203 protein-coding genes (2 of these 203 only partly in view) are annotated in these 225505 nt (G+C 63.2%); 91 read left to right on the forward strand and 112 right to left on the reverse strand.

The window, feature by feature from the left end:
- The 6 genes from phnE (ACIQUG_RS13360) to ACIQUG_RS13385 all read right to left on the reverse strand — a co-directional run.
- A protein-coding gene (phnE, locus tag ACIQUG_RS13360) for a phosphonate ABC transporter, permease protein PhnE (protein ID WP_402322151.1) crosses the window boundary here: on the reverse strand, nt 1–741 show its start. The gene continues 777 nt to the left of window position 1, outside the view; the window shows 741 of its 1518 coding nt (coding positions 1–741); it begins with the start codon at nt 739–741; its stop codon lies beyond the left edge, outside the window.
- A 9-nt stretch (nt 742–750) separates the two neighbouring features.
- A complete protein-coding gene (gene phnE, locus ACIQUG_RS13365) occupies nt 751–1713 on the reverse strand; it encodes a phosphonate ABC transporter, permease protein PhnE (protein ID WP_060518329.1) in 963 nt (320 codons plus the stop codon).
- A gap of 169 nt (nt 1714–1882) precedes the next feature.
- Entirely contained in the window at nt 1883–2788 is a 906-nt protein-coding gene (phnD, locus tag ACIQUG_RS13370; RefSeq protein ID WP_043613432.1) for a phosphonate ABC transporter substrate-binding protein, read from the reverse strand.
- 84 nt (nt 2789–2872) lie between these two features.
- Nucleotides 2873–3715 (reverse strand): phosphonate ABC transporter ATP-binding protein, encoded by an 843-nt coding sequence (gene phnC / locus ACIQUG_RS13375; RefSeq protein ID WP_113293619.1) that lies wholly within the window; start codon nt 3713–3715, stop codon nt 2873–2875.
- 239 nt (nt 3716–3954) lie between these two features.
- Entirely contained in the window at nt 3955–4338 is a 384-nt protein-coding gene (locus ACIQUG_RS13380) for a YciI family protein (protein WP_402322157.1), read from the reverse strand.
- Nucleotides 4339–4449: 111 nt separating this feature from the next.
- Nucleotides 4450–5610, reverse strand: coding sequence for a glycosyltransferase family 2 protein (locus tag ACIQUG_RS13385; protein ID WP_402322159.1), 1161 nt, complete (start codon nt 5608–5610; stop codon nt 4450–4452).
- 212 nt (nt 5611–5822) lie between these two features.
- Between ACIQUG_RS13385 and ACIQUG_RS13390 the strand changes: the two genes are divergently transcribed.
- Nucleotides 5823–7343, forward strand: coding sequence for a lipopolysaccharide biosynthesis protein (locus ACIQUG_RS13390; protein ID WP_402322162.1), 1521 nt, complete (start codon nt 5823–5825; stop codon nt 7341–7343).
- A gap of 12 nt (nt 7344–7355) precedes the next feature.
- Here the strand turns inward: ACIQUG_RS13390 and ACIQUG_RS13395 are convergent, their stop codons facing one another.
- The 5 genes from ACIQUG_RS13395 to ACIQUG_RS13415 all read right to left on the reverse strand — a co-directional run bounded on the left by ACIQUG_RS13395 (nt 7356) and on the right by ACIQUG_RS13415 (nt 12705).
- Nucleotides 7356–8390: a sugar-transfer associated ATP-grasp domain-containing protein gene (locus tag ACIQUG_RS13395; protein ID WP_402322165.1), complete on the reverse strand. Its 1035-nt coding sequence runs from the start codon at nt 8388–8390 to the stop codon at nt 7356–7358.
- On the reverse strand, nt 8390–9427 hold the full coding sequence (locus ACIQUG_RS13400; protein WP_402322168.1) for a sugar-transfer associated ATP-grasp domain-containing protein: 1038 nt from the start codon (nt 9425–9427) through the stop codon (nt 8390–8392). The genes ACIQUG_RS13395 and ACIQUG_RS13400 overlap by 1 nt, the downstream gene beginning before the upstream one ends.
- Nucleotides 9427–10386: an ATP-grasp fold amidoligase family protein gene (locus ACIQUG_RS13405; protein WP_402322171.1), complete on the reverse strand. Its 960-nt coding sequence runs from the start codon at nt 10384–10386 to the stop codon at nt 9427–9429. The genes ACIQUG_RS13400 and ACIQUG_RS13405 overlap by 1 nt, the downstream gene beginning before the upstream one ends.
- Before the next feature lie 145 nt (nt 10387–10531).
- Nucleotides 10532–11659, reverse strand: a complete 1128-nt coding sequence (locus ACIQUG_RS13410) for an NAD(P)/FAD-dependent oxidoreductase (protein WP_402322174.1) — start codon at nt 11657–11659, stop codon at nt 10532–10534.
- 95 nt (nt 11660–11754) lie between these two features.
- The gene (locus tag ACIQUG_RS13415) at nt 11755–12705 is read right to left on the reverse strand and encodes a LysR family transcriptional regulator (protein WP_402322177.1); all 951 of its coding nucleotides are present in this window, start codon (nt 12703–12705) and stop codon (nt 11755–11757) included.
- A 234-nt stretch (nt 12706–12939) separates the two neighbouring features.
- On the opposite strand from ACIQUG_RS13415, the gene ACIQUG_RS13420 reads away from it, so the two are divergent.
- Both ACIQUG_RS13420 and ACIQUG_RS13425 read left to right on the forward strand, forming a co-directional pair.
- A complete protein-coding gene (locus tag ACIQUG_RS13420; protein WP_402322180.1) occupies nt 12940–14127 on the forward strand; it encodes an acyl-CoA dehydrogenase in 1188 nt (395 codons plus the stop codon).
- Between the two features lie 11 nt (nt 14128–14138).
- Nucleotides 14139–15323, forward strand: coding sequence for a CaiB/BaiF CoA transferase family protein (locus tag ACIQUG_RS13425; protein ID WP_402322182.1), 1185 nt, complete (start codon nt 14139–14141; stop codon nt 15321–15323).
- 93 nt (nt 15324–15416) lie between these two features.
- Here the strand turns inward: ACIQUG_RS13425 and htpG are convergent, their stop codons facing one another.
- Entirely contained in the window at nt 15417–17306 is a 1890-nt protein-coding gene (htpG, locus tag ACIQUG_RS13430; RefSeq protein WP_402322185.1) for a molecular chaperone HtpG, read from the reverse strand.
- A 358-nt stretch (nt 17307–17664) separates the two neighbouring features.
- On the opposite strand from htpG, the gene ACIQUG_RS13435 reads away from it, so the two are divergent.
- From ACIQUG_RS13435 to fabI, 4 genes are read left to right on the forward strand one after another with little or no spacing between them, the layout of a single operon-like run.
- A complete protein-coding gene (locus tag ACIQUG_RS13435) occupies nt 17665–19881 on the forward strand; it encodes a DUF3141 domain-containing protein (protein ID WP_402322188.1) in 2217 nt (738 codons plus the stop codon).
- A 14-nt stretch (nt 19882–19895) separates the two neighbouring features.
- On the forward strand, nt 19896–20852 hold the full coding sequence (locus tag ACIQUG_RS13440; RefSeq protein ID WP_402322191.1) for a phosphate acetyltransferase: 957 nt from the start codon (nt 19896–19898) through the stop codon (nt 20850–20852).
- Between the two features lies 1 nt (nt 20853).
- Entirely contained in the window at nt 20854–22038 is a 1185-nt protein-coding gene (locus tag ACIQUG_RS13445) for an acetate/propionate family kinase (RefSeq protein ID WP_402322194.1), read from the forward strand.
- A gap of 16 nt (nt 22039–22054) precedes the next feature.
- Complete coding sequence (gene fabI, locus ACIQUG_RS13450; protein WP_402322197.1) at nt 22055–22840, forward strand: enoyl-ACP reductase FabI; 786 nt, start codon at nt 22055–22057, stop codon at nt 22838–22840.
- Between the two features lie 122 nt (nt 22841–22962).
- Here fabI and ACIQUG_RS13455 read toward each other — a convergent pair whose 3' ends face one another.
- Together ACIQUG_RS13455 and ACIQUG_RS13460 are read right to left on the reverse strand one after the other, a co-directional pair.
- Entirely contained in the window at nt 22963–24438 is a 1476-nt protein-coding gene (locus ACIQUG_RS13455; RefSeq protein ID WP_402322200.1) for an NAD-dependent succinate-semialdehyde dehydrogenase, read from the reverse strand.
- Between the two features lie 257 nt (nt 24439–24695).
- Complete coding sequence (locus tag ACIQUG_RS13460) at nt 24696–25964, reverse strand: 4-aminobutyrate--2-oxoglutarate transaminase (protein WP_043613401.1); 1269 nt, start codon at nt 25962–25964, stop codon at nt 24696–24698.
- 225 nt (nt 25965–26189) lie between these two features.
- Here ACIQUG_RS13460 and ACIQUG_RS13465 point away from each other — a divergent pair, with 225 nt between their 5' ends.
- Nucleotides 26190–27002, forward strand: coding sequence for a MerR family transcriptional regulator (locus ACIQUG_RS13465; protein WP_402322204.1), 813 nt, complete (start codon nt 26190–26192; stop codon nt 27000–27002).
- A 142-nt stretch (nt 27003–27144) separates the two neighbouring features.
- Here ACIQUG_RS13465 and fba read toward each other — a convergent pair whose 3' ends face one another.
- Nucleotides 27145–28188: a class II fructose-bisphosphate aldolase gene (gene fba / locus ACIQUG_RS13470; protein WP_104665287.1), complete on the reverse strand. Its 1044-nt coding sequence runs from the start codon at nt 28186–28188 to the stop codon at nt 27145–27147.
- A gap of 759 nt (nt 28189–28947) precedes the next feature.
- Here fba and ACIQUG_RS13475 point away from each other — a divergent pair.
- From ACIQUG_RS13475 to ACIQUG_RS13490, 4 genes are read left to right on the forward strand one after another with little or no spacing between them, the layout of a single operon-like run.
- Nucleotides 28948–30546 carry a peptide ABC transporter substrate-binding protein gene (locus ACIQUG_RS13475; protein WP_192449736.1) on the forward strand — a complete coding sequence of 533 codons (1599 nt, stop codon included), beginning with the start codon at nt 28948–28950 and terminating at the stop codon, nt 30544–30546.
- A gap of 54 nt (nt 30547–30600) precedes the next feature.
- Nucleotides 30601–31524 (forward strand): oligopeptide ABC transporter permease OppB, encoded by a 924-nt coding sequence (gene oppB, locus ACIQUG_RS13480; protein ID WP_034799616.1) that lies wholly within the window; start codon nt 30601–30603, stop codon nt 31522–31524.
- Entirely contained in the window at nt 31517–32647 is a 1131-nt protein-coding gene (locus ACIQUG_RS13485; RefSeq protein WP_402322209.1) for an ABC transporter permease, read from the forward strand. The genes oppB and ACIQUG_RS13485 overlap by 8 nt, the downstream gene beginning before the upstream one ends.
- A 1-nt stretch (nt 32648) precedes the next feature.
- Complete coding sequence (locus ACIQUG_RS13490) at nt 32649–34250, forward strand: ABC transporter ATP-binding protein (protein ID WP_402322212.1); 1602 nt, start codon at nt 32649–32651, stop codon at nt 34248–34250.
- A 289-nt stretch (nt 34251–34539) separates the two neighbouring features.
- On the opposite strand, the gene ACIQUG_RS13495 is transcribed toward ACIQUG_RS13490, so the two are convergent.
- Both ACIQUG_RS13495 and ACIQUG_RS13500 read right to left on the reverse strand, forming a co-directional pair.
- Entirely contained in the window at nt 34540–35901 is a 1362-nt protein-coding gene (locus ACIQUG_RS13495; protein WP_402322215.1) for a sigma-54-dependent transcriptional regulator, read from the reverse strand.
- A complete protein-coding gene (locus ACIQUG_RS13500; protein WP_402322218.1) occupies nt 35898–37724 on the reverse strand; it encodes an ATP-binding protein in 1827 nt (608 codons plus the stop codon). Before ACIQUG_RS13500 ends, ACIQUG_RS13495 begins: the two co-directional genes overlap by 4 nt.
- Before the next feature lie 234 nt (nt 37725–37958).
- Between ACIQUG_RS13500 and ACIQUG_RS13505 the strand changes: the two genes are divergently transcribed.
- Entirely contained in the window at nt 37959–38888 is a 930-nt protein-coding gene (locus tag ACIQUG_RS13505) for a VOC family protein (RefSeq protein WP_402322221.1), read from the forward strand.
- A 163-nt stretch (nt 38889–39051) separates the two neighbouring features.
- Nucleotides 39052–39654, forward strand: coding sequence for an alpha/beta hydrolase (locus ACIQUG_RS13510; protein ID WP_402322224.1), 603 nt, complete (start codon nt 39052–39054; stop codon nt 39652–39654).
- On the opposite strand, the gene ACIQUG_RS13515 is transcribed toward ACIQUG_RS13510, so the two are convergent.
- From ACIQUG_RS13515 to ACIQUG_RS13550, 8 genes are all read right to left on the reverse strand, one after another.
- A complete protein-coding gene (locus ACIQUG_RS13515) occupies nt 39655–40767 on the reverse strand; it encodes an ABC transporter permease (protein ID WP_402322227.1) in 1113 nt (370 codons plus the stop codon).
- 1 nt (nt 40768) lies between these two features.
- Nucleotides 40769–41917 carry an ABC transporter permease gene (locus tag ACIQUG_RS13520; RefSeq protein ID WP_402322229.1) on the reverse strand — a complete coding sequence of 383 codons (1149 nt, stop codon included), beginning with the start codon at nt 41915–41917 and terminating at the stop codon, nt 40769–40771.
- Entirely contained in the window at nt 41914–43644 is a 1731-nt protein-coding gene (locus ACIQUG_RS13525) for an ATP-binding cassette domain-containing protein (protein ID WP_402322232.1), read from the reverse strand. Before ACIQUG_RS13525 ends, ACIQUG_RS13520 begins: the two co-directional genes overlap by 4 nt.
- Nucleotides 43641–44648 (reverse strand): secretion protein HlyD, encoded by a 1008-nt coding sequence (hlyD, locus tag ACIQUG_RS13530; protein ID WP_402322235.1) that lies wholly within the window; start codon nt 44646–44648, stop codon nt 43641–43643. Before hlyD ends, ACIQUG_RS13525 begins: the two co-directional genes overlap by 4 nt.
- Nucleotides 44645–45346, reverse strand: coding sequence for a CerR family C-terminal domain-containing protein (locus ACIQUG_RS13535; RefSeq protein WP_402322238.1), 702 nt, complete (start codon nt 45344–45346; stop codon nt 44645–44647). Before ACIQUG_RS13535 ends, hlyD begins: the two co-directional genes overlap by 4 nt.
- Nucleotides 45347–45526: 180 nt before the next feature.
- Nucleotides 45527–46693: an HPP family protein gene (locus ACIQUG_RS13540; protein ID WP_402322241.1), complete on the reverse strand. Its 1167-nt coding sequence runs from the start codon at nt 46691–46693 to the stop codon at nt 45527–45529.
- A 146-nt stretch (nt 46694–46839) separates the two neighbouring features.
- Entirely contained in the window at nt 46840–48198 is a 1359-nt protein-coding gene (locus ACIQUG_RS13545; RefSeq protein WP_402322243.1) for a sensor histidine kinase, read from the reverse strand.
- A complete protein-coding gene (locus tag ACIQUG_RS13550; RefSeq protein WP_043613363.1) occupies nt 48195–48869 on the reverse strand; it encodes a response regulator transcription factor in 675 nt (224 codons plus the stop codon). Before ACIQUG_RS13550 ends, ACIQUG_RS13545 begins: the two co-directional genes overlap by 4 nt.
- A 271-nt stretch (nt 48870–49140) precedes the next feature.
- Between ACIQUG_RS13550 and ACIQUG_RS13555 the strand changes: the two genes are divergently transcribed.
- The 4 genes from ACIQUG_RS13555 (at nt 49141) to ACIQUG_RS13570 (ending at nt 53042) form a co-directional block, all read left to right on the forward strand.
- A complete protein-coding gene (locus ACIQUG_RS13555) occupies nt 49141–50853 on the forward strand; it encodes a phosphoethanolamine transferase (protein ID WP_402322248.1) in 1713 nt (570 codons plus the stop codon).
- Between the two features lie 142 nt (nt 50854–50995).
- Nucleotides 50996–51367 (forward strand): hypothetical protein, encoded by a 372-nt coding sequence (locus tag ACIQUG_RS13560; RefSeq protein ID WP_402322249.1) that lies wholly within the window; start codon nt 50996–50998, stop codon nt 51365–51367.
- Between the two features lie 215 nt (nt 51368–51582).
- Nucleotides 51583–52254: a metallophosphoesterase family protein gene (locus tag ACIQUG_RS13565; RefSeq protein WP_402322251.1), complete on the forward strand. Its 672-nt coding sequence runs from the start codon at nt 51583–51585 to the stop codon at nt 52252–52254.
- 113 nt (nt 52255–52367) lie between these two features.
- The gene (locus tag ACIQUG_RS13570) at nt 52368–53042 is read left to right on the forward strand and encodes an HAD family hydrolase (protein WP_402322254.1); all 675 of its coding nucleotides are present in this window, start codon (nt 52368–52370) and stop codon (nt 53040–53042) included.
- A 76-nt stretch (nt 53043–53118) separates the two neighbouring features.
- On the opposite strand, the gene ACIQUG_RS13575 is transcribed toward ACIQUG_RS13570, so the two are convergent.
- Both ACIQUG_RS13575 and ACIQUG_RS13580 read right to left on the reverse strand, forming a co-directional pair.
- Complete coding sequence (locus tag ACIQUG_RS13575; protein WP_402322256.1) at nt 53119–54708, reverse strand: ABC transporter substrate-binding protein; 1590 nt, start codon at nt 54706–54708, stop codon at nt 53119–53121.
- A gap of 165 nt (nt 54709–54873) precedes the next feature.
- A complete protein-coding gene (locus ACIQUG_RS13580) occupies nt 54874–55560 on the reverse strand; it encodes a GntR family transcriptional regulator (protein WP_043613592.1) in 687 nt (228 codons plus the stop codon).
- 239 nt (nt 55561–55799) lie between these two features.
- Between ACIQUG_RS13580 and ACIQUG_RS13585 the strand changes: the two genes are divergently transcribed.
- The 4 genes from ACIQUG_RS13585 to ACIQUG_RS13600 all read left to right on the forward strand — a co-directional run bounded on the left by ACIQUG_RS13585 (nt 55800) and on the right by ACIQUG_RS13600 (nt 60694).
- Nucleotides 55800–56828, forward strand: coding sequence for an amino acid ABC transporter substrate-binding protein (locus ACIQUG_RS13585; protein WP_402322259.1), 1029 nt, complete (start codon nt 55800–55802; stop codon nt 56826–56828).
- Between the two features lie 175 nt (nt 56829–57003).
- Nucleotides 57004–58152, forward strand: a complete 1149-nt coding sequence (locus ACIQUG_RS13590; RefSeq protein WP_402322261.1) for an amino acid ABC transporter permease — start codon at nt 57004–57006, stop codon at nt 58150–58152.
- Between the two features lie 3 nt (nt 58153–58155).
- A complete protein-coding gene (locus ACIQUG_RS13595; RefSeq protein WP_402322264.1) occupies nt 58156–59262 on the forward strand; it encodes an amino acid ABC transporter permease in 1107 nt (368 codons plus the stop codon).
- Complete coding sequence (locus tag ACIQUG_RS13600) at nt 59255–60694, forward strand: amidohydrolase family protein (protein ID WP_402322267.1); 1440 nt, start codon at nt 59255–59257, stop codon at nt 60692–60694. The genes ACIQUG_RS13595 and ACIQUG_RS13600 overlap by 8 nt, the downstream gene beginning before the upstream one ends.
- A gap of 16 nt (nt 60695–60710) precedes the next feature.
- On the opposite strand, the gene ACIQUG_RS13605 is transcribed toward ACIQUG_RS13600, so the two are convergent.
- Both ACIQUG_RS13605 and ACIQUG_RS13610 read right to left on the reverse strand, forming a co-directional pair.
- Nucleotides 60711–61298: a YqaA family protein gene (locus ACIQUG_RS13605; RefSeq protein WP_402322270.1), complete on the reverse strand. Its 588-nt coding sequence runs from the start codon at nt 61296–61298 to the stop codon at nt 60711–60713.
- 129 nt (nt 61299–61427) lie between these two features.
- Complete coding sequence (locus ACIQUG_RS13610; RefSeq protein WP_402322273.1) at nt 61428–62336, reverse strand: AraC family transcriptional regulator; 909 nt, start codon at nt 62334–62336, stop codon at nt 61428–61430.
- Between the two features lie 97 nt (nt 62337–62433).
- Here ACIQUG_RS13610 and ACIQUG_RS13615 point away from each other — a divergent pair, with 97 nt between their 5' ends.
- Nucleotides 62434–63177: an SDR family oxidoreductase gene (locus tag ACIQUG_RS13615; RefSeq protein ID WP_402322276.1), complete on the forward strand. Its 744-nt coding sequence runs from the start codon at nt 62434–62436 to the stop codon at nt 63175–63177.
- Nucleotides 63178–63206: 29 nt separating this feature from the next.
- Here the strand turns inward: ACIQUG_RS13615 and ACIQUG_RS13620 are convergent, their stop codons facing one another.
- The 3 genes from ACIQUG_RS13620 to ACIQUG_RS13630 all read right to left on the reverse strand — a co-directional run bounded on the left by ACIQUG_RS13620 (nt 63207) and on the right by ACIQUG_RS13630 (nt 67233).
- Nucleotides 63207–64016 (reverse strand): phosphate/phosphite/phosphonate ABC transporter substrate-binding protein, encoded by an 810-nt coding sequence (locus tag ACIQUG_RS13620; RefSeq protein WP_402323031.1) that lies wholly within the window; start codon nt 64014–64016, stop codon nt 63207–63209.
- A 129-nt stretch (nt 64017–64145) separates the two neighbouring features.
- Nucleotides 64146–66425, reverse strand: a complete 2280-nt coding sequence (locus ACIQUG_RS13625; protein WP_402322279.1) for a methyl-accepting chemotaxis protein — start codon at nt 66423–66425, stop codon at nt 64146–64148.
- Nucleotides 66426–66585: 160 nt separating this feature from the next.
- A complete protein-coding gene (locus tag ACIQUG_RS13630) occupies nt 66586–67233 on the reverse strand; it encodes a TetR/AcrR family transcriptional regulator (RefSeq protein ID WP_402322282.1) in 648 nt (215 codons plus the stop codon).
- Nucleotides 67234–67366: 133 nt separating this feature from the next.
- Here ACIQUG_RS13630 and ligD point away from each other — a divergent pair, with 133 nt between their 5' ends.
- The 6 genes from ligD (at nt 67367) to ACIQUG_RS13660 (ending at nt 73634) form a co-directional block, all read left to right on the forward strand.
- Nucleotides 67367–69838: a DNA ligase D gene (ligD, locus tag ACIQUG_RS13635; RefSeq protein WP_402322285.1), complete on the forward strand. Its 2472-nt coding sequence runs from the start codon at nt 67367–67369 to the stop codon at nt 69836–69838.
- 26 nt (nt 69839–69864) lie between these two features.
- Nucleotides 69865–70749, forward strand: coding sequence for a Ku protein (locus ACIQUG_RS13640; protein ID WP_402322288.1), 885 nt, complete (start codon nt 69865–69867; stop codon nt 70747–70749).
- Nucleotides 70749–71834 (forward strand): tetratricopeptide repeat protein, encoded by a 1086-nt coding sequence (locus tag ACIQUG_RS13645; protein ID WP_402322291.1) that lies wholly within the window; start codon nt 70749–70751, stop codon nt 71832–71834. Before ACIQUG_RS13640 ends, ACIQUG_RS13645 begins: the two co-directional genes overlap by 1 nt.
- A 1-nt stretch (nt 71835) precedes the next feature.
- Nucleotides 71836–72477: an alpha/beta family hydrolase gene (locus tag ACIQUG_RS13650; protein ID WP_402322294.1), complete on the forward strand. Its 642-nt coding sequence runs from the start codon at nt 71836–71838 to the stop codon at nt 72475–72477.
- Between the two features lie 13 nt (nt 72478–72490).
- Nucleotides 72491–73264: an exodeoxyribonuclease III gene (gene xth / locus ACIQUG_RS13655; RefSeq protein WP_402322297.1), complete on the forward strand. Its 774-nt coding sequence runs from the start codon at nt 72491–72493 to the stop codon at nt 73262–73264.
- Nucleotides 73265–73427: 163 nt separating this feature from the next.
- Nucleotides 73428–73634: a molybdopterin-binding protein gene (locus ACIQUG_RS13660; RefSeq protein ID WP_043613318.1), complete on the forward strand. Its 207-nt coding sequence runs from the start codon at nt 73428–73430 to the stop codon at nt 73632–73634.
- A 58-nt stretch (nt 73635–73692) separates the two neighbouring features.
- Here ACIQUG_RS13660 and tsaA read toward each other — a convergent pair whose 3' ends face one another.
- The 4 genes from tsaA to ACIQUG_RS13680 are packed head-to-tail and all read right to left on the reverse strand — an operon-like array spanning nt 73693 to nt 77078.
- Nucleotides 73693–74214 carry a tRNA (N6-threonylcarbamoyladenosine(37)-N6)-methyltransferase TrmO gene (gene tsaA, locus ACIQUG_RS13665; protein WP_402322301.1) on the reverse strand — a complete coding sequence of 174 codons (522 nt, stop codon included), beginning with the start codon at nt 74212–74214 and terminating at the stop codon, nt 73693–73695.
- On the reverse strand, nt 74189–75013 hold the full coding sequence (locus ACIQUG_RS13670; RefSeq protein WP_402322304.1) for an ABC transporter ATP-binding protein: 825 nt from the start codon (nt 75011–75013) through the stop codon (nt 74189–74191). The genes tsaA and ACIQUG_RS13670 overlap by 26 nt, the downstream gene beginning before the upstream one ends.
- Nucleotides 75010–76017, reverse strand: coding sequence for a FecCD family ABC transporter permease (locus tag ACIQUG_RS13675; protein ID WP_402322307.1), 1008 nt, complete (start codon nt 76015–76017; stop codon nt 75010–75012). The genes ACIQUG_RS13670 and ACIQUG_RS13675 overlap by 4 nt, the downstream gene beginning before the upstream one ends.
- Before the next feature lie 23 nt (nt 76018–76040).
- On the reverse strand, nt 76041–77078 hold the full coding sequence (locus ACIQUG_RS13680; RefSeq protein WP_402322310.1) for an iron ABC transporter substrate-binding protein: 1038 nt from the start codon (nt 77076–77078) through the stop codon (nt 76041–76043).
- Between the two features lie 226 nt (nt 77079–77304).
- Between ACIQUG_RS13680 and ACIQUG_RS13685 the strand changes: the two genes are divergently transcribed.
- From ACIQUG_RS13685 to ACIQUG_RS13725, 9 genes are all read left to right on the forward strand, one after another.
- On the forward strand, nt 77305–79074 hold the full coding sequence (locus tag ACIQUG_RS13685) for a cytochrome c biogenesis protein DipZ (RefSeq protein WP_402322313.1): 1770 nt from the start codon (nt 77305–77307) through the stop codon (nt 79072–79074).
- A gap of 141 nt (nt 79075–79215) precedes the next feature.
- Nucleotides 79216–79410, forward strand: coding sequence for a hypothetical protein (locus tag ACIQUG_RS13690; protein WP_402322316.1), 195 nt, complete (start codon nt 79216–79218; stop codon nt 79408–79410).
- A 63-nt stretch (nt 79411–79473) separates the two neighbouring features.
- Complete coding sequence (locus tag ACIQUG_RS13695; RefSeq protein WP_402322319.1) at nt 79474–80799, forward strand: acetamidase/formamidase family protein; 1326 nt, start codon at nt 79474–79476, stop codon at nt 80797–80799.
- Nucleotides 80800–81135: 336 nt separating this feature from the next.
- Nucleotides 81136–81933 (forward strand): SDR family NAD(P)-dependent oxidoreductase, encoded by a 798-nt coding sequence (locus ACIQUG_RS13700; RefSeq protein ID WP_402322322.1) that lies wholly within the window; start codon nt 81136–81138, stop codon nt 81931–81933.
- Nucleotides 81934–82014: 81 nt separating this feature from the next.
- Nucleotides 82015–83358, forward strand: coding sequence for an epoxide hydrolase family protein (locus tag ACIQUG_RS13705; RefSeq protein ID WP_402322325.1), 1344 nt, complete (start codon nt 82015–82017; stop codon nt 83356–83358).
- A gap of 68 nt (nt 83359–83426) precedes the next feature.
- Nucleotides 83427–84065, forward strand: a complete 639-nt coding sequence (locus ACIQUG_RS13710) for a VOC family protein (RefSeq protein ID WP_402322328.1) — start codon at nt 83427–83429, stop codon at nt 84063–84065.
- 87 nt (nt 84066–84152) lie between these two features.
- On the forward strand, nt 84153–85094 hold the full coding sequence (locus ACIQUG_RS13715; RefSeq protein ID WP_402322331.1) for a GlxA family transcriptional regulator: 942 nt from the start codon (nt 84153–84155) through the stop codon (nt 85092–85094).
- Nucleotides 85095–85248: 154 nt separating this feature from the next.
- Nucleotides 85249–86301: an alpha/beta fold hydrolase gene (locus ACIQUG_RS13720; protein WP_402322334.1), complete on the forward strand. Its 1053-nt coding sequence runs from the start codon at nt 85249–85251 to the stop codon at nt 86299–86301.
- A gap of 309 nt (nt 86302–86610) precedes the next feature.
- A complete protein-coding gene (locus ACIQUG_RS13725; RefSeq protein WP_402322336.1) occupies nt 86611–87027 on the forward strand; it encodes an organic hydroperoxide resistance protein in 417 nt (138 codons plus the stop codon).
- A gap of 175 nt (nt 87028–87202) precedes the next feature.
- Here ACIQUG_RS13725 and ACIQUG_RS13730 read toward each other — a convergent pair whose 3' ends face one another.
- From ACIQUG_RS13730 to ACIQUG_RS13755, 6 genes are all read right to left on the reverse strand, one after another.
- Nucleotides 87203–88531, reverse strand: a complete 1329-nt coding sequence (locus ACIQUG_RS13730) for an ATP-binding protein (RefSeq protein ID WP_402322339.1) — start codon at nt 88529–88531, stop codon at nt 87203–87205.
- On the reverse strand, nt 88528–89268 hold the full coding sequence (locus ACIQUG_RS13735) for a response regulator (protein ID WP_402322342.1): 741 nt from the start codon (nt 89266–89268) through the stop codon (nt 88528–88530). The genes ACIQUG_RS13730 and ACIQUG_RS13735 overlap by 4 nt, the downstream gene beginning before the upstream one ends.
- A gap of 210 nt (nt 89269–89478) precedes the next feature.
- Entirely contained in the window at nt 89479–89718 is a 240-nt protein-coding gene (locus ACIQUG_RS13740) for a 4-oxalocrotonate tautomerase family protein (protein WP_402322345.1), read from the reverse strand.
- A gap of 64 nt (nt 89719–89782) precedes the next feature.
- Nucleotides 89783–90496 (reverse strand): SDR family NAD(P)-dependent oxidoreductase, encoded by a 714-nt coding sequence (locus ACIQUG_RS13745; RefSeq protein ID WP_402322348.1) that lies wholly within the window; start codon nt 90494–90496, stop codon nt 89783–89785.
- A 143-nt stretch (nt 90497–90639) separates the two neighbouring features.
- Entirely contained in the window at nt 90640–91572 is a 933-nt protein-coding gene (locus ACIQUG_RS13750) for a LysR family transcriptional regulator (RefSeq protein WP_402322351.1), read from the reverse strand.
- 107 nt (nt 91573–91679) lie between these two features.
- Nucleotides 91680–92708, reverse strand: coding sequence for an NAD(P)H-dependent flavin oxidoreductase (locus tag ACIQUG_RS13755; RefSeq protein WP_402322354.1), 1029 nt, complete (start codon nt 92706–92708; stop codon nt 91680–91682).
- 234 nt (nt 92709–92942) lie between these two features.
- Here ACIQUG_RS13755 and ACIQUG_RS13760 point away from each other — a divergent pair, with 234 nt between their 5' ends.
- On the forward strand, nt 92943–93137 hold the full coding sequence (locus ACIQUG_RS13760; RefSeq protein ID WP_402322357.1) for a hypothetical protein: 195 nt from the start codon (nt 92943–92945) through the stop codon (nt 93135–93137).
- A gap of 15 nt (nt 93138–93152) precedes the next feature.
- Here ACIQUG_RS13760 and chrA read toward each other — a convergent pair whose 3' ends face one another.
- The 4 genes from chrA to ACIQUG_RS13780 form a co-directional block, all read right to left on the reverse strand.
- Complete coding sequence (gene chrA / locus ACIQUG_RS13765; RefSeq protein ID WP_402322360.1) at nt 93153–94559, reverse strand: chromate efflux transporter; 1407 nt, start codon at nt 94557–94559, stop codon at nt 93153–93155.
- 1 nt (nt 94560) lies between these two features.
- A complete protein-coding gene (locus tag ACIQUG_RS13770) occupies nt 94561–95382 on the reverse strand; it encodes a chromate resistance protein ChrB domain-containing protein (protein ID WP_402322363.1) in 822 nt (273 codons plus the stop codon).
- A 279-nt stretch (nt 95383–95661) separates the two neighbouring features.
- Complete coding sequence (locus ACIQUG_RS13775; protein ID WP_402322366.1) at nt 95662–96420, reverse strand: alpha/beta hydrolase; 759 nt, start codon at nt 96418–96420, stop codon at nt 95662–95664.
- A gap of 184 nt (nt 96421–96604) precedes the next feature.
- On the reverse strand, nt 96605–96871 hold the full coding sequence (locus tag ACIQUG_RS13780; RefSeq protein WP_043626699.1) for a hypothetical protein: 267 nt from the start codon (nt 96869–96871) through the stop codon (nt 96605–96607).
- 153 nt (nt 96872–97024) lie between these two features.
- Between ACIQUG_RS13780 and ACIQUG_RS13785 the strand changes: the two genes are divergently transcribed.
- Nucleotides 97025–97354, forward strand: coding sequence for a YciI family protein (locus tag ACIQUG_RS13785; RefSeq protein WP_402322370.1), 330 nt, complete (start codon nt 97025–97027; stop codon nt 97352–97354).
- Here ACIQUG_RS13785 and ACIQUG_RS13790 read toward each other — a convergent pair.
- From ACIQUG_RS13790 to cysT, 3 genes are read right to left on the reverse strand one after another with little or no spacing between them, the layout of a single operon-like run.
- On the reverse strand, nt 97351–98499 hold the full coding sequence (locus ACIQUG_RS13790) for a sulfate/molybdate ABC transporter ATP-binding protein (protein WP_402322373.1): 1149 nt from the start codon (nt 98497–98499) through the stop codon (nt 97351–97353). The two genes, ACIQUG_RS13785 and ACIQUG_RS13790, sit on opposite strands and share 4 nt — an antisense overlap.
- Before the next feature lie 22 nt (nt 98500–98521).
- Complete coding sequence (gene cysW, locus ACIQUG_RS13795) at nt 98522–99451, reverse strand: sulfate ABC transporter permease subunit CysW (RefSeq protein ID WP_402322376.1); 930 nt, start codon at nt 99449–99451, stop codon at nt 98522–98524.
- Complete coding sequence (cysT, locus tag ACIQUG_RS13800; RefSeq protein ID WP_402322379.1) at nt 99435–100295, reverse strand: sulfate ABC transporter permease subunit CysT; 861 nt, start codon at nt 100293–100295, stop codon at nt 99435–99437. The genes cysW and cysT overlap by 17 nt, the downstream gene beginning before the upstream one ends.
- A 417-nt stretch (nt 100296–100712) precedes the next feature.
- On the opposite strand from cysT, the gene ACIQUG_RS13805 reads away from it, so the two are divergent.
- Complete coding sequence (locus ACIQUG_RS13805; RefSeq protein ID WP_402322382.1) at nt 100713–101318, forward strand: RBBP9/YdeN family alpha/beta hydrolase; 606 nt, start codon at nt 100713–100715, stop codon at nt 101316–101318.
- 313 nt (nt 101319–101631) lie between these two features.
- A complete protein-coding gene (locus tag ACIQUG_RS13810) occupies nt 101632–103038 on the forward strand; it encodes an FAD/NAD(P)-binding protein (protein ID WP_402322385.1) in 1407 nt (468 codons plus the stop codon).
- 101 nt (nt 103039–103139) lie between these two features.
- Here ACIQUG_RS13810 and ACIQUG_RS13815 read toward each other — a convergent pair whose 3' ends face one another.
- The 4 genes from ACIQUG_RS13815 to ACIQUG_RS13830 form a co-directional block, all read right to left on the reverse strand.
- On the reverse strand, nt 103140–103958 hold the full coding sequence (locus ACIQUG_RS13815; RefSeq protein WP_402323032.1) for an ABC transporter permease subunit: 819 nt from the start codon (nt 103956–103958) through the stop codon (nt 103140–103142).
- Between the two features lie 29 nt (nt 103959–103987).
- Complete coding sequence (locus ACIQUG_RS13820; protein ID WP_402322388.1) at nt 103988–104779, reverse strand: taurine ABC transporter ATP-binding protein; 792 nt, start codon at nt 104777–104779, stop codon at nt 103988–103990.
- Nucleotides 104780–104850: 71 nt separating this feature from the next.
- A complete protein-coding gene (gene tauA / locus ACIQUG_RS13825; RefSeq protein WP_402322391.1) occupies nt 104851–105858 on the reverse strand; it encodes a taurine ABC transporter substrate-binding protein in 1008 nt (335 codons plus the stop codon).
- A gap of 167 nt (nt 105859–106025) precedes the next feature.
- Entirely contained in the window at nt 106026–106574 is a 549-nt protein-coding gene (locus tag ACIQUG_RS13830; protein ID WP_402322394.1) for a flavin reductase family protein, read from the reverse strand.
- 190 nt (nt 106575–106764) lie between these two features.
- On the opposite strand from ACIQUG_RS13830, the gene ssuD reads away from it, so the two are divergent.
- Together ssuD and ACIQUG_RS13840 are read left to right on the forward strand one after the other, a co-directional pair.
- Complete coding sequence (ssuD, locus tag ACIQUG_RS13835) at nt 106765–107958, forward strand: FMNH2-dependent alkanesulfonate monooxygenase (protein WP_402322397.1); 1194 nt, start codon at nt 106765–106767, stop codon at nt 107956–107958.
- Complete coding sequence (locus ACIQUG_RS13840; protein WP_402322400.1) at nt 107955–109436, forward strand: FAD/NAD(P)-binding protein; 1482 nt, start codon at nt 107955–107957, stop codon at nt 109434–109436. Before ssuD ends, ACIQUG_RS13840 begins: the two co-directional genes overlap by 4 nt.
- Here the strand turns inward: ACIQUG_RS13840 and ACIQUG_RS13845 are convergent.
- The 5 genes from ACIQUG_RS13845 to ACIQUG_RS13865 all read right to left on the reverse strand — a co-directional run bounded on the left by ACIQUG_RS13845 (nt 109383) and on the right by ACIQUG_RS13865 (nt 112890).
- Nucleotides 109383–110138, reverse strand: a complete 756-nt coding sequence (locus ACIQUG_RS13845) for an MOSC domain-containing protein (RefSeq protein WP_402322403.1) — start codon at nt 110136–110138, stop codon at nt 109383–109385. The genes ACIQUG_RS13840 and ACIQUG_RS13845 overlap by 54 nt on opposite strands.
- Nucleotides 110131–110838, reverse strand: a complete 708-nt coding sequence (locus ACIQUG_RS13850; protein WP_402322406.1) for a glutamine amidotransferase — start codon at nt 110836–110838, stop codon at nt 110131–110133. The genes ACIQUG_RS13845 and ACIQUG_RS13850 overlap by 8 nt, the downstream gene beginning before the upstream one ends.
- A 25-nt stretch (nt 110839–110863) precedes the next feature.
- Nucleotides 110864–111418 carry a peroxiredoxin family protein gene (locus tag ACIQUG_RS13855; RefSeq protein ID WP_402322408.1) on the reverse strand — a complete coding sequence of 185 codons (555 nt, stop codon included), beginning with the start codon at nt 111416–111418 and terminating at the stop codon, nt 110864–110866.
- A 64-nt stretch (nt 111419–111482) separates the two neighbouring features.
- Nucleotides 111483–112031, reverse strand: coding sequence for a carboxymuconolactone decarboxylase family protein (locus ACIQUG_RS13860; protein WP_402322411.1), 549 nt, complete (start codon nt 112029–112031; stop codon nt 111483–111485).
- Between the two features lie 202 nt (nt 112032–112233).
- Nucleotides 112234–112890, reverse strand: coding sequence for a MarR family winged helix-turn-helix transcriptional regulator (locus tag ACIQUG_RS13865; protein WP_402322414.1), 657 nt, complete (start codon nt 112888–112890; stop codon nt 112234–112236).
- 149 nt (nt 112891–113039) lie between these two features.
- On the opposite strand from ACIQUG_RS13865, the gene ACIQUG_RS13870 reads away from it, so the two are divergent.
- From ACIQUG_RS13870 to ACIQUG_RS13890, 5 genes are all read left to right on the forward strand, one after another.
- The gene (locus ACIQUG_RS13870) at nt 113040–113486 is read left to right on the forward strand and encodes a pseudoazurin (RefSeq protein ID WP_082005895.1); all 447 of its coding nucleotides are present in this window, start codon (nt 113040–113042) and stop codon (nt 113484–113486) included.
- Nucleotides 113487–113602: 116 nt separating this feature from the next.
- Entirely contained in the window at nt 113603–114145 is a 543-nt protein-coding gene (locus ACIQUG_RS13875; protein ID WP_402322419.1) for an MgtC/SapB family protein, read from the forward strand.
- Between the two features lie 139 nt (nt 114146–114284).
- Complete coding sequence (locus tag ACIQUG_RS13880) at nt 114285–115313, forward strand: alpha/beta hydrolase family protein (protein WP_402322422.1); 1029 nt, start codon at nt 114285–114287, stop codon at nt 115311–115313.
- 208 nt (nt 115314–115521) lie between these two features.
- Nucleotides 115522–117405, forward strand: coding sequence for a patatin-like phospholipase family protein (locus ACIQUG_RS13885; protein ID WP_402322425.1), 1884 nt, complete (start codon nt 115522–115524; stop codon nt 117403–117405).
- Nucleotides 117406–117758: 353 nt separating this feature from the next.
- On the forward strand, nt 117759–118220 hold the full coding sequence (locus ACIQUG_RS13890; protein WP_402322428.1) for a histidine kinase: 462 nt from the start codon (nt 117759–117761) through the stop codon (nt 118218–118220).
- A 98-nt stretch (nt 118221–118318) separates the two neighbouring features.
- Here the strand turns inward: ACIQUG_RS13890 and ppk2 are convergent, their stop codons facing one another.
- The 4 genes from ppk2 to ACIQUG_RS13910 form a co-directional block, all read right to left on the reverse strand.
- Entirely contained in the window at nt 118319–119173 is an 855-nt protein-coding gene (gene ppk2 / locus ACIQUG_RS13895; protein ID WP_402322431.1) for a polyphosphate kinase 2, read from the reverse strand.
- Complete coding sequence (locus ACIQUG_RS13900; protein ID WP_402322434.1) at nt 119160–120923, reverse strand: SulP family inorganic anion transporter; 1764 nt, start codon at nt 120921–120923, stop codon at nt 119160–119162. Before ACIQUG_RS13900 ends, ppk2 begins: the two co-directional genes overlap by 14 nt.
- Before the next feature lie 371 nt (nt 120924–121294).
- The gene (locus tag ACIQUG_RS13905; protein WP_402322437.1) at nt 121295–121768 is read right to left on the reverse strand and encodes a BA14K family protein; all 474 of its coding nucleotides are present in this window, start codon (nt 121766–121768) and stop codon (nt 121295–121297) included.
- 102 nt (nt 121769–121870) lie between these two features.
- The gene (locus ACIQUG_RS13910) at nt 121871–122281 is read right to left on the reverse strand and encodes a hypothetical protein (RefSeq protein WP_402322440.1); all 411 of its coding nucleotides are present in this window, start codon (nt 122279–122281) and stop codon (nt 121871–121873) included.
- Nucleotides 122282–122568: 287 nt separating this feature from the next.
- Between ACIQUG_RS13910 and ACIQUG_RS13915 the strand changes: the two genes are divergently transcribed.
- Nucleotides 122569–123594 carry an ankyrin repeat domain-containing protein gene (locus ACIQUG_RS13915; protein ID WP_402322443.1) on the forward strand — a complete coding sequence of 342 codons (1026 nt, stop codon included), beginning with the start codon at nt 122569–122571 and terminating at the stop codon, nt 123592–123594.
- A gap of 55 nt (nt 123595–123649) precedes the next feature.
- Here ACIQUG_RS13915 and ACIQUG_RS13920 read toward each other — a convergent pair whose 3' ends face one another.
- Nucleotides 123650–124615 (reverse strand): alpha/beta fold hydrolase, encoded by a 966-nt coding sequence (locus ACIQUG_RS13920; RefSeq protein WP_402322446.1) that lies wholly within the window; start codon nt 124613–124615, stop codon nt 123650–123652.
- 101 nt (nt 124616–124716) lie between these two features.
- On the opposite strand from ACIQUG_RS13920, the gene ACIQUG_RS13925 reads away from it, so the two are divergent.
- On the forward strand, nt 124717–125175 hold the full coding sequence (locus ACIQUG_RS13925; protein ID WP_402322449.1) for an Rrf2 family transcriptional regulator: 459 nt from the start codon (nt 124717–124719) through the stop codon (nt 125173–125175).
- Here the strand turns inward: ACIQUG_RS13925 and ACIQUG_RS13930 are convergent.
- On the reverse strand, nt 125093–126061 hold the full coding sequence (locus ACIQUG_RS13930) for a LysR family transcriptional regulator (protein ID WP_402322452.1): 969 nt from the start codon (nt 126059–126061) through the stop codon (nt 125093–125095). The two genes, ACIQUG_RS13925 and ACIQUG_RS13930, sit on opposite strands and share 83 nt — an antisense overlap.
- A 318-nt stretch (nt 126062–126379) precedes the next feature.
- On the opposite strand from ACIQUG_RS13930, the gene ACIQUG_RS13935 reads away from it, so the two are divergent.
- Both ACIQUG_RS13935 and ACIQUG_RS13940 read left to right on the forward strand, forming a co-directional pair.
- Nucleotides 126380–127033: a LysE family translocator gene (locus ACIQUG_RS13935; protein ID WP_402322455.1), complete on the forward strand. Its 654-nt coding sequence runs from the start codon at nt 126380–126382 to the stop codon at nt 127031–127033.
- Between the two features lie 15 nt (nt 127034–127048).
- Complete coding sequence (locus ACIQUG_RS13940) at nt 127049–127540, forward strand: nucleoside deaminase (RefSeq protein WP_402322458.1); 492 nt, start codon at nt 127049–127051, stop codon at nt 127538–127540.
- Nucleotides 127541–127570: 30 nt separating this feature from the next.
- Here ACIQUG_RS13940 and ACIQUG_RS13945 read toward each other — a convergent pair whose 3' ends face one another.
- From ACIQUG_RS13945 to ACIQUG_RS13975, 7 genes are all read right to left on the reverse strand, one after another.
- The gene (locus ACIQUG_RS13945; protein ID WP_402322461.1) at nt 127571–128179 is read right to left on the reverse strand and encodes a short chain dehydrogenase; all 609 of its coding nucleotides are present in this window, start codon (nt 128177–128179) and stop codon (nt 127571–127573) included.
- Between the two features lie 336 nt (nt 128180–128515).
- The gene (locus ACIQUG_RS13950) at nt 128516–129400 is read right to left on the reverse strand and encodes a DMT family transporter (RefSeq protein ID WP_192449817.1); all 885 of its coding nucleotides are present in this window, start codon (nt 129398–129400) and stop codon (nt 128516–128518) included.
- Between the two features lie 182 nt (nt 129401–129582).
- On the reverse strand, nt 129583–129933 hold the full coding sequence (locus ACIQUG_RS13955; protein WP_402322465.1) for a ribbon-helix-helix domain-containing protein: 351 nt from the start codon (nt 129931–129933) through the stop codon (nt 129583–129585).
- A 24-nt stretch (nt 129934–129957) separates the two neighbouring features.
- Entirely contained in the window at nt 129958–130554 is a 597-nt protein-coding gene (locus ACIQUG_RS13960) for a DJ-1/PfpI family protein (protein WP_192449818.1), read from the reverse strand.
- A gap of 98 nt (nt 130555–130652) precedes the next feature.
- Nucleotides 130653–131879 carry an alpha/beta fold hydrolase gene (locus ACIQUG_RS13965; RefSeq protein WP_402322469.1) on the reverse strand — a complete coding sequence of 409 codons (1227 nt, stop codon included), beginning with the start codon at nt 131877–131879 and terminating at the stop codon, nt 130653–130655.
- A gap of 141 nt (nt 131880–132020) precedes the next feature.
- A complete protein-coding gene (gene msrA / locus ACIQUG_RS13970; RefSeq protein ID WP_402322472.1) occupies nt 132021–132527 on the reverse strand; it encodes a peptide-methionine (S)-S-oxide reductase MsrA in 507 nt (168 codons plus the stop codon).
- Between the two features lie 171 nt (nt 132528–132698).
- Nucleotides 132699–133715 (reverse strand): NAD-dependent epimerase/dehydratase family protein, encoded by a 1017-nt coding sequence (locus tag ACIQUG_RS13975; protein ID WP_402322475.1) that lies wholly within the window; start codon nt 133713–133715, stop codon nt 132699–132701.
- A gap of 424 nt (nt 133716–134139) precedes the next feature.
- Between ACIQUG_RS13975 and ACIQUG_RS13980 the strand changes: the two genes are divergently transcribed.
- Nucleotides 134140–134877, forward strand: a complete 738-nt coding sequence (locus tag ACIQUG_RS13980) for a response regulator (protein ID WP_402322477.1) — start codon at nt 134140–134142, stop codon at nt 134875–134877.
- A gap of 195 nt (nt 134878–135072) precedes the next feature.
- On the opposite strand, the gene ACIQUG_RS13985 is transcribed toward ACIQUG_RS13980, so the two are convergent.
- Both ACIQUG_RS13985 and ACIQUG_RS13990 read right to left on the reverse strand, forming a co-directional pair.
- On the reverse strand, nt 135073–135738 hold the full coding sequence (locus ACIQUG_RS13985; protein WP_402322480.1) for a response regulator: 666 nt from the start codon (nt 135736–135738) through the stop codon (nt 135073–135075).
- The gene (locus ACIQUG_RS13990) at nt 135731–137206 is read right to left on the reverse strand and encodes a sensor histidine kinase (protein WP_402322483.1); all 1476 of its coding nucleotides are present in this window, start codon (nt 137204–137206) and stop codon (nt 135731–135733) included. Before ACIQUG_RS13990 ends, ACIQUG_RS13985 begins: the two co-directional genes overlap by 8 nt.
- A gap of 409 nt (nt 137207–137615) precedes the next feature.
- On the opposite strand from ACIQUG_RS13990, the gene ACIQUG_RS13995 reads away from it, so the two are divergent.
- From ACIQUG_RS13995 to gdhA, 5 genes are all read left to right on the forward strand, one after another.
- Nucleotides 137616–145409, forward strand: a complete 7794-nt coding sequence (locus tag ACIQUG_RS13995) for a peroxidase family protein (RefSeq protein WP_402322486.1) — start codon at nt 137616–137618, stop codon at nt 145407–145409.
- A 74-nt stretch (nt 145410–145483) separates the two neighbouring features.
- Nucleotides 145484–147235: a type I secretion system permease/ATPase gene (locus ACIQUG_RS14000; RefSeq protein WP_043612487.1), complete on the forward strand. Its 1752-nt coding sequence runs from the start codon at nt 145484–145486 to the stop codon at nt 147233–147235.
- A gap of 40 nt (nt 147236–147275) precedes the next feature.
- Nucleotides 147276–149978: a calcium-binding protein gene (locus ACIQUG_RS14005; RefSeq protein WP_402322490.1), complete on the forward strand. Its 2703-nt coding sequence runs from the start codon at nt 147276–147278 to the stop codon at nt 149976–149978.
- Between the two features lie 60 nt (nt 149979–150038).
- On the forward strand, nt 150039–151364 hold the full coding sequence (locus ACIQUG_RS14010) for an HlyD family type I secretion periplasmic adaptor subunit (protein ID WP_402322493.1): 1326 nt from the start codon (nt 150039–150041) through the stop codon (nt 151362–151364).
- Between the two features lie 260 nt (nt 151365–151624).
- Nucleotides 151625–152971, forward strand: coding sequence for an NADP-specific glutamate dehydrogenase (gene gdhA / locus ACIQUG_RS14015; RefSeq protein WP_402322496.1), 1347 nt, complete (start codon nt 151625–151627; stop codon nt 152969–152971).
- 163 nt (nt 152972–153134) lie between these two features.
- Here the strand turns inward: gdhA and ACIQUG_RS14020 are convergent, their stop codons facing one another.
- The gene (locus tag ACIQUG_RS14020; RefSeq protein WP_043612491.1) at nt 153135–153341 is read right to left on the reverse strand and encodes a hypothetical protein; all 207 of its coding nucleotides are present in this window, start codon (nt 153339–153341) and stop codon (nt 153135–153137) included.
- Between the two features lie 482 nt (nt 153342–153823).
- Here ACIQUG_RS14020 and ACIQUG_RS14025 point away from each other — a divergent pair, with 482 nt between their 5' ends.
- Entirely contained in the window at nt 153824–155560 is a 1737-nt protein-coding gene (locus ACIQUG_RS14025) for an ABC transporter permease (RefSeq protein ID WP_402322499.1), read from the forward strand.
- 10 nt (nt 155561–155570) lie between these two features.
- A complete protein-coding gene (locus ACIQUG_RS14030) occupies nt 155571–156914 on the forward strand; it encodes an AAA-associated domain-containing protein (RefSeq protein ID WP_402322502.1) in 1344 nt (447 codons plus the stop codon).
- Nucleotides 156915–157198: 284 nt separating this feature from the next.
- Here ACIQUG_RS14030 and ACIQUG_RS14035 read toward each other — a convergent pair whose 3' ends face one another.
- The 5 genes from ACIQUG_RS14035 to ACIQUG_RS14055 form a co-directional block, all read right to left on the reverse strand.
- Nucleotides 157199–158248: a sn-glycerol-3-phosphate import ATP-binding protein UgpC gene (locus ACIQUG_RS14035; protein ID WP_402322505.1), complete on the reverse strand. Its 1050-nt coding sequence runs from the start codon at nt 158246–158248 to the stop codon at nt 157199–157201.
- Nucleotides 158248–159096 (reverse strand): sn-glycerol-3-phosphate ABC transporter permease UgpE, encoded by an 849-nt coding sequence (gene ugpE / locus ACIQUG_RS14040; RefSeq protein WP_205236534.1) that lies wholly within the window; start codon nt 159094–159096, stop codon nt 158248–158250. Before ugpE ends, ACIQUG_RS14035 begins: the two co-directional genes overlap by 1 nt.
- Before the next feature lie 7 nt (nt 159097–159103).
- On the reverse strand, nt 159104–159985 hold the full coding sequence (gene ugpA, locus ACIQUG_RS14045; RefSeq protein WP_043612503.1) for a sn-glycerol-3-phosphate ABC transporter permease UgpA: 882 nt from the start codon (nt 159983–159985) through the stop codon (nt 159104–159106).
- A gap of 68 nt (nt 159986–160053) precedes the next feature.
- Nucleotides 160054–161358, reverse strand: a complete 1305-nt coding sequence (gene ugpB, locus ACIQUG_RS14050) for a sn-glycerol-3-phosphate ABC transporter substrate-binding protein UgpB (RefSeq protein WP_402322510.1) — start codon at nt 161356–161358, stop codon at nt 160054–160056.
- 362 nt (nt 161359–161720) lie between these two features.
- Nucleotides 161721–162185, reverse strand: a complete 465-nt coding sequence (locus ACIQUG_RS14055; RefSeq protein ID WP_043612509.1) for an Lrp/AsnC family transcriptional regulator — start codon at nt 162183–162185, stop codon at nt 161721–161723.
- 126 nt (nt 162186–162311) lie between these two features.
- Here ACIQUG_RS14055 and alr point away from each other — a divergent pair, with 126 nt between their 5' ends.
- From alr to ACIQUG_RS14070, 3 genes are read left to right on the forward strand one after another with little or no spacing between them, the layout of a single operon-like run.
- Nucleotides 162312–163442: an alanine racemase gene (gene alr / locus ACIQUG_RS14060; RefSeq protein ID WP_402322513.1), complete on the forward strand. Its 1131-nt coding sequence runs from the start codon at nt 162312–162314 to the stop codon at nt 163440–163442.
- A 24-nt stretch (nt 163443–163466) separates the two neighbouring features.
- Nucleotides 163467–164717, forward strand: coding sequence for a D-amino acid dehydrogenase (locus ACIQUG_RS14065; RefSeq protein ID WP_402322516.1), 1251 nt, complete (start codon nt 163467–163469; stop codon nt 164715–164717).
- A 37-nt stretch (nt 164718–164754) separates the two neighbouring features.
- Nucleotides 164755–165135, forward strand: a complete 381-nt coding sequence (locus tag ACIQUG_RS14070; protein WP_402322519.1) for a RidA family protein — start codon at nt 164755–164757, stop codon at nt 165133–165135.
- 144 nt (nt 165136–165279) lie between these two features.
- Here the strand turns inward: ACIQUG_RS14070 and ACIQUG_RS14075 are convergent, their stop codons facing one another.
- A complete protein-coding gene (locus ACIQUG_RS14075) occupies nt 165280–165459 on the reverse strand; it encodes a hypothetical protein (protein ID WP_402322521.1) in 180 nt (59 codons plus the stop codon).
- A gap of 97 nt (nt 165460–165556) precedes the next feature.
- Here ACIQUG_RS14075 and ACIQUG_RS14080 point away from each other — a divergent pair, with 97 nt between their 5' ends.
- The gene (locus ACIQUG_RS14080; protein WP_402322524.1) at nt 165557–166468 is read left to right on the forward strand and encodes a hydrogen peroxide-inducible genes activator; all 912 of its coding nucleotides are present in this window, start codon (nt 165557–165559) and stop codon (nt 166466–166468) included.
- Between the two features lie 52 nt (nt 166469–166520).
- Here ACIQUG_RS14080 and ACIQUG_RS14085 read toward each other — a convergent pair whose 3' ends face one another.
- Nucleotides 166521–167510, reverse strand: coding sequence for a sodium-dependent bicarbonate transport family permease (locus ACIQUG_RS14085; RefSeq protein WP_402322527.1), 990 nt, complete (start codon nt 167508–167510; stop codon nt 166521–166523).
- Nucleotides 167511–168019: 509 nt separating this feature from the next.
- Between ACIQUG_RS14085 and ACIQUG_RS14090 the strand changes: the two genes are divergently transcribed.
- From ACIQUG_RS14090 to ACIQUG_RS14100, 3 genes are all read left to right on the forward strand, one after another.
- Nucleotides 168020–169030: a serine hydrolase domain-containing protein gene (locus tag ACIQUG_RS14090; RefSeq protein WP_402322530.1), complete on the forward strand. Its 1011-nt coding sequence runs from the start codon at nt 168020–168022 to the stop codon at nt 169028–169030.
- A gap of 49 nt (nt 169031–169079) precedes the next feature.
- Nucleotides 169080–169319, forward strand: a complete 240-nt coding sequence (locus tag ACIQUG_RS14095; RefSeq protein ID WP_402322533.1) for a L,D-transpeptidase — start codon at nt 169080–169082, stop codon at nt 169317–169319.
- A gap of 121 nt (nt 169320–169440) precedes the next feature.
- A complete protein-coding gene (locus ACIQUG_RS14100) occupies nt 169441–169746 on the forward strand; it encodes a hypothetical protein (RefSeq protein ID WP_402322536.1) in 306 nt (101 codons plus the stop codon).
- 170 nt (nt 169747–169916) lie between these two features.
- On the opposite strand, the gene ACIQUG_RS14105 is transcribed toward ACIQUG_RS14100, so the two are convergent.
- Entirely contained in the window at nt 169917–171965 is a 2049-nt protein-coding gene (locus ACIQUG_RS14105; RefSeq protein ID WP_402322539.1) for a bifunctional aldolase/short-chain dehydrogenase, read from the reverse strand.
- Nucleotides 171966–172336: 371 nt separating this feature from the next.
- Between ACIQUG_RS14105 and ACIQUG_RS14110 the strand changes: the two genes are divergently transcribed.
- Nucleotides 172337–173320, forward strand: coding sequence for a sugar-binding transcriptional regulator (locus ACIQUG_RS14110; protein ID WP_402322541.1), 984 nt, complete (start codon nt 172337–172339; stop codon nt 173318–173320).
- Between the two features lie 37 nt (nt 173321–173357).
- Here ACIQUG_RS14110 and ACIQUG_RS14115 read toward each other — a convergent pair whose 3' ends face one another.
- From ACIQUG_RS14115 to ACIQUG_RS14145, 7 genes are all read right to left on the reverse strand, one after another.
- Nucleotides 173358–174305: a carbohydrate kinase family protein gene (locus ACIQUG_RS14115; protein ID WP_402322544.1), complete on the reverse strand. Its 948-nt coding sequence runs from the start codon at nt 174303–174305 to the stop codon at nt 173358–173360.
- Nucleotides 174306–174382: 77 nt separating this feature from the next.
- Entirely contained in the window at nt 174383–175342 is a 960-nt protein-coding gene (locus ACIQUG_RS14120; protein ID WP_402323033.1) for an ABC transporter permease, read from the reverse strand.
- Nucleotides 175343–175416: 74 nt separating this feature from the next.
- Nucleotides 175417–176985, reverse strand: coding sequence for a sugar ABC transporter ATP-binding protein (locus ACIQUG_RS14125; RefSeq protein WP_402322547.1), 1569 nt, complete (start codon nt 176983–176985; stop codon nt 175417–175419).
- Between the two features lie 84 nt (nt 176986–177069).
- Nucleotides 177070–178071 (reverse strand): substrate-binding domain-containing protein, encoded by a 1002-nt coding sequence (locus tag ACIQUG_RS14130; RefSeq protein WP_402322550.1) that lies wholly within the window; start codon nt 178069–178071, stop codon nt 177070–177072.
- A 77-nt stretch (nt 178072–178148) separates the two neighbouring features.
- Entirely contained in the window at nt 178149–179123 is a 975-nt protein-coding gene (locus tag ACIQUG_RS14135) for an ABC transporter permease (RefSeq protein WP_402323034.1), read from the reverse strand.
- A gap of 372 nt (nt 179124–179495) precedes the next feature.
- Nucleotides 179496–180227 (reverse strand): alpha/beta fold hydrolase, encoded by a 732-nt coding sequence (locus ACIQUG_RS14140; RefSeq protein ID WP_402322553.1) that lies wholly within the window; start codon nt 180225–180227, stop codon nt 179496–179498.
- A 113-nt stretch (nt 180228–180340) separates the two neighbouring features.
- Nucleotides 180341–181390 (reverse strand): alpha/beta hydrolase, encoded by a 1050-nt coding sequence (locus tag ACIQUG_RS14145; RefSeq protein ID WP_402322556.1) that lies wholly within the window; start codon nt 181388–181390, stop codon nt 180341–180343.
- 172 nt (nt 181391–181562) lie between these two features.
- Here ACIQUG_RS14145 and ACIQUG_RS14150 point away from each other — a divergent pair, with 172 nt between their 5' ends.
- The 5 genes from ACIQUG_RS14150 (at nt 181563) to ACIQUG_RS14170 (ending at nt 185516) form a co-directional block, all read left to right on the forward strand.
- The gene (locus tag ACIQUG_RS14150; protein ID WP_402322559.1) at nt 181563–182504 is read left to right on the forward strand and encodes a LysR substrate-binding domain-containing protein; all 942 of its coding nucleotides are present in this window, start codon (nt 181563–181565) and stop codon (nt 182502–182504) included.
- A 403-nt stretch (nt 182505–182907) separates the two neighbouring features.
- Nucleotides 182908–183399 (forward strand): carboxymuconolactone decarboxylase family protein, encoded by a 492-nt coding sequence (locus ACIQUG_RS14155; protein WP_402322561.1) that lies wholly within the window; start codon nt 182908–182910, stop codon nt 183397–183399.
- On the forward strand, nt 183396–183755 hold the full coding sequence (locus tag ACIQUG_RS14160) for an Atu4866 domain-containing protein (RefSeq protein ID WP_402322564.1): 360 nt from the start codon (nt 183396–183398) through the stop codon (nt 183753–183755). Before ACIQUG_RS14155 ends, ACIQUG_RS14160 begins: the two co-directional genes overlap by 4 nt.
- A 139-nt stretch (nt 183756–183894) precedes the next feature.
- Nucleotides 183895–184458, forward strand: coding sequence for a hypothetical protein (locus ACIQUG_RS14165; RefSeq protein WP_402322567.1), 564 nt, complete (start codon nt 183895–183897; stop codon nt 184456–184458).
- Between the two features lie 167 nt (nt 184459–184625).
- Nucleotides 184626–185516: a LysR family transcriptional regulator gene (locus ACIQUG_RS14170; protein WP_402322570.1), complete on the forward strand. Its 891-nt coding sequence runs from the start codon at nt 184626–184628 to the stop codon at nt 185514–185516.
- 54 nt (nt 185517–185570) lie between these two features.
- Here ACIQUG_RS14170 and ACIQUG_RS14175 read toward each other — a convergent pair whose 3' ends face one another.
- A complete protein-coding gene (locus ACIQUG_RS14175) occupies nt 185571–186473 on the reverse strand; it encodes a LysR family transcriptional regulator (RefSeq protein WP_402322573.1) in 903 nt (300 codons plus the stop codon).
- 110 nt (nt 186474–186583) lie between these two features.
- On the opposite strand from ACIQUG_RS14175, the gene ACIQUG_RS14180 reads away from it, so the two are divergent.
- From ACIQUG_RS14180 to ACIQUG_RS14195, 4 genes are all read left to right on the forward strand, one after another.
- Nucleotides 186584–187321 carry an SDR family oxidoreductase gene (locus ACIQUG_RS14180; RefSeq protein ID WP_402322576.1) on the forward strand — a complete coding sequence of 246 codons (738 nt, stop codon included), beginning with the start codon at nt 186584–186586 and terminating at the stop codon, nt 187319–187321.
- Between the two features lie 50 nt (nt 187322–187371).
- Entirely contained in the window at nt 187372–187902 is a 531-nt protein-coding gene (locus ACIQUG_RS14185; RefSeq protein WP_402322579.1) for a DUF1097 domain-containing protein, read from the forward strand.
- Between the two features lie 292 nt (nt 187903–188194).
- On the forward strand, nt 188195–189400 hold the full coding sequence (locus tag ACIQUG_RS14190) for an MFS transporter (protein ID WP_156134048.1): 1206 nt from the start codon (nt 188195–188197) through the stop codon (nt 189398–189400).
- A gap of 123 nt (nt 189401–189523) precedes the next feature.
- Complete coding sequence (locus tag ACIQUG_RS14195; RefSeq protein WP_402322582.1) at nt 189524–190162, forward strand: LysE family translocator; 639 nt, start codon at nt 189524–189526, stop codon at nt 190160–190162.
- 22 nt (nt 190163–190184) lie between these two features.
- On the opposite strand, the gene ACIQUG_RS14200 is transcribed toward ACIQUG_RS14195, so the two are convergent.
- From ACIQUG_RS14200 to ACIQUG_RS14230, 7 genes are all read right to left on the reverse strand, one after another.
- Nucleotides 190185–191402, reverse strand: coding sequence for an MFS transporter (locus tag ACIQUG_RS14200; RefSeq protein ID WP_402322585.1), 1218 nt, complete (start codon nt 191400–191402; stop codon nt 190185–190187).
- Nucleotides 191403–191507: 105 nt separating this feature from the next.
- Nucleotides 191508–193298 (reverse strand): dipeptide ABC transporter ATP-binding protein, encoded by a 1791-nt coding sequence (locus ACIQUG_RS14205; RefSeq protein WP_402322588.1) that lies wholly within the window; start codon nt 193296–193298, stop codon nt 191508–191510.
- A gap of 32 nt (nt 193299–193330) precedes the next feature.
- The gene (locus tag ACIQUG_RS14210; protein WP_402322591.1) at nt 193331–193693 is read right to left on the reverse strand and encodes a Rid family hydrolase; all 363 of its coding nucleotides are present in this window, start codon (nt 193691–193693) and stop codon (nt 193331–193333) included.
- Between the two features lie 21 nt (nt 193694–193714).
- Nucleotides 193715–194074: a RidA family protein gene (locus tag ACIQUG_RS14215; RefSeq protein ID WP_052201732.1), complete on the reverse strand. Its 360-nt coding sequence runs from the start codon at nt 194072–194074 to the stop codon at nt 193715–193717.
- Nucleotides 194075–194108: 34 nt separating this feature from the next.
- Complete coding sequence (locus ACIQUG_RS14220) at nt 194109–194963, reverse strand: ABC transporter permease (RefSeq protein ID WP_402322596.1); 855 nt, start codon at nt 194961–194963, stop codon at nt 194109–194111.
- Nucleotides 194964–194968: 5 nt separating this feature from the next.
- Entirely contained in the window at nt 194969–195973 is a 1005-nt protein-coding gene (locus ACIQUG_RS14225) for an ABC transporter permease (RefSeq protein WP_402322599.1), read from the reverse strand.
- Between the two features lie 79 nt (nt 195974–196052).
- Entirely contained in the window at nt 196053–197570 is a 1518-nt protein-coding gene (locus ACIQUG_RS14230; protein WP_197067118.1) for an ABC transporter substrate-binding protein, read from the reverse strand.
- A 184-nt stretch (nt 197571–197754) separates the two neighbouring features.
- On the opposite strand from ACIQUG_RS14230, the gene ACIQUG_RS14235 reads away from it, so the two are divergent.
- A complete protein-coding gene (locus ACIQUG_RS14235) occupies nt 197755–198441 on the forward strand; it encodes a TetR family transcriptional regulator (protein WP_402322603.1) in 687 nt (228 codons plus the stop codon).
- A 25-nt stretch (nt 198442–198466) separates the two neighbouring features.
- Here the strand turns inward: ACIQUG_RS14235 and ACIQUG_RS14240 are convergent, their stop codons facing one another.
- On the reverse strand, nt 198467–199081 hold the full coding sequence (locus ACIQUG_RS14240) for a DUF2306 domain-containing protein (RefSeq protein ID WP_402322606.1): 615 nt from the start codon (nt 199079–199081) through the stop codon (nt 198467–198469).
- Nucleotides 199082–199228: 147 nt separating this feature from the next.
- Here ACIQUG_RS14240 and ACIQUG_RS14245 point away from each other — a divergent pair, with 147 nt between their 5' ends.
- Nucleotides 199229–200146: a LysR family transcriptional regulator gene (locus ACIQUG_RS14245; RefSeq protein ID WP_402322609.1), complete on the forward strand. Its 918-nt coding sequence runs from the start codon at nt 199229–199231 to the stop codon at nt 200144–200146.
- 71 nt (nt 200147–200217) lie between these two features.
- Here the strand turns inward: ACIQUG_RS14245 and ACIQUG_RS14250 are convergent, their stop codons facing one another.
- Nucleotides 200218–200703, reverse strand: coding sequence for a hypothetical protein (locus ACIQUG_RS14250; protein WP_402322612.1), 486 nt, complete (start codon nt 200701–200703; stop codon nt 200218–200220).
- Nucleotides 200704–200842: 139 nt separating this feature from the next.
- Between ACIQUG_RS14250 and ACIQUG_RS14255 the strand changes: the two genes are divergently transcribed.
- Nucleotides 200843–201427: a TetR/AcrR family transcriptional regulator gene (locus ACIQUG_RS14255; RefSeq protein ID WP_402322615.1), complete on the forward strand. Its 585-nt coding sequence runs from the start codon at nt 200843–200845 to the stop codon at nt 201425–201427.
- Between the two features lie 72 nt (nt 201428–201499).
- On the opposite strand, the gene ACIQUG_RS14260 is transcribed toward ACIQUG_RS14255, so the two are convergent.
- From ACIQUG_RS14260 to tauA (ACIQUG_RS14300), 9 genes are all read right to left on the reverse strand, one after another.
- A complete protein-coding gene (locus ACIQUG_RS14260) occupies nt 201500–201964 on the reverse strand; it encodes a hypothetical protein (RefSeq protein WP_402322618.1) in 465 nt (154 codons plus the stop codon).
- 99 nt (nt 201965–202063) lie between these two features.
- Nucleotides 202064–203074 carry a phosphate acetyltransferase gene (gene pta / locus ACIQUG_RS14265; RefSeq protein WP_402322621.1) on the reverse strand — a complete coding sequence of 337 codons (1011 nt, stop codon included), beginning with the start codon at nt 203072–203074 and terminating at the stop codon, nt 202064–202066.
- Complete coding sequence (locus ACIQUG_RS14270; RefSeq protein ID WP_402322624.1) at nt 203074–204111, reverse strand: YeiH family protein; 1038 nt, start codon at nt 204109–204111, stop codon at nt 203074–203076. The genes pta and ACIQUG_RS14270 overlap by 1 nt, the downstream gene beginning before the upstream one ends.
- 75 nt (nt 204112–204186) lie before the next feature.
- Nucleotides 204187–205962, reverse strand: coding sequence for a sulfoacetaldehyde acetyltransferase (gene xsc / locus ACIQUG_RS14275; RefSeq protein ID WP_402322627.1), 1776 nt, complete (start codon nt 205960–205962; stop codon nt 204187–204189).
- A gap of 34 nt (nt 205963–205996) precedes the next feature.
- Nucleotides 205997–207397 carry an NAD(P)/FAD-dependent oxidoreductase gene (locus tag ACIQUG_RS14280; protein WP_402322630.1) on the reverse strand — a complete coding sequence of 467 codons (1401 nt, stop codon included), beginning with the start codon at nt 207395–207397 and terminating at the stop codon, nt 205997–205999.
- Nucleotides 207398–207415: 18 nt separating this feature from the next.
- Nucleotides 207416–207796, reverse strand: a complete 381-nt coding sequence (locus ACIQUG_RS14285; RefSeq protein ID WP_402323035.1) for a nuclear transport factor 2 family protein — start codon at nt 207794–207796, stop codon at nt 207416–207418.
- A gap of 117 nt (nt 207797–207913) precedes the next feature.
- Nucleotides 207914–208741: an ABC transporter permease subunit gene (locus ACIQUG_RS14290; RefSeq protein WP_043615155.1), complete on the reverse strand. Its 828-nt coding sequence runs from the start codon at nt 208739–208741 to the stop codon at nt 207914–207916.
- Nucleotides 208734–209546 (reverse strand): taurine ABC transporter ATP-binding protein, encoded by an 813-nt coding sequence (locus ACIQUG_RS14295; RefSeq protein ID WP_043615157.1) that lies wholly within the window; start codon nt 209544–209546, stop codon nt 208734–208736. The genes ACIQUG_RS14290 and ACIQUG_RS14295 overlap by 8 nt, the downstream gene beginning before the upstream one ends.
- A gap of 84 nt (nt 209547–209630) precedes the next feature.
- Complete coding sequence (gene tauA / locus ACIQUG_RS14300) at nt 209631–210647, reverse strand: taurine ABC transporter substrate-binding protein (RefSeq protein ID WP_402322634.1); 1017 nt, start codon at nt 210645–210647, stop codon at nt 209631–209633.
- Nucleotides 210648–210806: 159 nt separating this feature from the next.
- On the opposite strand from tauA (ACIQUG_RS14300), the gene ACIQUG_RS14305 reads away from it, so the two are divergent.
- Together ACIQUG_RS14305 and ACIQUG_RS14310 are read left to right on the forward strand one after the other, a co-directional pair.
- The gene (locus ACIQUG_RS14305; RefSeq protein ID WP_402322637.1) at nt 210807–212303 is read left to right on the forward strand and encodes a PLP-dependent aminotransferase family protein; all 1497 of its coding nucleotides are present in this window, start codon (nt 210807–210809) and stop codon (nt 212301–212303) included.
- 667 nt (nt 212304–212970) lie between these two features.
- Nucleotides 212971–214530, forward strand: coding sequence for an ABC transporter substrate-binding protein (locus ACIQUG_RS14310; protein WP_043621161.1), 1560 nt, complete (start codon nt 212971–212973; stop codon nt 214528–214530).
- A gap of 110 nt (nt 214531–214640) precedes the next feature.
- Here the strand turns inward: ACIQUG_RS14310 and ACIQUG_RS14315 are convergent, their stop codons facing one another.
- Both ACIQUG_RS14315 and ACIQUG_RS14320 read right to left on the reverse strand, forming a co-directional pair.
- Nucleotides 214641–216038 carry a family 16 glycosylhydrolase gene (locus ACIQUG_RS14315; protein ID WP_402322641.1) on the reverse strand — a complete coding sequence of 466 codons (1398 nt, stop codon included), beginning with the start codon at nt 216036–216038 and terminating at the stop codon, nt 214641–214643.
- Nucleotides 216039–216175: 137 nt separating this feature from the next.
- On the reverse strand, nt 216176–216784 hold the full coding sequence (locus ACIQUG_RS14320; protein ID WP_402322644.1) for a TetR/AcrR family transcriptional regulator: 609 nt from the start codon (nt 216782–216784) through the stop codon (nt 216176–216178).
- A gap of 98 nt (nt 216785–216882) precedes the next feature.
- Here ACIQUG_RS14320 and ACIQUG_RS14325 point away from each other — a divergent pair, with 98 nt between their 5' ends.
- The gene (locus tag ACIQUG_RS14325) at nt 216883–217605 is read left to right on the forward strand and encodes an NIPSNAP family protein (protein ID WP_402322647.1); all 723 of its coding nucleotides are present in this window, start codon (nt 216883–216885) and stop codon (nt 217603–217605) included.
- A 111-nt stretch (nt 217606–217716) separates the two neighbouring features.
- Nucleotides 217717–217905, forward strand: coding sequence for a hypothetical protein (locus tag ACIQUG_RS14330; protein ID WP_043621173.1), 189 nt, complete (start codon nt 217717–217719; stop codon nt 217903–217905).
- A gap of 95 nt (nt 217906–218000) precedes the next feature.
- Here the strand turns inward: ACIQUG_RS14330 and ACIQUG_RS14335 are convergent, their stop codons facing one another.
- Nucleotides 218001–218978 (reverse strand): L,D-transpeptidase family protein, encoded by a 978-nt coding sequence (locus ACIQUG_RS14335; RefSeq protein WP_402322651.1) that lies wholly within the window; start codon nt 218976–218978, stop codon nt 218001–218003.
- A gap of 242 nt (nt 218979–219220) precedes the next feature.
- On the opposite strand from ACIQUG_RS14335, the gene ACIQUG_RS14340 reads away from it, so the two are divergent.
- Genes ACIQUG_RS14340 through ACIQUG_RS14365 form a run of 6 tightly spaced genes read left to right on the forward strand, consistent with a single transcriptional unit; the run spans nt 219221 to nt 224912 of the window.
- Nucleotides 219221–220243, forward strand: a complete 1023-nt coding sequence (locus tag ACIQUG_RS14340) for a LacI family DNA-binding transcriptional regulator (RefSeq protein WP_402322654.1) — start codon at nt 219221–219223, stop codon at nt 220241–220243.
- 34 nt (nt 220244–220277) lie between these two features.
- Nucleotides 220278–221234 (forward strand): substrate-binding domain-containing protein, encoded by a 957-nt coding sequence (locus ACIQUG_RS14345; protein ID WP_205236507.1) that lies wholly within the window; start codon nt 220278–220280, stop codon nt 221232–221234.
- Nucleotides 221234–222037: an ATP-binding cassette domain-containing protein gene (locus tag ACIQUG_RS14350; protein WP_402322658.1), complete on the forward strand. Its 804-nt coding sequence runs from the start codon at nt 221234–221236 to the stop codon at nt 222035–222037. Before ACIQUG_RS14345 ends, ACIQUG_RS14350 begins: the two co-directional genes overlap by 1 nt.
- Nucleotides 222034–223032, forward strand: coding sequence for an ABC transporter permease (locus ACIQUG_RS14355; protein WP_402322661.1), 999 nt, complete (start codon nt 222034–222036; stop codon nt 223030–223032). The genes ACIQUG_RS14350 and ACIQUG_RS14355 overlap by 4 nt, the downstream gene beginning before the upstream one ends.
- A gap of 5 nt (nt 223033–223037) precedes the next feature.
- Nucleotides 223038–224105: a phosphotriesterase gene (locus ACIQUG_RS14360; protein ID WP_402322664.1), complete on the forward strand. Its 1068-nt coding sequence runs from the start codon at nt 223038–223040 to the stop codon at nt 224103–224105.
- Nucleotides 224106–224144: 39 nt separating this feature from the next.
- Nucleotides 224145–224912 carry a glutamine amidotransferase gene (locus tag ACIQUG_RS14365; protein ID WP_402322667.1) on the forward strand — a complete coding sequence of 256 codons (768 nt, stop codon included), beginning with the start codon at nt 224145–224147 and terminating at the stop codon, nt 224910–224912.
- A 31-nt stretch (nt 224913–224943) separates the two neighbouring features.
- Here ACIQUG_RS14365 and ACIQUG_RS14370 read toward each other — a convergent pair whose 3' ends face one another.
- Nucleotides 224944–225505 carry the 3' portion of a ribokinase gene (locus tag ACIQUG_RS14370; protein WP_402322670.1) on the reverse strand. 338 nt of this gene lie beyond the right edge of the window, so 562 of the gene's 900 nt are visible here — the last part of the coding sequence; its start codon lies off the right edge, out of view — the gene reads right to left on this strand; the stop codon is at nt 224944–224946.

A 225505-nucleotide genomic window follows, 5' to 3' on the forward strand; every position in this document is an offset into this window, starting at 1 on the left:
GAAGCGGTTTCGGACGGAAACCTCGTCGCCTTCGACTTCCGCCCAGCCGGTGGCGCCGAACGCAAGCACGATCTTTTCGCCGGGCCGCTTCTGTGTCGCCCAGGCGGGCAATACGCCCTGTGGCCGCACCGTGTCGGCGCCGTCGACGGCCATGACAAGCGTGTCGCCGCCATGGGTCGCTTTTACGAGGCCATCGGCGATCTCGATTCTGGTCGAACGGTTGTAGGTGACGACGACGCGCGTCAGGACTTCTTCTGTCCGTGTTTCGACACGGGTCTGCGTTTCGGCAGCGGCCGTGCCGCCGAGCGCGGAACCGGGGGCCATGAAGCTGAAGGACGAGCTAGCCTTCGGCTTGACCGCCTGCGTGGCGGCGGCCGGTATTTCGACCTGGCGCGTTACCGTCTGCCTGTCGAGTTCCACCCAATCCGGATTGGGATTGGGTCCGAGCGGCGAATTGCGCTGATAGTTGAGGCGCATCGTCCGGTCGGGGGCGACGTGGATTTCCGGGCGCACCTCATAGGAAACCCAGTCGGCGAGGTAGGTGCCGGCGATGCCCCAGTTGGCATTGCCGAGCACGTGGCCGATCGAGAAGAACCACCAGCTGAAGATGAGGTAGACGACGACGCCACCGGCGATGGCTGCGGTGCGCACACGCCTGGAGGTCGAGGATTTGAGGAGTTCCGGATGGCGGCTCGCAATCGCGTCCATTTCCATCGGGTTCAATCGTGTAGTCGTGGTCATGGTGCGCACCTACTGGGCAAGCTGGAAGGCCTGCTCGCCAACGAGGCGGCGGCGAAGCCAGGCGGAAAACTGGTCGACGGCGAAAATGGTCGCAAACAGCAGGAGGACGATTGCAAGGGTCTTGGCCTGGTGTCCCTGGCCGATCGAAAGGCGGAGAAGCTCGCCGATACCGCCGCCGCCGACGGCGCCGATGATCGTCGAGGCGCGTACGTTGATCTCGAGGCGCAGCAGGAAGTAGCTGGTGAAGTTGGGCAGAACCTGCGGCACCATGCCGAACCAGACGCGCTCGATCCAGTTGCCGCCGGCAGCCCGCAGGCCCTCGTCCGGCTTCATGTCGGCGTTTTCAACCACTTCATAGAAGAGCTTGCCGAGCGCGCCGATCGTGTGGATCGAGACGGCGGCGATCGCCGGAATGGGGCCGAGCGACAGGATCGCAAGGAAGAAGCCGGCAATCACCACCTCCGGAAAGGCGCGAAGAACTTCCATGATGCGGCGAACGATGCCGCGGATCCACGGATTGGGCATCAGGTTGCGCGCGGCAAGGAAGCAGAGCACGAAGCCGAAGGCCGTGCCGATCACCGTCGAGAAGATCGCAATGTTCACGGTCTCCAGCATCTTGTGCACGTATTCGGGGATGTAGAAGCTCTCGGTCAGGTACAGCCGGCCCTCGGGGTAGTTGTACTTGAAGCTGCCGTCGTCATAGGGCGAGGGCAGGTCGAACATGGCGCGGAAAATCTCCAGCCCGTCGCGCGGCGCGAGATCGCCGACGAAATCGAAGAAATGCGGCAAACGGTCGAAGAACTTGCCGGCATTGGAATCGTTGGCGAACCAGAGCGAACCCGACAGCGCCAGGAGGAGAACGCCGAAGCCGAGCCAGGAGTAGAGCCGGCGGCGGGAACTGAGTTCCTGCCAGTGACGCTCGATGACGGCGCCGTTGTCGCTCAGGTGTCGCGGGAGCAGGGAAGTTGCCATGACCGTTCCGGCTTTCGCCGGCCTCTAGAGCATTTCCAGGAAATTTGCGAAGCGGCTTTCCGCCCCGGAAATGCGTGAAAACAATGCGACGGAGGATGCGAAAGCACCCCTTCAAACAGTGAAACGCTGGCCGTTTGGGCGGCCAGCGTTCCCGAGTGGTGCGGGTCTATCAGCCGCCGATCGTCGCCTTGCGGGCGTCGATGATCGGCTTGTAGAAGTCGGCGTTGACTTCGGTGAAGCCGGTGAAGTCGCCGCCCTGGATGGCCGAGAAGCAAGCTGCGTCGGTCTTCGGCAGGTCGAGCATGAACTGCTTGAACTTGGCCTTCATGTCGTCGTTCATCGTGGAGCGCACGACGATCGGGCCGTTCGGGATCAGCGGCGACTTCCAGAGCTCGACCAGGTCGTTCATGTCGAGGATGCCCTTGTCGACCATCTTCTTCAGGTTGCCCGAGGTGTAGCCGTCCTTGAATTCGCCGACGCCCGAACCGAAGGTCGTGCCGGCATCGAAGGTGCCCTTGACGACTTCGAGAACGAGGTTTTCGTGACCACCGCCGAAGCCGGTTTCACCGAAGAATTCCTTGACCGGCGCGCCGATCGATTCCGGCAGCGTGACGAGCGGGACGAGGTAGCCCGAAGTCGAGTCCGGATCAGCGAAACCGAGCTTCTTGCCCTTCAGGTCTTCGAGCTTGGTGATGCCGCTATCCTTGCGGGCAACCATGATGGAGTGGTAGCCGGTCGAGCCGTCGGTCTGGACGGTCGTCAGGATCGGCTCGACGGCGTCGGCCTTGGCGAGATAGATCTTGGCAAAGCCGGAAGCGCCGAGTTCGGCGTAGTCGAGCGTGCCGCCAAGCAGGCCCTGGATGACGCCGTCATAGTCGGCGGCCGGGAACAGCGAAACCTTTTCGACGCCGATGGCAGCCGGCAGCTTGTCGACGATGCACTGGAAATTGCGCAGGCGGTCGGCTTCGTTTTCGCCGCCGATGATGCCGACGCGGAATTCCTTGAGGTCTTCAGCCTGGGCGTGGCCGACGAGGGCGAGGAGCGCGACGGCGCCCAGAAGAGCTTTCTTCAGCATAAGGTTCTCCCGTGTCCGGCTTGGCCGGATCCTATTGGGTTTCAAAGAGGTGCCCTTGACGCGGGCTTTCGATCGTGGCGGGCGTCAGATGCCGGCCAGTGCCAGCGGCTTGAGGCCGGCCGATGCCGTTTCTTCCTGCGGTACTGCCGCCGGAATGTTGATGCTGGTGGAGGTCATCGATTCCTCGATGCCCGTGTCGGCGCCGTAGATCTCGGCAACGGCTGCCGCCGTCAGATCCTTGGGCTGGCCGTCGAAGACGACGCGGCCGTGCGCCATGCCGATGATGCGTTCGCAATAGTTGCGGGCGGTGTCGAGCGTGTGCAGGTTGGTGATGACGGTGATGCCGTCGCGCTCGTTTATGTCGCGCAGCGCATCCATGACGATCTTGGCGTTGAGCGGATCGAGCGAGGCGATCGGCTCATCGGCAAGCAGAACCTTCGGTTGCTGCATCAGCGCGCGGGCGATCGCGACGCGCTGCTGCTGGCCGCCCGAGAGTGTGCCGGCCGGCTGCAGCGCGGTCTGCTCGATGCCGAGACGCTCGAGCGCGCCGATCGCCATGATCCGTTCTTCGCGGGTGAACATGTTGAGGATGCTCAGGACTGTCGAGCGGTGGTTGAGGCGACCGAGCAGCACGTTGGTGAGCACGTCGAGGCGCGGCACCAGGTTGAACTGCTGGAAGATCATTGCGCAGTCGCGCTGCCAGGTGCGAAGCGCAGCACCGCGAAGCGACGAGACTTCCGTGCCGTCGAAGACGATCGCGCCGGAAGACAGGTCGACGAGGCGGTTGATCATGCGCAGGAGCGTCGACTTGCCGGCGCCGGAACGGCCGATCACGCCGACCATCTGGCCTTGCGGGATGTCGAAGGTAACCGAACTCACGGCTGTCTTCTTGCCGAACTGGCGGGTTACATTCTTCAACTGAAACATGTCTAGCAGGTCCTCTCCAGGGGAGACCGGTCATCGGTATGACCCTGCCATATCGCCGCTTCATGAAGCCGGAATGTCAGTTTGTTGTAAGTTCTGTTACAGTTCACAGCCCCGCATGTTTGGTTGACCAAATTTGATTGCCGGCGCGCAGGCGCCTGCACCCCATCAACTTTCAGGGGGAGTTCGCATCAACATCGAGCGAATACCTGCGGTCGGCGGCGCAGGACCGGTGAGGGGCGCTAGTTCTGCGGACCGGGGTCCAGCGTGGCGCCGGGAATGTAGAGCGCAATCGGCCGGATTTCGTAGATCGCGCTCGGATTGGAGCGGCGCAATTCGCGTGCGGCGTCAACGGCAGCGTCGATGGCCGGGAAGTCGACGACATAGAGGCCGAGCAATTGCTCCTTGGTTTCGGCGAAGGGGCCATCGGTGACGATGCCTTCGCCCTTGCCCCTCAGCGTCACGGCACCTTCGGCGGGTCCGAGCCGGGCGGCCGGGCCAAAGGCCTTCTGCTGGACGAACCGGTCATGAACCTGAAGCAGGTCGGTCATCAGCGCTTCGTCCTCCTCCTCGGTCCAGGATTCGACGACGCCTGCTGTGTGGTAGGCCAAGATTGCGTAATACATGAACCGTCCTCCCGCGTGTATTCCTGTCAGGTTTTGCCGGCCGCATCAACGTCTCGTCGCGCGGACGGCATCACCGGGCGTGCCGCCGGAGAGGGGCGCCTGTTCATCCGATCAGCCCCAGGCCACCGCCGCCCAGCGATAGGCCTGCCGGGCGATCCGCGAACTGCGGGTGAGCTCGCCGCGGGTCGCCGCATCGCGGGCCCTCCAGACGAGGCCGCGCGCGAGCGAGCGGGCAACGTCGCGCCCCGACGGATATCGGCGGCTGAGTGCGCGCAGGCCCTCATCGATCGCCGCGTTGCCGAAGACCTCGTCACAATCGTATTTCGATCCCGTTGCGCGCCGCAGGATGCGCTTCTCCTGACCGGTCAGCGTGCTGTGGCTTTCCTCCATCGCGTGTCCGAAGTCGGTGATCGCCACGTCCCAGCGCTTCTTGCGGGCCATGATGGCGCCGCGTTGGAGAAGGGCGCGGCGTCGCTCTTCGGCGCTCTCGATCCGCCGTGTGGGTAGGTAGTCCGCCAGCGGCAGTGTCTGGTGCAGGCGGTCGAAGATGAGGGCGTCGTTACTGATCCAGTTTTGATTTCGGCGATGTGCCTGGAAGCGGTTTGCCGCCGGTCCTCTGTCGCCGTCGTGTAAACGCTGGTGAAAGATGATGTTGCGGGTCGAGGTCGCCCTGCCGAGAAGCGACAGCCGGATCAGCATGTCATAGTCGACGGATCGGGGCAGCGCTTCGTCGAAAGGACCCGCCGCTTCGTAAAGCCGGCGGCGCACGAGCATGCCCGGCTGATGGACGAAAAAGTCTTCCAGCGTGGCGATCAGGAATTCGTCCGGCGGGCAGTCGGTCCAGTAGCCGGTGTCGAGGAAACGGGCAGGGGTGTCCCGCTCGTGCTGAAAGCGGACGTAGCGCCCATAGGCGATGTCGGCTGACGGATCCGCCTCGAAGACCTCCAGGAGGTCGGCGAGGGCCGTCGGACAGACGATGTCGTCATCGTCGACGATCCAGACGTATTGGCCGGTGCTCTGTTGCAAGCCGGCATTGAGGGCGCGTGCCTTGCCGGCATTTTCCTGGTTGAGGACGCTGATCCTGTCACCGTATCGGGACAGCACATCCATGGTTTCATCAGTCGAACCGTCGACGACGACGATGATCTCGTCATCCCCCGCGATCTGCGGCAGCAGCGCGTCGATTGAAGCCGGCAGAAACTGCGCGCGATTGTAGGTCGGAACGATGATCGACACGCGGGCGCCGTTGCGAGATTCTTTCGACAATTTCATGCTTTATGCTCCTCCTCGATCGCTGCCTCCCCTGCAGCGCATTCGCTCGATGAACCGGGTATCACCCGGAAAACGTGCACAACCATGACGCTTGAAACGTCCACAAAAAGGCGACCTGCCCTCAATTTCGACAACAAGGCAAAATCTATCGTGAGATGGAAAGCAGGCTTGCTTCGGCTAGTTTGCGAGCCGAACGACGGAAGGCAGATCTATTGAGCCGTGCAGTAAAACTGACCGGGCAAGCCATCTGGGCGTCATTGGGCCAACTGGCGCAGGCGTTGCTTGCAACCATCAGCACCATCATCCTGGCACGAACTCTTGGCGCCGAGACCTATGGTGTGTTCGCGCTCGGATTGCTGATCGTCGGCTTCGCCGAGATCTTTGTCGGCGGTCATGCCGCCGACATCGTGGTGCAGAAACCGGATGTCACAGCCGGCCATCGCAATGCCGCCTTCATCGCGCTGAGCGTGATTTCGGTTTTCGCGGCTGTCGTGATTTGGGCGGGCGGGGCCGCTGCGGCGGACTTCTTCGAGGCGCCGCAGTTGCAGGCGCCGCTTCTTGCGATGACGGTTCTGCCCGTTCTCACCGGGCTTGCGAGCGTTCCCAACCAGATCCTCGTGCGACGGCTGCATTTCAATGATCTCGCCCGCATCGGGGCGGTCAGCGGAACCCTGGCCGTTCTTGTTGGCGTGCTCCTGGCCTTCTCGGGCGCCGGCATCTGGAGCCTTGTTATTATGGAGATCGCGCGGCGCGCGATGAACCTCGCGATGCTCCTTCCGGCAGCGCGCTGGCGACCCGGCCTCGGCTTTCAGCGGCAGGAACTCGTCGAAGTCCTGCGTTTTGCATCGCGCCGGGTCGAAAACAACGGACTGACCTACATCTCGCAGAACGCGCTGCCGCGGCTCTTCATCGGCCAATGGCTCGGCACCGAAGCGCTCGGCCTGTTTGCGGTCGCCCGTCGGCTGCTCGACCAGTTGCACAACATTCTGAGCGGTCCCGTTGCGGCAGTCGCCTTTCCCGCCGCCGCGCAGCTGCAGCACGATCGGGAGCGCCTTGCCCGGTTGATCGAGACATCCGTGCGGCTGACGACCTGGGTGTTCTGGCCGGTTGTCCTTGGTGTCGCAATGGTCGCCCCGGTCCTCGTGCCGTTGGCGTTCGGCGACGGATGGGCCGGCGCGATTCCGGTGCTTCAAATCCTTGCGCTTGGAACCCTGCGCGCGCCGGTCTCGAGCTTCAACACGGCGGTGCTGGTCGCGTTCGGCCGCATGGGATCCGTATCCTTCATTTCCGTTCTGTCGATCGTGATGGGCGCGGCCTTCCTCGCAGTCGGCGTCCAATATGGCCTCGTCGGCGTTGCCGCCGCGCTGTCGCTCCGGCAATGGGCGCTCTGGCCGGTCGGCGCGATGCAGGTCTATCGCGTCTCCGGGCTGCATCCCCTCGGCCAGTTGCGCATGCTTTTCATTGCAGCGCTTCCGTCCTTGATCATGGCCGGCTCCGTCTGGTTTGCCAGCGAGACCATTCATGGCTTGCAGCCGGTGCCGTTGCTCTGCTCACTGGTTGCGATTGGCGTGATCGTCTACGGGCTGGCCTGGGCCGCCTTCAATCCGCGGCAGACGATCCTGTTGCTCAAGGCCATGTTCGATGTCGTGCGTGGCGATTGGGCTTCGGCGAAGTCACGCATCCCGCTGATCCTCGGCACGATTGCCGACCCGCAGGCATCGCGCAACGGCTGATCCAATCGCTCTTCAGGCAGCGAAAGCGCGCAGGCGCTTTACCCGGCGCGGGCTGATCGTGCCCTTGGCAGCGAAGAAGTCCCGCGCCTCCTTGCGAAGCAGCATCGGCTCATGGAATTGGATGAGGTTGGGATTGGCAAGCGCGGCATTGCCCTCGATCACGACCGGGCCGGCTTCGGTCGATACCATGTCCCAGCCGACATAGCTCAGACCGGGGATAGCGCGCGTGCATTGCAACGCCAGCGTCTTGATGTCGTTCCAACGTGGGATGACGGTTCCAACGATGGCAGTGCCCGTCTCCGGGTGGCAATCGAAGATCGTCCTTTCAGGACCGCCATTATCGGCGATCGCAGCGGACAGTTGGCCACTCTCGAGATCGACCAGCGCAACGATGCCGCCGGCCTTGAAGTTGTCCGTCGGACGCGAGCGTTGTGTTCCGAAGCGGTGTGCGGCGCCGAGCAGCACCGTCTTCCCGGTCGCCTCGTCATGGCCGACAAGGACCCGGATCGTGTTGACCGCGCGCGGGTAGATGGCGGAAGCGTAGGGATGCTGCTCGACGGCGGCTTCGATCAGATAGCGGCCATGTCGGTCGACCTCATCGATCGATGCTATGCGCTTGACGTCTCGCCCGCCACTGCCGTCGACCGGCTTTGCGATCATCGCGCGGCCGTCGATTTCGGCGCGTGGCAGCGGGCTGCCGTCGGGCCGTCTCGCGACACCATCCTCGACGATCCCGATCAACTCCGGACAGGATGCGGGAAAGGCGCCCGTGCCCGCCCATTGGTGGAACCGCAGCTTGTCGCCGAGAAGGGCCATCGCCTCCGGGCTGTTCAGCCGCGGCAACCGCGCTTCGGCTTCGAGGTCGGTCAGGAACAGGTGCTGGTCGAACTGGTCGAAAGGGTAGAGCCAGGCGCGGTTGGACAGGAACCCGCGGGTCAATAGCCGCAACCTGGGGCGACCGGCATTTCCGCGTCGTTCCAGCGCCCAGAACTGCCGCAGCAAGGAGACGCGGTGCCGGATGGTGCCGACGATCGGGAGCACGGCCATCAGAGCGGCTCACCGTTGGCTCGGGGGATATAACGGGCAAAGATGCGGCGCAGCCGGGGCTCGTCGAGCAGGCGATCATAGAGCTGGAAGAAGCGCAGGCTCGGATGCGCATTGCCCTCGATGACCGTCGGGCCATCAGGCGTCACCGCAATGTCCCAGCCGACATAATGCAGATAGGGAAAGGCGCGGCCGAGATCCTCGACGAGCCGCAGCACCGCCGGCCAATGGGCGATCTCGACATCGGTCATCGCTCCCCGTGTATCCGGATGCACGTCATGATGACGGACGTGATTGTCCTTGCCGATCGAAACGGCGCGCGAAAGCCGCCCCGTTTTCAGGTCCACTTTGGAGACGAGGCCGCCGGCGCTGAAGTTGTCGACCGGCACGGAACGCGCGCTGCCGAAGCGATGGATGGCGGCGGCCGGGACCGGAGTGCCATCGTCGTTGCGCAGCATGAGCAGGCGTATCGTGTTCAAGGCGTCCGGAAAAATAACCTGGGCATAGTCGGCTTGCTGCACGAAGCCGGTGAGAATGGCGTCTTCGCCGCGGTAGCTGTCGACGGCGTCCGGGGTCGTGCCGATCTGCACCGAACGCCCCTTCGATCCGAGCGTCGGCTTGATGACAAAGCGGCCGCGTGCGGCGAGTTCGTCGTGGAAAGCGCTTCGGCTTTCATCGCGCCAATGCCACCTGTCTCCAAAGTAGCAGGCGAAGATCTGCGGCGTCGGCAGTTGAGCCGAGATGAGAAGCTCAGTGAACACGGCCTTGTTGTCCAGCACATAGGCATAGTGGCCGTTTAGGCCATGCAGGCGCTGCTCTCTTTCGCAATTGGTGACGACGCCCCGGACATCACCGCGGATCTGCCGATACCAGTCGGCCTCCTTGGGGTCGAAGCCAGCCAGAATGTCCTGGATGCGCTGCAGCGGCGCCAACTGCCGCTCCTCGTTGGAAGCGCTGTCTGACCAGTAGCGCCGCGCGTGGCTTTTCAGAAAGCGAAGACGGCGTGTGTCGATCGACTGTCGAACCAAAGCTTGCAGCATCAGGCGTGGGCCTCCTCTCCTGGTTCTGCTGTCGGCAATCGCAGCAGATCCCCGAATCGCAGTTCCCACTCATAAGGTTCGAAAACATCCATGCCGCCCTCCGGGAAGAAGGTGATTTCTCCGAACAGAACCCGACCGAAATTCTCGTAGAGATCGACGCGGCTGAACGCGAAGGGTGCAGAGAGTTCCGTCGCGACATCGAGCAGGGTGCGAAGGGACTGGGGTGCGGCGATCGCTTCCCGTTCGCACGGCGCGCCGCGCCGACGCACCGGCAACGGCTGCCAATCTGTGTCGAAGACAGTCTTGGTGCGCACGCCGTCCTTCTCGCGGATGACCATGATGAAATGCGGCCGACCGTGGAAACAGAAGATCTTGAACTCGCGCAGGCCATCGGGACTATCTGCGTGGAGAAACTCTTCGGCAAGCACGCCCGGCCGGATATCCCGATAGACCGGCTCGCGGTGTCGGTACCAATGGTTGAACGCCAGATGGTCGGCGAGCTTGGCTCGGGCCGCACCCCAGTCGAAGGCGTTCCTGTCCAGGCAGATCACCACGCCGCCGAAATCGTGGTTCGTCTTGAGGACAAAGGCATCCTGCCGAATGTTGCGGGGTGTTAGGTCCCTCAGCCGATAGGTTGCAAGGATGGCGGGGATGAGCAGATCTTTTCCGACGCGCTCGGCAACGTAGTCGCGCACCTTGATCTTGTCGGCGCAGATCGTCTGCAAGTCCGTCGCAGGCAGAAGCTTCAGCGCATTGAGCTTTTCGCTCAGTCCCCGCGGCCTGTCGACTTCGAGCACCCGTCCGGTTTTGCCGAGATACTGCGCCTCGATGAAGGCGCGCGTGCTGGTTCGGCGCTCGTCGCGGAAACGGCTGGAGCGGGACCAGCGGTAGAGTTGCGTCAGGAGATCGGGGGCCCGCCGCGCCAGCAACTGGCGGGAATATTCCTTCATGGTGGACATCGCTTATCCGTCACTAAGAAACCTCGATGCCGGCGATCCGCTTGGGTGCGCGGCGAGGCGGAGGTTTCCAGAACGATGTGGCGATACGGTGGCCGGGGCGGAACCTGACCTGCCGACGGGATGCCTGCTGCCAACTCTGCTCGGGCTAGCGTTCCAATCGAGCCGGGTTGAACGTCGCGGCATCGAGGCCGGCCGCTTCGAAGCCCTCGGGCGCTGGTGCACCGACAAGGAGATTTGCGGCGAATGCTCCAAGTGCGGGTGAGGTAAGGATCCCGTAGCCGCCCTGGCCGGCGAGCCAGAAGAAGTCCGGGCGCTCGCGGGCAAAGCCAATGACAGGAAGCTTGTCCGGCGAGAAGCTGCGCATGCCGGCCCAGCTCTTGAAGATACGGCGCACCGGCACGGTCGTTGCCTCCTCGACGTAGTGCGCGGCCCAGGCGACGTCGATCTCCTCCGGCTGGACGTCGGCCGGCTCGCATGGCGTTGCGTCGGCAGGCGAGGAAAGCAGCCGCCCGCCCTCGGGCTTCATGTAAAAGTCTTCGTCGATCTCGTTGATTTCGGGCAGCGTCAGCACGTCGATGCCTTCGGGCAGGTCGACGGTGATCGCCGTGCGGCGATGCGGCACGATGCCGACGGGGGCGACGCCGAACGATTGCGCGACGGGATCGGCCCAGCCGCCGGCGGCATTGACGATCGTCTTGGCGCCAACCTCGCCGGTACTCGTTGCCAGAACCCAGCGGTCGCCGTCCCGGCGCGGCGCCAGCACGTCCGAGCGCTCGATGATCGCGGCACCGTGGCGGCGCGCGCCCCGGACGTAACCCTGCAGCAGGTTCTCGACTTCGATGTCCCAGAACTGCGGATCGTAAAAGGCCGCAGCCACATAGTCACGGCGCAGAACCGGCACGCGTGCGATCGCCTCGTCGACGGTCAGCCGTTCAATGTCGGCGTTGGCACGGCTCTCCGCGGCAAACACCTCTTCGAACCGGGCAAGCTTTTCGGCATTGGCGATCATCACGCCACCGCGCTGCTTGAGCAGCGCGATTTCCGAGAAGCCTTCGGGCGGATTGTCGAAGAAGCCCTTGGAGATCGCGGCGAGCGCACAGACTTCAGGCGCGTTATAGCGAAGCACGAACTCCGCCGCCGAGCGACCGGTGCTGTGATAGCCGAGCCCTTCCTCCCGCTCGATCACCACGACGGAGCGATGCGGCGCCAGGAAATAGGCCAGCGACAGGCCGGCAATTCCACCGCCAATAATCGCCACATCGTAGTCCTGCATGTCCAGCCTCCGTTGGTTGTCGGTCGGACCATAGGCAACGCGACATCCGCGTTCAAATTTATAACTGGAAAGGCGACTATCAATTCTGATGATGGTCAGGCGGCGTCAAGGCAGTGATCCAGCGGCTCCGTGTCCGCCACATGGGCAAGAAATGCGGCTTCTGCCGGATTGAGGATCGCGTTCGGATTGGAGATGCGAAAGACGTCGGTGGTCGGCAGATCGCTATAGGGCGGCAACTGCCAGAGCTGGCCCGCCGCGACAGCAGGCGACGCCAAGTGGTCCGGCAGCATGCCGATGCCGACATTGGAGGCGATCAGTCGCATCACTTCTTCGACATTGCAGGAGACGGCGCGGACCTGCTGACCGAAAGACCCGACCGCGCGCACGGCGGTTACCGAGTTCATGTGCTGGCCGCCGAGAACGTCGGCGATGAAGGCGATGTAGGGATTGCCCCTGAGGTCGTTGAAGTCGACGCCTTCGACCCCGAAAAGCGGGTGGCTTCTGCCGCAATAGAGCGCATAGCGCTCGCGCACGTGAAAGCGCCTGTTCAGCCAGTCGGGAATGTTGCCGTCGCAAAGGCCCATGGTCGCGACATTGCGTTCGACGGCACTCAACACATCCACGGTCGTTGCGACTGTGACCGACAGGGTCACCTTGGGGTGCAGGCGAAAGAAGCTTTCGAGCTTGCGGTCCCAGGCGGGATTGTGGGCGTGGCTGACCGAGTGGATGTTAAGATGGCCGGTAATCTCATCGCCGGCGGTTTCAAGAACGTTCGGCAGACGGATGACGGCTGCGAAGATATCGCGGCACTGGGCATGCAGCCGGGCACCGGCATCCGTCAGGTTGAAACGTCCGGGACGGCGGTCGATGAGCTTCTGGCCGACGGTCTGTTCCAGCCGCTTCAGCGCCATGCTGACGGCCGGCTGTTGGAGGAGCAGCCGGTTGGCCGCTGCCGTGATGCTGCCTTCCTCGACGAGCACGACGAAGGTGCGCAGCAGGTTCCAGTCGAGATTGTGGGCGAAGCGTTCGAGGCGGTCATTGGCCATGGTCGTGGCTTGCTTCTGATCTCTGGCGTTGCACTGGCATTCGGTCTGCAAGGAGTGCAGGCAGAGCGAAAGACATCCGTTCTTGTCGTCATATTCCAGCGATTTTGCAACAAGGCCGCGCAAAGCCGGGCGAGGGGCCATTCCCTGGACGCATGAGGCGGTGCCTCAATTTCGTTTGAAACGCCATGCACCCCTTGCGATAACGTGAGCCGAATAATCCGATGGGAGAGAAACATGGCCGGCAAGACGCAATTTCAATGGGATGATCCGTTCCTTCTCGACGATCAGCTGAGCGAAGACGAGCGCATGATCCGCGACACCGCGCGGGCCTACGCGCAGGACCGGCTGCAGCCGCGGGTCATCGACGCCTATCGCGAAGAATCGACCGATCCGGAAATCTTCCGCGAAATGGGCGAGCTTGGCCTGCTCGGCGTTACCGTCTCGGAAACCTATGGCGGCGTCGGCGCTTCCTACGTCGCCTACGGCCTGGTTGCCCGCGAAGTCGAACGCGTCGATTCGGGCTACCGCTCGATGATGAGCGTGCAGTCGTCGCTGGTGATCTACCCGATCTACGCCTACGGCTCCGAGGAGCAGAAGCAGAAGTATCTGCCGAAGCTGATCAGCGGCGAATGGATCGGTTGCTTCGGTCTGACCGAGCCGGACGCCGGTTCTGACCCGGCCGGCATGAAGACCCGCGCGATCAAGACCGAGAGCGGCTACCGCCTCGTCGGTTCGAAGATGTGGATCTCCAATGCACCGATCGCCGATGTCTTCGTCGTGTGGGCGAAATCGGAAGCGCATGGCGGCGCGATCCGTGGCTTCGTGCTCGAAAAGGGCATGAAGGGTCTTTCGGCTCCGAAGATCGCCGGCAAGCTGTCGCTGCGCGCGTCGATCACCGGCGAGATCGTCATGGACAACGTCGAGGTCGGCGAAGAGGCGCTGCTGCCGAACGTCGAGGGCCTCAAGGGCCCGTTCGGCTGCCTCAACCGTGCCCGCTACGGCATCTCCTGGGGTGCGCTGGGCGCTGCCGAGTTCTGCTGGCATGCAGCACGCCAATACGGCCTCGACCGCAAGCAGTTCAACCGCCCGCTCGCCCAGACGCAGCTCTTCCAGAAGAAGCTCGCAGACATGCAGACGGAGATCACGCTCGGCCTGCAGGGGTCGCTGCGCGTCGGCCGCCTGATGGACGAAGGCCGCATGGCTCCGGAAATGATCTCGATCGTCAAGCGCAACAATTGCGGCAAGGCGCTCGACATTGCCCGCATGGCCCGCGACATGCACGGCGGCAACGGCATCTCCGAGGAATACCAGGTCATGCGCCACATGGTGAACCTCGAGACCGTCAACACCTACGAGGGCACGCATGACGTTCACGCGCTGATCCTCGGCCGCGCCCAGACCGGCCTCCAGGCCTTCTTCTGAGCGGTGCCGTCATGGAAGCGCCGCTGAAGGGCATTCGTGTGCTCGAACTGGCCCGCATTCTTGCGGGCCCATGGATCGGCCAGACGCTGGCCGATCTCGGTGCCGACGTTATCAAGGTGGAAAGCCCTGATGGTGACGACACCCGCACCTGGGGCCCGCCCTTCGTGGCGGGCGAGGATAGCGAGACGCTCGACGCCGCCTATTTCCACGCCTGCAACCGCGGCAAGCGGTCCGTCGTGCTCGACTTCACGACCGAGGAAGGGCAGGAGGCTGTGCGCCGCCTTGCCGCCCAATCGGACGTGCTGCTGGAAAACTTCAAGGTCGGCGGGCTTACCAAATATGGGCTCGATTACGAAAGCCTGAAGAAGATCAATCCGCGGCTGATCTATTGCTCGGTGACGGGTTTTGGCCAGGACGGTCCCTATGCCCATCGCGCCGGCTACGATTACATCGTCCAGGGCATGAGCGGCATCATGGACCTGACCGGCGAGCCCGATCGCGAGCCGCAGAAGATCGGCGTAGCCTTTGCCGATATCTTCACGGGTCTCTACGGCGTCATCGCCGTGCAGGCGGCGCTTGCCCAGCGCGAGCGCACTGGCGAGGGGCAGCAGATCGACATGGCTCTGCTCGACTGCATGACCGGAGTGCTCGCCAACCAGGCGCTGAATTTCCTGGTCTCCGGCAAGGCGCCGCGCCGGCTCGGCAATGCGCATCCGAACATCGCGCCCTATCAGGTCTTCCCTACTTCCGATGGCCACCTGATCGTCGCTGTTGGCAACGACCGCCAGTTCGTGAAGTTCTGCACCTTGCTCGGACGGTCGGATCTGGCGACCGACGAGCGTTATCTGACCAATGCGCTTCGCGTGCAGAACCGCGACACGCTGACGCCGGAACTGACAGCCGAGACGGCAAAGATCGAGCGCGACACGCTGTTGAAGCTGCTGGAAGATGCCGGTGTGCCCGGCGGGCCAATCAACACCGTCGCCGACGTCTTTGCCGATCCGCAGATCGAGCATCGGCAGATGCGGGTGGATACGCCGCATTCGGGGGCTGCTGCCGGTACCTCGCCCGGGGTCCGGACGCCGATCCGCTTTTCGGCCGCCGAGTTGGCACTCGATCGCGGTGTGCCGCGGCTTGGGGAGCATACGGCTGAAGTGCTGACGGAGATCGGGATGGACGCGTCGAAGCGCGATTAACGCAGCGAGAGATGCCGAGTGTCTCGTTGAGGCGCAACCTGAAGAAAACAGCGAAAAGCCCTGGAAATCAGAGAGATTTCGAGGGCTTTTCCGTTAGGCCTTGAGGGCGCGGTCGAAGACGCGCGACAGCCGTTCGGCGAAGCCGCGCGGGTCCTGCGGCTTGTCGCCGTCGAGCACGCGCGCCTGGTCGAGCAGGAGTTGAACGGCGTCCGTGCGGAACGCCGTGTCGCCGGCGGGGCTTGCGGCCATGGCGGTGATCAGCGCGTGGCTCGGGTTGATTTCGAGGATCGGCTTAGGGGCGTCCTCGAGACGGCCGGCGCCCTGCAGCATCTTTTCAAGCTGGCGGTCGGGGCCGTGTTCGGGCGCCACCAGGCAGACCGCACTTTCCGTCAGGCGGTCGGAGGTGCGCACGTCCGACACGGCCGCGCCGAGGGTTTCCTTGGCAAAGGCGACGAAGTCAATCACCAGCTGGCTCGCCTGTGGGGCCTCTTCCTTGCCGCCTTCGGGCTTGGAGATGGCGCTGAGATCGGCCGCCCCTTGCGTAATCGACTTCCAGGGCTTGCCGTCGAAATCCGGTGCCGAGGTTACCCAGAAGCTGTCGACCGGATCGGTCAGGAGCAGCACTTCGATGCCGCGGGCGCGAAAGCCTTCGAGTTGTGGCGAGGCCTTTAGCTGCGCGAGGTTGTCGCCGGTCAGGTAATAGATCGCCGACTGGCCGTCCTTCATGTCCTTGACGTAATCGGCAAGGCTGCGCTGGCTCTCATCCGACGTGGTGGTGCGGAAGCGCGACAGCGCCACCAGCTGCTCGCGGCGCTCGTAATCTTCGTAGATGCCTTCCTTCAGCACGCTGCCGAAGTTTTCCCAGAGCTTGTCGAAGGTCTCGGTCTCGTTTTCCGCAAGCTTCTCGATCGCCGTCAGCACGCGGTTGGTGACACCCTTGCGGATGCTGGCGAGCAGCGGGCTTTCCTGGATCATCTCGCGCGAGACGTTCAAGGGCAGGTCCGAGGTGTCGACGAGACCGCGCACGAAGCGCAGGTAACGCGGCAGCAATTCCGCCTCGTCGGTGATGAAGACGCGCTTGACGTAGAGTTTCATCCGACCCTTTCGGTCCGGGTCGAACAGATCGAAGGGCTTCGAGCCAGGCACGAAGGCAAGGGCCGTATATTCGTGCCGGCCTTCGGCGCGGAAATGCACCGTCAGCGCCGGATCGTCATACTGGCCGGCGACGCCGCGATAGAAATCGGCGTAGTCTTCCTTGCTGATCTCGCTCTTCTGCTTGGTCCAGAGCGCGGTGCCATCGCCGATCTGGACAGGCTCGGCGTCGGGCTTTTCGAGAATCGAGATCGGTACCGGCACATGGCCGGACTGGTCCTTGACGATGCGCTCGACGGTCCAGCGCGACGTGTAGGTCTTGGCGTCTTCCATCAGGTGCAGCGTGATGCGGGTGCCGCGCGCCGGGGCGTCGGCAAGTTCGGCTGCAGAAACGGTGTAGCTGCCCTTGCCGTCCGACGACCACAGGAAGGCATGCTCGGAACCGGCGCGGCGCGATACCACGTCCACCTTGTCGGCGACCATGAAGGCGGAATAGAAGCCGACGCCGAACTGGCCGATGAGCTGCGCGCCCTCCTTGCCCTGGGCGGCTTCGATACGCTCCATGAAGGCGCGAGTGCCCGAGCGGGCGATCGTGCCGAGCGCTTCGACCAGCTCGTCGCGGCTCATGCCGATGCCGTTGTCCTCGACGACGAGCCGGTTGTTTTCCTCGTCCAGCTTCAGCGTGATGCGCGGGGTCGGGTCACCGGCCAGAAGCTCGGGCGAGACGATCGCTTCGTAGCGCAGCTTCTCGCAGGCATCCGCGGCGTTCGAAATCAGTTCGCGGAGGAAGACGTTCTTGTCGGAATAGACAGAATGCACCATCAAATGGAGCAGTCGCGCCACATCGGCTTCGAAGACATGTTTCTCTACGGACATTTCGATTTCGCTCATTGCCTGGCAACTCCTTTGGGTTTCGCCCCAATTGGCAAGCGGTGCCCGGAATTTCAAGGCCTGACTTGCGCGCTCCCCATTTCTGGATAATGCTGCAGTGCGAAAGATCAGTGAACGCTGGCGAAACGATGCTTCTTCAACGGGGTTCACGGCGAGGAATTCGCGCGGGCGACAAATCGCCGTAACACTCCGCAGTTATGCTGCTTCGACCCGGGCAATGGCCTTGGGTTATCATGCCGAGTTCATATCGCGGCCCTGCCGCCTGTCTCTTTGACTAAGGTCAATGCGAGACGAATTGCGTTGTTCTATTGGCTTTGGAAACGGGGCCGACCTTCAATCGCACCGAGGAGTGGACATCATGCCCAAGCATTCCACGAGCCCGACCATCCCGACTTTCGCAGATGCCTATTCCTATTCTCTCGATGCTTGGCAGCGTTCGGTCCTCTTTCTCGATGTGATGCGCCAGCGTGGCGCGCAATATGAGGAACACCGCACCCAGACCGCGCCGAACGTGCTGGAGTTCGAGGCCCAGCTTGTTACCGATGGGCGCACGCTCGCCCGGCCGGTGAACTATGCGCTGGTCAGCATCGTTCCGCCCGAGGGCGTCGCGATCGATCCGACGAAGCGTCCCTTCGTCGTCGTTGATCCCCGGGCAGGGCACGGCCCCGGCATCGGCGGCTTCAAGGCTGACAGCGAGATCGGCGTGGCGCTGAAAGCGGGCCATCCCTGCTATTTCATCGGCTTCCTGCCGGATACGGTTCCGGGCCAGACGATCGAGGACATCGCGCTGGCCGAAGCCGGTTTTCTCGAAACCGTCATCGCCCGCCATCCGCAGGCGGACGGAAAGCCCTGCGTGATCGGCAATTGCCAGGCGGGCTGGGCGGTCACGATCGTCGCAGCGCTGCGTCCCGAACTCTTCGGCCCGATCATCATCGCCGGTGCGCCGCTATCCTATTGGGCAGGGGTGCGCGGGCAGAACCCGATGCGCTATTCCGGCGGGCTTCTCGGCGGCAGCTGGCTGACGGCGCTGACCGGCGACCTAGGTGGCGGCATTTTCGACGGCGCCTGGCTGGTGCAGAATTTCGAGAACCAGAATCCGGCGAACACGCTCTGGACCAAGCAGTACAATCTCTATTCGAAGATAGACACGGAAGCTGCGCGCTACCTCGGCTTCGAACGCTGGTGGGGCGGCCATGTCACGCTCAATGCCGAGGAGATGCAGTTCATCGTCGACGAACTCTTCGTCGGCAACAAGCTTGCGGCCGGCGAAATCCGTACCTCCGACGGCACAGCGATCGACCTGCGCAACATCCGCTCGCCGATCGTGGTCTTCTGCTCCAAGGGTGACAACATCACCCCGCCGCAACAGGCGCTCGATTGGATCCTCGACCTCTACGACAGCGTCGACGAAATCCGCGCCTACGGCCAGACGATCGTCTACACCGTTCACGAGACCGTGGGTCATCTCGGCATTTTCGTCTCCGCCGGCGTCGCGCGGAAGGAACATGACGAGTTCGCTTCCAACATCGAGCTGATCGACGTGCTGCCGCCCGGGCTTTACGAGGCGGTGCTGACGCCGGCAAGCGAAGCTGTCGAGGGCCGGGCGCTTGTCTCCGGCGAATGGCTGATGCGCTGCGAGCCGCGCACCCTTGAAGATATCCGCGCACTCGGCGGAAACGACATCGAGGACGACAGGCGCTTCGCCACCGCGGCGAAGCTCTCGGAGATCAATCTGGCGCTCTACCGCACTTACCTGCAGCCGATGGTCAAGGCCGCGGCGACGCCGCCGGTGGCAGAGGCGATGCGCAACATGCATCCGTTGCGCCTGCAGTATGCGCTTTTCGGGCCGGACAATCCGTTCATGGCCTGGACGTCGGCGCTCGCGGACCATGTTCGCGAAAACCGGGAACCTGCCGCCGCCGGCAACCCGTTCATCGCCTGGCAGGAGGCGCTGTCACAGCAGATCGTCGATGGTCTCGAGACCTGGCGGCGGACGGCTGAGTATCTTTCGGAGCAGAGCTTCCACGCCATCTATGGTGCTCCGAGCCTGCAGGCCGCGCTCGGTATCGACACGAACACAAAGCAGCCGCCGCGAAAGGCGGAGAAGAGCTTGCTGCACCAGGAACTCGTCAAGGCGCGGATCGCCGAACTCAAGGCCCGGATGGCCGAGGGTGGAACCTGCGAGGGCCTTGCCAGAGCCCTAACTTTCGTCGGCACGGCGCGCGGCGGCGCGGACGAACGTGGGTTTGAGGCGGTTCGCCGGCTCCGGCTTTCCCATCCAGAGGCGAAACGGTTGAGCCTGGCCGAGTTCAAGACCGTGATGCGGGAGCAGTACTTCATGCTGCTGATCGACGAGGCGGAGGCGCTCGCAGCTCTTCCAAAGCTGCTGCCGGAAGCGGTCGAGGACCGTCGCAGCGCCTTTACGGCCCTTCGTGAGGTGCTGGAGGCATCCGGGGCCGTCACGGGCGTCGCTGCCGAGCGGCTGCAGCAGGTTGCCGCGCTTTTCCGGCTGGAGAGCGAGCCGCCGGTCCCGATCGCGGCGGGCAAGACCATTCGCAATCGCACTGCATCCTGATGGGGGGAATCGACGTGTCCGAAGTAACCGAACTGCCGGTTGAGCAGTCCAAATACGATCTCCTGATCGCCACCGCGCGAGATGAAACGCCGGCGGTCACCATTGTCGCGCATCCCTGTGACGAAACCTCTCTGCGTGGTGCGCTGGAGGCCGCGCAGATGGGCTTGATCGCGCCCGTTCTGGTCGGGCCGGAAGCAAAGATCCGCAGCGTTGCCGCCGAACATGGCCTCGATCTCGGCCGGAGCGAGATCGTCGATGCGCCGCACAGCCATGCGGCGGCGGCCAAAGCGGTGGCGATGATCAGGGAGGGGCGAGGCGAGCTGCTGATGAAAGGCAGCCTGCATACTGACGAGCTGATGAAGGAGGTCGCGGCGTCGGCAACCGGACTGAGGACCGACCGAAGGATCAGCCACGTCTTCATCATGGACGTGCCGGGGCATAGCGAAACGCTGTTCATCACCGATGCGGCCATCAACATTTTCCCCGACCTCGAAGCCAAGCGCGACATCGTGCAGAACGCCATCGACCTCTGGGTGACGATCGGGCTCGGCGAGCCGCGAGTCGCCATCCTTTCGGCGGTCGAGACCGTAACGACGAAGATCCCCTCAACGATCGAGGCGGCGGCACTCTGCAAGATGGCCGAGCGCGGCCAGATCACCGGCGGCCTGCTCGACGGTCCGCTTGCCTTCGACAATGCGATCGACCCGGAAGCGGCACGGATCAAGGGCATCACCTCGCCGGTCGCCGGGCGCGGCCAGATCCTGGTGGTCCCGGACCTTGAGGCCGGCAACATGCTGGCGAAGAACCTCACCTTCCTGTCCCATGCTGATGCGGCCGGCATCGTGCTGGGTGCCCGCGTCCCGATCGTGTTGACGTCGCGGGCGGACTCCGTGCGCACGCGTCTTGCCTCCTGCGCCGTCGCCTCCCTCTACGCCGCGCGCCGGCGGACCTCGCAAGTCGCGGCGGTGTGACATGGACGCGCTTCTCGTCGTCAATGCCGGCTCGTCGAGCCTGAAGTTCCAAGTGTTCGGGATCACGGATCAGGGGCTCGAGCGTCAGATCAAGGGCCAGATCGGTGGCATCGGCACCCGTCCCTGCCTACAGGCGAAGACTGCCGATGGGACCGTACTGATCGACAAGAACTATGATGCGGGTGACGTTGGCGACTTGCCGGCAGCGATCGCGGCGGCGCGCGACTGGCTGCTGACGCTGGAAGGCTTCACCCTGCGGGCGGTCGGCCATCGCGTCGTGCATGGCGGTCCCGACTATGCCGCGCCGGTGCTGATCGATGCGACCGTCCTCGATCGCCTCGCGTGCTACCAGGATCTCGCGCCGCTGCACCAGCCCAACAATCTGGCGCCGATCCGCCAGGCGATGGCGATCAACCCGGATGTGCCGCAGGTCGCCTGTTTCGATACGGCCTTTCACCATGGCCACCCGCAAGAGGTGAACTGCTACGCGATGCCGCGCAGCTACTATGATGAAGGCGTGCGGCGTTACGGCTTCCATGGCCTTTCCTATGAATACATCTCAGAGCGACTGCGGGATGTGGCGCCTGCAATCGCCGGTGGCCGCGTCATCGTCGCGCATCTCGGCAGCGGCGCCTCGATGTGCGCCCTCAGCAATGGTCACAGCGTCGAGAGCACCATGGGCTTTACCGCGCTCGACGGTCTGCCGATGGGAACCCGGCCCGGCCAGCTTGATCCGGGCGTCGTGCTCTATCTGATCCTTCAGCGCGGCATGAGCGCCCAGGCCGTTTCCGATCTGCTCTACCATGAGGCCGGGCTCAAGGGTCTGTCGGGCGTGTCGAACGACATGCGCGACCTGCTTGCAAGCGCGGATCCCCATGCCAAGCTCGCCATCGACCACTTCGTCTATCGCTCAGGGCTCAACGTTGGGATGCTGGCAGCCGCGCTCCGTGGCATCGACGCCTTGGTCTTCACGGCGGGTGTTGGGGAAAACTCCGCCCAGATCCGCGCACGCATCGCCGAGAACATCGCCTGGCTCGGCGTCGAACTCGATCCAGCCGCCAACGAGGCCGGCGCAACGCTGATTTCGACGCCTTCGAGCCGCGTTGCGCTCTACGTCATCCCGACCGACGAGGAACTGATGATCGCCCGCCACACGCTCGCCCTGCTTAAATCCCGCGCAGCCTGACCATCGGAGACAATTGATGTCCATTCCTGTCGCAAAGGCCAAACTTCTCGATGGCCGCAAGGGCCTGATTGTCGGTATCGCCAATGACCGCTCGATCGCCTGGGGCTGCGCCCGTGCGTTCCGCGCCTTCGGGGCGGAAGTCGCCGTTACCTATCTGAACGACAAGGCGAAGCCCCATGTCGAACCCCTGGCGCGTGAAATCGAAGCGCCGATCTTCCTGCCGCTCGACGTCGCCGTGCCGGGGCAGATGGAAGCGGTGTTCGAGGAAATCGAGAAGACTTGGGGCGAACTCGACTTCGTCGTCCATTCGGTTGCCTTTTCGCCGAAGGATACGCTCGGCGGCCGCGTCGTCGATGTGCCGCGCGAGGGATTCCTGAAGACCATGGATATTTCCTGCTGGTCCTTCATCCGCATGGCGCATCTCGCCGAGCCGCTCATGAAGAATGGCGGCACGCTCTTCACCATGACCTATCACGGCTCACAGGTGGTGGTGGAAAACTACAACATCATGGGTGTCGCCAAGGCGGCGCTCGAAAGCGCCGTGCGCTACCTTGCCTCCGAACTCGGCCCGAAAGGGATCCGCGTGCACGCGATTTCGCCGGGCGCGCTGGCAACGCGCGCCGCTTCCGGCATTCCGGAATTCGACGCACTGCTTGAAAAGACCAAGGTCAAATCGCCGAGCCGCGAGCTGATCGATATCGACGACGTCGGCGCAGCCACCGCTTTCCTTGCGCATGACGCCGCCCGTCTGATCACGGGCCAGGTGCTCTATGTCGACGGCGGCTACCACATCATCGACTAAGCTTGTCGCGCAAAAGTGCGCAGCGGTTTTGCGGTTACGACATGCGGCAAATCAACGGCGTAAAGCGCGCGGGCGATCCTGAAAGATCGCGACGGGCTTTAGCCGCCGGGTCTCCGCACGGGTCAGATATTGCCCATGCAGAGATATTTCATCTCGAGATAGTCCTCGAGCCCGTGACGCGATCCTTCGCGGCCGATGCCCGATTGCTTGATGCCGCCGAAGGGGGCGGCTTCCGAGGACATGCGGCCGGTGTTGATGCCGACCATGCCGTATTCCAGCGCTTCGGCCACATGCCAGACGCGCTTCAGGTTCTCGGCGTAGAAATAGGCGGCAAGACCGTAGATTGTATCGTTGGCTTCTGCGATGACCTGCTCGGCCGTCTCGAAGCGGATGATCGGGGCGATCGGGCCGAAGGTTTCTTCCTGGGCAACGCGCATGTCGGTGGAAATGCCCGTGAGAACAGTCGGCTCGAAGAAGGTGCCTGACGCGCCGATCCGGTGGCCGCCTGCGCGCACCTTGGCGCCCTTGGAAACGGCGTCGGCGACGTGGGCCTCGATCTTCTCGATCGCGTGCTTGTCGATCATCGGGCCGAGTGTAACGCCGGGCGTGAAGCCGTCGCCGACGGTCAGTTCGGCGACGCGCCCGACGAACTTCTCGGCAAAGGCATCGTGTATGCCTGATTGCACGTAGATACGGTTGGCCGAGACGCAGGTCTGGCCGGCATTGCGGAATTTCGCCTGGATGGCGCCGTCCACCGCCTCGTCGATGTCGGCGTCGTCGAAGACGATGAAGGGGGCATTGCCGCCGAGCTCGAGGCTCACCTTCTTGATCTGGTCGGAGCATTGCCGCATCAACAGCCGCCCAACCTCGGTCGAGCCGGTGAAGCTGATCTTGCGAACCTTGGGATTGCTGCAAAGTTCGCGGCCGATCGCGGCACCTTCTGCGGCATAGAGCAGGTTGACGACGCCGGTGGGGAAGCCGGCCTTTTCGGCGAGCACGAACATCGCGCCGGCAACGAGCGGTGTCTGTTCGGCCGGCTTCAAGATGATGGTGCAGCCGGCGGCAAGAGCCGGCGAAATCTTGCGGGCGACCATCGAAGCCGGGAAATTCCACGGGGTGATCGTACCAACGACGCCGACGGGCTGCTTGATCACAAGCATGCGCCGGTCGTTGGCCGGGGCCGGGAAGGTTTCGCCATAGATGCGCTTGGCCTCTTCCGCATACCACTCGACGTAGGCCGCGGCATGCAGCACTTCACCTTTCGATTCGGAAATCGGTTTTCCCATCTCGGCCGTCAGGATGGCTGCAAGATCGTCCGCATGCGCGACGATCAGGTCGTACCAACGGCGAAGCACGGCGCTCCGGTCCTTGGCTGGTTTCGCCGCCCAGAGAACCTGCGCCTTGGCAGCAGCTTCGATTGCGGCATGGGCCTCGTCGATGCCCATGTCCGGAAGCGTTGCCAGCTTTTCGCCGGTCGATGGGTTGAAGACGTCGAAGGTCGCGCCAGCCCAGTTCCTGCCGGCCTCCGGAACGGTATGAAGCGACGCGAACAGATCGGCGTCACGCAAGTGCTTGGTCAAGGCGGGGGTCAAGGTCATGGCGGGCATCCTCCGGCGATGGCCTGCCGCGAGACGGCAGGCCCGCTTTTGCTTGTTCTTGCGGGCGCCGATTGATCCCGGCACCCGAGCATTGCGCGTCTGAAATTGGCGCGCAGCACCCACAGCGCCGCGCGTCTTTCAAGACGCGCTAAGGTCGCCGTAGCACTTTGAATTGCTGCATAATTTTGCCCTCAAGTCGATCCCGAATTGAGGAATTATGCACCGGGCAACCGTGTTGCGGGTTGCCCGGCCGAGGATCAAGCGCGCGCCGCGAGGATCGAGGCTTCGAGAATGTCGAGCGCTTCGGCGAAGACTTCGTCCTGGATGGTGATCGGCGCCAGGAAACGAATGACGTTGCCGTGCACGCCACAGGTCAAGAGGATCAGGCCCTTTTCCAGTGCGATCAGGCGGACCTTGTTGGCGAAGTCTGCGCTCGGCAGGTTGGTCTTCACGTCGTTGAACTCGACGGCGTTCATGAAGCCGGGGCCGCGGATGTCGACGATTTCTGGTGCCTGCTCGCGGATTGCGGCAAGGCGCTGTTTCAGTCGGCCGCCAAGCTGTTCGGCGCGTTCGCAGAGTTTCTCCTCAGCGATGACGTCAAGCACGGCGTGTGCTGCGGCAATGCCGAGCGGGTTGCCGCCATAGGTGCCGCCAAGACCGCCCGGAGCCGGAGCATCCATGACTTCAGCGCGGCCGGTGACGGCCGCGAGCGGGAAGCCGCCGGCAAGGCTTTTCGCCATGGTGATCAGGTCGGGCGCGACATCATGGTGGTCCATCGCAAACATCTTGCCGGTACGGGCAAAGCCGGTCTGGACTTCGTCGGCAATGAGCAGAATGCCGTGCTGGTCGCAGATTTCACGCAACGCCTTCATGAAGGCGGCGGGAGCCGGGTAGAAACCACCTTCGCCCTGCACCGGCTCAAGGATGATCGCAGCAACGCGGCCCGGATCGACGTCGGCAGCAAAGAGCTTCTTCAATGCGGCGAGCGACTGTTCGGTGGTGATGCCGTGCAGTTCGATCGGGAAGGGGGCGTGGAAGACGTCGCCCGGCATCGCACCGAAGCCGACCTTGTAGGGAACGACCTTGCCGGTGAGCGCCATGCCCATGAAGGTCCGGCCGTGGAAGCCCCCCGAGAAGGCGATGACGGCCTGGCGGCCGGTCGAAGCACGGGCGATCTTGACGGCGTTTTCGACAGCCTCGGCGCCTGTTGTCACGAAGATCGTCTTCTTGGCGAAGTCGCCCGGCGTCAGCGCATTGAGGCGCTCGGCGAGATGCACGTAGGTTTCGTAAGGAACGACCTGATGGCAGGTGTGGGTGAAGCGATCGATCTGCGCCTTGACCGCTTCGATGACCTTCGGGTGGCGATGGCCGGTGTTAACGACGGCGATACCGGAGGCGAAATCGATGTAGCGATTGCCTTCCTTGTCCCAGATTTCCGAATTTTCCGCGCGATCGGCGTAGATCTGGGTGGTCATGCCGACGCCGCGCGAGATGGCGGCGTTCTTGCGGTCGGTGAGGCTGGTCATGGCGCGTTCCTGTCGTCTGGAGTTAATATATTGCATTTTTTCTGCAAGTTTATTGTGGAAGTGGTACACCTTTCACAGTCGATTGCAAATCAAATTTGGTGATCGAGACACCACGGTTGCTGATGCGCCGTTCTTGTCAGATCTCGATCGTGGCGGCTAAGGTTGCGGACACGCCGGAATTGCAAGGATTCGGGCAGCGCCGCCGGGCGGTAAAGGGAAATCGGAATGGGCGCAGTGCGCTACAAGGTCGCCGAAGCGGCTCGACTGGCAGGGGTTTCCGCCTCGACGCTGAGGCTATGGGAGACGCAGGGTCTCGTCGTGCCCGAGCGCTCGCCGACGGGACATCGGCAGTATACCGAGAACGATCTTGCCCGGCTGAAGCGCATCTCCTGGTTCCGGGCCGAGCGTGGTCTCAATCCGGCCGCGATCCGTGAGGCATTGGACGCCGAAGGGGCTGCCGACGACCACGCCCCACCGGCAACGAGCGACGGTCCTGAAAATCAGGTCGGGCGCAAGCTGCGCAGCCTCAGGCACGCCGCCGGCAAGACGCTGGAGCAGGTCGCCGGTGAGATCGGCATCGCCGCCTCGGTGCTCTCGACGCTGGAACGCACCTCGCAGGGCGTCTCGGTCGCGGTGCTGCACAACATCGCTGAATTCTTCGGCACCACCGTTTCCAGCCTCGCCGGTGAAGAGGAGGCGGATGCGCGCGCCGTTGTTCGAGCCGGCGAATGGCGGACATGGCCGCGCACGACCCCCGGCGTCACGGTGCAGCTTTTGGCCGATGGCCGCAACCAGATGGATTGCCACCGCTTCGTGCTGGAGCCGGGCGCGTCCAGCGAAGGCGCCTATGGGCACGAGGGCGAGGAGTTCGTCTATGTCCTCTCCGGCCGTGTCGAGTTCATTCTCGACAGCGACCAGTTCTACGACCTCGGCGTCGGCGACTCGCTTTACTTCGAAAGCAAGCGGCGGCACGCCTGGACGAACCGGCACGACGGCGAAACCGTGCTTCTCTGGGTCAACACTCCGCCGACGTTCTAGTCGTGGGCTGACCACTCGGCTTTTGTCCAACGACAACGAAATCGGCGCGCGGTCTGAACAAAACCGCGCGCCGATCAATGTTACGAGCTTCGACAGGACACCTGCCCCCGACCCTGTGATCGGGGGCGGAAGGGCTGTCGGATCAGCCAGCCGCGTAACGCTTTGCCATTTCCGGCAGGCGCAGCGTGCGGATCTTCGAGGCCTTGCCGGCGGTGCGGAAGGCTTCGAAGCGCTCGCGGCACACTTCGGTCATCAGCGCCGTTGCCGGCTTCAGGTAGGTGCGCGGGTCGAAATTCTCCGGGTTCTCGGCGAAGTTCTTGCGGATCGTCCCGGTCATGGCGAGACGCAGGTCGGTGTCGATGTTGACCTTGCGCACGCCAAGCGGGATCGCCTTCTGGATTTCAGAAACCGGAACGCCCCAGGTCGGCTTCATCTTGCCGCCATAGGTGTTGAAGAGATCCTGCAGATCCTTCGGCACCGACGACGAGCCGTGCATGACGAGGTGGGTGTTCGGCAGCTTCTTGTTGATCTTGGCGATCGTTTCGATCGACAGGATGTCGCCATCGGGCTCGCGGGTGAATTTGTAGGCGCCGTGGCTGGTGCCGATCGCGACGGCCAGCGCGTCGACGCCGGTCTTGGTGACGAAGTCGAGCGCTTGGTCCGGGTCGGTCAGCAGTTCTTCACGCGACAGCTTGCCTTCGAAGCCGTGGCCGTCTTCCTTGTCGCCGGCGCCGGTTTCAAGGTTGCCCAGGCAGCCGAGTTCGCCTTCGACCGAAACGCCTGCCGCGTGCGCGATCTTCACGACCTCCGCGGTGACCGCGACATTGTATTCATAGCTGGCAACGGTCTTGCCGTCCTTCTCCAGCGAGCCGTCCATCATGACGGAGGTGAATCCGTTGGTGATGGCCGAGATGCAGGTCGACGGCTGGTCGCCGTGGTCGAGATGCAAACAGACCGGGATATGCGGATATTCTTCCGCGGCACCCAGGATGAGGTGGCGCAGGAACGCGTCACCGGCGTAGGAGCGGGCGCCACGGCTTGCCTGGAGGATGACCGGGCTGTCGGTCGCATCGGCGGCGCGCATGACGGCCTGAATGTATTCCAGATTGTTCACATTGAACGCCGGCAGCGCGTAGTCGTTCTCCGCCGCATGGTCGAGCAGTTGCCGCAATGTGATCAATGCCATTCGCTATCTCCCTTTGGATACTCGGTGCAACCTATGCGGCGCACCACAAAAACAATCCGGCCGATGAACCGCACGAAATGCATCGATGGCAAAGTCGATGGCCGGCTTTTTCGTGCGGCGTGACGGCGCGCGCGAATTGGTCGCGCCCACCGAAGTCAGGCGCACAATAGTTCATCGAAGTGGTTTGACAACCGGGCAAAAGGCAGGTTGCCAGAGGTCGAAACTCGCTTCAATCGATTTTACTGTGGACTGGATGCAACACCTTCAGTGTGAAGTGTTTTCACTTTCTGGTGGTGGCTGAGAGGAGGGGGAGCCGATGGGTCTGAATGCAACCCTTGGGCGCTGTTTTCGTCTTCTGCACTATAGTGGTAGATGCGCTGTCGGAAACAGTCTGTCGACAGGAGCTGAACGGCTCGCAAGAAGATTGCGGCAATGCCCCTCTTTCTTTGCGCAGATTACGTAAACTGCCGCTAAAATTCACAAACTTTGCATCGCGGATGATTCGAGGCTCGATCCGAACGAGAAATAGCGCGGACCTAAAACGTTGCAGTAGATTTCGCAGAAATGCCCTGTTCACGTCATATGTCCGTCGCAAAGACGATGAAAAGAATCGCAAACAAAATACAACCTATGGGATAGGTCGATTCCCTGCCTATAGATAAAGATGCAGACAGTCGCAGAATCCGCCTTGCGTTCGCGAACGATTTGCACTTCTCTCCTGCGATCACAAACCCAAAAAAGGGGAAGGAGAGAAACAAAATGGCATCACTGAAACTCAACCTGAGCGCTGCTGCGCTACTCGGCTCTTTGCTTATCACAGCGAGCCCGGCGCTTGCCGAAGCTGTCCTGCATCGCGGCAACGCAGGTGAGCCGCAGACGCTCGACCAGCACCACACCTCGATCAACATCGAAGCGTTCATCCTCAAGGACCTCTATGAAGGCCTGACGATCTATGACGCCTCTGCCAAGATCGTCCCCGGTGTTGCTGAGACGTGGGAGCTTTCGGACGATGGCACGGTCTACACCTTCAAGCTGCGCGCCGATGCAAAGTGGTCGGACGGTTCGCCGGTAACGGCTGAAGACTTCGTCTTCTCCTTCCGCCGCGTGGAAGATCCGAAGACCGCAGCCGGCTACGCCAACATTCTCTTCCCGATCAAGAACGCTGAAAAGGTCAACAAGGGCGAACTGCCGGCCGACCAGCTCGGCGTAAAGGCCGTTGACGAAAAGACCGTCGAAATCACGCTTGAGCGTCCGACCCCGTTCTTCCTGGAACTGCTCGCACACCAGACGGCACTTCCGGTCAGCAAGGCAAGCGTCGAAAAGAACGGCGCCGACTTCGTCAAGCCGGGCGTCATGGTTTCGAACGGCGCGTTCACGCTGCAGGCCCACGTTCCGAACGACAGCCTGACCGTCGTCAAGAACGCCAACTACTGGGATGCCGCCAACGTCAAGCTCGACAAGGTCATCTTCTACCCGATCGACGACCAGGCTGCCTCGGTTCGCCGCTTCGAAGCCAAGGAAATGGACCTCGTCTATAACTTCTCGGCTGACCAGATCGACCGTCTGCGCACGTCCTACGGCGAGCAGGTCCACGTCTCGCCGTCGCTCGCGACCTACTACTATGCCTTCGACACCCGCCAGGAGCCCTATAGCGACGTCCGCGTCCGCCAGGCCCTTTCCATGGCTGTAGACCGCGACTTCCTTGCCAAGGAAATCTACGCTGGTTCGCAGCTGCCGGCCTACTCGATGGTTCCCCCGGGCATTGAAAGCTATGGCGAGCCGTCCAAGGCCGAGTTCAGCACGATGTCGCAGCTCGACCGCGAAGACAAAGCCATCGCTCTGATGAAGGAAGCCGGTTACGGCGAAGGTGGCAAGCCGCTCGACATCGAGCTGCGCTACAACACCAACCCGAACCACGAGCGCGTCGCGACTGCCGTCGCCGACATGTGGAAGAACACCTTCGGCGCCAAGGTGTCGCTGGTGAACCTCGACGTGTCCTCGCACTACGCCTACCTGCAGGAAGGCGGCAAGTTCAACGTTGCCCGCGCCGGCTGGCAGGCTGACTACGCGGACGCCGAGAACTTCCTGGCGCTCAGCGTCGGCTCCAACAAGACCTTCAACTACGGCCACTTCGAAAACGCTGAATTCGACGGCCTGATGAAGAAGTCCTACGACGAGCAGGACCCGGCAGCCCGCTCCAAGCTGATGCATGACGCCGAAGCGCTGCTGATGAAGGAACAGCCGATCGCTCCGCTTCTGACCCAGGCCGACCTGTGGCTGGTTGCCAGCCGCGTCAAGGGCTGGGCGGACAATGCTCCGAACGAGCACCTCAGCAAGTTCCTGAGCATCGCCGAATAACGAACAGAGACGACGCGCGGTCGGAAGGCCGCGCGTCGCCTCCGGAGTACGTCCATGATTTCCTTCATCCTTCGCCGATTGGCGAGTGCGGTGCCGACCTTGTTTATCGTCGTCACCATTTCGTTTTTCTTGATGCGGTTCGCCCCTGGTGGTCCCTTCAATCTCGAGCGTCCTCTTCCGCCACAAACGATGGCGAACCTGATGAAGACGTACCAGCTCGACCAGCCTCTTTGGCGCCAATACACGCACTATCTCAGCAATGCGGTGACCGGCGACTTCGGGCCGAGTTATGTCTACAAGGACAACAACGTCGCTGAACTGATCGGCAAGGGTCTGCCCTATTCGATGGAGCTCGGCTTCTACGCGTTGCTGATCGCGCTGATCGGCGGCGTTACCGCCGGAACGATCGCCGCGCTTCGGCAAAACAGCGTGCTTGATTTCACCATCATGTCGTTTTCGACGATAGGGGTCACCGTGCCCAATTTCGTCGTCGGCCCGGTGCTGACGCTGGTCTTTGCAATCGTGCTCGCGTGGTTGCCAGCCGGTGGCTGGGGTGATGGATCGTTGCGCTTCCTGATCCTGCCGATGATCGCGCTGGCGCTGCCGCAGCTTGCAGTTTTCGCGCGTTTGACGCGCGGCTCGATGATCGAGGCGCTGCACACCGACCATATCCGAACGGCCAAGGCCTATGGCCTGCCATCCCGAACGGTTGTCGTCACCCACGCCATGCGTGGTGCGATGTTGCCGGTCGTCTCCTATCTGGCGCCCTGCGCCGCGGCGCTTCTGACCGGCTCGGCCGTCGTCGAGACGATCTTCACCATCCCGGGCGTCGGCCGCTACTTCGTCCTCGGCGCTATCAACCGCGACTACACGCTGGTGATGGGCACGGTAATTCTCGTCGCCATCTTCGTCATCGTCTTCAATCTCCTGGTCGACATTCTCTACGGCCTGCTCGATCCGAGGGTTCGCCATGACTGATATCGCCCAGACCCCGGCGGCGACGCCGGAAACGAAGGGGCGCAGCCTCTTCCAGCTCGCCGCGATGCGCTTCAAGCGCAACCGCGCCGCCATGGCCGGCTGCTTCATGCTGGCGCTGATCGCGCTGTTCTCGTTCCTCGGTCCGTTCTTCGTTCCGCACACCTACGATCAGGTGTTCCCGTCCTACGTCTCGATCAGCCCGAGCCTCGAGCCGCGGCCGGATACGTCGACGCTTCAAGACGTGATGGAAGGTGTCGCCACCCGGGCACGTGTCACGCTGAAGGAGTTCAATCTCGAGGGTGAAACCTTCACCGCGACGATTACCTCCGAACAGCCGATCGATTCCCGTGCCACGCGCTACTTCGACCGCGCCAACGAATTCCGCGATACCCAGGTGGTGGCATCGGAAAACGACGGCAAGACACTGAAGGTGACCGGCCAGGTCGATCGGGAATATTTCCCCTTCGGCACGGATTCCAACGGCCGCGACCTGCTCGTTCGCGTCATGCTCGGCGGCCAGATCTCGATCGCCGTCGGCCTGCTCGCGAGCCTCGTGTCGCTCGGCATCGGCGTCGTCTACGGCGCGACATCGGGCTACATAGGCGGCCGCGTCGATAACGTCATGATGCGTCTGGTGGAGATCATGTATTCTCTGCCCTTCGTCTTTCTCGTCGTCGTGCTCGTCGTGTTCTTCGGCCGCTCGTTCATCCTGATCTTCCTGGTGATCGGGGCGGTGGAATGGCTCGACATGGCCCGTATCGTGCGCGGCCAGACATTGGCGCTGAAACGTCGAGAATTCGTGGGTGCCGCGCAGGCGCTTGGCCTGACGGACTGGCAAATCATCCGCCGGCACATCATCCCCAACACGATCGGCCCGGTCATCGTTTTCGTGACCGTCGTCGTGCCCAAGGTGATCCTGCTCGAGAGCTTCCTCTCCTTCCTCGGCCTCGGCGTTCAGGCGCCGCTGACGAGCTGGGGTGCGCTGATCTCGGAAGGGGCAAACAACATCCAGTCGGCGCCATGGCTTCTGATCTTCCCGGCCATCTTCTTCGTCCTGACGCTGTTCTCGCTGAACTTCGTCGGCGACGGCCTGCGCGACGCGCTCGACCCGAAGGATCGCTGACATGGCTGATACCAAGGAAACCATCCTGGCCGTTCGCGGCCTCAAGGTGAACTTCTCGACGCCCGATGGCACCGTCGAGGCGGTCAAGGGCATCGACCTCGATGTGCGCACCGGCGAAACGCTTGCCGTCGTCGGCGAGTCCGGCTCCGGCAAGAGCCAGACGATGATGGGCATCATGGGACTGCTCGCCAAGAACGGCACCGTGACCGGCTCGGCCCGCTACCGCGGGCAGGAGCTCGTCGGCCTGCCGCCGAAGGCGCTCAACCAGGTGCGCGGCGCGAAGGTCACCATGATCTTCCAGGAGCCGATGACCTCGCTCGACCCGCTCTACCCGATCGGTCGCCAGATCGCCGAGCCGATCGTCCATCACCGGGGCGGCTCGTTCAAGCAGGCGCGGGCGCGGGTGCTCGAACTGCTGGAGCTCGTTGGCATCCCCGAGCCGGGACGCCGTATCGACAGCTACCCGCACGAGCTTTCGGGCGGCCAGCGCCAGCGCGTGATGATCGCCATGGCGCTCGCCAACGAGCCGGATCTGCTGATTGCCGACGAACCGACGACGGCGCTCGACGTGACGATCCAGGCGCAGATCCTCGATCTCCTGAAGTCGCTGCAGCAGCGCTTCGGCATGGCGATCGTGCTGATCACCCACGACCTCGGCATCGTCAAGCACTTTGCGGACCGCGTGGCCGTGATGCGCCGTGGCGAAGTGGTCGAACAGGGCACGACGGCCGACATCTTCGAGCGGCCGCAGGCCGACTATACGAAGATGCTGCTGGCTGCCGAGCCGAGCGGCCGCAAGGCATCTCCGCCCGACAGCGCGCCGATCATCCTGGAAGGCCGAGACGTCTCCGTCGACTACCAGATCGGCGGCGGTCTCTTCCGTGGCGGCAAGTCCGTCTTCCGCGCGGTCGACAGCGTCAATCTGCGCCTGAAGGAAGGGCAGACGATCGGCGTCGTCGGCGAGTCCGGTTCCGGCAAGTCGACGCTCGGCCGGGCGCTCCTGAGGCTCCTGCCGAGCAGCGGTCACTACCGCTTCGGCACGATGGATATTTCCGGCTTCGACCGTGGCCAGATGCGGCCGCTGCGGCGCACCCTGCAGCTCGTCTTCCAGGATCCCTACGGCTCACTCTCGCCACGGCGCACCGTCGGCGAAATCATCACCGAGGGGCTACACGTGCACGAGCCCGAGCTCACCCGTGCCGACCGCGACCGCCGGGCGTCGGAAGCGTTGAAGGAAGTGGGGCTCGATCCCGCATCCCGCAACCGCTACCCGCACGAGTTCTCGGGCGGCCAGCGCCAGCGCATCGCCATTGCCCGCGCCATGATCCTGAAGCCGAAGGTCGTCATCCTCGACGAGCCGACCTCGGCGCTCGACCGTTCGGTCCAGGGCCAGGTGATCGAACTGTTGCGCGACCTGCAGCGCTCACACGGGCTGTCCTACATCTTCATCAGCCACGACCTTTCGGTGGTGAAGGCGATGTCGGACTACGTGATCGTCATGAAGAACGGCAAGATCGTCGAAGAAGGCGAGACCGACGCGATCTTCGAGGCGCCGAAGCAGCCCTATACCAAGACGCTGATTGGCGCTGCCTTCAACGTCTGAGCCGGGCGCCGTGACCATTGCCGGGGACGCGAGCGATCGCGTCCCCTTTTTTGTTGCCTGCGTCTGCCCGCTGCGCCCTCACCTTGCGGCTTGCCATATGCGCCATGATCGGAGGTCGCTTTTTCATCGAAGACCCTGATTGCATCAAGGTCGAATTCGTCGCGGCTGCCGTCGCAGAATAAAGCGGCGGTTTCGGTGCGCGGGCGTTACCGCTCGGCGCATCGAGCCGATGTACCGATCCGACCGGCGAGGCGCCGGTCAAGGGCGTCGCGTTAGGCGCCGGGCCGGGTCAATGCTCGCCGTCCGCAGAAAAGTCGGCGGCGACCAGTTTCTTGTCGAGCCCGAACTTCTGCATCTTCTCGTAGAGGGTCTTGCGCGAGATCCCGAGGGTCTCGTAGACCGGCTTCAGCGCGCCGCCATGGGCGGCGATGGCGCTGGCGATGAGACCCTTTTCATAGGCTGCCACCTTGTCGGCAAGACGGTTGCCGTTCTCCGATCGTGCGCTGTCGTCGGGGGCCGCATCGAGCCCGAGCACCAGCCGCTCGGCGGCATTGCGCAACTCGCGCACATTGCCCGGCCAGTCCCGCTCGGCGATTTCGGCCAGCATCGACTGGGAAATTTCCACCTCATCCCGGCCGTAACGTGCAGCTGACTCCCTGATCAGTTGCAGGAAGAGCAGCGGAATGTCGGCGCGCCTTTGCGCAAGCGAGGGGACGCGGAGCGTTGCGACGTTGAGGCGATAGAGGAGGTCCGCCCGGAAGCGTCCGGCCGCCACTTCCTTTTCGAGATCGACCTTGCTGGTGGCGATGAAGCGCACGTCGAGCGGCACCTGCTCGTTCGATCCGAGCCGCGTGATGACTCGTTCCTGCAGCACGCGCAGAAACTTTGCCTGCAGGTCGAAGGGCATCGAGCCGATCTCGTCGAGCAGGATCGTGCCGCCGCGACCATGTTCGAACTTGCCGTAACGCGGACGGATGGCGCCCGGGAAAGCGCCGGGCTCATGGCCGAAGAGTTCGCTTTCGATCAGGTTTTCCGGCAATGCGGCGCAATTGATGGCAATGAACGGGCTGTTGGCGCGGGTGCTGAGGTCATGCAGCGTGCGGGCCAGCACCTCCTTGCCGACGCCGGTGTCGCCGATAATCAAGGTATCGGCATCGGCCGCGCCCAGTGCGCGGATACGGTAGCGCAGGTCGACCATGACCTGGCTTCGCCCGGGCAGCCGTTGCTCGATGTCGTCGCGCTTGCCGGCAACCGCCTTCAGCCGCCGGTTCTCGAGAACGAGCGCGCGCCAGTCCAGCGCCCGGCGGATCGTGCCGGCGAGCATCTGGGCTGCAAAGGGCTTCTCGACAAAATCATAGGCGCCTTCGCGCATGGCGCGAACGGCAAGCTGCACATCGCCATGGCCAGTGATGAGAATGACCGGCACTTCCGCATCGATCTCGCGGATGCGCTGCAGGAGCGTCATGCCGTCCATGCCCGGCATTCGGATATCGCTGATGACGACGCCCGGAAAGCTGTAGCTGATGAATTCGAGCGCGTGTTCGGCGGCCGAAAAGGCGTCGACGCGGAAACCGGCGAGTTCCAGCGCCTGGGCGCTCGAATGGCGCACATCCTCTTCGTCGTCGACGAGCAGGATCCGGCTCTCGATCATTCAGCGGCCTCCCGGGCATTGCTGTTTTCGGCAGCGAGTTCGATGCGGAACTCGGCGCCGCCGCCCGCAGGGTTGGTGGCGATCAGGCTTCCGCCGAAATCCTTGATAATGTTATAGGAAATCGAAAGGCCAAGGCCCAGCCCCTTGCCCACGCCCTTTGTGGAAAAGAACGGGTCGAAGATGCGCTCGGCAATCGCCGGGGCAATGCCCGGTCCCGGGTCGCGGACAGTCAGCACGACTTTGCCGTCTTCCCGTCGCGCCCGCAGGCGGATGGTGCGGTCATCGAGCCCTTCGACAGCATCGGCGGCATTGGAAATGATGTTGACGAGCACCTGCTGCAGGCGCACCGAGCCGGCGCGAACGACGAGCGGTTCGTCGCCGAGATCGATGTCGATGCTTGCCGCCGCCGCCTTCAACCGGACCGAGACTATCTCCATCGTATCGCGCACCACGTCCTCGACGAGAACGGGCCCGAGTTTCTCGTTCGGTTTGCGGGCGAAATTGCGCAGGTGCTTGCTGATTGCCGCCATGCGGTCGACGAGCCCGGAGATGCGGCGGATATTGTCGGTCGCCTCGTCGGACCGACCCCGCTCGATCAGCAGTGCGGCGCTGTCGGCATAGGTCTTGGCGGCGGCAAGCGGCTGGTTGAATTCGTGTGAGAGGGCAGCGGACATCTGCCCGAGTCCTGCCAGTTTCCCGGCCTGGATCAGGTCGGCCTGCGTGCGGCGCAGCTGCTTCTCCGTCAGCCGCCGCTCGGCGATCTCTTCCTCGATCTGGGCGTTGACGCGCGCGAGGTCGGCGGTGCGTTCGTCGACCCGGCGCTCCAGCTCGGCCTGTGCTTCCGCCTGCATCGACAGGCGCTCGTTGAGCCGTGCCCGCCGCTGAAAAATGATGGCGACGCCGAGGCCGGCAAGGCAGAGCAGAAGCAAGGCGGCGATGACAGTCGTCAGCGCCTGCGTTCGCACCGATGCCGTATCGACCAGCACGTTCACGGTCCAGTCCGCGTCGGGCATCCGCTGCGAAAGCATCAGGTATTCGCGGCTCGAGCTTCCGGCCGAGACGGTGAGGAAGTGTCGATCTGAGGAGACGCGCTCCAAGACGGGAAGGGCGTGCACGGTGGCGTCGGCGTAGCGCCTGGAGGCTTCGGTTCGTGCCAGCCGGTCCGACGTCAGCGGCAGGACCGACGCGTAGCGCCACTCCGGATCGCCGGACATGAAGATGATGCCTTCCGGGTCGGAGACGAAAATCTTGTACTCACCGCCCTGCCAGGAGGCTTCGATGCGCTCGACATCGACCTTGAACACCATGACGCCGCGGATCTCGTTTCCGACCCGGATCGGGGAGCCGAAAAAGTAGCCGCGCTTCAGCGATGTCGTCCCGAGCGCATAGAACCGCGATTGCTGCCCGCGAAGCGCTTCCTGGAAATACGGCCTGTAGCTGAAATTTTGCCCGACGAAGCTCGTCGGCCCGTCATAGTTGCTGGCGGCGATGGTGTTGCCATCCGGCGTGATCACGTAGATGTCCGAGGACTGCAGCAGGCCGTTGATGTCCTTGAGGTAGCTGTCGACGGCCTCCCTTAGCCGCCGGTCGCGCGGGCGGGTGACGAGCTCGCGGACGTCGTCATGATCCGCAATCAGCGCCGGCAGCGCCTGGTATCGGTTGAGGTGGCCGTCGAGCGCGGTGACGGCGAGGCGAAGCGCTGTCGTCGCCTGCGCGCTTGCCTCGCGCAAATAGCTGTCGGTCGTGACCGCATAGCCTTTCCATGCCAGCATGGCTGCAAGCAGCGGCAACAGCAGGAACGCCAGGACCAAGCGATGTTTCACAGATATACGCGCCCCTCCTCGCGTTACCGCGGCAAATGCCGACGATCGATCTTAAGCATCGCGGCGAGGGCTCACAAGTCGCCTCCGGAATTCGTGTCTGTTGACGAGTTCCTGGTGTCGTCAACGCCGTGTTGACAATGCGTTTGGTTGCGGCCGTCTTTCGCTAAGGAGCGGATAGGCGCATCTAAGACCCAACGGAGCGCCCGGTGGCGCCGGAGAGAAAGGATCACGGCAATGCTCAATCAGATCAAGGGTCTGCATCACGTCACCTCGATGGCGGGCGATGCGCGCGAGAACAACCTGTTCTTCACCAGGTCGCTCGGCCTGCGCCGCGTCAAGAAGACGGTCAACTTCGACTCGCCCGATGTCTATCACCTCTATTACGGCGACGAAGCCGGCACGCCTGGCACGGTCATGACCTATTTCCCATTCCCGCAGATGCCGCGTGGCCGCGCAGGTACCGGCGAAGTCGGAACCACCGTCTTCTCTGTACCTGAAGGCTCGCTCGGGTTCTGGAAGGAGCGGCTGGTGACGCTGGGCGTCACCGGTCTCAAGGATGAGGAAACCTTCGGTGAAAAGCGCCTGAACTTTGCCGGTCCTGACGGCGACGGCTTCGCACTCGTCGAGGTCAAGGAAGACGGGCGGGCGCCCTGGACGGAAGGCGGCATTTCGGCGGACCATGCAATCCGCGGCTTCCATTCCGCAGCCCTGCGTCTGCGCGACGAAGGGGCGACGGCCGAGCTTTTGAAGTTCATGGGCTACGAAGAACTCGATCGCAAGGATGGCGTCACCCGTCTGATCGTGCCCGGCGGCAACGATGCCCGCGTCATCGACCTCGAAACGATGCCGAACATCGGCCGCGCTTCGCAAGGGGCAGGCTCGGTGCACCACATCGCCTTTGCCGTCGAGAACCGCGAAAAGCAGCTCGAGGTGCGCAAGGCGCTGATGGACACGGGCTATCAGGTGACGCCGGTCATCGACCGCGATTACTTCTGGGCGATCTACTTCCGCACTCCGGGCGGCGTGCTGTTCGAGATCGCGACCAACGAGCCGGGCTTCGAGCGGGACGAGGATCTCGCCCATCTCGGCGAGGCGCTGAAGCTGCCGCAGCAGCACAAGCACCTGCGTCCGATCCTCGAAAGCCACCTCGAGAAGATCGACTAGGAGACCGAGACAGAGAAGGCTCGCCGCGCCGGCGAGCCTCCGGTACCGGCACTTGCACAGAACGGTTCACGGTTTCGTCGAAACCGTGAAGCCAACGCTTTGAAATCAGGCAGGTTCGAACGCGGCATCGACCCCGTTCGGAAGCCTGCTCCAGGAGACAAAAATGGTAGATCATGGCTATGTTCACAAGCTGAAGGTCGGAAAGCCCGGCCAGCCGATATTCTTCGTGTTCCACGGGACCGGCGGTGACGAGAATCAGTTCTTCACCTTCGCATCCGAGCTTCTACCCGAAGCGACGATCGTTTCGCCGCGTGGCGACGTTTCGGAATATGGCGCCGCACGCTTCTTCAAGCGTACCGGCGAGGGTGTCTACGACATGGCGGACCTTGCCCGCGCCACCGAGAAGATGGCGGGCTTCGTCAAGGCGCTGGCTGCGGAGCATCAGGCTTCACAGGTGATCGGCCTTGGCTATTCCAATGGTGCGAACATTCTTGCCAACGTTCTGATCGAAGGCGGTGTTTTCGACAAGGCGGTGCTGATGCATCCCTTGATCCCGTTTCGCCCGCAGGACAATGCGGGGCTGAAGGGGCGTCGCGTCCTCATTACCGCCGGCGAGCGTGACCCGATCTGCCCGGCGCCGCTGACCCAGGCGCTCGCGGATTACTTCCAGGGGCAGAGTGCCGCAACCGAGACCGAGTGGCATTCGGGCGGGCACGACATCCGCCAGAATGAGATTGCGACGATCGCGCGCTTCCTGAAGGATTGATCACTCCAGCCGGCGACGGAAAAGCCAGGAGGCGGCCGAGAGGGTGACGATGGCGATCAGAAACAGCGGGATCGTCTGTCGCGCCACCTCGACCGCCGGAATGTCCTTGAGGAACACGCCTTTTACGATCACGAGGAAGTAGCGCAGCGGATTGACATAGGTGATCGGCTGCAGCCAGGACGGCATGTTCTCGATCGGCGTGGCAAACCCCGAAAGCAGCATCGCCGGCACCATGAACAGGAATGCGCCGAGGATCGCCTGCTGCTGCGTCATCGACAGGGCCGAAATGAACAGGCCGAGACCGACGACGGAGGCGAGGTAAAACACCGCGCTGCCATAGAGCAACAGCAGCGAGCCGCGCAGCGGCACCCCGAAGATGAAGACGGCCGCCAGAATATAGATGGTGATGTGGAAGAGCCCGATCATCATCGGCGGGATCAGCTTGCCGATCAGGATCTCATGGGTTCGAAGCGGCGAGACCATGAGTTGGTCGAACGTCCCCAACTCGCGTTCGCGCGCGATCGACAGCGCGGTCACGATCAGGCCGATCAACAGCGCGATGCTGGCGACGAGGTTCGGGACCATGAACCACTGATAGGTAAGGTTCGGATTGAACCAGTTGCGGGCGACAACGGTGACCGCCCCCGACGCCATGCGCTTGCCCGCGGGCGTCTCGGCGGCAAGCGCGCCGACGATGCGGCCGAGATAACCGGAGACGATCTGCGACGCATTGGAGCGGCGGCCGTCGAGGATGACCTGCACCTCCGCCGGCCGGCCGGCCTCGATGTCGCGCGATAAGGTGGGTCCGATTTCGATCGCCGCAATGACCTGCTGGGTGTCGATCGCCAGGCGCACCTCCTGCGGACTGTCGGTGAAGCGGATGCTTCGGAAGGTCGGCGAGCCGTCGATCCCCTCGATCAGATCCTGGCTCCAGTGGCCGTTGTCGCGGTTCAGCACCAGCACGTCGACATTGGTGACCTCGAGCGTCGCCGCGTAGGAAAACACCAGAAGCTGCAGGATCGGCGGCACGATCAGCACGGTGCGCCCCTTGGGGTCGCGCAGCACCGCCAGCAATTCCTTGACGATCAGGGCTTTCAGTCTGGTCCACCACATCTCAGCCGATCCTCTTGCGGGTGCTGCGCGCGGCGAGCGCAAAGAACACGCTGCCGATCAGGAGCATGGCGGCAATGGACTTGCCGAACATCGGCCAGATATCACCGGCCAGAAACACCGTCTGCAGGCTCGGGATCAGATAGCGCGCCGGCACGATGAAGGTGATCCACTGGATGACCGTCGGCATGGAATTGATCTCGAAGAGGAAACCCGAGAGCAGGAAGGCCGGAAGAAACGCCGAAATCAACGCGAGCTGCGAGGCGAGGAACTGGTTCTTGGTCGCCGCCGAAATCAGCAGGCCCTGACCGAGCGCCGGCATGAGAAAGGTCGCCGACAGTGCATAGAGCGCTGCGACGGAGCCGCGAAAGGGGACACCGAAGAGGAAGACGGCAAGCAGTACGCAGAGCGTCATCGAGGTGAGCCCGAGAATAAAATAGGGGAGCAGTTTGCCGGCAAGGAGCTCGGCTGCCGAAACCGGCGTTGCCATCATCGCCTCCATCGTTCCGCGCTCCCATTCGCGCGCAACGACGAGGGAGGTGAGCAGCGTCCCGACCAGCGTCATGACGATGGCGATCGAGCCCGGTACCAGGAAGTTCCGGCTGGTGAGCTCCGGATTGAACCAGAAACGCTGTTCGGCGGAGATCGCCGGCGGCCGGCCGGCGCCGTCGCTCAGCCGCTGGCGCTCCCAGTTGGCGACGGTCGCCTGCGCATAGTTCTGGACGAAGTTTGCGGTGTTGGGATCGGAGCCATCGACGAGCACCTGCAAGGCGGGGTGGCGCCCGGCCGCGTAGTCGGCGACGAAGCTCTTGGGGATTACAACGATGCCGCGCACCCGGCCAAGCACCAGGTCTTCCTCGAATTCGCGGCGGTCCCGACCGACCGCCACCGTGAAATAACGCGAGGCCTGAAATCCCGCAGCGAGATCGCGGGTCAACGGCGCTTCTTCCTCGACGACGAGGCCGATGCGGGTCTGCGTCGTGTCGAGCGAAACGCCGTAGCCGAAGAGAAACAGAAGGATCATCGGCAGCACGAAGGCGATCAGGATACTGCTCGGGTCGCGAACGATCTGATAACTTTCCTTGCGCACCAGCGCGGCAAAGCGTCTGGCTCTCGTGGCCCGGCCCTCGGTCGTTGTGGCGCGCGCGCTCATGCCGCCTCCTTCTCCTCCGAGCCCTGAACCAGGGCGATGAAGGCATCCTCCATCGTTGGGTCCGGAAGCTCGGGGCTGGCGACCTGCGCCTTCAATTCGTCCGGTGAGCCCAGTGCGATCGACCGGCCGCGATAAATCAGCGAAATGCGGTCGCAATATTCGGCCTCGTCCATGAAGTGGGTGGTGACGAGGACGGTCACGCCTTTCTCGACGAGGCCGTTGATATGGGTCCAGAACTCCCGCCGGGTGATGGGATCGACGCCGGAGGTCGGTTCGTCGAGAAACAGCGCTTCCGGTTCGTGCAGCACGGCGCAGGCGAGCGCCAGTCGCTGCTTGAGGCCGAGCGGCAGATCCTTCGCCGACATGTCGAGCAGGCGGGCGAAGCCGAAGATTTCCGTCATCAACCGGATGCGCTCGCGTTTGCGCGCGCCGGATAACCCGTAGACGCCGGCAAAGAAGCTCAGGTTCTGGCCGACACTCAAATCGCCGTAGAGCGAGAATTTCTGCGCCATGTAGCCCAGCCGGTTGCGCGCCTCGGCGGCGTCCCGCCGCAAATCGAAACCGGCGACGCGGCCCTCGCCGGCCGTGGGCTTCAACAGCCCGCACAGCATCTTGAAGGTCGTGGATTTGCCGGCCCCGTTCGGACCCAAGAGCCCGAAGATCTGGCCGCGTGGTATGTCGAAGGTGATTGCGTCGGCGGCAGTGAAATCGCCGAAGCGCTTCGTCAGTCCGCGCGCTTCGATGACCGGGCGCCCGTTGTCGGTCGGGAAAGGTGTCTGGGTTTCCGCGAGCTTCGAGCGGCCGCCGGGGCCACCGCCGAGCATGTCGATGAAGGCATCCTCGAAACGTGGCGTGGTGGCCGCAACGCCCGCTGCGGAGGACTGTTCGTCCGGGGCCGGCGGCTTGGTCCCGGGCTTCATGACCAGACGGATCGCTTCGCCCTGGATGACGCCGTCGACGACATCGTCGCCGTCGAGATAGCTTGCGAGCTTCTGGCGCCGCCCATGCGTGATGCCGGAAACCTTGAAGACGCGATCGGCGACCCTGGCGGTCAGTTCGGCGGGACTGCCCGTGAACAGGAGCTTGCCCTCGTTCAAGAGCAGAACGCTGTCGCAGGCCTCCGCCTCGTCCAGATAGGCCGTGGACCAGACGACGCCGATGCCTTCCTTCGTCAGGTTCTCGACCATCTTCCAGAGATCGCGGCGCGAGATCGGGTCGACGCCGACGCCCGGTTCGTCGAGCAGCAGCAGCCTCGGCTTGCGCAGTAGGGCGCAGGCAAGGCCAAGCTTCTGCTTCATGCCGCCGGAGAGCTTGCCGGCAAGGCGCGCGGTGAAGCGCTTGAGGTCGGTGAATTCGAGCAGTTCGTCGAAGGTCGCTGCACGCTCGCCAAGCGGCAGGCCGCGCAGGTCGGCGTAGAGATTGAGGTTTTCCTGAACGGAAAGGTCCTCATAAAGGCCGAAGCGCTGTGGCATGTAGCCGATGGCCGCCTGGATATCGGCGGCATTCGTCACCGTGTCAAAACCGAGGACTTCGACCTTGCCTTCGTCTGGCACCATCAGCCCGGTCATCAGCCGGATCAGTGTGGTCTTTCCGGCACCGTCAGGGCCGACGAGCCCGGTAATCCGCCCGCCGAGGATCTCGCCGGCGATATGGTCGAGCGCTGGCGGAGCATGGCCAAAACGCTTGACCACATCGGCGATGCGAACGAACGGCGCCTCGTCGCTCATTGCGCCGCTCCAGCCTTTTCCGGCAGATGCACGGTCACCGGCATGCCCTGCCGCAGATCGGCCCCCGGCTTGTCGACCACGATGCGCAGGCGGTAGACGAGATCGGTGCGCAGTTCCGGTGTTTCCACCGATTTGGGCGTGAATTCGGCGACCGGCGAGATGAAGCCGACCGTCGCCTTATAGCGGTGATCCGGAGCACTGTCGGAGGTAACCTCGACGGCCATGCCGGGATGCACGCGGCCAAGGTCCGGTTCCGCCACATAGGCGCGAACCCAGACAGGCTCGTTCAGCGAAACGACGTAGACGGTGTCGGAGGGCGCGACGATGGCGCCGGCTTCACGCACCCGCGACAGGACCGTGCCGGCGCTCGGCGCAAACAGCTGGGTATCGGCAAGCGAGGTGCGGGCGATTTCGAGCTTGGCTTCGGCGGCAAGCACCTGCGCTTGGGCCGCTTCGATATCCTCGATCCGGCTTCCCTCTTCGATCAGCGCCAGAGCCTCGCGGGCGGAGGTCGCGCGCGCAGCGGCCGCAGCCCTGTTGGCGCTCGCCTCGTCGAGATTGGCCTGGGAGATGGTGCCGTTCGGGCGCAATTGCCGGGCACGCTCATAGGCGAGATCGGCGTTTTCGAGATCGGCCAGGCGCTCCTCATGGGTGGCGCGCGCCTGGGCGATTTCGGTCGGGCGTGCGCCCGCCCTCAGTTTTGCAAGGTTGGCTCTGAGCGCGTCGAGATCGGCCTGCGCCGCGGCGACCGCCTGCTCGAACGGGACGGCGTCCAGCGTCGCCAGAACGTCTCCGGGCTTGACCGTGTCGCCCTCGTCGACGCCAAGGCTTGCGATGCGGCCGCTGACGCGGAAGCCAAGCGAAACCTGTCGGATGTCGACGTTGCCGTAGAGCACCGAGGTCTGCTCCTTGCCGATCCAGCCGAGCCGCTCGGGAACGTCGAACCACCAGGCGCCGGCCGCGGCGCCGGCGATCACGATCAGCGCTATTGCTGGCTTGTTCATGACCGGTCCTCCCGCTTGCTTTCAATGGCCGCGACCAGTTCGGCGGCATGCCGGCGCAAGAGGTCGAGCTCGTCGGGGCCGACCGCCTGCCATTTCATTTGCCGAAGAACGGCTGCGTGGGCCATGCGGAAGACGAGGATGCTGCCGACGAAGGATAGGGTCTTCAGCCGGACCTGTTCCGATTGCGGCGCGTCGCCAAGGATGGTGGCAACCAGCCGGCCGGCCATGCCGATCATCGGGCCCATGACGTTGGCATAGACGCGCTCGAAGGCTTCCGTCGGCTCCATCTGCTCGCGGATGATGAAGCGCGCCCAGCTTTCGGACTGACGGCTGACGAAGAGGGCGACCATGTGCTGCGCCAATTGGCTGAGCATGTCGCGGGCTTCGTGGGCTTCGAGCGGCTGGCCCTCGCTGTCGAGATGGGCAAGGCGGGCAAGAACCGCGTTTCGAAGGTCCGCGACGTGGTCGATGATGATCGAGGCAAGGTGCTCGGCAGCGGCGATATAGAGGCCTTCCTTGCCGCCGAAATAGTAAGGGATCGCCTGGAGGTTCACGCCGGCCGTTTCGGCGAGCATGCGGGTGGTGGCGCCGTCGAAGCCATAGCGGCCGAAGACGTCGATGGAACTGGTCAGCAGTTTCTCGCGGGTGGCATCTCCGCGGTCCTGCTTCGTCGGGCGGGGCGAGGTTTCTTTTTTCATGACATGCTGAAATTACATCATTCTATTGATTAAGTCAATCGAATGAATTTTGTTGGAAACGACGACGTGCCTTGGGTCGATAGGGCAGTATTGCCGAAGGCAGGTCGTGCAAAGTTCGCGCAGCCGGTTCGTGTTACCGGCCGCTGTGCCGGCGAAGGATTTTCAGGCCGGCCCTGCTGCTTAAGCGACGTCGCGCTCTTCGCCCCGCTCGAGGCGGCGTTGGAAGAGGGCGGCGATGAGGTCCGATTGGGTCACGACGCCGAGCAGCCGGTTGTCCGGATCGACCACCGGCATATGGTGTAGCCCCATGTCGGACATCGGCGGCACGAGTTTGGCGATCATGGTTTCGGGCAAGGCCGATTGCACCTTGCGGGTCATGATGTCGGACACGAGCCGCGGTGTTTTCGGGCCGAAACCGATGACGTTTCCGAGCCGCTGGCGGATGCCGCCCTGCGGCGTGACCATCGCGTGCTTCATGAAATCGGTTTGCGTGACGATGCCGACAAGTCCGTCCTTTTCGGTCACGACCGGCAGCGCCTTGATGTGATGCTTGATCAGGGTCTGCCAGGCCTGGCGCAGGGTCGTCTCCGGCGTGGCCGTGGCGACGTCGCGCGACATGATCTCGGCGCAGGTGATTTCGCCGGAGCGGCGGTTGAAGGCGCGGATCTGCGCCTGATGGATCAGCGCGTCGAGTTCGTCCGGGCTGACGTCGACCACTTCGCCATATTGGGCGAGGACGGCCTGCAGGTCTTCGGGAACGATGCCGAGCCTGTGCGTCGGCGCGGGGTCGCTCGTTCCATGCAGCGTCGGCGCCTGCGCGAGATGCGGGTAGCGTCGGCCGGTCACGTTGTTGAACGCCAGCGCGATCAGGAGAATGACGACCGAATTGATGGCGACCGGCGAGAGGACGAACCAGTAGCCGGCCTCATGGATCGCGGGGCCCCCGAGTACGGCGGTCAGCGCAACCGCCCCGCTCGGCGGATGAAGGCAGCCGAGCAGCAGCATGGTCGCGATGGCAAGGCCGACGGCGACTGCGGCAGCAATGACCGGATCCGGGATCAGCAACGCCGCGGTCACGCCGATCAACGAGGAGACTGTGTTGCCGCCGACGATCGACCAGGGCTGGGCGAGCGGGCTTGCCGGGGCGGCAAAGAGAAGCACGGCCGAGGCGCCCATCGGTGCGATCAACAGCGGCAGGCTGGCGCCGGCGCCCAGAGCATAGGTGCTGATCAAGCCGGTAAGCAGGATGCCAAGAAGCGCGCCCAAAGACGCGCGCAGGCGCTCCAGATGGCTGATCGGAACGAGCGAGGGAACGAAACGCTTGATGTAGGCGCGGGCCTTCGACATGGAGCCTCTCGGGAGGGGAGGTGCTAACTTGGGCAGCCCAATAGCACATGGCACGGCGTTGGGCATGAAAACCGCATCCAAAAACCGGCGCTGGATTGAAATATATGCATCGCGCCTAAAAAATGTGCGCTGCAGACGCGCGCGGGTCAGCCCGACACGGCGGCGGAAAAATCGATCGAGAACCGAGTGCCGCGGCCGGGCGTGGTATCGACAGCGACCGTTGCCTGGTGCAACTCGCTGATGCGCCGAACGATCTTCAGGCCGAGGCCGAGCTGGCCGGAGCTCTTCACAAAGCCGAGGTCTTCGTTGTGTTCCGGCAGGTCGATCATCCCCTTGCCGTCATCCTCGACGGAGACGACCGGGCCGGGGCCACAGGTCAGGACGATGCGGGTTCCCGGTGGGTTATGCTTGACGGCATTCTCGATGAGGTTGCGCAGCATGTTTTCGACCAACGCCGGGATGGCGGTGACCGTCGGCGTGCCTTCGTCTACGAACTCGAGGGACTTGTCGTGGTCGAAGACGAAAGGTGCGATCGCCTCTGCAACGGCAGCGCCGATCTGAGACAGGCTGGTGCGCTGGTAGGCGGAGGGATCGACGGCGTCGGCGCGGGCGAGCGAGGTCAACTGCTCCAGGATATGGGTAAGCGCGTCGAGATCGCGCTCCGCGTTGCGCGCCCTCGGGTCGTCGATGCGGCTCAGCTCCATCTTGGCGATCGACACCGGGGTGCGGATTTCGTGGGCGATCGACGACGAGAATAGCTTCTGCGACTGGATGAGATCGGCAACGCGGGCCAGCATCCGGTTGACGGCGGTGACGAGAGGGGCGATCTCCTGCGGCATTCGTGTCAGCGGCAGGCGCGCATTGCCGTCGCGGGGGTCGAGGGCATCGGCGGCCTGGGCGGCCATGGCGACGGGCCGCAGGGCGCCGCGGACCGACCAGATGGTCGCCCCGACCACCAGGCAGAACATCAGCGTCATCGGCACGATCATCGAATCGAACATCTCGTGCAGCAGGGCGCCGTACATGAAACCGTTCGGGTCGTTGAGGATCGCGAGCTCGACAAGGACGACCAGGCCGCCCCGTTCGAAGGTCTGACCGCCGGCAACGCTGAAGGGTTTGCCCGGCGCGATCAGGCGTTTCCAAAATTGCGGAGCGTCGACATTGAGTGGCAGGAAGTGCTGCGCACATTCGGCCGTGCAGTTCGAATGGATCATCTCTCCGGACGCGGTGCGGATGCGTAGGAAAATTGTGCCGTTGTCGTCCGATCGGTCGAGATAGCGTTCGCGTGCGTCGCGATCGGGCTCGTAATGCGCCACGCCGTCGCGCACATGGACATACTCGATCAGCTTTTCGGTTTCCTGCTGCAGCATGAGCACGCTCAGTTTGTCGTCGTCGAACCAGTAGTCGGCGAAGACGACGCCGATCTGGATCGCCATGGCCAGCAGCGAGAAGGCAACGATGCGGCGCGAGACGATACCGATCAGCGAAGGGTTTCGGCGCCTCATGGGGCTTGCCTGAGGAGATAGCCGATGCCGCGGACCGTCTCGATCTGCACGCCGGTTTCGAGCGGCTGCAGACGCTTGCGCACCCTTGAAACCGCCAGTTCCAGGGCATTGGGCGTGACTTCCTGGCCGTATTCAGAAAGGGCCGTTTCGAGCTTTCGCTTCGGCACGACACGGCCGACCTCGCGCATCAGGATCTCGATCAGCGACCGCTCGCGCGGCGGTAACGGCACCACCGTGCCGTCGCAGGTGAGATTGGCGGTCGCCGGGTCGTAGCGCAACGTTCCGGCTTCAAGCACCGGCTGTACGGCCTGAGGGTTGCGTCGGAGCATGGCGCGGCAGCGCGACAGCAGTTCCCGGTGGTGGAACGGCTTGACGAGATAGTCGTCGGCCCCGGCGTCGAGCCCGGCAATGCGCTCGTCGACGGAGCCCTTGGCCGTGATGATCAGCACCGGCAACCCGGGATACTCCTGGCGGACACGGCGAAGCAGCGACAGCCCGTCGCCATCGGGCAGCCCGAGGTCGAGTAGCACCAGGTCGTGCTCGCGCGCCGCGATCGCCGTTTCGGCGTCGGCCACGCTTGAAACCGCATCAAGGCGCCAGCCCGCATCCCGCATGGTTTCACCGACCAGTTCAACCAGTCGCGGACTGTCTTCGACCAGGAGCAGGCGCATTGATTCGTCTCGATATTACAGGGGCCGCTACCGACCATATGGACTTTCGCCGGGGCTGCCAACTGCCTGCGCGATACCTACCAGCGCGCGCATAGGCGGGACAAAGAGCAATCTTGACGGGGTTTGGACAGCTTGTCCGTCGTATCTCAACAGCTGAGGGGGAGGCTGCAACCTAGCAGGTGGCCGCCACGCGGTCTCCATCTCGATTGAATGGCCGTGACTGCAACGTCCCTCTCAGACGCTCTTGCAGTCGCCGCAGGAGAGTACAGTTTTGAGATTTTCAGGTATTCGCCGCCCCGAAATCGGCAGTATTTCGCTGAGCGCTCTCGTCAGCGCCTATCTGCTGCTTGCCACCAACAATTCCTTCTGGACACACACGGTCGCCTATTTCGACGATTCCATCACGGCGCTCCTGTCCTTCAGCGCCGCTCTGTGTTTGCTGACCCTCGCAGGCCTGACACTCGCCTCCGTCAAATATGTGATGAAGCCGGTGATGATCTTCCTGATCATGGTGTCGGCGGCCGCCTCCTATTTCATCGACACCTTCGGCGTCATCATCGATAAGGACATGATCGGCAACGCGGCGGTAACGACGCAGGCCGAAGCCAGCCATATCTTGACCGGCAGTCTGGCGACGCACCTGCTGCTTTACGGGGTGCTCCCGTCGCTGGTGGTGATCTGGTTCAAGTTGCGCTACCGGCCCTTCCTGTCCAATGCCGCGATCAACCTGGCAGTGATCATCCCCTGCCTGCTCGTCAGCGGCGGGCTGGTCTACGCGAACTTTGCAAACGTCGCCTACGTGATCCGCGAACACAAGGATCTGATGAAGCGGTTCAATCCGACGGGGCCGGTGTCGGCGGCGGTCCGCTACGCATCCTCGACCTACAAGGAACGCAACATCGTCGTGCAGCCGCTCGGCACAGACGCACGCCAGGGCGCGCGGATTGCCGCGGCCGGCAAGCCGGTGGTCGTCGTCGTCGTGGCCGGCGAAACAGCGCGCGCGATGAACTTCTCGCTGAACGGCTATGGCCGCGAGACCAATCCGGAACTGAAAGCGCTTGGCGTCGTCAACTACACCGACACCACGAGCTGCGGCACGGCGACGGCAACGTCGCTGCCCTGCATGTTCTCCGTCTACCCGCGCGACGAGTACAGCGACTGGAAGGCGCGCTCGACGGAAAACCTCATGAACGTGCTGACGCGTGCCGGCGTTTCGACCACCTGGTGGGACAACAACACCGGCAGCAAGGGCATCGCCGACCTCATCAATTTCGCCAGCATGACCGACCAGAAGAACAGTCCGCTCTGCAAGAACGGCGAGTGCCTGGACGAGATCTTCCTCGGCGAACTCGACAAGAAGCTTTCGGCGACGAAGAAGAACAGTGTGATCGTTCTCCATCAGCTCGGCAGCCACGGACCGTCCTACTATCTGCGCTACCCTGAGAAGTTCCGGCGCTTCACGCCCGATTGCCGCACGCCCGAACTGATGAAGTGTTCGGTTGAAGAAATCACCAACGCCTATGACAACACGATCCTCTACACCGACCATGTGGTGGCGAGTGTCGCCCGGTTGCTCGAAAAGCATCAGGACCAGATCGCGGGCGCGATGATCTACATGTCCGATCACGGCGAGTCGCTCGGCGAGAACGGCATCTATCTGCACGGGGCGCCCTATTCCATCGCACCGCGCGAACAGACGCAGGTACCGTTCGTCGCCTGGTTCTCGAAGCCTTACCAGGCGGCAATGGGTGTCGACACGGCGTGCCTCGCCAAGGATACGGCGCAGCCTAAGTCCCACGACAACCTGTTTCATACCGTGCTCGGCATGATGAATGTCGAGACCAAGGTCTACAAACAGGGCCTCGATGCCTTTGCGAGCTGCACGAAGAAGCCGGGCGGCGGATCGACGTTCCAGGCCGCGGATACGACCAACGACTTGCCGGCAAGCCCCATGCGTTCCTTAAGCGGTCGGGGCGCCCTTTAGCACCAAGCGCAACCTCAAAATTCGCCCGTGGCCGGAACAAAAACCGGCCTCGGCGCTTCCTTGAAAAGACGTCCCGATTCCGTCCCGGCGCGGCCGAGACCGCTAACGCGACCTCGGGACTACTCAAGGAAGGAGAGGTCCCATGCGTATCGTCGGCCTGCAGGTCACTGCCGAAAGAGCCGGTCGCTCAGGTTTCACGGTGGAATTCATAGGCGACGGCGACGAGGTGGTGACGGTGATGTGTCCCCAGGACAGGGCCGGCTCCCTCAACCGGCTGAACGCGATTGCGAAGGCCAAGGAAATTCTTCAGGCCGCCATTTCTGCCGATGAAGCGGTCGCACTTGCCAGCGGCGAGGCAGGGATGCGCCGCGGAACTTTGCCAAACGCGCGCCAGGCGCATGACCGCGATGCGATGGAAGAACAGCTCGACGAGGGGCTCGAGGATACCTTCCCGGCAAGCGATCCGGTGTCGATTGCCAGTTCGACCATCGCCAAGGGCCATTCCCGACGCTGACATCAGCGTGTCAGTGACGTAGCTGCCACCTCCCGGCCATCTCGCCCGGGGTTTCCGCCCTCACGATCCGAATTCCCAATTGTCGCACGCGTCCGCATCGCGGCCGAGGCATCTTGCATCCTTTCGGCAAAAGGCATGTTATAGCGCCTTGATCTGGCGATGTTTTCGGCCTCGACACGGCCATCGCCCGCTATCGGAATTTGGAGAGTGAATGCATGGCCGTCCGGCATCTGACGTTCGCCGTCGGCGATATTCACGGCTGCCTCGATCAGCTGCGCGCGCTGCTGGATGAAATCGAAGACTATGCGCCGACGGGGCGGGTGATCTTTCTCGGCGACCTGATCGACCGGGGGCCCGACAGCCGCGCTGTCATCGAGTTGATCATGGCCGGCCCGACGAAGGCCGGCTGGACCTGGCAGACCCTCAAGGGCAATCACGAGGAAATGCTCTGGGGCGCAAGCAGCGGCGAAAGCGACGTCGACTGGTGGCTGGTCAACGGCGGCCGCGAGACGCTGATCTCCTACGACGGCACGGTTCCCGGGCGGCACTTGAAATGGATCAAGGAACTGCCCACGATCCTGGTCGAGCGCTTTCGCATCTTCGTGCATGCCGGCGTCGACGACACGCGGCCGCTGGAACAGCAGGACGACGGGGTCTTTCTCTGGATCCGGCCGCCCGAAGACTATTCCGGCGAATACTGGGGCCGGCATCTTTGTCATGGCCACACGCCGAGTACGGCCAACCCGCGAACGGTCGGAAACCGTACCAATGTCGATTCCGGCGCGGTGTTCAGCGGTATCCTTTCCTGCGCCATCTTCGACGACGATCAGCCGGGCGGACCGATCGATTTCCTGACGGCGAGCAAGGCGGCCTGGCGCGTCGAGTGAGCGGTAGCATCAGTGGCGTAAATGGCATTGTGCGGGCGGCTCTGCGGTAGTAGGTGTGGCTTCTCCGCTGGGCGAAGCCTTTGCCGCCCGTCTCATCATCTCAGGGGATTGCCTTGGACGCCGCGCCTTCATCCGTTTTCACGAAGAATTTTGCTGCCCTGCTGTTCGATATGGATGGCACGTTGCTGAACTCCATGGCCGTGGTCGAGCGTGTCTGGGGCGCCTGGGCGGAGCGCAACGGTCTCGACCCGGTCGAGTTTACCAAGACGGTGCATGGCGTGCGCGCCGTCGATACGATCCGTAATCTCGAGCTGCCGGACATCGACCCGGAGAAGGAAGCCTATGACCTGGCTCTTGCGGAAATCGCCGACGTGGAAGGTATCGTCGAGATCCCCGGTGCGGTCGACTTCCTGAATTCGCTGCCGCCGGAACGGTGGGCGATCGTGACGTCCGCGCCGCTGGATCTCGCCGTGCGCCGTCTTGCCGCTGCCGGCATTCCGACGCCGCGGCTGATGATCACCGGCGAGGATGTTTCCGTCGGCAAGCCCGATCCGCAGGGCTACCGGATGGCGGCCGAGCGGCTAGGCGTGCGTGCGGAAGATTGCCTGGTGTTCGAAGACGCGCCGGCCGGAATTCTGGCCGGGCTTGCCGCCGGGGCCGATGTCGTCGTCGTCACCGGCGCACATGCGGCCGCCGAGGGCACGCCGCACATGACGCTTGCCCGCTACCACGACATAGCGGTGGAGCGCGCAACTGACGGCACGGTATCGTTGCGCCCGACCGCTTGAAATACCGTCCGCTTGAAATACCGTCGTTGAGGCCGGGAGGCCGCTTGCCGACCTCCCGTCATTTGCGTCGCTGGCCTTAAGCGTTGAGCCAGCATTTCGTCAGTGCGTGCCCGCCCATCAGTTCGCCGTTCGGATCGTCGATCCAGCCGCCGACCTTGTCGTTGGTCGCGTCGATGTAGTTGTTGAACATCGGCACGATGACGCCGCCTTCGTCGCGCAGCATCATCGCCGCCTGACGGTAGAGCGCCTTGCGCTTGCCGTTGTCGAGTTCACCACGCGCAGTAAAGATCAGCTTGTCGAAATCGTCGCGGAAGAAGCGGGTGTCGTTCCACTCGGCCTTGGAGAGATAGGCGATCGAATAGACCTGGTCCTGCGTCGGCCGTCCGGTCCAATAGGACATGCTGAAGGGCTGCTTGTTCCAGACGTCCGACCAGTAGCCGTCGCCCGGTTCGCGCTTCAGGTCGATGGTGATCCCGCACTTGGCGGCGCTCATCTGGAACAGTTGTGCCGCATCGACGGCGCCGGGGAAGGCGACATCGGAGGTTCGAAGCAGCACCGAGCCGCTGTGGCCGGATTTCTTGTAGTGGAACTTTGCCTTCTCCGGATCGAAGACGCGCTGCTCGATATCGTTGTCGAACAGCGGATAGCCCTTGATCATCGGCGTGTCGTTGCCGACCGTGCCGTAGCCGGCCAGGACTTTCGACACCATCTCCTCGCGATCGACGGCATATTTCAGTGCCAGGCGCAGGTCGTTGTTGTCGAAGGGCGCTGTGTTGCAATGGGCGATGAAGACATAATGGCCCTTGCCGGGAACGTTGCGGATGACGACGCCCGGAAGGCGGCTGATCAGGGCGACGACCTTGGGCTCGATGCGGTTGATCATGTGGATCTGGCCGCTCTGGAGAGCCGCGGTGCGCGCGGTCGAATCGTTGATGACAGCGATCTCGACCTGATCGGCATGGCCGCGCTCGGCCGAGCCCCAATAGCCTTCGTGCCGCTCCGCGATGTGTTTGACGCCCGGTTCGTTGGAAACGACCTTGTAGGGACCGGTGCCGATGCCCGCCGTCGGGTCGTCCTTGCCGCCGTTCGGCTGGATCATCAGGTGGTAATCGCTGACGATGTAGGGAAGGTCGGCATTGGGCGCGCGCAACGTGATGACGACGCTGTCGCCATCGACCTTGATCGTTTCGAAGTCCTGAACGAAGGGAAGGGCCGCAGACTTGGAGTCCGCGTCGCCATGACGCTCGAGCGTCGCCACCACGTCGGCCGGCGTCAGTTCCTTGCCATTGTGGAAAGTCACGTCCTTGCGGATCTTGAAGCGCCAGGTCTTGGCGTCCGGCGTCGCCTCGTAGGCTTCCGCAAGCCGATACTCGATCTCGCCCGTCGGCGAGACTTCGACAAGCTGTTCACCCCAGCAGCGCCCGAGCGTATAGGGAACCTGGCTTGCCCAGGTTGCCGGGTCCAGGCTGTTCGTCGATTCCCCGCCGACGAGGCCCGCCTTGAGTGTTCCACCCTTGACCGGCCCTGCGGCGCGGGCCGCCTGGCCGAGCAGCAGGTTCGCCGAGGCGGCGGTTATCCCGAGTGCTGCGGCGCGTCCGAGAAACTCCCGCCGCGACAGCCGGCCCGCGGCAACCTGCTTGCTCATGAATTCCAGTTCAATTGGCATGCCTTACTCCCTCCCTTGCAAGACCCACCCGGCGAAACCGGTAACGTTGCAGATATTGGAGGCAGATGCCGCGCCTGGTGTGTTGCCGCGCGACAGATGGTGCCGCAGATCGGCGAAAGAAAGTCGTATCCGCGACCGCTTGCGCCGGAAACGGCGGGCGCAGCGTCAGCCCTTGCGGGCGTAGCGCTGCAGGATCGCGGAGATGTCCGGCTCGGTCTTGTCGGTGTCGAGTTCGGCGCGAAGCTCGACCGCGTCGAGGTGTTCGAGCATGATCCGCTCCGCCGTGGCGGTGTCGCGCGATTGCAGGGCACGGATGATCTGGACATGTTCGTCGACGGCGCATTCCGGCGAATGCAGCCGCGCGAAGCGGGCAAGGATCAGCGAACAGCGCGAGACGATCTCGCGGACGAAACGCGTCAGCGCCTGGGAACCCGTGAGTTCGGCAAGCAGGATGTGGAATTCGCCGGCCAATCGGATCGAAAGCGGTCCATGGTCGGAAAGTGCAGTCTCCTCCTGCTTCACATGCTGCTGCAGCCGCTTGACGCCGGCAGCGTCGAGATCGGCGACGAGCCGCCGGATCACCTCGGCTTCGAGCATGCGCCTCAGCGCGAAGATGTCGCGGGCTTCCTCCAATGTCGGCTCGGCCACGCAGGCGCCCTTGTTGGCACGCAAATCGACGATGCCTTCTGCGTTGAGCCGGACCAAGGCCGCCCGGACGCTGGTGCGGCTGACCTTGAAATGGTCGGCGATCGTGTCTTCGGAAAGCTTCGTTCCGGGTCTCAGAGCCTGCTCCAGGATCGCCTGGCGCAAGAGCTTGTAGACCACTTCGCTGCGGCTAGATTTCTCAGACAAGGTTGCCTCCCTCAACGGGCCGATCGGAGACCGGCCGAACATGTCCCCTGTCTTCGATAACGCCCGTCCAAATGGTCGTCAATATTGTATACAATAATGTTGATGTTTGTATTCTCTTGTCGTATGCAATTGCAGGCGCCGACAAACAATGCGGCGCCGGCCGGTTCGGGAGGAGGCGTGCGGAGAGGACCGTGCGACCTGAGAAGGCCTGAAAGGGAACAGCCAATGGGAGGGAATTCATGAACAGCAGGATTCTGCAGCTCTGTGCGACAGTTGCCGGCATTGCCGTCGGACTGGTGGCCGCGACCGCCAACGCCGCGACGACGCTCGAAACCGTCAAGGCCCGCGGCAAGCTGATCTGCGGCGTCTCGATGAGCACGCCGGGCTTTGCGACGGCCGATGCCAAGGGGCACATGGAGGGCTTCGACGTCGACGTCTGCCGCGCCGTGGCGGCTGCCGTATTCGGCGACCCGGAAAAGGTCGACTTCGTCCTCACCAACATCAATACGCGCTTCCAGGCGCTTCAGTCCGGCGAGATCGACATGCTGTCGCGCCAGACGACCATGACCTTCTCGCGCGAAACCTCGCTCGGGCTCGATTTCGGTCCGACCGTCTTCTACGACGGCCAGGGTCTGATGGTGCCGAAGTCGCTCGGCGTCAGCAGCGCCAAGGAACTGACCGACGCGGCGATCTGCACGCTGCCGGGCACCACGACCGCCCAGAACCTCAGCGACTTCTTCCGTTCGATCGGCGGCAAGTTCGAACTGGTCGTCTTCGAAAGCCCGGACGAAAACCGCAACGCCTTCTTCTCCGGCCGTTGCGAGGCGATCTCGTCCGACCGTTCGGACCTTGCCTCGATCCGCGCTGTTGCCAACAACCCGGATGATTACGTTGTCCTGCCGGAAACCATCTCCAAGGAACCGCTGGCGCCCGCCGTTCGCCAGAACGATTCCAACTGGCGTGACATCGTCTCCTGGTCTGCCTGGATGCTGATGGCAGCCGAAGAGCGTGGGATCACCCAAGCCAATGTCGACGAGATGACCAAGAGCGAGGATCCGGAGATCCAGCGCATGCTCGGCGTCAGCGAAGAACTCGGCAAGATGCTGAACCTCGACAACAAGTGGGGCTACAACATCATCAAGGGCGTCGGGAACTACGGCGAAGTGTTCGAGCGTAACCTCGGCACCAAGACCGCACTTGGCCTGACGCGTGGCCCGAACACGCGCTGGAGCGAAGGCGGACTGCTCTACGCACCGCCGTTCCGTTGACAACTGACGGGCCCGCGCGTTTCGCGCGGGTCCGCGTCTCCACATGGTGCTCCCTAATCGGCCTGTGGAGAGTGCGCGCGGCATGCCGCCCGTACTATAAACGATGGAAATCGATCAGGTTATGATCTTGGGTCGTGCCGGCCCGAGATCATTGTGCTCCAAGGGACGGGTGCCGATGCCCCTGTTTTATGATGCGCGCATTCGCGCCTATCTTTATCAAGTGATCGCCGTCGGCGTCGTGCTGCTCGTCGCCTGGGTGATGTTCAGCACCGCAAGCGCCAATCTTGCCAAGCAGGATATTGCGACCGGTTTCGGCTTCCTGGCCCGCCAGGCCGGATTTGTCATTACCGAATCCGCCATCACCTATGAGCCGACGGATACGATCGGCCGCGCGATCCTCGTCGGCATCGCCAACACGGTCAAGGTTTCACTGCTCGCCGCCCTGTTCGGCACTGTTCTTGGCCTCTTGGTCGGCATCGGGCGGCTGTCGCACAATCCGGTACTGTCGCGGCTGATGCTTGCCTATGTGGAAGCGCTGCGCAACGTGCCGCTGCTGCTTTACCTGCTGCTCTGGTACTCGCTGATCATTTCCGTCTTTCCGCCGGTCAAGCAGGCGATTGAGATGCTGCCCGGCGTGTTTCTGTCGAACAGCGGTCTGGTCACGCCGGCGCTGCACTGGCAGAGCGGTTTCGCCGCGCTGGCCGCCGCCTTGGTCGTCGGCGTTGCCGCCGCCTTCGTCACCGCGCGCGTTCTCGGCCGCCGCCGCATCGTCACCGGCAAGGAGCGGCCGATTGCTCTCTTCGCAGCGATCGCGTTTCTGCTGCCGCTGGTGGCAACCCTGCTCTTCGCAAACATCTCGGTTGCTTGGGACGTGCCGGAACTCGGCCGCTTCCGCCTGAGCGGCGGCTACCACCTGCGCCCCGAATTCGTGGCGCTTCTGCTCGGCCTGACGCTCAGCGTGTCGGCCAATGTCGCTGAAATCGTTCGCGCCGGCATCCAGGCGGTGAGCAAGGGGCAGTGGGAGGCGGCGACGGCACTTGGCCTGTCGCGGGCGCGCACGCTGAAGTTCGTGATCCTGCCGCAGGCGCTGCGCATCATCATTCCGCCGCTCACCAACACCTATCTGACCGTGTTCAAGAACAGCTCGCTCGCGATCGCCATCGGTTATCCGGATCTGGTGATGGTCTCGAACACGATCATGAACCAGACGGGCCAGGCGATTGAAGCCATTGCCATTTTCATGGGCGTCTATCTCGGTCTGTCGATCCTGATCTCGCTGGTGATGAACTGGTACAATGCGCGGGTCGCGCTGAGGGAGCGCTGAGCCATGACACAGGTCGACACCCTCTTGAGCAACGCAGCACTTGCGCCGAGCCGCGAAGCGCCGCCGGCGGCGCGCAGCCGCTGGTTCAGTGCCTATTTCGGCACGCCCGGCAATGCGCTGATCACCATCCTCTGCCTCGGCACGGTCTTTGCGGTCGCCAAGCTCGCGATCGGCTGGCTCTTCGTCGACGCCACCTTTGTCGGCACGCCTGCGGAGTGCAAGGCAACGAGCGGTGCCTGCTGGCCGTTCCTGTCGGCGAAGATGCGCTACATCTTCTTCGGCTTTTATCCGTTCGAAGAGCAATGGCGTCCGCTGACGGCCATGCTTCTGTTTCTCGGCGCCTGCCTCGTCTCGATGGTGCCGAAGGTCTGGGGGCGGGGACTGCTGATCGCCTGGGTCGCCGTCGTCCTGCCGGTGCTCTATGTGCTGATGGCGGGTGGCTATTTCGGCCTGACGGTCGTGCCCACGACGCAATGGGGCGGGCTGCCGCTTTCCTTCATGCTCTCCTTCATCGGGCTTGCCTGCGCGCTCCCACTTGGCATCGCGCTGGCGCTCGCCCGTGCGTCGAACCTTCCGGCAATCCGCGTCCTCGGCGTCGGCTTCATCGAGATCGTGCGCGGGGTGCCGTTGATCAGCATCCTGTTCATGGCGACGGTCATGTTGCCCCTGTTCATGCCCAACGGCATCACCATCGACAAGCTCGTTCGGGCGCAGGTGGCGATCATCCTCTTTGCCGCCGCCTATATCGCCGAGATCGTGCGCGGCGGCCTGCAGGCGGTTCCCAAGGGCCAGGTCGAGGCCGGCCATTCGCTCGGCCTGCATTACTGGCAGATCATGCGCAAGATCGTGCTGCCGCAGGCGCTGAAGAAGGTCATTCCGCCCTTGGTCAGCCTGTTCATCGGCTTCTTCCAGGATACGACGCTGGTGACGATCGTCGGCCTGCTCGACTTCCTCGACACCGTCCGTACCGCCATGCGCGACCCGCAATGGCAGGGTATCGCAGTGCTGGAAGGTTATGTTTTCGCCGCTGTCGTATACTTCGTTTTCAGCGCCCTGATGGGGGCTTACAGCCGTTTCCTCGAGCAATATTTCAGGACCACGCATGACTAAAGAGATCCACGTCATCCGCAAAGCGCATACGCTCGTCGCCTTCGACCGCGAGCTTAATGGCCATGTCTATCTCAATGACGGCGACGTCGCCTATGACGACGGGGGCTTCGTGCATGTCGGCGGCCACTATGACGGCCCCTTTGCCAGCGAAAGCTCCGGCCTCGACCGGATGATCATGCCGGGCTTCGTCAACGTGCATTGCCATTCGGGCGAGGAGCCGATCTCCAAGGGCATCTTCGAGGACATGGGGACGGCAGCGCTTTGGGGCAACGCGCTCTACGAATACTCCAACCTTCTGGAAATCGACGACGACGCGATCGAGGCGTCGCTGACGGTCATGGTCGGCGACCTGATGCGCAGTGGTGTCACCACGCTGCTCGATATTGCCGGCCCGCATGCGAGCTGGCTGCCGACGCTTGCCAAAAGCGGCGCACGCGCCTTCGTCGCGCCGGGTTTCCGCGAAGCGCAATGGCACGTCGAAGACAGCCATCGTCTCGACTTCCGCTGGGACAAGGCGCGGGGGCGCGAAGCCTTTGCGCGAGCGCTTGAGGTTGTCGATACGGCGAATGCACACCCCTCGGGGCGCCTTGGCGGCGTCGTCGCACCGTCGCAGATCGAAACCTGCTCGCCGGAACTGCTGCAGGATGCGGTGGCGGCAGCGCGTGAGCGCGGCATGCCGATCACCATCCACGCCGCCCAGACCATGACCGAGCACGAGGAACTCTTGCGCCGGCACGGGCTGACGGCCGTGCAGTATCTCGAGAAGCTGGGTCTGCTCGGCAAGGACCTGATCCTCGGCCATTGCATCTTCGTCGACAGCCATTCCTGGACGCGGCAGCGCACGGAGATCGATCTGCGCCTGCTCGCCGATCGACAGACGACGGTCGCCCATTGCCCGGTCACCTTCTCGCGCAGCGGGATGGCGCTGGAATCGGTCGGCCGCTATCGTCGCGCCGGCGTCAACGTCGCGCTCGGAACCGACAGCTACCCGTTCAACATGCTCGAAGAAATGCGCCAGGCGATGATCTGCGCGCGGCTCTCGGGCAAGTCCGTCTTCGACGTTTCGACCGGCGACATCCTCGAGGCGGCAACGACCGCCGGCGCCCGAGCGCTCGGCCGTGACGACATCGGCCGGATCGCCGTCGGCGCGAAGGCGGATTTCCTGGTGGTCGATCTCAAGCACCACGCCATGCAGCCGGTCTACGACCCCTTGCGCAATCTCCTGCATTGCGCCGCCGAGCGGGCGATCGAGCGTGTCCATGTGGACGGCGCTTGCGTCGTCAGTGAGGGCCGCCCGACATCGATCGACTATGACGGCGCTCTTGCAAAGCTCCAGGAAGCGCAGGACTACGCTTGCCGCAAGGCGGCTGAGAACGACGCGAAGGGTCGGCCGATCGGGACGCTTGCGCCCCTCTCGTTGCCGCGCAGATAGTTCCGGGCGCGATCCGTCAGGAGAGAAAGCGGTGTGCGGCGAAGAGGCAGATCAGGATTGTCGCCGCCGCGCCTGCCAGCGCGCCTAGCCGTCTTTCGAGGAAGTCCCGGATCTCTTCGCCGAAACGCCGCAGCAGCCAGGCAAGCAGGAAGAAGCGCGCGCCGCGGGCAATGATGGCCGAGACGATGAACAGGCCGAGATTGATGTTGGCGGCGCCCGAAAGGATGGTCACGACCTTGATCGGCGGCAGATGCGCCAGGCCCGAGGTGACGAGCAGCAACGCCAGCATCTCGCTGTCGACCGAGGCCTTCAGGTGCTCGAATGTGTCGAGCTTGCCGTAGAATTCGAGCAGTGGTTTGGCGAGCGTGTCGAAGGCGTAATGGCCGAGATACCAGCCGGCCATGCCGCCGAGAACCGAGCAGACAGTTGCCACGAGCGCATAACGCCAGGCCCGCTCCGGGCGCGCCAGCGCCATCGGGATCAGGAGAAGATCGGCCGGAACCGGGAAGATCGAGCTTTCGACAAAGGCAATGATGCCAAGCCAGACAATGGCGGTCTCCCGTGTCGCGAGCGACATTGTCCAATCGTACAGGCGTCGGAGCATGAGGTGCGGTTCTCTGTTGGCCCAGGGTCCGTTTACAGGCCCCAAGGCTCGTCTATAGGCCCGAGAGCAGGGTGTAAATGTGGCTGACTTCTGTATTTGAGATAATTCTCACGAAAAGCCGTGTCGGCGTTACTGGGCGGCCACGGCCAAGCGCGCGTAGCGCCCTGGCGGCTGCCCGACGTGGCGGCTGAAAGCGGTGCTGAAGGTGCTTGCCGAGCTGTAGCCGACGCGTTCAGCGACAGCTGCAAGGTCCAGTTCGCGTTGCCGCAACAGGTCCTTGGCGATCGCCATGCGCCAGACGAGCAGATATTCCATCGGTGGCAGCCCGACGGCGCGGGTGAAGCGCTCGAAGAAGACGGATCGGGACAGTGCGGCCTCGTGCGCCAGTTCCGCCACGGTCCAGTCTCGGGCCGGATCAGCATGGAGCTGGCGAATGGCCGCCGCCAGCCGCGCATCTCCCAGCCCGCGCAAGAGGCCGGGTGCAGCGCTCTCCCCTTCGATGGATCGCAGCGCCTCGATGAGCATCACTTCCACAAGCCGCGCCAGAACCAGATCGCGGCCGGGGCGTTCGTCGCGTGCTTCTTCGCCCACAAGGCGGACGAGCGTCGAAAGCCGGTCTATCCCGCGCAGGTGCATCAATGCCGGCAGCAGCGAAACCAGCAGTCCGGCGTCGGGCGAGTCGAGAACGAAATAGCCGCCGAGCAGGCGCACGTCCGGGTCGCCGTCCTGCCTGCCATGGCGAACTTCGCCGACCGGTGAAGGCACCGCCTTGGGATCGATGAAAGTCGGCTGCACCGGGTCAAAGCCCGACATGGTGAAGCCGGGCGTGCGCGGCAACAAAACGAAATCGCCTGCCTGCAGCGTCACGGGCGCCTCGCCGTCGACTGCCAGCCTGCACGATCCCGCGATGACGGTGCAAAAACTCGGATGGCCGAATTCCGAGTAGCGAACCGCCCAGCGGCCGGCGCCGCTGATGCCCTTGGTGAACACGGTGCGTGGGTGGAGAAGCTGAATGAGTTGCGAGAGGGGATCTGTCATGTCAGGACGATAGCAAACGTAATCCGGACTTCAAGTCGTAGATCATCCGAAATCGTCGCGGTATTCCGGTTCCATCGCAACCACGAAGGCAAACGTGATGAAGACCGTACTGATCACTGGCTGCTCTTCCGGCTACGGACTGGAGACTGCGCGCCGTTTCCATGCCGAAGGCTGGAACGTGATCGCGACGATGCGCTCGCCCCGACACGACATCCTGCCGCCCGCGCAGCGGCTTCGCCTGCTGGCACTCGATGTCACCGACCCCGACAGCATCTCAGCCGCCATTGCGGAAAGCGGCCCGATCGATGCGCTTGTCAACAATGCCGGCGTCGGCGTGGTGGGTGCCTTCGAGGCGACGCCGATGTTTCATATCCGCAAGATCTTCGACACCAACACCTTCGGCACAATGGCGATGACCCAAGCCGTGATCCCGCAGTTCCGCGCCCGCCGGTCCGGCGTCATTGTCAACGTCACCTCGAGTGTAACACTTGCTTCCATGCCGCTGGCCGCCGCCTATACCGCAAGCAAGACCGCGATCACCGGCTTTACCGGTTCGCTTGCCCATGAGCTTGCGGGCTTCGATGTCCGCCTCAAGCTTGTCGAACCGGGTTATGCGCCGACCACGCGCTTCGCCCACAACACCGCGGTACGAGTCGAGGACCTGATCCCCGAGGCCTATGCCGATTTCGCAGCGCCAATCTTCGCCCAATTTGCAACACCGCCACTGGTGACGACCGAGGCCGACGTCGCGGAGGTCGTCTGGCAGGCGGCAAACGATGTGTCCGCCCAACTGCATTTCCCGGCTGGCGCCGATGCGGTGGCGCTGGCACAGGCAAGCTGACGCGCCTGACCCCGGCAGCTTGCGCGTGTTCAGGCGATCGCGGGATAGCCGAGACGATGTGCGAACCGCGCGAGTTCCGCCACAGGCTCGTAATCCGCATTCGACAGGACCGCGAAGTCCTTTAGGGAGAGCACATCGCGCGCCTCAGCCAAGGTGGGCTCCGTGATTACCCGTCTGAGTGAACCGCGCAGCGACAAAAGCTCGTCGTCCGAGGCGTCGCCGCGGGTGATGAGAGGTAGGCCCGGCGTTCTTGCGGTGGTGGTCAAGACCCGTAGCCCGGCCACGCGTTCCGGATCGAACCGTTGCGTGTTGCCATAGGTCACGCAGTCGATCGCGGCCACGTCGGCAGTGCCTGTTGCAACCGCATCGATGCTCGCCAGATGGCTGCCGGTTTCGACAACAGAAGAGAAGAACCGGCCATCTCGGCTGAGGGGCGCGATCGTCGCCCGCAACAGGTTTGTTCCGGAATTGCTGGCGGGATCGTTGATGGCAGCCCGTGTCCCCCGGAGATCTTCGAGGGAACGGACCGGGCCGTCTGCCCGCACGATGATGAAGCTGCACATGTCGGCGCCGTCGCAGCCCGGATCCCCGTAGACCGGTGTCGCGACGAGGCGAACCTTGCCGCGCAGGTCCCGGACGTAGGGATAACCGCAGGTCTGCGCGAGCAGCAGCGCCGGATGAAGCCAAGCGTCGGCATGATGGAGGGCAGCGTCCAAGCGGTCGGGCACATCCGTCACGCCCTCGCGCCGCAGGACGTCGCGCAAGAACGCCCAGAGCGTTGCTGTTGCCGCCGCGAGCGGCGGAGGGCTGACATACATCGCAAGACTGGCTATCCGCATGATTTCCCCGCGCTCGATGAGCTCCCGCCATGGCGTAAAATGCGCTCGGTGAAGCGTCAAGACCATGGCCGCCGCGCCAAAGCGGGTGGCATGTACGCATATGGATGGCTTCCGCCAGAGTGGCGGAGGTCAGGCCGTGCGGCGAAGGTGGACCGGCTCCAGGGCGCGCGTCTCCGATCGACCTTCGTCGGATCCCGTGCGGAAGCGCTCGACGAGATCGAACAGGCCCGACGCCTGGCTTGAAAGCCTGTGGGTCATGGCCGTGCTGTCCTCGACCATCGCATTGTTCTTTTGGGTCACAGCGTCCAGCGACAACATGGTCTGGTTGATGTGCTGCAGGTCGGTCGCCTGGTCGCGCGCGTCGCCGGCGATCTGCAGCGTCTGCTCGTTGATCGCGTGGATCTGACCGGAGATCTCGTCGAGCGCGTCGCCGGCGGCCCGAACCAGAGAAACGCCCTTCGCCACTTCCTCGGCCGACGTCGTGATGATCGCCTTGATCTCCCGGGCGGCCTGGGCCGATTTCTGCGCGAGTTCGCGAACCTCATGGGCAACGACCGCAAATCCCTTGCCCGCTTCGCCGGCGCGCGCCGCCTCGACCCCCGCGTTCAGCGCCAGGAGGTTGGTCTGGAAGGCGATGTCGTTGATCGTGCCGATGATCTGCGAAATGGCGACGGATCCCTTTTCGATCTGGGCCATGGCGCCGACGGCATTCATCACCACCTGACCCGAACGGTCGGAACTCGCCTTGGCGGCGGCCGCGATCGCGGTTGCCGATGTGGCGTGCTCGGCGGTGCGGCCGATGGTGGCGGTGATTGCGCCGAGCGCCGCGGTCGCCTCTTCCAGCGTCGCCGCCTGATGTTCGGTGCGCTTGGCGAGCTGGCCGATGGCGTCGCGCATCTCGCCGGTTTCGCCGTCGATCTCGGCGCTTCTCGCCTTCACGTCGCCAAGCGTGATCGCGAGGCTCTCCAGCGACACGTTGAAATCCGAGCGCAGGCGATCGAAGCCGGCGCCGAAGGGGCGGTCGATGCGAGCCGTTAGATCGCCATGGGACAAGCGTTCGAGCCCCGAAGCCAGCATTTCGACGGCGTCGTTGATCTGGCGGGACACCTCCGCCTGCGTCGTCTCGCGGCCGTGCCGTTCCTCTTCGATCATGGTTCGCGTTTCCGCGGCCTCGGTTTCGAGGCGGGCGCGGTCGCGAAGGGCGTCGCGAAAAACGAGGACGGAGCGGGCCATGTCGCCGATCTCGTCCCTGCGGGTGCCTCCGACACCATCGATCGTCGTGTCGCCATCGGCGAGCCGGCTCATGTCGTGGACGAGACCGGTGATCGGGCGCGTCAGGCGGCGCGAATACCAGACCGAGATCGCCAGCGCGGCCGCAAGGACGGCGAGCGCCGTCGCGAGCGTCCAATTGCGCAAGGCGGTAACAGCAGCAAAGGCCTCCCGCGAGGTCATGACCGCGGCCATGGTCCAGCGCGTGCCGAATGCATCAAGGCTGGTTGCCGCCATCTGGGCCTCCTCGCCACGGAAATCCGAAAGCCTGCTGCTGATAATGCCGTCTTCCGCCGGCTGGTCGGCCGCGATCCGGGCCTTCAGCATATCGTTGTCGGCTGTGGCGGCGCTGTCGGCGAGGAAGAACCCGCCGGTGTCGAGCAGGATCGTCTCGCCGGTTTCGCCAAGGCCGGTGCGGTTGCCGACGATTTCACCGATGCGCCCGTCCGGCATTTCAAGGATCAGCGTGCCGATCTTGCCGTCGATCGATTCCAGGGGGATGGCGATGAACGCGGCGGAGCTGCCGCCAAGCGGCGCATAGGCCTCGTAGGATGCAAAGGCGAGCTTGCTCTTGTCCGTTCCCTCGGCCGTCTCCCGGAAAACGCGGCCAAGGCCGGTGTCCTTCCAGGCAGCGTTCTTGAGGTTGACGCCAAAATCGCCCTTCTTGTTGAGGGCGTAGACGACGTCACCGCTGAGATTGGCGAGCAGCACGTCGCGATAGCCGTGGGCTTCCGCAAAGCGCCGGAAGAACGGGTGATAGCGCGCATGCAGCGTATCGTAGTCGTCGATCCCTGCGGAACCGTAGAGCGCGCGCTTGTCTTCGGCGTTGGGGTTTTCCGCCAGATAGCGGCGCTGCAGTTCGCTTTCGGTCTTGTCGCCGAACTTGGCAGCCGCACCATTCAGATCGCTGAGCGCCTTGGCGACGGACTTCTGCGCCTGCAGATTGCGCAGGTCGTTTTCCACGGTGGTAAGGTAATGGCGAAGCTCGTTGCGGCGGGCATCGGCAAGCGCCTCCAGCTTCTCGACCGCCGCGCGTGACGAGAGATTGCCGCTGACCGTGAGGCTGGCAAGGCTGGTGGCGGCAATGGAAAAGGCGGCAAGAGCCGCCGCAGCGAGAGGAAGCTTCGCGGACAAACGCATAACAATCACCGGACGTGCAGGGAGGAGGCCATGCCGAAGGCTGGTCGCGACGCCTCATGCGTCCGGCGGAAGGGCTTCCGCGCGGAGAGTTATACGGCCTCACGTTACAGCTTGATGACAGCTGGATGACATCGCCAAAGTTTGCCGTGGAGCGAAGGGCTTATCTCGGCAAGGCGCCCGTCAGGAAGATGTCGGCGCAGCTTTCGGCCCGTGCCGTGATCGTCGCCTCGTCGATCGTGCCAAGGCACCCCATCATGACGGCGCGTTGCGGCTCCATCGCCATCATGCCGCGCAGCATGCCCGCGGCCAGACGCGGGTCTGCGACCGCGAGCCGGCCCTGGGCCACCTGTGTCCTCAGCCATCGTTCCAAGGTGGCACTCGTTCGCTGGATCGCCTGTTCCCAAAAGGTGGCGGCAACTTCCGGAAAACGCTCGGCCTCGGCGAGCACCAGGCGGATGATCGCGATCGTGTCGCGCGAGAGCACGAGATGTCCGTAGGCGGCAAGCAGGTGCACCAGGCCACCCCTCACGCCCAGATCTTCCAGGTTCTCTTCGTCGGCTTCCAGCACGAACTCGGCGATCCTGAGGGAGATGACGCGCTCGAACAGATCGGCCTTGGTCGGAAACAGCCGATAGAGCGTCTTGGTGGAAACACCGGCGTTCTGGGCGATGATATTGATGTTCGCCGCCTCGTAGCCGAGGTCGCAGAACTGCCGTTCGGCAGACAGGACGATCACCTGGCGCGTCTCGTCGTCCGGCCGGACCTGGGGGCGGCCGCGCGAGCGTGGGGTCTTTTGCTTTTCGATCATGGCAGCTTTCCAAATTCATCGAATTTCTAGGCGCACCGAGTTGCGAAAGCAATTGTTTTCCGAAATTTCCGGGCCGCGCGTCCTTGCCGTGACGGATATTGCGACCTTTGCGAACACGTTCTAGCTTTGCCGCATGGCGACGTCGAAACTCACGACCTATCGTGCGAAGCGGGACTTTTCCCGAACGCCGGAGCCTGCCGGAAAAACCGGCGCGCAGGGCAATCGTTTCGTCGTGCACAAGCACCACGCCACTGCCGACCACTATGATCTGAGATTGCAGGTGGGCGACGTGCTCAAAAGCTGGGCGGTCCCCAGAGGCCCCTCGCTCAACCCCGCCGACAAGCGGCTGGCCGTCGAGACCGAAGATCATCCGCTCGACTACATCGACTTCGAGGGTGTGATCCCGGAAGGCGAGTATGGCGGCGGGCCGATGATCGTTTGGGACACCGGCGTCTGGGCGCCGATGGACGATATCGAGAAAAGCCTGAGAACGGGCGCGTTCAAGTTTCGTCTCGCCGGCGAGAAGCTCAATGGCGGCTGGATGCTGACGCGGCTGAAGCCGAAACCGGGCGACGACGACAAGCGCAACTGGCTGCTGTTCAAGGAGCATGATCTCGCCGCCGATCCCGATGTCGACATTCTGACGGCGCGTCCGGAGAGCGTGAAAAGCGGGCGGCGGATCGAAGAGTTGGTCGAGCCGCCGAATAAACCGACGAAAGCGGCAAAGCTGGCCGTCCCCAAGCCCGGTTCGCTGACGGGCGCCGTGAAAGGTCCGAAGCCGCAGCGGATCGAGCCGCAACTGGCCAGCCCGACCCCGAAGTCACCTGGAGGGCCACCGGAAAAACAGATCTGGTTGCACGAGATCAAGTTCGACGGTTATCGCACGATGGCGGATATCTCGGATGGCTCAGTGCGGCTGATCACACGCAGCGGGCTCGACTGGACGAAGCGCTACGGCGATCTGCCGGACGCATTCGGCAAGTTGCCCTGTCTGGAGGCGATGATCGATGGCGAGATCGTCGCTCTCGACGACAAGGGCATCAGCCGCTTCTCGCTGTTGCAGGAGGCTTTATCGTCCGGGACGGATGGCAAGCTCGTCTTCTATGCCTTCGACATCCTCCATCTCGACGGCTGGAACCTTGCCGAAGCTCCGCTGGAAAAGCGCAAAGCTCTGCTGGCGCAACTGCTTCAAGGGCAGATATCGAGCCGTTCAGCCATTCAGTTCAGCGACCACGTGAAGGGCGATGGGCGCGGGCTCTACGATCAGGCGGCCGAGCTTGGGCTGGAAGGGATCGTCTCAAAGCGTGCCTCCGCACCCTACCGCAGCGGACGCACCCAGACCTGGACCAAGACGAAAGCGCTCAAAAGCGAAGACTTCGTGATTGCGGGCTACACCGTATCGGAGGCGGCCGAAGGCCTTGCGGCGCTGGCGCTTGGGGAGTGGGTGGACGGAGAGCTGCACTACCGCGGCAAGGTCGGGACCGGCTTCGATGCGGCGACAGCCAAGCAGTTGCTCGCGCGGCTGGAAGCCCTGCGCGGTGGCGAAACTGCGCTCGATGGCGCGCCCAAGGAAATCCTCTGGGTGCGGCCGGTGCTATCGGCCCGCATCCACTACTCCAACCGCACGACCGACAACGTGCTGCGCCACGCGGTGTTCAAGGGGCTTCGCGATGTCGAGCTATCGGCCCCGGCGACGGCGCCGCGCAAGCGCCTGATCACCGACGCCGACCTGGCGACGATCCAGGTGACCAATGCCGACCGCCGGGTCTTCGGAAGATCCGGACCGACCAAACTCGATATTGCCGTTTACTATGCGCTGGTCGGCGATTTCATGCTGCCTCATATCCTCGGCCGCCCGGTGTCGCTTTTCCGCTGCCCGACGGGAAAGCAGGCCGATTGCTTCTTCCAGCGCCATCCCTTCACCGGCATGCCACCTTCGATCGTCAGTTTCAACGCGACCAATTCCGAGGGCGAGAGCAAGTCCTTCCTCTCGATCGAGGGCACGAAGGGTTATCTGGCGCTCGCCCAGTTCGGGGTGATCGAGCTTCACAGCTGGGGTTCGCGGCGCGCGCGGCTGGAGAAACCCGATCGCGTCGTCTTCGATCTCGATCCGGGCGAGGGGATCTCGTGGCGCGACGTGGTCGAGGCGGCGGTCCATATTCGCGGCGAGCTCGAAGCGCTCGGCCTCGTTCCCTTCGTCAAGACGTCTGGCGGCAGCGGCATCCACGTCGTGGTGCCGGTCAAACCGAAGTTGGACTGGAAGAAGACACACCAGGCGACGAGCGCGATTGCCAGCCGCTTGGCGGCGACCGCGCCCCAGACTTTCACCACGACGATGGGCAAGGAAAACCGCGTCAAGCGGATCTTCATCGACTTCCATCGCAATGCCCGCAGCCACACGGCGGCGGCTCCCTATTCGCTGCGGGCACGCACCAATCTGCCGGCTTCGGCGCCGCTTCAGTGGGCGGATCTGGAGACTATCGACGCTCCGGAGGATTTGAACTATTCTTCGCTGCCTGGACTTCTGGATACTTTCGGCGATCCCTGGGCGGATATCGACGACTTTGCCAAGGAACTGCCGCTTCTGTCCGAAACGAGGACGTAATGCGTTTGGCCGCGTAGGAGACATCAATGGCGCCCAGGGCAAGTTGGAAAGGTTACCTCAAACTCAGTCTCGTCAGTTGCCCCGTCCGGCTCTATCCGGCGACCAGTTCGAGCGAGCGCATCAGCTTCAATCAACTTCACAAGGACACCCATAACCGGATCAACATGAAGCCGGTCGATCCCGAACTCGGGCTCGTCGAGCGTTCGGATCTGGTCAAGGGCTACGAGTACGAAGACAAGAAGTACATCATCATCGAGGACAGCGATCTCGACAGCGTCAGGATCGAATCCAACCACACGATGAACATCGAGGCCTTCGTCGACGAAGGCTCCGTCGACGTGATCTATCAGGATGCGCCCTATTATCTCGCCCCAGACGGCGCAATGGCTGAGGAAACCTTCGTCGTGCTCCGCGAAGCGTTGAAAAAGAGCGGCAAGGTGGCGATCGCGCGCCTCGTGCTTTCGAGCCGCGAACGGGTGGTGACCATCGGTGCGCGCGAAACCGGGATGTTCGTGTGTACGCTGAGAAACCCGAGCGAAGTGCGCGGAACCGCTGAATATTTCGGCAATGTACCCGTTGGTCACCCGGACCCGGAAATGCTGCAACTCGCCGAAGCCTTGATCCAGCAGAAGATGACGGTCTTCGATCCGAAGAACTATGAGGACCGCTACGAGATCGCGCTGATGAAGATGATCCGCGAGAAGCTCAAAGGTCACAAGCCGATCATTGCGGCAGCCCCTGAGCGTGGCAACGTCATCAACCTCATGGATGCGCTGAAGGCGAGCCTGTCGCAGTCGAAGCCGCCTGCAAAGAGCAAGCCCAAGGCCGAGCCGGCGGCGAAGCAAACCTCCAAGGCGGCGGCGCCAGCCAAGCGCACGGCGGCAAAACCGGTCGCAAAGAAGAAAGCCTGATGGCTGTAGCAGGCCAGACATTCGGTATCGTCGGGGCGCTCTCGGCCTTCCCGCGCCGGCTGGTGGCGCGCGAGGTCGAGCGCCAGCACGGACACCTGCGTCGCGGCCTCACGCGCCAGACGACCTATCTGGTGTTCGGCCGTAGTCTGCTTGCCAAATCGAGCGAGGCGGAGATCGAAGCCCGCTTCGATGGCGAACGCGAAAGCGGGCGATGGCCTGTCAGCGAAAACGGCTTTCTTCGCCTTCTGGGGTTGATGTCCGTGCCGGTGGCATCCGCGCTCAGTCGCCAGTCGCTGATCGATCAGGCGAGGCTCTCGCCGCGGGTCTTCGACCTGCTCTCCCTGTTCGACGCTTTCGAGCATGACCGCGAGCCCTATTCGTTCCGCGACCTCATCCTTGCCCGGAAATATGCCGAGCTGATTGCCAGCGGGGCGAGTTGGAGCGCGATCGCCCGGTCCGTCCATCGCTCCGGACCGGTCGCGTCGCTGACGGCGCTTTCGCTGCACCATGGCGGCACCGATGCGATCTATGCGCGCAGCGCCGAGGGCTTGAGCGAGCTGAATGGGCAATTGCTCTTCGATCTCGATACACCGGACGATGGCGCCGTCGAAGATCTCTTCGATCTGGCCGAGGAGGCGGAAGCCAATGGCGACTACCTGGAGGCTGCGGCCTTCTATCAGCGCTATCTCGCCATGGACCGGACGGATTCGGTCGCGGCCTTCAACCGCGCCAATTGCCTGAAGGCGGCGGGGCGCGAGCTTGATGCCGCCCATGATTACGCCCGTGCCATCAAGCTCGATCCTTCCTTCGTCGAGGCCTGGTTCAACCTCGCGGGGCTGATGAACGAACGGGGCCGGATCGACGCCGCGCGCCGGCATCTCAGGAAGGCGATCGAGATCGACGGCGACTATGCCGACGCCGTCTTCAATCTGGCGAAACTCGAATTCGATGCCGGCGATCTCGCGGAGGCGAGGCGCTGGTGGAGCCGCTATCTCGAACTCGATAGCGATAGTGAATGGGCGCGAACGGCGGAGCGCGGCGTGCAATATGTCGACCTGCAGGACCGCCCGAGAACAGCAGGCTGATATGGGTGACAAATTTCTCTTCGACGGACCCGACGATGCCGCGGTCACCATCCTCCTTGCCCATGGCGCCGGCGCGCCAATGGATTCGGCGTCGATGACCGCGACCGCAGGGGCGCTTGCGACGGCCGGCTTTCGCGTCGCGCGCTTCGAATTCGGCTATATGGCGGCAAGGCGCACGGTGGAGGGGCGCAAACCGCCGCCCCGCGCCGACACGCTCAATCCGGAATACCTCGCCGCCATCGACGATCTGGACGTCAAGGGCCCACTTATCATCGGCGGCAAGTCGATGGGGGGACGCGTCGCGAGCATGGTCGCCGATCCCTTGCATGCGGCCGGCAGGATCACCGGGCTGCTCTGCCTCGGCTATCCCTTTCATCCTCCGGCCAAGCCCGAGCAGCTGCGCACCAAGCACCTGGCCGACCTCAAGACGCCGACGCTGATCTGCCAGGGAACGCGCGACGAATTCGGCACGCGTGAGGAAGTGCAGAACTACGTGCTTTCCGATGCAATCGAAGTCCTGTGGCTCGAGGACGGAGACCATGACCTCAAACCGCGCAAGAGCATTTCCGGCTTTTCGACCGCCGATCATTTGAGGACCTTGGCCGACGCGGTGGCAGCCTGGGCTGCCCGGCTGACACGCTGATCCGATCGCCGGGATGAAGATCGCCACCTTCAACATCAACGGGATCAACAGGCGGCTCGACAACCTGATTGCCTGGCTGGGCGAGGCGGAGCCGGACATCGTTTGCCTGCAGGAGTTGAAGGCGACCGATCGGCAGTTCCCGCGCTCGGCGATCGAGGCGGCCGGTTATGGCGCTGTGTGGCAGGGACAATCCGCATGGAACGGTGTGGCGATCCTCGCCCGCGGCAGCGAGCCGGTTCTGACCCGCGCCGGGCTCGACCATGACCCGTCGGATGCCGAGGCGCGTTATATCGAGGCTGCCGTCAGCGGACTTCTGGTCGCCTGTCTCTACGCCCCCAACGGCAACCCGCAGCCGGGCCCCAAGTTCGTCTACAAGCTTGGCTGGCACGAGCGTTTTGCCAAGCATGCGGCCGAGCTCTACGCGCTCGATCTGCCTGTCGTGCTTGCCGGCGACTACAACATCGTTCCGGAGCCGCGCGACATCTACGCGACAACCTCCTATAACGACAACGCGCTGGTCCAGCCGGAAAGCCGCGCCGCATTCCGCGACCTTCTCGACCAGGGGTGGCTCGACGCCTTGCGCAAGAGATACCCGAAGGACCAGCTTTTCACCTTCTGGGACTATCGCCGGAACCGTTGGCAGCGCGACGCGGGGCTGCGGCTCGATCATTTGCTGCTCAGCCGCAAGCTTTCCCGCAAGCTGACCGGTGCCGGCATCGACCGGGAAGTTCGTGGCATGGAGGGCGCGAGCGATCATGCGCCGGTGTGGATCACGCTCCGCGATTAGCATGACAATGCCGCGGCGATGCCGCAGGTGTATGCGCGGCGATGATACTGTTTCACCTCGTCCGCCACTATTCGCAGCCGTTATCTGGATTAAACTCCGTCCGGCCTGGCGGCTGAATGCGGCAACCGCGGCATTCAGCCTAGCCAACACGAAGGAGAACCGGATGAAAATCAGCGCACGCAACCGCCTCAAGGGCAAGATCGTCGAAGTCGTCAAGGGCGCGACCACTGCCCATGTCCGGATCGACGTCGGCGGCTCGATCGTGACGGCTGCGATCACCAACGAGTCGGTCGACGAACTCGGCCTGAAGGTTGGCGGCGAAGCCTACGCGGTCATCAAGGCCTCGGACGTCATGGTCGGCATCGACTGATAGGCTAGCGTCAAGGGCGCGCGAACCGACCGCCGCGCCCTGCCAAACCGCGGCCGGATTACGCCTTCTGGCAATGATGCACGTTGCCGTCGCCGGTCTCAAAGTCGCCGCGCTGTGGCGGCGCAATCGGCTTGAACAGCGTCCGGTCGGGTTTGAGATCGATGAGCGGCGTGCCGTCGAGGCAGTCGAGACCGCGAACGAGAAGGCTCGAGCCTTCCACAGCTTCGAGCTTGACGATCGAGGTACCGATCGGGTTCGGCCGAACCGGCGAGCGTAGCGAGAATGTTCCGTGCACTTCGCCGTTGCTGGCGGGGCTCTGCAGCACCAGGTCGCGCCGCGAGCGGTCGAGCCAGTAAAGGATTTCCAGTCGCTCGAACGCTTCCACGCCTTTCAGAGCGAGAACCCAGGGTTCGAAGATTTCGATGCGGCAGACCGGGCCGTCATGCCGCCCCTGGCGTGGGGTTTCCATGCGCGACGTCCAGGGCGTGGAAATGCGGCCGATAAAGACGAGACCGGCGTCGGTTGGCGCGGGCGGCACCACGGCCACTTCGTTCTCACGGATTTCGTTCTGGCGAACCATGGTCTGTTCCTTTCCTTGCAGAGGGGGCGGTGAGGCGCGGCGCACAGAGGCGGGCCTCGCTGCCGTCGATCGAGCCGATCACCACATCGATGTCGTAGAGTTGTTTGAGGGCGGTGGGCGTCAACACGTCCTTGGGTAAGCCGAGCGCGACAAGTTTTGCGGCATGGAGAAGGGCGACGCGGTCCGCAACGAGGAAGGCGTGATCCGGATTGTGCGTCGAAAGCACGACCGAGAGCCCCTGTTCCGCCAGCGCCCGGACATGCGAAAGCACCCGCATCTGGTTGCCGTAGTCGAGATTGGCGGTCGGCTCGTCCATGACGAGGATGGTGGGTTCCTGCGTCAGCGCGCGAGCGATCAACGCCATCTGGCGCTCGCCACCGCTAATCTCGGTATAGGGACGCAGGGCAAGGTGGGACATGCCGAGGCCGGCAAGCGCGTCCAGAGCAATCCGGCGATCGCGGGCGCCAGGCGAGGAGAACGGCGCGAGGTGAGGGGCTCGCCCCATCAAGACAACCTCCAGCACCGTAAACGGGAAGAGTGCGGCATGCGCTTGCGGCACATTGGCGATCTTCTTGGCGCGCTCACGCCGTGGCCAGGCGGAAAGCGGTCGCCCGTCCAGGAGAATGTCTCCAGCCCTGACTGGCAGGAGACCGAGGACGGTCTTGAACAGCGTCGTCTTGCCGGCGCCGTTGGGGCCGAGCAGGGCCAGAACCTCGCCGGATGCAAGCGACAGGGAGACATTCTCACCCACCGAGCGTTGGCCATAGCCGAAGGCAAGATTCCTGATCTCCAGTGTCATTGCCAGGCCCTCCGGCCGGAGGCGAGCAGCCAGAGGAAGAAGGGCGCGCCAACGGCCGCCGTCAGAATGCCGAGCGGCACTTCGACGAGCGCTATGCTGCGCGCCAGCATATCGACGACAAGCAGATAGGCAGCCCCGGCGGTCATGGACGCCGGCAGCAGGCGGCGGAAGTCCGGACCGACCAGCATGCGCGCGATGTGCGGGATGACGAGGCCGATCCAGCCGATGACGCCGCTGACCGAGACGGCCGCCGCCGTGATGAGCGTGGCTGCCGCGATCAGCAATGCGCGGGTCATACGCGTATCGATGCCCAAGGTCTGAGCTTCCTCGTCGCCGAGCGTCATCAGGTTCATGCGCCAGCGAAAAAGCACCAGCGGCACCAGCCCGATCAAAAGCGCCGGCAGGATCGAGATGACGTCGAGACGGGTGATCGCCGTCAGGCTGCCGAGCAACCAATAGGTGATCGCCGGCAGCTGGTCATAGGGATCGGCAAGGATCTTGATGAGCGATATGCAAGCACCCACAAGGGCGCCGATGGCAATCCCCGCCAGGACCAATGTCAGGGCCGGATCGCGTCCGCGGATCGCCAAGCCGACAGCATAGACCGCAGCCACCGCAAGCAGCCCGCCGGCAAAGCTGATCGCCTGGATTGCGAGGACCGGCAGCGACAGAAAGATGCCGATGACGGCGCCGAGACTGGCGCCGCCGGAAACGCCGAGAATATCCGGCGAAACGAGCGGATTGCGGAAAAGCCCCTGATAGGTGGCGCCGGCTGCGGCAAGTGCCGCGCCGATCAGCATCGCGCCTGCAACGCGCGGCAGCCGCACATTCCAGAGCACGGTCGAAAGAACGGGATCGCTCGGCTGTCCCGACAGGGCAGCGCGCAGCGCCCCGGCGATCTCCGCAGGGCCGGCATATTTGCCGACCGACATCGACACCAGGGCCAGCAGAAGGAGAGGGCCGACGAGGAGCCAGAGATTGCCCTTGCGCCCGTCGGCCGTCATTTCCGATGTTTCCTGTATCCGGTTCATTTCGAAGCCGGCACCGCCCCCTTCAGGAGCGTGGCCACTTGTTCTTCCGTCAGATCGACCTGGTAGAACAGCTTGTAGAAGTCGCGGGTCTCAGCCTTCAGATCGCCCTTGAAGCTGTCCGGATAGAACAGCTTCTGCAGCCAGACGACGCCGATCAGTCGGTTTATCGCAGGCGGCGAGTCGAACCACCCGTAGGGCAGCGACGGCGCAGTGAACACCCGGCCTGTGGTGATTGCCTTCACGTCCGCCCAGAGCGGGTCCTTCTTGGCCGAGGCCGCAAACTTGCCGCTTGCGGCGATGATGACGTCCGGGTTCCAGGAGAGGATCTGTTCGAGCGACACCTGGGTCAGGCTGCCCTTGCCGGCCGCCGCCGCAACATTCTCTGCGCCGACGGCTTCGAGGATCTCGACATTGATCGAGCCGGAAAGTCCTGTTTCCAGCCCTTCGGGGCCGCGGCCGTAATAGACGCGCGGTCGTTGATCGGCCGGTATCTTGGCAAGGTTGTCGTTCAGTTCCTTGACCCGCTTGTCGGCATAGGTCGCGAGCGTTTCGGCGCGTTCGGTCACGCCAAGCAGCGCGCCGACGTCGCGCAGCGTCTTGCCGCTGTCGGCGAAGCGGCCGTCGATCAGCACGTAGGGAATGCCGGTCTGCGCCTGCACCTTGTCGGCCAGCGAGCGGTAGGTTTCGTTGACGGTGCCGACGTCGAGAATGATGTCCGGCTTGGCGGCAAGCACCGCCTCGACATTGGCGCTGCCGCCCTTGCCCGTGAGCTGGCCGTAGGTCGGCAGGTCTCGGACCGACGGCATCAGATATGCCTTTTGCTCCTCCGTCGGCTCCCGTACCCAGCCGGCGAGCTTGTCCGGCGCCAGCACGTAGGTGAGTACCGAGGCCGGCGGGCCGGCAGCAAGCACGCGGGTGATGGTATCGGGAACCTCAACCGTCCGCCCTGCGGCATCGGTGATCGTACGCGCCTCGGCTGCGCCTGAGGCAAGGCCGAGCATGGCGGAAAAGATTATCGCAAGAGATTTCAACATGGAGGCCACGATAGCGAGAGGGATCGGTCGGGCCGCACTATGGCATGCCGTTATATCTCATGGAATATATTGATTGCGCGATTTGCGATGGTCGGGGGACGACCCTGATGCACTGAGATACAAATCCGCTCCTGTCGGAAACATCCGCGATACGTCGCGATGGTCCTCTGCCGCATGTGACAAGCGATCTGTGCCTCGGGCATCGATCCCATGCGGAGAGACGGTGATGATCCTCTTTGTTGTAGCCTATCTTGCCGGCGTGCTGACGATCGTCAGCCCCTGCATCCTGCCGGTGCTGCCATTCGTGTTTGCCCGCGCCGGCCAGCCCTTTTCCACCAGCATTCTCCCGATGCTGCTCGCCAAGATCGTGACCTTTGCGGGTATCGCCTCGCTTGCAGCCCTCGGCGGCAACTGGGCGGTGCAGGCGAACGCCTACGGCCGCTACGCAGCGATCGCGATGCTCGCCGTCTTCGGTGTGACGCTTATCTCGACGCGGGCCGCCGCCTTTGTAACCGGTCCGTTCGTGGAACTCGGCAACCGGCTGTCGCGGAAGGCTGCGACCGGGGAGAAGGGTAGCATCGGCGGCTCGATCCTCCTTGGCGTTGCGACCGGATTGCTCTGGGCGCCGTGTGCCGGGCCGGTGCTTGGCCTGGTGCTGACAGGGGCGGCGCTGAACGGCGCGAATGCGCAGACGACGCTGCTGCTTGTCGCCTATGCGGCCGGTGCTGCGACCTCGCTGGCGCTCGCCGTTCTGGCCGGCGCCCGAGTATTCGCGGCGATGAAGCGCTTTCTCGGCGTCGGCGACCGCATCCGCCAGGGCCTCGGCGTCGCAGTGCTTGCCGGCGTTGGCGCGATTGCGCTGGGGCTTGACACCGGTCTTTTGGCGCAGCTTTCCTATGCGAGCACGTCGGGCGTCGAACAGTCGATCCTTGATCGCCTGCGCAGTGGTGCTTCGCCTGTGGACGTCGCAAGCACGCGTATGACCCTTGCCGCAAAGGATACGCGCCAGGCGGCCTACCGCAGCGACCTTCCGGTCGAAGGACAATTTCCGTCGCTCGACGGTGCGGTTCAGTGGCTGAATTCCAAGCCGCTGACGCCGGCCGAACTCCGCGGCAAGGTCGTGCTCGTCGATTTCTGGACCTATTCCTGCATCAACTGCATCCGCACCATCCCCTATGTCCGGGCCTGGGCTGAGAAGTATCGGGATCAGGGCCTCGTCGTCATCGGCGTGCACGCTCCGGAATTCGCTTTCGAAAAGCAGATCGGCAACGTTGAGAAGGCGGTGCGCGATTTCAAGATCACCTATCCGGTGGCGATCGACAACGATTTCGCCATCTGGCGCGCCTTCTCCAACAGCTACTGGCCGGCCCACTACTTCATCGATGCCGAAGGGCAGGTCCGCTACACCCATTTCGGCGAAGGCGACTACGAGGGCTCCGAGCGGGTGATCCAGGACCTGCTGGCCGAAGCCGCCGGCAAGAAAAAGGCCGAAGGCGATCTGGTGAAGCCCGATGCGAAGGGCGCCGAGGCCTCGCCGGACCCGGCACGCCTCGACTCAGGCGAGACCTATGTCGGCTATGCGCGCGCCGCACACTTCGTCTCGCCCGAGGGCGTCTCGGCCAATGCAGCGGCACGGTACACGGCCGGCAAGCCGGGGCTCAATGAATGGGGGCTGACCGGCAATTGGACGGTCGGCGCCGAAGAGGCGCGGCTCAACGACGCTGGCGGCGGCATCACCTACCGGTTCCGCGCGCGGGACCTGCATCTGGTCCTCGGCCCCGGCGCTGGCCGCAAGCCGGTCCCGTTCCAGGTGACTGTGGACGGGGCGCCCCCGGCGGCGGACCATGGCGCGGATATCGATGCGGCCGGCAAAGGTACCATCACGGAGACCCGCCTTTACCAACTCGTGCGCCAATCGGGCGAAGCCCGGGAGCGGACCTTCGAGATCCGCTTCCTCGCGCCCGGCGCAGAAGCCTTCGTCTTCACCTTTGGATGAGAGCGTGCCGTGGGCGACAGAGGCGAACTGCCAGCGCGCAACTGGTTACGCCCGCGATACGTCCAAGAAAATCTCTGGCCGCGAGCGCGAGTCCTTGGTGACGAAACGCCGTTGCCGACATCAATAGCGGAAGGAGCCACCATGCGTATCTTCGCAACAATTTTCGCCATCGCCGTGCTTGCTGCCGCCCCATGCGCCTGGGATAGCGACCCGAGAGAGCCCTCGCTTCTTGCCGCGCTCGTTTCCGGTCCTGGATCCGCAACGGGGGCCGAGCAGGCGGCAGGATTGCCGCAACAGGCGCCGCACGAGGAGCTTGCCGATCCGTTCTTCAACTGATGATAGTATCGCCGTGACGAGCGGCCTGAACCTTTGATGCCAATCAACCTGGAGGAAAGTGACATGCTGGAGAAAACGAGAGAGCGCCAGACCACCGGGGCTCGGACGGTATTCGTCAACGAATTGACCAACGGGATCCTGGATCCGGCCGAGCCGATGCTGGGGCCGGTTGCGGATGGCGGCGTCATTATCGCGAACACAGCGCCGGGATGTTGGGGGCCGATGATCACGCCGGAGATCCGCGGCGGACATGAGGTGACGCGCCCTGTTGCGGTCGCAGGTGCCGAGATCGGCGATGCGATTGCCATTCGGATCCGTTCGCTGATCGTCACGTCCGCGGCGACTGCCTCGGGCAACGACGAGGTGGTGGCCGGTCGCTTCAACGGTGACCCCTTCTGCGCGGCGGTTTGCCCGGGCTGCGGCACGGAATGGCCGCGCACGCGCGTGGAGGGCATCGGCCAGACGGCGATCCGCTGCGAAAACTGCGGCGCGGATGCGACGCCCTTCATCTTCACCAACGGCTACACAATCGCTTTCGACGATGAGCGCCAGGTGGGGCTGACCGTCGGCAAGGCGACCGCCGAGACCTTCGCCTCGGATGCGGAACGGCTGATGGCCCTGCCGGACGGTTCGATCCAACATCCGATCCTGACCTTCGCGCCGGCGGACCTCGTCGGTGTCGCCACAAGGCTCCGGCCATTCCTCGGCCAACTGGGCACGACGCCTTCGAAGGCGATGCCGGACTCGCACAATGCCGGCGACTTCGGCCAGTTTCTGACCGACGCACCGCATGCCTATTCCCTGACCGCGGACGAGCTCGTCCGGCATAAGACCGACGGCCACATGGACGTGAACACCGTTCGGGAGGGCGCGATCCTGATCTGCCCGGTCAAGGTCCCGGGGGGCGGTATCTATATGGGGGACATGCATGCCCTTCAGGGCGATGGCGAAATTGCCGGCCATACCTGCGACGTCGCCGGCACGGTGACGCTGGAGGTCCATGTCATCAAGGGGCTCAAGATCGACGGGCCGATCCTCCTGCCGGTGCTGGATGATGTACCGTTCCTTGCGCGTCCGCTTAACGAGGCGGAACGCACGCGGGTGACGGCACTTGCTCGCAAGCACGGTGTTCGCGAGGTGGAGGCCGACGCTCCAGTCACCTTCATCGGCACGGGTGCGAACCTCAATGATGCGACCACGAACGGGCTGGAACGGGCGGCAGACCTGCTCGGCCTCAGCGTTCCCGAAGTGATGAACCGGGCGACGATCGCAGGTGCAATCGAGATCGGCCGCCATCCGGGTGTCGCGCGGGTAACGTTGCGTGCCCCCCTCAGCCTGCTCGACGCAAAGGGCATCGGCGCGTTTGCGCGCAGCCTCTACAATCTCTGAGCCTCTTATATTTTCAGGGAGTTGCTTGCAGACGAATGCGGGGTCGACGTCATGTCGGCCCCGTTTTCGTTTTCTGACGCTGCGGCGCTGCGGCAGAAACCCCAAGGGCATTTCGTATCGGTTTGCCGCCGTCCGCGGCCGTTCAAACATTGCGATACACAGACGCCGCTTCCGAACACATCGCGGATACACCGCATAAGCATGCTCGCGGCGAAGTTGGTTCGCGTCCGTCCAGACGGCAAGCCGTTTATGGCATAAAAAGACGGAATTACGACATTTAAGACGCGGTCTTTCGGCCGTACCATCGAGGCTCCAACCCAAGGATAGGAGCTTGAAATGAGCAATTCAAAAGGCACTGCACTGATCACCGGTGCTTCGTCCGGTATCGGCGCGATTTATGCCGACCGCCTGGCGCATCGCGGATACGACCTCATTCTCGTCGCGCGCAATCGCGGGCGCCTTGACGAGCTCGCCCGCCGGCTGGCGGACGAAACCGGCCGCGCCATCGAAGTCGTGGCCGCGGACCTCGGCAACAAGGATGATGTCAGGCGGGTCGAGAAGATCCTTCAGGACGATGCGAGCATCACGGTGCTGATCAACAATGCCGGGGTCGGCGCGACCGCGCCGCTGCTTGCCTCCGATGTCGACAAGATGGACGAGATGATTACGCTCAACGTCAGCGCGCTGACGCGGCTGACCTATGCGGCGGCGCCCGGATTTGCCGCGCGCGGTGCCGGCACGATCATCAACATCGCCTCGATCGTTGGCGTGGCGCCGGAAGTTCTGAACGGCGTCTATGGCGGCACCAAAGCCTTCGTGCTCGCCTTCACCCTGTCGCTTCAAAAGGAACTTGCCGACAGGAATATCCGCGTCCAGGCCGTGTTGCCGGGGGCTACCGCCACCGATTTCTGGGGCATCGCCGGCACGCCCATCGAGCACGTGCCGAGCGAGATCGTCATGCGCGCCGAAGACATGGTGGACGCGGCACTTGCCGGCCTCGACCAGGGCGAAGTGATCACGATCCCGGCGCTGCCGGACGCCGCTGACTGGGCAGCCTATGAGGCGGCCCGCCAGAAGCTGATGCCGAACCTTTCCAGGAAAATGCCGGCCGCTCGCTACCGTATCGGAAGCTAGCGCCGGTTCACCTTCCGGGACCTCCCAACCCGGACTTTCGAGGCGCTTCCTCGCCTCGCCAATCGAACCAGGAGAATGATGATGTTCAGACGTTCTATGCCCATTGTCCAAAACCGCCGACTGGCCGCATTGGTGCTGTCGGGTGCGATCGCGATCCTGCTTCCTCCGCTCGCCGCTCAGGCGGCGGGCGTGTCCGCCGGCGGCGGCGTCCAAATCGCCTCGGCTGCCAAACCGGTCGCGGACGAATCCATCCGGCCATTCCAGTTCCATGCCACTGATGCCGCGCTTGCCGACCTCAAGCAGCGCATCGCGGCGACCAAGTGGCCGGATCGGGAGCTTGTGACCGATGGCACCCAGGGCGTTCAGCTCGCCACCATGCAGAAACTCGCGGACTACTGGGCGACCACATACGATTGGCGCCGGGTGGAGAAGACACTCAACGACCTGCCGCAATTCGTGACCAACATCGACGGCGTCGACATCCACTTCATTCACGTGCGCTCCAAGCATAAGAATGCGATGCCGCTCATCGTCACCCACGGCTGGCCGGGCTCGATCATCGAGCAGTTGAAGATCATCGACCCCCTGACCAATCCGACCGCCCACGGTGGCACGGAAGCCGATGCTTTCGACGTCGTCATCCCCTCGCTCCCTGGCTACGGCTTCTCCGGTAAGCCGACGGAGCGCGGGTGGGATCCGGTCCGGATCGCGCGCGCCTGGGCGGTGCTGATGCAGCGCCTCGGATATACCCATTACGTCGCGCAGGGTGGCGACTGGGGCGATGCGGTGACAGAGCAGATGGCGCTGCAGCAGCCGGCGGGCTTGCTCGGGATCCACACCAACATGCCGGCGACCGTGCCTGACGAGATCCAGAAGAGCCTGGATGCCGGCCAGCCGGCACCAGCGAGCCTTTCGGCAGACGAGCGCCGCGCCTATGAGCAGCTCGACTTCTTCTACCGCAACGGGCTTTCCTATGCGCAGGAGATGAGCAAGCGGCCGCAAACACTTTATGCGATTGAGGATTCGCCGATCGGGCTTGCGAGCTGGATGCTCGACCATGACGCCCGCAGCTACGAGCTGATCGCCCGCGTCTTCGATGGCAAGCCGGAAGGGCTGACGCGCGATGACGTGCTCGACAATGTCACGCTCTACTGGCTGACCAATACGGCCGTGTCGTCGGCGCGGCTCTACTGGGAAAACAAGCTTGCCTTCTTCCAGCCGAAGGGCATCCAGATTCCGGTGGCCGTCAGCGCCTTCCCGGACGAACTCTATCAGGCACCAAAATCCTGGGCAGAGAAGGCATTCCCCAAGCTCATCCATTATAATCGCCTGGCCAAGGGCGGACACTTTGCAGCCTGGGAACAACCGGCAGCCCTGGTCGATGAATTGAGGGCTTCGTTCAAGTCACTGCGTCAACCGAGTTGACAGTAGGAGGGCGCGTGAACGCGCGCCCTTCCATCACAACCCCTGTTTTCTTTAGTTGGAGACGTGTCATGACAAGTGCAGACAATCAGAGCAGGGTGCCTTCGCTCGACCTGAAGTTCGAGGTCGCGGTCATCCCGGTATCGGACGTCGATCGCGCCAAGAATTTCTACGGTCGCCTCGGTTGGCGACTGGATGCGGACTTTCCCGTTGGCGATGCGTTTCGCGTCGTGCAGTTCACGCCCCCGGGTTCGCCGGCATCGATCCACTTCGGCACCGGGCTGACTTCGGCCATGCCCGGTTCGGCGAGCGGCCTCTATCTCATCGTTTCGGATATCGAAGCCGCGCGTGCAGAACTCGTCGAACGCGGCGCCGAGGTCAGTGAGATCTTCCATCGCGAAGGCCCCGGCAAGCCGCCGATCAGCGGGCGCGATCCCGCGCGCCGCAGCTACCGCTCCTATGCCACCTTCAGCGACCCCGACGGCAATGGCTGGCTGTTGCAGGAAGTGACCGAACGTCTGCCTGGGCGCGTGGATACCGACGTGACGGACTTTGCTTCCGTCGGTGATCTTGCGGCGGCCCTGCGTCGCGCGGCTGCCGCCCATGGCGAACACGAGAAGCGAAATGGCGGTGAGCACGACCACACCTGGCCGGATTGGTATGCGGCCTACATGGTGGCCGAACATGCGGGCAAGCCGCTTCCCGAATGAGCCCCGGCCATGACCGTCGCGTTCCCTCTATGGCGCAAATCTGCTATAAGCGGGCATTCCGGACAGGATCGGCAGAGGTGGTGTAAGATGCACAGGATCGGCTACGTGGTCTTTCCGGGATTTCAGCTGATGGGTTTCGCGGCGGTCACCGCCTTCGAGATCGCCAACCTGACGCTTGGCGAACCAGCCTATGCGATCGAGTTGCTGTCGGAGGCGGGCGGCGAGGTCAAGGCATCCGCCGGCTTCGGCGTACTGACGAAAGCCTTCAACGATGCGGTCTATGACACCGTCATGTTCGGCGCGGGCACCGTGATCGAGCCGGTAACGCCGGGGCTTGCCGCCTTCGCGCGCCATGCCCTGGAGGTCTCGCGACGGGTGGCCGCCCCTTGCACAGGCGCCTTCATCCTCGCCGAGTCCGGACTGCTCGACGGCCGCCGCGCCACCACCCATTGGGTGTTTGCCCGCCAGCTGCGCGAGCGCTTTCCCGAGGTCAAGGTAGAGGAGGACCGCATCTTCATCGTCGATGGCAGCGTGTGGACCTCGGCCGGCATGACGGCCAGCATCGATCTGGCGCTGGCGATGATCGAAAAGGACCATGGCGAGGATGTCGCCCGTCAGGTGGCGCGCAAGCTCGTCGTCTATCACCGGCGCGCCGGCGGCCAGTCGCAGTTTTCCGCGCTGCTGGAACTCGATCCGAAGTCGGACCGCATTCAGAAATCGGTCAATTACGCCAAGGCCAACCTGCGAAACGTCCTATCGGTCGACGAACTCGCGGACGCCGCGGGCTTGAGTGCGCGCCAGTTCAGCCGGGCCTTCCGCTCCGAGACCGGCCAGTCGCCGGCAAAAGCCGTCGAGCATCTGCGGGTGGAAGCCGCGCGCCTGTTGATGGAACAGGGCCGCCACTCCATGGACGTGATTGCCGAGCAGACCGGTTTTGCTGATAGCGACCGCATGCGCCGGGCCTTCCTGCGAACGCTCGGGCAACCGCCCCAGACGATCCGCCGCAATGCACGCGAGGGCGTTGCCTGACGGCAGTGACCTACCTCGAAAAGCGATTGTATCGCCGTGTATCCGGTCCCCTGCCATTTCTACACGTGCTTTCAATAGGGCGCCGCCAGGCACACGCTCCGGATACACCAGCACTTCATTCCTGATGCCAGTTCAGTTCACCGGAGGGTAGTCAATGTCGGACGAAATCAACCACCCGCGCCGCCGTTTCATCGGCGCAATCGCACTCTCGCTGGCGGCAACGCAGTTCGCTTCGGCTGGCGCGACCAGAGCGCAAGCGGGAGCCGCTGAGGCGCCGCGCCTGCCGGCTGTCGCGCCGGGCACGAACAAGTCTTTCCCGGTCCTCAAGCAGATCGATGCCGGCGTGCTCAATGTCGGCTATGCCGAACTTGGCGCGAGCGACGCTCCGGTCGTCATTCTGTTGCACGGTTGGCCCTATGACATCCATACCTATGTGGATGTAGCGCCGGTGCTCGCCAATGCCGGCTATCGGGTCATCGTTCCCTATCTGCGTGGCTATGGCACGACCCGGTTCCTGTCCGCCGACACTCCGAGAAACGGCCAGCAGGCTGTAATTGCGACAGATATCATTGCCCTGATGGACGCGCTCAAGATCGAAAAGGCGGTCATCGGCGGCTGTGACTGGGGCGCGCGAACCGCCAACATCATCGCGGCCCTGTGGCCCGAGCGCTGCAAGGCGCTGGTCTCCGTCAGCGGCTATCTCATCGGTAGCCAGGAGGTGAACAGGAAGCCGCTTTCGCCGCAGGGCGAGCTTGCATGGTGGTATCAGTTCTACTTCGCCACGGAGCGGGGCTATGAGGGCTACAAGCAGAACCGCAAGGAGTTCGCCCGGCTGATCTGGAAGCTTGCCTCGCCCAAGTGGAACTTCGACGACGCGACTTTCGACAGAAGCGCCGAGGCGCTCGACAACCCCGATCATGTCGACATCTCGATCCACAATTACCGTTGGCGGCTCAGCCTGGCCGAGGGGGAGGCACAGTACGACGACCTCGAAAAGCGGCTGGCGCAGTTCCCCACCATTGCTGTCCCGACCATCACGCTCGAGGGCGACGCCAATGGCGCGCCGCATCCCGATCCCGCCGCCTACGCCAAGCGCTTCTCGGGCCGATACGAGCATCGGCTGATTACCGGCGGCATCGGCCATAACCTGCCGCAGGAGGCGCCGCTCGCCTTTGCCGAGGCAATTGTCGCCGTCGATCGTTTCTAGTTTTTCTCCCGCGGATTGCGTGGAGGCGCGGGGTTCCGGTCCGCCGGCCCCGCGCTTTTCTTATGCGCCGTGATTAGAAGGCGAGGCCTGCCGGACGCGGCGTCCCTCCATGCTGGCGAGACCCGATGGGCGACAAGCCGCGTCCGGATCGGCTTCGTATCTGCGTGTATCCGCGCGAGCCCCTGGGCAGGTTTCCATACATTTCCGGCCCCCTGTGAAACATCCGATACACCTTGAAGGCGCCAGATGCGTCTCGACAGCCGCAGGGCAATCTGGCCCGGACGGCAAACCTGTCGAAAGGAAAAGACCATGAGCGCAGCTGAAAAGGTACTCTACACCGGCAAGACCCACACGACCGGCGGCCGCCTCGGCGCCGCCCGCAGCGACGACGGACGCCTGGACACCAAGCTTGCCACCCCCGGCAGTTCGCGGCCGGGGACGAACCCGGAGCAACTCTTTGCCGCAGGGTGGTCTGCGTGTTTCATCGGCGCGATCGGTCTGGCGGCCGGCCAGTCGAAGACAGCACTTCCCGCCGACGTGGCCGTCGATGCCGAAGTGGATCTGCTGAACCGCGACGGCAGCTACTTCCTGAAGGCACGGCTGAATGTCAGCCTGCCGGGGATCGACGCCGACGTTGCGCGTCGTCTCGTCGATGCCGCTCACCAGACCTGCCCCTATTCCAAGGCGACGCGCGGGAACATCGACGTGACGATCAATCTCGTCTGACCCGCACGACCTCTCGTCACCGCCGGAGCGGCGGCCATCAGCGTCGCCGCTCTTTTACGTTGGCCATCGGCATGCCCGGGCCTGGCAAGCCTGGTCTTCCGATCTCAATAACGACTTAGGAAAATGCGATATATCATTGTTTTATATTGAATATGGCGAGAAACGAGGCTCCCTTCTATTGAGGTCGGATCACTAACTCGCCCAAGAGGCCGCCGCCGTCACGATTGCGCAAGGTCAGCGACGCGTTGATGGAAGCTGCCAATTGCTGGGCGATGGCGAGACCAAGCCCGGTCCCGCCGGTCTCGCGATTGCGGGAATCCTCCAGCCGGACGAAGGGTTTCAAGACGGCGCCCAGTTGATCGTCCGGGATGCCCGGTCCGCGGTCGAGCACGCTGATGACCACCGTATCGTCGGCAAGCCGCCGGGCCTCGATCTCCGCGCTGCCTGCGAATTTGAGCGCGTTGTCGACGAGGTTGGTGAGAATGCGCCTGAGCGCCTGCGGCCGGGTCGTGATCGTGCCGCCATCGACGTCGCTGGCGCTGACGGACTTGCCGGTGTCCTGATAGTCGTAGACGAGGCTTTCAATGAACGAGGCGAGATCCACGCGCGTCGATTTCTCGACATTGCCGTGAGCGCTCCGGGCATAGGCGACCCCCTCCTTCACCAGGCTCTCGATCTGGCCGAGGTCCTGGATCAGCTTCTCGCGATCGGCGAAATCCTCGGCCATTTCCGCGCGCAGCTTCATGCGGGTGATCGGCGTCTGCAGGTCGTGGGAAATGGCGGCCAGGATCTGGACGCGCTCTTCGAGGTACTGGGCGATGCGGTCGCGCATGGCGTTGAATGCGGTTGCCGCATAGGCGACCTCCGTCGGGCCGGTTTCGCTGAGCCGCGGCGTGTTGCGGTTCGGGTCGAGCGTGTCGGCTGCTGCCGCGAGGTTGACGAGCGGGCGGACGGCCTGGCGCATGGCGAACCAGCTGCAGAAGAGCAGGAGCGCGAGCTGCGCCAGCAGCACGTAAGGCAGCCAGTCGGCGAGCGGCATGACCCCCTTGGGATAGACATCGATCGTCAGCGGCGCGCCGTCGCTCAATGTCAGATGCGCCTGCACGTGGCGGCGATCGCCGGGGATCGTTTCGACGGTGACCGGATACCTCGGGCCGGTCGCGCGCTGGATGTTGGCGGAGAGTTCCGCGGTGGCCGGATCGACCGACGGGTTGCCGGGCACGCCCGGTCCGAGAATGAAGCCGTAATTGTCGCGACTGAGGCGATTGAGCCAGGAGGCACGCTCGTCTGCGGGCAGGCGGTCGAGGATCGCGATCGAGATGGCAATGTCGTTTTCCAGCGTGTTGAACATGACGGACTTGGCCGCCACGTAGCGCTCGAAGAACAGAACGGTGAACGACATCACATGTGCGATGGCGAGGCCGGCCAGCAGGATAACAAAGAGCCGCGCCCTGAGCGTGCGCGGCCATAGTCGAAATCCTCTATCAGCAGCGTTCGCGGTCATTCGCGCGCCTCCACGATCTCGATCGGCACTGAGAAGACATAGCCTTCGCTGCGCACCGTCTTGATGTAGGCCGGCTCGCGGGCGTCGTCGCCGAGCCGCTGGCGGACCCGGCTGACGAGCAGGTCGATCGAGCGATCGAAGAGATCGGCCTCGCGGCCCTGCGTGAGATTGAGGAGTTGGTCGCGGTTGAGCACGCGCTGGGGGTGGTCGATGAACACCTTCAGCAGCCGATACTCCGCGCCGCTCAGCGCGATCACGGTGCCATCGACGTCGATCAGGTGCCGCGCCGTCGTGTCGAGCTTCCACCGGCCGAAGCGCAGCAACTGCCCGGCCTCCGAAATCTGCAGGTTGGGCGGCAGCATGCGCGCGCGCCGAAGCACGGCCTTGATGCGGGCCAGCAGTTCGCGCGCGGAAAATGGCTTGGAGAGATAGTCGTCCGCACCCATTTCGAGCCCGAGAATGCGGTCCATCTCGTCCGAGCGGGCGGTGAGCATGATGATCGGGATCGCCTTGTGCTTGCCCGCGCGCAGCTCGCGGCTGAGCACCAACCCATCGTCGCCCGGCATCATCACATCGAGCACGATCAGATCCACGGTGTCGCCCTCGAGGAAGCTGCGCATCTGCCGCCCGTCGGCGACCGCGGTCGTGCGCAGGCCGTTTTTCTTCAGATAACTCGACACGAGTTCCCGGATTTCTCGGTCGTCGTCGACGATCAGCACATGGTCGATATGCTCCATCGAGCAAACTCCTCAAGTCGGTTGGCGGGTGCGCAGCGGCACTTGCTCTGTCCGGTTGACGCTCCGGATATGTCGTCGGTGTGTTCGCAACATCCAGACTTGCATGCGAATGTAATGCAAGCGTCTGCCGATACATTTCGACACAATTTCACAAAGGAAACCCGCCGCTTGCTGTCAAACGGCGGGTGGCGGGAACTGTGGCTGGCGGCGTCAGGCTTTGGCTTCTGCCGCAAGCTGTGCGCGATAGCGGGCGGTGGGCAGGCCGCCCCAGCCCCAATTGTCGAGGTCGATTTCCTCGATGACCACATAGGTCGATTCCAGCGGCTTGTTGAGCACGTCGAGCAGCACCTGACTGACGCCCTTGATGATCTCCGCCTTTTCCTCCGCCGTCACCGCTTGACGCTCCGGCGTGGTGCCCTCGCGGGTCACCTGAACTGTTACGATCGGCATTGCCGTCTCCTTTCTGGAGCTTGATGGCACCCAAGGTGCCGCGTTTGTTGGGAGAGTTGCGATCTTACCAGCGCCCGGCGTTCTGGCCGCCGTCCGCATGCAGGATCTCGCCGGTCACGAAGCCGGCACCCTCCAGGTAAAGAACGGCGTCGACGATATCGCGGATCTCGCCCATGCGGCCGACGGGGTGAAGCGTCGAGAGCGCCGCATGCGTTTCCGGCGCGTGCATCGGCGTCTTGATGATGCCGGGCGAAACCGCGTTGACGCGAACGCCTGACGTTGCGAATTCGATGGCGAGCGCCTGGGTGACCGAATTGAGGCCGCCCTTGGTGATGGAGGCGAGTGCGGCTGGCACGCCGGCAATCGGCTGGTTGACGAGGCTGGTGGTGATGCTGACGATGTGGCCGGAGCCCTGCTTCAGCATCTCGCGGGCGCCGCGCTGGGTAATGTGGAAGAAGCCGGCGACGTTGACGCCCATGTTCAGGTCATAGTCTTCCTGGGTGAAATCGGTGAACGGCTTGGCGGTGAAGACGCCGGCATTGTTGACCAGCGTGTCGATGCGGCCGAACCGTTCGAGGCCCTGGCGCACGACGCGCTCGGCGGTCTCGGGATTGCCGATGTCGCCGGCAACGGCGAGGATGCCGGCATCCGCGCTCTGCTGAATCGAGCGCGAGGTGGCGACGACGCGGTAGTTGCGATCGCGGTAGGCCTGCACCAGCGCGGCGCCGATACCCTGCGATGCACCGGTGATGATGGCGACCTTCTGTTCGTTGCTCATGGATGTGATCCTTCTTCGATTGCAACGGGCGTTTCGTTTAGCCCGTCCTTCGCCCTCGGCGTTGGTGCAATCAGATTTAGACCCATCCGATGTGTGGGAGAATTGACGCCATTAGGCACTCAATCAACCGAAATTCGGCATAATCAGCTAAGCGTGCCAGCTTCCTTTGCCATGCGTGCGAACTCGGTCCTGAGACGCGGCAAGGCGAAATCCGCGAAGGCTCGGACCTTGGGAACCGCCATGCGGCCCTGCGGCGCCAGAAGATGAACCGGCATCGGCGGATGCTCGGCATCGGCCAGTACGATCTTCAGCTGCCCGTCATGGACATGGCGCGCGACATGGTAGGAATAGAGCCGGGTAAGCCCGGCTCCCGCAGCGGCGGAATCGACAGCCGCGCGCACGCTGTTGACGATGTAGCGCGGCGTGAATTGCACCGTGCGCGGGATCAGCGAGCCCTCGGCCGGCGTGAAGGCCCAGGAATCGAGGCCGAAGTTGGTAAAGGCGACGATCTGGTGCTTGGCGAGGTCGGCGGGCTCGTCGATGCGCGGATGGCTGGCGAGATAGCGCGGAGAGGCGACAACGACGCGCCTTATATCCCCGCCGATGCGTGTCGAGATCAGCGAAGAATCCGCGAGATGGCCGATGCGCAGGGCGATATCGACGCCTTCGTCGACGAGGTTCACGAAGCGGTCGAGCAGCAGCAGCCGGGCCGAAACCGCCGGGTAGAGATTGAGGAAGTCGTCGAGGATCGGGCGCAGGATCTCTTCACCGAGGATTGGCGGCGCAGAGATCGTGACCGTGCCGCGCGGAGCCGCGCGCTCGCCGCCTGCGAGCATGTCGGCCTCTTCGAGATCGACAAGCACCCGCCGGCACGCGGCGGCATAGCGTTGGCCGGCCTCACTGAGTTTCAGCGAGCGGGTCGTCCGGTGCAGCAGTTCGACGCCGACATGGGCTTCGAGCAGGTTCAGCGCGCGGCTGACGGCTGTCGGCGAGCGCTTGAGCTTGCGGGCCGCACCCGCAAGGCTGCCTTCGTCGATCGCCGTGACGAAGACCTTCATCGCATCGATACGATCCATTGTGCCGACTTTCGCAAGGATGGCTGCTGATGAGCAAGAATTCACCGGCAATACGGCGGAAGTAAAGGGGCGACAGCACTGCGTAGGAGAGTGCTGACCTTTCTGGGTCACGCTGGAAAAAGGCGGGCGATCAGATCGGACGTGGAGCCTTGCCAAAGCTCGCCCTTGCCGGTGCCTGACCATAGCGACAGAAAATCCGGCGACCCCTTCGCCGTGGACGCCGCCCTGATGTCGCGCGTGAACTTGTTCTGCGCCGGAAAGGGCATCACGGCGGCGGCATCCACCTCGTTCATGAAACGGTTTTCGACGCCACGCGCAAACCGACCGGAGAAGGCGCGCGTCGTTCGCGTCTTCCGCTCCGCGCCCTCTAGCGCCGCGCGATAGGGCGCCGATGTCCCAGCTTCGGCGGTCGCGAGGAAGGCCGTACCCATCTGCACGGCGCTGGCGCCTTTCGCGAGAACGGCTTGGATATCGGAACCCGTCATGATCCCGCCCGCGGCGATGAGTGGTACCTTGATCCTTCCGAGGCTCCGGGCGAGCAGGTCTTCAAGGCCGGTTTCGCTGTCTTCGGCGGACGGATCGAAGATGCCGCGATGCCCACCGGCCTCATATCCCTGCAGCGTAATGGCATCGACGCCGCTCTCTTCGAGCGCCAGGGCTTCCTCGGGCGTCGTTGCCGTGCCGATGATCAACATTCCGGCGTCACGAGCAGCGCGCATGTGCTCGGCGGGCAGGGCGCCGAAAACGAAGCTCAGCACCGCAGGCTTCGCCCGTAGCACCGCCTCGAACTGCCCGTCGAAATCCTCTTCGTAGGGCGCTGCAAGGTCAGGTGTCGGCAGGCCGAGTTCGGCGCGGTATCCCGCCGTCGCACGCACGGCGCGCTCAAGCGCCGCGGCGTCGACCTTCGGCTGCGGATGCTGGATGAAGAGGTTGATGGCGAAGGGACGATCCGTGCGGGCGCGCACGGTCTGGACGAACTCTGCGATCGCAGTCGGGCTCGAATAGGCCGCACCGACCGAGCCAAGGGCGCCGGCGGCCGAAGAGGCTGCCACCAGCGCAGGCGACGAAGGACCTCCTGCCATCGGCGCGACGATCAGGGGATGTCTCAAGCCGAGTTTCGAAAGGGTGCCCTGCATAGTGATGTCCTCGCTGCATGTTGCCTGCCATCCGGCAGCGTTGCAGAGGTAGGGTGAGTGGCTACAGACGCAAGGGGAGGATCGACACTTCACCCGAATATCTCGTGGCGTCACACGATGCGGGTGGGGCCGGTTGGTGCAGCGGCTGTGCCGCCGGCGTACCGTGGCGGCGGTTGCGGTGCGTGCGATTGACTGGCACTCTGGCTGGGTGACGAGACGTTCCAGGGGGCGCAGATGTCGCAACGGACGGATAAGCAAGAGGTACTTCCGAGCCTTGTCGAGCACTACCGGCCCGTTCAGCTGAGGGCCGTGCTTGCGGTTCGCGCGATAAAGCACCGCGAGCCTCCGCCGCCGCCACAGGAGGCGCGCCACTACGGATCGCAATTGCCGGAGGGGTTTCACCTGCCGCAATCGGTCTACGACGATTGAGCGCCGGCTCCGCCCTCAGCTCGTTGCCAGCGTCCAGGCCATGCCGGCGAGCGCGCAGGCAAGCAGCGTCGTAATGACCGACACATTGAAGCGGAAGATCGCCACACCGGCCGCGAGCGTCAGCAGCAGCGACGGCAGCACCAGCGACGTTAGAACCGGGATGTCGAGCGCCAAAGGCCCGAGCGTCCAGGGGGCGACTTCGGCAAACAGCGTGTGCAGGCCGAACCAGACGGCGAGGTTGAGGATGACCCCGACGACGGCGGCGGTGATCGCCGACATGGCGCCGGTCAGCGCCACGTTGTTGCGCAGCCGCTCGATGAAGGGCGCGCCCAGGAAGATCCAGAGAAAGCACGGAACGAAGGTGACCCAGGTCGTCAGCATCGCTCCGAGTGTCGCGGCCGTCATGGGCGAAAGCGTGCCGGGATCGCGATAGGCGCCCATGAAGCCGACGAACTGCACCACCATGATCAGCGGGCCGGGCGTGGTCTCGGCCATGCCGAGCCCGTCGAGCATCTCACCCGGCTTCAGCCAGCCATAGTGCTGCACCGCTTCCTGCGCCACATAGGCAAGTACCGCATAGGCGCCGCCGAAGGTGACTACCGCCATCTGGCTGAAGAAGAGGCCGATCTGGCTGAAGACGTTGCCCGTGCCGAGGATCGCGACCAGCAGCGCCAGCGGCACCAGCCACAGGGCAAGAAGGATGGCGGAGATCCGCAGCGACCAGGCGAGGTTCGGGCGGGCATGCGCGGGAATTTCGTCGCCGAGCACGGAGTCTTCGTCCTTGAGGACGGGACCCGTGCCGGCCTTGTGACCGCCGCCGATGCGAAAGAACTGCGAGCCCGAACGCGCACCGATATAGCCGAGCACGCCGGCCGCAAGAATGATGAGCGGGAAGGGGACGCGGAAAACGAAGATGGCGATGAAAGCGGCTGCGGCAATGCCGATCATCACCTTGTTCTTCAGCGCCCGCCCGCCGATGCGGAAGACGGCCTGAACGACGACCGCGAGCACGGCCGCCTTCAGCCCGAAGAACAGGCCCTCGACGACGGTGACACTGCCGAAAGCGGCGTAGATGTAGCTCAAGCCGAGGATCGCGAGAAACCCCGGGAGCACGAAGAGGATGCCGGCAACGAGGCCGCCGGCGGTGCGATGCAGGAGCCAGCCGATATAGACGGCAAGCTGTTGCGCCTCGGGTCCCGGCAGAAGCATGCAGTAGTTGAGCGCGTGCAGGAAACGGTGTTCGCCGATCCAGCGCTTTTCATCGACGAGGATGCGGTGCATGACGGCGATCTGTCCGGCCGGCCCGCCGAAGCTCAGTGCTGCAATCCGCGCCCAAACCCGCACCGCTTCGCCAAAGGAGATGCCGTGACTTTCCCGTTGCCGCGCCGGTCCCGGCGCGGCCTTGTCTGCGATGTCGGTCATCTCAGGCGTCCTTCTTGGCCGAAGGCCAGTTGTGGGTCTCGTTGGTAGCATCGCGGCACCAGCGATAGAAGGCGTCGTAGAGCAGCATGCCGGCGTCCAGCTGTTCCAGATCATCCGCATACATGCGCGAGAGCCCGAGCGAGGCGGCAAGCAGACCTGACGCTTCAGGCGCGAGATCGAGGCGGGCGGTATCGGCCGCACGCACGATCGTGGCGAGCCGCAGCAAGGGGCCGATGGCAAGCCCGAATTCCTCGATCATGACGTCGAAGGTGCAGCGCTCGCCGCGATGGCTCCAGCGCACGGGCGCGTCGATGTCGAACGGTGTCGCCCCGAAGCGCTCGCCGACCATCTCGACTTCCGACGGCGCTACATAAAGGAAAACGGCATGCGGATCGACGAAGCGCCGGATCAGCCAGGGGCAGGCGATACGGTCGATCTTCGGCCGCGCCCGGGTGACCCAGACGGTCTGCCCTTGGGCGTTCCGTTCCGGTAGTGCCGAAGACGGCACGGCGGGGTTGCCGCCTGCGACCCACGCCTCGAACCCGCCTTCGAGCACATCGGCGGAGATGCCGGCATTGCGCAGCCAGGCGGCAACGCCGTGGCTGAGCTTCTTGCCCTGCTGGCAGATGATGATCGCCGACGCTTTATCGACGTCCTGCGTCCAGTCCTGCACGCTTCGATAATCGCGCCGGACGGATCCGGGGACGAGACGTGGATCGGCGTCGAAGTCCTCGTCGACGCGAACGTCGATCAGCGCGGGACAGTTCGGCGTGCCGATGAGGCGAGCGAGTTTTTCCGATGAGATTTCGAGGTATGACGACATGACGCGTCCTCCGGATGAGCGGTTCTGTGGACGCGATGCTTCGGCTGGCGCCTCATGGGGTGATCGCAACCCCATGAGCGAAGTTTGCAGCCGTTGGCCGCAAGCTGTCAAGCTGGGCTTCGGCAGCAACTCACTGCGGGAGCGCTTCGCGCTGAGGCGTGATCGCTGGCAAGCTACCGAAGGATTGTTACAGGTCTTTGGCGGCAGATGTCGGTTACCGTCAAGGAAGCGACCTGAGTGCCGAAGGTTACATTCAGGTCGCGGAGGACGGCATTCGGGCTACTTGCCGGCCTCCTTGGCTGCGGCCTCGATGATGCCCGCAACCTTCTCCGATTGCGAGGCAAAGACAGCGTGGCTCGCCTTGATTTCGGTCACCTCACTGCCGGCGCGCCTGGCCATGCTTCTCTCCAGGTCCGGGTTAATGGCACGGTCATCGGTCGCGACGATCGACCAGCTTTTCTTCGTGCGCCAGGCGGGGTCGCCGACCTTGGCGGCAAAGATCTCCTTGGCGGCAAGGACTTGCGATCGCGCCGCAAAGGCCGCCTCCGCCGTAGGCAAATCGGCGGCGAAGTCGGCCGGAAACGCCTTTGGGTCGAGATAGAGATACTTGCCGTCGGTGGTTTCCCGCACGCTCATGGCGGCGGCAGGGTTCGATCCGGCGAGCATTGCAAGGTTTTCGCCCTTGTCGGGCTGAAAGGCAGCGACATAGACCAGCCCTTCGACCTTGCGATGATGTCCGGCCTCGGTGATGACCATGCCGCCATAGCTGTGGCCGACGAGCAGGGTCGGGCCGTCCTGCAGATCGAGGATGCGGTTCGTCGCCTCGATGTCGGCTGCGAGCGACGTCAGGGGCTCCTGGACAACGGTCACGTTGAAGCCGCGGCGCTCGAGGATTTCGGAGGCCTGTCGCCAGCCGGAACCGTCGGCGAAAGCGCCGTGAACGATGACGATGTTCTTGATCTCGGCTGCTTGCGCTGCGAAGGCGACGACGCTTGTCGCCAAGGCAAGCGCGATGGTCGGGAGGATGCGGTGGCTCATGCGATCGTTCCTTCTTCTGTTCGTGAGGCAACGATCGCAATCTGTTCAGGCGAGGTATCCCGGATGTGTCGGTCTTCGCAGCAATATGTACCGCATTGTAGCGTCTCAATCGCGCCGCCATGGCGAAGGCTGAAGCGCGGTCTTTCGCCATGCCTGGCCCCAGCAGACGCCGCGCGAAGGTGCGCTACGATTCGACCAGGATCACAAGCGACGACGGTACAACCCCGTCATGGGCCATGGCGTCCGCCGCGGCCTGGCTTTGCATCGCCTGTGAGAGGGCGCCGATATCGGGAACATCCATCATGACGGCCACGCGCGTCGGATCCTTCGGGTCGACGAAGGTCCGGATATTGGTGATGCCGAGCGCGCCGAAGAGTTCCTTGCGTCTCGGCGATTTCAGCCAGTGATCGGCGCCTTTGGTGATGTTGTGATGGGCGATGATGGTCGGCATCGGATCCTCCCTTTTGTGACGCGAGCACCGAGGTTGTTGCAACTTTCCCGGCGTATCCGCGTTCTCTCAACGGAACGGCCTGAAGGGCCGGCTGTCAATTAGCCCGTCAGAGCTAGGCGCGTTTCTTCTCTGGCCACTTGAAGGAAGAGGCTCATGCCGAAATTCATCACCATCGGATACGGCGATCGCGCCGGCTACGATCGTACGGCGGAAGCGGTGCGCGATGCCGCGCATGCGCATGACGCGCGGCTTCAGGCCGATGGCGTATTGATGGGAATTGCCGGCGTGCCGGTGCAGGTGCGCAATACGGATGCGGCGCGGGTCGAAACCAAGGAGGGGCCGTTCCTATCATCCTCATTGCCGGTGGCCGGCTTCGCGGTGATCGAAGCGGCCGATCTCGACGAAGCCATCGCCCTGGTGTCGCAGACACCCTGCGCCGTTGCCCACGGCGTGGTCGAGGTCTGGCCGCTTGAGCTTCCTTAAGGGGCCGCCCAGGAGACCTGCGCGGCGAGCATGGATTCCGCCTCGTCCGCCGTCTGGCGCTGGGGTTCCGTAGCCCCGGCAGGTGCGACCTTCGTTTCCGGTCGGCCCTCCCTGAACAGCTTCCACTTTGTCGGCCGGAATGCGATGCGGCTGTGGTCGCCGGCGGCGGCGCGTTCGGGGGAGAGTTCGATCTCGACATGCGGATGGTTGCGGCCAAGGTCGAGTTCGAGATGGCGGGTGCCGGCAACGCGGCGGCTGGCGGCAACAAGGCCGGCGAGACAACCGCCGCAGCCGTCGATCAGTTCGATGTCGTGCGGGCGGAAGTGCAGCTTGGCCGGACCGTCGGCTTCGGACGGCGCTCTGAGCCCGATCGGCCGGTCCTCGAACCAGATCTCGCCGTTCTGGAGTGTGACCGACAGGCAGTTCGACTGGCCGATGAAGCCGTAGACGAAGGGCGAGACCGGGTGATCGTAGATCTCGTCGGGGGTGCCGACCTGCTCGATGACGCCCTTGCTCATGACGACGACGCGGTCGGCGAGCTCCAGCGCCTCGTCCTGGTCATGGGTGACGAAGATGGTGGTGTGGCCGGTGCGGTCGTGAATGTCTCTGAGCCACTTGCGCAGTTCTTTGCGCACCTGCGCATCGAGCGCGCCAAAGGGTTCGTCGAGCAGAAGCACGTTGGGTTCGACCGCCATGGCGCGGGCGAGCGCCACGCGCTGGCGCTGGCCGCCCGAAAGCTGGGCCGGATAGCGCTTGTCGAGACCGGAGAGCTGCACGAGGTCGAGCAGGTCGAGGGCGCGCTTGCGGATCTCGGCGGCCGGCGGCCGGCGGTTGGCCGGACGCACCTTGAGGCCGAAGGCGACGTTGTCGAGCACGGTCATGTGGCGGAAGAGGGCATAGTGCTGGAAGACGAAGCCGATGTTGCGCTCCTGCACGGTCTTTTGCGAGGCATCCTCGTCGCCGAAGAAGATCGTGCCTTCGGTCGGGCTTTCGAGACCGGCCACGAGCCTGAGCAGCGTCGTCTTGCCGGAGCCGGAGGGGCCGAGCAGCGCGATCAGCTCGCCGGAGCGGATGTTAAGCGAGACGTCGTCGAGCGCCGGGAAGCGGCCGAATTCCTTGCGGATGTTGTGAACGCGCACGTCCATGGCGATACCTTTCGAATGCTGGTCAGTGTCTGCGGCTGGCGGCGATCTCGGCGCTGTAGCGGATCTCCAGCGCCGTCTTCAAAATCAGGGTGATCAGCGCCAGCAGCGCCAGCAACGCCGCCACCGCGAAGGCGGCGACGAAGTTGTATTCATTATAGAGGATTTCCACCTGCAACGGCATGGTGTTGGTCTCGCCGCGGATATGGCCGGACACGACCGAGACGGCGCCGAACTCGCCCATGGCACGGGCGTTGCACAAAAGCACACCGTAAAGCAGCCCCCATTTGATGTTGGGCAGCGTCACATGCCAGAAGGTCTGCCAGCCGGATGCCCCCAAGGAAAGTGCCGCTTCCTCGTCGCTCGATCCCTGTTCCTGCATCAACGGGATCAGCTCGCGGGCAACGAAGGGGAAGGTGACGAAGACGGTGGCAAGCACCAGGCCGGGCACGGCAAAGAGGATCTGGATGCCGTGGCTCTGCAGCCAGGGGCCAAGCAGGCTGTGCGAGCCGAACAGAAGCACGAAGACGAGGCCGGAGATAACCGGCGAGACCGAGAACGGCAGGTCGATCAAGGTCGTCAGGAACGCCTTGCCCTTGAACTCGAACTTGGCGATCGCCCAGGCGGCGGCGACGCCGAAGACGAGGTTGAGCGGCACGGCGATGGCGGCAACGATCAGCGTCAGGCGGATGGCGGAGAAGGTCTCGGCATCGCCGAGCGCCAGCACGAATTCGGTCACGCCCTTGCGCAGCGCCTCGGTAAAGACGGCGGCAAGCGGCAGAAGCAGGAACAGCGCAACGAAGGCAAGCGCCGCGATCGTCAGCGTCAGCCTTGCAAAGCGGCTTTCGGAGGTGGCGGCGGCCAGTTCCGGCAGCGCCGGCTTTGGACCGGAGGCCGGACTGAGACCGGGACTGGACGTGAGGCCGGCGGCGGTCAGATCATGCGACATAGACATATCTCCGCCGGCTCCAGGCCTGGATCGAGTTGATGAGGAGCAGCATGGCGAACGAGATCGCCAGCATGACAGCGGCAATGGCAGTCGCTGCCGCATAGTTGAACTCTTCGAGCCTGATGACGATCAGAAGCGGGGCGATCTCGGAGACGTAGGGCAGGTTGCCGGCGATGAAGATCACCGAGCCGTATTCGCCGACGCCGCGGGCAAAGGCGAGCGCAAAGCCGGTGAGGCCGGCCGGCAGCAAGCCCGGCAAAAGCACCCGGCTGATCGTCTGGAAGCGGCTGGCGCCAAGGGTGGCGGCGGCTTCCTCCACCTCCTTGTCGATCTCCTCCATGATCGGCTGCACGGTCCTGACGACGAAGGGCAGGCCGACGAAGATCAGCGCGATGACGATGCCGGCGGGGGTGAAGGCGATCTTCAGCCCAAGCGGTTCCAGGAACTGGCCGATCCAGCCGTTCGGGGCATAAAGCGTCGTCAGCGCAATGCCGGCAACCGCGGTCGGCAGGGCAAAGGGCAGGTCGACCATGGCGTCGATGACGCGTTTTCCGGGGAAACGATAACGCACCAGCACCCAGGCGAGGATGACACCGAAGACGAGGTTGATGATCGCCGCGATGAAGGCCGTGCCGAACGAGATCTTCAGGGCATTGAGCGTGCGTTGGTCGAGCGCCAGCTCGAGGAACTTCTCCCAGCCGAGACCGCTGGCGCGAAACACCAGCCCCGACAACGGGATCAACACGATCAGAACCAGCCAGCTCAGCGTGATCCCGAGCGACAATCCAAATCCAGGCAAAACACTCGGCTGGCGAAATCGCCACCGGTTCCCATTGCGTCGCTCCGTCACCTTTCGGTCACCTCTTGGCCCCGCAGCCGCGAGCGGCTGCGCTATCCCCTCATCCAAACCGATCTTCAAACCGCCGGTTGGCCGGCTTGTTTGAGCGCCGGTATCTTTCGGCGCCAAACTACCAATTTCATGGGCTCCAACAACGCAAATTTTTGACGCTTCGGCGGCCGTAAGAGAAACTGATTTCGCTTCTGACCGCGTCAATAGAAACACTCTGCTCCCAAGATTGTTCCATGCCTGACATCTAAAATGATGGCGCGTGAACGATGCGACTGAAAAGTTATACTATAGAATTTATAGATATTAAATGTTCCTTGCTTACGCGCTGCATTTCGCTCTTCCATAATCAAGCCATGAACCGGGCGCGGCCGAATGCGCGGCCGGCACTTTGAAACATTCTCGTAAGCGGTTGATGTCATGGCAACAACGCTCATCATTCCCGGGTTGTTCGGATCAAACAGCGGCCATTGGCAGCGCCATTGGCTGAATGACAATCCGCACGCCGTCCTCGTCGAACAGGACGACTGGGACCGACCAAGGCTCGATCTCTGGCGCGACAGGCTCGAACACGAGATCTTCCGGCATGGTACCGTTGACCTCGTAGCCCACAGCCTCGGTTGCCTGCTGGTCGCCAATCTGGTGCGGCGCCCGCTCGCCCGGCAGGTGCGCAGCGCCTTGCTCGTCGCGCCGTGCGATCTCGGTCCGACCGATCGGCTTCATCCGGGCGCCATCGACTTCGGATCGATGCCGGACCTACCCTTGCCTTTTTCGAGCCTTGTCGTCGGAAGCCTGAACGACCCCTATATGCCCTTCGACCGCCTGCGCCATTTTTCGACCCGCTGGGGCAGTCGCCTCGTCGATCTCGGCCATGCCGGGCATATCAACATCGCCAGCGGTTTTGGCCGCTGGTCGCATGGTTATGACCTGTTGAGGGTATTGAACGGCATTTCGCGCCGGGAGACCACCCTCGGCCAACCGGGCGAGTTTTCGGAGCGGTTGCCCTTGCCAAACGGCGTGGCCTGACCGCCCCAGAGTGTGACGCCGAATACCGCTTCGAGCGGCCTTGCCACACGGGCCCTTGATGTCCGCGCCGTTTCACGCTCTAATAACGCACAAAGTTTATAGAGTATACCGTCTAGGGATGCGCATGCGCCAAGGTGCCAGGCCAGCCGGGATAGGACATACGGGCTCGACCGTCGATGCGGTGGACGGTATCTTCACGCGACCCTGCGGATGGTTGCCGATAGCCTTACAATTCGGTCGGTGTCTGCGTTGAGGACCGAAACAGCCATGCATTTCAAACTTTGCCGGCGAGGCCGGCCATAGGAGAGTGCACATGACTGTCCATGGATTGTTTGCCAAGACGTCTCCGACGGAAGGGGGCCCCAGGGGCAAGCCGCATATCGCCATCGTCGGCCGCGGTTTTTCCGGCGTGATGATGGCTATCGCTCTGATGAAGTCCGTGCGGGCCGCCTTTCACGTCCATCTCTTCGACCCGCAACCGACGATCAGTGGCGGGCAGGTGCTGGCCACCGCCCAGAGCGGCGAAATCCTCAACAGCCGCGTTCGTGATCTTTCAGTGGCCGCCGGTCAGCCCGAAGACTTCAATGACTGGCTCTCGGCCAACGCCGAGTTTCGCGCCGCCGTGCCGGCGGCCATTCCCGGGTTTCAGCAGATCTTCGTGCCGAAGAGCATCTTCAGCGATTATGTCTATCAGCGCTTCTCCGAGGCGCTGACGCGCCGGCCGGATATTTCGATGCAGCTCTCCTGTCAGGCGGTGCTTGGTCTACGCAAGCAGGCCAATGGGCGCTTTCTGGTGGTGCAGGAGAACGCGACGGTGGAATGCGACGCCGTTGTGCTGGCGACCGGATTTGGTCTGCGTCGCGGTGAGATGGAAGTCGCTGAAGAGGAAAAGCCGTTGGTACGCGCGCGCCGTCTCGTCGTGCCGCGCCACACGGTGCTGCTTGGCAGTGGTGTTCGGGTGGTCGACCGCCTGCTGCAGCTTCGCGACAACGGCTTTGCCGGCGAGGTCACCATCCTCTCCCGTCACGGCTTCCTGCCGCAGCCGCACACGCGCCTTTCGGCCGCGCCGACCTTTCCGGTCGAGCCGATGCCGACGCGGCTCGGCGAGATCGTTCGTTTCGTCCGGCAGGCCTGTGCGGAGGCCGAGGCGGCAGGGCTCGGTTGGCAGGCGGCCATGAACGGCCTGCGCCGCCGGGCGCGGTCGCTGTGGCAGGCGCTGCCCGAGGAAGAGAAACACCGCTTCAACAGGCACCTTCGCTCGATCTACGACAGCCACCGCAACCGCCTGCCGGCACCCCTCTACCTGCGTCTTCGGCAGGAGCTAGCGAGCGAGCGGACCGTGCTGCGTAAGGGCTGGGCCGGCCGGCGCCGTCCGGAAGGACTGATGGTACGCTTTGCTGGTGAAAGCGAGGAGACGCTGCTGTCAGCCGATCAGGTGATCGATTGTCGCTGCTCGGCGCCAGATCTTCAGGCGCCGCTGATGCAGAGCCTCTTTTCCGGCGGGCTTGCCGAACCCGACGAACTCGATCTCGGCATAGCCGTCAACCCGGCGGGCGAAGTGCTTGCCGGCGGAGATCCGACGCCCGATCTCTACGCCATTGGGCCGCTCGGCGTCGGCAGCCTGCCGGATATCGATCTCGTGCCGGAGATCGTCACGCAGACCTATGCCGCGGCGCGATTGATCGCGACCCGGAACCGGGTCACTCTGAAAACTGGTTAAAGCCTGTCGTGTGACGCCAGGCTTTAACCACTTGTCTTTGTGCATTTCGTTGCCGCAAAACCGCTGCGCACTTTTGCGCGACATGCATTGACGCTTGCCGCTTACCGCCGCGTTGCCCAGGGTACCAGCCAGCGCTCTATCAGGCGTGCCGCCAGTTCGAACAGGAAGGCGACGGCAGCGATGACGACGATACCGGCGATAACCACGTCGGTCACGAGGAACTGGGCCGCGGACTGGATCATGAAGCCGAGGCCGCGAGTAGCGGCGACAAGTTCGGCCGCCACCAGCGTCGACCACCCGGCGCCGAGCGCGATGCGGGTTCCCGTGAGGATCGAGGGCAGGGCGCTGGGCACGATGACGTGGCGCAGGACCTGCAGCCGCGACGCGCCGAAGGAGCGCGCCGCGTTGACGTGATCGGCCGATGCGGAGCGGACGCCCGTTGCCGTCGAAAGGATGACCGGCGGTAGCATCGCCAGTGCAATCACCGCAATCTTCGACGCCTCGCCGATGCCGAGCCAGATGATCACCAGGGGCAGATAGGCAAGCGGCGGCAGCGGCCGCAGGAATTCGACGATCGGATCGAGGATGCCCTTGCCGATACGGCTCGCTCCGATGGCAAGGCCGGCGGGAATGCCGACGACGAGGGCGACGGCAAGCGCGCCGAAGATCCGCAGCAGGCTGGCGCCGACATGCTGAGCCAGCGTGGCATCGACAAAGCCGGTGACGGCAAGGCTCCGGAGTGCCTGGTAGACGGCGACCGGTGACGGCAGGAACAGTGGCGAGACGAGGGTATAGCTGGAGGTAAGGCTCCAAAGGAAAAGCAGAGCCGTGATGGTCGCGAGCGAAATCCAGGCAAGCGGCAACGGCGGTCGCTCGGCGCTCTGTTCACGTTGCTCATCCACGTGGCGCGCCGCAGGCATGATCGGCGGCAGGCCTTCAGCCGAGATGCTCATGCGGCAATTCCTTCTTCTTCGGCATGGATGAGCACGGTCAATTCGTCCTGCAGGCGGCGAAAAGCGGCTGAACTGCGGATTTCCGAAAGCGGCGTCCCGGCGAGGTGATCACAGCCGAAGGTCGTGATGATTTCGCTGGTGATCCGGCCGGGGTTGGGGGCAAGCACGATGACGCGCGTTGCGAGCAGCAGTGCCTCCTCGATGCTGTGGGTGATGAGGAGGGCGCCGACGCGGTTCTGTTGCCAGATGTCGAGAAGAAAGCCCTGCATGCGGCTTCGGGTCAGTGCGTCGAGCGCGCCAAGCGGCTCGTCCATCAGCAGAAACTTCGGGCTGGAGGCGAGTGCGCGGGCAATGCCGACACGCTGTCGCATGCCGCCCGACAGTTCCCAGACATGCCGCTCGGCTGCATCGCTGAGCCCCACCTGGTCGAGAAGAGTTCGCGCCCGCTTGAGCCGATCTGCCCTGGACAAACCGCGCAGGCGCAGGGGAAAGGCGACATTGTCGAGCGCCGTCAGCCACGGATAAAGGGCATCGTCCTGAAACACGACGGCGCGCTCTACGCCGGGGCCGGTGACCGGCGCGCCATCGAGCCGAATACGCCCGCCGCTCGGTTTCACGAAGCCCGCCGCCAAATTGAGAAGGCTGGTCTTGCCGGAACCGGAGCGTCCGATGACGACGACGAATTCGTCGTGGCCGATGGACAGATCGATGGACGCAAGCACCGGCGTGTTGCGGCCGGCATCGGCTCCATATCGCAATGTGACATTTTCAAGCGAGAGGACGGACATGCTGTTCTCCTGGCATGCTGCCGTGTGCCCGCCCGAAGATTTCATCCGGGCGGGCAGCAATTGGGTGACCGTCAGAACGAGAGCTTTGCCGCTTCCTGTGCCCAGCGGGCGGAAACGTAAGGCGCGTAGTCGAGGAGGACTGCCGGGATCTTGCCCTGTTCGAGCAGGAAGGCAGAGGTCTGGGCGATCGCCTTGACTGTCGCGCCGCCGAGGAGATCGCCGCTCGCCTGTTCTTCGAGCGAGGGGAAGTAATAGCCCTTGAGCAGGTTCGGCACTTCTTCAGGCTTTGCGCCGGTGAGCCGTGCGATCTTCTCGGCCTGCGGCGAGCCTGCGCTCCAGGCTTCGGGCTTGGCGCGATAGTCGGCATAGGCGTCGCCGGTCACCTTGACGAAGCCGGTGACGATTTCAGGATGTTCTTCGGCAAACTTCTTGCTGACGATCCAGGCGTCGAAGGTCGGTCCGCCCCATTTCGCGACGTCGCTCGATGTCGCAAGCACGGTAGCGGTTTTCTTGATTTCGGAGAGAACCGGATCCCAGACATAGGCGCCGTCGATATCGCCGCGCTGCCAGGCGGCCGCGATCTCCGGCGGCCTGAGGTTGAGGATCTCGACCGACTTCGGGTCGACATTCCAGTGTTTCAAGGCGGTGAGCAGACTGTAATGCGCCGTCGAGACGAAGGGGGTTGCGATCTTCTTGCCGGCAAGCTCTTCCGGCTTGTCGATGCCCTTGACCGCCAGGGCCTCGGCGTCACTGATCAGGCCGACGACGAAGATGGTTTCGAGCGGGATCTGGCGGCTCGCGGCGGCGGCAAGCGGCGAGGATCCGACATAGCCGATATCGATCGACCCGGACGCAAGGGCCGCAATGACATCGGCCCCACCGTCGAACTTCTGCCAGGTGATCTTGGCGCCAGTCACCTTCTCATAGGTCCCGTCTGCCTGCGGGACGCGCGACGGCTCGACGATGGGCTGGTAGCCGATGGTCAGCGTGGTTTCGTCCGCATGGGCTGGAAGGGAGAGTTGGCTCGCCGCCAAGAATGCGGCACTGGCGGCAAGAAGGGTGCGTCTGCGGATCGTCATCGTATGCTCCTCAACGGGTTGCGGCTTCCTCGGGAAGTCCTGATGTTATGTTGATTAAAAGCATGGATTTTATATAGATAAATTATTCCGCTTTTTGCCGCTTTGCAGAGAGCGCCTTCCAAAATTGAAATCTGTGGCGGCGCTCTGTGCCATGCAGGAAAGCCGCGTCAGAACTGCACGCCGCCATAGCGGCCGTTGTGGTAGACGATCGGTTCGCCTGTCCCGGCCGTAATCGCCACCACTCGGCCGAGGATGATCGCATGGCTATGGCGCTCGATGATCTCCTCGACCTCGCAATCGATGGCGGCGAGCGCGCCGGCAAGCGCTGAGGCGCCGCTGGCAAGCCGGATCCATTCGGCGCCATCGTAGCGGGCCGCACCCTTGGCGCCGTCGATACCGGAGAAGCGCTCGGCGACCCTCTGCTGCTCACGCGACAGAAGGTTGACGCAGAAATGCCGGTAGCGCTCGATGACGGGCCAGGTGGAGGACGTGCGGTTGATGTTGACGATCATGGTCGGCGGATCGACGGCGAGTGCTGTGGCCGAGGTCACGGTGGCGCCGGTGCGCTCCTCGCCTATCCCCGCCGTGATGACGGAGACACCACCTGAGAAGTTTCGCATGGCCGCCTTCAGCGCCGGCGTGGTGATTGACCCGTAGCCATTGGCGGTCGGAACGATGGCATCGAATGCGGGAGAAGCGGCAAGCGCGATGGTCATGGCCAAATCCTCGAAAAATTTAAATCTAATTCCCGATCGCCGACAGCTAATCCGGGAAAAATTTTTCCTCATATCAAGGATGATCGTCCGAATTCTTATTGTCAATAAATTTTATAGAGTTTATGCTTTTTGCCAATCGAGGGGCCTTTTGGGCTGCCTCCGAAAGGAACCTGTGAGGAGCCCTGCGCGAATGGGAATTGTGTCCAACGAAATCCCCGAGAAGATCCCGGAAAAGATCAATGTGCTCTGGTTCCTGCCGACCCACGGCGACAGTCGCTATCTCGGAACCACGCGTGGCGGGCGAAACGTCGATCTCAACTATCTGAAGCAGGTCGCGCAGGCCGCCGATACGCTCGGCTATTATGGCGTGCTCATCCCGACGGGACGGAGCTGCGAGGACAGCTGGGTGGTTGCCTCAGCGCTGGCACCGCTCACCGAAAAGCTGCGGTTCCTGATCGCGGTGCGGCCCGGCCTGCTCTCGCCGACGCTCGCGGCCCGCATGACCGCGACGCTGGACCGTCTCTCGGGCGGGCGGCTGCTGATCAACGTCGTAACCGGCGGCGATCCGATCGAAAACAAGGGCGACGGCATTCATCTGGCGCATGGTGAACGCTACGAGGTGACCGAGGAATTCCTGAACATCTACAAGGCGGTGCTTCGCGGAGAAGAAGTCGATTTCAAGGGAAATCACTTCGACATCGAAGGCGGTAAGCTCCTGTTCCCCTGCGCGCAACAGCCCCACCCGCCGCTTTATTTCGGCGGCTCCTCCGGCAAGGGGCAGGAGGTGGCAGCGCGCACGATCGACAAGTACCTGACCTGGGGCGAACCGGTCGAGGACGTCGCCAAGAAGATCGCCGAAGTTCGCGCCCTGGCCGATGCCGAGGGCAGGGAGGTCACGTTCGGTATCCGTCTTCATGTCGTCGTTCGCGAGACCGCAAAGGAAGCCTGGCAGGCGGCCGACGAACTGATACAATATGTGGACGACGAAACGATTGCCGCCGCACAGAAGGTGTTCGAGCGCATGGATTCGGTTGGTCAGAGCCGCATGAGCCGCCTGCATGGCGGCCGGCGCGATAAGCTCGAAATAGCTCCCAATCTCTGGGCCGGCGTGGGCCTGGTGCGCGGAGGGGCAGGCACGGCGCTCGTCGGCGATCCCGATCAAGTCAAAGCGCGCATGGAAGAATACCGACAAGTCGGCATCGACAGCTTCATCCTGTCCGGTTACCCGCATCTCGAAGAGGCCTATCGCTTCGGCGAATTGGTACTGCCGCATCTGCCGCTGGCCCACGCCATCCCGGCGAGGGAGACGTCGATCAACACCGGACCGTTCGGCGAAACCATCGCCGGCGATCATCGTCCGAAGCTGAAGGTCTCCCAGTCGTGACAGCTGTGCGGCGAACGGTCATTGCCATCGTCGGCGGCGGCTTCACCGGCGCGGTGGTCGCGGCAAACCTTGCGCGCAATGCCGCCAGCGACGGCGCGGCCATCGTGGTCTTCGAACCGCGAGACTGTCTCGGGGCCGGACTTGCCTACGACACCGGCAATCCCGCCCATCGCACCAATGTGCCCGCTGCCCGCATGAGCCTCGTTCCCGATGATCCCGACGACTTTCTGAAGTGGCTGGAGGCCAATGGCGAGCCCTGCGGCGACCCGGAAGCGAGGGCGGCCGACGGCCATCTCTATGTGCGGCGGGCGGTGTTCGGGCGGTATGTCGGCGCGTTCGTCGCGCCGTTCGTGCGGAGCGGCAAGGTCGTGCACCGGCGCGAACGCATCGCTCGTATCGAGCGGCGTGGAACGCGCTGGAAGCTGACCTCCGATTCCGGGACGGACCTTTTGGCCGATATCGTCGTGATCGCCACGACGCATCCCTCGCCTTGTGCGCCGAAGAGCGTCGCGCAGGCACTCGAAGGCCACCCGCGTTTCATCACTGATACCACCGTTGCGGGCTCCCTTGCCTGCCTTCGTCCCGACGATCACGTTCTGGTGCTCGGAAACGGCCTGACGGCGGCGGATGTGATTGCGTCGCTGAGGCTCGCCGACCACCGCGGCGCGATCGTCGCCCTGTCGCGCCGCGGCCTTCGCTCGCGCGGCCATGCGGGAAAAGCGCAGGAACCCTTCGGTGATTTCGTCAGCAACCCGGCGCGAACCGCGCTCGAGCTGCTTCGACGCGTGCGTCTGGCAGTACGGCAGGCTGCTTTGTCCGGGCTCAGCTGGCATGCGGTTTTCGATGCCCTGCGCAGCCAGGGTGGACAGGTCTGGCGGGCGTTGCCGGTGGCGGAGCGCCGCCTGCTGGTGAGGCGCCTGCGGCCCTTCTGGGACGCGCACCGGTTCCGCGTGGCGCCGCAGATCGACGATGCGATCCGGCAGGCAGCCGAGATGGGACAATTGCGCATTCTCGGCGCTTCGATCGAAGGCGTCGAACGCTATGGCCAGGTCATCGCTGTCGACATCCGTCACCGGCAGACGCGTGCCCATGAGCGCCTGTTGTTCGATGCCTGCGTCGTGACCACCGGTCCGGCGCACACGGGCATTCTTTCAAGCCAGGAATGGCTCGCGGATCTGGCGTCGACGGGCTGGCTGCGCCTAGACAATGTCGGACTGGGGCTTGCCTGCGATGAGGCAAGCCGGGCGATCGGGGCGAGCGGCGTGGCCGAGAGATCGCTGATCGTTGCCGGACCGCTGGCGCGCGGCACCTTCGGCGAACTCATGGGCCTGCCGCAGGTCAACGATCACGCGATCTTTGTTGCCGACGAGATCGCCGAGATGCTGGCGAGGGCGGACAGGGGCGCCACTCGCCGGAGAGCGGCGTCATCCGTTCGGCAGCGAGCGGTCACGGCCATCGACGGCGCCATCAGGCGTTGAAGCCGAAACCTCGCCGTCGAGTCGGCGGGACCAATCCTCCACAGATCGCGTTTGCAGACGCTTGACGGCGTACTCGCGCCAATTCGGCGGCAGGATGGCGAGATCGGCGATAGCGGACAGGGCCTCGCGGTTGAGCGTATCGACGTAAAGATAGTGCCACAGCCGGGCGATCGTCCATTCGGGATGGCGCCGCTCGACGCGTTGCATCCGGTCGTCCGGCGAAACCATGCCCGTTTCGATGACCCGGTAATACCATCCGGTGCGGCCGGTCTGCTGGACGCGGCGGGCCATGTCCGGCAGATCGAAACGGCGGTTGAGCTTCCAGCACGGCTGCCGGCCCTGGCTCACCTCGAGAAGGGCTTCGCCGAGGCGAAACCGGTCGCCGATCGCGACATCGCTTTCGGTCAGCCCCAAGGCCGAGATGTTCTCGCCGAACGCGCCCCGCTGCTGCAGCTGCGCAACATTTCCGATCTCGTCAACCCATGTCTGATAATGGTCGCGCGGGTAATGGTGCACGGCCTTGTCCGGGCCGCCGTGCCTCTTCAGGTCGCCCTGATGGTCGCCGGCAAAGCCGGTTGTGCCGAGATGCACCGGGCCGAGAGCCGGGCGTTTGTCGATGCCGCTTAGGGTTCCGCGGTCGTCGATCGGCGAGAGGCTGCCGATGAGCAGGGCGTCGAGCGCGATCGGTGCCCGCTCAACCATCGATGTTCTCCAGCCATTCGCCGATCATCGAAGCGGCCGCCGCCTCGAGGCGAGGCCCGAGACGTCGGGCATCGGCTCGCAGGCCCGGAACGCTGAGCCCGGCGGCCGCCAGTTCGCAGGCGTGACCGACGAGCCAGCGTTCGAACGCCGCGCCGGCTTGCGCCTCCGGGTGAAACTGGAGGGCGAGCACGGTCTTGCCGCGTGCAAAGCCTTGTTGCGCGATCAGCGGTGTCGAGGCCAGAAGTTCCGCGCCGGCGGGCAGGTCGTAGGTATCGCCGTGCCAATGCAGGACGGAAACGTCGGCCAGATGGCGGAGGGAGGAGGCCTGGCCTGCGGCGGTCAGGCTCAACGGCGAAAATCCGATCTCCTTCAGGCCGGAAGGGTAGACGCGGGCACCGAGCGCACGGGCGATCAGTTGGGCGCCGAGGCAGATGCCGAGCGTCGGCCGGTCGCCGGCAAGACGCGCCTGAAGCATGGCGATTTCCCCTGCGATGAAGGGGTAGGCCTCGTCTTCATAGACGCCGATCGGGCCGCCGAGCACGATGACGAGATCGGGCTCCAACGGATCGAAAGAGAGGTAATTTTCGTCGCCGACATCGCGATACTCGATTTCGAAACCCGCCGCTCGCAGCGGTCCGGCAAAGCTGCCGAGATCTTCGAAATGCACGGGCCTGAGGGCGAGCGCCTTTCTGGTCGTCATCGTCTGTTCTCCATGCTCAGAGGTTCTAGCCGGCACGCGCGTCTGGGACGCAGCCTTCGCTGGTGCAGCCGGCGGAAGTGGTGGTCACCGCGGCAAAATCGGGGATCGGCGCGGAAAGGAGCGTGGCAAGACGCGCGCCGATGACCATGTCGTCTTCGATACCGAAACGATGGTGTTCGATATGACCGTCGCGTCCGATGATGATAGCCGTCGGCGTGCCGCGCATGCCGTAGAGTTCCATCGTTTTCGGTATCGGTCCCTGGTCGGAAGGCTGGTCGACGGCGATCGGGAAGGTCAGGCGATATTCATGAATGAAGGCCTTCAGCGCTTCCGGTGTCATGACCGCGTGATGCTCGAACACCGAATGCAGGCCGAGGACCTGAAGATCGGTGTCCCGAAAAACGCTTTTGACGCGCTGCGTTTGCGGCAGTCCGTGCGAAACGCAAGCCGGGCACAGCATCTGAAACGCATGAAGGAAAACGACCCTGCCACGAAGCTGCGCAAGGCTTGGACGTTCCTGTGTGTTGAACCAGGTCGAAACGGCGAGTTCCGGAGCCGTGATCCTGCGATTGCTGTTCATTGTTCTCATCTCCAAGAGGGCCGGGCGAAGGCTCGCCGCCCGGCCACTGCAGTGTGTGTGAGGGTCAGGCGGCTTCGCGGACGAGCTTCACGCCGGGGAAATCGACGGGAACGGCAAGCGCGATGTTGATGTAGTTGGTGAACAGGTTGAGCGCGACATGGGCGACGATCTCGACCACGTCCTCGTCATCGTAGCCGGCCTCGCGCAGGGAGCGCACATCCGCGTCGGACACCTGCCCGCGCGCATCGACGAGCTTCTGCGCAAAGGCGAGAGCAGCGGCCGTCTTCGGATCGGCGGACTTGCCGCGTTGCGCGGCCGTCATCTCCTCGGCAGTCGCGCCCGCCTTGCGGCCAAGAGCCGTGTGGGCCGCCAGGCAATAGTGGCAATCGTTGCGATCCGCGACGGCGACGGCGATCTGCTCCCCGAGCTTGGCGCCGAGGCGACCGTTGCCGAGTGCACCGAAGGAGCCCCACATGCTGCCAAGGGCCGCCGGCGAATTGGCGACGGCGCGGAACATGTTAGGTGCTACCCCGAAGGCGGAGCGGATTTCGCCAAGCAGTTCGGCGCTGGGACCGGTTGCCGAAACGGGGTCGACTAGATTAATTCTGCTCATGGTTTTCTCTTTCTGTTCGCTGGAGGGAGAAAATTGCCGGTCCGTCGATGGCAGTCGTCGGACCGGCGCCGACATCATCGTCTGTCCGCTTGCGACGCAGGAAACAGCGCTCGCGAATTGCGATGGTGAAGCTTGTTGAAAAGGCGCCGGGGATGCTCGATGACGCCTTCAGGACCGCCGGCGGCTGTATCGTTTCGCATGATCAGACCGTCTCGCGATTGTAGAGGCGCCAGGCGGCCCGTTGCGCCTCGGGTTCTGCCGTTTCGTATTCGCTGCAATCGACGCGCAGTTCCGCCGGCCCAAACGCAGCATCGACGAATGCGCAGTGATGCGGCGCTTTCGGATCGTCGTAGACATGCGGCCGGAAGTATCGACAGTTGACGCACATGCGCTGTTCCGGAATGGCGCCAGCCGTCTGCAGGCCGCGGATGATCTTGACGAGATGCATGAGCAGGTCCTGCTGCTCCAGCCTCGAAAGCGAAGCGATGGCATCCTCCGTTGCGGAGGCGAGCCGGCCCGCCTGTCGTACCGCGTCCTCGCCGGCCGGCGTGGTGGCAACCGAAAGCGCGCGTGCGTCGCTCGGATCTGCGCGCTTTTCGACCAGCCCCTTGCGCAGCAGTGCGTTGATGGAGTCCGTCGTCGTCGGCTGGCTGACGCCGAGATAACCGGCAATCTGTTTCACCCGCATTCCGCTGCGACCACGGGCGACGAGGAAGGTGAGGATCTGCAATTGTGTAGGATTGAGGCCGATCGCGTCCGCGCTCGACCAGGCCTCCGTGCGCATGGCCGTCGCCACGCGGGATAGCCCGTCGCCGATGCGGTCGACCAGGGCCGGTGTCGTGTCAGGTTCGTTGCTCATGAGGTGATTAATATAGGAATCCTATGCATTGTCAACACCGATAAAAAGCGACGCGAATTTGACGCGCATCAAAGTGGAGGGGGCGTCTCAGGCTTAATCCTCTTCTCGAACAACCCGAACACGGGCTGGTCGCTCAAATGGAGAAGACGATGTTGAATGCAATCAAGAGCGGATTTGGTATCGCGATCGCGGCAATGCTGGTCGCCGCGCCGGCAGCCGCCGCGGACTTCGAAGTGCACATGCTGAACAAGGGCAAGGACGGCGCGATGGTTTTCGAGCCGGCGTCGCTGAAGGTTGCGCCCGGCGACACGGTCACCTTCATTCCGACCGACAAGGGACATAACGTCGAAACCATCAAGGGCATGATCCCCGATGGCGCCGAGGCCTTCAAAAGCAAGATCAATGAAAACTATAAGGTGACCTTCACGGCACCCGGCGTCTACGGCGTCAAGTGCACGCCGCACTACGGCATGGGCATGGTGGGTGTCGTTCAGGTCGGTGATGCACCGGCCAACCTGGAAGCGGTCAAGGGAGCGAAGAACCCGAAGAAGGCTCAGGAACGCCTGGATGCGGCCCTCGCGGCGCTGGGCAACTAAGCGACTTCTAGCGCTTCGGAGCGGGGTGGGGACAGGCCGCTCCTGGCGTCTGCGCACTGGGTGAGGCGCGGGCGCCATCATGCGGAACCAATGCGAAGCATTCGCGTTGGTTCCGCATGGATCAGATCACCGCCGAATTGTTCCCGCCGTCGCAGATCCCCTATACGGTCATTTTTGCGCGCATCCTCGGAGCGCTGCTAATGGGCGCGGTCATCGGCTTCGAGCGCGAAGTCAAGGCGCGCCCGGCCGGCCTCAAGACCCATATGCTCGTCTGCCTCGCAGCCTGCACCTTTGGCATCATCTCGATCGAAAGCGTCCGCCTTGGCGGCTTCTTCGACGAACGCGTCCGCATTGACCCGCTGCGCGTGGTGGAGGCGGTAACCGCAGGCGTCGCCTTTCTTGCAGCCGGAACCATCGTCCTGTCTCGCGGCGAGGTCCAGGGCCTGACGACCGGCGCGAGCCTCTGGCTCGCAGGCGCGATCGGCATCTCCGTCGGTTTCGGCCATTGGATCGTCGCCGGCCTTGCGGTCGGCTCCGCCTTCACCGTTCTTACCATCATCGGCCATTTCGAGGGCAAGGCCATGCGGCACGAAATGCCCGACGTGGAGCCGGAGGGCGAAGGAACTGCAGCGTCCGGCAAGAGACGTCCGAAGCGATAGGTCCGCTGACCCGCCACAGGCGTGCTTTCCCACAATTTTCGATGCTGCCGCCAGCCGCTTTCGTCCTCGATCGCGTTCGAGGTCGCCGGTTGGCCGTTTTCGCGGGATGGAGGCCAGGTTTTCAACCGAAGGGCTTCTCATGTTCAAACCATTCGTTTTCGCCGGTATCCTGTGGCTTGGTTCCGCAGTGCTCGGTCACGCCAAAGATGCGGTCGGCTTTCGGGAGGCCGACATTTACAAGGACAGCGCTCGACCACTCCACGTTGCGCTCTGGTATTCCACTCAAGACCGCGCGGCAGCCACTACCGTTGGCGACAACCGGGCCCTCGAGGGTATCCAGGCTATCAGAAATGCGGCGACCACCAAGGGAGCGCGCCCGTTGGTCGTGCTCTCCCACGGTTACGGCGGCAGCTGGCGCAATCTGAATTGGCTGGCGGGCAGGCTGGTCGAGCAAGGCTATGTCGTCGCTGCCCCGGATCACCCGGGCACCACCACGTTCGACAGGAGCGCGAAGCAGGCGGCGGAATTGTGGGAGCGCCCCCATGACCTCAGCCGGGTCATCGATGCGCTGATTGCCGATCCGGCGCTTGCCGGGGACATTGATGAAAGCCGGATTGCAGCCATTGGCCACTCGCTCGGGGGATGGACGGTGAGTGCACTGGCCGGGGCGGCATTCGACGGGGATCGCTTCAGGCGTGATTGCGAGACAAATGCCAGTCCGCGCGCCTGCAGTCTCAGCGCAGAGCTTGGCCTCGATCGGCCCGAGCTCGAAAAAGACCTGAGGGACCCTCGGCTCGGTGCCTTCGTGTCGCTCGATCTGGGGCTGGCGCGGGGCTTTGATCCCGACAGCCTGGAGCGGGTTCGTCTTCCATCACTGGTCATTGCCGCCGGCACCGATATCGGTGACATGCCGGCCAGGCTCGAATCCGGTTATCTCGCCGAGCGCTTGCCGAAAAATGCGTCCACCTATGTCGAAATCCCCGATGCGATGCATTTCAGCTTCATGCAGACTTGCAAGCCGGGCGCTGCGGCGTTGATCGAGGCGGAGACGCCCGGGGACGGCATCGTCTGCAAGGACGGCGGGGTTCGTGGACGCGACGAGATCCATCGGGAACTCGCTTTTCTCATCATCGGTTTTCTGGCTGAGGCATTTCCGGCCGGCCCGTGAAACGGTGACGCAACGCCGTTCCGCACAGAAAGGTTGCATCCGGCTGGCGCCCGCGGTCTCGCGCCGCTATCGTGTCTTGAGGGGCGATGCCGTCCATTTCTGGTCCGGTGAACGCCGGGTGCGCCATCTCGCATGGCGAGGAAATCTGTTCGGCAATCCCGATCGAAACGGCTAAGCTCGGAAGTGGCCCGTTTCCAAGGAAGGTTCGATGGACGCCACCGGTTCCCTTGCTGCCAAGTTGTTGTCGGAGACCCTGATGTTCGACCAGACGTCGCTGGCCGCACTGGAAGCCTTGGCAGCCAATTCCGATCGCGGCATCGTGCGGCGCGGCGAGGTTCTGGTCCGCCAGGGCGAGCCATCGGACCGGTTTTTCGTGGTCCTCTCCGGCCGCTTCACCGTGCACCGGGATGACGTCTCCGAACCGGTTGCCGAGATCGGGCAGGGCGAACTCGTTGGCGAGGTCGGCTTCTTCGCCGGCCTGCCGCGCATGGCCACGGTCGTTGCAGTTCGCGATTCCATTGTCCTTTCGATCTGCGACCACCAGTTCGAAAAGGCGGCGCGCACCCTGCCGAGCTTGCGCCAGTCGGTCACCACGTTTCTGGCGCGACGGTTCGCCAAGCAAGCGCCGGCTTCGCCGCATGCCAAGGGTGCTTGCCGGATAAGGACGCTCGCAATTGTTGCGGCCGGAAGCAGCCGAGTTTCTCCTCGCTTCATCGACCTGTTGCGCAAGGCTTTCGCCGGGTCCACGCGCACGGCCTTGCTGGCGAGGGCCGACATCGAGGAGCGCTTTCCCGGCATTCCGGTCGATGATCAGCCGGTGCTGGACTGGCTCAACCAATTGGAGGCCAAGGTCGGAGGCATCGTCTACATCGCCGACGAGGAGCCGAGCGACTGGACGCGTGTCTGTATTCGCCAGGCCGATGGCGCCCTGTTGGTCGGCGAGGCCTCCGGCTCTGAAAAACGCAACCCGTCGGAGCAACTCGCATTGTCGGTGCATTCGCCATCGAGCGTGCGGCTGGTTCTGGTCCACGACAAGCGCGCCGCAACGGTCACCGGCACCAGCGCCTGGCTGAACGAGCGCCCCGGCATCCGGCAGCATCACCATGTGGCGCTCGAAGACGGAGAGGATGTCAAGCGCCTGGCCCGCTTCATTTCCGGGGAGGCGAGGGGCTTCGTCGCCGCCGGCGGAGGCTCGCTCGGATGCGCGCATCTTGGCGTTCACAAGGCTTTCGTCGAGGCCGGCGCGTCCTTCGATTATCTGGGAGGCACCAGTTCGGGAGCGGCGATGATGGCGGGCTTTGCCCGCGGCATGAACGCCGACGAGATCAATCGTGGGACGCACGAGATCTTTGTCCGCAGTCGCGCGTTTCGTCGACTGACCGTGCCGCAATATGCGCTGCTGGACCACAAGGTGCTCGACCGCACGCTGCAGGCGGAATATGGCGACGTACTCATCGAGGATCTCTGGCTGCCCTTTTTCGCGCTGTCGACCAATCTCAGTACCGGGCAAGCGCATGTCCATCGGCGCGGAAAGCTGTGGCAGGCCGTCAGAGCGTCGGGCTCGATCCCCGGCATCCTGCCGCCCTTCTTCACGGCCGACGGAGACATGCTGGTCGACGGGGCGATCATGAACAATCTGCCGCTGGAGCAGATGAAGGAGTTGAAGACAGGCCCCAACGTCGTCGTAAGCCTGGGCGGGGGTGGTCCTGGAAAACAGCACATCGACTATGACAGCATACCCGGGGCGTCCGAACTGACTGTCCGGTTGCTGAACCCTTTCGGCCGCTCGGGCTTGCCGAAGATCCCCAACCTGATCCAGGTCATTGCCGCAAGCATGCTGGCGCATCGGCCGCAGGAGATTGCGCTTGGTGAAAGGGACATCCTGATTTCCCCACCGGTTTCGGCCGCGATCAGCTTTATGGATTGGAGCCGGCACTCCGAACTGTTCGCCGAAGCCTATCAATGGGCAAGGTCATGGATTGATGAGCGTATCGGCGAGAACGACCCGCGAATGGAGGCCATCTTTGGCCTGCCGGCCCACTCCGGCTCGCTGGAAACATATGGCGGGGCAACGGGGCGTTCCGCACTCTAGGATGCGCCACATATCTGCGGCCCGAACTTTTCAGTCGGCTTGGACGCGCGCGGATTTTCGACTGATATTGTCGCCCCTGTTAAGTTGTCACCGTCCTCTTGAGGTTGTAGTATTTTAGGATAGCCTTGTGTCGGAGGAGCCAGCGGCGGCTCTCACGGTCCGCTGTGAAAAGACCAATGAATAGAGGGTCATCGGAGAAACAGCGGCTCGCATTCAAAAATGTTTCGTCCCCGAACTGCACTCCGTTCGGGTTCCCTTGGGTGTAACTGCGGGACGTTCCTGGCCATGCGATGCGCGGAAAGCGTGTACCGCCTCGTCACAGAGCGCCCAATAGCTTGAAGTGGATCGATGTGATGTCTGACAACAAGAATGCCGGCGCACCTCCGAGTGCACAGGACCTCAGAATGCAGATGCTCCAGCGCGAAATGGACGAGATGGACAAGGAGCGGCGGCTGAAATCCATCGAAGAACAAAAGCACGCCGACTTTGCTGCTGATTTTCTCAAGAAGCATGTCACGGAAGAGGAAATCGCGGTCGTCCGCCGGCTGGTAGCGAACGCCGTGAAAGCCGGCAAGTTCGAAGCCATGGTCTACAGCTTTCCGTCCGAACTTTGCACCGACAGCGGACGTGCGATCAACAGCGGCGACCGGGATTGGCCGAACACGCTGCAAGGAAAAGCAAAAGAATTCTTTGAACGCTACCAGAGCTTCGGCAAGCCAAGTGGCTATAAGTTGAAGGCGATGATCATCAATTTCCCCGGCGGCGTGCCCGGTGACGTCGGGTTCTTTCTGAACTGGGCGCCTGACAAAGCCTGAGGCCAGCTGACCCGGTCGCGGATCTAGCGGCAGCGCCCGCCAGGGGCGCGAACGGACGGGGTTGAGCGCCCGCACCTCCCGGTGCGGGCCGCGTCGCGTTAGAAGACGTCGGGCACGTTTCTGCGGACGTGGTCGTCCTCCGCAAAGCCATCCGGCCGCTTCTGGCGCTTGCCGAGGTCGGGCTCTGAGAACTTCACGCGCTCGTACGGGATCGACGACAGAATGTGCGTGATGCAGTTGATGCGGGCTCGCTTCTTGTCATCCGATGGCACGATCCACCAGGGCGCAAATTCGGTGTCCGTCATGCGGATCATCTCGTTGTAGGCGCGGGTATAGTCCCACCAGCGGCGATAGGATTCGACGTCCATCGGGCTGAGTTTCCATTGACGCAGCGGATCGGCAATGCGCTGCCGGAAGCGTTTTTCCTGCTCCTTCTCGCTGACGTCGAGGAAGTATTTGAGCAGGATGATGCCGCTTTCGACCATGGCCGCTTCGAAACGTGGCGCGAGCTCGAGGAAGCGCCGGGCGCTGTCGTCCGAGCAGAATCCCATGACGCGTTCGACGCCGGGACGGTTGTACCAGGAGCGGTCGAAGATCACGATTTCGCCGGCGGCCGGCAGGTGCTGGATATAGCGCTGCATGTAGATCTGCGACTTCTCGCGGTCGGTCGGCGCCGGCAGCGCGGTGACGCGGAAGACGCGTGGGCTGACACGCTCGGTCAGCCGCTTGATCACGCCGCCCTTGCCGGCCGCATCGCGGCCCTCGAAGACGATCACGATGCGCGCGCCGGTTTTCTTCACCCAGGCCTGCAGATGGGCGGTCTCCTGCTGCAGCCGGGCGAGCTCCTTGGCATAGCCCTCGGACGACGATTCCTCCGAAGTCGTTGCGTCCGCGGCTATTTCGCCGTCGCTCTTGTCTTTGCCCTTCTTCTTCTTGCCGTCATGCTTGCCCATTCTTCCCTCCCGTTTGCGCATGGTCATCTGGCTTGATTTCGACGGAACCGGCCGGTTGGTCGGCGTTCCGCCCGTATTTGGCCTCGTAGGCGTCGAGCGCATCTTCCATCCCCTCGAAGATCATGCCCGGGCCGATCTTCTCGACGACTCCGGACCGCTCGAGCAGGGCGCGCGCATCGGTGTGCAACTCGGCAAGGCCGAGCGTGATGCCGCGGCTCTTCAGGTCGTCTTGCAACTCGCCAAGCATGTCCGCGGCGGTGCTGTCGATTTGCGGGATGGCGCTCGCGTCGATCACCAGCCAGCGGGCGGGCTGGGGCAGGCTCTCGGCGATCGCTTCCAGCCGCTCGCGAACGTAGTCGGCGTTGTAGAAAAGCAGGCTGTCCTGCACCATGCAGGCGCCGAATCCGGGGACCGGGCGTGCTTCGGTCATGCGATGCAGCTTGTAAAAACCGTCGCGCCCCGGGATGCGGCCCAGCATGGCGTCGTGCGGATACATGGTCTGCAGGATGAGGTAGACCAGCGTCGCGGCAATGGCGATGACCACGCCGTTGAGCACGCCGAGGCCGATCGGTCCCCAAAGGGCAATCAGTGCGAAGATGAACTCGATGCGGTTGACGCTCCAGATCCGTCGGAGACCGTCGATGTCGATCAGGCTGAGGGCCGTCGCCGCCAGAATTGCGCCGAGTGCCGCGACCGGCAGGATGCGCAGGACGTTGCCGAGAAAGAGCAGCACCGCCATAAGGGTTGCCGCAGCAACGAGGCTTGCGATCTGCGACCGTCCGCCAACGGCGAAGTTCACGGCCGTGCGTGAATCAGAAGCGGTCACCGGAAACGTCCCGAACAGGCCGGCCGCGATGTTGGCGGCGCCAAAGCCGCTCAGTTCGCGGTTCGGATCGACGCGGTAGCCGCCGAGTGCGGCAAAGCTGCGCGCTGCGATGACGCCGGAGCCGAAACTGACGAGGAAGATCGCTGCCCCCCCTGTCAGCAGGGCGTCGATCGGCAGACCCTCGAGACGGGGCAGGACGAAGGACGGCAAGCCGTCGGGAATGTTGCCGACGACCGTCATACCGCGCCCTTCGAAATCGAAGAGATAGGATAACAACACGGCGACGAAGACGACGATGACGGGACCTGGAACGGGCGAGCGATAGATCCGGGCGACCTGAAGCAGCGCAAAACACGCCAAGGCAAACACCAGGGTGGGCCAATGGATGGAGCCGGCTTGTCTCAGAAGTTCGAGAATGGGGCTGATCAACCCCTCGGATTCGATCTGCACGCCGGTGACGCGCTTGATCTGCCCGACCAGGATCGAGAGCGAAATGCCGGCAAAAAAGCCCGTGAGGATCGGGCGCGACAGAAAGGTCGCGAGCACGCCGAGACGAACGAGGCGGGCAATCAGACAGAGCATGCCGACGATGAGCGCAAGCAGGGCGGCGGCAGTCACGCGGTCGGCGTCGCCGGAGGATGAGGCGAAGACCGTGGTCAGCACCGCCGCCAGCACCGTCATCGTCGCCGCGTCCGGTCCGACGATCAGTTGCCGCGACGGACCGAAGAGGGCGTAGGCGACGAGCGGCGTGATGCTCGCGTAAAGGCCAGTCTCGGGTGGCAGTCCGGCGATGGCCGGATAGGCGATCGCACTCGGCAGCCCGACCGCGGCAATGGCGACGCCGGCGGAGATGTCGTTGCGCAGCCAGCTTCCCTGATACCCCTTAAGATTGTCCAGAAGCGGCAAGCGAGGCAGGTTCAGCATGCTGACGGTCCCCGGGGGCATTGCCCTCTCAATCTGCTCTAAACGCTATAATTCTGGCCACGCGAGAAGCGCAAACAATGCACTCTACCATTGCGTACATTAGGGATGCAAAACGTTCCTTTCATCGGCTTCGACAAAAAGAGTAAAAGTTGCAGACAATGAGAGAGGCGCCAGCCGGATCGATCCGGCGACTGCCGCGGCGGTATTTTCGCCCTCGGATCACCGGCTGCGTCCAGTGAGGGCACCGCCTCCGGCTTTCGGTCGATCGATACTTCTGCGGGCAAGAGCGGGGCGCCGCCGGCCTGCCTTCAGCGCAACCCCTCTGGCCCTGCACGCGATCATGAAGCCCGTTTCAACCGGGCTTCACGACGTCAATAATATGGGGAGACGCATACCTGCCGCGGACCGTAATAGGGCTGGAAAGTGTCGTCATAGGCCCTGTAGGACCGGTAGCGGGCATAACACCAGCGCGTGTGCGCGCTGCCTCCATAATAGGTTTGGCGGTAGTAGCGCGGCGCATAGTAACGCGGGGCATCGTAAGTCGGGCCGTAATAGCCTTCGTCATAATAGCCCGGACCATAGTAGCGCGGCTGCGCCAGCAGCCCGCCGATGATCGCGCCGGTCGCCAGTCCGCCGAGCGCCCAGGCCCAGTCATCGCCACCGTCGTGGTGATGCCCGTGATAATAGCCGCCGCCGTGATAGCCGCCGCCGTGGTGCCTGTATTGAACCGGTTGGACTTGAGATGCCTCCACCCCCGCCGTAACGGCTGGGGGAAATGCCATGGCGGGCGGGATACTCGTGGCCACCGCCGCCAGCGACAAGGCAAAGATTGCTAGCCTCTTCATTGGCTTCACCTTCTTTCCACCCCGCGCCTGATTATAGCGCGGAACCGGCCCGATGGCACTTCGTTTTGAAGGGCGCTCCCGTTGCCCGCCTTGGGCTCGCGTCTACTTGACGACGGTCACGCTCAACACGCCCTCTTCGATCTTTCCGTCCTCATAAGGAGAGCGAATGACGAGCCGGTCGCGGCCGGTATAGCCGGGGTTCGGCGTATAGTAGGCGACGACGCCGTTCACCTTGGTCGTCGCGCATTTCGACTGCTTGCCGTCCAGTTTTGGATAGACCGGTTCGTGGACGATTTCGAGGCGGCCATGCTTGGGCTTTTCGGCAATCGTCATCGCAGGATAGTCGATCTGGCTGCAATCGTCGTTGATGTGCCAGTTCTTGGCCACAAGCGTCTTCACCCCGCTGCGCGCGGTGATCGACAGCGTCTGCTGTCGGGAACTCTCGGAGGCCGTCGTGCAGGCCGATAACGTGATCGCGGCAGCAGTCAATAGCAGATATCTAACGATTTTCACTGGGATCCTGGGTTTCTTTGAGTTCGGCTTTAAGTTTCGTGAGGCGAAAGCGGTCTCTTCTCATCGAGATGTGCCCCTCGGCCCCACACGTTCTACGTGTACGATCATGCATATCTTCGTGCCGCGAGATAGAGGGCGCCTAAGCCATTGAAAGATGCCGCCAGCCTTTTCGAGAGAATCTAAGCGGCGTCGGCCATTGCTGAATCTCCTGCATGTGATTGCTGGATCGATCCGGGATTCATTCAAGGGACGGGCAGCCCTATCTTGTCTCGAAAGGAGCATCGATCATGAAGCAATCGTCACGGCATATCCTGAAAGACCACGGCGCGAGCCTTCCGCCCCTGCATGCGGCCGCCGCCCGCGGCGATATCGATGTGGTGGACGGATTGCTGGCGGCGGGAGAGGATGTCTTCAAGCTCGATCCCCTGATGGGTGCGTCCGCCCTTCATTTCGCCGCACAAAGCGGCAGCGCCGAAATCATTCAATTGCTTCTCGACCACGGCGCCCTCATCAACCTGCAAAGCCACAGCCACGGCATGACACCGTTGATGGTCGCCGTCTGGCATCGCCGTCCCGCCGTTGCACGCGTGCTGCTGGAACACGCCGACATCGATCCATCCGCAAAATCGCGCCTCGGCGCCACGGCCGAAGAGATGCTCGGCGATGCAACGCCGCAGGATGCGGAACTGCGAGACATCTTCGATGACTTCAGGACCCGCGCCGAAAAGCGTCGCCGATGGCAACCGCTCATCGCCGCCCTTGGCGACCGGGCCTTGTCACCGGCTGAAAAGGAGCAGCGGGTGGTGGAACTGCTCGAAGCGGGCGCCGATCCGAATGTCGTCGCGCCCAACTACGATATCGAAAACCCTGGCCACACGCCGCTGATGATCGCTGCGCGCGACGGGCTGGCGGAGGCGGTTCGTGCGCTTCTGGAAGCGGGTGCCGACATGACGCTCGTCGACCACTTCATGCGCGCCCACCCGGCGCACAAAGCGGCCTATATGGGCAGGTCCGATGTCATGACGGCGCTGGTGGCGCATCCACGCTTCGCCGAGATCGCGGATGTCCAGGGGCCGTTCAACGGTTATACGGCACTGCACGATGCGGTGTGGATGGGGCATGCCGATACCGTTGCCATCCTGATCGACGCCGGCGTGTCTCTCGCGCCACGCGGCCATGACGGCCAGACCGCGGCCGAAATGGCGCGTGCCTTTGGTTTCGAGACGGTTCGCGCGATGCTGGACGAGGCGTCGCGACGCCGCACCGTGCCGGATCAGTTGGGGATCGAGGTCATTTCACCCGCTCTTGCCTGATGGCGCGTGACGACGGCGACAAACGCCGTCGTGTATTGTCTTGGCTGCCTGCCTTTCAAATCTCACTGGCAAACCGGATGAGGGCCTCGCTCACGATATCGGGGCGCTCCTGCGGCAGCCAATGGCCACTGCCGGGCACGATGATGTTCTCCTTGAGCTGTGGGACGAGTTGCGGCATCGCATCGACGATATCCCGCATCCCGGGGATGGCGAGGCCCGTATCGCGTTCGCCGGTCATGAACAGGGCGGGAATGCCGACCTTCACGCCGGCGAAGGCGGCCTGCAGCTGCCAATTGCGATCGAGGTTTCGATAGTAGTTCAACCCGCCGCGAAAACCGGTCGCGGCAAAGGCGCTGATATAGGCGTCGAGATCAGCAGCGGTCAGCCAACGCGGCATGCTGTCGGGCAGGGCCCCAAGCAGTCCATGCCGGCGCGATACCATGCCGAACGGATTGGGCGTCTGGTCTCCGGGCTGTCGCGGGCCGGCGTCGCCGGAAGCGGCAAAGAGGATCTTTCGCAGTGTCTGGCCGACGTCACGCTCCAGTTCCGCCTCGGCGACGCCGGGCTCCTGGAAATAGAGCGTGTACAACTCGGCCTCGTCGGTCTGCGGGAAGATCCGGGTGGGCGGAACGGGCGGCTGGCCCATCATCGGCACGCTCATGGCGACGACGCCATGGAAACGGTCGGGTCGCATTTGTGCCGCCTGCCAGGCAACCGTCGCGCCCCAGTCGTTGCCGACGAGGATGGCCACCGGCACATCAAGGGCGTCCAGCAGAGCGATGAGATCGCCGACGATGTGAAACAAGCTGTATTCGTCGACCGAGGACGGGCATTCCGTGAGGCCGTAGCCACGCAAGTCGGGCGCGATTGCGCGAAAGCCCGCCTCTGCAAGTGCCGCGACCTGGTGTCGCCAGGCATGCGAGGTCTCCGGGAAGCCGTGGCAGAGAAGAACGGCCGGGCCGTTTCCCTGCTCGATAAATCCCATGCGGATGGTTCGGGTCTGGATTGTCCGGGCCTGCATCTTCGTTCCTTCTCGACACTCTGATACTGTAATTGTATAAGTTACGGAAACGGATGGCGTCAAGAGTGCGTAACTTACGATGTTACGCTATGGGGTATGGAATGAAGCAAGACAGCCGGTTGGCGCGGATGATCCATGTGCTCATACACATGGCATTGCTCGGGGGCAGGGAGACGTCGGAGACCATCGCCAAGATGCTGAACACCAACCCGGTGGTCGTTCGCCGGACGATGGGGGCGTTGAAGCGCAAGGGCGTCGTCGGTTCCGAAGGCGGTCGGGGAGGGGGATGGGCGCTCCTGGTGCCGCTTGAGGCGCTGACGGTGCTGGATGTGCAGCGGGCGCTCGATGACGGGCAGGTTCTGGCGGCCGGTGTGTCGGAGGACCATCCGACCTGCCCGGTCGAGCGCGCAGCGAATGCGGCGCTGGTGGACGCCTTCGAACAGGCGGAGCGGACCCTGCTGCGAGAGTTTGCCGAACTCAAGCTTTCGACGATTGCGGAGCGTGCGATGCAGGATGCTGGAGTGTCTCGGCAGGCAGCGCGCCCGGATCATCAACCCTGAAGGCGCCGCGCATGTGGTCGATGAACAGGCGAAGCGGCAGCATCGAGCGATACTCGCGCGGATAGTAGAGGTAGAGACCGGGAATGGGCAGGAGATAGTCAGTGAGAACGCTGGCCAGTCCTGTGCGGCGCAAGGCTTCGGGCGGGCCGTCGCGGAACACGTAGCCGAGCCCCAGGCCGTCGGCGATCATCTGATAGAGCGCCGGCAAGTCGCTGACGATGAGCCCGCCGGAGACGTCGACCGTGTGGGGCTCGCCCGCATCATGAAACACCCAGGGCGCCAGCCGTCCGGAGCGGTGGAAGCGATAGCGGATACAATCATGGGACAGCAGGTCTGCGGGCGATTGCGGCTTGCCCCGGCGCTCGAAGTAGTCGCGGCTGCCGTAGACGGCGAGCGGCAGCGGCTCGCCGAGCTTGATCGCGACCATGTCCTGCTCGATCCGGTCGCCCTGGCGGATGCCGGCATGATAGCCCGCCTCCATCAAGTCCACCATGGCGTCGGTCATGATCAGTTCCAGCTCGATCTCGGGCCATGCCTTGCGAAACGAGACGATATGCGGCGCGAGCGCCATGGTGTAGGCGAATTCCGGCAGGGTGATCCGCAGGCTGCCGCGCGGGCTGCCGCCGACATCGCGCGCCTCCTGCACGGCGTTGGCCAACTGGTCGAAGGCGGGCAGCGCGCCTCTGCTCAGCGCTCGCCCGGCCTCCGTCATCAGCACCGATCGAGTGGTGCGCACGAACAGGGCTGTTCCCATCTGCTTTTCGAGAGACTTCAATTGATGGCTGATCGTCGAGGGCGTGACGCCCAAAGCCTCCGCGGCGCCCCGCATGCTGCCTGCGCGGGCGATGGCGTCGAACACTTCAAGCAGCGCAAGCGGAAGCCGCATTCCCGATTCTCCTTCGATCTCTGCTCTCTATAATTGAAAACTGGATGCCGCCTTCGCAAGCGCGAAGCGTCAGCGCGCACGTCAAGACGCAGTCCTTCCAGGCACGCGACCGCTTGGGGGCGAACCTTTTCTGGCAATACTGTTGAATGGCGTGCATCTCGGTGTGCGATCGGCTGCAATTTTCGCCACCAAGGCATCTGCTAGACATAAGCGGAAAGCCGTGCCGAAATATCAAAGCGCCGGACATGTGCGCGCCAGAAACGCTCGCATGGAAATATCCGGGGTACTTCCGTCGCCAAATTTATGAGGTAACCACGCATGGACTTCGCTTTGCCGAATGCCACCAGTCTCGGCCTCTTCGTCAGCGCAGCACTCGCGCTGCTTCTTGTGCCGGGGCCGGCAGTGCTTTATCTCGTCGGCCGCTCGATCGAACAGGGCCGGACGGCCGGGTTGGTTTCGATTGCCGGCATTCATGCCGCGACTGTGTTTCATGTGCTGGCGGCAGCACTCGGCCTATCGGCGCTGCTCGCGTCTTCGGCGCTCGCATTCGCCATCGTGAAATATGCCGGCGCCGCCTATCTGATCTGGATGGGCCTTCGCAAGCTTTTTGCGCCCGTGCCTGGCCTTGCCACCGGCGCACCGGCGCTCGCGCGTCACAGCAACTGGCGCCTGTTTCGCGATGGCTTCATCGTCAACCTTCTGAACCCGAAGACCGCTCTCTTCTTCCTCGCCTTCCTGCCCCAGTTCGTCGATGTGGCGCTTGGCCATGTGGCGGTTCAGATCTTCACTCTCGGTATATTGTTTACTGCGCTTGGGCTGGTCACCGACACCAGCTATGCGATGGCGGCAGGGATTGCTGGAAGCTGGCTTCGCGGCAATCGCAGCTATCTGCGGTTCGAACGCTATTTCAGTGGATTTCTCTATATCGGGCTCGGCGTCACCGCGGCCCTGGCCGGCAACGGCAAGAAGTGAGCAAGGGAGAATAGCGTGATTTCCGAAGTCGACATGACACATCTGCGCCGCTGCGTCGCGCTTGCCGAGGAGGCGGTGGATGCCGGCGACCAGCCTTTCGGCTCGATCCTGGTTTCGAGCGGCGGCGACGTTCTGTACGAGGGCCGAAACGAGGTGGCCGGCGGCGATCACACCCGGCATCCGGAATTCGCGATCGCCCGGTGGGCGGCAGAAAACATGACGCCGGCCGAGCGGGCAAGCGCCACGGTCTATACCTCGGGCGAGCATTGCCCCATGTGCGCCGCCGCACACGGATGGGTCGGCCTTGGCCGGATCGTTTATGCGACGTCGTCGGACCAACTCGTTGCATGGCTGGACCGACGCGGCCTTTCACGACCGCCCGTGAACGCCTTGCCGATCCGAGCGGTCATCCGCGACGCAGTGGTGACGGGGCCGGTGTCCGAACTGGCAGGCGATGTCTTTGCGCTGCACGAGCGCGCCCTCGATAGGGCTTCGGCCGCTCCATAAGCGTTGCCGCGGTCGAAGCCCGGAAGTGCATCAACGGCCGTACATCCTGTAGATTTCGCCTGTGCCGCCACCTTCGACGCTGGCGACATAGGCGCCCACCAGGTCGTCCATCGCCACCGGGGCCATGCCCGGAAAGAGATGGCCGTAGTCGGCAAAGGAGTCGGCGACCATCGTCGGGCTGACGGCGTTGATCCGCATGCTTCGCTTCAGTTCTATCGCGGCCGACAGGACGAAGCTGTGCAGTGCGCCGCTGATGACCGCGCCGCCGGTAACTCCGGGCCAGGCCTCGTCGGAAAAGATGCCGCTGCTGAGCGTGAAGGATCCGCCATCGGAAAGATATCTTTGGCCGATCAGGACAAGGTTGACCTGGCCGAAGAACTTCCCGCGCATGTTTTCGAGCAGGACGGTCTCGGTCAGTTCCTCAAATTTGTCGAGGGCGCCGGATTCGGCGACGCAGATGCAGGCATCGATTGGCCCTGCGCTTCGGAACATCGCCTCGATACTTTCAGCCGAACGAATGTCGACCGAAACGTCACGCCCCTTGCGGCCGGCAGCAACGATTTCATGCCCGCGCTGCGCCAGGACATCACACAGCGGTCGACCAATCGTCCCGGACGCTCCGATAACCAAAATCCGCATTGCTATCTCCCTCAGCATCGATGGAAGGGGTCGCTTGACCGCTTCCACTGTTTCCATTCGCTTGAAGGGAATATGGATGATGAACGGAATTCCGATAATATCCGGCGCGCTGAACGTATTGTGTGATTTCATTCAAGAGTGAGGCGACGATCCGCCGAGCGATCGTCGGGCCCGTGGAAGCCAGGGTGAGCTTGTGGTCCGGCCGCTTTCGCCAAAACTGAGCCGGCGGCTCTGCGTGATCGTCCGGCAGGGCAAGCGCCTTGATCTTGGCCTTAGCAAGAAGTCGGCTGCTCTCAAATCGCTATCGGCGCCAGAGCTGCCAATGAGCGAGCAGGACTAGGGGCGCGATGCCGACGACCGTCTCGTCAGTTGATGCTCGCGCCAGATCGTGAAGAGACCGGCGCCGACGACGATGAGCGCGCCGACGATCATGTTGTGGGTTATCGTCTCGCCGAAGAGCATGACGGCGAAGATCACGTTGAGGACCAGCTGGAAATAGGTAACGGGCTGGACTTCGGCTGCCGGCAACAGTCCGTAGGCTTTGATGAGGAAAAAGTGGCTGAGGGTGCCGCAGACGCAAAGTGCGGCAAGCGCGAACCAATCGGACGGCACGACCTCTGTCCAGTAGAACGGGCCGATCAGCGAAATCGCCACAGCGCCGACAACACCTGCATAAAACAGGCTCGTGACGGCCGAGTCCTCGTGACTGACGGCACGGGTGGCGATGCTGTAGAGCGCGAAAAGCACGGATGCTGCGAGAGGCAGAAGCAGAGACATGTCGAAGTGTACGTTCACGGGATTGATGATCACCAGAACGCCGATCAGGCCGATCAGAATGGCCGCGCCGCGCCGCCATCCCACCGTCTCCCCGAGAAGCGGGATCGAGAGGATGGTGATGATCAGCGGCGTCGCCTGGAAGATCGACTGGCTCATGGCGAGCCCGGCGTGAACATAGGAAATGACGATGACGACGATTTCGGCGACGAGCAGCAGTCCTCGCACGACCTGCAGCCAGGGATGACGCGTCTGAGCGGTTTTGCGAAGTCCACCCGACGACGAGGCGGCGAAGGCGAACACGAAGAGCGCGAACGCCCAGAACCGGATCATCGTGATGAACAAGGCGGGGTAGCGGTCGCCAAGATACTTGGTGATGGCGTCCTGGCCAGCAAAGATGCAAATGGCAAGGAAGGCAAACAGATAACCGCGGGTCTTGGGGCTCATCGCATTACAAACTCAGAATCACTGTCCCCTTGATTAGCATAGTCTTGTCGCTGCGGCTTGAACCAAACGCCATCGCGAGCCAAACGACTTCCGTTTTACGATCCGGGATCTGCGGCAGCAGTCGGTCAGGCGATGGCGCGCCGAGCCGGGACTGCCCCCGCGAAGGGGCAGCCTGCCTCGCCTCAATGGTATTTTTCCTGCTCTCGCGTGAGGATCGCAGGGGCGTTCAGCCCGGCGATCGGCTGGTTGACATCCGTCGGAATGTCGCCCGACAGCTGAAGGTCGAGGTAGCGCGCACAGCAGACCCTCAGGAACGACGTGAAGTTTCCGAGGTCATGCCCGGCATCGATGGACTCGTGGTGCAGCTTGGTGATCAGCTGCGTGACGTTCATACGATCGCGCCGGGCGACTTCCTCAAGCTTTGACCAGAAGAAGTTCTCCAGCCGGACGCTCGTCACCATGCCATCGATGCGCAGCGACCGGGTGGTGCTCTCCCAGAGCCGCGCATCCGCCTTTATGAACAACTCGCACATCTCGCCCCTCCCGTGGCCGCCTTCTCAGGCGGCGTCTGTTTGTAGCAGGGCCGAGGCGTCGAGCACAGCCATGAACTGGCGCAGCCACGACGGGTGGGCGGGCCATGCCGGCGCGGTAACGAGGTTGCCGTCGGCGACCGCGTCGCTGATTGCGATATCCGCATAGATGCCGCCGGCAAGTTCGACCTCCGGGCGGCACGCGGGGTAGGCCGAGCAGGTGCGGCCCTTCAACACGCCGGCGGCCGCCAGCAGCTGCGCGCCGTGGCAGATGGCCGCCACCGGTTTCCCCGCGGCGAAGAAGTGCTGGACGGCCTTGATGACATCCGGATTGAGACGCAGATATTCGGGCGCGCGACCGCCCGGTATGACCAGCGCGTCGTAATCTTCGGCACGGATGGCGGAGAAGGTGGCGTTGAGCGCGAAATTATGGCCACGCTTTTCGGAATAGGTCTGGTCGCCTTCGAAATCATGGATCGCGGTCGCGACCGTCTCGCCGGCGTTCTTGCCGGGGCAGACGGCATGCACCGTGTAGCCGCAGGCAAGCAACGTCTGAAACGGGACCATCGTTTCATAGTCTTCGGTGAAATCACCGGTGATCATCAGAATTTTCGAGTTTGCCATTTGTTTCCTCCCAAAAACCAATGGGCGGAGCTTAGCAACGCGGGCAAAGCAACGGGTACTAGCGGAATACTACAAAGAAAAATTCTGCCGCCTGCAGATTACTTCACCGCCGTCGTTATCCTGGCGATACCTTCGAGCGTGCGATGGACCGGGCACTTGTCGGCAATCTCTTCGATCTTGCTGCGAAGCTCGTCGGCGACCTCGCCCTCGATCGATATAAGCCGCTCGAACCGGTCGATCTTTCCGCCGCCGGCACGCTCCGATGCGGCGCAGTCTTCGCAATCCCGCGCATGGATCTTGGAATGCGAGACCTCCACCTTGATGCGCCCGAGCGGCAACTTCTTGTGGTCGGCGTAAAGGCGCAGCGTCATCGAGGTGCAGGCGGCAAGGCCGATCGACAGGTAGTCATAAGGCGACGGTCCGGAATCGAAGCCGCCCACGCTTTGCGGCTCGTCGGCAAAGAGGCGATGCCTGCCGGCTTGAACCGAGTTCTGAAATTTCCCTTCGCCCGTTTCCGTCACCTGAACCCGTTCCACTGGCTTCGTGCCTTGCGGACTGTCGGCCGCGAGATAGCGGCTCAGCCACTCCGCAATCACCCGCGCGGCATAGGCGGCATCGGCAGGATCGGTGAGCAAATGGTCGGCCTTGTCCAAGGAAACGAAGCTCTTGGGATGTTTGGCCGCATGGAAGAGGTCGCTGGCGTTTTCGATGCCGACCGTTTGATCCAGCGGCGCGTGGAGAATGAGAACGGGTTTCCTGAGCGTCGCCACAGCCTCGTGAAGGCGCTGGGCGCAGGCGTCATCGACGAACTGCTTTTTGATCAGGAACCTGCGACCGGCCAGATCGACCTCGGCGGCGCCGTTCTCTCGGATCGCCTCAAGGCTCGCTCCGAAGTTCTTCAGCACATGGCCGACGTCGGCGGGTGCGCCGATCGTGGCCACGGCGCGGATTTCGGGAATTTCCTTGGCAACCGCAAAGACGGCGGCCCCGCCAAGCGAATGGCCGATCAGCAGCGACGGCGCCTCGAAGTGTTGCCGCAGATAGTCGGCGGCCGAACGAAGGTCGGCGATGTTGGAGGAAAAATTCGTCGAGGCGAACTCGCCCTCACTGGATCCGAGGCCGGTGAAATCGAAGCGCAGGACGGCGATCCCTTCGCGCGCGAGCTCGGCCGAGATCTGACGCGCCGCCGCCAGATCCTTGGAGCAAGTGAAGCAGTGGGCGAAAATCGCATAGGCCCGTACCGGGCCGTTTGGAAGGTCGAGGCGGGCGCCGAGAGTTGCGCCGGAATGGCCGGTAAATTCAAGTCGCTGACTGTTGAAGTTCATGTGATGCTCCAGAAAAGGAGAACAATCATCCCAAGGGCGCAACGACTGTCCTGAACGCGAATGATGCGGCCGGCGTCCATGTCCGCAGAACGTGGCGGTTTCATGCGGACATGGCTCTATCAGGTGCTCGACCGGCGTCGGTTACTCCGCTGCGGACCGTCGGGGCAGCACCCAGTTCGGGCGTGGGAAGTGGCAGGTGTAGCCGTTGGGATAACGCTCCAGGTAATCCTGGTGCTCGGGCTCCGCCTGCCAGAAATCGCCGACAGGTTCGATCTCCGTCACCACCTTGCCCGGCCATAGGCCGGAGGCTTCCACATCGGCGATGGTGTCCTCGGCAATGCGCTTCTGTTCGTCATCGACGTAGTAGATCGCCGAACGGTAGGAGGTGCCGATGTCGTTGCCCTGGCGGTTTTTCGTCGTGGGGTCGTGGATCTGGAAGAACAGTTCCAGAACCCGCCGATAGGAGGTCTTCGCCGGATCGTAGAATATCTCGATGCCCTCGGCATGGGTTCCGTGGTTGCGATAGGTGGCATTGGGCACATCGCCGCCGGTGTAGCCCACGCGGGTGCCGGTGACGCCGGGGAGCCTGCGGATCAGATCCTGCATTCCCCAGAAGCAACCGCCGGCCAGAACAGCTCTCTCGGTCATTCAGATATCCTCCACCTGGTTCATGAGCGCTTCTTCGTTATGTCTCGCACTGGCCGCAGGCCAGCGCCGAAGACGGAACCGTAATATAGGAACGCATGCCGCCAAGATCACGGGGTCGCTTCCAAATCCGCGTTTCGGCTCAGCACGTGTGGAGTTTCCGAAGCCACGGGTTCAAGAGGCGATCGGTGTTGCTTCCGGAAGCTGCAGCGCGCGATCGTCTCTCTCGTAGTCGAAATGCTGATTTGGATATGCGGCAAGCTGCGGCAGGCGCTGTTGCCAATTGTCGCTCCTGACATGCTCTGTAAGCCATCGGATGGCGGGTACGACCGATTGTTCGTAGGTGGCAGTTGGGCCTGCCGTGCCTGCAACCACCATGGGCGAGGGGATCGACCAGGGCGTTGCACCAAGAACAGGTGGATAAACGGGCGCCTCCGGCAAGCCGATAAGCTCTGCCCGCCGCCCCAGAATGTTCATGATGGCGTGGCCGATTTCCGCAACGGTGGGGCTGTCGGCGTCGGAAACATTGGCAATCGGCGGCAACTGTCCATCGGCTGCCTGAAACACGGCGTTGGCGATGGCGGTCGCGGATGTCGTCTGGAACTGGCTCCGGCCACCATAGGCCAAGGGAATAGCCGTCCGGCCGTCCAGCAGCCTTTTGACGAACCACCATTCGCGGGCGTGTCTGCTTTCTGGGCCGTGAATGGCGCAGGGGCGCAGGATCGTGACCGGGCAGCCGGCGAAACCCAGAAGTGTCTGTTCCATCGCCGCTTTTCGCGTCGAGTAGGTCTCCGGCCCGGGGGCAACAGTTGGGCTCTCTTCGGTCAACCGTCCGGCGAAAACCGGAAATCCGCAGTCCGCGGCTTCGTCCAGTGTTCGCCCTTCGTGATCTCGATAAACACTTGCGCTTGAGATCGCGACGATGCGACCGGCGGATTTCCCCGCCTCTGCTAGACATTCGGCATCGGTCGCGTCGAAGGCGACGCAAGACAGAAGGACATCGGTGTCCGAACCAACGACGGCGCGCAGTCGATCGACATCCCGAGCGTCGACTTCGACGTGGTGGCAGCCGTCCGGCAACGTCGTGGCGCGCCGGCTGACGATTGTCACATCCCAGGCTTCGCCGACCAGCCGGCGGGCCGTCGCAAGGCCGATCTGTCCGGTTCCACCAACAATGACGGCTCTGGGCATCGGGAGATCCTTTACGCGCTTTCCACGTTTCACCGCCCATTCGGCAAATGTCAGCGGCATCCGAGCCATAAGGAGATCGGGCGGAGCGCATTGAAATCGACCGGCCTGCCGACGGCAAGGCCTTTGATAAGGGGATTTGTTCCGACATGTGGCCGCAGAGGTGCTGATCGGCGAACGGGGGCTTTGCGCGGCGACTTCTCGCTCAGCGACTCGTCAAACCCCTAAAATTAACCTATGTTTAAGCATGCACTTTAAAATTGAGTTCTTCTGTAATAGTATTTGAGGATCGGAGGGCGGGGAGGTCATTCGAATCCGCTCGTACTGTATGAACGAGGATGCGCGAAGCTTTGTGCGGTGCGCTTTAATTTTCGTATGTATTGATATCCGATATCGAATGTATTCTCTCGTAACTGCATAAATTTGAATGCGTAATTTCCCTGCGATTTTGCAATGTAATTTTATTATTGTTTCTAATTTCGGGCTGGTTTCCATGTGTATTTCCGTGGCATTTGTCGATGATCACCCTATTTTGCTTGACGGTTTAATCAGCGTATTTTCTGCAAAGAGCGATCTGGAGATCGTTGCGAAGGGTGAGAACGCTGTCGACGCTTTAAGAATTGTCGAAGATCATTCGCCGCGCGTGCTGGTCCTCGATCTCAGCATGCCGGGGGATGCGGTCGCGGCCATCGAGTTGATTGCTCGAAAATACCAGGGCACGCGCATCATCGTCTTCACGGCAAATTCAAGCATAGAAACGGCGATCCAGGTGCTGAACTACGGCGTTGCCGGCTATGTGCTCAAGGGCAGCAGGGCCAGCGACCTGCATCAGGCGATCCGCATGGTCTATGACGGGGAGACTTTCATTTCGGCAGGCTTTGCCACCAAGGTCATCATGGCGATGAAGACCGCGGAGATGCGCCGACGCGAACAGGCGCAGCAGCGCCTCAGCCTTCGCGAAGAGCAGATCGTCCGTCACCTGATGCGTGGCAGCACCAACCGAGAGATCGCGCGCTGTCTCGATATCAGCGAGAAGACGGTGAAGCACTACATGAGCGTGCTCATGCAGAAGCTCGATGCCAGGAACCGCCTGGAAGTCGTGCTGGCGGCTCAGCGGCTGGATGTGATCCCGAAGGGTGCCGGCGAGGGCGAGCGGATCAACTAGAGCATGTCGCCCAAACGTGCGCCGCGGTTTTGCGATAACGACATTCGCCAAATCAACAACTGCAAGCGCACCGATTGAGCCTGAAGGATCGCAACGCACGTCAGGGCGTCATGCGGCTGGAGAGCCGGCGACCTGCCAGCGAGTTCGTTTCCGAGTCCGCGGTTTCGGCTGCACCAGCCCTGCCGGCGATCCGGCTCACGTCTTGCCGTTTGCCGAAAGCTTCAGATGTCGCTGCGCGAGGAGGGCCGCTTCGACCCGGTTCTTGGCGCCGAGCTTGATGAGCAGCCGGCTGACATGGAATTTCACCGTCTTGATCTGCACGCTCATCTCCTCGGCGATCGTCCGGTTGGTGTAGCCGCGCCCCAGCAGGCGGAAGACGATCGCCTCCTTTGGCGTCAGCTTGTCGACCAGCCGCTCCACCCGATGCCCTTCGGTTCGATTGCGAATGACGCCGAACAGGCGCATGCCAAGTGCTGGCGAAAGATATGCTCGCCCCTCGGCAACGGTCGAGATCGCCGTAATCAGGTCCAGCGCTGGCGCCCCCTTGAGCACGTAGCCGGCCGCACCGGCATCGAGTGCCTCCAAGACGTCGTCGTCCTCCTCCGACACTGTCAGCATCACGATCTTCGTCGTTGGCCATCGCGCTGAGATTTCACGGGCGGCGTCTATCCCGCTGCCGGGCATGGAGATGTCGAGCAACGCCACGTTCGGAAGAAAGTTTTCCACGAGCCGGAGCGCGTCCTCTTTCGAGCCTCCTTCGCCGACGACGGCAAAGCGCTTGTGCGCTGACAGTGCCTGGAGAACGCCCATTCGAAAGAGTGCGTGGTCGTCGACGACGATGACCGAAGATGGTTCATCCATCGAGCATTCCTCCACCAAGATCCAGTGTCATCTGCAGCTCCGCCCCGTCCCGTCGATGCACGAACTTCAGCGTGCCGCCAAGGCTCTCCACCCGCTGTTGAAGACCGTGAATGCCCAGACCACTGCCATCCGGCTTTTCGCTGGAACTACCCTTGGCAGAAGGGCCGCCATGGTCGCGAACGCTGAGGTTCAGAACGGTTCCGTCGATGCGGCAACGGATGGCCTGGCCCTGGCCGTTCGCATGCCGGTGGGCGTTGTTCAGGCCCTCCTGAACAAAACGGTAGATGCAGGTCTTGATAACAGGCGGGAGAGGCAACTTGCTGCCGCTGCCCTTGATGGCAACCTGGGTTCCCGTCCGCGCCTCGTGAAGTTTCGCTGCCCGCCCGATCACCTGGTCGAGGTCCAAATGCTCGATATCCGGGAGCAGCAGCGACCGCGCGATCAGGCGGATTTCCTTCAGGGCTTCCTCCAGCGTGCCACAGATCACCTCCAGCGCCTCCTCACGCTCGGACTTGGACCGGGCGACGCGGACGGGCTCCGTCTGGAGGATGGCAAAGCCGATAAGCTGCGCGGGACCATCATGCAGGTCGGCGCCTATTCCGCGCGTCAGGCGCTCGTTGGAGTCGGTCATGCGCAAGGAGGCGATCCTTGCGCGATCACGCAGGACGCGGATTTCCTCGGAAACACGCTCGGCTTCCTCGGCGCGCTGCTCCAGCCGCAGACGCTGCCGTTCGATCGTTGCGCTGCCGCGATGCACGATCGCGAGCAGCCCGAGCATGATGAGGGTGGATGCGCCGGCAACGACCGTCCAGCCCATCAGCCGCACTTCGAAGATCTCCCAGTGCAGGGTATCCGTGTCCTCGTGTATCTCCGCGACGGCAACCACGTCGCCGGTATCGGACCGGCGCAGCGGACTGTAAATTTCCAGATAACGTGTGCTCAGGCTGCGCAGCGTATGCTCGCTCGCCGTCAGGTCGGCATACTCTGCGGCAACCTCTCCCTTGAGTGCGCGCAGAAGCCCCGGCGGCGGGGTAAAACGACGGCCGATCAACTCCTTGGACGTGGAGTAGGCGACCGATCCATCCGGAAGCCAGAGCTCGAAATAGGGGAAGCGATCCTTGAATTGCGGTTCGGCAAAAAGCTCGTCGAGACGAAGCCGGCGCTCCGGCGAAAGCTGGCCCGACTGGGCAAGATCGTTTCCGGCCGGTTCGAGAATGCTCTGCATGAAGAGAGCCGTCGCGGCGGCGCGATCGACCGCCGCATTGTGAGACACTTCGCGAGAAATGAGATAGCCGGAGACGGCAGCGACCAGAAAGATCAGTACACCGCAGGCAAGCAGGAACTGCATGGAGAGGGTCTGCCGGCCAAACCATTGTCGTAGCGGCAGCAACAGCCGACGGCGCCCCACTAGCGCCGGCTCCGCTGGCGCGGCGATCTCATGCGAAATACCCCCTGAATGCTCCGTCACGCTGCGCGGTTTCCTCTCGGATTGCGTGCCGCGGAATGCAGTGCCCCGGCCAAGCCGCTTTCGCGATGATCGCACTATTCTGACAAATTGAAAGAGCTACTCCAGTCAATTTCTACGGGAGAAAGAAGAACTGGACCTAAGTCCAGGTTTTTCATTGGACCAATGCCATCGGCGCACGTCCACTAGTCCGAAATCCGCTCCAACCTTCGTCGACAATCTCGTCCGACCTTGCGCCGTTTCTTTCGTCCGCGCTGAGGCTCACCATACGAGCATCAAAAGGCCTATTCGGCTCACCAACGAGACACGAAAAGCAACCGGCGCGCCGCGGAGGACAGCCTCACCGCCGGACGGTGGAACTTTGTTTGAAAACGGGCGACCGCGACCGCGGGGTGCTCCGATGGAGGGAAAAATGGTAAAGCTTAACCGGAACGACCTCGACTTCATCCTGAAGCAGATCAAGATCGCAGAAGCCCATACGGCGGCTATCGACGGCGGCGCCGATCCGCGCGCTGCCCTTGCAGAGCTTGTTTCCAACCCGCTCCTTCCATACGGCCTTCGTACGGTCGACGGCTCGTACAACAACTTCCAGCCGAACATGACCCATCTCGGCTCGTCGGACCAGACGATGGTGCGCCTGCTCACGCCGAACTACGCGCCGGCCGAAATCAACCCGCGCAACGGACAGCAGACGAGTTACGCCGATCCATCGGGTACGGTTTACGACAGCCAGCCTCGGCTGATCTCCAACATCGTCGCCGACCAGTCGCTCGACAATCCGGCAGCGATAGCCGGAGCGCTTGCGTCCGTCGATATCAAGGGGGCGGAAGCCCTCGGTATCGTGCGCACGGTCATGGATCTCCAGGCCGTCGCACGGGCGGCGCATGCCGCAGTCGCGACCGCTGCTGCGAATGCCGCTGCCGCGGTCGCTGCCGCCAATGTCGTCGTCGCCAACGCCCAGGCAGCGCAAGCAACGGCGCAGGCGACCTATGACGCGGCCGTGGTCGTACAGTCGGGAGCGGCGCAGGCACTCGCAAGCGCCAATGCTGCCCTGGCCTCGGCAATTGCGGCGCGCGATGCCCATGCGCCTGTGGTCGCAAGCGCCCAGGCGGGTGCGGCCACGGCACTTGCAGCCAGCCAGGCTGCCGCGGCGGCGGTCTCGAACGCGACCGATGCACGCAACGTCGCCTTTGCCAATCTTGCCCTGGCCGAGCAGGCGGAGAGCGCCGCCCTTACGGCGTTCCAGAACAATCCAACGCCGGCAAACAGCGTGCTCTACATCCAGGCCGTGGATGCCCGGGAAGATGCCGAAATCGCCTACAATCTGTCGGTCGAGAATCTGGAAGACGCTTCGGCTGCCCTGACGGCAGCGCAGGCAGAGCACACGACGGCAGTGGTCGCCCTGCAGGACGCGGTGGCCGAGCAACAAAACCTGGCGAGCGCCGTCGACAGTGCCCAGGGCACTGCGGCAAGCGCCTCTTCGGTACTCGCGAGCGCGGATGCGGCCCTGGGCGTGGCAGCCGGGGATCTCGCGGACGCGACGGATGCGCTCAATGATGCGATTGCCGTGCGCGACGCAATTCCGACCGGAAGTGCGGCGACGGCAGCCGCCGAAGCTGCGGCCGCCGCGGCCGATGCCGCCGTCATCGACGAGCTTTCCTCTCACGGGGTGACGATGGATGGCGACAACGTCTTCATCAAGAACGTCGCCGCCGACCTCGGGGACACCGCCTCGTTCAACGGCTTCATGACCATCTTCGGCCAGTTTTTCGACCACGGCCTTGATCTGACCTCGAAGGGGGGCAGCGGCAACGTCATCATTCCGCTGCAGCCGGACGATCCGCTCTACGTCGTGGGTAGCCAGACCAATTTCATGGTCCTCACCCGCGCGACCAACGATCCCGGTCCTGACGGTCAGCTCGGTACGGCCGACGACATCCGCGATCATCAAAACGAGACCACGCCGTGGATCGACCTCAACCAGGTCTACACGTCCAATCCGTCGCATCAGGTCTTCCTGCGCGAGTATGTGCTGGTGGACGGCAAGCCCCTGGCAACGGGCGAGATGCTGCAGGGCGCAACCGGCGGGCCGCCGACCTGGGCCGACATCAAGAACCAGGCAAGGGACCTGCTCGGCATCGAGCTTAGCGACCTGAACGTCCATAGCGTGCCGCTCCTGGTGACGGACCTCTACGGTGAATTCGTTCGCGGACCCAACGGCCTGCCGCTGATGATCACCGTCAACGGACCTGTGGAGGGCAATCTTGCAAACCCGCTCGATGGCGTCACAGCGCTGAGCGCCGGCCGTGCCTTCCTCAACGACATCGCCCATAGCGCCGTACCGAGCGGCCCGGTCGATCACGACCGGAACCCGCTAACCGCGCCCGTTGCCGTTGTTGCGGACGACGACGACGTTGCCGGCAACCCGATCCTTCCGAACGCGTTCGGCGTCAACGTCACCTATGACGACGAACTGCTCGACGCCCACTTCGTCGTCGGCGATGGCCGCGGCAACGAGAACATCGCGCTGACGGCGACCCATTCGGTCTTCCATAGCGAGCACAACCGCCAGGTCAGCGCGATCAAGGCGACGGTGCTGGCCGAAGGAGACCTGGCGCTGCTCAACGAGTGGCTGCTGGTCGACGTGACCACGTTCCCGACCAGTTCCGCGGGCCTTGTCTGGGATGGCGAGCGTCTCTTCCAGGCGGCACGTTTCTCGACGGAAATGGTCTATCAGCACCTCGTCTTCGAGGAGTTCGTCCGCGCTGTCGCGCCGCAAATCGATGCCTTCGTGTTCTCGCATTCCGTCGAACTCGACGGCGCGATCTTCGAAGAATTCGCCCAGGTCGTTTATCGCTTCGGCCACTCGATGCTTACCGAAAACGTCGAGATGCTCACGCTGAACGCTCAAGGTGCTGCAACACCGCAAGAACTCGGCCTGATCGAAGCCTTCCTGAACCCGCTGGCGTTCAACAACGCGGGTGTCGATGCGCACGCTGCCTCCGGCGCCATCATCCGCGGCATGACCCAGCAGGTCGGCAACGAAATCGACGAGTTCATGACAAGCGCGTTGCGCAACAACCTCGTCGGCCTGCCGCTGGACCTTGCGGCGGTCAACATCACCCGAGCGCGCGAAACCGGCATTCCTTCGCTCAACGAGGCGCGGCGTCAGATCTACGAACAGACGAACGACAGCTACCTCAAGCCCTATGAAAGCTGGGCGGATTTCGCCCTGCACATCAAGAACCCGCTTTCGATCGTCAATTTCATCGCCGCTTACGGCACCCATGAATCGATCGTCGCTGCCACCACGGCTGAAGCCAAGCGGGATGCTGCCTGGGATCTCGTTTTCGGCACGACCGGCGAAACGGCGGCGGAGCGCCAGGCGCGACTGGACTATCTGAACTCCACCGGCGCATGGGCAACGCGGGAAACCGGCCTCAACAAGGTGGACTTCTGGATCGGTGGCCTTGCCGAAGCACTGATGCCCTTCGGCGGCATGCTGGGCTCGACCTTCACCTTCGTCTTCGAGCTGCAGATCCAGAACCTCCAGAACGCCGACCGCTTCTACTATCTGAGCCGTACGCAAGGGCATAACCTGCTCAACGAGCTCGAGGCCGACAGCTTCGCCGACCTCATCCGCCGCAACACCGACACCGAGGACAGCGGCCTCCATATCAATGGCTCGGCCTTCCAGACGGCCGATTACATCATCACGATGGATCAGACCAAGCAGTGGAACCATGGGCTCGGCAATGCCGACCCAACCCGCGAGGCCGACGTGATCTCCGCGGTTACGGGCACTGATTCGCTCGTTATCCGCGGTACGAATTACCTGCGCTTCACCGGCGAAGAGCACGTCGTGCTCGGCGGCACGAACACAGGCGAAACCCTGATCGGGGGGGCCGGCGACGACACGATCTGGGGCGAGGGGGGCGATGACCGCATCGAGGGCGGCTTCGGCGTTGACCATTTGCACGGCGGCGACGGCGACGACATCATCACCGATAGCGGTACCGACATCGGCGCCAGCGACGTGATCAAGGGCGAAGCGGGCGACGACGTCATCAACGGCGGCATGGGCCTCGATCTGATCTTCGGCGGCGACGGCAACGACGTGCTGGCCGGCGGCGAGGATCAGAAGACGCTTTCCGGCGGCCAGGGCAACGACTTCATCCGCGCACCCACCGGCGGCGGCGGCGCCATTCTCGGCAACGAGGGTGACGACTGGATGGAAGCCCAGGGCAACATGACGACGCTCACGGGCGACAATTCGGAACTGTTCTTCAACTCGCGCATCATCGGCCATGACGTGATGATCGCCGGCGAGAACGACACCGATTTCGATGCCGAATCCGGCGACGACATCATGGTTCAGGGTATCGGCATCAACCGTTCGAACGGCATGGCCGGCTTCGACTGGACCACGTTCAAGAACAACAACTACGACGCCGATGCGAACATGAACATCAGCATCTTCGTCAACCAGCAGAACAACATCCTGCGCGACCGTTATGATCTGGTCGAAGGGCTCTCCGGCTGGGATCGCAACGATACCCTCACTGGCCGCGACGTGGTCATCGGCGGGTACGATCCAAACGGCAATGCCGCCCAGGTCGACGCCGATGCGCCGATCGAGAGCTTCTCGAACGCGCTGCTCGAAAAGAATGTCGACCGGATCGCAGGCCTGCGCGAGCTCGTCGCCCATCTCCAGCGCTTCGACCTCTACAATCCGCACAACCTCGATGCGAACGGCGTTCCGATCAACCCGGCGGGAGCAAAGGAGGTCGCCGTCATGGATACGTCCGACGGGTCGGACATCATCCTCGGCGGCGGCGGTTCGGACACGATCCGCGGCATGGGCGGCAATGACATCATCGACGGCGACAAGTGGCTGAACGTACGCATCCTCGTCTCGCCGCGTGAAGGCCAGGGCTGGTCGGCCTTCAGCGTCGACTCGATCGCCGACATCCAGAGCCGTCTGTTTTCGGGCGAGATCAAGCCGAGCCAGTTGCAGGTCGTCCGCGAGATCGTCGACGGCGGTAAGGCCGGCGATGTCGATACGGCCGTCTATTACGACAACTTCGAGAACTATGAGGTCACCTTCAACGCCGACGGCAGCGTGACGGTCGCCCATACGGACCCGACCGCCGGCGTCATCGACCCGGTGACCGGACGCAATCTCGAAGCGGAGGGGACGGACCGCCTCTTCAACATCGAACGCATCCAGTTTGCCGATCGGGTTCTCGACCTTCGCGGTCCGTCGCTCGACCTGCACGCTTTCGACAGCAGTAACTATCGCGACGCCTTCGGCTCAGCGAACTACGCCAATTCCAACGGATCGGCGGCCTGGACTTCGGCATGGACGGAGGCGGGAGACCGCACGACCAACGTGGCGACCACGGGCGAAATCCGCATTAATGGCGGCCAGCTTGAATTCCGGCAGGACACCGGTTTCGGCTCGACACCGGCGGGCGCGACGATCACCCGGACCGTTGATCTTTCGATGGTCGGCACGGGCACTGCGACACTGAGTTTCGACTATGAAGAAACCGGTCTCGACAACGGCGAAAGCCTTCTGGTGCAGTATTCGAGCGACGGCATCACCTTCACCACAATCCGCACGATCGACGGTAACGCCAACGACGGAAGCGCCAACCTCGCGCTTGCCGGCCCCTTCTCGGCCTCGTCGGCCATCCGCTTTGTCTTCAGCGGAGTGAACAGCAACGCCGAGTCTGTCTTGATCGACAATGTGAACGTTCAATACACCACGCCCGTGGACGACGGCACGAACAATTGGAGCAGCACGTTCACCGAAAACCAGGCCGCCGTCGGCATCTCCAGTCTGTCGGGCATTGCCACAAACGAGATGATCACTTCGGCCCGCGTCGTTCTGAAGAACATGGCGGCCGGCGACGTACTGACGGCGACCACGGCGAACGGGCGCCCCGCCGCTATCGCGGTCACGCGAGCGATAATTGGTGGTGAAATCGTCCTGCAGCTCACGGGCCAGGCGAGTGCCGCAGATTACCAACGCGCGCTGGACTCGGTTCGCTTCTCCAACTCCTCCGATAATCCGAGCACGACGCCCCGGACGATCGAGGTGACGGTGAACGATGGCATCCGCGACAGCCAGCCCGCGACGGCGACCATCAGCGTGGTTGCCGTGGACGACCCCATGATCGCCAACAACGATCGCATCGTGACGAACTGGACCAATGGCAACCCGTTCACAATTCCGAGCTGGGCGTTGCTTGCCAACGATACCGATCTCGACAGCCCTTTGGCGATCTCGGCCATCACAGGAACGAACAGCGTCGCGGCCACCCTTGGCCCGAACGGTGTCACGGTTACCGACAACGGGCTCACCAACGGTGGTTCCTTCACCTACCGCGGTACGGGAACCGATACGGCAACCGTCGATGTGGTCCGCGACACCGGCGGACCGATCGACGGCGGGACCGGCAACGACATACTTGTCGGCGACAATGCCGCCAACACGCTGAACGGCAACGCGGGCAACGACATCATTTTTGCTGGCGGCGGCGACGACAACATCAACCAAACCAGCAACCAGGGACGCGACATCATCGATGGCGGCGCCGGCAGTGACACTTACACTCTGAACGGAGTTCAGGGAGCCGAACTGTTCCGCATCTATGCGGTTACCGCCGGGCAGAATGCCGGTCTGGCAACAAGCCTGAACACGACCTTCCTTGCATCGACGGAGATCGTGATCACCCGCACAGTCAACGGTACCGAAAGCGTGATTGCCGAACTCGACAACATCGAGGAGATCAGCGTCAACACGCTGAACGTGTCGAATAACAATAACAATGGCGGACCGGACGGGGGCGCAAGCGCGGGCGACACGATCCAGGTCATCGGCAATTTCGACACGACCAGCCTGAACTACTCGACGATCACGATCGAAGGGTCCGCCGGCAACGATGTGGTCGATATTTCGAGCCTGTCGTCGGCCCACCGCATCGTCTTCCGCAGCAACGGCGGCCAGGACACGATCGTCGGTGCATTGCGTCCCCAGGACGTGATCGAAATCCCCGTCGGCGCGGACCCGGCGAGCTACGAGGAAACCGACAACGGCGACGGCACCACGACGCTCTCGAATGGCGGGCATTCCATCACCTTCGGCGGCGATACGCCGACCCTCGTCGCCGGTGACGACGACGATGATGATCATGATGATGACGGCGGTGATGGTGGCTCGGACGACGACGGGGACGACGAGGGCTGTGGTACGGACGACGGATCGGGCGATGGCGATGGCAACGGCGCGCCGTTGCCGGTTGCAGCCCGCACCCTGGTCGGCACCTCGGCGTCGGACGTGCTGTTGGGCGGCGCGGCTTCCGACATCCTGCTCGGCGGCGCAGCCTCCGACATTCTGTCGGGCGATGACGGCAACGACGTGCTGCGCGGCGAGGATGGCGACGATATGCTGTCCGGCGGAGATGGCGATGATGTCGCCTCCGGTGGAGCCGGCAACGACGAGATCCATGGCGGGGCCGGTGCTGACACGCTGTTCGGCAATGGCGGCGACGATCTTCTCTACGGCGATGCCGGCAACGACATCATCGAAGGTGGCGCCGGGGCGGACAAGGTCTGGGCCGGTGACGGGGACGACACCGTGCTTGCCACGCTCAACGACGGTTCCGACAGCTACTGGGGTGGCGATGGCGTCGACACACTCGACTATTCGGTGGCGACCGGCAACCTCAAGGTGGATCTCGGCAACGGCTTCATGGGGCGCGGCCAGGTAGTGGGGGCCGAGGTCGGCACCGACACGATCTACGGGTTCGAGAACATCATCGCCGGTTCGGGGCACGACGAGATCACCGCCTCGACAGCCGTCAACATCATGGACGGCGGCCTTGGCGACGACGTCTTCCGCTTCACCTCGGTGGCGGCGGCCGACGGCGACACGATCTACGGCTTCTCGCCGGGTGACCGGATCGACTTCTCGGCGATCGATGCAAACAGCGGGCAGGCCGGCAAGCAGGGCTTCACGCTCTCGAGCGGCACGACGCTTTCAGGGGCTGGCCAGATCGTGGTCACGCACGAGACCCGCGACGGTGCGGACGTAACCGTGATCCGCGGCAGCGTCGATGGCGACCCGGATGCCGAGTTCGCACTGACGCTCGACGGCACCCACAACCTCAAGGTCGCCGACTTCAACGGCGTCTCCTGAACATGAAGCAAAAAATCCCGGTCGGCTGAGGCCGACCGGGATGGAATGCGGGGCGGGCAAAAGGGGTTCTCATCATGAGCAAGAAGAAAGAGCCGCAACACAAGATTGGCGGCATGCGCGGTATCCTCATCTATCTCTTCGGTCTATCGGGCATCATCAACATCCTGGCGCTGACCGGCGCCTTCTACATGCTGCAGATCTATGACCGGGCGCTGACCAGCGGCAGCATCTCGACACTGGTAGCGCTTTCGGTTCTGGCGGTCGGGCTTTACCTGTTCCAGGGTCTGTTCGACGTCATCCGTTCGCAGATCCTGGTGCGTCTCGGCGCCCGGCTCGACGCGGAACTGGCACCGCTCGCCCACAAGGTGGTGATCGAAATGCCGCGCTTCGGCTATTCGACGGCGGAGGCGACCGAACGCGGCCGCGATGTCGACACGCTGCGCGGCTTTCTCGCCGGCCAGGGCCCGGTGGCGCTGTTCGACCTGCCGTGGATCCCGATCTATCTCGCCTTCGTCTGGCTGCTGCATCCAATGCTCGGCTACCTCACGCTCGGTGGCGCCCTGGTTCTGGCGCTGCTGACGCTGATCGCCGAAGTTATGACGCGGCGCCATTCCAGCCCGACGATCAAGGCCTCGGTGGCGCGCAGTTCGATTGCCGAGAGCAATGCCCGCAACAGCGACGTGCTGCACGCGATGGGCATGACCGGCCGGGCCGTGGCGCGCTTCGAGAAGGCCAACCGCCGCCACCTCGACTGTCAGACCAAAACTTCCGATATCGGCGGCACCTTGTCGGGCCTGTCGAAGGTGCTGCGCATGATCCTGCAATCGGCGATCCTCGGGCTCGGCGCCTATCTGGCGATCCGCGGACAGATGTCGGCCGGCTCGATCATTGCCTCGTCGATCGTGACCGCCCGAGCGCTGGCGCCGGTCGACCTGGCAATCGCGCAGTGGAAGGGCGTCGTTGCCGCCCGCCGCAGCTATCACCGCCTCAACGAGACGCTCGGCGTGCTTGATGAACGCAGCGGCAATCTCGACCTGCCGGCGCCGCAGCAGAGCCTTAGCCTCGACAAGGTGACGACGGTCGCGCCTTCGACAGGTGCTGTGCTTCTGAGCGAGGTGAGCCTGGAGCTGAAGGCGGGCCAGGCCGTGGGGCTGATCGGCCCGTCGGGTGGCGGCAAGACCACACTCGCCCGCACCATACTCGGCATCTGGCCGGTGCTGCGCGGTGCCGTGCGCATCGATGGCGCGGATCTCAGCCAGTGGCCGGAAGGGCTGTTCAACCAGCATGTCGGTTACCTGCCGCAGGACGTGGCGCTGATGGATGGCACCGTGTCCGACAACATCTCGCGCTTCGCCGAAGCGCCGAATGCGCGGGCGATCATCCGCGCCGCCAAGGCCGCCGGCATTCACGAGATGATCGTGCATCTGCCGAACGGCTACCAGACCGAGCTTGGTCCCCATGGAACCGCCCTGTCCGCGGGCCAGAGACAGCGCATCGCCTTGGCACGCGCACTCTATGGAGACCCTTTTCTCGTGGTGCTCGACGAGCCCAACTCCAACCTCGATGCCGAAGGTGAGGAAGCGCTCAACCGGGCAATCCTCAATGTACGCGAGCGCGGCGGCATCGTCGTCATCGTCGCCCATCGCCCGAGCGCCCTGCAGACGGTCGACATGATCGGCCTGGTGCAAGGCGGTCGGTTGGTTGCCTTCGGTCCGAAGGAGGAGATCCTGCCGTCGCAGAAGACCCGGCCGTTGGTGGTCGAAAAGACGCGGCGCGCGGATGCTGGCGGGCAACCGCCGCACCGGGTGTCGGCGGCGGCCGAGTGAGAGACCTTGAGAGGTTCGGCCGCAGGCCGAGGAGGATGTCATGGACGAAAAGCTCATCCTGAAGCGCCCCGACAGCCAGCAGGCGATCGCGCCGATGAACCGGTACGCGATCGCCGAAAAACCCGAGCGCAAGCGTGGGCGGCTGGTGCTGTCGGCGCTGTTCCTCGGCGCTCTTGGTTCGGTGTTCGGCAGCAAGGAAGGCGAAAGCGAAACCGCAAAGCATGATCCGGATCCCGAACCTGTCGGTCCCGGCCAGCCGAGCGACGTGCTCGACATGTCCGGGGCGCTCGGGGCGATCGAGGATGCCGCCGCCTACGTTCAGGCGCTGCTGCAAGACCTGGCGTTTCTGGACGAAGCCATCCCGGCAAAGCTCGGCCGCCTGCGCTCCTCGGTGCGACTTGCCTTCGATGACGGCCAGCCCACAGCCGACCTCATCGACGAGCGGCCCTACAAGACAAGCGCACGCCCCGCCAACGACAACGGCCCGCTGGATTTCGACTTCCCCGGTCTGGCGTCCTTCGGCAGTTCGCCACCCGGTAGGGAGGGGGGCGATGATGATGACGATGATGACGGCGGCAGCCCCGGCGGTGGCGATGACGACGACGATGACGAGCCCGGTGGTCCTGGCGGTCCCGGCGATGGTGACGATGACGACGACGGCAGTGCCCGCAGCAATCGCCTGCCTGTGGTCACCGGACGCAATGTGCTCGCCAACGGCCTGATGAACCTCTCGGCCGTCATCCTGTTGAACGACCTGCTTGCCAACACGGTCGATCCGGACGGCGACGGGCTGTCGATCGCCAACCTGACGGTATCCCATGGTTCTATCCGCTCCTACGGCGAGGGCATGTGGCTCTATACGCCGGAGCGCGGCGATCTCGGCGAAGTCACCTTCACCTATTCGGTCTCGGATGGCACCGGCCGTACCGTTAATGGCGCGTCGATGACGCTGATGGACTGGCCGGCGAACGAGATCCGCGGCACCGAGGGCGACGACGTGATGCGCGGCACGCCGCACAAGGACATCATCGCGGCCCTTGGCGGTGACGACATCGTCTATGGCCGCGAGTCCGACGACATCATCCTCGGCGGCAGCGGCGACGACACGCTGCTCGGCGGCGATGGCAACGACACGCTTTATGGTGAAGCCGGCAACGACCGCCTCTTTGGCGGGCGCGGCAACGACATCCTGTTCGGCGGGGCGGGGGACGATCATCTCTATGGCGAGGAAGGAGACGACATCCTGCTTGGCGAATCCGGCGACGACTATCTCTCCGGCGGTGCTGGCGACGATCGCCTGTTTGGCGAGGAGGGCCGCGATGTTCTCGATGGCGATGCCGGCAACGATCTCGTCGACGGCGGAGCCGGTAACGACCGGCTGACCGGCGGTTCCGGCGAGGATACAGTGCTTGCCGGAGGTGGCGACGACGTCATCGTCACCGGCCTTACCGCCGAGGAAGCGCGCAGCGCATCGCCGCCTGCCAGTGACGGTAACGACCACTATTCCGGTGGCGAAGGCCATGACACGCTCGACGCCAGCAGCGCGCAGGAGACGGTTGTCATCGATCTCGCCGCAGGCACTGCGACAGGTACGGAAATCGGCTCCGATACGATCGAGAGCATCGAAAGCGTGATCGGCGGTTCCGGCGACGACCGGATCACCGGCGACGAGGGCTGCAACACGCTGATCGGCAATGACGGCAACGACGTGATTGCTGGAAATGCCGGCGACGATACGCTGATTGGTGGCAAGGGCGACGATGTCGTCTCCGGAGGCGCCGGCAACGACACGATCGTGGTTCTCGCCTTCGATGGCAGCGGCGACGCCGACGATGACGGCGATGACACCTATAGCGGCGGCGATGGCATTGACACGCTCGATCTATCCGCGCTGGTGCAGGCGGTTCTCGCCGATATGGAGGCCGGCATCGCCGAAGGTGAAGAGATCGGCGAGGATCGCATCGAAGACTTCGAGATCATCGTCGGCGGGCGCGGCAACGACCGGATTTCCGGCAGCCGCGGCGACGACATGCTGTTTGGCGGAAACGGAGACGACAGGCTGCGTGGCCGCGACGGTGATGACGTGCTCGTCGGCGGTGCAGGCGACGACGAACTGAAGGGTGAGGACGGCAACGATACCTTCGTCGTCGTTCTCCTGCCCGGCACCGACGACGGAGACGATACCGTCGACGGCGGTGACGGCATCGATCGCTACGATGCCTCCGCAGCGACGCAGGCCGTGGTGATCGATCTCGACCGCGGCATTGCCACGGGCGTCGAGATCGGCAACGACAGCCTGAGTTCCATTGAAACCGCGATCGGCGGCAAGGGCGACGACATCATCGTCGCCAGCAATGCCGTCAACTTCCTGGCCGGTGGCGCTGGGGCGGACATCTTCGTCTTCCGCAGCCTCGCCGCCCTTGCCAATGGCGGGGAGGGGCGCGATGAGATCCGCGACTTCCAGGTCGGCGACCGCATCGATCTGTCGAAGATTGCCGAAGCCATCGGCGGCCTCGCCTTTGCACCCTTTGCCGACGACGGCAGCCCGGCGCCGGTCAACCGCATCACTTTCTATCACGAGACTTTCAGCGACAGCGAGCGCACGGTCGTGCGCGCCGTCATCGATCTCGAGCGCGACGAGGACCTTGAGTTCCTGATCGCCGGCCGCCACGCGCTGACCGAGCAGGACTTCATTCTCGGCGCCATCGAGACGGCCGGGGAGCAGCAGAGAGACGCCGTCTAAGCAATCGCAAACACACCACCCGCATCAACCAGAGTTGTCACGCGTCACCGGGAGAAGACCATGATCAGCAGAGAGAACGAGAGCAGGACCACCAAGGCCGAAGATAAGATCGCAAAGGACAGCAGCCAGTTCGGCATCACCTCGCGCATCGTCGTCTCCGCCGCCTTTGCCGCAACCCTGCTCTTCGGCGTCGGTGGGTGGGCCGCCCACGCCCGGCTTTCCGGGGCCGTGATCACCCAGGGCCAGGTGGCCATCTCCCAACAGGTCAAGCTCATCCAGCACCGCGACGGCGGCATCGTCTCTGAGATTGCGGTGCGCAACGGCGACCAGGTCAGGAAGGGCGACGTGCTCATCCGCCTGGACGAGACACAGACCCGGGTGGAGCTTGCGATCGTGCGCGGCCAGTTGCAGCAGTTCTACGCCATGCGCGCCCGGTTGAAGGCCGAGCGGGATGGTGAGACCGCTGTCTCTTTCGACGGCCTCGATGTCAGCGAGGTGCTGAAGGTCAGCGAACTCAAGCTGTTTGAGGCCAACCGCCGGATGATCACCAGCCAGGAAGAGCAGATGCGCCTGCAGATCACCCAGCTCGAGGAGCAAATCCGCGGCCTCAAAGCCCAGACCGGCTCGAGCGACGCCGAAAGGGAAATCGTCGAGAAGGAGATCGCCAAGCTCGAGACATTGCTGAAGAGCGGTCTGGTGCCGGTCTCCGAACACCGCGACCTGCTGCGCCAGATGGCCCGCATCGACGGCTCCAAGGGCGAACTCGTCGCGCGGATCGCAGAAGCAGTCGGGCAGATCAGCGAACTGCGCATCAAGCTGCTCGCCATCGACCAAAACACCCGCAAGGAAACCCAGACCCAGATCGTCGGCATCGAGGCGAAGATCGCCGAACTCAGCGAGCGCGAGGTCGCCGCCCGCGACCGGCTGTCGCGCATGGACGTGCGCGCGCCTGTCGATGGCCTCGTCTACGACCTGCAGGTTCACACGATCGGCGGCATCATCGCTCCCGGCGCCAGCGTGATGTCGATCGTACCTGAGGACGACGACCTCACCGTCGAAATCCGCATCCCACCGGCCGACATCGACCGCATCGCACCGGGCCAGGCCAGCCGCCTGCGCTTCACCGTCTTTAATCAGCGCACCACCCCGGAACTCGATGGCCGGGTCGGTGTGGTCGCCGCCGCAACGACGATCGATCGCGCCACCGGACAACCCTACTATCTCGCCACGGTCGACATCACCCAGGCGGTGGACAAGCTTGGCGACCGCAAGCTGATGCCGGGTATGCCGGTCGAAGTCTATGTCCAGACGGACGAGCGCACGGCCATCTCCTATCTGACGAAACCGTTTACCGACCAAATGCTTCGAGCTTTCCGCGAGGAATGACGTCTACTTCATCACGGGAAGCTTATGCACTTTGCCCTGGAAGGAGGGGCGTTGCCGGAGAGGCGGCCGTGCACGGTCGCCTCTATCTCGGGCGTGCCTATCAGAGTGACGCCTCGCGCACCTTTTCCCATGAAAAACCAGCGCGTAGGCCGGCAATCACGAATTGCATGGTCGCGGGAAATAAATCTTCACTTGCCGCTCTGCTTCCGATAATGCGCGAGGGTCTGCGCATAGAACCTGCGCGCATGAGGAGAGCCATCTTGAATGTCGATGAGAAGCTGGAACCAATTCTGACGGAAGTACTGAGGCGCAACGCCGGCGAGCTGGAATTTCACCAGGCCGTACGCGAAGTGCTTGAAAGTCTGGGGCGTGTCATTGCCAAGCACCCGCGCTATGCAGAACAAGCCCTTATAGAACGGATCTGCGAACCGGAGCGGCAGATCATCTTCAGGGTGCCTTGGGTCGATGACGCCGGGCAGGTGCAGATCAACCGCGGTTTCCGCGTCCAATTCAACTCGGCGCTTGGGCCCTATAAGGGCGGGATACGTTTTCACCCTTCCGTCAACGTCGGGATCATCAAGTTCCTCGGCTTCGAGCAGACCTTCAAGAACGCCCTGACGGGCATGCCGATCGGCGGCGGCAAGGGCGGTTCGGACTTCAATCCGAGGGGCCGTTCGGATGGGGAAATCATGCGATTTTGCCAGTCGTTCATGACCGAGCTCCACCGACACCTGGGCGAATATACCGACGTTCCAGCCGGCGATATCGGCGTCGGAGGCCGGGAGATCGGCTATATGTTCGGCCAGTACAAGCGGCTCACCAACCGGTATGAGGCCGGCGTGCTGACAGGCAAGGCGCTGATCTACGGCGGCTCGCGTGCGCGCAAGGAGGCAACGGGTTTCGGCGCGACCTACTTCGTCCAGCGGATGCTCAGCACCAAGGGCCTCGATTTCGAAGGCAAGCGCGTGACCGTATCGGGATCCGGAAACGTCGCCATCTACACGATGGAAAAGGTTGCGAAGTTCGGTGGCAAGATCGTCGCGTGCTCCGACTCCAACGGTTATGTCGTCGATGAGGACGGGATCGATCTCGAACTGGTCAAGCAGATCAAGGAGGTTCGCCGCGAGCGGATATCCGAGTACGCCAGGCTGAAAGGCTCCAGGGCGCACTATGTCGAGGGCGGCTCCGTCTGGGACGTTCCTTGCGATGTCGCGATGCCCTCGGCGACCCAGAACGAGCTGACGGGCAAGGACGCCCGCACCCTGGTGAAGAACGGTGTCATCGCAGTGGGTGAGGGGGCAAACATGCCGTCGACCCCCGAAGCGGTTCGCATCTTTCAGGATGCAGGGGTCATGTTTGCTCCTGGCAAGGCCGCCAATGCGGGCGGTGTTGCGACATCGGCTCTCGAGATGCAGCAGAATGCCTCTCGCGACAGCTGGACGTTCGAGCAGACCGAAACGCGGCTTGCCATTATCATGCAGTCGATCCACGACCGTTGCGCCGAGACCGCCGAGGAATACGGCAACCCCGGCGACTACGTCCTCGGAGCCAACATTGCCGGCTTCGTCCGGGTCGCCGAAGCCATGGACGCGCTCGGCGTGATCTGATGCTTCAATCTGGAGGGAGCCGGCTTGCGCTGGCTTCCTTCGACAATTCGGCTCGGGCCTGAGGACGCTGAAAATCGATCCCGATCTCGCGGGGACATACCCATGCCGTCCGCTAATCCGGATCGCGAGACGGGAACGAGAGCCAATTCGGCGCAGATTGAATTTATGAGGCGACGAGACCGTCGAAAACCTCGAGCATGGCCTCACTGATCGCCTTGCCGAGGGCAGCGGCGGTTTGCGACAGGGCTTCTTCGTCTGCGCCCTGGGCTGCGATTGCGAAGGCTGCGCCTTCTCCCGTCACGATTTCCTGTGCGCGCTGAATGGCCCAAAGGGCAAAGTCGTTGCGATCGCTGATTTCTACCGTTTCCATGGTGTCCTCTGATTGTCCGCGTGGAATTCTTGCCGGTGTGCCGGGCAGGGTGGCCGAGACCTCGAGCCTAGCTTCCTAGCCGGCCTGGCCCATCTAAACCGTCAACGGCGCGCTGCCAAAGGCAGAAGCCTGGGAGCAGGGCGTCTTGAAGCCCTAAAAACGTTACCCCGGCTATCCGCCCATTTCCTCCGACTGTCAATCCGCAGTTGATGCAGCTCCGCGATTGCCTTCGCCTTATCAAAGGGTTCTGGCCTTCTCTTGAGACGTCCCTCCCGCCTCGGACGGACAGTATCATCGATCGTTCGGCCTGCAGCGTTACCACCTTGACTATGCTTTCATGCAGCGCACAATCGCCTGAGATAGGCTTGGATTGAGAGAAGAGTCGCGAGAATTCACATCGTCTGCGGTCGCCCGTTCGGCTCACGGTATTGTGGAAGCGGTAGCATTGAGACTTGCTTGCATTCGTTCAACGGGGCGTAACAATGGCCACGCACCACGCCGCAATGGAAGCCGTTCGGCGCTCGGGCTATGCGCCCAATTTTTGGGATTTCTTCGCATTTTGCCTGTTCTTTGCAACGCTCGTCCTGATCGCCCACGGCGGACATGAGGCGTTCGCCCCGCTCTCATCGCTTTCGACTGCACCCGTTTCGCTCGATCCGGCCATGCTGCCGGAATATGCGTTACGCACAACGATGCGCATGCTGGCGGCAATTGCAGCCTCGCTCGCCTTCACCTTGATCTATGGGACGCTGGCCGCCAAATCCCGGCGGGCGGAGGTCGTGCTGATCCCGTTGCTCGACATTCTGCAGTCGGTGCCGGTGCTCGGTTTTCTGTCCTTCACCGTTCTCGGCTTCATGTCGCTTTTCCCCGGCAACGTCTTCGGGGTGGAGCTTGCCGCGATCTTCGCCATCTTCACCAGCCAGGCCTGGAACATGACCTTCAGCTTCTACCAATCGCTGAAGACCGTGCCGGCCAACCTCGACGAGGCAGCCCGCAGCTTCCGGCTTTCGCCATGGCAGCGCTTCTGGCGGCTCGAAGTTCCTTTTTCCATGCCGGGCCTCGTCTGGAATACGATGATGTCGATGTCGGGCGGATGGTTCTTCGTCGTGGCGTCGGAAGCGATTTCGGTCGGCAACACCACCATCACCCTGCCAGGTGTCGGCTCCTACGTCGCGCTTGCCATCGCCCAGCAGGACCTCGTCGCCGTCGGCTGGGCGACGGCGACCATGTTTGCGGTGATCCTCATCTATGATCAGTTGCTCTTCCGTCCGCTCGTGGCCTGGAGCGACAAATTCAGGGTCGAACTCTCCGCCGGCGGCGCCGCGCCGCGTTCATGGCTCCTGGACGTGGTGCGCAGAACGCGGTTGTTGCAGGTTCTGCTCGTGCCGGTCGGGGCGATCGTCGGGCGTATGCTGCAGCGGCGGCTGGCGGTTCCTTCATTCGTGCCCACCCGGTTGCGCGGAGCCACGGCGACTGCCTGGGCGGACCGCGCCTGGTTTGCGTTCGTCGTTCTCGTTGCCGCCTACGCCTTCTGGCCGGTCGCACGGTTCATCGCGACCGAGCTTGCTTTTGCCGATGTCGTCGCGGTCGCCGGGCTCGGACTTTTGACCATGCTGCGCGTGATCGTTCTGATGGTGTTTGCGACGCTGGTCTGGGTACCGATCGGCATCTGGATTGGACTGAGACCGCGCGTGGCCGAGCGCATGCAGCCCCTGGCGCAGTTCCTGGCGGCGTTCCCGGCCAATATCGTGTTTCCCTTCGCCGTCGTCGCCATCGTCCGCCTCGGGCTCGACCCGGACATCTGGCTCTCACCGCTCATGATCCTGGGCGCCCAGTGGTACATCCTGTTCAACGTGATCGCGGGGGCCAGCTCATTTCCGAACGACCTCAAGGAGGCGGCGGCAACGTTCCGCATCCACGGCTGGAACTGGTGGTGCAAGGTCATCCTTCCGGGCGTTTTCCCCTACTACGTGACGGGTGCGATCACCGCGAGCGGCGGCGCCTGGAACGCCTCGATCATTGCCGAGGTCGTGAACTGGGGCGACACGACGCTCACGGCGCATGGCCTTGGCGCGTATATCGCTGCGGCGACGAGGGCCGGTGATTACCCCCGCATCGTGCTCGGTATCGCCGTCATGTCCTTGTTCGTCATCCTGTTCAATCGGTTGGTCTGGCGGCCGCTCTACGCCTTTTCCGGCCGCCGCCTGCGTCTTGAGTAAGAGGTTCCAGATGGATTTGGCCGACACCACAAGCTCTTCCGTCCGTGCCGCGAAAAACCAGCTTCTGGAACTGGAAGGCGTGCGGCAGACCTATAGCAAGAGCGACAGTCCTGATCTCGTCGTGCTCGACGATGTAGCGCTCAAGATCACCGAAGGCGAAATCGTCGGATTGCTCGGGCGCTCGGGCTCCGGAAAGTCGACGCTGCTGCGCATTGTTTCCGGCCTAGTTGCGCCAACCGCGGGCAGGGTGCTCTGGCGCGGTCATACGGTGACGGGCCCGAGCGAAGGCATCTCCATGGTGTTCCAGAGCTTTGCACTCTTCCCGTGGCTCACCGTGCTTCAGAATGTCGAACTTGGGCTTGAGGCGCTTGGCGTGCCGGCAGCCGAGCGCCGCCGCCGCGCGATCGATGCGATCGATCTGATCGGCCTCGACGGCTTCGAGAGCGCCTATCCGAAAGAACTGTCGGGCGGCATGCGGCAACGCGTTGGCTTTGCCCGCGCACTTGTCGTCCATCCGAGCCTTATGCTCATGGACGAACCATTCTCGGCGCTGGACGTGCTGACGGCGGAAACGCTGCGCACAGACCTCATCGACCTCTGGATCGAAGGGCGTCTGCCGATCAAGTCGATCTTGATGGTGACGCACAACATAGAAGAGGCGGTGCTCATGTGCGATCGGATCCTGATCTTTTCGTCCAATCCCGGCCGGGTTGCCGCGGAGATCGCGATCGACCTGATCCATCCACGCAACCGGCTGGACCCGGCGTTCAGACAACTCGTCGATGACATCTACGCGCGAATGACACGGCGGGCGCCGCTGGAAAAAGTGGAGAAGCCCATTTCGGGCGGCTTCGCCGGGACCGGCATAGCGATGGCCTTGCCCCGGCTTTCGACCAACCGTCTCTCGGGCCTGATCGAAGCGCTCGCGCAGGCGCCTTTCAATGGCGAGGCTGATCTTCCCGATCTCGCTGCAAGCCTGCAGCTGGAGGCGGGCGAACTGTTTCCGATCCTCGAAGCCCTCCAGCTCATGCGTTTTGCCGAGCTGGAAGCGGGGGACGTCAAGCTGACGGAGGCGGGGCAGCGCTTTGCTGCAGCCGAAGTCGACAATCGCAAGCGCCTGTTTGCCGAGCACCTTCTAGCTTACGTCCCGCTCGCAGCCCTTATCCGGCGCGTGCTCGACGAACGGCCAAGCCACCACGCACCCTTTACGCGCTTCTCTGAGGAACTTGAAGATTACATGTCGGAAGACGATGCCGAACAAACGGTGCGCACCGTCATAGCATGGGGCCGTTATGGAGAACTCTTCGGCTACAACGAGGAGATGCGGCAGTTCAACCTCGACGACCCAAGCTGAAACGTTGGCGTCATCGCGGTCTTGCGGAAGGGCAGGAAACGATCTGCCGATGCGTGGACCCACCCAATCTGCGCCATAAGTCGCATAACGTACATTATGGAACTAATCTGCGGGCATCCTTTCGGACTGGTTTAGCGAGACGCCTTGAAAGAAACGACCACAAGGTAAAGTGCTACGCTCCCTGTGGTCGTGACCATAACCTCCAACGTTCTCCAACAATTCAACGGTCTACGCTCGCGGTAGATCAACGAACCTCTGCTGATCTCGCGCCGACCTTCCGGCCATCATCCATGCCGGTTCCCACTACCATCAAACATATGGAGCGCTTCGCTGCTCGCCCCGACCTTCACCTCGTCGCCGATCTCGTTGCGCGCGCGCCCGGAAACGCGAAAGACCAACTCGTCTCCGTTTTGGAGGCGACCGTGTATGAGGCTTTCGGCGCCGACCAGTTCGATGCCGTCGATGCGCACCGTCGCTTCGAAGGCTCGCGCCGGGGCTTCGGCTGACATCGGCGAAATGTCTTCCGGACGGACGCCGAGCGTGTAGTCGCCATTCGGGCGGGCTGCATCCGAGGCGAGCGTCCATCCCGCCGATAAACTCTTACCGTGCAGCAGGTTCATCGACGGCGAGCCGATGAAAGTGGCGACGAAGGTGGTTGCGGGCTTCTCGTAAAGCTCCAGTGGCGTGCCGACCTGCTCGATACGACCGGCGCTGACGACGACAAGCCGGTCGGCAAGGGTCATCGCCTCCATCTGATCGTGCGTGACATAGACGCTCGTCGTTGCGAGCGAACGCTGCAACCGCTTGATTTCGATGCGCATCTGCCCGCGCAGCTTCGCATCGAGGTTCGACAGCGGCTCATCGAACAGAAACGCGGCGGGTTGGCGAACGATCGCCCGCCCCATGGCAACGCGCTGCCGTTGGCCGCCCGAAAGCTGCCGTGGCTTGCGGTCGAGATAGGGCTCGATTTCGAGCGTCCGCGCGGCCGTGGCAATGCGCTGGTCGATCTCGGCCGCCGGTGTCTTCCGGTTCTTGAGCCCATAGGCAAGGTTCTGGCGCACCGTCATGTGCGGATAGAGCGCGTAGTTCTGGAAGACCATCGCGATATCGCGCTCGGCCGGCTCGACATCGTTGACGCGACGCCCGCCAATCAGGATATCTCCGCCGCTGATGTTCTCGAGCCCGGCGATCATGCGCAGCAATGTGGACTTGCCGCAACCGGATGGCCCGACAAGAACGACGAATTCCCCGTCCTTGATGTCGAGCGAAACGCCCTTGATCGCTTCCACCGTGCCATAGGTCTTGCGGACGTCCTTCAGGGTAATTTCAGCCATTACTTTTCTGTCTCCACAAGGCCTTTGACAAACCAGCGCTGCATCAGCACGACGACGAGGATCGGCGGGATGATCGCAAGGATCGCCGTCACCATCACATAATTCCAGGGCGTCGAGGCGTCGGTAAAATCGATCATCCGCCGGAGCCCGATGATGATCGTGTTCATCTTCGCGTCGTTGGTGACGAGCAGCGGCCAGAGATACTGGGTCCAGCCATAGATGAAGAGGATAACGAAGAGCGCCGCGATGTTCGTTGCCGAAAGCGGCAGCAGGATATCCTTCATGAAGCGGAACGGACCGGCATTGTCGATGCGCGCCGCCTCCACCAGTTCCCCCGGTATCGTCAGGAAGAACTGGCGAAAGAGGAACGTCGCCGTCGCCGAAGCCATCAGCGGCAGCGTCAGCCCCGCATAGGTGTCGATCAGGCCGAGATCGACGATCACCTTGTAGGTCGGCAGGATGCGCACCTCGACCGGCAGCATCAGGGTGATGAAGATCATCCAGAAGAACAGCATCTTCAGCGGAAAGCGGAAGAACACGATCGCGAACGCCGACAGGAAGGAGATGACGATCTTGCCGACGGCGATCGCGATCGCCACGACCGTCGAATTGAACAGCAGACGCTCGAGGCTGACGCCGACGACGCGCTCGACGCCGCCGCCGACCGCTTCCCGATAGTTCTCGACGAGGTGATCTCCGACGACGAGCGACATCGGTGGCCGCACGATCTCGATCGAGCTGTGGCTCGAGGCGACGAAGGTATAGTAGATCGGCAGCGCGACGATGATGATCCCGATGACGAGTATCAGGTGGCTGATTGCAGTTGATATGGGACGATTCTCGATCATCGGCGCCTCACGAATAGTGGACCCGCTTCTCGACGAAGCGGAACTGGAACGCCGTCAGCGCAATGACGATGACCATCAGGATCACCGACTGGGCTGCCGAACTGCCGAGGTCGAGATTGACGAAGCCGTCATTGTAAACCTTGTAGACGAGGGTCTCCGTCGCCTTGGCGGGGCCGCCGCCGGTGACCGCGTGAATGATGCCGAATGTATCGAAGAAGGCGTAGACGGTGTTGACGACAAGCAGGAAGAACGTCGTCGGCGCGAGAAGCGGGAAGACGATGGTCCAGAACCGCTTGGTGCCGCGGGCGCCATCGATGGCTGCCGCTTCGATCAGCGATTTCGGGATCGCCTGCAGGCCGGCGACGAAGAAGAGGAAGTTGTAGCTGATCTGCTTCCAGGCTGCCGCGACGATCACCAGAAACATCGCTTGGTTGCCGTTGAGCAGCGGATCCCACGCAAAGCCGTTGCGGCGCAGAATGTAAGAGAAGGTGCCCATCGCCGGGTTGAACATGAACAGCCACAGCATGCCGGCCACGGCCGGAGCAACCGCATAGGGCCAGATCAGGAGCGTGCGGTAGACGTTGCGCCCGCGCACCACCCGGTCGGCCGCCGTTGCGAGCAGCAGCGCGAGCGCCATCGACAACAGCGCTGTCGCAACACTGAACGCCACAGTGACCTTGAGCGAATGCAGATAGTCGGGATTGGCGAGGATCGCCCGGAAGTTGGCGAGACCGACGAAGCCGGATTTCAGGCCGAACGGATCCTCGCGCAGCACCGATTGGTAGAGCGCCTGGCTGGCCGGCCAAAAAAAGAAGATGACCGTCAAGACGATCTGCGGTGCCAGCAGCAGATACGGCAGCACCTTGTTTGGAAATACGACGGACTGCATGGTCTCCCCTCCCCATCAAAAACCAGTCCGCACCGCCTTGCGGGCGATGCGGACATTTCGTCTGGAGGTCAGTTGCCGATCGCCGTCTTGATCGCAGCGTTTGCCTTCACGACACCTTCGCTGAGCGCGGTCTTGGCATCCTTCTGGCCGGCAAGCATCGCTTCGAACTCTTCGTTGAGGATGTCGCGAACCTGCGGAAGGTTGACCAGGCGGACGCCCTTGGAGTTTTCGGTCGGCGCCTTGCCCATCATCTGCTTGATCGGCGTCTCCCGGCCCGGGTTCTTTTCATAGAAGCCGGACTTCTTGGTTTCCTCGTAGGCTGCCAGCGTCACCGGCAGGTAGCCCGAGACCTGGTGAAGCTGGGCCTGGGTTTCCGTTTTCGAGAGGAAGTGGAAGAACTCGGCCACGCCCTTGTATTCGCCATCGCTCTTGCCGGCGAAGACCCAGAGGCTTGCGCCGCCAGGGATCGTGTTCTGCGGGCCATGGCCTTCATAATAGGGAAGCTCGCCGACACCGTAGTTGATGCCCGACTTGACGATGTCGCCGAGACCGCCGGAGGATTCCGTCAGGATCGCGCACTCGCCCGACATGAACAGCTGCTTGGCCTCGGAGGTGCGGCCGCCGTAGCGGAACGTGCCGTCCTTGGCGAGATCGGCAATCGACTGGAAATGGTCGACGAAGAGCGGCGCGTCGATCTTCAGTTCCACTTCGAGGCCGGCCAGTCCGTTTTCGTTCGTGCCGTAGGGCACGTTGTTCCAGGCCGAGAAGTTTTCGGTCTGGATCCAGGTCAGCCAGGTCGAGGTGAAGCCGCAATTTGCCGCCCCGCTTGCCTTGATCTTCTTGGCCGCTTCGAAGACCTCGGGCCAGGTGGCCGGCGGCTTGGCGGTATCGATGCCGGCCTTCGTAAAGGCGTCCTTGTTGAAATAGAGGATCGGGGACGACGAGTTGAAGGGGAAGGACAGCATGGTCCCGTCAGCCTTGGAATAATAGGCGACGATGCCCGGCAGGTACTGGTCCTTGTTGAACTCGTAGCCGCCCTTCTGAAGCACTTCCGCCACGGGCACCACGGCACCTTCGGCGCCCAGCATCACGCCGCTGCCGGCGTCGAACACCTGCAGGATCGCGGGCGCCTGCTTGGAGCGGAATGCAGCGATGCCCGCGTTCAGCGTCTCGCCATAGGTACCCTTGAAGACGGGGACAATCTTGTATTCCGACTGGCTTTCGTTGAATTCCTTCGCAAGCCGTTCAACGGTTTCGTTGTTGGCGCCCGTCATTGCGTGCCACCAGGCAAGCTCCGTCGCCGCGAAGGCGTTCGGGGCGACGAAGACCGACATCGCAGATGTGGCCGCAAGCGTCCATTTCAAAACTCTCATGGCGATTCCTCCCAATATTGAGACGACAAGTCTCGGTGCTCAGTCGCGTTGATCCTCCTCAATCAGTCGCGCCTGACTTTCGCAGCGAAAGTGCACTGATTAAAAACGAACGCTAACGAACCTGCAAGAGAAAATAGAATGCAGAATTCGCAAATTTCCACCTTCGGAATATTCGTTCTGTTTCATATAGGAACGCTCGACGCTCGACGCTCGACGCTGGACGCTGGACGCTCGATCGTGCCGAGCGCGGTGCAAATCACCAATCACGCATTGCCTGCGCGACCGACTTGCGGCCGATGGGCTCGATGCCCGTCTCCCTCCTGCTCTGCTAGGGACGGCCGCGCGGGCTCCGGGATTGCGGGCTATCGACGTGCCTTGGGGCGTGTCGCAAGAACGTTGCGGATCGCAAAGCTCGAGTGGATCCTGGAGACCCCCGGTAAGGCCGAGAGAATCTCCTTATGGATGCGCTCGAACTCGCCGGCATTGGCAACTTCGACGCGCAGCAGATAGTCCGATCCGCCAGTCATCAGAAAACACTCGCGTAGCTCGGGATGCCGTCGTACCGCCGCCTCGAACCGGTCGAGATAGTCCTCCGTCTGTCGGTCCAGCGTGATGTTGATGATAACGGCAATGGTGGCCTCGACGTTCGAAGTGTCCACCAGGGCGGTATAGCCGCGAATGACGCCGGACTGCTCCATCAGTTTTATCCGCCTCAGACAGGCGGAGGGCGAGAGCCCGACCTCGCTTGCGAGGCTGGCGTTGCTCCGGCGTGCATCCAGGCGCAACAGTCGCAGGATATTGCGGTCTATGGTGTCGAGCGCAGTCATTGCAGATTATTCCAATTCGTGATCGTTTCATTCAAAGATCACGAATTAGCGCAACGATCAATCGACAATTCGTCGACAATTCTGCGATCGTTTCACTACCCTCCGAGCAGGTTGGGAGGCTCGGCCATGGACGGCGCAGTCAGGGAAAATACGCAGCAGAAAGCGATCAAGGGCGGCGCCTCGGGCTACCTCACGATCGATCTTGCGGCGCTGGTTCGCAATTACGATCGGCTGGTGTCTGAAATTGCGCCGGCGCGGGCCGCGGCCGTCGTCAAGGCGGATGCCTATGGGCTTGGCGCAGACCGGGTCGCGGCGCGCCTTTATGACCATGGCTGCCGGCATTTCTTCGTGGCCCAGTTTGTGGAGGCTCGGCGCCTGCGACCGCAGCTTGCCCGCGATGCGATGATCTTCGTCCTGAACGGCCTGCAGCCGGGCAACGAGCTCGCCTGTGCCGACGACGGCATCGTACCGGTGATCAATTCCCTTGAGCAATTGCGGCAATGGGCCGGTGCGGCGGTAAATCTCAACCGCCGGCTCCCGGCGGCGCTGCAGTTCGACACGGGCATGTCGCGGCTCGGCGTCCCGCCGCAGGAACGACCGGCGGTCGCCTCGATGCTGCGGACCTGCGGCATGATCGACATCCAGTTCGTCATGAGTCACCTGGCCTCTGCCGACGACGTCTTGAGCGAGCAGAACGGCAGCCAGCTTGCCGAACTCCGGCGCATTGCAGCGGAGTTTCCGGAGTACGAGCTGTGCTTCGCCAATTCCGGTGGCATTTTCCTGGGCGAAGCCTATCACGGCGTGCTGGTTCGGCCGGGGATCGCGCTTTATGGCGGGGCCCCGACGGATGGTCACCCAAACCCGATGGAGCCGGTCATAAAGCTTGATGTCGCGGTGGTGCAGACGCGTGAAGTGCCGACCGGTGCGCGCGTCGGCTATGGCGGCAGCCATGTTGCCGCAAGCCCGACCCGGCTTGCCACCATTGCCGCCGGCTATGCCGACGGCCTGCCGCGCAGCCTGAGCGATCGCGGTGCCGTCTATTGCGACGGTGTTCGCTTGCCGATCGTCGGTCGCGTGTCGATGGACAGCATCACCATCGACATCTCGGCCTTGCCGGAGGGGCGCCTGCAACTCGGCAGCCTGGTGGAGGTTCTCGGGCCCAACCAGACACTCGAAGACATCGCACGCGATGCCGGCACTATCTCCTATGAAATCCTGACCGGTCTCGGCCATCGCTACGAACGGCAGTACCGCTGAGCTTCCTTTCCTTTTGAGGACATCATGAAAGTTATCGTTCTCGGCGCCGGCATCGTCGGCGTCACCTCGGCCTACCAGCTTGCCAAGAGCGGACACGAGGTCACCGTCATCGATCGCCAGCCCGGACCGGCACTGGAGACGAGCTTTGCCAATGCCGGCGAAGTTTCCTTCGGCTACTGTTCGCCCTGGGCGGCACCCGGCATTCCGATGAAGGCGATGAAATGGCTGTTCATGGAGCACGCGCCGCTCATCCTTCGGCCGAAGGTCGATGCCGCCATGATCTCCTGGATGATCAAGATGCTCTCGAACTGCACGTCCGGGCGCTACGCGATCAACAAGAGCCGAATGCTCAGGCTTGCCGACTACAGCCGCATCTCGCTCGCCGCGCTGCGCGCCGAAACTGGCATCGCCTATGACGAGCGCATGCAGGGAACGCTGCAGCTTTTCCGCACCCAGGCCCAGCTCGACGCCTCCGGCAAGGACGTCAAGGCGCTTGCCGCCGACGGCATCCCTTACGAAGTGCTCAATCGCGACGGCTGCATACGCGTTGAGCCGGCGTTGAAACATGTGCGCGAGAAGATCGTCGGCGGCCTGCTGACGCCGAAGGACGAGACTGGCGACTGCTTCAAGTTCAGCAACGAGCTTGCGAAAAAGGCGGAAGCGCTCGGCGTGCGCTTCAACTATGGCAGCATCATCCGCAGTCTCGACGTGGAAGGCGGTCGGATCAAGGGCGTCGTCACCGCGCACGGCACGCTCCAGGCCGATGCTGTCGTCGTGGCGCTCGGCAGTTTCTCCCCTCTCCTCGTCAGGCCGCATGACATTCGCCTGCCGGTCTACCCGGTCAAGGGTTACTCGTTGACGATCCCGATCACCGACGCGTCACGCGCGCCGGAATCGACGGTCATGGACGAAACCTTCAAGATTGCCATCACCAGGCTCGGCGACCGCATCCGTGTCGGCGGCATGGCGGAAATCTCCGGCTACACCAACGATCTCGGCGAGCCCCGTCGCCTGACGCTCCAGCACTCCGTCACCGATCTCTTCCCGGGCGGCGACGTGTCGAAGGCAAGCTTCTGGTCCGGCCTTCGGCCGATGACGCCGGACGGCACGCCGGTCATCGGTCCGACGAAGGTCGCGGGCCTCTACCTCAACACCGGTCACGGCACGCTCGGCTGGACGATGAGTTCCGGTTCGGCACGGGTGATCGCCGATCTCGTCAGCGGCCGTAAGCCGGAGATCGACGCGACCGATCTCGCGATCGCCCGCTACGCATAAGCGTGTTCAATTCAACCACCAATCTCGGAGACGGATCATGATCCAGGAAATCCACACCACCGACGCGCCGGGCGCCGTCGGTCCCTTCTCGCAGGCGATCAAGGTCGGCAACCTCCTTTTCGTCTCCGGCCAGCTTCCGATCGATCCGGCCACCGGCGAGTTCAACTCGGACGACGCGATCGCGCAGGCCGAGCAGTGCCTGAAGAACCTTGCGGCCATCGCGGCTGCCGCGGGCACGACCCTTTCCAACACCGTCAAGACCACGGTCCTGCTCACCGACCTCGGGCAGTTCGCGGAGATCAACAAGGTCTATGCGGGCTTCTTCGCCAAGCCGTTCCCGGCCCGCGCCTGCTACGAAGTCAGCGCGCTGCCGAAGGGCGCGAAGGTGGAGATCGAGGCGGTCATCGCCATCCCGTAAGGCTTGCTGACACCGGACGCTGACAGGCAATCAGCGTCCGGGAAGCATCGCGATGCCGTCGAAGGCGTCGCCATCAGGAGCCAATCCGCCCGCCGGGGGCGACGTCGTTTGCCAAGCCGTGGCTCGCGGCTGTGCTATCGGAGCTTACGTCGGAAGCAGACGGTTCGTGCGCTCGACGAATGCGATCTGCTCCAAAAACTGCAGCCTGAGTTTCTTCAGCGTCCAGAGACGAAAGCGATCCGGGGCGGGCCGCGCCTGTTCCTCGGCGATACGCGTTTCAATGATCGCCTTGCGGCTGAGGAGAGACTTCAGAAACTGATCCATTGCGATAGCCTTTGTTTGACTTCGCAACATTCGACCAGTTCGGCTCATAGTGCCAATTCATAGTTGAAATTCTTGCGATAGGTTTTATCAATTGGGAATGGCCTATCGACCCACTCTTCGCCAGCTTGAATACATAGCGGCCCTCGACGAACTCCGGCACTTCGGCAAAGCCGCCAAGCGCTGCCACGTTTCGCAACCGACCCTTTCCGTTCAGATTGGGCTGGTCGAAAAGTCACTCGGGGTAACGCTGTTTGAGCGCACCTCGACGAGTGTCGTCACGACACCGGCGGGCCAGGATGTGGCGCGTAGCGCGCGCATGGCGCTCGCGACCGTCGACGACCTCGTTGAAGGCGCCTTGAAGGACACGCAAAGCCTTGGCGGCCTGGTTCGAATGGCGACGGCCCCGACCTTTGGTCCCTATTTTCTTCCGGGCTTTCTGCCGGGCGTCCATCGGAAATTCCCGGCCTTGAAGATCTATATCCGCGAGGACCCGCCGGCATGGATTGAAACGGCGGTCGCCGAAGGTGCCGTCGATTGTGGCCTCGGACCGGCGCCGGAACGTTCCGGCCTCAGGTTCCGGCGCATCGGCGACGAGAAGATATTTCTTGGCGTTCCCGCCGAACATCGACTGGCCTCGCAGACCTCGGTCAAGACCCGGGCACTGCGAGGCGAAACGTTGTTGGCGCTTGGCAGCGGCCACCGGCTGCTCGAAAACGTCAAGCACCTTGCGGCCGTGGCAGATGCCCGGGTGATCGATGATTATGAGGGAACAAGCCTCGATTCCATCAGGCAGATGGTCTCGATCGGCATGGGCTGCTCGCTGTTTCCGGAGCTTTATGCCCGCGCGGAGTTTCGCAAGGACGACGACGTCAAGCTGATCGAAATCGAGGACTGGGCGGCCCGTCGCGAGGTCGGATTCTACTGGCGGGAAAACAGCGGACGACAGCGCCACTACGAAATCCTGGCGCGCGAGGCCGATAGCGCCGCGCGCAAGAAGGGGATTGCCTGATTGGCGGGCCATCGCTTCTGCCCGAACCGGCAAGGCTTCGGGCTGTCGCCGGCTAAGGGGCAAGAAGACCGGCCAGTGAAATGTAGAGCGGCACGCCAATCAGCAGGTTGAGCGGGAATGTGACGCCGAGCGCCATGGTCAGATAGATCTCGGGCCTGGCTTCCGGTGCGGCCATGCGCATGGCCGCGGGCGCGGCGATGTAGGAGGCGCTCGCAGCCAGTGTCGTCAACAAAGCGGCGTTGCCATGCGACAGGCCGAGGACTAGTGCCGACAGAAGAACAAGGGCAGCCGAAAGCGCCGGCATCCAGGCCGCAAACAGCATCAGCGGCCAGGTGAGTTTGCGCCAGCCGGTGCGAAGCCCCTGCCCCGCCACGGCTCCGAGATCGAGGAGAAAGAGGCAAAGAACGCCCCTGAAAGGATCGACCAGGAAGCCGGACACGTCGGAGAGCCCATCCCTGCCCGTCACCGCGCCGATGACGAAGGCGCCGAGCAGAACGACGATCGTCACGTTGAAGAATACCTCTTGCATGACCGTGCGACCGGCACGCTTGGCGCTGGCTTGTCCGCCAGCACCCGACCGTTGCAAGAGATAGACGGCGCTGATGATGGCCGGCGCTTCCATCGCGGCCGCCACCGCCACCATGGTAGCGCTGAATTCGATGCCAGATCGGGTCAGGGCATCGGTCGCGGCCGTGAATGTGACAATGGAGATCGAGCCGTAATGCGCAGCGATTGCTGCCCGATCGGTCGCCGGCAGGGGCGATACCAATCCGAGAAGACGAAAGGCAGCAAAGGGCGTCGCCCCGGATAGAACCACCCCGACGAGCAGACACAGGAGCACTTCGGTGGAGAGGGCATCCATCGCGACCGCCGCTCCCCCTTTGAATCCGATCGCCAGCATCAGGTAGATCGCTATCATCTTTGAAACGCCGCTCGGCAGAGCGATCGATGCGCCAAGGATCGAGGCGCCGAACCCGAGACAGAAGAAGAGCACGGGCGCCGAGAGCAGGGTCTGCTCAACGATAGACAGATAAAGGTTCATCGGAAGCCGTCAGGTTGGTGTTCTTAAAAAAAGAAGCGGTGCAGACCTCGGTCGCACCGCCTCAAACCTGCAAGGATACGGCGCCTTACAGTTGCTTTGCTTGTCTGCGGACATCGCCGCGGGACTTGTTCGTCTCGTCCCTTCGACCTGCATTTGTCACAGACTGGTCTCATAGGACAAATTCATTGTGGCTATTGCCAAAATAGATCGAAACTATTGAGTGTGGCCTGGTGGCACGATGCTTGGTTAGGCGAGCGAGGGCGCCGTCGCCCGCCCGATCATGCCAACGAGCGCGCAATCTCGCCGTCCAACGGAGGCGTCCGTGCGATCACCTGTCTTGGCCAAATGTTGACGCAAAGCCGACAAGGCCGTGTCCGCCACGAGACACACCGCGCGAGCGCCCGGCCCATTTTCACCGCGAGGAAGAGCCGGCTCTCACAGTTCCGAGCCGAATCCTCGCTTCAACAGAGACACACGACTGACGTTGGTACAGTTCAACAGGGTCCCACATGCCGTTAGACGAACAAGCACTCGGACAGAAACTGAAGGCAAGTTTTGACGCGGGCGATCTGCCTGGTCTACATGGCGCAATCGTCGATCTTCGGGGCCGCAGGCTCGCCGAAGTCTATTTTCCGGGGGCTGACGAGCGCTGGGGCGAGCCTGTCGGCTATCGCAATCATGGACCCGACACGCTGCACGATCTTCGCTCGATATCCAAATCGGTGGTCGGCTTGCTGTACGGGATCGCCTTGGCCGAAGGCAGAGTTCCTGCACCGGAAGCCCCCCTCTACCCGCACTTCCCGCAATACCCCGATCTCATCAATGAGCCCGGTCGCGACCGGATCCAGATTCGACACGTGCTGTCGATGCAGATGGGGCTCGAATGGGACGAAAGCCTGCCCTACAACGACCCGCGAAACAGCGAAATTGCCATGGAGATGGCGCCCGATCGTTACCGTTTCATTCTCGAGCAGCCGATCCGCGAGGCCCCTGGACGAACATGGAACTATAGCGGTGGCGCTGTGGCACTGCTGGGCAAGCTTATCGAATATGGAAGCGGCATGACGTTGGACGCCTATGCCGCCCGGAAGCTGTTCGAACCGTTGGGGATCGGCAGATTTGAATGGGTTGCCGGCGACGACGGCGAGCCTTCCGCCGCGTCAGGCCTACGTTTGACATTGCCGGATCTTGCGAAGATCGGCGGGCTCGTGGTGGATCGCGGTGTCTATGACGGCCGCCAGATCGTTCCGGCAGAATGGCTCGACGCTTCGTTCAAGCCGCGCGCGACCATCAACGAATTCATCCAGTACGGCTATCTTTGGTACGTCAAGGAGTCCGTCGCGTGCGCGGTTGTCATGGGCGTTGGCTATGGCGGTCAAAGGCTGACTGTCGACCGATCCGCCGGTCTTGTCGTCGCCTCGTTCGCAGGTCGTTACAACGACCCGGATAGCTGGCAAACACCGATAAAGATGCTCTTTGATTTCGCAGTGCCCGAAGCACAGCGATTGCTCTCAACGTAACCGCGGGTCGATACCGCTCAATGTCATGGGCTGCCATCCGACGGATGACATGAAAAGGGACGTTCAAGGATTGCCGCAGCGGATTGCGCCGGGAGCGGACAATCCTCTCGGCGCGCGGGCGCTCTATCTGTTTCAGAATGGCAAGGACACGCTCTACCGCATCCATGGCACGTCCGAGCCCTGGACCATCGGAACCGAAGCATCCTCCGGCTGCATCCGCATGCTCAACGAAGACGTCATCGAGCTCTATGGGAAAGTCTCAAAGGGCGCGACTGTGGTCGTCCTCTAGGTGCATGAAGGGCAGCGGTCAGGGTTCGCTGTCTCATCCCCTCGCCCCACGCAAACTATGAGTTGACCGTTTTCAGCGCCGAGGCGACACTTGTCAGGTGCAGCAAGGCAGGAGGTAAATGATGGCTGAGGCGGACCACTGGCGTCATATGGCAAGCGCTCCGAAAAACGGGAACCGGATCCTCGTCACGATCCGGCCGTCCGAGCAGGGCGCCGCGGAAGTCGATCTCGCCTATTGGTCGAAGGGTGATCAGTTCGGGACTGAAGGCTGGCGCGCCTCCGATTCCTCGCCCGGTCGCATCATCGAGTATCCCGAGCCTGAGTTGAAGTGTTGGATGCCGATGCCCACGGCCAATCTCGATCGCGCCGCGATGCCGCTGCCCTGGGAAGGCGAGGACGAGCAGGAACTGGACGGCTCCGGGATCTAGGAGCGCCAGCGCAGGGTCGTTGGCTGGGCCCTGCTCGTCAGCGACGGCATAGGCTGTCGCGTGGCCGATCGCCTTCGCTACGGTGACACCACTGTCGGCCGAAGATCGTGCCGATGTCATTTCGTTGGGCACGGCCGCGGCGGTTCTCACCGCGGCCGCCCATTATCCTTCTATCGCATCATCGCCGCGACATTGCCGCCGTCGACGGTGATGACCGCGCCTGTGCTCGTGCGCGCCTTGGCAAGGTGCACGAAGGCTTCGGCCACATCCTTGGCGGCGACTTCGCGGTGGACGAGGTTGCCGCGCATGTAGGCTTCCGGCGTGATGCCGCGGGCGCGGCTGCGCTCCTCGACCATCTGGTCAGTCATGAGGCCGGTGCGGATGCGATCGGCGTTGACGGCGTTCGAGGTGATGCCGTCCGCACCGTGTTCGACGGCGTATTGCCGCATCAGTGCCATCAGCGCCGCCTTCGACGTGCCGTAGGGACCGAAATCGGGGCCGGGATTGACCGCCTGCTTGGAGACGTTGAACACCAGTGCGCCGCCGGTGCGTTGCGCCTTCATGACCCGGGTTGCTGCACGGGCGATGTAATGGTGTCCCCAGAAGTTGAGGGCGAAGGCTTTCTCGAAGAGTTCGTCGGCGACCTCGATCATGGCGCCCTGGAAGGCGGCACCCGCGTTCGAAATGACGATGTCGATACCGCCGAAATGTTCGGCGACGCCGGCGATAGCGGCGTCAACGGCCTGAGGATTGGTCACGTCGCAGGCGACGCCAAGCCCTCCGAGCCGGGCGGCCTCCTTCTTGACCGTCGCTTCGACAAGATCGACGAGGGCGATTTCCGCACCTTCCGCGCGCAGCGCCTCGGCAATCGCAAGGCCAAGGCCACCGGCGCCGCCGGTCACCACCGCAACCTGCCGGCTCAGCGGCTTCTCCACCTGTTTCGTCAGTTTGACCTGCTCGAGCGACCAGTATTCGATGTCGAAGAGATCCTGTTCCGACAGCGCCTCGAAGCTCTCGATTCCTTCAGCGTTACGGATGACGTTGATCGTGGCTTCCGCGACATCAGCGCCGACGCGTGCGGCCTTCTTGCTCGGGCCGGCCGCAAAGAGGCCGACGCCGGCGACGTAGAAGACGCGGGGCATCGGGTCGAGCATCTTCTTGTTGCCACCGACGCGCACGTTGTTGCGCTCGAAATAGGCGCGGTATTCGGCGGCGTAGTCGGCCACTGCCGTGCGCACCGTCTCCGCCCAGGCGGCCATTTCACCGGCAACCGGCGCCGGCAGAACGAGGCCGAAGCGCTTGATGTGGATGACATGCTCCGGCGTCGCGTTGCCGCGGCGCGCGAGATCGCTGGCATTCTGCGCATTGCAGAACGCAAGCACCGCGTCGCTTGCCCGGTGCTCCAGCACGAAGCGTTTCGGGCAGCCTTCGACGCCGGTGTCGATCGCAATGGCGCCGCGCAGGACCGGCGCAATTTCCGCGGCCGTTGCAAGCGCCGTTGGCTGCTTCACCTGCACGAACGGACGCGGATTGCCTTCGGCAATGCGGCGTTCGGCCCGGTCGATTGCGGCGATCATCTTCTCGTAGGATTCGCGCGGGTCTTCCGACCAGGTGAAGATGCCGTGCTTCAGCAGGATCATACCGTCGGCGGTCGGATCGGCGCGGAAAGCCTCATCGCAGGCTTTGGCAAGATCGAAGCCGGGCATGACATAGGGAACGATGATCGCCTTGGGGAAGAGTTCGCGCACGATTTCTTCGCCGTGCGGCTGGTTTGTCAGCGACACGATCGCGTTCGCATGGGTGTGGTCTATGTGCTTGAACGGCAGGTTGGCATGCAGGATCGCTTCGACCGACGGATTGGGTGCTGCCGGATCGAGCAGCAAGCGGCGCTGCAGCATGACCATGTCGTCGTCGCTGAGCGTCTGGAAACCGACCATCGCCTGCAGCGGTTGCAGGCGGACGGCCGGCAGGCCTGCCGGTTCGATCGTGCCCATGTCCCAGCCGCTTCCCTTGACGCAAAGAACCGGAATTTCAGAGCCGTCGAGATCGGTGAAGACGGTCTTTACCGACGTGTTTCCGCCGCCATGCAGCACCAGCTCCGGGTCGGATCCGAGCAGGCGCGTGGTGTAGGTGCGGATCGCCAGATCACGGTTGACGCCGTTGCGGACGTAGGCGTCGACGACATCGGCATATTCGGTTTCGGACCATCTCGATTTCATGCAAAGGCTCCTCAGCTTCCGGCGGACATCACCTGCGACGGCTCCGGACAAAAATGACATGGCGGGACCGTGCCCGCCGAGCCGTGGAAGGCTGGCAGGAAAGGCCGCTTGGGAAATTTGGGATCGGCGTCTGGCGCGGGCCGCGTCGAAGAAGGCGCGATCCGATCCAGTCTGCCGCAGTCTCGCCTGCCCATGTGGCCGCATTCGTGGCCGCGTGCTCAAGCGCGATTCCGTTCTCGATCGCCCGTTACAATGGGGCATGAACAAATGACAACATCATGTGTCAAATGTCAATTGAGCGTTCGAATTTGTTTGACGGCGGCCTCATTTCCGGTTTGAGGTGGCGCAAACAGTATCAGGCGGAGTGACGGATGGCGGAGAGCGCACGGGCAAGTTGGATGATCGGCGAAGGCAAGTCGTTGCCGCCCGAGTTCGATGACGGGGTCGTTTGGGCCGCCTGGCTCTACTACGTCGATCAACTGACCCAGAGCGACATCGCCAAGATCCTCGGCATGTCGCGCGCGACCATTGTCAATTACCTTCAGGAGGCCCGTGAACGCGGCCTCGTTACCATCCGCGTCAACACCGACGTTGGCGGACGCGTGGCCATCGCGCGCAAGCTGAAGGAGAAGTTCGGGCTCGAGGGAGCGCTGGTCATTCCGGCCGGAGAGCCGGCGTCGCTGGTCACGCGGCTCGGTGAGGCCGGCGCCCGCCTGCTTGCCGACATGATCAAGCAGGGCGACACGATCGGCGTTGCCTGGGGACGGACGGTGCTTGCCGTCGCCGACCAGATCTCGCTGGCCGAACCGCTCGATGGGCTCACTGTCGTCCAGGTTTCGGGCAGCTCGATCGCCAATCCCGAGTTCTCGCCGGAGTTCTGCACCTCGCTGATGTCCCAGCGCATTCATGCACGCTGCGTCAACCTTTTGGCGCCGGCGCTGCTGTCGACGCCGGAACTCAAGCGCTGGCTGCTTTCGGAACCGGTGCTCGTCAAGCAGTTCGAGCTTATTCACTCCACCAACATCCTGGTCTTCGGCGTCGGCGATATCGGCCCCGACACGCTGATCCGCTCGGCCAATGTCGCAAGCCAGGAGGACTTCGATTCCTACCAGGCGCACGGCGCCGTCGCGGTGCTGATCTGCCGTTTCATCGACGAGGCAGGCCGACAGGTGAGCGGTGAACTCGACGATCGCATGGTGGGTATCGAGCTCGACGAACTCGTGCGTATACCAAGCCGCGTCTGTGTCGCCGGCGGTGCGAACAAGGTCACGGCGATCCGCGCGACGATGAATGGCGGCTACGCCACCCACCTCGTCACCGACATCGCAACCGCCGAGATGCTGCTGGCCGAATAGGCCTGAGGCGCTCCGACAGGAGCGCCCCGCCAGCCTATCAGTTCATTTTGACGCGCGCCGTGCGCATGAATGCCTGCGTCGCCTCAAAAGAGGTGATGCCGGCATCCGAACCGAGACCGGTCGCCACCAGCGCGGCCGAGGCCTGCGCGAACTTCAGCGACGTCTCCGTGTCCATCTTGTGGTGCAGGCCGGCGATGAAGCCGGCGTTGAAGGCATCGCCGCAGCCCGTCGTATCGACGACGTCGATCTCGAAGGCGGGCAATTTCACGGTCTTTCTGTCCGGATCCATGAAGTAGACGCCGTCGCCGCCGAGCGTGAAGACGCAGTGCTTCACACCGAGGTCGCAGAAGAAGAGCGCCGCATCCTCGGCAGTTTTCCGCCCGGAGATCAGCATGGCTTCCTCCACCGAGGGCATGAAGTAGTCGATATAGGGGAAGAGCGGGCGGATGAGGGAGAGCGTCTTCTCGCTGGCACCGAGCAGATCGAAGGTGACGGTGCGGCCCTTGGCCTTGGCCGCTTCGAGAAGCACGCGGCTCGGCTCGCCGTCGAGGCGGTCGAGCAGGCCCGTGCCGCCAAGATGAACGATCGGCGCCTCCGTTACGCGATCGAGTGCTTCGGCTGCGATCTCGAAATGGCCCGACGCGCCACGGACGTGAAGCGCCGGCCGTTCGCCGTTGCGGCGGATGTTGAGGATTGTGGCGGACGTCGGGACGCCCGGGATGCGCTGCATCTCTGCCGTGTCGACGCCGAAGCGCTGCAGGGTCGAAAGCACGAAGTCGGCCTTCTCGTCGTCGCCGACGGCGCCAACCGCAAGGCAGTTGAGACCGAGCTTCGCAAGGTCGACCACTGTGCCGCCGGCGGTACCGGCAACCGTCAGGCGGATCTCGTCGATGAACTCGACATTGCCGCCCTCGGGAATGCGGTCGACCGGGCGACCGAGGATGTCGAGAATGTAAAGTCCGATGACCGAAACATCGTGCGCCATGCACTCAAACCTTTCTCAAAGAAACAGGGGTGTAGACACCGGCCCCGACCGCGGCTTGGCGGCCTTAAGGCCGGCCGTCAGGATTGGCGGCCGCGGATCGAGAAGATCCCGCCGGCGAGAATGATGAAGATGCCGACGATGACGAGCTGCCAGGTGCTCGGTATGCCGACAAGAATGAGGACGTTGCTGACCAGCGTGATGAGAACCACGCCCAGAAGCGTGCCGATGACACTGCCGGAGCCGCCGGTGATGCGCGCGCCGCCGAGAACGACCGCGGCAATGATTTCGAGCTCGGCGCCCGCGAGATCGAACGGGTTCGCCAGGCGGTTGCTGGAGACGTGAATGATCCCGGCGATGCCGGCGAGAAGCCCGGCATAGGCAAAGACAAAGATGCGGACCGTGCGCAGATTGTAGCCGAGACGCTCGGCCACGCCGGCATTTCCGCCGACGGCATAGACCGCCCTGCCGATCAGGGTGCGCTCGAGAATCCACCAGGTGACGATCGCGGCGACCGCGAGGATCAGCACGAAGGCGGGCAGTGTCGAGGTCGAGCCGTTGGCGCTGTGGTGGGTGAAGAGCGCAAGCTTTCCGAAGGCGTCCATTGCCGCGGGAATGTTCATGAACAGCGCCGTGCCGACAAAGGTGAGCAGGAAGCTGCGAATGACATATTGCGTGCCGATCGTCACGATCAGCGACGGCGCCTTGAGCGCATGAACGAGAACGCCGTTGAGCGCGCCGAAACAGGCGCCGCCGACAGCGCCGAGCACAAGGATCGCCACGATCGGCATGTCGGGCACCACGTTCACAACCAGCATGGTGACGGCGTACATGACGAAGGCGGCGATCGCCGTGAACGAGACGTCGATGCCACCGGAGGCCAACACGACGAGCACGCCGAGCGCGAAAAGGCCACGCACGACGGACGCGCGCAGGATGTCGAAAAGGTTCGATACCTGCCAGAAGTCCGTGTTGATCGCGCCGACGACGAGCGAGACGGCGACGATCAGGATCAGCGTGAAGGCCGGCGGATGCCGCATGAGCCACGCCCAGATGCCGGCAACCGCGCCTGCGCTTTCAGACCGGGGTGCTGCCGAGGAAAAGGTGGTTTCGGTCATTGAAGCCTCGCAATGGTATCGTCCGTCAGCGCACGCGAGAGGACGTCTTCGGCCAGCCCTTCGGCGGCAAAGGTTTTGACGACGCGACCCTTGCGCATGACCATGATGCGGTCGCAGTTCTGCAACAATTCGGGCAGGTCGTCGCTGATGATGATGACGCCCATGCCGTCGCCGGCGAGCCGCTGGATGATCCGATAGATCGTGTCCTTGGAGCCCACATCGACGCCGACGGTCGGGCCGTGCAGGATCAGAAGTTTTGGCTCGATTGTCAGCCAGCGCCCGATCAGCACGCGCTGCTGGTTGCCGCCGGACAGCGACTGCACCGGCTTGTCGACGCCGGCCGAGACGACCTGGAGATCGTCGACCGTGCGCTCGGCAAGCGCACGGCTGCGGCGCCCGTCGACGATACCGAGGGCATTGCGCAGCCGGTCGAGGACCGGAACCACGATATTGTCCTTGATCGATTGCGAGAGGAACAACCCCTCCGAGAGCCGGTCCTCGGGAACGTAGCCAATCCCCGAAGCAATGGCGTCGGCGGGTTTGCCAAGGCGGATCTCGTCGCCCTCGAGAAAAATGCCGCCACCGTCGGCCGGCGAAACCCCGGCGAGCGCAAGCGCCAGTTCGTTGCGCCCGGAATCGAGCAGGCCGGTAATGCCGACGATTTCGCCCTTGCGCAACGACAAGGAGACGTCAGCGAAAAAGCCGCTCCGCGAGAGCTTTTCGACATTGAGCAACTTCTCGCCGAGCGTGACGGCAGAGCGCTGGCGCGTATCGTCCAACACCTTGCCGGTCATCCAGAAGGCCAGATCCGTCTTCGAATGGCCTTCGACATCGCATTCGGCGACCTTCTGGCCGTCGCGCATGATGATTGCCCGCCCGCCGAGCGATTTGCACTCGTCGAGCTTGTGGGTGACGAACAGGACGGCAACGCCCTTGGCGCGCAGGCGATCGACGACGCCGATGAGATTGTCGACCTCGTGTTTGGTCAGCGCCGTCGTCGGCTCGTCCATGATGACGAGGCGAGCGTCGGAGGCGATCGCACGGGCAATGGCGATCAGCTGCCGCGTCGCCATCGGCAACTCGTCCGTGCGCGTCGACAGAAAGGCCCTGCTCGCGGGCAGGCCGACGGCCGCAAGGGCGCGCTCGGCGGTCGCCCGCATTTTCGGTATGTCGAGCCGCCGCGCAAGCTTGCCCGACGAGGATACGAGCTGCTGCGTCAGGCCGATGTTCTCTGCGACGGAGAGATTGGGGAGCAGCGAGAAATCCTGATAGACCGTTTCGATGCCGGCAGCGAGGGCTGCGACCGGCGTCAGTCCGGTAACCGTCTTGCCGTCGATCAGGAGTTCGCCTGCATCGGCCCCTTGAGCCCCGGAAATGATCTTGATGAGCGTGCTCTTGCCGCAGCCGTTCTCACCCATCAGGTGATAGATGTTGCCGGCCTCGATCGAAAGGCTGACGCCCTTCAGCGCGCGTACGCCGCCGAAGTGCTTCTCGATGTTGCGCACCTCCAGAAACGGGGTCGTAGGCTTGAGATGCGGTTCACCGCCAGTGGGCTGGGGCTGCATGGCTTTGTCCTGATGGGGCATGAGGGCGTTCGAGGGACATGCCGCCGCGCCGGTGGGCGCGACGGCATCGATCGGCTGAACCGATCAGAACGGGTATTTGCTGTAGTTCGACTTGTCGACGTCGACCCAGGCTTCGCCGACGACGATGATGCCTTCACCTGCACCCTTCTTGACCGTCACCTTTTCGTAGCCGGGCACGCCGAGATCCATGCCGTCCTTGATCTCTTCGCCCTTGATGACCATGTCGGCGACCTTGTTCATGACGTAGCCGGCATCCTTCGGATCCCAGAAGCTGATGCCATCTACAGCACCGGATTCCAGATAGGATCCGGTATCCTTCGGCAGGCCGATACCGAACACGCAGGTCTTGTCCTGAAGGCCAGCCTCTTCGACGGCGCGGCCGATGCCGATGACGTCGATGGCGGAACCGCCCTGGAAGCCCTTGATATCGGGATACTTGCGCAGGATTTCGCGGGCCTTCTCATAGGCGCGGTTGGCGTCGTTGAAGGATTCGTTCTTCTCTGAGACCAGTTCCATGTCCGGGTACTTCTTGGCGTTTTCAGCGCCGCCGTCAGCCCACTGCACGTGCGTCAGGCTGCCGAGCGAACCGACGAAGGACGTCCACTTGCCGGACTTGCCCATGCACTCGGCGATCTTTTCGTTGAAGCGAGCGCCGAAGGCCTTGTTTTCGAAGGCTTCGATGTCGACGAGCGTGTTCTTCATGCTGTCGGCTTCGTGGGTCACAACCTTGATGCCGCGCTGGGCGGCGCGCTTCAGCACGCCTTCGAGCGACGCTGCATCCATCGGCACGACGGCAATCGCGCTAACCTTCTTGGCGACGAGGTCTTCGATCAGGCGCGCCTGCTGGGCAGCGTCTGCCTTGCCGGGGCCAATCTGGCTTGTGGCAACCGTATCATTGTCGTTGCCGTAGGCGACAACGCCTTCCTCCATGCGGGTAAACCAGTTCTCGCCGGTGACCTTCACGACGGTCACGATGCTCGGCTTCTCCTCCGCAGTGGCCGCCGTTGCGGCCCAGATGGTGCCGAGGGCCACGGTGCAGGCGGCAATTTTACGAAAATCAGGCATAGTTCCTCCCATTGCGCCTTCGAAAGGAAAGAGCTGTGGCGCGCGAAGGCTCGCGCCCGGCCCTGGCGGAAACGGGGTTAGCTGCGGGCCGCCCTGAACCAGGCTTTGAGATCGAAGCCGGAGGTGGCGATGAAGACGAGCAGAAGAACGCCCCAGGCGAGATCCCGGAAGAAATTCGAGATGTTCATGAAGTTGAAGAGGCTGGAGAGCATCTGCAGCGATGTTGCCGAAAGCACGACGCAGATGACCCGCCCATAGCCGCCCTCAGGGCGAACGCCAGCCATGACGGCGATCAGGATCGCGATGAGGACATAGGAGGTGCCGTAGTCCCACTTGACGCTTGAGGTACGCGCGGCGATGACGATGCCGGCAACCGACGCCAACAGGCCGCAAACCGTATAGGTCAGGAACAGGATGCGCTTTTCCGGGATGCCGGCGTAGCGCGCCGCCTTGGCATTGTTGCCGAGCAGAAGCAGACGCTGGCCGAAGGGCGTGAAACGCAGGATGGCGCCGATCGCAAGTGCGACGACCAGGAACAGAGCGAAGCATTGGGGCACGTTCAGGATCGTGGCATTGCCGAAATCGTCGAGCGGCTCGACATAGCCGATGCTGAGCGCCGAACCGTTGGTGAGAACGATCGCCAGCCCCGTGAAGAGCAGTTGCGTGCCGAGCGTGGCGATGATCGGCGTCAATCCGACCGTGGCGATCAGGAACCCGTTCAGCATGCCGCCGACAAGGCCGACGCCAAGCGCAAGGCCGATCAGGCTCCAGGTGAAAAGAAGCGGAGCGTCGTCTGCGGAAATCACATCGCGCAGGAAGAAGTAGGCGGCAACCCCGGAGAGATTGGCCAGCGCGATGCCGGAAAGGTCGATACCGCCATTGCCGGACATCATGGCCAACATGACGCCAAGCGCGAGGAAACCCAGCTCGGGGACCTGCGACGCCATGGACTGGAAGTTATAGAGCTCGACGAAGTTGGCGCCGACGAGCACCGCACCGGCGACAATCGCGGCAACGTTCACAGTGGCAAGAAAGCCGAGCTGCCGATCCATCTGAAAAGCCACGATGTCCCCTCCCATGCTGGCATCTGTGCAGACGGATATGCTTCCCGGCCCTTCGGTTTCAGGCTCCTGTCTCCCCTGAAACCAGCCGGCAGCCGGCGTCCTCTGTACATTTCTGACATTTGCCAGTCATCAGTGTGTTTTGTCAACAACGTTCTTCACGCTGTTCTGTTACGTCCACGGGAGGTGAGCGGACGTGGCGAGTTAGTCGGCCGCTTAAGCGGCGTGCGCGGCCCTATCAGTTCATTGGGCAGGCCCGCGGCCGGTGAGAGATCCGCTCGATTGGCAAGAGGACAGGCTGGAAACGGGAAAGGGTGAAGCCAGCGCTCGCTCGAACGGGGCGCCGTTTGACTGGCGCGATCGTTAGGCGCCGGTGTTCAATTGATCAAGCCAATCCCGAATGACGGCCGCAACGCTTTGCGGCGCTTCCATTGGAACCATGTGGCCGGCTTCAGCGACGACCTCGAAGCTTGAGCCGACGAGCCCGTGGTGCAGTTCGAGCGCCTCGGCGCGCGATCTTAAGCGATCCTCTTCACCGGCAATGACGAGGCTGGGGCATCGGATCGAAGCCAGTACATGCCGTTCGTCCTTCCGCTCGATGAGCGACTGGCGGCGAAAGGCGTCGCCTCCCATTCGCTGGCCGGCTGCCTGAATGCGCTCAAGGATATCGGCCCGCCCGGCATTGTCGGGGTGAAGGGACGAGAGGATGGCCAACCGGCTGAGGCCTCTGAATGCCGTGCCGGCCGACTGCCCGGCGACGGCTGCCTTTCGTTGGCACTCCACGTCGCTGTCGCCGCGCGCGGACGTGGCGATGAGGACAAGGGCGCTCACCCGCTCGGGGGCCTGACGGACGATTTCCCGGGCGACGTAGCCTCCCATGGAGAACCCAACGAGTATGAAGCGATCCGGCGCATCCAGCAGCGCGCGACGGGCCATGGCAGCGATCGAGGCATCCTGCGACAGGTCGGCATAGGTCGCAGGCCCGTAGTCGCCAAGCGCGGGAACAACGTCGCGCCAGAGATCGGCGTCCAGCATGAAGCCGGGAACCAAGAGCATTGCCACCGTCGCCACCTCGCCTTGCATCTGCGCGTACATTGACCCTATCGGAAGAAAAGGCTGTGGTCGTCAAGCGAGATGCCCGCCTTTGGGCCCACAGCCTGTTGCGCTATGGCAGCCGTGCGGCGCGAACCGTGCAGTGCGCCGGCCCTTCAGTCGGTTTCCAACGATCGGCCCAAGGCCGATTTCCAGCTGGCGATGAAATCTGCCGAAACGCGAGCTTGCGGCACCATCGTATCGAAGCCGTGATAGGCCCCGGGAACCACGGACATTTCGACAGCGATCCCAGCTTCGATGAGGCGGGAAGCGAAACGTATCGATTCCTGTGCGAACAGGTCGAGCGTGCCGACGCCGATCCAGGTGGGCGGCAAGCCGGCAAGATCGACGGCGCGCGCCGGAACCGCCTCCGCCGGTGCTTCCGCCACCAGCGGCTCGCGCCCGAGGACCGAAGTCCAGCCGAAAGCATTCGACTGCGTGTTCCAGATGAAGGCTCCGACGTGAGCCGGTGGTAAGCGCAGTGCAGTGCGGTCGTCGAGCATCGGATAACGCAACAACTGGAAACGGATCGGCCACTCGCTGCGGTCGCGCGCCCGGAGCGAGACGGCCGCGGCAAGGCCGGCGCCGGCACTCTCGCCCATCACGGCGATCCGTTTCCGATCGACGCCGAGCTCGGCTGCAGCCTGATGCAGCCAGCCGAGCGCCGCGTATGCATCGTCAAGTCCGGCGGGGAAAGGATGCTCGGGCGCCAGACGATAGTCGACCGAAACGATGAGCGCACCCAGTTCCGCGGACAGTTGCTGCAGTTCAGGAATGGCCACCTCGGGCTTGCCGACGACAAGTCCGCCACCATGGAGATGCAGGATCGCCGGTTTGTCCGTGCGCTCCGGCGCCGGATCGAGAACGACGATCCTCAGTTTGGAGTTCCCCTCCCCGCCCGCGATGAAGCGGTCTTGCGGTTGCACGGCCGGCGGCGACAGCGCCGGCGGGAACGGGACGCTGCGGACTGCCTGAAGATTGTCCATGCCGAGGTCGAGCGGCGGGATGTGTTCAAGGATCGGGCGCAGTTCAGGATCGACCAGATCGATGGCCGCGAAGGCTGGCGGTCGTTGCAACTCTGACGACGCGGTTTCAGCGCTTGCGTCGGCGGTGAGCAAGGCGATGGACAGCGACATGGCGGCAAATTCCCTGACATTGAGAGGCATGCGGGTCTCCTGACGGAAATGGTGACGTTTCCGACGGCCGCCAGGACTTGAGGTTCGGAATCAACAGCGAACTCCGGTCCAAGGCGCGGAACGTGAAAAACATCTGGTTCATGGGGAGAAGGTAGATTATCCCTGTTCGCTGGATAATTCGCTAGATTTGGAATTAGAATCCATGTTGGTAGATAATAGGGTTATTGCCGCTTCGACCGTGGAGCGCCTCCCTCCGGTCGAGGCCGTGGTCATTTTCACCCGCGTTGCGGAGATGGGCAGCTTCACCGCCGCGGCGCGCTCGATGGGCATCCCTCTGGCGACCGTCAGCAAGCGCGTGGCCGAACTAGAGGAGCATCTCGGCGTCAGGCTGATCGCGCGAACGACACGACGTTCGTCTCTTACCGAGCCCGGCAAGCGTTTCCTTGTCCACGGTCGCTTGATCGTCGATGCCCTGCAACGGGCGACGGACGAAGCCGCCCAAGCGGTCGCAGAACCTTCCGGCAGGCTCAGGCTGTCGATGTCGTCGGTGCTGGTCGAGGCGGGCCTCGGCAAGGTCGTGGCGCGTTTCGCCGCGGCGAACCCGAAACTGCACTGTGAGATCGATGTCTCGGATCGACATGTCGATCTCGTTGCCGAAGGCTATGACCTCGCCGTGCGCGTCGGCAAGCTCAAGGACTCGTCCCTGATCGGCCGCAAGATCGGCCGCACCGAGGCGTCTATATTTGCGGCACCTGTGCTGGTTGCCGCGCACGGCCTGCCGTCGCTCCCGTCCGATCTCAAAGCCTATCCGCTGATCGGCGAGCAGATCGTACCGGGCGAAACCCAGGTCTGGACACTCCACCATAAAACGCAGAACCCGATGAAGGTGGAGTTCAAGCCGCGCATGTGCGCCAACAGCGTCCGGGCCATATCCGAGGCCATCGAGGCCGGGATCGGCATCGGCCGCCTACCGACCGTCATCGGCCGCAGAATGGTCGCCGAGGGGACGGCCATAGAGATATTGCCTGGCTGGGCCGGCCCCGGACTGGATATTTCGCTGATCTACCCTGCGAGCCGCGGCATGCTGCCCGGTGTGCGCCTTCTGATCGATACGCTGAGCCGCGAGGCTGGGGTGTTTTTGTAGGGGATCTCGAGATCAAGGTGTGGTGTGGTGCCGTCCCAATTGCGCCAAAGATCCCGTGCCCGAGAAAACAAAATGTACCTGTCATAACTGACACGGTTGCGATGGTCGTGCCGTCGAACAGTATTGCGATTGATTAGCCAGGCTTACCAGTCTGGATCGAAATCGGCGTCTTATCGTTCCAATCTTCCCCGCCTACCTTTTGCGTCGATACCGCAACGCAAAACGGAGGAGAACAGGAAGGCCCGCTGAATTTCGGCGCTCCAAACGGCAGTGCCTCCCCCAATTCAACAGACGCGGACAGGACGCGCGCTAGCCGCGCCTTCCCACCGGCATCGAACAGCCGGAGCAATGACGACGTTTGCGACCGCTGGACGTCGCACAGTCATCTATCGAGGAGAGAAACATGCGTGATCGCATTCAATCGCAATTTGCGGCCGCGGGTGCGGCCGTTTTCCTGGGCCTTTCGCCGGAGGTCGCCTTCGCCCAATCCCTGGAGGAGCGTCGCGAACGCGGCGCTGCCGTCATCCGGACGCTCAACAATGGCGTGACGCAGCCCAACCTGGAACGGATGCGGCAGGAGTTTCCCTTCCTTGCCGACGCAACCGAGGCCTATGCCCTCGGCGACGTCTGGTCTCGCCCGGGCCTCGACAACAGGACGCGGCAATTGGCGGCGGTCGCCGCCTTCGCCGCGATGGGCCTGACCGACCTGATGAAGGTCCATGCCGGATACGCGCTCAACATCGGCGTTTCCGAGGATGAGCTCAAGGAAGTCATGTACATGGTGACCGTTCCGGCCGGATTTCCCCGGGCCATTGCTGCGTCGCAATCGCTGTCACAGCTCTTTGCCGAGCGGGCCGATGCGGGCAAGGACAAGCCTGCGGGAGAGCGGCCATGAACAATTTCCCCAAACTTGCCGCCGCCACCCTTATTGCCGGTCTGGCGTCCCTCGACGCGCCGATCTCCCGTCAAGCCGTCGCGGAGGACGCCGTGAGCAGCGAAGCACAGAACAAGCAGGCAGATCATCCCTATGTCGGCATGTGGGTCACCGAGGACGGGCGGATCCGGCAGGAACTGTTGCCGAACGGTCGCTACGACGAGGCGCGCGGAAACCGAAAGAGCGCCTATCAGGGGCGCTACGAAGTGACCGGCAACCAGATCAACTACTGGGACGACACCGGCTTCACGGCCGATGGCGCGTTCATCGACGGCGTGCTGCATCACGGCGGCATGGTTTTTTACCGCGAGAGGTGACGACGGAAGGGGAGCATGTGAAGACCGTCGTTGCCTGGTGCACCTCGATCCTTGATGCCAACGCCGGCTGTCACGTGTCTCCCGCCTCGTCTCTGCAGCCGCCTGTCCGCGGCAATACAATAGACAAGGAACCAAACCCATGAAGTTCAACATGCTCGCCCTGGCAGCATCCTGGATGCTGGCGACGGGGACCGCCTTTGCGCAACAAGAGACACAGCCCGCCTGCCCTGCAGCCGGGCCGCACGGGCCGGCGGAACTGCATAGAAGCTGGATCCTCGAAGGCTGGGAGCGCACACCCGGGGATCCGGCATTCAAGTTCGCCGACAAGCTCGGACGCTACTACGACCTCGATGGCGAGGGCGTGTTCTACGACGATCTGGCGCCGAACTTCCGAACGGCGCGCCGCGCGGCCGGTTACGGAGCCATGTGGGAAGGGCCTTTCAACAACATGCGCGCGGCGATACACGCCGTCTCCGACGGGCCTGATGCGATCGTCGGCGAGCGCGTCGCGTCGACGACGCTCGAATTCGTCGCACGGCTCGAAACGAATGATGGCACAGTGACGGCGATCATCGACCGTTCTCAACTCGGTTGGGAGTGTGACGGTCGCCGTTGGGTCATCCGCCATGAGCACAACTCTGCACGGACCGTCAGCGAAGGCGAGATTGCGCCGTTTCTGGCGCAGGAGGCGGGGAAGAAGTGAAGGCGCTGCCAGGCTCTTGCAATCGCAACAAGCCTCTGGAGGCGATCACAGGCGCGGCAGAACTCGGCGGTGACATTGTTTGATGCCTTGAAGGTTGTTGATCGGCAGGCCAAGATTGCATCTTCATTCTGCCCAATCATGCCGACACCGGTAAGCTGAGCTGTCCAATGGCCGTCGATCTCAACGCCATCTCCGTCTTCATGGCCGTCGCCGAAGCGCGGAGTTTTCGCGCGGCTGCCGAGCATCTGGGCGTTACCCGATCGGCCGTAAGCCAATCGCTGCGGCGGCTGGAAGATCGGCTCGGCGTGGCACTCGTGCAGCGGACGACACGCAGCGTCAGCCTCACGGAGGCTGGCGCGCAACTTTACCTGCGCGTAGCTCCGGCCCTCGCAGAGGTCGGCCTGGCGCTGGACGCCACGGCGGACCGGGACATGGCGCCAACCGGGCTGTTGCGGCTGGCGGTGTCCTCGATCGCCGAAAGGTTCATCTCAGGAGCACTGCTCGCAAGTTTTGCCGAAGCCTACCCCACGATCCAGATCGATGTGACCGTCACGGACGAGGAGTTCGACATCGTGGCCCAAGGCTATGATGCCGGGGTGCGGCTTGGCGAGGTCATCGAGCAGGACATGATCGCAGTGCCGGTATCGGCCGAGCAACGTCAGACGGCGGTTGCGGCGCCATCCTATATCGAACGCTTTGGCAGGCCTTTGCTGCCGGCGGACCTCGCCCAGCACCGCTGCATCGGCTGGCGCCCGGCGCCCCAGACCGCACCTTATCGCTGGGAATTCGGCAAGGATGGCCGCGAGTTCGACGTGGCGGTGAACCCGCAGATCACCACCAACGACATGTCGCTGATGATCCGGACCGCCTGCGCCGGGGGCGGCATAACCTTCGGCATGGAGGAAACCTTCAGGCCCTATGTTTCCGCTGGACAGCTGGTGCCGCTTCTCGAAGACTACTTCCCGCCATTCGCGGGCTTTTATCTCTACTTCCCCAATCGACGGAACCTGGCGCCGAAGCTGCGCGCGCTGATCGAGCACGTTCGGTGGCGACCATAGCGGTGAGCACGGCGATAGGCCGCTGAAATGCGCTCTGCCTTCGACGCGATATGCCTAGGCGACGATCTCGCGCACGAAGTCGAGAAAGACCCGCAATTTGGCGGGCATCAACTCCGAGCGGCGATAATAGGCATGAAGCGGGAAGGTTTCTTCCGCCCAGTCCGGCAGGATCTGGATCAGATCGCCGCCTGCCAATTCGTCCCTGACATAGAGTTCGAGCAGCTGCGCGATGCCGGCGCCGCTGCGGCAGGCGGCAATCAGCGAGCCCGTGTCATTGACTGTGACCCGGCCGCTCGCAGCAAACGGTACGGCTTCGCCCCGACGCTGAAACTCCCAGGTGAAGGGGCGGCCGGTCGCCGGGTCGCGGATGAGGACGCACTGGTGTCCATGAAAGAGATCGGCTGGCACTTGCGGTTTGCCATATCTCTCAAGGTATTGCGTCGACGCGCAGGTGAACACGCGCGTTTCCAGCAACAGCTCCGCATGTAACGAATGGGCGCCAGGTTCGCCGAAGCGTATGGCGACATCCGTCCCCTCGCCGACAAAATCGCCGATCGAGTCGCGCACGAAGATTTCGACCGAGAGTTCCGGATAGCGCTCGAGAAAGTCATTGATCCTCGGGGCGAGTACAAAATGCCCAAAGGTTCCGTCGACATTGACCCGCAGCTTGCCGCGCACCTGCGTTTTGGTGCCGCCCGCCATGATTGCGGCCTCCTCGATCGCTGAAAGGAGGGGTGCGACGCGTTCATAAAAGTGCCGTCCCTCGTCCGTGAGCGAGATTGCCCGGGCGCTTCGATTGAAGATCCGTATGCCGACGCGCTCCTCGAGACGCGCGACCGCGCGGCTGACCGCTGGCTGGGTCAGCCCCATTGCCTCACCGGCCCGGGCAAAGCTGCCGGCCTCGACGACCGCAGTCAGCACACCGATCCCACTGAGCAGGCGCGCATCGAATGTCATGACTCATACTTTCAATCATTGTTGACCTACAAACTATGCATTTTTTCTTCTCTCACGCCAGGCGTATCCTCCTAACGATCAATAGACGGCACACTTGAAAGGCTTGGCAAATGAGCAACAGCAACAAGGTCGCACTGGTAACCGGAGCGTCGCGAGGCATTGGCGCGGAAATCGCCAGGGGCCTCGCCCGAGACGGCTTCAAGATTGTCGTGAACTATGCGGGGCGTACCGAGGCGGCCAAGGTGGTCGCGGACCAGATCATCGGCAGCGGCGGTGACGCATGCGTTGTCCAGGCGGATGTCAGCGACGCCGGCGCGGTTGCGGCAATGTTCGACACGGCCACGCAAGCCTTCGGCGGCGTGGACGTCGTCGTTAACAGCGCCGGCATCATGAAGCTTGCGGCGATTGCCGACATCACAGACGACGTCGTGAACGAAACCATCGCGATAAACCTGAAGGGCACGTTCAACGTCTGCCGCGAGGCGGCGAGACGGCTGCGCACCGACGGCCGCATCATCAACGTCTCGTCGAGCGTGATTGGAATGCGGCTGCCGACCTATGGCATCTACATCGCCACCAAGGCGGCGGTCGAAGGTCTTACCCAGGTGCTCGCCCAGGAGATGCGTGGACGCGGCGTTCGCGTGAACGCCATCGCCCCCGGGCCGGTTGCAACCGAGCTGTTTCTGAGCGGCAAGAGCCAGGAATTGCTGGACCGGATGGCCAAGATGAACCCCATCGAACGGCTCGGCGAACCGGAAGATATCGCCCGTGTCGTCTCTTTCCTCGCCGGACCGGAAGGCGCGTGGGTCAACGGCCAGGTCATCCGGGCAAATGGCGGCATGTGCTGACCCGCACGCCTCTTCTCACAACCTAGGCTCATTCAAGGAAGGGATGTCTGATGACGCAGGAAACGACTCATGCAGAGACCCATGGTTCTGCCGGATCCGGGAGCAGCACCGGGCTTTATCTGATCTTCACCGTCACCGCAGCCTTCGTTGCAGCGATGGCCTCCGGCCTCAGCCTGGTGCTCGCGATCGCTCCCTGGGCCATGTTCATGGGATGGATCGCCTACTTTACGCGCAAGCCGTCGCCGGCTGAGGGGTTGCGGACCTATGTGTGCGTCGTGATCGGACTTTCGCTCGGCGCGATCTCGACCCTGGCGGTCGCGCTGCTGGCCCCGATGCTCGGTGCACTGGCGCTGCCAGCGGTCGTCTTCGTGACCGGATCCGTCGTCATCGTCACGCGAGGCTTGCCCTGGCTGAACAACCTCCTCGGTTACTTCATCGGGCTGGTCACTTTCTTTGCAGCGCACCTCGAGCCGACCCTGGCAACCCTCAGCGAACTCGCCGGCGCGACCGGCCTCGGTTCTCTTGCCGGATGGGTCGCCCAGATCATCGAAAGCCGCACCCGTCGGGCGGTGCGGGCGTGAGCCACGCATTCGTTGCTCCGCCGTGAGATCGGTTTCAGACACGAGGCCTGAGTCGGCGCGAACGAGTGCAAGCGAGGCGGGAACCGGACCTTGACGGCAAGCGCCGAGGTGCCCGCTGTCGGAGACAGACGAAGAAAGCGCCCGAACGCGCCGAACCTTCTGGCCCGATAGCCCATTTTTTCGCGCGCGACGTCATCCGGTGGTTGCCCGCCTATCGGCGGATGCATAAGCTCCCCGCCGCGCGGCATCGCCGCAGGCCGTTTCACGGCATCCTGGAGTCTAGAAATCTACCATGACAGTCGCCATCCCTGCCGTGACACGCCCGAAGACGCATCTTGCCGTCCTGGTCGTTCTCGGGGTCACCCATCTCCTCAACGACCTCATGCAGTCGCTGATCCCGGCCGCCTATCCGATCCTGAAGGACGCCTATGCGCTCGACTTCGTGCAGATCGGCATGATCACCATGACCTTCCAGATTGCCGGGTCTCTGCTGCAGCCAGCGATCGGCATGGTCACGGACAAGCACCCCGCCCCCTATTCGCCGGTTGTCGGGATGATGTTCACGCTGTCGGGCCTGGTCAGCCTCGCCCTTGCCGATAGCTATGCCATGATCCTTGTCTCGGTCGCACTGATCGGCATAGGGTCGTCCATCTTCCATCCCGAAGCCACGCGCATGGCGCGCTATGCCGCGGGCGGCCGGCAGGGATTGGCGCAGGGACTGTTTCAGGTCGGCGGCCAGGCAGGCGGTGCGCTCGGCCCGGTCTTTGCCGCGGTGATCATTGTCCCCTGGGGGCAGCCGAGCCTTGCCTGGTTCGCCGCCCTGGCCTTGCTGGCCATGATGCTTCTCGCCTGGATTGGCAGCAAACAGCGCGAGATCAGCGCCGCATTCATGGCGCTGCGGGCGGAGAGCAAGAAGGCTGGCAGCGTCCGTCACGCGCCGGCAACGATCGCCGTCGCTCTGGTGGTCCTGACCCTGCTGATGTTCACCAAGAACGCCTATGGTGAAAGTTTCCGTTCGTTCTACACCTTCTACCTCATGGAAAGGTTCGGCCTTTCCATTCCTTCCGCACAGATGATGCTGTTCATCTTCCTGCTCGCCTCGGCCGCAGGCGCACTGATCGGCGGCATTATCGGCGATCGCATCGGGCGCTACCGGATCATCTGGATCTCGGTTCTGGGGCCGCTTCCCTTGACGCTGATCCTGCCCCACGTCGATCTGTTCTGGACCGGCGTGCTGACGGTGATGATCAACCTGATCATGGCAAGCGCCTTTGCATCGATCCTGATCTACGCCATCGAACTGCTACCGAACCGCATCGGACTGATCGGCGGGCTGTTCTACGGCCTGAACTTCGGCTTGGGCGGCATTGCCGCAGCGCTTCTCGGCATATTGGCCGACCGCTACGGCGTCGAAACGGTCTATTATATCTGCTCGTTCCTTCCGCTTGCGGGACTTCTCGCTTGGTTCCTCCCGAAGATCGAGGAGGGGCGCCATTGAGGGATACATCTTCGATTGCCCGGCGGAGCAGGCAGGAGCGGCACGCGCCCGATCGAGGAATGACGCGACGCATTTCATAATCACCCCGCGCTGGCGGCAGCGCTGCTATGAGAGGATAGCGACATGCATGAAGTTGCAATTCTTGCCTCCATCCTGGGCGTCTTCCTGCTTGGGGCCATGAGCCCCGGCCCGAGCTTCATCGTGGTGTCGCGGATCGCGATCGCGCGGTCGCGCGCCGATGGATTAATGGCAGCGGTCGGCATGGGCATTGGCGGCTTTTTCTTCGCCTGTATCGCGGTCGCCGGCCTCACGGCGATCCTTCTTCAGGTCGAATGGCTCAACATCCTCCTGAGGCTCGCCGGCGGTGCCTATCTCGTCTGGATCGGCATCGGCATCTGGCGGGCAGCGCCGCAGACGATAACGATTGCAGAGACGCCCGCAGACCAGCCGAGCACCCTCTGGAAATCCCTGCTGCGGGGGCTGTTCGTTCAGGTCTCCAACCCGAAGACGGCGATCTTCTACGCCTCGATGTTCGCTGCGCTGTTGCCGTCGCCGGCGCCCACCTGGATGCTTCTGGCCCTCCCCCCGCTGCTCTTCATCAACGAGTTCCTGTGGTACGCGATCGTCGCCCTCGGCTTTTCCTCCCATGGGCCGCGGGTCGTCTACCTGCGCTCAAAGACCTGGATCGACCGCGCCGCCGGCGCAGTGGTGGGCGCACTCGGGCTGAAGCTGATGACGGATAGCGCACGAACGATCGCCTGACGCGCTTGTTCGCAGCGTTGCCTTATCCGAACGACCGGTCGGTGCTGGTCGTCGCCTGTGCCAGTGGTATCGCGGCTGCATAGCCTCGCGGTGCAAGGCGCGCGGTGAGCGCGGCTGCGATGAGAATGGAACCGAGGTGCCACTTCCAGCCGGCGGCAAAGCTTCCGGTCAGATCGTGGAGTGCGGACACGATCATCGGCGGTGTGGCCGCCAGCAGGAAACCACCGCCTTGCATCACGGCCGAAAGCGCAGTTGCCTGTGCGGGGTCGGCCAGATGATCGAGCGCGACCACCATCGACAGGGCGAAGCAGCCGCCGAGCCCGGCGCCGGTCAGCGCGACGAACGCAAACGGTGCTGCATGCGGCGCGAAGGCAAAGCCCGCAAAGCCTGCGAACTGGCATCCAAGCGTGAACCACAGCCACGGCCGCCGGTCCATCCCGTTGCGGCAGGCCAAGACCGGCAGGATGAGCGCAGCCGCCGCCTGAAAGACCGCCATGACCGCGAGCAGACTGCCGCTCGCCGAAGCGCCCCAGCCAAGCTGCTGGTAGTGTGGAGCGAGCCAGACCACCACCGAAGTATAGCCGCCATTGACCAGACCGAAGAATACCATGAGCAGCCAGGCCCGCGGCTTCGTGAGCAAGTTTCGGACGAGGTTGCCTTCCGGCTTTCGCGGGCCGTCGCTGGGAAGCGCGACCCAGGCAACAGCGACGGCGACAACGCCGAGCGCTACCAGCGAACCGAGCCCGATGCGCCAACTGCCGGTCAAGTCCGCGATGACAGGAGACGCCTGCGCTCCCAAGGCGCCGCCGCCCAGCAGCATCGCCGAGTAGAGCCCGGCGATCGGGCCCGCCTGATCCGGAAACTGCCGTTTGATGATGCCAGGAAAGACAGCCTGGACGACCGCGACACCCGCCCCGATCACCGCAGCGGTGGCAATCATCATCCAGCCGCTGGAAACGAAGAGACGCATGATCGTCCCGAGACTGATGGTGGCGAGCGCAGACAGGATCACCGGGCGTGTGCCGGCGATCCGCTGCAGACCCGGACCAAGGAAGGCAACGCAACCCATCAGCACCATCGGCACGAATGTCAGCATTGCCAGTCCATAGGGGCCGAGGCCGGTACCGGCACGAATACTCTCGGCCAAAGGCCCGACACTTGCGATAAACGGGCGAAGATTGAGACCGACGGCCGCCACGGCGACCAAAAAGACCCAACGCAACCTGCCCTGGCTCTGCATATGTTTTCCTGTCGTCGAATTGTTGCCCGATACGGGAAATCCCGTATCGAACGATGTTTGCGGGCCTCCGGAAGGATCGCCCGATATTCGAGGCTGGGTGCCCTCTCAGGCTAGCCGCGCATAATGCTCAAAACCCACCGCCTTCAAGGCTGGCGTCTGGTGGACGTAGCCGGGCGGACGGATCGGGCTGCGCAGTTCCCGCGCGCCGAGGGTTCGGCTGCGACGTTGATCGGGATGCACGATCGGCACTGCGGACAACAGTTGCTGTGTGTAGGGATGAGCCGGCGAACCGAGCACGGCGTCGCGCGGTCCGATTTCGATGATCTCGCCCAGATACATGACCGCGATGCGGTCGCTGACGCGCTCGACCACGGCCATGTCGTGCGAAATGAACAGGACGGAAATCCCGAATTCCTCCTGGATCTCCGCAAGCAGATCGAGGATCTGCCCCTGGATCGAGACGTCGAGCGCCGAGACCGGCTCGTCGGCGATGATCACCTTCGGATTGAGTGCCAGAGCACGGGCAATGCAGATGCGTTGCCGCTGGCCGCCGGAGAACTGATGCGGATAGAGGCTCGCCTGCGCCCGGGTGAGCCCGACGCGTTCGAGCAGGCTGTAGACCCTGTCGCGGATCTGCGACGGGCTGCCGACGCGATGGATGCGCAGCGGTTCGGCCACGATCTGCTCCACGGACATGCGCGGATTGAGCGATGCATAGGGATCCTGAAACACCATCTGGATGCGCTTGCGCATCTCGATCATTTCGGTCGCCCCGACGCCCTCCAGGTTGCGGCCCTGAAGCAGGACCTCGCCGCCATTCGGCTGGATGAGCCGCATGATGCTCTTGCCGGTCGTCGATTTTCCGCAGCCGCTTTCGCCGACCAGAGACAGCGTTTCCTTCTCGCGCAGATCGAAGGACACGCCTTCGACCGCATGGACATTTGCGACGATGCGCTGGAACATGCCTTGGCGCACGGCAAAGCGCGTGACGAGGTTGCGCACACTGAGCACGACGTTCGGATCGGCCTTGTCCTGCGCTGCCGGCGTCTCGGGAACGGCTTCGGCCTGGGCCGAGCCCTCCTGCCGGGCCTGAAGCTTTGGCGCGGCATCGAGCAGGCGGCGCGTATATTCGTGCTTCGGCGCATTGAAAATCTGATGGATTTCACCGCTCTCGACCACTTCGCCCCGCAGCATGACCACCACCTTGTCGGCGATCTCGGCCACGACGCCCATATCATGGGTGATCAGCAGGATGGCCATTCCGGTCTCGCGTTGAATGACTTTCAGCAGTTCCAGGATCTCGGCCTGCACCGTGACGTCCAGTGCCGTTGTCGGCTCGTCCGCGATCAACAGGTCCGGCTTGCAGAGGATGGCCATGGCGATCATGACGCGCTGGCGCATCCCGCCCGACAATTCGTGCGGATACTGTTTCAGCCTGCGCTCGGGTTCGGGGATACGCACCTGTTGCAAGGCATTCAGCGCGATCCCGTCGGCCTCCGCCCGGCCGATCCTGCGATGCTTGACGACGACCTCGGACAATTGCTGGCCGATGGTCAGCACCGGATTGAGCGAGGTCATCGGCTCCTGGAAGATCATCGCAATCCGGTCGCCCCTCAAGCCCTGCATCCGGGCCTCGTCAAGGGTGAGGAGATCGGTCGAACCGCCTGATTTCTCGCTGAGAAAGGCGCTTCCGCCGACGATCTCCGCACCCATGTATTCGACGAGCCGCATGACGGATTTGGCCGTGACCGATTTTCCCGATCCGGACTCACCGACGATCGCGACGACTTCGCCGCGGCCGATCGCGAGATCGATGCCCTTGACGGCAAGCACGCCGTCCGGTGTTCCGCGGAACTTCACCGCGAGATCGGAAATCCTGAGCAGGTCTTCAGTCACGTTCGCCTCCAGATCGACGCTTTATTTCCAGGTCAGCACGCAGCGTAGGCGCGGATTTCCACAGCGCAGTCGCGGCGCGCCGCATGCCCTGTCACGACGGAAAGTGCCGGAACGCCTTCCGGATCGATCCACTCGTTCCAAAGCTCGCAAAACGCCGGGTACTCGCTGATGTCGAACAGCCAGACCTGCACCATCAGGATCTGCTTGCGCGACGAGCCGACGCTTTGGAAATACTCCTCGATGGCGTTGAGGATCTGCAGCGACTGATCCCTGAGGTCGCCGGTCTTGTCCGGTGCGGTAAGGCATACGGAGGCGAGCGTGTCCGACGCCTTGCCGAGGCAGATGCGTGGCTGATGGCCGGCGCCATCCTTCTTGCCGAGTTCTCTGAGTTCCATGGGGTTCTCCTTCGCAAGCAATCAGGCGCGATAGGCGATGACGACCGCCTCGACGAGAACGTCCGAACGGTAAAGCTCGCCGCTGACGCAGGTGCGTGCCGGCGGGTGAGCCGGGTCGGCCCATTCGTTCCAGACGGAGTTCATGGCGCCGAAGTAGCGCATGTCCTTCAGCCAGATGTGCACGACGAAAATCGACTTGTGGTTCGAGCCGGCCGCCTCGAGCAGGCGATCGACGCTGCGCAGGACTTCTCGCGTCTGCTCCTTGATGTCGCCGCTGGTGTCGTTGGCGTGCACGCCCGACAGGAAGACCATGTCGTTGTGAACGACAGCCATGCTCTTGAGAGCGCCGTCCGCCATCGAGGTTTCGATACGTTCAACCAATGGAATATTCCTTCTTTTCGTGTGTTCCGAACCGTCAAGCGCGGTTCAGGCGGGGATCGAGGTGCGTTCTGAGCACATCACCCAGGAGGTTGATGGCGAGAACGGTGACGAAGATGCAGAGGCCCGGAAACAGAGCCATCCACCAGGAGGTGCTGATGTAGGCGCGCGCATCCGACAGCATGCCGCCCCAGGTCGGGGTCGATGCCGGTACGCCGAGGCCGAGGAAGCTGAGGCTCGATTCCGCGATGATCGCGGTGGCCATGGCAAAGGTCGCGACGATCAGGGCCGACTGGATGAGGTTCGGCAGAATATGCGTGCGCAGGATCCGGCTGTCGCTGGCGCCGAGCGAACGTGCGGCGGATACGAATTCCCGTTCGCGCAGGGTCAACGCCTCTGCCCGGGCAAGCCGGCAATAGGGGATCCAGCGCTGCGACGCGAGCGCAACGATGAGAATACCAAGGCCCTGGCCAAGGAAAGCGACGATCGAGATCGCAAGCAGCAGCGGCGGGAATGCCCAGACGACTTCCAGAAACTTCTGGATGAGCGAGTCCACCCGCCCGCCGTAATAGCCGGAGACGACACCGAGCGTCACGCCGACCACGCCGGAGAAGAGAACCACGGCAACGGCGATCAGCAGAGAGACGCGCGAGCCGTAGATGATGCGGCTCATCATGTCGCGCCCGACGTGATCGGTGCCCAGGAAATGCGGACCGGTCAGTTGCGGTGGCGTCATCGCGAGCATCAGGTCCTGGCGGTTTGGGTCGAACGGCGCAAGCAGCGGCGCGAAGGAGGCAGCCAGTAACAGCAGAGCGATGACGACGAGGCTGAAGGCGCCTTTCGGCGATTTCAACGCTTGCAGGAGCTGTCGAGTTTTGGAGGAGCGAGCCATCCTAGTCACCCCAGACGGATGCGCGGATCGACGACGGTGTAGATCATGTCGATCGCGAGGTTGATGAGAACGAACAGCGTCGTGTAGACGAGCACCAGGCCGGTGATCAGCGGGAAGTCGCGGAACGAAATCCCCTGCAGCAGCAGGTAGCCGATGCCAGGCCAGGCAAAGACGGTTTCGACGATGATGGCGCCGCTGATGAGCGTGCCGAATTCGAGGCCGATGATGGTGATGACGGCAATGAGCGCATTGCGGAAAGCGTGACGCCAGAGCACGACGCGTCCGCTCATGCCCTTGGCGCGGGCGGTCATGACGTAGTCTTCCTGCAGGTTCTCCAGCACCGAGGCGCGGGTGATCTGCATGATGATGCCGGTCATGTTGGTGCCGAGCACGATGACAGGGAGGGTCAGATGGCGAAGCGCGTCCCAGAGCGCATCCCAGCGGCCGGCAATGATGGCGTCGATCGTCAAAAATCCGGTGACCCGTTCGACGTTCAAGCCCCAGGTTTCGCGGCCGCCTGAGGGCAGCAGATTGAAGGTTCCGGCAAAGAGCAGGATCAAGAGGATACCGAGCCAGAAGTTCGGCAGGCTGATACCGAAGAATCCGCCGATCGAGCCGACTGTGTCGACAAGGGAATTCGGCCGGCTGGCCGCCCAGACACCGAGCGGAAGACCGATGGCGACGGCCAACAATGTTGAATAGATGGCGAGTTCCAGGCTTGCCGGCAGGCGTGCCAGGATTAGATCCATGACCGGTTCGCGGTAGCGGAAGGATTGCCCAAAGTCTCCCATCACCGCGTTCTTCACGAAGGTCAGGTACTGGATATAGATCGGCTGATCGAGACCCCAGGCCGAGCGGATCGCCAGCCTGACCTCCTCGGTCGCCTCGTCGCTTACCAGCATGTCGACCGGATCGCCGGGGGCGAGCTGGACCAATGCGAAAATCAGAAGCGAGACCATGAACAGCACCGGAACGGTGCCGGCCACGCGTCTCAGCGTGTAGCCAAGCATGGGAAATCCTTGGAACTCTTGAGGGAATAGGCGCCGGGGCGCGCTTGCGAGCGTCCCCGGCGTGAAGGGATGGCCGCGGCTATCTCAGGTGGATTTCCCAGCCGTTGACCCGGTCAGCCTTGCTCGGCTTGTAGTCGACGCCCTTGGCGACACCCCAGGCAAGCTTGTGCAGCCACAGGAAGCAGGCCGGCGCGTCCTCGGTAATGGCCGCCATCGCCTTGGAGAGCATGGCCACCCGCTTGGTCGGGTCAAACTCCTGGCGCTCGGCCTGAAGCAGGGCATCGACCTCCGGGTTGGAGTACTTCAGCCGCGGCGAGGCGTCGGTCTCGAAGTACTGCGCGAGCGCCGGCGACGGATCGAGCATGTTGCCGCGGCCCATGTAGTAGAATGGCGTTTCGCCGCGCTGGACATTGGTCCAAAGCGTTGCCCATTCGGGTGACTGCAACGTCGCCTTGAAGCCTACCTGTTCGAGCATCGGAACGATCGCTTCGGTGATCTGGCGATCGGCGGTGTAGCGACCGACCGGCGTATAGAGATCGACGGCAGTACCGACCGCACCGGCCTCTTCGAGCAGCTTTTTCGCCTTTTCCGGATCGAAGTTCATCGGCGACGCGTAGTCGGGATCGAAGCCGAGCTGGCCGTCGCCGACTGGACCGTTCAGCAACGTCACCTGATTGCCGAGGATGGCGCGGGCGATGCCCTCGCGGTTGATCGCATGGCAAACCGCCTGGCGTACCTTCGGATTGTCCCAGGGCGCGGTCTTCGGGCTCATCGCGATGAACATCGCTTCGGCGGAGTCGACCATCTCGGCCGTCGCGTTCGGCAGTTGCTGTACACGGTTGACGAGCTGCGGGGGAATGCTCTGGGCGATCTGCACTTCGCCATTGGCGAGCGCGGTCACGCGCTGCTCCGGCTCGACCATCATGCGGTAGATGATGCGCTTCGGATTGGTCGGCTGGATCATCGGGTGGCCATCGACCCGTTCGATGACGATGTGGCTGCCGATACCGACTTCGACGAGCTTGTACGGTCCGGCGCCAACGGGATGCTCGCGGTCGGCCGCCTTGGCGCCGTACTCGTCGTAGATCTTCTTGGACGTGATCTGCATCGTCGCCAGGTAGTTCGGCAGCGTCGCCATCTTCTGGGTCGTCTTGATGCGCAGACGGCGTTCGTCAAGCGCCTCAGCCGAAGCGATGTACTGGACCGAAGCTTGCGACATGCTCTCGGGATCGTTGCGCGACCGCTCGATCGAATGGATCACGTCCGCGGCCACCACGGGATCGCCGTTGTGGCGCTTCCAGTCGGAGCGCAGCGTCAGGATCCAGTTGAGATCGTCCTCGGGCTCCAGGCTCTCGGCGAGGAACGGAACGAACTTTCCGGCCTTGAAATCCCACGTCGTGAGGCAGCCATAGACCTGGCACCAGATCGAGCCGATGAGGACCACCGAGTCGGCGTATGGATTGTTACCGGTAATTCCCTCGGTGATCGCAACGGTGATCTGATCCGGCTGTTGCGCCTGTACCTGTTGCGCAAGCCCCCCAGCCATGACGGCAGTTGCGCCGCTCAACAGCAGAATTCTCTTGATTGCCTTGAACACAGTTCCCTCCCCTTCTCCGCCCCCTTAGCGGTCGGCGGTCTTCATTTTTTGCTTCCTGCCATGCAAAAAGCGTCTCCTCTATTTTTGTAAGTATGCTATTACTTACTTGGTTGTCAATTGTCTCGATGGCCATTTGCGATAGAAAGATCCTGCCGCGGTTGGCACGACAAAAGGTGGATGCAGAATGCGTGACGCAGACAACAGTGATCACCAGCCCGGCGAAACAGGCGGCCCGCGCTCGCGCAATGCGCAGGCGACGCGCAAATCCATCCTCGATGCGGGGATTGCGGAGTTTTGCGAGCATGGGCTGAGTGGCGCGAGCACGGCGCGCATCGTCGAGCGCGCCGGGTGCAACATCCGGATGCTCTACCATTATTTTCAGAGCAAGGAGCTGCTCTACAAGGCCGCCCTGCAGGAGGTTTACAACGACCTCCGCAGCCAGGAAGCCGGGCTGAATATCCTGGATCGTCCGCCGGTCGAAGCGATCGAGGCGCTTACGGCGTTTACCTACGACTACATGGCAGCGACGCCGACATTCATCAAAATGGTGCTGGCGGAAAACCTGCTGCAGGGGGAGTTTATCCGCGCGATCGAAAGCATCCCGCGCTCCTCCAGGCCGTTGATTGAGACCATCCAGACGCTTCTGGACCGCGGCGAAGCCGCCGGCGTGATCCAGCCGGGAATCAATGCCATGCAGCTCTACATCTCGATTGTGGCGTTGAGCTTCATCCACATTTCCAGCCGCTACACGCTCTCCGTCACCTTCGGCGTCGACCTTTCATCCGAGGCGATCGTCACCGAACGACGACAGCATGTCGTCGATCTGATCGGAACCTATGTGAAAGCGCAGCCAAGCCGACCGGCCGGGTGAGACGTTTCGGCTCAGGGCCTCACATCTATCGCTCGGTACGTGTGACGATAAACCAGTCCGCGACGAGCACGGACGTGGCGATCGAGCCCCAGATGGTGGCCACGTAGAGTTCGTCGAAGGAAATCGACGGAACGAATTGCATGAGACCGATGCCGGCGAGCAGATAGACCCTCAACAGGACGGCGGCAAAAGTCAGGGCGTAGTTGCGTATCATCCAGACGCGGTGATCGCGAAAGCGGCCTTGCCGCGCGGCGCGGTAGGCCTGCCAGCCCGAAAAAAGCCAGCAGATGACCAGCAGGCCGAAACCCATCTGGGCATGAAAGCCCGCCGTCGTCATCACCGTAGCCGAAATGGCGGCACAGCTACCGGCAAGGACGCAGAGCAGATAGAGCCTGCCCAGCTGGCGATGGGCCTTCGGCCAGCGGTTGCGTATCGCCGGCAGGAACTGAAACGGGCCGATCACCAGGGCGATGCCGCTTGGCAGGGCGTGCAAGAACAGCCATGGCAGATGCGAGGCAAACAGCTGGTTCAGCGGAATCCGGCTGTCCTGCGGCGAGAACGTCATATAGGGCGGCACGGCGTAGAGGCCGATGGCGATCGCCGAGATCGCGATGAAACTCCATCCGGTGTGTCGGCTCACGGGACGAGCGTGATCCTGGTCTGACGTTCTGACAGTGGACATGGGTTACCTGAACATTGAGTTGTGACCGTGCTTCGAAGGCATCTTGGCATTGCCGGTCATTCGAATGAAATTGTCTGATTTCCTCCAGCTGCTAGTGTGTTTTTTATGAGCACGTTCGTTTCCTGGGACCACCAGCGCGCCTTTCTGGCCGTCATCGAAGAAGGCAGCCTGTCGAGCGCGGCGCGACGGCTTGGCGTCTCGCAACCGACCGTCCGTGGCTGGATCGCCGCGCTCGAGGAGGCGCTGGACACCAAGCTCTTCAGTCGTTCGGTCAACGGCCTGACGCCCACCGAAAGTGCGCGGGCCTTGATCGGGCCTGCGCGCGCCATGTCGCTGGCGTCGGATTCCTTCGTCCGGGCGGCCACCGGCGCACCGGGCGAAATTGCCGGTACGGTGCGCCTCAGCGTTTCCGAAACCATGGCGGTGGAAGTGATCCCGCCGATGCTTGCCTCGCTGCGGCGGGCACACCCTGCCCTGTCCATCGAGCTTTACGTCAGCAACAAGCCGGCAGATCTTTTGGCCCAGGAGGTCGATATTGCCGTCAGAACATTTGCGCCGACGCAGGATGCCCTGATCGCCCGCAAGGTCGGTTCCATCCCGCTCGGCTTCTTCGCCAGCGCCGACTACATCGCGCGCCGGGGACGGCCGGGCTCCTTGGCCGAGCTCGCCAGTCACGACGTCCTTGGGCCGGATCGCTCCCTCGTCGACATGAAGATCGGCAAGAGCGCCGCGCCGGAACTACCCCCGATGCGTTATGCGATGCGGACGGATTGCCATCCCGCGCGCATTGCCGCGACACGGGCCGGCCTCGGCATCACGATCATGCAGGTTCCGATCGGAGCGAGGGACCCTGGACTTCAGCGTCTCCTGCCGGAGATCGTGGTTACGTCGCTGGATACCTGGATCGTCGCCCACGAGGATCTCAGATCGGTGGCAAGGATTGCTGCCGTGTTCGATCACCTGGTCGCAGCCTTTGCCGATTTCATCAAAGGGGATGGCAAATCTGCACGCAGCGCAAGCTGAGGTAGTGAGCGTCGACCGCAACCCTGCCGGCGGCCAGCACGGGGGCGCGGCCGCCGGCGGCTAAAGTCCGATCACCGGGTGGGTCGCCGCAACAGGTTGATCGTGTTGAGCGCGGTGACGATGGCGAGCGGAAATTGGGCAATCCCCGTCAATTCAAAGAGAAAATCGTCTGGCAACCGGTAGACCGGCTCGGGAAACAGGAACCGTGCTGCATCCGTTCCGAAGCCGAAATAGGCGATGTTCTTGATCACATGGTTCCAGCCTCCCTCATAGATACCGATCATCGCGACCGGGAAGGCGAGCACGACAAGGACCGCCAGCCACGTCGCGACACGTCCGGCCATGGTCCCGCCTTTTGACCGGCCGACGTACAGCGCGACTGTTATGATGATCGCCGCCGGCACGGCCAAATGGACGATGTGGAGGCGCCACGGTGTTTGATAGATATAGGCGCCATAGGCGTGGTGCAGGCTCGTCAGAGCGAGCAGGAGAAGCGCGCAGGCACCGGCTTTTCGAAAAGGCGAAGAGAGAGGCGACGTTGCGGAGAGTTCAACCATGGCTGTTCCTCGATGTTGACTAGACGACAATCGGCTAGCACGATCCGGAACACGGTGTTCGGAAGTTGCGAAACAGACGGGCACCACTTGTACCGAATTGGACTGGAGCGCGCGCTCGTCCGGAAAAAGGAGAGCAAACTTGGCGATCGATCGACGCGTGGCCCGAACGCGCACGGCGCTTTATGAAGCGCTTCTCGCCTTGATACGCCGCAAGCACTACGAACTGATCACCGTCGAAGACATCCTGACCGAGGCGAACATCGGACGATCGACGTTCTATGCGCACTTCACGTCGAAAGACGACCTTTTGAAACGCAGTCTGGAGCGTCTTCGCGATCTGCTGGTGACTGCAAAGGACAAGGCGATCTCGTCGGCACGCCATGAAGAAGCATGGGATCCCAGCCGCGCCTTGTTCGAGCATGTCGCCGAACACGCCGACATCCAGGTCGCGCTTGCCGGTGGACGCGGAGGCGGCATCGTGCGCGATGCGGTCGACGATGTGCTTGCGGACGTCCTTCGGCAGTCGCTCCCCGCCACGATGCATGCCGCTCTTCCCCGCGACCTCGTGATCCGCCACATGGTCTCCACGTTCAACGCCGTTCTGCGCTGGTGGCTGGAAGAGCGACCGGAAATGCCTCCTCGCGAAGTCGACGCTGCGTTCCGAAAATTGCTGCTTGATGGCCTGCCGTCGGAGACGTGCCGGCCCTTCATCATGACGTCGTGACCGGCAGCCTGCGCGCTACCGGACTTTGCTCCGCTGCGAACACGACGGGTACGCTGCGAGAAGATCGTGCGCCTAGCGGGTGCAGAGCATTCGGGCGTCGAAGGCGCTTTGCGCCTTGATGAAGCGCACCGCGACGGCATTCTTCAAACCATCCGGGTGCACTTGAAGCACGCCGTCGGCCTCACCGCCGTCGGCAGGTGTCTCGATCTGCCGAGAATTAATGAGGCCGGGCACGAGATCCACCTGTTCGACATGGCCCGGCACTTCGAAGCTGTAGACGACATCCGCCGAGACGAATTCGAGGTTTACCACTGCGCCGGCCGGAAGCGTGATCCGATCGTCGACGGCGCATTGGACGAAGGGATCATCTTCGAGACGCTGGCCCGGCTTGCGGTATTCGAGCGTGAGCGCGCCCTTGTCCGCCCTCAGGAGGATCGTGAGATCATCGCTTGACGACGCGGCTTCCTCTGCCGTTGCCATACCCGGCGATGCCAAGGCCATGGCAAGGAAGAAGGCGATCCTTGACGCCCAAGTCATTGTTCGGTCTCTCCTTTAGGCCGACAGCCGATAGACCGCTTATGGTCCAATTCGACCTAGAGGTGATAGCTTCGCGCGGCTCAATCGGCAAGGCGGCACTTAGCCGGTCGACTTTCCTCTCGATGCCTGAACGACCGTGACGGCAATCATGTGGAAGACGTCGTCGGCGTTGCAGCCGCGCGAGAGATCGTTGGCGGGCTTGGCAAGGCCTTGCAGGATCGGGCCGATGGCGGTCGCGCCGCCGATGCGCTGGGCGATCTTGTAGCCGATGTTTGCCGCATCGAGGTTGGGGAAGACGAAGACATTGGCCTCGCCATGTAGCGCCGATTGCGGCGCCTTTGCCGCGCTGACGGCCTCGACGAAAGCGGTGTCGAACTGCAATTCCCCATCGATCACCAGTCCTGGTGCCGAGGCATGGGCAAGGCGCGTCGCCTCCACCACCTTCGAGACGCGCTCGTGCGCAGCGCTGCCGGCCGTCGAGAAGGAGAGCATCGCCACCTTTGCCGGCTTGCCGGAGAGCGCTTCGTAGGAGCGCGCCGAGGTCACGGCGATATCGGCAAGGCCGGTGGCATCAGGATCCACAACCAACCCGCAATCGGCGAAGACGAAGGCACCCTTCTTTTCGTGGTGCGGCGCGCAGAGCATCATCAGAAAGAAGCTCGACACCAAGCCGACATCCGGTGCCCGGCCGATGGTCTGGAGTGCGGCGCGCACCGTATCGGCGGTGGTGGCAACCGCACCGCCGACCGTTCCGTCCGCGTGATCCTCGCGCACCATCATTGCGGCAAAAACGAGCGGCGAGCGAACGGCTGCGGCGGCCGCGGCTTCATCGACACCCTTGCCACGCCGGAGGTCGTGGTAGGCAGCGGCAAGATGCTCAGTCAGCGTAGATGAAGCCGGATCCTCGATGCGAATTTCGTCTGGGCTGCCGCCGGCGGCGTGCAGCTGCGCCGCGACGATCTCTCTGTCGCCGACGAGCGTGATCGCGGCGATACCGTCGCGCGACGCACGCAAGGCGCCTTCGACGATCCGTGGGTCTTCGCCCTCGGCGAGAACGATATGGCGCGGCGCGGCTCTTGCAGCCTCGAGTATGCGGTCGAGCGGTTTCATCAGGCGTGCCCCAGATAGTGAATGCCGACGAGGATGAAGAGAGCGATGAAGACGGTTTCGGCGACGATCAATGCGACGGCGTCGCCGCCGACGTCGAGCACGCGACGAAGTGACGTGCGCATGCCGACAGCGACGATGCCGGCGAGCAGCGCCCAGCGCGACGTCTCCATGCCGGCCTTGGCGACCATTTCCGGAACGAAACCGAAGGAATTCAGCGCCGCAAAGATCAGGAAAGCGACGACGAAGCCAGGCAGCAGCGGCGGGCGCTTGCCGGTTTCGCCTTCGGGCTGCGGCACCTTCCGCAGCGACAGGGAAAAGATAAGGACCACGGGCGCGAGCATGGTGACGCGGATCAGCTTGACGAGTGTGGCCGTCTCGCCCGCCTCCGGCGAGACCGAGAAGCCGGCGCCGACGACCTGCGCGACGTCATGGATGGTGCCGCCGAAGAAGATGCCGGTGGCGCGCGCGTCCAGCCCCATGGTCTGCGCGAGGATCGGATAGGCGATCATCGCAAGCGTCGAGAGCACCGTCACCGAGAGCACGGTGAAGATCAGATTGCGCTCGGAAAACTCGTTCTTCGGAAGAACGGCGGCGATCGCCATGGCCGCCGAGGCGCCGCAGATCGCAACCGAGCCGCTGGTGATGAGCGCCAGTCGCCAGCCACGGCCGAGCAGTTTTGCGGCAAGCAGCCCGAAGCCGATGGTCGCGGCGATGGCCGAGATGAGCAGCAGGATCGTGCTTGCGCCAAGGCCGATCAGGAGGTCGACGCTGATGCGCATGCCGAGCAGCGCCACGCCGATGCGCAGCACCTTTTTGGCGCAGAAATCGATGCCGGCGACGCAACGCCCTTCCTCGGACAGGAAATGAAAGGCGATGCCGAGCAGCAGCGCCATCAGCATCGCGGGCGCGCCGTAGTGATCGGAGAGAAACTGGGCGGCGACGGCCACCGCCGCGGTGACGGCGAAGCCCGGCCAATAGGCCGCAAAGCCGGAGGGCACGCTCCGGAAGCGTTCGTGGACGGAGGTGACGAAGGTCATGGTTCTGTTCCGGTCATTTGCGGGAGGCTTCGCCCCGCCCGGGTGCACCGGGCGGGGCTGGAGGTAGAGCGGGGATCAGGCCCGCTTCTGCGGACGCATGTCGGCGCGGTCGATGCCGGCAACGGGCACGGGCTTCTTCATCGCGTCGCGGCGGAAGGGTTCGCCGAGCTCCTGGTTGAGGATGACTTCGATGAAGGTCGTCACGCCCTTCTTCTGGTCGGCGATCGCCGTGGAAAGCGCCTCGGTGAGTGCCGCCGTCGTGTTGACGGCAACGCCCTTCAGGCCGCAGCCCTCAGCCACCTTCGCGTAGGAGAGGTTGGGGTTGAGCTCCGTGCCGACGAAGTTGTTGGCGTACCAGAGCGTCGTGTTGCGCTTCTCCGCACCCCATTGATAGTTGCGGAAGATCACCATGGTGATCGCCGGCCAACCCTCGCGGCCGATCGAGCCCATTTCATTCATGGAGATGCCGAAGGCACCGTCGCCAGCAAAGCCGACCACCGGCACGTCAGGGCAACCGATCTTCGCGCCGACGATCGACGGGAAGCCGTAGCCGCAGGGGCCGAACATGCCCGGCGCCAGATATTTGCGACCGGCTTCGAAGGTCGGATAGGCATTGCCGATCGCGCAGTTGTTGCCGATGTCGGTCGAGATGATCGCTTCCTTCGGCAGGGCGGCCTGGATCGCCCGCCAGGCCTGGCGCGGAGACATGCGGTTCGGCTCGCGCGAGCGCGCGCTTTCGTTCCATTCCGTGCCCGGATCGTCGTCCTCGTGGTCCATCGAGGAGAGCTGCTGCTGCCAGGCCGAGCGGGTCTGGTGGATTGCAGCCTTGCGCTCTTCGCGGCCGGTGTCGCCTGCAGTCGGGGAGAGCAGCTCGAGGATCTGGCGGGCGACCTGCTTGGCATCGCCGCAGATGCCGACCGACACCTTCTTGGTCAGGCCGATCCGGTCGGCGTTGATGTCGACCTGGATGATCGAGGCGTTCTTCGGCCAGTAGTCGATGCCGTAGCCCGGAAGCGTCGAGAACGGATTGAGCCGCGTGCCGAGGGCCAGCACGACATCGGCCTTGGAGATCAATTCCATCGCCGCCTTAGAGCCGTTATAGCCGAGCGGGCCGACCGAGAGGCGATGGCTGCCGGGGAAGGCGTCGTTGTGCTGGTAACCGCAGCAGACCGGCGCATCCAGACGCTCGGCGAGCTTCATGCTATCGGAGATGGCGTTGCCGATGACGACGCCGGCGCCGTTGAGAATGACCGGGAACTTCGCTTCCGACAAAAGCTTGGCGGCTTCGGCGATCGCCTGCGGGCCACCCGCCGGACGCTCGAAGCGAACGATCGCCGGCAGATCGACGTCGATCACCTGGGTCCAGTAGTCGCGCGGGATGTTGATCTGAGCCGGAGCACAACCGCGCCAGGCCTTTTCGATGACCCGGTTCAGCACTTCGGGGATACGCGAGGGATCGCGCACCTCTTCCTGGTAGCAGACCATTTCCTCGAACATCGCCATCTGGTCGACTTCCTGGAAACCGCCCTGCCCGATCGTCTTGTTGGCCGCCTGGGGCGTGACCATCAGAAGCGGCGTGTGGTTCCAGTAGGCGGTCTTGATCGCGGTGATGAAGCCGGTGACGCCGGGGCCGTTCTGGCCGATTGCGACCGACATCGTGCCGGTCGCGCGGCTGAAGCCATCGGCCATCATGCCGGCATTGGTCTCATGCGCGCAGTCCCAGAACTTGATGCCGGCCTTCGGGAACAGGTCCGACACCGGCATCATGGCCGAGCCGATGATGCCGAAGGCATGTTCGAGGCCATGCATCTGAAGAACTTTGACGAAGGCTTCCTCGGTGGTCATTTTCATGGGGTGGTTCCTTTCCTGGTATTATTTCAAAGTGTTAGAGGATCTCGTCGCGGAGGTAGTACCAGCGGTACATTCCCCATTGGCCAAGCCGTCGGAACGGCGTCAGAAGCCCGTGGCCCGGCAGGGGCGACGTGAAGATGGGAAGGTCGAGGCCGCCGCCCTTGCCGGCGACCATCTGCGCCATGCGACGGCCGGCCTGGGCGGAGTACATGACGCCGTTGCCGCCATAGCCCATGGCGTAGAACAGCCGCTGGCTCGGGTCCGGCTGGAAGATGCGCGGCATCATGTCGTGGCTGACATCCACCCAACCCCACCAGGAGTAGTCGATGTCGATGCCGCGAAGCGCCGGGAACTTGCGGTAGAGACCGGCAAGCAGCAGCTCGAGATGCTTCGGGTTGCTCGCGTCGCGTCCGGTAATGGCGCTGCGACTGCCGATCTGCACGCGTCCGTCAGGCAGCATGCGGTAATAGTGCCGCAGCGTGCGTGTGTCGGTGAGCGGGATGCGTGTCTTGAAGTTCAGCGTCTTCTGCTCGCTCTCGCTCAAGGGCCGGGTGACGATGGAGTTCGACAGGATCGGCATCAGACGGTGACGGGTGAGCGCATTCATCCCCGGCGAGGTATAGCCGGCCGTCGCAATGCAGACGGCACGCGCTTTGACCGTTCCGCCAGGCGTCGTCAGGTAATGGACGCCGCCCTTGGCGGTGCAGTCAAGCACCGGGCTCGACGTATGGACCTTGGCGCCCAGCTTGCGGGCAAGCTTGAGGTAGCCGAAGGCGAGCTTTGCCGCATGGATACCCATACCGTCGGGCTCGTACATCGCGCCGCGCGCTTCCTCGTCGCGGACGAAGTCGCGGTGGATCTCGTCGCGCGAGACCATACGGGCGCGGTAGCCGAAGGTATCGTTCAGGACGCGGACCTCGCTTTGCAGCGCCGACAGCATCTTGTCGCGGTGGGCGATATAGAGGTGGCCGCCGTCCTGCGGGTCGCAGTCGATCTCCGGCTCGCGAACGAGAGAGCGGAAAAGGTCGAAGCCCTCAGAGATCTCCGCGTGCATCTTGCGGGCAACGTCCACGCCCCAGCGGGCGATCCATTGCGAGCGCTTCAGCCGGCCGGCGGAAATTTGCGCCTGCCCGCCGTTGCGGGTGCTGCAGCCCCAGGCGACACCATTGGCCTCGAGCACCGTTGCCTTGATGCCGTGCTCGCGCGCCAGATGGATGGCGCAGGAGAGGCCGGTATAGCCGGAACCGATGATCGCGACGTCGACATCGATATCGCCCGTGACCGGACCATCGTCCTCCGGTTCCGGACCGGCCGTGCCGATCCAGTAGGTCGGCGCATAGTCCTTGCCCGTGCCGGGGCTGCGGGCATGGTTGGGATCATAGGCCGGATCGAACGGCTCTTTGGCAGGCTTGATAGGGGTGGCGCGCAGTTGCATGGCTTTCGCTCCAGGCCATCAGTAGCGGGGCTGCAGGACCGGGCGGTTCTTGCGGAACGCCTGCTTGCGCACGATCTTGCCGTCGCGGAAGGTGAAGAGGTCGCAGCCTTCGGCCTCGATGCGGCTGCCGTCGGCAGCCGTCCCGGAAAACGTCCACTCGGACACGCCGCGGTCACCGTCCACGAAGTGGCTGTGGTTGGCCCATTCGGCATCCGGCATCGATGTCCAGACGCCGCTGAAGGCATCGGCGATCGGACCTGTACCGACGAAACGGTTGCCGTAGACCTCGGGGCCGCCGACCGCGTTGAACACGCAATCCTCGGAAAAGAAGTGCATGACCCCACCGATGTCATGCCGGTTGAAGGCATCGAACAAGGTTTTGAGATCGGTTGCCGTCAGTGTCATGGTCCTGTCCTTTGGCTTGGTCGTCAGGCATGGCTTCGCCGGAGACGGGAAAGACCGTCTTCAAAAGGCCGCCAGGCCGTATTCAGTTGAAGTGTCGGAGGTGGTCGCCGGTTAGAGGCGGCCCTTCCAGGGGATCAGCGCCTTTTCGAGGTAGCGGATCAAAAGATCGAAGGCGAAGGCGAAGATGCCGATGATGAAGATGCCCATGATCACCGTATCGCTTTCGAGGTTTTCAGCGGCATTCAGAACCATGAAGCCCAGGCCTCGGTTGGCCGCGACCATTTCCGCAGCCACCAGGGTCGTCCAGCCGACGCCGATGCCGATGCGCATGCCGGTGAAGATCTCGGGCAAGGCCGCCTTCATGATCACCTGGCTGATCACCTGTCCGCGGGTTGCGCCCATCGCATAGGCCGCATGGATCTGCTCCGTCGAGACCGAACGCACCCCTGCCCTTGCGGCGATCGCCATCGGCGCGAAGATCGCCAGATAGATCAGGAACACCTTCGGGAACTCGCCGATGCCGAGCCAGATGATGACGAGCGGCAGGTAGGCAAGCGGCGGCAGCGGCCGGTAGAATTCGATGATCGGGTCGAACAGTCCGCGCACGAAGCGGTTGACGCCCATCAGTACGCCGATCGGCACAGCCGTCACCAATGCCAGCAGGAAAGCGCCGAAGACGCGGCCGATACTGGCGAGCGTGTGCTGCATCAAGGTCGAGTTCGAAACGCCGTCGGTCATCGCCAGCATGAACTTGTCCCAGACCGCCAGCGGCGACGGTAGGAAGAGCGGCTTGACCCAGCCGCCTTCGGTCACGAGGAACCAGAGCGCGACGATGACGACCGTCGTCGAAAAGCTGATGAGGCCGCTGTTTCCGTCTCCGGGCGCGCCGAAGATCTTGCCGGCCTTTACGGGCTTGGCGCGTGTCACTCTGTCAAGCATGGGCCACCTCCGGGTTGCCGGACGCACGTTCATCACCATAGATGATGCCGAGCACTTCTTCGCGCATGCGGATGAATTCCGGGCTGGACTTGATCGCGCGCGCATTGCCCTCGGCGAGGAAACGCTTGTTGAAGTTGAGCTCGTAGGTGTGGGTGATGCGGCCCGGGCGCGGCGACATGACGATCAGCCGCGAGCCGAGGAACAGCGCTTCCTCCACACTGTGGGTGATGAAGAAGAACATCTTGTTGGTGAGCTGCCAGACCTTCAGGAGCAGTTCCTGGATGGTCTCGCGCGTCAGGGCGTCAAGCGCTGCCATCGGCTCGTCCATCAGGAGCATCGCGGGGTCGCAGGTCAGCGCCCTGGCAATGCCGACACGCTGCTGCATGCCGCCCGACAGGTGATAGATCATGTGACGATGAAAGTCCTGCAGGCCGACAAGTGCCAGGTTCTTGGTGGCAAGCTCCCGCCGGGTCGCCTTGTCGACGCCACGCAGCTTGAGGCCGAATTCAGTGTTCTCCATGACGTTCAGCCACGGCAGAAGCGCGTGTTTCTGAAAGACGACGCCGCGTTCGGCGCCCGGGCCATTGACCTGGTGGTTGCCAAGCGTGATGTCACCTTCCGAAGGTGCCATGAAGCCTGCCATCAGGTTGAGCAAGGTCGTCTTGCCGCAGCCGGAGGCACCGAGGGCGACGACGAAGTCTCCGCTGTTGATGGTAAGATTGACGCCTTTCAAGGCGATGATCGCCTGGTCCGAGTAGAGGCCCGGATAGGTCAGACTGATGTTTCTGACGCTGAGTGTTTCCATGAGAAATGCCTCCCTGCACCTCGGTCACGGTCTATGATGGTGCGCCGGCCGCTCCTCAACGGCCGGCGCAATCGGCAGCTTAGCCTATTGTGCGGCCGCCTTGGCAAAGTCGGCGTTCACGTAAGGCGCATAGTCGTCGAGCGACTGGCTGATCTGCTTCTGCTCGACGAGGAATTTGGCGCTTTCGGCCAGCGCACGCGTGGCGCCGCCGCCAAGCCAGACCTCGGAGGCCTGCTCATCCGCATTCGGGAACGAAAGCAGACGCAAGGCTTCGACCGTGCTCGGACCATCGCCGCCGATCAGCTTGACGATGCCTTCGACCTGAGGCGATTCCTCGGTCCACGCCGCCTTGTTGGCGTTGTAGTCGGCATAGGCATCGGCCAGAACCTTGGTGAAGGCTTCCATGAGTTTCGGATTTTCGGCGGCCCAGGCCTTGTCCACCACCAGCCCGTCGAAGGTCGGGACGCTCGCGGCGCCAATCACTTCGGAATCCGAGATCGTCTTGCCGGTCTTCTGGATTTCCGAGAGCGCCGGGGGCCAGACATAGGCGGCGTCGATATCGCCACGCTGCCAGGCGGCAACGATCTGCGGCGGCTTGAGGTTCAGGATTTCCACCTCGCGCGGATCGACGTTCCAGACCTTGTTCATGCCGACCAGCAGGTGGAAATGCGACGTCGAGACGAAAGGCACCGCGACTTTCTTGCCCTTGAGATCGGCCGGCGTCTCGATGCCCGAACCGTCGCGGGCGACCAGCGCTTCCGACTGGCCGATATTGTCGAGGATCCAGAAGAGTTGGAGTTCGACGCCGCGTGTCGCGGCAGATGCCGTGCCGGTCGAACCGAGAACGCCGATCGGCACGTCGCCCGAGGCGAGCGCGGTGGTGATGTCGCCGGCCGAGCTGAACTGGCGCCAGTCGATCGCGTAACCGGCCTCCTTGGCGGCCGCGTCGAAGCGGCCGTCGGCGATGGCGGCCACGAACGGGCCGACGATCTGCTGGTAGCCGACGACGAGTTTCGTTTCGGCATAAGCGACGCCGGATGCGGCGAGGCTCGCGACAATGCTGGCCGCCGCGGCCAGTCGTCTGAAATGTCCATGTAGCATTCGTCTTCCTCCTCTTTGTTTAGTCCCTTTTGTTTATTCGCTGACCGTTTCTCCGGTCTTGTTGATGACGATAAGGCCGAGATCCGGCTTGCGTTATATCCAGTCTGGAAGTTGAATAGATCCAGTTTAACGTCGCCAAGGGGAGCAGGCGCCGTGCAGATGAACGTTTCAGAGACCATTTTTTTCATCGACCGTGAGAGCGGTATCGGCCTGCAGGCGCAGTTGCGCGAGACGGTCGTTTCGGCCGTGCTCGCCGGACGGGTGCAGCCGCGCGCGCATCTGCCGTCGAGCCGAAAACTCGCCGACTATCTCAGGATTTCGCGCATCACGGTGACGCTCGCCTATCAGGAGCTGATCAACCAGGGTTACGTCGAGGCGGTCAACCGCAGCTCCTATCGGATCTCCGGCAATCCACCGGGCATGGATGTGGAGGGGGAGCGCCCATCCGCCGGCTCCAATCCGGTCGACTGGAGCCGCAAGATCAAGATGAGCTTCGGCGTCGTGCGCCAGGTCGCCAAGCCGCTGGACTGGCGGCGCTACCCGTTCCCCTTCCTCTACGGCCAGATGGATCCGACGCTGTTCGATCTCAATGCCTGGCGCGACTGCGCCCGCCGGGCTCTGGCGCGCGAGGACTTCGTGCTGATGGCGAGCGACTTTGCCGCGGCCGACGACGTGCGGCTGGTGAACTATATCTGCTCGCGCACGCTGCCGCGCCGCGGCATCCACGCCACGCCGGACGAAATCCTCGTCACCGTCGGCGCGCAGAATGCGCTCTGGATCGTGACCCGATTGATCCTGGAGAAGGGCTCCGCCGCCGTCTGCGAAAACCCTTGCCACCCCGATATCAGCGCCTCGCTGCTGTTGAGCGGTGCGGATGTCACGACCGTCGATGTCGATGGCGAGGGCCTGTCACCGGATGCCTTACCGGAGAAGGTGGACGCCGTTTTCGTAACACCGAGCCACCATTCGCCGACCGGCGCGACCATGCCGGTCGACCGGCGAACGCAACTGCTGCAGGCTGCGGAAGAGCGGGATTTCGTCATTGTCGAGGACGATTACGAGTTCGAGATCAGCTACCTCGCCCCGCCCTCGCCGGCGCTGAAGGCGCTCGATCCGTCGGGTCGGGTGCTCTACATCGGCAGCTTCTCGAAGTCGCTGTTTCCCGGGCTTCGGCTTGGCTACCTCGTCGCACCTGCCCCCTTCATTCGCGAGGCGCGCGCGCTTCGTTCGCTGATGCTGCGTCATCCGCCTGGGCATCTTCAGCGCACCGCGGCCTATTTCCTCGCGCTCGGCCATTATGACGCCGTGCTCCACCGCATGCGGACTGAATATCACAAGCGCCATGTGATCATGGCCGAGTCCTTGCGCAGGGCGAACCTGAAAGTCGCCGGCTCCTCCACCTTCGGCGGCACGTCCTTCTGGATGGAGGGACCGGAAGGGCTCGACGCCGACCGGCTGGTCAGCGAGTTGCGGCAGGACGGCGTGCTGGTCGAATCCGGCTCGCCCTTCTTCCCGCGAAGCGACCAGCCCTGCCGCTACTTCCGGATGGGATATTCGTCCATTCCAAGCACAAGCATTGCCGAGGGCGTCGCCCGCGTTCGCGCCCGCATCGACAGTCTTTGCGGCGGCAACGAGCAGACCTTCATCGCAAAGTGACAAGTTGACCGTTCGTGGCTTTCCCTGTTGAGCCGAACGTAGCGGGCTGGTCAGTCTGCAGTCTAGATTGTCGCCATAATCGTATTCAATATTGTCGACAAAGACGTTGACAAATACTTTTAGCGTGCGATGGTGCCGCCTAGCAGCAACGAGCTAGGGAGGAGCAGGTTGATGCAAGGGCTTCAGAAGACAGCGTACTCGCACGTCTTTTCGCGATACCAAACATGCCCGCCTGCGCCGCCGGGCCGGCACGCCTGACATCTCCTCAATCGCTCGCCATTCCAGCGTCCAACACCGAACATTGGGCTTCTGAACCGCATCCATAAGCGGTGCAGAGATGTGTCCCTGTTCGAGTTGATGCCTGGCGTTGGCCATCGAACGACCGCTATCGACAACAGGATCTGGCGCTTCAAGCATTGCCAGGAGGCTTTCGCTTGGGCGCATCGCCATCCAAGAACGCCAGTTGATCAAGATCCCCGCATAGGCGCTCAAAGGTCTTTGCGGTGATCGACACGACCGCGAAGGTCATGCCCGCGCCAACGATAGATCATGCCACTGGCCGCCCCGACCGGGCGGCGAGACGGACGGCCTGTGCGCCGTTCTTGCCTCTTAAAAAGAAGATTCCCGTTCAAGGGGACCGGTGACCTCAACAAAGGAGAACAGCAGAATGCTCAAGAAACTGATCCTCGCAGCCGCCATGTCGACGGCGCTTTCCGCGGCGGCCCACGCGGAGACGCTCAAATGGGGCTCTTCGCGCGATATCTACTCGCTCGACCCCTATTCCTATGGCGACAGCTACACGCTGTCCTTCCTCAATCACGTCTATGAGGGGCTCGTCCGCTTTGACGCCGACCTGAAAATCGAGCCGGCCCTGGCGACTTCCTGGGAGACGGTATCGGACACCGTCTGGCGGTTCCATCTGCGCGAGGGCGTCAAGTTCCACAATGGCGCCGATTTCACGGCCGATGACGTGATCGCCTCGCTGACGCGGGTCAGCGATCCGGCATCACCGCTGCGGGGCAACCTCCCGGCCTACAAGTCGGCGAAGAAGGTCGACGACCGCACTGTCGATATCGAACTGACCGGCCCCTATCCGCTGCTCTTGAACGACCTGACGAACATCCACATTTTCGACGCCACATGGCTCGCCGACAACAATTCGCTGAAGCCGACGGATGTCGGCAAGAAGATTGAAGGCTACGCCACCTACCACACCAACGGCACAGGTCCGTTCAAGCTCGAAAGCCGCACGCCCGACAGCAAGACCGTTCTCGTCAAGAACGACGAGTGGTGGGACCCGGCGAAATCCAACATCGATCGCATCGAGTTCACGCCGATCGTCTCGGCCGCGACGCGCGTGGCGGCACTGTTGTCAGGCGAGATCGACTTCACGGAGAATGCGCCGGCGCAGGATCTCCCACGCCTTCTCGCGCAGCCGGACCTGAAGGTCATGGAACGCACGGACCTTCGCACCATCATGATGGGGTTCAACCGCAAGCCGAAACTGGCCGACGGCGTCGACAACAAGTTCAACGACCTGCGTGTCCGCCAGGCCGTCGCCCATGCGCTCGACACAGAACTTATCCAGAAGCGGGTCATGCGCGGCAAGTCGAGGACAGCGGGTGCGATCGTTGCGCCGGAGATCCCGGGATATGTCGAGGCACTGGACAAGGTCGTACCGTACGATCCCGAATTGTCGAAGAAACTGCTTGCCGAGGCCGGCGCCAGCGATCTCCCCTTCACGCTCGTCTGCACGAACGAGGCCTATGTCAACGAAGAGGAGCTTTGCCAGAGCATCGTCAACATGCTGAGCCGCGCCGGCTTCAAGCCGCAACTCGACATCGGCCCGACGGCGGCACAGGCGCCCAAGCGCACGGGCGGTCTGTCGGACGTCTACATCATCGGTTGGGCGAACGAGCCGATGCTCGACAGCTATTCTATCCTGCTTCAGATGATCGAGACGAGGAGCGACAAGGCGGGCGTCTTCAACTGGGGCGGCTGGAGCTATCCTGAGATCGACAAACTGATCATCCAGGCCTCGACGGAAATGGACCGGACGAAGCGCCTCGATCTGCAGACCAAGGCAATGCAGATGGTCAAGGACGAGATCATCATGCTGCCGCTGCACCAGCAGCCAATGGCCTGGGTGATGAGCAACAAGATCGATAAGGTCGCTCAGCTCGCCGACAACAAGCCGCGCCATTGGCTCACGCATATCGCTGAATAGCCATGTTGCGGAGCTGGAACGGTGACCGTCGCAGCTCCCCTTCACTACCAGATAGGCTCAGTCGGAGCCGGCAGCGTGGATGCTGCCGGCTCCCTTCGTCTCTTGTCCGTCTAGATCAGCCAGTCGGCGTCGAGCGCATATGCGTCGATGGAATCGATCTTTATCTCCGCCCCATCGTCAAATTCGCCATCGGGCGTACCGGCCATTCCGCCGACCGCGAGATTGACGAGCATATACATCGGCTCGTGCATGTCCGCCGGGGTATCGGCGCGGGCGATCTCCGTATCGTCGAAGTACCAGACGATCTCGTCTTCCGTCCAAAGCACGCCGTAATCGTGGAACCCTTCGGTATCGGCAACTTGCGCGCCGTCTCTGACGATCGTGTGCTCGCCGTTTTCGTTGGAATGGGCGGTGGTGATGACGGTGTTGGCGTCCTGCCCGCGCATTTCGACGACATCAAGCTCCGGCGGCCAGGAACCGTCGGCGGGAAGCAGCCAGAAAGCGGGCCAGGCGCCTTGATCGTCTGGCATGTCGGCCCGCATCTCGAAGTAGCCGTAGGTCTGGGCAAAGGACGAATAGGTCGTCAACATCCCGGACGTGTAGTCATAACCGCCGATCTCGGACTGGATCGCTTCCGGTGCACGTTCTGCGGCGATCGTTAGAACACCATCCTCGACCGAAAACGGGTTGGCGGATGCGGTCGGCCCGTAGCCCGGATTGATGTACCATTGCAGCTCGCCGTTTTCCGAGAGCGTCGCCCCCTCCTCCGGCGCCCACCAGTATTTCGCGTCCCAAACGCCGCTTGCACCGTCGGTGAGCTGAAGCGTGTCGAAATCGTCAGAGAAGGTCTGCGTCAGGCCGGACCGGTCCAGGCTCAACTGGAATTGGCCCTCTTGCAATTCATCGGCTGTCGTATCGGCCAGGACCAGGCTTTCGCCATCGTCGAGATGGAGGCGGAGATCGTCCCCCTCCTGGGCCGCATTCGCCAGCACCTCATCGAATGAGGTGATCCCGTATCCGTCGAGGCGAATGGTATCGTTGGAGCTGAAATCGGCGACAAGGTCACTGCCGTTGCCGCGCTCGAGCACGAAGGTATCCGCGCCGCCGGAGCCGATCAGCACGTCGTTGCCGGCCCGTCCATCGATGGTCTGGCTGCCGGAGCCACCGGTAATGATGTTGTCGGCCCCATTGCCGAAGGCGTGTCGGCCGTCACCGGTGACGGTCAGGTTTTCAAAGTTCTCCGGCAAGCTGTAGCTCATCCAGGTATCGATCGTGTCGATCCCTTCGCCGGGCGCCTCTTCGGCCCGGTTCGCCGATGAATAGAGGTAGTAGATGTCGTCGCCCGTGCCGCCGAACATGGTCACATCGACGGAACTGTCGCCCCAGATCGAATCGTTAGCGGGTGTTCCGTAGAGCGTGGACCCGGATCCGGTTGCCGAAAACCATGCGGTCGAACTTCCGCTATAATGGAGCGGTTGTCCGAGGGCGTTCATGGCAGTTCTGCTCATCGAGAAGTCTCCTGTTTACTGGAGTGCCCCTTCCCGATGAGCACCTCTAGCATCTCAAGTTTCCGCCCACACCCCCCAACATTTGCGGATAATCCGGAGCAGCGGTCTCCCCAAGGCGGGAGCCGAGCAGACCCAGCCTAGACGTATTTCGACGCGAGAAGGGCTGCGAGCTCCGCCTGACAGTTCACGAGCGGGTGCGTGTCCTGACTGGCTTTTGCCATCGCCATGGCGCCGGAATAGGCGGCGATGATGAGGGTCGCGAGGCTGTTAGGCCGAATGTCGGCGACGCGTTTCAGGCGGATGTCTTCGTGGAATCGCGCCGCCAGCGCTTTTTCCCAGGCGTCGAAAATCGCACCCAGTGCCTCCTGCATCTCGTCATCGTGCTTGGAGACTTCGATCGCCATATTGTTCAAAGGGCAGCCGGAGACGGAACCGTTCTCGGAGAGTTCGTTGATGATCTCGGTGAAGATCTGATCGATTGCTGCAGGCGTATCGCTGGAGGCATGCAGCGGTTCGATCCACGTCTGCCGCACCGCCTCGGCGACGCGGTCGCGGATTACAGCCAATCCAAGTTCCCGTTTGGCCGGAAAGTGGTGCGCCATCGCGCCCCCCGATACGGAGGCCTTCGTTCGCAGTTCCGACATTCCCGTCGCGAGGTATCCTTGCGTGACAAAGGCCTGATAGGCCGCATCCACGATCCTGCGGCGCACCGCTTGCGGGTCGTTGGTTCTTTTGTGTTCGCTCATGACCGTTACCTGAAAATCCGATTCAGATAATGCCTTGACAAAACAGGTCGATCAACCTGTTATTAAAAACAGGACAATCGACCTGTTTTGGAGGAATCATGAAACCGCACGCCGTTTACGAACTTCGCCGCTACCGACTTCATCCCGGCGGAAGGGAGCGCCTGATCGATCTGTTCGACCGCGAATTCGTCGACCCGCAGGAAGCGCTTGGAATGCGTGTCGAAGGTGAATTCCGCGACTGCGGTGACCCCAACGCCTTCGTCTGGGTACGGTCCTTTGCGGACATGGAGACGCGAACGGAGGCGTTGGCGGCCTTCTATTCTGGGTCGGTCTGGAAGGAGCATGGCTCTCTAGCCAACGAGACGATGCTCAACTCGGACAACGTATTGCTGCTGAAGCCTGTCGCCGGCACACAGCCGTTTGCTCGCAATCTTGCAAGGGAGAAGGAGACACGGTCGGCCAAAGGTCTCGTCACTGTGAACATCTGCTCGCTGGCCCCCGGCACGGAGGACCGTTTCGCCGCATTCTTCATCGCCGAGGCGCTGCCGATCCTCGAAGAAGCCGGCGCTCGAATCGATGCGGTTTTCGTCACCGAGCGCAGCGCAAATGCCTTCCCGAGGCTCCCCGTCCGTGAAGGCGAGACGGTGTTTGCCTGGTTTGAAATGCATGAGGACGAGGACGGCTTTTCACGCCATCAGGAGCGGTTGAGCAACGACGTCAGGTGGACCAGTGAGGTCTTTCCTCGAATGGATAGCCAGTGCTGGCGAAGGATCGAGGTTTCAAGGCTGACCCCTACGACGCGCTCGCTCTGCACCCTGTAGCCGTCGCTCATCCACTATGCCCCTGCCCGCATAGGCGATAACCGCCAGGAACCTATCCTGGCGGAACCAAACCGGCCTCCAAACGTTGTGTTGGGTTAGGGGAGGCACGGAATGAAACACACGGATGTTCGAACAGTCGACAACTCCCAGATCAAGCATATCTGGGATGTTGCGGATTACTGCCGGCGGACCGGTATTCACAAAACCGAAGAGCTGCGCCTGATCAAGGTGCTTGGCAGATACGCAACCAGCCACGAGCTTCAGATGAACATCGTGCGCGTTCAGACGCGTATCCGCTGAAGCGTCGACTTAGGAATTGCGCGAACGATCTCCGGCGTGGTCGGTGGTCGATTTCGCTTTTTGGCATTCGGAAATTCCTGAGCGTCTTCGGTAGCTTAGTCGACGAACTTGACGGTGACGCCAGGCTTGACCATCGCCGCCAACTCCTCCGCATCCCAGTTGGTCAGGCGAACGCATCCGTGCGATCCCGACTTGTCGATCATCGAAGGCTCCGGCGTCCCGTGGATTCCGTAGGTGGGCTTCGAGAGATCGATCCAGACGGTGCCGACCGGCCCGTTCGGGCCACCCGGCAAGGTCAGGACCTTTCGGTTGTCGCCCTGCTTGAAGTTGATCCTGGGATTGTAGACGTAGGGCGGCATTCGGGCGACGCCTTTGACTTTGTGCGTTCCCGAAGGAGACGGTGTCTCCCGGCTGCCGATCGTCGCCGGATAGGCCGCGATCAGCGTGCCATCGGCGCTAAGCGCCAAGATTTGACCGGTCCGCCGGTGTGCTTCGATGCGTTTGACCGTTCCTTGCCTCGGCGCCCCTGGGTTCACAACGGAGACCGTATCACCGACCGAGAACGCTGAAATCGGATTGAGTGCCTTGAGGAGATCGATATCCATGTGGAAGCGCTCTGCCAGCCTCTCGGCGACGCTCGTGTATCCGAGCTGATCCATCTTCGCCTGCTCGGAATAGTCTTCGGGAATCTCAGCCACCAGCCCTTTGACGTCGTCCTCGGAGATGACATAGGGCTCGACCACAGTCGTCTGGTCCGACAGTCGTCCGATGACATCGGCGCCCAGTTTTCCGTCAGCGGGCAGACCTTGCATGGTCTCGAAGGCGGCAATCGCCTTGGCGACATTCTCGCCGGCGAAACCGTCGATCACGCCGGGCGAAGCCCCTGCCCGATCGAGAAGAACCTGAAGCCGGACGATGGCGGGATCTGGCGTGTCCGAGGTCTCGATCTTCCGTTCCAGCGATGTGGGCGTGATCGACGCGCGGTCGATGGCTTCGGGCTGAAGCGTCTGGGCATTGGCCAGACCGGCGGGGGATAGCAGCATCAGCACTGCCCAAAGAACCTTGTTTTCCATGATCGCTCAATCGATCAGGGCGCTGATTTGTTCCCGCCTCGCAGCGCCAAGATGCTGTTTTCTCACGAGCAAACGGTATCGGTCTTTCGGTCTTTTCGCCGCCGCCAATCGTCCCAGATCCGTGGCCAGATACGCGCGCCACCGCCGCGTCCGAGAAAGTCTCTTGACAGACCATGAAACTCGAAATCTTATTGTAAAGCGTTTTAGTAAATCGGTTTACAACGGCAAGGGATGGAGCCAAGGTGACCACACGACGCGTCACAGGTCTGAAGGATGTAGCCCGAGCTGCCGGCGTTTCCGTAACGACGGTGTCGCGCCTGCTGAACGGATCGCTCGACCTGCCCTTCGAAACGAAGAAGCGGATCTCGGATGCGATCCGCGACCTCAATTACCAGCCCAACCCGCATGCCCGCCGGCTTAGCCGCGGTCGTTCCGATACCATCGGTCTTGTCGTTCCTGATATTGCCAACCCCTTCTTCGCGACGCTCGTGGCAGCCGTCGAAGAAGAGGCGGATACCCGCGGTCTTGCCGTCTCGCTTTACGCCACCCTGAACCGGGCCGGTCGTGAGGTCGCCTATCTCCAACTGATCGAACGCAATCACGTCGATGGCCTGATCTTCGTCACCAACCACCCGGATGACGGTCAACTCGCCACCTTGATAAACCGCACCGGCAAAGTCGTGATCGCCGACGAAGACGTCCCGGGCGCCCAGGCACCGAAGCTGTTCTGCGACAACGAGATGGGCGGATCGCTCGCCGGCCGGCATCTGGCCGAATTCGGGCATAGGGATGTGCTCTTCGTCGGCGGTCCCGAAGCGATGATCAGCTCGCGTCGGCGCTTCAACGGTCTTGAGCGGGCGCTGCGCGATGCGTTCGGCGACGATTTCCGGCTGTCAAAATACGCCGGCGATTACACCGTGACCTTTGGCCGGCAGGCGGCGAAACGCTTCATCGAGGAAGGCCGCCCGGCAACGGCGATCTTCGCCAGCTCGGACGAAATCGCCATCGGCATGATCGAGGTCTTCCGTGACCAGGGGGTGTCCGTTCCCGACGATGTCTCTGTCATCGGCTTCGACGATGTCGGCCCGCTGCATCTTTTCGGTCCGCCCATGACCGCCATTCGCCAGCCGGTCCGCGCGATCGGCGAGCGCGCCCTCTCCCTTCTTCTCGAAACAAACTGGCAGGGCAAGCAAGCTCTCGTCGAAGAGCTCCTGCCAGTCGAAATCGTCGTGCGGAAATCCGTTGCTCCGCCGGCGAAACGATAAATCACGCAATGGAGAACCAACAGAGGATGAGAACATGAACTGGAATTTGAAACGCAGGACCCTAATCGCCACGCTTGGATTCACGGCGTTGACGACCCTCGGCGCGGCTCTTTCGCCAGCCCTTGCAGCCGAAAAGACCTTTGCACTCGTGCAGATCAACCAGCAGGCGCTTTTCTTCAACCAGATGAACGAAGGCGCGCAGAAGGCCGCTGACGCTGCCGGCGCGAAGCTCGTCATCTTCAATGCCAACAACGACCCGGCCGCGCAGAACAGTGCGATCGAGACCTATATCCAGCAGAAGGTCGATGGCATCGCCGTCGTCGCAATCGACGTCAACGGCATCATGCCGGCGGTCAACCAGGCGGCCGAAGCCGGGATCCCCGTCGTTGCCATCGATGCGATCCTTCCGGAAGGCCCGCAGAAGGCGCAGATCGGCGTCGATAACGCCACGGCGGGCGCCGACATGGGCAAGTTCTTCCTCGACTACATCAAGGCCAATGCCGATGGCAAAGCCAAGATCGGTGTCGTCGGCGCGCTTAACTCGTTCATCCAGAACGTTCGCCAGGAAGGATTTGAAAAGACGATCAAGGATGTCGACGGCATCAGCTCGGCCGGCGTCGTCGATGGACAGAACGTGCAGGACAACGCGCTTGCGGCCGCCGAGAACCTGATCACCGGCAACCCCGACCTGACCGCGATCTATGCGACCGGCGAGCCGGCCCTGATGGGCGCGATCGCCGCGGTTGAAAGCCAGAGCAAGCAGGATAGCGTCAAGGTCTTCGGTTGGGACCTGACCGCCCAGGCGATCGCCGGCATCGACGCAGGTTATGTCACCGCCGTGATCCAGCAGGATCCTTCTGCCATGGGCGCCGCCGCCGTCGACGCTCTGAAGAAGGTCTCTGACGGCGGCAGCGTCGAAAAGACCATCGCCGTGCCGGTAACGATCGTCACCAAGGACAACGTCGAGCCATATCGGGCGATCTTCAAATGATGACGACTGAAAGACAGCATCCTCCCGCTGTCGCTGGTGTCGGGGGGGCTTTGCCCTCCCGCACCGGTGTCAGCCCCCGCGTGTCCCTCAAGGGGATCGTCAAGACGTTCGGATCGCACCAGGCGCTGCGCGGCGTCGACCTCGATATTTATCCCGGCGAATGCCTTGGCCTCGTCGGCGACAATGCCGCCGGCAAATCGACGCTGACGAAGGTCATCTCGGGAACCTACATCCCCGATGGCGGGACCATCACCCTGGAAGGCGAAGACGTCCGGTTCTCAGGACCTGCGGATGCGCGCAACCGCAATATCGAAATGGTCTTTCAGGACTTGAGCCTTTGCGACCACATCGACGTGGTCGGCAATCTCTTCCTCGGCCGAGAAATCAGCAAGGGACCATTCCTTGACACGAAGACCATGCTCGCCGAAGCACGCAAGATGCTCGACGCGCTGGAAATCCGCATTCCGCGGCTGACCGGCAAGGTGGCCCAGCTTTCGGGCGGACAGCGCCAGGCGATCGCGATCGCGCGTGCCGCATCGTTCAATCCGAAAGTCTTGATCATGGACGAGCCCACCTCTGCGCTCGCCGTGGCGGAGGTCGAAGCCGTGCTCGCGCTGATCAACCGGGTCAAGGCAAAGGGCGTCTCGGTCATCCTGATCACCCATCGCCTCCAGGACCTGTTCCGCGTCTGCGACCGCATTGCCGTCATGTACGAAGGCACCAAGGTGGCCGAGCGCGAAATCGGCAAGACCAATCTGGAAGACCTCGTCAAGCTGATCGTCGGGGAAGGAGCCAAGCAATGACGGCCTACACCGAACGCGCGAAAGGCTCGCCAGCGGCAGACTTCCTTTCGGAAAACGCCCAGGTCCTGTCGATCGCCTTCTTCTTCCTGGCGTGCATCGTCTTTTTTGCGGCCACGACCGATACCTTCATGACGCTCGGCAACATCCTGAACGTCATCCGCCAGGCAGCGCCGATCCTCATCGTCGCGGTCGCCATGACGCTGGTGATTATCACCGGCGGCATCGACCTCTCGGTCGGTTCGCAGGTCGCCCTGGTAAATGCGGTTGCGGCCATCGTCTTGGCGATGGGGTATCCCTGGCCTCTCGTCGTCATCGCGATGCTCTTCTTTGGCGCCTTCCTTGGCTTCGTGCAGGGATGGTTCACCGCCTATCAGGGGATTCCGGCCTTCATCGTCACGCTTGCCGGCCTGTCGATCCTGCGCGGCTTGGCGCTCTATCTGACGCAGGGCTATTCGATCCCGATCAAGGATGCTCCCGGCTTCTTCATGCTCGGCCGCGGCGAATTGCTGGGCATTCCGATGCCTGCCCTGATCGCGGTTGCGGTCGCGGTGGCCGGGTATGTCGTCATATCCTCGACCAAGTACGGCCGTCAGGTCGTGGCCGTCGGGTCCAACATGGAAGCCGCCCGCCGCGTCGGCATGCCGGCGAAATGGGTGATCGCTTCGGTCTATATGATCGCCGGCGTCGCCTGTGCCCTTGCCGGCCTCTTGATCGCCGCGCGCCTCGGCTCCGGCTCGTCGAATGCTGCCGTCGGCTTCGAGCTTCAGGTCATCGCCGCGGTGGTGCTTGGCGGAACGTCGCTGATGGGGGGCCGCGGAACGATCCTGGGCACCGTGCTCGGCACCATGACGATCGCGGTCATCGGTAACGGCCTCATCCTCATGCATATCTCGCCGTTCTTCACCCAGATTGTTACCGGCGCGATCATTCTCGTTGCGATCTGGCTCAACACCCGGATCTTCACCGCCAACTTCCGCTTCGGCGGCAAGAGATGACCGCCATGAGCAAGGAGCTGTCCGAAGGACATGTGCGGTCCGGCAAGGTGATGACGGTGAACGGCGCGGTCGGCGCGGATCAACTCGGCATCACGCTGATGCACGAGCATATCCTCAACGATTGCCGCTGCTGGTGGAACGCGCCGCAAACGAAGGAGCGTCAGTATCTCGCTGAAGGCTTCGTCTGCATAGAGATCCTCGGCGAACTGCGCCAGGACCCCTTCGTCAACAAGCATAACATCACGCTTGACGACGAACCCCTGGCGATCGCCGAATTGCAGGCTTTCGCGACTGAAGGCGGCCGCACGGTGGTTGAACCCACCTGCAAGGGCATCGGTAGAAACCCCCTCGCCTTGCAGCGGATCTCCAGGGCGACGGGCCTCAACATCGTGATGGGAGCCGGATACTATCTCGCTTCTTCGCATCCCGCCGAGGTCGCCGACATGACCGTCGACCAGATCGCCGACGGCATCGTCCGCGAGGCCATCGACGGTGTCGACGGCACGGGCGTGAAAATCGGGCTGATTGGCGAGATCGGTGTCTCCTCCGATTTCACCCCAGCGGAGGAGAAGTCCCTGCGTGGGGCCGCCCGGGCGCAGGTCCGGACCGGCCTGCCATTGATGGTGCACCTGCCCGGCTGGTTCCGGCTCGGTCATCGGGTGCTCGATGTCGTCGCTGAGGAAGGTGCGGATCTGCGCCACACCGTGCTTTGTCACATGAACCCGTCCCACGACGACTTCGCCTATCAAAGCGAACTCGCCGAGCGCGGGGCGTTCATCGAATACGACATGATCGGCATGGACTTCTTCTATGCCGATCAACAGGTGCAATGCCCGAGCGACGAAGAGGCGGCACGGGCGATCGCCAGGCTGGTGGACGCCGGCCACATGGACCGCATCCTGCTTTCGCACGACGTGTTCCTGAAAATGATGCTCAGCCACTACGGAGGCAACGGCTACGCCTACGTCCTGCGCCACTTCCTGCCGCGCCTCAAACGGCACGGACTGGACGACGGCGCGCTCGACAGAATGATGCGGGACAATCCCCGCTCGGTATTCCAAACCGGGGCCTGACATCGGCTCCCAACGCAATTCAAGACATACGGATAGACCATGACAAAGAAAGTGCTTCTCGTCGGTGAGAGCTGGGTAAGCTCCGCCACCCACTACAAGGGTTTCGACCAGTTCGGCAGCGTCACCTTCCACCTGGGCGCGGAACCGCTCGTCAAGGTGCTCAAGGACAGCGAGTTCGAGCTGACCTACATGACCGCACACGACGCCGTGGACCAGTTCCCCTATGAGATGGCCGGCCTCGACCAGTATGATGCGATCATCCTGTCGGATATCGGCGCCAACTCGCTGTTGCTGCCGCCGGCAGTATGGCTGCATTCGCGCACCGTTCCGAACCGCTTGAAGCTCATCAAGGCCTGGGTCGAGAAGGGTGGAGCGCTGCTGATGGTCGGCGGCTACTTCTCCTTCCAGGGCATCGACGGCAAGGCCCGCTGGCGCCGCACGGCCGTCGAAGACACGCTTCCGGTCACCTGCCTTCCCTATGACGACCGCGTCGAAATCCCGGAGGGTGCGGTTGCCGAGGTCGTCAAGCCGGATCATCCGACCATGGCGGGGCTTTCGGGCAGCTGGCCGCTGCTTCTTGGCGTCAACGAAGTGGAGGTTCGCGATGGAGCCGAGGTCATCGCCCGGCTCCCAGAAGACCAGGGCGGACACCCGTTGCTCGTGCTTGGCGGCTTCGGCAAGGGGCGCACGGCCGCCTGGACGTCCGATATCGGCCCGCACTGGCTGTCGCCGGCATTCTGCGAGTGGGAAGGCTACGGCCGCCTCTGGAAGAACATCCTTGCATGGATGACGGAGACGGCGCGCTAAGCACGGCGAGGACCGCGCGCTGGGAAGAGCCTCAGCGCGCGGCGAGGATCGCTTGCAACTGCTCGATCGACGGAAACGCCGAACGGGTTCCGGGACGGCTGACAGTGATGGCGGCGGCGCGCGTTGCATGTTCGATCGCGGTGCGATCGAGACGGCTGCCACGAAGTGCGGCGGATGCGAGCGCCACCGCCATGAAGGTGTCGCCGGCGCCCGTGGTGTCGACGACGTCACATTCGACGGCGCCGATCCGGACACTGCTTTGGGCGGTGACGAGCATGGCTCCGTCTCCGCCGAAGGTCAGAACGACTTCGCGAACGCCGGCCGCAAGCAGCTTGCGGGCAGCCTCTTCGCCACTGGTACCGGTCATTGCCTGCGCCTCGCCCTGGTTGAGGAAGGCGATGTCGATCAAGGGCCACAGGGTACTGAAATAGGGACGCAAGGGAGACGGATTGAAGGCGGTGATCATGTGGCGAGCGCGTGCAGCTTCAAGGACACCGCGTGTCGTTTCGTCCGACAGGTTTCCCTGGAGCACGGCAAGGTCGCCGGGGACCGCGTCGGTCAGCGGAGCGATGGCGTCGGCGAGCGTGAGGTTC

This window comes from Ensifer sp. NPDC090286, assembly GCF_044769565.1.
GTDB lineage: Bacteria > Pseudomonadota > Alphaproteobacteria > Rhizobiales > Rhizobiaceae > Ensifer.

What these genes read in the sequence shown, in the direction of transcription:
- phnE (WP_060518329.1), bottom strand. Translation starts at nt 1,713, where the DNA reads ATGGCAACTTCCCTGCTCCCGCGACACCTGAGCGACAACGGCGCCGTC.
- phnD (WP_043613432.1), bottom strand. Translation starts at nt 2,788, where the DNA reads ATGCTGAAGAAAGCTCTTCTGGGCGCCGTCGCGCTCCTCGCCCTCGTC.
- phnC (WP_113293619.1), bottom strand. Translation starts at nt 3,715, where the DNA reads ATGTTTCAGTTGAAGAATGTAACCCGCCAGTTCGGCAAGAAGACAGCC.
- ACIQUG_RS13380 (WP_402322157.1), bottom strand. Translation starts at nt 4,338, where the DNA reads ATGTATTACGCAATCTTGGCCTACCACACAGCAGGCGTCGTCGAATCC.
- ACIQUG_RS13385 (WP_402322159.1), bottom strand. Translation starts at nt 5,610, where the DNA reads ATGAAATTGTCGAAAGAATCTCGCAACGGCGCCCGCGTGTCGATCATC.
- ACIQUG_RS13395 (WP_402322165.1), bottom strand. Translation starts at nt 8,390, where the DNA reads ATGGCCGTGCTCCCGATCGTCGGCACCATCCGGCACCGCGTCTCCTTG.
- ACIQUG_RS13400 (WP_402322168.1), bottom strand. Translation starts at nt 9,427, where the DNA reads ATGCTGCAAGCTTTGGTTCGACAGTCGATCGACACACGCCGTCTTCGC.
- ACIQUG_RS13405 (WP_402322171.1), bottom strand. Translation starts at nt 10,386, where the DNA reads ATGTCCACCATGAAGGAATATTCCCGCCAGTTGCTGGCGCGGCGGGCC.
- ACIQUG_RS13410 (WP_402322174.1), bottom strand. Translation starts at nt 11,659, where the DNA reads ATGCAGGACTACGATGTGGCGATTATTGGCGGTGGAATTGCCGGCCTG.
- ACIQUG_RS13415 (WP_402322177.1), bottom strand. Translation starts at nt 12,705, where the DNA reads ATGGCCAATGACCGCCTCGAACGCTTCGCCCACAATCTCGACTGGAAC.
- ACIQUG_RS13420 (WP_402322180.1), top strand. Translation starts at nt 12,940, where the DNA reads ATGGCCGGCAAGACGCAATTTCAATGGGATGATCCGTTCCTTCTCGAC.
- ACIQUG_RS13425 (WP_402322182.1), top strand. Translation starts at nt 14,139, where the DNA reads ATGGAAGCGCCGCTGAAGGGCATTCGTGTGCTCGAACTGGCCCGCATT.
- htpG (WP_402322185.1), bottom strand. Translation starts at nt 17,306, where the DNA reads ATGAGCGAAATCGAAATGTCCGTAGAGAAACATGTCTTCGAAGCCGAT.
- ACIQUG_RS13435 (WP_402322188.1), top strand. Translation starts at nt 17,665, where the DNA reads ATGCCCAAGCATTCCACGAGCCCGACCATCCCGACTTTCGCAGATGCC.
- ACIQUG_RS13445 (WP_402322194.1), top strand. Translation starts at nt 20,854, where the DNA reads ATGGACGCGCTTCTCGTCGTCAATGCCGGCTCGTCGAGCCTGAAGTTC.
- fabI (WP_402322197.1), top strand. Translation starts at nt 22,055, where the DNA reads ATGTCCATTCCTGTCGCAAAGGCCAAACTTCTCGATGGCCGCAAGGGC.
- ACIQUG_RS13455 (WP_402322200.1), bottom strand. Translation starts at nt 24,438, where the DNA reads ATGACCTTGACCCCCGCCTTGACCAAGCACTTGCGTGACGCCGATCTG.
- ACIQUG_RS13460 (WP_043613401.1), bottom strand. Translation starts at nt 25,964, where the DNA reads ATGACCAGCCTCACCGACCGCAAGAACGCCGCCATCTCGCGCGGCGTC.
- ACIQUG_RS13465 (WP_402322204.1), top strand. Translation starts at nt 26,190, where the DNA reads ATGGGCGCAGTGCGCTACAAGGTCGCCGAAGCGGCTCGACTGGCAGGG.
- fba (WP_104665287.1), bottom strand. Translation starts at nt 28,188, where the DNA reads ATGGCATTGATCACATTGCGGCAACTGCTCGACCATGCGGCGGAGAAC.
- ACIQUG_RS13475 (WP_192449736.1), top strand. Translation starts at nt 28,948, where the DNA reads ATGGCATCACTGAAACTCAACCTGAGCGCTGCTGCGCTACTCGGCTCT.
- oppB (WP_034799616.1), top strand. Translation starts at nt 30,601, where the DNA reads ATGATTTCCTTCATCCTTCGCCGATTGGCGAGTGCGGTGCCGACCTTG.
- ACIQUG_RS13485 (WP_402322209.1), top strand. Translation starts at nt 31,517, where the DNA reads ATGACTGATATCGCCCAGACCCCGGCGGCGACGCCGGAAACGAAGGGG.
- ACIQUG_RS13490 (WP_402322212.1), top strand. Translation starts at nt 32,649, where the DNA reads ATGGCTGATACCAAGGAAACCATCCTGGCCGTTCGCGGCCTCAAGGTG.
- ACIQUG_RS13495 (WP_402322215.1), bottom strand. Translation starts at nt 35,901, where the DNA reads ATGATCGAGAGCCGGATCCTGCTCGTCGACGACGAAGAGGATGTGCGC.
- ACIQUG_RS13505 (WP_402322221.1), top strand. Translation starts at nt 37,959, where the DNA reads ATGCTCAATCAGATCAAGGGTCTGCATCACGTCACCTCGATGGCGGGC.
- ACIQUG_RS13510 (WP_402322224.1), top strand. Translation starts at nt 39,052, where the DNA reads ATGGTAGATCATGGCTATGTTCACAAGCTGAAGGTCGGAAAGCCCGGC.
- ACIQUG_RS13515 (WP_402322227.1), bottom strand. Translation starts at nt 40,767, where the DNA reads ATGTGGTGGACCAGACTGAAAGCCCTGATCGTCAAGGAATTGCTGGCG.
- ACIQUG_RS13520 (WP_402322229.1), bottom strand. Translation starts at nt 41,917, where the DNA reads ATGAGCGCGCGCGCCACAACGACCGAGGGCCGGGCCACGAGAGCCAGA.
- ACIQUG_RS13525 (WP_402322232.1), bottom strand. Translation starts at nt 43,644, where the DNA reads ATGAGCGACGAGGCGCCGTTCGTTCGCATCGCCGATGTGGTCAAGCGT.
- hlyD (WP_402322235.1), bottom strand. Translation starts at nt 44,648, where the DNA reads ATGAACAAGCCAGCAATAGCGCTGATCGTGATCGCCGGCGCCGCGGCC.
- ACIQUG_RS13535 (WP_402322238.1), bottom strand. Translation starts at nt 45,346, where the DNA reads ATGAAAAAAGAAACCTCGCCCCGCCCGACGAAGCAGGACCGCGGAGAT.
- ACIQUG_RS13540 (WP_402322241.1), bottom strand. Translation starts at nt 46,693, where the DNA reads ATGTCGAAGGCCCGCGCCTACATCAAGCGTTTCGTTCCCTCGCTCGTT.
- ACIQUG_RS13545 (WP_402322243.1), bottom strand. Translation starts at nt 48,198, where the DNA reads ATGAGGCGCCGAAACCCTTCGCTGATCGGTATCGTCTCGCGCCGCATC.
- ACIQUG_RS13550 (WP_043613363.1), bottom strand. Translation starts at nt 48,869, where the DNA reads ATGCGCCTGCTCCTGGTCGAAGACAGTCCGCGACTGGTTGAACTGGTC.
- ACIQUG_RS13560 (WP_402322249.1), top strand. Translation starts at nt 50,996, where the DNA reads ATGCGTATCGTCGGCCTGCAGGTCACTGCCGAAAGAGCCGGTCGCTCA.
- ACIQUG_RS13565 (WP_402322251.1), top strand. Translation starts at nt 51,583, where the DNA reads ATGGCCGTCCGGCATCTGACGTTCGCCGTCGGCGATATTCACGGCTGC.
- ACIQUG_RS13575 (WP_402322256.1), bottom strand. Translation starts at nt 54,708, where the DNA reads ATGCCAATTGAACTGGAATTCATGAGCAAGCAGGTTGCCGCGGGCCGG.
- ACIQUG_RS13585 (WP_402322259.1), top strand. Translation starts at nt 55,800, where the DNA reads ATGAACAGCAGGATTCTGCAGCTCTGTGCGACAGTTGCCGGCATTGCC.
- ACIQUG_RS13590 (WP_402322261.1), top strand. Translation starts at nt 57,004, where the DNA reads ATGCCCCTGTTTTATGATGCGCGCATTCGCGCCTATCTTTATCAAGTG.
- ACIQUG_RS13595 (WP_402322264.1), top strand. Translation starts at nt 58,156, where the DNA reads ATGACACAGGTCGACACCCTCTTGAGCAACGCAGCACTTGCGCCGAGC.
- ACIQUG_RS13600 (WP_402322267.1), top strand. Translation starts at nt 59,255, where the DNA reads ATGACTAAAGAGATCCACGTCATCCGCAAAGCGCATACGCTCGTCGCC.
- ACIQUG_RS13605 (WP_402322270.1), bottom strand. Translation starts at nt 61,298, where the DNA reads ATGCTCCGACGCCTGTACGATTGGACAATGTCGCTCGCGACACGGGAG.
- ACIQUG_RS13610 (WP_402322273.1), bottom strand. Translation starts at nt 62,336, where the DNA reads ATGACAGATCCCCTCTCGCAACTCATTCAGCTTCTCCACCCACGCACC.
- ACIQUG_RS13615 (WP_402322276.1), top strand. Translation starts at nt 62,434, where the DNA reads ATGAAGACCGTACTGATCACTGGCTGCTCTTCCGGCTACGGACTGGAG.
- ACIQUG_RS13620 (WP_402323031.1), bottom strand. Translation starts at nt 64,016, where the DNA reads ATGCGGATAGCCAGTCTTGCGATGTATGTCAGCCCTCCGCCGCTCGCG.
- ACIQUG_RS13625 (WP_402322279.1), bottom strand. Translation starts at nt 66,425, where the DNA reads ATGCGTTTGTCCGCGAAGCTTCCTCTCGCTGCGGCGGCTCTTGCCGCC.
- ACIQUG_RS13630 (WP_402322282.1), bottom strand. Translation starts at nt 67,233, where the DNA reads ATGATCGAAAAGCAAAAGACCCCACGCTCGCGCGGCCGCCCCCAGGTC.
- ligD (WP_402322285.1), top strand. Translation starts at nt 67,367, where the DNA reads ATGGCGACGTCGAAACTCACGACCTATCGTGCGAAGCGGGACTTTTCC.
- ACIQUG_RS13640 (WP_402322288.1), top strand. Translation starts at nt 69,865, where the DNA reads ATGGCGCCCAGGGCAAGTTGGAAAGGTTACCTCAAACTCAGTCTCGTC.
- ACIQUG_RS13645 (WP_402322291.1), top strand. Translation starts at nt 70,749, where the DNA reads ATGGCTGTAGCAGGCCAGACATTCGGTATCGTCGGGGCGCTCTCGGCC.
- ACIQUG_RS13650 (WP_402322294.1), top strand. Translation starts at nt 71,836, where the DNA reads ATGGGTGACAAATTTCTCTTCGACGGACCCGACGATGCCGCGGTCACC.
- xth (WP_402322297.1), top strand. Translation starts at nt 72,491, where the DNA reads ATGAAGATCGCCACCTTCAACATCAACGGGATCAACAGGCGGCTCGAC.
- ACIQUG_RS13660 (WP_043613318.1), top strand. Translation starts at nt 73,428, where the DNA reads ATGAAAATCAGCGCACGCAACCGCCTCAAGGGCAAGATCGTCGAAGTC.
- tsaA (WP_402322301.1), bottom strand. Translation starts at nt 74,214, where the DNA reads ATGGTTCGCCAGAACGAAATCCGTGAGAACGAAGTGGCCGTGGTGCCG.
- ACIQUG_RS13670 (WP_402322304.1), bottom strand. Translation starts at nt 75,013, where the DNA reads ATGACACTGGAGATCAGGAATCTTGCCTTCGGCTATGGCCAACGCTCG.
- ACIQUG_RS13675 (WP_402322307.1), bottom strand. Translation starts at nt 76,017, where the DNA reads ATGACGGCCGACGGGCGCAAGGGCAATCTCTGGCTCCTCGTCGGCCCT.
- ACIQUG_RS13680 (WP_402322310.1), bottom strand. Translation starts at nt 77,078, where the DNA reads ATGTTGAAATCTCTTGCGATAATCTTTTCCGCCATGCTCGGCCTTGCC.
- ACIQUG_RS13685 (WP_402322313.1), top strand. Translation starts at nt 77,305, where the DNA reads ATGATCCTCTTTGTTGTAGCCTATCTTGCCGGCGTGCTGACGATCGTC.
- ACIQUG_RS13690 (WP_402322316.1), top strand. Translation starts at nt 79,216, where the DNA reads ATGCGTATCTTCGCAACAATTTTCGCCATCGCCGTGCTTGCTGCCGCC.
- ACIQUG_RS13695 (WP_402322319.1), top strand. Translation starts at nt 79,474, where the DNA reads ATGCTGGAGAAAACGAGAGAGCGCCAGACCACCGGGGCTCGGACGGTA.
- ACIQUG_RS13700 (WP_402322322.1), top strand. Translation starts at nt 81,136, where the DNA reads ATGAGCAATTCAAAAGGCACTGCACTGATCACCGGTGCTTCGTCCGGT.
- ACIQUG_RS13705 (WP_402322325.1), top strand. Translation starts at nt 82,015, where the DNA reads ATGTTCAGACGTTCTATGCCCATTGTCCAAAACCGCCGACTGGCCGCA.
- ACIQUG_RS13710 (WP_402322328.1), top strand. Translation starts at nt 83,427, where the DNA reads ATGACAAGTGCAGACAATCAGAGCAGGGTGCCTTCGCTCGACCTGAAG.
- ACIQUG_RS13715 (WP_402322331.1), top strand. Translation starts at nt 84,153, where the DNA reads ATGCACAGGATCGGCTACGTGGTCTTTCCGGGATTTCAGCTGATGGGT.
- ACIQUG_RS13720 (WP_402322334.1), top strand. Translation starts at nt 85,249, where the DNA reads ATGTCGGACGAAATCAACCACCCGCGCCGCCGTTTCATCGGCGCAATC.
- ACIQUG_RS13725 (WP_402322336.1), top strand. Translation starts at nt 86,611, where the DNA reads ATGAGCGCAGCTGAAAAGGTACTCTACACCGGCAAGACCCACACGACC.
- ACIQUG_RS13730 (WP_402322339.1), bottom strand. Translation starts at nt 88,531, where the DNA reads ATGACCGCGAACGCTGCTGATAGAGGATTTCGACTATGGCCGCGCACG.
- ACIQUG_RS13735 (WP_402322342.1), bottom strand. Translation starts at nt 89,268, where the DNA reads ATGGAGCATATCGACCATGTGCTGATCGTCGACGACGACCGAGAAATC.
- ACIQUG_RS13740 (WP_402322345.1), bottom strand. Translation starts at nt 89,718, where the DNA reads ATGCCGATCGTAACAGTTCAGGTGACCCGCGAGGGCACCACGCCGGAG.
- ACIQUG_RS13745 (WP_402322348.1), bottom strand. Translation starts at nt 90,496, where the DNA reads ATGAGCAACGAACAGAAGGTCGCCATCATCACCGGTGCATCGCAGGGT.
- ACIQUG_RS13750 (WP_402322351.1), bottom strand. Translation starts at nt 91,572, where the DNA reads ATGGATCGTATCGATGCGATGAAGGTCTTCGTCACGGCGATCGACGAA.
- ACIQUG_RS13755 (WP_402322354.1), bottom strand. Translation starts at nt 92,708, where the DNA reads ATGCAGGGCACCCTTTCGAAACTCGGCTTGAGACATCCCCTGATCGTC.
- ACIQUG_RS13760 (WP_402322357.1), top strand. Translation starts at nt 92,943, where the DNA reads ATGTCGCAACGGACGGATAAGCAAGAGGTACTTCCGAGCCTTGTCGAG.
- chrA (WP_402322360.1), bottom strand. Translation starts at nt 94,559, where the DNA reads ATGACCGACATCGCAGACAAGGCCGCGCCGGGACCGGCGCGGCAACGG.
- ACIQUG_RS13770 (WP_402322363.1), bottom strand. Translation starts at nt 95,382, where the DNA reads ATGTCGTCATACCTCGAAATCTCATCGGAAAAACTCGCTCGCCTCATC.
- ACIQUG_RS13775 (WP_402322366.1), bottom strand. Translation starts at nt 96,420, where the DNA reads ATGAGCCACCGCATCCTCCCGACCATCGCGCTTGCCTTGGCGACAAGC.
- ACIQUG_RS13780 (WP_043626699.1), bottom strand. Translation starts at nt 96,871, where the DNA reads ATGCCGACCATCATCGCCCATCACAACATCACCAAAGGCGCCGATCAC.
- ACIQUG_RS13785 (WP_402322370.1), top strand. Translation starts at nt 97,025, where the DNA reads ATGCCGAAATTCATCACCATCGGATACGGCGATCGCGCCGGCTACGAT.
- ACIQUG_RS13790 (WP_402322373.1), bottom strand. Translation starts at nt 98,499, where the DNA reads ATGGACGTGCGCGTTCACAACATCCGCAAGGAATTCGGCCGCTTCCCG.
- cysW (WP_402322376.1), bottom strand. Translation starts at nt 99,451, where the DNA reads ATGTCTATGTCGCATGATCTGACCGCCGCCGGCCTCACGTCCAGTCCC.
- ACIQUG_RS13805 (WP_402322382.1), top strand. Translation starts at nt 100,713, where the DNA reads ATGGCAACAACGCTCATCATTCCCGGGTTGTTCGGATCAAACAGCGGC.
- ACIQUG_RS13810 (WP_402322385.1), top strand. Translation starts at nt 101,632, where the DNA reads ATGACTGTCCATGGATTGTTTGCCAAGACGTCTCCGACGGAAGGGGGC.
- ACIQUG_RS13815 (WP_402323032.1), bottom strand. Translation starts at nt 103,958, where the DNA reads ATGCCTGCGGCGCGCCACGTGGATGAGCAACGTGAACAGAGCGCCGAG.
- ACIQUG_RS13820 (WP_402322388.1), bottom strand. Translation starts at nt 104,779, where the DNA reads ATGTCCGTCCTCTCGCTTGAAAATGTCACATTGCGATATGGAGCCGAT.
- tauA (WP_402322391.1), bottom strand. Translation starts at nt 105,858, where the DNA reads ATGACGATCCGCAGACGCACCCTTCTTGCCGCCAGTGCCGCATTCTTG.
- ACIQUG_RS13830 (WP_402322394.1), bottom strand. Translation starts at nt 106,574, where the DNA reads ATGACCATCGCGCTTGCCGCTTCTCCCGCATTCGATGCCATCGTTCCG.
- ssuD (WP_402322397.1), top strand. Translation starts at nt 106,765, where the DNA reads ATGGGAATTGTGTCCAACGAAATCCCCGAGAAGATCCCGGAAAAGATC.
- ACIQUG_RS13845 (WP_402322403.1), bottom strand. Translation starts at nt 110,138, where the DNA reads ATGGTTGAGCGGGCACCGATCGCGCTCGACGCCCTGCTCATCGGCAGC.
- ACIQUG_RS13850 (WP_402322406.1), bottom strand. Translation starts at nt 110,838, where the DNA reads ATGACGACCAGAAAGGCGCTCGCCCTCAGGCCCGTGCATTTCGAAGAT.
- ACIQUG_RS13855 (WP_402322408.1), bottom strand. Translation starts at nt 111,418, where the DNA reads ATGAACAGCAATCGCAGGATCACGGCTCCGGAACTCGCCGTTTCGACC.
- ACIQUG_RS13860 (WP_402322411.1), bottom strand. Translation starts at nt 112,031, where the DNA reads ATGAGCAGAATTAATCTAGTCGACCCCGTTTCGGCAACCGGTCCCAGC.
- ACIQUG_RS13865 (WP_402322414.1), bottom strand. Translation starts at nt 112,890, where the DNA reads ATGAGCAACGAACCTGACACGACACCGGCCCTGGTCGACCGCATCGGC.
- ACIQUG_RS13870 (WP_082005895.1), top strand. Translation starts at nt 113,040, where the DNA reads ATGTTGAATGCAATCAAGAGCGGATTTGGTATCGCGATCGCGGCAATG.
- ACIQUG_RS13875 (WP_402322419.1), top strand. Translation starts at nt 113,603, where the DNA reads ATGGATCAGATCACCGCCGAATTGTTCCCGCCGTCGCAGATCCCCTAT.
- ACIQUG_RS13880 (WP_402322422.1), top strand. Translation starts at nt 114,285, where the DNA reads ATGTTCAAACCATTCGTTTTCGCCGGTATCCTGTGGCTTGGTTCCGCA.
- ACIQUG_RS13885 (WP_402322425.1), top strand. Translation starts at nt 115,522, where the DNA reads ATGGACGCCACCGGTTCCCTTGCTGCCAAGTTGTTGTCGGAGACCCTG.
- ACIQUG_RS13890 (WP_402322428.1), top strand. Translation starts at nt 117,759, where the DNA reads ATGTCTGACAACAAGAATGCCGGCGCACCTCCGAGTGCACAGGACCTC.
- ppk2 (WP_402322431.1), bottom strand. Translation starts at nt 119,173, where the DNA reads ATGGGCAAGCATGACGGCAAGAAGAAGAAGGGCAAAGACAAGAGCGAC.
- ACIQUG_RS13900 (WP_402322434.1), bottom strand. Translation starts at nt 120,923, where the DNA reads ATGCTGAACCTGCCTCGCTTGCCGCTTCTGGACAATCTTAAGGGGTAT.
- ACIQUG_RS13905 (WP_402322437.1), bottom strand. Translation starts at nt 121,768, where the DNA reads ATGAAGAGGCTAGCAATCTTTGCCTTGTCGCTGGCGGCGGTGGCCACG.
- ACIQUG_RS13915 (WP_402322443.1), top strand. Translation starts at nt 122,569, where the DNA reads ATGAAGCAATCGTCACGGCATATCCTGAAAGACCACGGCGCGAGCCTT.
- ACIQUG_RS13920 (WP_402322446.1), bottom strand. Translation starts at nt 124,615, where the DNA reads ATGCAGGCCCGGACAATCCAGACCCGAACCATCCGCATGGGATTTATC.
- ACIQUG_RS13925 (WP_402322449.1), top strand. Translation starts at nt 124,717, where the DNA reads ATGAAGCAAGACAGCCGGTTGGCGCGGATGATCCATGTGCTCATACAC.
- ACIQUG_RS13930 (WP_402322452.1), bottom strand. Translation starts at nt 126,061, where the DNA reads ATGCGGCTTCCGCTTGCGCTGCTTGAAGTGTTCGACGCCATCGCCCGC.
- ACIQUG_RS13935 (WP_402322455.1), top strand. Translation starts at nt 126,380, where the DNA reads ATGGACTTCGCTTTGCCGAATGCCACCAGTCTCGGCCTCTTCGTCAGC.
- ACIQUG_RS13945 (WP_402322461.1), bottom strand. Translation starts at nt 128,179, where the DNA reads ATGCGGATTTTGGTTATCGGAGCGTCCGGGACGATTGGTCGACCGCTG.
- ACIQUG_RS13950 (WP_192449817.1), bottom strand. Translation starts at nt 129,400, where the DNA reads ATGAGCCCCAAGACCCGCGGTTATCTGTTTGCCTTCCTTGCCATTTGC.
- ACIQUG_RS13955 (WP_402322465.1), bottom strand. Translation starts at nt 129,933, where the DNA reads ATGTGCGAGTTGTTCATAAAGGCGGATGCGCGGCTCTGGGAGAGCACC.
- ACIQUG_RS13960 (WP_192449818.1), bottom strand. Translation starts at nt 130,554, where the DNA reads ATGGCAAACTCGAAAATTCTGATGATCACCGGTGATTTCACCGAAGAC.
- ACIQUG_RS13965 (WP_402322469.1), bottom strand. Translation starts at nt 131,879, where the DNA reads ATGAACTTCAACAGTCAGCGACTTGAATTTACCGGCCATTCCGGCGCA.
- msrA (WP_402322472.1), bottom strand. Translation starts at nt 132,527, where the DNA reads ATGACCGAGAGAGCTGTTCTGGCCGGCGGTTGCTTCTGGGGAATGCAG.
- ACIQUG_RS13975 (WP_402322475.1), bottom strand. Translation starts at nt 133,715, where the DNA reads ATGCCCAGAGCCGTCATTGTTGGTGGAACCGGACAGATCGGCCTTGCG.
- ACIQUG_RS13980 (WP_402322477.1), top strand. Translation starts at nt 134,140, where the DNA reads ATGCGTAATTTCCCTGCGATTTTGCAATGTAATTTTATTATTGTTTCT.
- ACIQUG_RS13985 (WP_402322480.1), bottom strand. Translation starts at nt 135,738, where the DNA reads ATGGATGAACCATCTTCGGTCATCGTCGTCGACGACCACGCACTCTTT.
- ACIQUG_RS13995 (WP_402322486.1), top strand. Translation starts at nt 137,616, where the DNA reads ATGGTAAAGCTTAACCGGAACGACCTCGACTTCATCCTGAAGCAGATC.
- ACIQUG_RS14000 (WP_043612487.1), top strand. Translation starts at nt 145,484, where the DNA reads ATGAGCAAGAAGAAAGAGCCGCAACACAAGATTGGCGGCATGCGCGGT.
- ACIQUG_RS14005 (WP_402322490.1), top strand. Translation starts at nt 147,276, where the DNA reads ATGGACGAAAAGCTCATCCTGAAGCGCCCCGACAGCCAGCAGGCGATC.
- ACIQUG_RS14010 (WP_402322493.1), top strand. Translation starts at nt 150,039, where the DNA reads ATGATCAGCAGAGAGAACGAGAGCAGGACCACCAAGGCCGAAGATAAG.
- ACIQUG_RS14020 (WP_043612491.1), bottom strand. Translation starts at nt 153,341, where the DNA reads ATGGAAACGGTAGAAATCAGCGATCGCAACGACTTTGCCCTTTGGGCC.
- ACIQUG_RS14025 (WP_402322499.1), top strand. Translation starts at nt 153,824, where the DNA reads ATGGCCACGCACCACGCCGCAATGGAAGCCGTTCGGCGCTCGGGCTAT.
- ACIQUG_RS14030 (WP_402322502.1), top strand. Translation starts at nt 155,571, where the DNA reads ATGGATTTGGCCGACACCACAAGCTCTTCCGTCCGTGCCGCGAAAAAC.
- ACIQUG_RS14035 (WP_402322505.1), bottom strand. Translation starts at nt 158,248, where the DNA reads ATGGCTGAAATTACCCTGAAGGACGTCCGCAAGACCTATGGCACGGTG.
- ugpE (WP_205236534.1), bottom strand. Translation starts at nt 159,096, where the DNA reads ATGATCGAGAATCGTCCCATATCAACTGCAATCAGCCACCTGATACTC.
- ugpA (WP_043612503.1), bottom strand. Translation starts at nt 159,985, where the DNA reads ATGCAGTCCGTCGTATTTCCAAACAAGGTGCTGCCGTATCTGCTGCTG.
- ugpB (WP_402322510.1), bottom strand. Translation starts at nt 161,358, where the DNA reads ATGAGAGTTTTGAAATGGACGCTTGCGGCCACATCTGCGATGTCGGTC.
- ACIQUG_RS14055 (WP_043612509.1), bottom strand. Translation starts at nt 162,185, where the DNA reads ATGACTGCGCTCGACACCATAGACCGCAATATCCTGCGACTGTTGCGC.
- alr (WP_402322513.1), top strand. Translation starts at nt 162,312, where the DNA reads ATGGACGGCGCAGTCAGGGAAAATACGCAGCAGAAAGCGATCAAGGGC.
- ACIQUG_RS14065 (WP_402322516.1), top strand. Translation starts at nt 163,467, where the DNA reads ATGAAAGTTATCGTTCTCGGCGCCGGCATCGTCGGCGTCACCTCGGCC.
- ACIQUG_RS14070 (WP_402322519.1), top strand. Translation starts at nt 164,755, where the DNA reads ATGATCCAGGAAATCCACACCACCGACGCGCCGGGCGCCGTCGGTCCC.
- ACIQUG_RS14075 (WP_402322521.1), bottom strand. Translation starts at nt 165,459, where the DNA reads ATGGATCAGTTTCTGAAGTCTCTCCTCAGCCGCAAGGCGATCATTGAA.
- ACIQUG_RS14080 (WP_402322524.1), top strand. Translation starts at nt 165,557, where the DNA reads ATGGCCTATCGACCCACTCTTCGCCAGCTTGAATACATAGCGGCCCTC.
- ACIQUG_RS14085 (WP_402322527.1), bottom strand. Translation starts at nt 167,510, where the DNA reads ATGAACCTTTATCTGTCTATCGTTGAGCAGACCCTGCTCTCGGCGCCC.
- ACIQUG_RS14090 (WP_402322530.1), top strand. Translation starts at nt 168,020, where the DNA reads ATGCCGTTAGACGAACAAGCACTCGGACAGAAACTGAAGGCAAGTTTT.
- ACIQUG_RS14095 (WP_402322533.1), top strand. Translation starts at nt 169,080, where the DNA reads ATGAAAAGGGACGTTCAAGGATTGCCGCAGCGGATTGCGCCGGGAGCG.
- ACIQUG_RS14100 (WP_402322536.1), top strand. Translation starts at nt 169,441, where the DNA reads ATGGCTGAGGCGGACCACTGGCGTCATATGGCAAGCGCTCCGAAAAAC.
- ACIQUG_RS14105 (WP_402322539.1), bottom strand. Translation starts at nt 171,965, where the DNA reads ATGAAATCGAGATGGTCCGAAACCGAATATGCCGATGTCGTCGACGCC.
- ACIQUG_RS14110 (WP_402322541.1), top strand. Translation starts at nt 172,337, where the DNA reads ATGGCGGAGAGCGCACGGGCAAGTTGGATGATCGGCGAAGGCAAGTCG.
- ACIQUG_RS14115 (WP_402322544.1), bottom strand. Translation starts at nt 174,305, where the DNA reads ATGGCGCACGATGTTTCGGTCATCGGACTTTACATTCTCGACATCCTC.
- ACIQUG_RS14120 (WP_402323033.1), bottom strand. Translation starts at nt 175,342, where the DNA reads ATGCGGCATCCGCCGGCCTTCACGCTGATCCTGATCGTCGCCGTCTCG.
- ACIQUG_RS14125 (WP_402322547.1), bottom strand. Translation starts at nt 176,985, where the DNA reads ATGCAGCCCCAGCCCACTGGCGGTGAACCGCATCTCAAGCCTACGACC.
- ACIQUG_RS14130 (WP_402322550.1), bottom strand. Translation starts at nt 178,071, where the DNA reads ATGCCTGATTTTCGTAAAATTGCCGCCTGCACCGTGGCCCTCGGCACC.
- ACIQUG_RS14135 (WP_402323034.1), bottom strand. Translation starts at nt 179,123, where the DNA reads ATGGATCGGCAGCTCGGCTTTCTTGCCACTGTGAACGTTGCCGCGATT.
- ACIQUG_RS14140 (WP_402322553.1), bottom strand. Translation starts at nt 180,227, where the DNA reads ATGTACGCGCAGATGCAAGGCGAGGTGGCGACGGTGGCAATGCTCTTG.
- ACIQUG_RS14145 (WP_402322556.1), bottom strand. Translation starts at nt 181,390, where the DNA reads ATGCCTCTCAATGTCAGGGAATTTGCCGCCATGTCGCTGTCCATCGCC.
- ACIQUG_RS14150 (WP_402322559.1), top strand. Translation starts at nt 181,563, where the DNA reads ATGTTGGTAGATAATAGGGTTATTGCCGCTTCGACCGTGGAGCGCCTC.
- ACIQUG_RS14155 (WP_402322561.1), top strand. Translation starts at nt 182,908, where the DNA reads ATGCGTGATCGCATTCAATCGCAATTTGCGGCCGCGGGTGCGGCCGTT.
- ACIQUG_RS14160 (WP_402322564.1), top strand. Translation starts at nt 183,396, where the DNA reads ATGAACAATTTCCCCAAACTTGCCGCCGCCACCCTTATTGCCGGTCTG.
- ACIQUG_RS14165 (WP_402322567.1), top strand. Translation starts at nt 183,895, where the DNA reads ATGAAGTTCAACATGCTCGCCCTGGCAGCATCCTGGATGCTGGCGACG.
- ACIQUG_RS14170 (WP_402322570.1), top strand. Translation starts at nt 184,626, where the DNA reads ATGGCCGTCGATCTCAACGCCATCTCCGTCTTCATGGCCGTCGCCGAA.
- ACIQUG_RS14175 (WP_402322573.1), bottom strand. Translation starts at nt 186,473, where the DNA reads ATGACATTCGATGCGCGCCTGCTCAGTGGGATCGGTGTGCTGACTGCG.
- ACIQUG_RS14180 (WP_402322576.1), top strand. Translation starts at nt 186,584, where the DNA reads ATGAGCAACAGCAACAAGGTCGCACTGGTAACCGGAGCGTCGCGAGGC.
- ACIQUG_RS14185 (WP_402322579.1), top strand. Translation starts at nt 187,372, where the DNA reads ATGACGCAGGAAACGACTCATGCAGAGACCCATGGTTCTGCCGGATCC.
- ACIQUG_RS14190 (WP_156134048.1), top strand. Translation starts at nt 188,195, where the DNA reads ATGACAGTCGCCATCCCTGCCGTGACACGCCCGAAGACGCATCTTGCC.
- ACIQUG_RS14195 (WP_402322582.1), top strand. Translation starts at nt 189,524, where the DNA reads ATGCATGAAGTTGCAATTCTTGCCTCCATCCTGGGCGTCTTCCTGCTT.
- ACIQUG_RS14200 (WP_402322585.1), bottom strand. Translation starts at nt 191,402, where the DNA reads ATGCAGAGCCAGGGCAGGTTGCGTTGGGTCTTTTTGGTCGCCGTGGCG.
- ACIQUG_RS14210 (WP_402322591.1), bottom strand. Translation starts at nt 193,693, where the DNA reads ATGGAACTCAGAGAACTCGGCAAGAAGGATGGCGCCGGCCATCAGCCA.
- ACIQUG_RS14220 (WP_402322596.1), bottom strand. Translation starts at nt 194,963, where the DNA reads ATGGCTCGCTCCTCCAAAACTCGACAGCTCCTGCAAGCGTTGAAATCG.
- ACIQUG_RS14225 (WP_402322599.1), bottom strand. Translation starts at nt 195,973, where the DNA reads ATGCTTGGCTACACGCTGAGACGCGTGGCCGGCACCGTTCCGGTGCTG.
- ACIQUG_RS14235 (WP_402322603.1), top strand. Translation starts at nt 197,755, where the DNA reads ATGCGTGACGCAGACAACAGTGATCACCAGCCCGGCGAAACAGGCGGC.
- ACIQUG_RS14245 (WP_402322609.1), top strand. Translation starts at nt 199,229, where the DNA reads ATGAGCACGTTCGTTTCCTGGGACCACCAGCGCGCCTTTCTGGCCGTC.
- ACIQUG_RS14250 (WP_402322612.1), bottom strand. Translation starts at nt 200,703, where the DNA reads ATGGTTGAACTCTCCGCAACGTCGCCTCTCTCTTCGCCTTTTCGAAAA.
- ACIQUG_RS14260 (WP_402322618.1), bottom strand. Translation starts at nt 201,964, where the DNA reads ATGACTTGGGCGTCAAGGATCGCCTTCTTCCTTGCCATGGCCTTGGCA.
- pta (WP_402322621.1), bottom strand. Translation starts at nt 203,074, where the DNA reads ATGAAACCGCTCGACCGCATACTCGAGGCTGCAAGAGCCGCGCCGCGC.
- ACIQUG_RS14270 (WP_402322624.1), bottom strand. Translation starts at nt 204,111, where the DNA reads ATGACCTTCGTCACCTCCGTCCACGAACGCTTCCGGAGCGTGCCCTCC.
- xsc (WP_402322627.1), bottom strand. Translation starts at nt 205,962, where the DNA reads ATGAAAATGACCACCGAGGAAGCCTTCGTCAAAGTTCTTCAGATGCAT.
- ACIQUG_RS14280 (WP_402322630.1), bottom strand. Translation starts at nt 207,397, where the DNA reads ATGCAACTGCGCGCCACCCCTATCAAGCCTGCCAAAGAGCCGTTCGAT.
- ACIQUG_RS14290 (WP_043615155.1), bottom strand. Translation starts at nt 208,741, where the DNA reads ATGCTTGACAGAGTGACACGCGCCAAGCCCGTAAAGGCCGGCAAGATC.
- ACIQUG_RS14295 (WP_043615157.1), bottom strand. Translation starts at nt 209,546, where the DNA reads ATGGAAACACTCAGCGTCAGAAACATCAGTCTGACCTATCCGGGCCTC.
- tauA (WP_402322634.1), bottom strand. Translation starts at nt 210,647, where the DNA reads ATGCTACATGGACATTTCAGACGACTGGCCGCGGCGGCCAGCATTGTC.
- ACIQUG_RS14305 (WP_402322637.1), top strand. Translation starts at nt 210,807, where the DNA reads ATGAACGTTTCAGAGACCATTTTTTTCATCGACCGTGAGAGCGGTATC.
- ACIQUG_RS14310 (WP_043621161.1), top strand. Translation starts at nt 212,971, where the DNA reads ATGCTCAAGAAACTGATCCTCGCAGCCGCCATGTCGACGGCGCTTTCC.
- ACIQUG_RS14315 (WP_402322641.1), bottom strand. Translation starts at nt 216,038, where the DNA reads ATGAGCAGAACTGCCATGAACGCCCTCGGACAACCGCTCCATTATAGC.
- ACIQUG_RS14320 (WP_402322644.1), bottom strand. Translation starts at nt 216,784, where the DNA reads ATGAGCGAACACAAAAGAACCAACGACCCGCAAGCGGTGCGCCGCAGG.
- ACIQUG_RS14325 (WP_402322647.1), top strand. Translation starts at nt 216,883, where the DNA reads ATGAAACCGCACGCCGTTTACGAACTTCGCCGCTACCGACTTCATCCC.
- ACIQUG_RS14330 (WP_043621173.1), top strand. Translation starts at nt 217,717, where the DNA reads ATGAAACACACGGATGTTCGAACAGTCGACAACTCCCAGATCAAGCAT.
- ACIQUG_RS14335 (WP_402322651.1), bottom strand. Translation starts at nt 218,978, where the DNA reads ATGGAAAACAAGGTTCTTTGGGCAGTGCTGATGCTGCTATCCCCCGCC.
- ACIQUG_RS14345 (WP_205236507.1), top strand. Translation starts at nt 220,278, where the DNA reads ATGAACTGGAATTTGAAACGCAGGACCCTAATCGCCACGCTTGGATTC.
- ACIQUG_RS14350 (WP_402322658.1), top strand. Translation starts at nt 221,234, where the DNA reads ATGACGACTGAAAGACAGCATCCTCCCGCTGTCGCTGGTGTCGGGGGG.
- ACIQUG_RS14355 (WP_402322661.1), top strand. Translation starts at nt 222,034, where the DNA reads ATGACGGCCTACACCGAACGCGCGAAAGGCTCGCCAGCGGCAGACTTC.
- ACIQUG_RS14360 (WP_402322664.1), top strand. Translation starts at nt 223,038, where the DNA reads ATGAGCAAGGAGCTGTCCGAAGGACATGTGCGGTCCGGCAAGGTGATG.
- ACIQUG_RS14365 (WP_402322667.1), top strand. Translation starts at nt 224,145, where the DNA reads ATGACAAAGAAAGTGCTTCTCGTCGGTGAGAGCTGGGTAAGCTCCGCC.